Origin of the sequence: Shewanella gelidimarina, from assembly GCF_023283945.1 — a bacterium.
Taxonomy (GTDB): domain Bacteria; phylum Pseudomonadota; class Gammaproteobacteria; order Enterobacterales; family Shewanellaceae; genus Shewanella; species Shewanella gelidimarina.
On the sequence record NZ_JAKIKW010000005.1, the window covers coordinates 1 to 230,686 of the forward strand.

A 230,686-nucleotide genomic window follows, 5' to 3' on the forward strand; every position below is an offset into this window, starting at 1 on the left:
TCAGGAGATGCACTAACTTCGTTTGAAGCCATCATTTGCGTTTCTCCTTGAATAAAGTTCTTCAAATCATCTTGCAACGGGAGACCAGCTAGAAGTCAGCTCGCTTTCGCGCCAGATAAAATCAGTATCCGCATCATTACAATGCGGCATTCGCTTTTTCTAGCCTCCTTTACCTGCATTACTATCGGTAGCTTTCGCAGGCCACTTTCCCCAAGGGGAGCAATACAGGCTTACCCTGTTCCGTATGTCGCGCAACGTCAGGTTAGATGCCCACTATAGTGCGGAGAGTTATTTGATCACGAAAGAGCACTGTCCAATCTCTTTCCAACTCTCATGCCTTTTGGCCACAGCGTATTAACCACTTCCGCTGTTCATCGTATAACGCACCTTATATGGATTCACTTACGTTCATCATACTGACACCCTAGCACTTACCCGATTGTGGTTATCAGGAAGAACGTCCTCTCACGATTCTGTTCCCGTCCAATGGACTTCGTTACATTGTCAGACTCGCTGCTTTATTCAGAGTCTTAGGGTCATCTGGTGATACAGATGGTTCACTCTTATCGCGGTGAACAGCGCTTCATACGACCTCAGGTCGCACGGACATAAACGATTTAGAGCTAAAGCTCTTGGAGTGATGAATTTCATTAAGGGAAATATGGCAAACGTATATTGCGGTAACGCCTTGCTAAGCGAAAAATAATGGTTGGCTATAATCGCGAAGCGATGGCCAACTGTTATTTTCCGTTTAAGCAACTTGTTATACAACATATTTATTGAACAGAAAAACCATTCAAGAGATTATTAATCTCTGTTTTGTATTTATTTACTAAATTTGCGCCAGTGTATACTACAAGCTGAGTAGAGCCAGAAGTGTCAGAAAAATAGTAACCCATATATTTAAATTTGATACCTTTCATAGTGCCAATCATTTCCATGTATATAAGTTTTGTTCCATTTACAACTCTATATTCTTTCTTTACTACTTTGGTGTCAGGGGCTACTCCTCTAGCGTTTTCGAAAGCAATTTCAACTAATTCTTCAAGCTCAATTTCAACACGTTCTGTTATAGCCATTCCATATAAATCTCCAGCTTTAAGATTTATATTATATTCAATAGCCGCATCATCCCTTTTACTTTTAACAAATGCCCACTCTTTAGTATTTAGAGCAAAAGCTGAGTTGTTTTTCTTACTTTTTAGAACGAAATTTGAGCTAACTGGCTTGTTGAAAGCAGTAGGATTTGTTTTTATTTCTATATCATGAGAGGCTTTGCCATCTTCATAAACCCAAGTTCCATTGCCATTTAGAATCACAATATCGCCCTCTTCTGTTACTGCTTTTTGAGCAGCAATAACATTAAAAGCAAAAAAATATAATAATAACGTAATAGATAATTTCATAATGAACCTTTTTTGTATAACGCCCAAATAACAGGCTAAAAATAGTGGGCTAAAATAGTGTAGCGAAGCGAAACGTAGCCAACTGTTACGTGTCCTTGTTGATTTTCTTGTTATATTTCAATATCGCTACACTTCATTTCTACGTTCACTTTCATTTCTTTTTTGCTGCCATCAAGGGTTAAATAAGAAATAGAAATTGATTCATCATACTTATTTAAATCTAATTTGGCTCTGATACAGTGCCTAACGACTAATTCATTAAAGCCTCCACTACAAAACATTTGCACTGCTGTTTTGGGTGTGCCCTTAAATGCAATTGAGGTACAGCTTTCACTTAATTCTTGAATTTTTAATTTAACAGCACCCTCAGAGTCTTTTGCAGAAACACTAAAAGAAAACGAAGCCAGAACGAGACAAATCGCACTTATAGAATACTTACACATAGATCTTCCTTGAAATATAACGCCCATTTAAGGGGCTGAAAATAGTTTGCTAAAATTGTGAAGCGTAGCGAAACCGAGCAAGCTGTTAGCAGTCCCGCTTTAAACGCTTGTTGAATGAAGCCGCTATGCGGCAGAAAAGATAAAACTATCTCTACCTCCTCATCCTAAATACTTACTAGTACAGGTCTTGTTAGGCCATTATTACTAGGAGTATTGTCATGAAGACATTTGAACAGCAACGCTTTGATTCTCTTTATGAACAACATCTTACCAACTTAACCTTACAAGGCAAGCGACCCGCTACCATCGATGCATATAGCCGTGCAGTACGGCGTATTGCCGCCTTCTTTGACCGCTGCCCTGATAACCTCACTACCGATGATTTGAAGCGCGACTTCGCTCAGCTCATTAACCATGGCTGGCACTATATTTCTAGAAAATAATAGCCAGCCATTAATAATCAAGCCGCGTTCTACATGCGAGTGCACCATTACGACTAACTCATTGAAGAGAAAGTCATCCTAAAGCTTCTGCTAATGTTTATGTGCGACCATAACATAGCAAAGGAGCTTCAAAATGACTTACACCCACCTTAGCATGTCTGACAGAAAAGCGATCTATTACCGCTTTAACTCTGGTGAGAGCTTAAGATCTATCGGGCGGCTTATAGGGCGTCACCATACGACGATTAGCCGTAGAAAATAATATCCAGCCATTAATAATCAATAACATAACTAGCTTTCAACCCAATATCAACGATTGACGTCTATCAAAGAAGTACTTGAACCATTTTCAACAGAGTGGCAGCAGATAAAGGCCGCAGAAGAAGTGAATTAGCGGGGATTAGCGAGTTTTAAGGTGTTGAATATTAACTCAATGGATTAACTGAGGAAAGGGGTCTTGAGGCAGTGAGTTAGAGTCTAGTCTACTTGCATATACTGGCAACTATTTGAAAAGTGCCGCCGGCGTTTATCTAAGTGTTCACAGTAGCTGCTTAGCTCTTGCAACGTCCCCACTGGGCCGTGAAAAAGCTGCCCAAACTCGGTGGTGATTTTTACCCAATTAGTCGCTGGGATATTTAATCGGCTCAAAATCCTTTCTGCACTCGAAGATATCGCGCCACGCTTATCGTTACGGATAACCCTGCCTGTTTCATCAACCAGTTCAAGGTAGTCTTTCAGCGAGAAAGCAATACCTTTTGGCTGGTGCTCTCGCTCGTTGCCAATAAAGGCTAATAGCTTGCTCGGTTGTTGACCTTTAAGCGCTGCGGTGACTCTGAGTTTTAAACTGGTGAAATCTGATTGCTCTGGCGTTTGCGCCATCTTCGCACGGATTGGCCTATCTATTAGCAAAAAGTGTTCGACATAGGTCATACAAGCCAGCACAGCGGCCTCATCCAAAAGGGCTTGAGATTTAAACCGCCCTTCCCAAAAATGGCCAGTGCAATTATCTTCAAGATTGGCTTGTCTGGCTATTGGTTCATTCAAGCATCTCATGAACCATGAGATATCACTGAGGCGTGAGCGGTAAATCGCTATTTGATGCTTTAACTGAGCAACTAAGTGTTCATCAATCACTTCACCTTTAGCAAACTTTTGAGTCAGCCCAGTACCATTAAAGCATTTGTGCCATTGCTCAACAACCTCTCTATCTGACCAGTTATTCACGGTTTCTAGGTCAATATAAAGCACAACATGCAAATGATTACTCATCACAGCATAAGCCGCTACATCGATAGCAAACACCTCGGTAAGCTTCAATATTTGCGTTTCAACCCAACCTCGGCGATGGTCGTAGTTTTTACCCGTGTATTTATCATCACCACAGAGAAAGGCACGACGCACTACGCGGCTACAACAGTGATAATACGGGGTGTCTTCGATACTGATCAGGGTTCGTCTTGGCCTTGGCATACAACCTCCTTGTTAAATGCTCTTTCAAAGCTTAGTCGGAGGTTATCAGTTGTGCCATTAACGATGGCTGTCTATGTATTTAGGTGTTGTATTTTTGTTGTGCCATTAACGATGGCTGTCTATGTATTTATTTTTAGTCTATGTATTTATTATTTATTCGTGTGTATAGACGACCTTATTGTTGAAGTCATTTATTAAGTTTTTTGCTAACACGGCACCTAACTCTGCATTTGGGTCTATATTGCATTCGTTTGCGCTGTTGTGAAGAATCCAGGTAAATTTTGAGTCCCCGTTCCAATTAACCAAGGAGTAGTTAAGGATATTATTGTACCCGTCCTGACCCTCTTCTTTAAGAATGATGAGCGTAGCTTGTTTACTCACTTTATAATCCACTATTTTGATTGCCTCTTGGTTATTGGCATCGTGGGCAGCCGTGTATTCTTGGCAAATAGTGTTCGCAGCGACTGAGCCGGGGATCAATATTATGGCCACAGCTGCTAATTGCGAGAGTCTCATGCTTGCCTTCCTTTGGTATTAATTTCGCGTATTGGTTAGTGTAGAAGCTTTATTTAGTTTGGCTAGTTTATCCTCGAGGATAGAAAGCGGATCTATTGCAAATACATCCCTGTGAGTGCAACAAAATCATTGCTCCATCGATGCCTGTTGCACCTAATTCGTTAGGACGGTATGAGTGTTCTAGATAGTTATTAGCAAATCACAACCGCATCTACACTCTGTTTTCCGTTATGATGCCCTACCCGTTATATACACGTAGTTAAGAAATACCATGGATATCAAAGGAACCTGCATCTCATCAATAGTCGATGAGCACGGCCCGATTTATGTTTATCAAACAAGGACCGCTCGGATTCTCAGCTTTGACGGGAAAATATATCAAAGTTGCATGAAACTAAATGATATTAATGGATTAAATCTCGGCTACACCCAGGCTATGATGGCGGGTTTATTGTTTATCCCTAGCGTGAAAACAGCCACCATTATGGGGCTGGGCGCTGGATCTATGGCAAAGAATCTGCTCAGCAGTTTCGCCGAGTTGAACGTACACGCAATTGAATACCGTGCCGCCGTGGCTGAGACCGCAAAAGAATATTTTGACTTACCCGACACAGCTCGTCTCTTCATTCATATAGACGATGCGGTGAACTATATGAAAAACACTGACACGAAAAGCGATATTATCTTTTCGGATCTATACAACTCGGAAGGTATGGAACCGAAACAGGTACAATCAAGCTACTTGCGTGATTGTAAAAATGCACTCAACGAACAAGGTGTGCTGGTGCTCAATATCTGCCATACGGGGCTTGAATTACGACAAGAGTTAGATGAATTACTCGCGCATGAATTTGAAAACCGACGCCTCAGTTTTGAAGTTGCAGGTGGGAACACCATCATACTGGCATTCAAAAATGACATTCCCTCAATGACAAGAGAAGTGCTACTGGCTAAAGGCCAATCCTTGCAAGAGCAAATGAACATTTCGATGGAACGTTATGCCAATTTGCTTTGTGATATACAAGATCTCAATTAGCCTTCGATGACGTATTAGCTCAACTGATCCCAACTTCAAGTACAGCTCCAGCTCAAAGCCAAAGCCAAAATCAGTCCAACATCAACTCATTCAAGTTGATGTTGGAAGCTACCTAAAACTATCAAGCAGATTACAATCAAACTGGTAATGGTACTGGTACTTTTACTTGGCTCTAGATCTTAGCCAAACAACCAATCCAGCAATACCAAAGAAAAATGGCAGCAAGAATAATATCACCACCACTTGGCGTTTTTGTTTACTGGTTAAATCTAACCGTTCTACCTTTACTGCTTTTGAGCTAAGAAAGACTTGATAGTCTAATTCTGCCAGCCAATTAACAACATTAAGCCCCATTTGTGCATTACTGTACTGATTGATATAGATATTTGTTAAAAAGTCAGCGTCAGTAAAAACAATCATCCGCGTGTTTAATGGCTTGCTGAGCTCTTTATCCTGCGCGCTGGGCTTTGCGGGATGCTGTTCGAGAACAACATAAGAGATAGGCACAGGGCCTGGAGTGTCGATACCTGGATTAAATTGAATATCTAAGTGACGATTCGTTTCCGCCCAGCTTTGATCTTTCGATGTAGTCAAAGCGATAGCAGCAAGCTTAATGTTCGGGCGACGCTGTTCTAACACTCGAATAGAACGCGGTCTGACGTAAAAGGTGTAATCTAAACCTTCGGTAATGGCTTTGTGCTTTTGATAATTTTTGGTCGCTGGGCTGCCAACATCATTACCAATATGATTGGTTAAATCGACCACAACATCTGGCTGAACGTTAAGCCCCCATTGATTGATAATGCCGTTTAATGACGGGTTTAACTGTTGTTGCTCTGCTGTCAGTGGCTTATCGGGTGTGGTGACCAGTGTTTGCTCAATCAAAAATAACGCATTTCCGCCAGACGATAGGTAATCAACGATTAACGTTTCTTCCTGCTGTGTAAGTTCAGTACGCGGACCCGCAATAATTAACACATCACAATCCTCAGGGATCGACTGTGTAATACCTAACATCAGCGGTTTACTTTGCATGTTGTTATCGGCTAACAATTGCTTAAAGGTGGATAAGCCAAGATTATCTTCATTTGAAATCGAGTATTCACCATGGCCACTGAGAAAGTAAACTTGCCTTGGTGAGCGGCTAGCGCGGGCAATGGTATTGGTGAGCTTCTCTTCTGTCAGTGGCTCATCAGTAAAATCAACATCTTTACGGACGTCACCCGCTTGCACAATCACCTTGCGTTCGTTGGCACTCAACACATTGCCAAATTTTGCCGCAAACGAAATATTCTCAATCGGATCGATTATTTGCGTACTAATGAGGCCAGCGGATAACCTTTCATACTCGTTAAATAAATCTTGTAAATATTTTGGCGGCATCCCCACATAAAATGCGGTTAACTGGACCTCGGTTGTTAACGAGCTAATGAAGTCGATAGTGTTTTTAGACAAGGTATGTTGTTTAGCTTCAGTCACATCCCAGCGCATAGAAATGCTGTTAGCAGCATAATGACTGATGCCAAGAAATGCAAAACTCCCCATGACCATAGAGAAAATAATAAAGACTTTTTTCCACCGTCCACGATGGGTAACCGATGCCACTTTCGTTGAGTTAGCGTCAGTGTTGCTTAGACGCTTGCTTAAAAGCAGCAAGCCAACAAATAAAATTGCACCACTGAACGTTAAGAAACTGGCGAGACTCAAGCTTAATAGAGCAAATTGACCTTCAATATAAAATAACGATAATCCGATGGTGAAGACAAACAGGGTTATCCCTACCAAGGCTGGGAATAATTTATTAAGCATCATGCTGATTTTCTTTTTAAGCGTCATTTATTGCCACACCCTATGGTCAATGCTTATACGGGTGAGTACTAAACAAAGTAAAATCCCCGCTAAGTAATAGATAATATCACTGGCGGTGATCATGCCGATGGCAAAGTTTTCGAGGTGGGTACGCGTACTAAACTGGGTAACAAACGTTTCAGCAAAGCCGGTGACATATTTAGTAAAGGTGCTTGAAAAGTAGAGTATAAATAGAATTAAGTAAGAGGCCATTGCGGCAATTATTTGGTTGCGAGTCCATGAAGAGGTCAGTAAGCCGATGGCAATGAAGAGTGCTCCCTCTAACCAGATACCAATATAGCCTGACAGAATACTGTAAACGTCGGGATCACCATAATATTCAACGATAAAATAGTAAGCGCTTGTTAGAGCAATTAATAGCGAGTAAAAAACAAGCATACTTAAATACTTACCTAACACTATCATGGTCGGTGTTAAGGGGGATGTCAGTAAAAACTCCATCGTCCCGTTGGACTTCTCTTCTGCAAATAGCTTCATCGTGAGTAATGGGATGATGAAAATAAACATAAACTCCATCACTTGAAAAATATCTCGTAATGACACTTCTCTATTTTGATCAATGATCATAAAGAAAAACATATTAAACAAAGATAACGAAGCAATTATAACGAGGTAAGCAATAGGGCTACTAAAATAGCCATGCAGCTCTTTTTTGGTTAATGCGAGGACTTTATGCATCAGTGATCACCACCATTGTGCATTTGCGGCTGCTGATGATAATCAATGAAAATTTGTTCCAAGGTCGATGATTTAGACGAGCAATCTTGTGATACCGATACATTGTTATTGCCGGTATCCATTCTATCTCTGCCGATCCCGGTTTTAAGCAATGTATCCAAGGATTCATCTATCACCAGCTGACCTGATTTAATCATCAAAATACGTTGCGCTATTTTTTCCATTTCAGTCAAGGTGTGCGTGCTCAACAATACCGTTCTTTGTTCTCGCTGATTGCTTATAAGTGCTAATACTTGCTGAATTTGCATAGGATCTAGCCCACTTGTGGGTTCATCTAGAATAAGCAGTTTAGGCTCATGAATAATCGCTTGTGCAATCCCCACCCTTTGCTTATAACCTTTAGATAATGTTGAAATCGTTTTTTGTTTTACCTGTTCTAAATCGCACTCTTCTAGCACTTTAGCAATCTTGACCGCTTGTTTTTTGGGTGGCACATCTTTTATCTCAGCGGCAAACTTCAAATATTGGAACACTGTCATGCTGGTGTACAAAGGCGGTGTTTCAGGGAGGTAGCCAATTTTCTGTCTGATCGTTAGAGAATGCTTAGTAATATCATCGCCATCAATAAAAACTCGGCCTGAAGATGGTGCAAGAAAAGAAGTAATAATACGCATCAAGGTTGTTTTTCCTGCGCCATTCTTTCCTAAAAAGCCGACGATATCGCCTTGATTAATTTCAAAGCTAACATCATCTAGCGCTTGCAGGGCACCGAAGCTTTTACTGATATGTTCAACCGTTAGAATACTCACTCAATAGCCTTTTCATCGTGATTGTTAGAAACTGGATTTACATTGCCTTTTTTGGCTAATCGTCTTAATACCTGCCCGTAGACCTGCTGCCTAACTTTTGCACATTATCTTCATACCGAATGAGAATGAGCAAAACATAGCGATGCATTGAAAGGGGCGCAGCGGGCTGTAATCACCATCACAGAAAAGCGATGGGCCAGTGTAGCACGAACAATATTTTTAATTTTACAAACAATATCTTGCAGTTATTACTAAGTAAGCCGCCATACTAATCGAGAGGGGCTGGAGGTAAATAGCCACGGCCGTCTTTAACTAAATCACTCTTTCCCAACGTGCTGTCATTAAGCGCATTGCCATAATTATCTCGGCAATGAACGCAGGGACTCATCTTGTTCACGAAGCGGCCTTTTCGAGTGTACTTCCTTATATAAGCATGTGAAATTCTGACATTACCGCGATGTAATTCGATGGCATCGTCCAGCTTAAGCCTCAAATCACTCAACGCTGCATCTTCAGCGCACATGTTGTCACTGGCACAGCCCCAACCGATAACATCCTCGCTAGCATCACTGTTTACATATCTAGCCGCGACCCAGGGACCACTGTGATCTCCCGTAGGCGTACCATCGGGGAAATTGGAGGGCTTATTAGCTAACTGATATGAGACAAGTTCAAGCGGATCTACAGGGGCTCTATCGCAGAGGGTGTCACGACTTAACGGGCGCCCCGTTGTCACAAAATAATGATGATTGTGGCTGATTTTAAGATCGCAATAATGGTGTGACCCTTCGATTTTATTGATGTGCGTTATCTCTGCTATCGCGCCACTGCAGGCTAAGATTTGGTCGGCCACCTTAAGATCTTCAGCCTTAACCCACTCCTGTGCAACAAGGTAAAAACGGTGTTCTTCTACCACGAACATCGACGTTTTTAATTCAGCAATAGTATATTCAATCTCGATCATATCTTGTGCAACACTTCCAAATATTCATTCAATAGGGTTAAGTAAAACGGTTCGGTAAAATAAAAGCGCTATTATACCCAAGTCACTTTAAATTGTAGGGTTCTGTCGGAGTTTAGTGTGCATTAGGCAAGGCCGGTGATGGTTGTGCCTAAAGCCAAATAAACAATGCAGATTAAAGTGTACTTTTTGACTCCAAGAATACCCCATCAAGAAAAGCTCTCCCCAAGGCCCCTGAAACCCGCATGTTCTGGCCATTGGGTGTTAAGTATCATTAGTCTGCTGGCTACCCATTTTGTCTTTTAAACCTTGCTTTTGTCACTACTAGTAGCTTAACTAATATTCATCAACAACTTATAAGGAAATGATTGTGCTTAAAAATATCATCCTCCTGATACCCATCATCTCTCTATTTTCTTGTACTAGTCTTCCCGACAATACCAGCAGTAAAAATTACGCGATGAGTAAATCTCAAGACAGCCAGTTAACGATGGAGCTTGATGAGGAACGTAAGCTGCTCGGCTTAAAAAATGATGATGCGTTAATGATGCTGCTCGAAGATGGTGTTGATGCTTTTGTAGCTCGAGTATCCCTCATTAATGCGGCACAAAAGAGCGTAGATCTACAATATTATCAATATCACTCTGATTTAAGTGGAAGACTATTAACGGCAGCATTGTGGCAAGCTGCCGACAGAGGGGTGCGCATTCGTTTACTTGTAGATGATATGGATTTAGCGGGTAAAGATATTGATATTGCAAAACTAAATTCACACAAAAATTTTGAAGTACGCATTTTCAATCCCTTTTTGCGCGATAAGAAGCGCACTCGGCAGCTAATCACTGGCTTTGGTTCAGTAACACGTCGAATGCACAATAAAACGTTCACGGTCGACAGCAGCATATCCATTTTGGGTGGCCGTAATGTAGGAGACCTGTATTACGGTGCGCACTCAGATGTCGCTTTTGGGGATTTAGATATTGCTTTTACAGGCGAGATTGTACAAGAAGTACAAATTGCTTTTGACTTATATTGGAATAGTGAAATAACTTACGAAATCAACTTACTAAATGATTACCAGCCATCGAAAAATGATGTACATGAAGTCAGTGAGATTTTTAAATCCTTCTTGGAGAAAAACAAAAACTCTCAATATGCACAGGCACTACGTGAAAACGACTTATTAAGTTTAGTAAAAGAAGATAAAGTAAACGAATACATTGGCAAGGCTGTAGTCTTATATGATGATCCATTAAAAATTGTCTCTTCACGTGACAAAACAGAATACCACCTAGCACCAAAATTACGTCCTTATGTGGATAATGCGCAAGACGAATTCATCATTGTGTCTCCTTACTTTGTACCTGGCGACGAAGGCGTGGCATTGTTAGGCAGTCTCGTAAAAAAAGGTGTCACGGTTAGAGTGTTAACCAACTCTATGAAATCCAATGATGTCACCATAGTGCACTCTGGATATTCAAAGTATCGAAAAGAATTATTAGCGCTTGGTGTGGAGTTATATGAAGTCGACAATGCCCGTATAGATGTATTGAAGAAATATACTGACAAAGGTGCTTCTTCAACCGCATCAAAGCTCACTTTACATGCTAAGTACTTTGTCATTGACCGTAAAATCACATTCATTGGTTCAATGAATCTTGATCCTCGTTCTCGCAATGAAAATACAGAAATTGGTGTAATTGCAGAATCCGAAAAGCTAGGTGCTTTTATTGTTAAGGATTTTGACAGTATAGTTAAAGATGGGGCATTTAAATTATCACTTAAAGAAGGTGATATTATTTGGACGCAAAAAAATGGAGATAAAAGAATAACCTATGACAATGACCCTTACAGCAGCTGGTGGGACCGTTTTAAAAATGGTTTCTTGCAATTGCTACCAGTAGAGTCCCAACTTTAAATTATTTTTAATTTAAGGAACGTTTTAGCACGGGTTATTGTCGCTGCTTTGTAGTGCTGTATGATTAAACCTTGTAATAAATATAACTTAGTCACTTCTACTCAGCATATTATAACTTTACTCGCTGCTATTTAGCTGCAGACAGTACCAGCCTCTTATAAAAGCTTTGAAAATGGTCCCTCATTGCAGTGTTTAAGCGGTAACTAAGGTAATGCAGGCAGCATTTACCCTTGCATGGTTATTTACATTTAATTTGAATCAAAGCAAATCATGACAGAGTTATATAATTATTGTTTATATTGACATGCAAACAAATATTGTTATAAACACGTATTACGACTAGTTAAATAAAACACTTTGATAGCACTAGTCCTGAGAGTTTCTATAAGCCTTTAATTCTATCAAAAGCCAATCTCGGCTTTTAATTGGCGATTCATTACCACAATGAATCTTATAATACCTGCCAGACATCTTACTTTTCGTCGCTGAATATTTAACAAAGTCTTCAGTTGACTTAATGTCATCTAAAAAATACTCATACTTCTTCTTTATATGTCCAGCGGCTTCAGTACCATTGTGCATAGTACCCTCAATTGAGAGCATCGGTCTTGATCGTTAGTGTCTTGGTGCCTTTGCTGCTACAAGCATAACTTGGTGAAGCCAAAGGAATATCCGCAAGCTAAAAAGTACTAGTGACCCCTTCAGATTATCGTAGTAATTATGATGAATAACATGCTCCCATCACAACGTTGGCCTAAGCTGATTCAAAGCCGTTGTATCTCATCATTTGGAGCGGTTTAGTTATGTCTTGTGAGTTATTTCAACATGGTCAGCTAAGGGGAAGTGATGAGCGTCGGTAAATATTTATGATATTCAAGCGTTAAGCTCGTGCTGACAGCATGGCATACACCATCAATAGATAATTTCATTTTAGTGCTAAATCACGTAAACTACGCGCTGTTTTTTAAGTCTCTTTTTAGGTAAATCATGATCCGTCTAAACCAAGTAAAATTGCCTCTCGACCATAATGAAGATGCGCTGCAAGATATCGTATTGCAAAAGCTCTCTATCTCTGCGGAGCAGCTGGTTGACATACATGTGTTTAAGCGTGGCTACGATGCCCGAAAAAAGAATTTAATTTCCTTAATTTATACATTGGATGTGACATTAACCGATGTAGACGAAGCGGCGTTATTGGCCTCGCTTGTGGATGATCATAACATCCGTGTTTCGCCAGATACCGATTATAAATATGTTGCTAGTGCACCGGAAGGATTAACGGAACGCCCCTTAGTGATTGGCATGGGCCCATGTGGCTTGTTTGTCGGACTTATGTTGGCGCAAATGGGCTTTAAGCCTATTATTTTAGAGCGCGGTAAGTCGGTACACGAACGTGCTAAAGATACTTTCCGTTTTTGGCGTACCAGTGAGCTAAACACCGAATCAAATGTGCAATTTGGAGAAGGTGGCGCAGGCACATTCTCTGACGGTAAGTTATACAGCCAAGTCAAAGATCCTGGTTTTAAAGGCTTAAAAGTAAAACAAGAATTTGTTGCGGCTGGCGCACCCGCTGAAATTATTTATGTCAGCAAACCCCACATAGGTACCTTTAAATTGGTCACTATGGTGGAAAAAATGCGCAGAGAAATCATTCGATTAGGCGGTGAAGTTCGTTTTGAGACTCGTGTCGATGAAATCAATGTTAGCGATCGTCAAGTAACAGGTGTCACGCTTAGAAATGGCGAAGTATTGCATTCTAAGCATATCATTGCAGCAATTGGTCACAGTGCTCGCGATACGTTCCAAATGTTGCATGACAAAGGCGTGTATATGCAGGCGCAGTCATTTTCGATTGGTTTCCGTATTGAACACAAACAAGAGATGATCGATAAAGACCGCTTTGGCACTAACGCAGGGCACCCAATGTTAGGCGCTGCAGATTACAAGTTAGTGCATCATTGTAAAAGTGGTCGCAGTGTATACAGCTTTTGTATGTGTCCTGGTGGTGTGGTTGTGGCGGCAACGTCAGAAGAGCACGCTGTCGTTACCAATGGTATGAGCCAATACTCGCGCAGCGAACGTAATGCCAACAGCGCCATTGTGGTGGGGATTAATCCAAGTGATTTTGATAACGATCCATTGCAAGGTATTGCACTGCAGCGACAACTAGAGCGCAATGCCTATGTTATGGGTGGCAGCAATTACGATGCCCCAGCGCAAATGGTCGGTGACTTTTTAGCGGCAGGTAGTGGTAAGCCGTTTGAAAACGTAGTGCCATCTTATAAGCCTAATGTAAAAATGACCGATTTAAGCGATGCGTTACCACAATTCGCCATTGATGCGATCCGTGAAGCACTGCCGGCGTTCGGTAAGAAAATTCGTGGATTTGACAATAAAGATGCCATGTTAACCGGCGTTGAAACGCGTACCTCTTCACCAGTGCAAATTAAACGTGGTGCTGATTACCAGAGTATTAATACCAAAGGTTTGTACCCTGCGGGTGAAGGCGCTGGTTATGCTGGCGGGATTTTATCGGCGGGTATCGACGGTATCAGTATTGCCGAAGCTGTTGCATTAGACATGCTAAAAGAGCTGACAAACAGTTAATCTGGCCTTGAATAAAGAGAGCAGCAAAGTCACATAGGGCTGTTCTTTTTATTGCCACCGCAACAAGTTCTGAAATATCCGAGTAGGCTTAACACCTTGCCAAGGGACGTAAAATAGTTGGCTAGAACCAGCGAGGCATACGCAGTCGCCCGCTTTTGTTAGTCTTTGCTCATTTTATTATTAACTTACTTTTTGCTCGAATGCCTTTGCGTATCATTGTATTGCCACAATACGTTAAGTATTTTCCATTCTTTATTTTCATTTTTATATAAATGCATGTAATCAATCCAATCGTCTGCCGTCAACTTTACCGATGCGACTCGCTTATCAATATCAAGTATATCGATATCAATTTTGGGAGATGATGGGAATTTATCACCATCCTTGTTGTAGTTTTCAGCTACCCAGACCATAGTTTCAAAGTCCGTTTCCATTATAAACTCTGAGCCATCTTTAGATTTCCAGTAGGTTCTTTTAGCTAATTCTTTATCCAAGCCTCTTTTCATTAAATCTGGTTCGACGTTATGTTGTGATTCGATGTAATCGAGCACAGCTCTTTTTACATCGTCACTATCATTAGACGTATCCGCTATTGCGGCACTAGAAAAAAGAACGGCTAAGGTTAAAAGTAAAACGCGATACATGGATAGTTCCTTGGGTAAGCTAATGCCGTACTAAAGAGATGATAAAAGTATTGGCTAATATGTTGATGAACAAAACAGAAAGCTGTTTCTAGTCCCGTTTGATGGTTTGTTATGTTTTCTTATGCAAAAAACGCTTTAAATCATCTGGTATTGGCATCGGCTTCAATGGGTTCACATTGGTTCCTCCGGTATTGCCTAAAGGAACCCAAACCTTAGTAAATAATATGGAGGCAATCATTCTAGTCACTTGGCCAAGAACCTCTTTGGTATTTCGCTTCCTTAAACCAACTTTCAACATCCACCAGTGTGATTTAGCATGAGGAAGAACATATGACTGACCAAGAATATGAGCACGTTCAAGGTGGTAGAATGCAGAGTCTAGCTCATTCTTTTTGTATAAGTTGATGGCTTCATCCATTTCAACACAAAACGCTTCTTTTAATTGCTGTTGCATTGCTCACCCTCTATCAATCAAACGTCAGCTTTGAAAAAGTGCTAATACCGCTTATCCTGAGCCTGCGAGCAGGCATCTGTATTTTTCCGGTTGAAGATATTTTTAGTGCTATTACATGTGGGAAAATTTACACTGTTCTTCAGCTTCAATTTTATTCTTAGCCCCATCGGCCATGAAGTCCAATTGTATGGTTGTTAAAACAGGTTTTCTATCAGCGTTTTTATCTGTCGCGGCCCATTTCCAATGATTTAATGCAGCGACTGCATATTTATCAAATACACCTTCAGGATATGATTTTTTGACTTTGTATCCACCAGACTTTCCATCAGAATTAATCGCTATAATTAAGTCCACACAACCTGATAAACCTTTTCTCGCAGCACTAATTGGGTATTGAGGCTCATGTCTTTTTTCTACTACCCAATATTCCTTAATTAATTCTTTTTTATCATCTAAGGTCAAATTTACATATTGTATTGGTTCTTCAACTGCTATTTTCGCTTCGTCATTCGAAGCACATGCCACCAAAAAAACACTAAAAATGGATAATATAACGATTTTTCTCATTGCTAATTCCTTATAGCTCTAACATCTATATACACGTTTGCGCATTTTACCGATGAGAACAACTCAACAGTACAAATCTAAGGCATTGATTTACATGGTTATTGGTAAGGTTAAAACTATTACCACCTTGCGTAACGAGCTTGTGAACACTTTATCCTTTCGAAGTTACATCATTTAATTAACAATAGTAACCCCATATTCCCATGAGATAATATGCCTTGATTTTCTACCAATAACACAGTGTATGCATATAGCCGAGCGCGTGGTTTAGATTATGTCCTCAAGTCCATTTCAATAAAGCCATTCAATAAAGCCATTCAATAAAGCCATTCAATAAGATAATGCAGGAACAGCTCGCCCCATGGATAACCTTTAATACCCAACCGTTGGCTAATACTATCTCAGCCTCATTACTCAGTTCTATTGTTGACTCTGCAGTTGATGAGTTGCACTGCTTATTATCCGAACTCAGATTTAATAGCGCCGCCCTATGGCGCTATTAATATCAAAATCCCTTAAGCAGTACTGTTTCTTAGTTGTTGCAGCTGTTTTTTAATGGTTCCAGGGGACTGAGTTGAACGGCAAAGCAGTTTATACATCGTCGGTATCACCACTAAGGTTACAAGCGTTGAGAACCCCATGCCGAAAAAGACCACCACTCCGACAGAGACTCGACTTTCAGCGCCTGCACCACTGGATAACAATAACGGCAAAGCCCCCGCTAACGTGGTAAAGGCGGTCATCATTATCGGTCGTAATCGTCGGCTAGCGCCGTCGATAATGGCATCATCGAATGATGCTCCTTTGTCCCTTAATTGACTAATAAACTCGACGATAAGAATACCGTTTTTGGTTACCATACCAATCAACATGATGATGCCAATCTGGCTGTAAATATTAATGCTTTCTCCCATTAACCAAATACCTAACACAGCACCAAATAATCCCGTCGGCACCGTCAACATCACCACGAAAGGATTAATAAAACTCTCAAACTGTGCCGCCATCACTAAATATGCGACTAACAGTGCTAATACAAAGATAATCAAGGTACTGCTTTGATTTTCGATAAAGACTTTCGAGTCGCCTGCGTAACTAAAGCTAATATTTTGCGGCAATACCGTTATGGCGACTTGTTCAAGACTGCTTAACGCTTCGCCTAGCGTTGCCCCTTCGGCTAAGTTAGCTCTCACCACAATAGATTTGCGCTTGCTGATGTGGGTCAGTTTTTGCGCCGAGGCGACTCGATTAACCTTGCAGAATGTGTCTACCGACACAAGATCACCCGAGGCGGTACGCATAAAAATAGTGGTTAAGTCACTGCTCGAGTTAAACTGCGCTTCATCACCTCGTACGAAAACATCGTACTCTTCACCGTTTTCTACATAGGTGGTTTCAGTCTTGCCACCTAACATGACATTGAGCGTATCAGACACTTCAGACACGCTGATTCCAAGTTCAGCAGCACGTCTACGGTCAACTTTTACCACCATTTCGGGGGTTTTCTCTGAATAGTCGACTAAAGACCCCGTCATCAGTGGACTTTCATCCATCTTAGATTGCATCACTTTAGCCCACTTATTTAGCTCGCTGTAATCGCTACCGCTAAGGGCTATTTGCACAGGCTCTTTTGAACCGCCTTTAAAGCCTGGAAGTTTAGGTCTAATTCTGACGTCTGGGATGCCAGCCAGTTGCTGCTTCACTTTTTTCAAAATGGTTTGTGCATTTTCATCACGCAAATCCCAATCTTTCAATTGAAGAATGGCTAAACCATATTGGTCACCATTTTTACCGCCAGAGATCGGGGTTTGTATGCTTAAAGACTTCAGGCTGCCATCTTTCAACATCGCCATAAGCCGCGTTTCAACTTTTTGCATATTCTCTGACATACGCGCAAAACTGGTCCCTTCCGCGCCATTAACCTTAACCATTATAACGCCTCGATCTTCTTGCGGCATAAGCTGAGAAGAAAGCTGAGTCACGACAAAGTAACTGCCCGCTAAACAAGCGATGATAATCGCCGGCGCAACAAAGCGGTGCTTAAGGCTCAGTAATAGCAGTTGTCGATAGCGAGTTTCGAGTGCCCCTAGTAAGCGTTCGACGTAGGTGTTAATGGCGTTGTGCTTCTGCTTTTTAGTGAGTAATTTGGCACCGAGTACTGGGGTCAATGTCAATGCGATGAGCGTCGAAAACATCACCGAGACTGCTATCATCACCGAAAATTCGGTAAACAAACGCCCTATCATTCCATCCATCATCGCGATGGGCAGAAACACCATCACCAGTACAAACGTGGTCGCCAGTACTGCAAAGCCCACTTCCCGGGTACCTTCAAAGGCCGCTAGCAGCGGTGGTTTTCCTTGTTGAATATGATGATAAATATTCTCAACCACCACAATCGCATCATCAACCACCAGCCCAATCGCCAAGATGAGCGCCAGCAAGGTTAACAGATTGATGGTAAAGCCCAAGTAACTTGCGAAGATAAACGTTGCGATAAGAGAAACCGGTACTGTTACCGCGGGGATTAATGTTGCTCTTGCTTGACCAATAAAGAGATACAGCACCAAAATAACCAGGGCGCAGGTCATGAACAGGGTTTTATAGACCTCACTTATTGAGCGGTCGATAAAGACGGTGGCGTCATAATCCACCATCACTTGCGTGCCTTTGGGCAGAAACTGTTGGATTTTATCCACTTCAGCATGAATGCGGCTAGAGAGCTCGAGTGGATTTGCATCGGCCTGTGGAACAATCGCTAAACTGACACTGGAGACGCCATTACTCCTGTAACTTGAGTTTTCACTTTCAGCTTGTAGCTTAACCTCTGCCACTTGATTCAGATAAATGGCCACTCCCGTTGCCGATTTCCCAATCACTAAATACCTAAAATCCCTTTCGGCATCGTAGCGCCGCTCTGTGCGCACTGGCATAACAATCGAATTGTTTCTTATCTCGCCAGCGGGACTCTCTAAGTTTTCAGCCCGTAACGCGCTAAGAATATCGGTAGTCGTGACTTTATGACCAGCCATTTTCTCAGAGTTAAGTTTTATAAACATCACTTTATATAAGCCACCAGCAACATCAACGGCACTTACGCCACTAATAATGTTGAATCTATCTTCAATGTTTTGGCTGACATAATCGGTAAGTTGAGTGCGATTCATCGCTGATGAACTCACATTAATATATAACGCTGGCTCCCCGGTGCCATCGTCTTTCGATACCGTTGGCTCATCGGCGTCATCGGGTAATGACCCTTTCGCTCTCGAAATAGCATCTCGAATGTCACTGACGCTGTCATTAATATTAGCACCCGCTTCAAATTCGACAGTGATGCTGGATGCACCATTTTTACTGACCGAAGTGATGTCTTTAACACCGCTAATCCCGGTTAACTGAGCCTCTATTTTAGCGGTCACTTGGCTTTCAACAATGACCGCTGATGCCCCTTTGTATTTAGTGCTTATCGTTGCTATGGGACTCACCATATTGGGCATTTCAGTGACTGGCAGCTTTAAAAAAGCCACTATGCCAAAGAGTGTTAATAAAATACTTAACACTATTGCGATAACAGGACGCTCTACACTGGTATCTGAAATCAACATTATTGGGCAGCCTCACGACTAAAAGCAGGCGCTTCTTTGACGACATCTTTATCACTAATATTCACCAGCCCCTCAATAACAATGCGTTGCCCAGATGCTAACCCTTCACTCACCACCACTTGCTCCGCTATCTGTTCCCCGAGTACCACTTCAGTTTGATGGGCTCGCCAGTTTTCATCGATAACATAGACAAATGTTTTCTCACCGGCATATTCAATTGCTTGCAATGGCACAACGGTATCACTCGATGCTGGGAATTTAAGCTTCGCATGTGCCAACATGCCGGGTTTGAGTTTACGGTCCACATTGGTAATGCCGACGCGTATTTTTATATCAAGGCTTTGTGGTTGCACTCGAGAGTCAATGGCTGCTACTTTCCCTTCAAAAACATCCTCCCCCCAAGCACTGACTTTGGTGGTGATAGTTTGCCCTTTGGCCAGTTTTGAAATGTACTTTTCAGGAATATTCAAATCAAGCTGCATTAACGCGGTATTGTCCAACGTCATAACCGGGGTATCTTTGATGAGCCTTTGCCCTTGAGTAATATTAACCAAACCCAAAACCCCTGATATTGGCGCCAATATACGATGATAATCGTAATTCACTTTTGCGGCATTCATCCTTGCTTGAGCAATATCAACGCTTACCTGCTGACTTTCTCTAATCGTGGCACTAACACCGCCTTTTGCACCAAGTTGTTTAAACTCTTTTAGCTTACGGCTTTCATCTTTAAGATAAGCCTGCGCTTCTTCTAATTCGGCTTTAGCTTGACGATCAATCAATGTAAATAGCAGGTCTCCTTTTTGTACTTGCTGGCTATCGGTCACCTTTATCTCGGCAACACGGCCATCAACCTCTGAAGCGATAATTACTGACTCTTTTGCCACCAGCGTACCCACAAGCTTTATAGGTGTACTCATGCTTTGAACTTCGACCAACGCGCTCGATACAAATATTGATTTATCTTTAGCCTTATCGACTTTGGCGCTATCACAACCTACAGCGAGCATTAACAATATTAAGGTTAACGATGCTTTTTTCATAAAATTAAAATCCATGATAATGATGTTTTAAATGACCCGTCAGCAAAGGTCGACGCGAAAGTCTAAATAAGGTTTGTATTCATGTCTTGGCGTTTTACACTTCATTACACTCCTTTGTAAAACTTTTAGAATAGCTGACATTTATTTTTTAGTCTTTTCCACTAGGTAAACACAATTATCTCAATGCTCGATTAGTGGTTAAAAAGCAAGATTAAAACGTTCAATCTGACAATTTCAACCCACTGATTCATCACTGGATCTCACCGCAAAATGCGCTTCAGCCGCGTTAACAGTCCGGCCATATCACCGTGGATAGAGAGCCTTGAACTCGCTCAACCCGCTCATCTAGCAACATTTACGACGACTAAGTGTTAAGTAGTTAACAATAATGAACATTTGTTATATGCAAGCCTTCTTATTTACAGCCGTTGACCGGCCTTATTAAACAATATTATCAATAAGTTACATTAGTAAAGATAATTATAATCATCAGAATCTATATTCTGGTGAACTTTAGTTATCTATAAATTAGTCGACCCATGCTGGAAAATATTAGCCGTAACTTTATCTCGATTCTATTTGAGTAGATGCCAGCACGAATAAGCAGGCAATACACAAATAGATGCAACATCTCTATTGGTAATATAGTGGGATTGATTAAATGTCTAAAAAAATAAGAAAATATAATGTACTTGCGGCTCTTGTCGCCGCAGTCATTTTAGTGGGTTGTAATGATGGTAATGATGGTGCGCCAGGAGAAGATGGGCCACCTAGTAGTGGGAATACCGTATCTACTGCAGCAAGTTTAACCGTGACGATGTCACAACCAACCTTTGAAGCAGATAAACTGACTTTCACTTTTACAGCTGAAGACCAAAATGGCAGAGCACTGGTGGGTATAACAGATGCGCGTACCACACTCGCTAAGCTTGTCCCTGATGAAGACAGCTATACAACAGATTGGAGCAGTTATCTACGCAAGGCCACCGATATTGATAGCGCACAGTATCCTGATGTGAGTAATGTCAGTTTACCCTCTGCTGACAAAGGTGAATTGATTGACAATATGGATGGCAGTTATCAATACACCTTCGCAGCCAATGTACTGAGCACCACAGATCCAGTATCTGGTGAAGTCATTGCTTGGCAAGAAGCGCTAACGCATAGAATTGGTTTGGAAATCAGAAAGTCAGAGCATTATCCAGTGGCTAACACCACGTTTGACTGGGTACCTTTAGGCGGTGACGTTAGTCAGTCTCGGCAGATTGTTGCGATTGAAAGCTGTAATAATTGCCATACTGACCTCGCATTCCACGGTGGCAATAGAATTGATACCGACAACTGCGTAACGTGCCACAACCCCGATGCAAACGACCCTATCAGCGGTGAAAGCTTAGACTTTAAAGTTATGGCGCATAAAATACACCAAGGTATTGATCTGCCGACGCTAGCTGAAGCGGGCAACAAGTACAGCGTGTTTACACGCAACGGTGACAAAGAAACCATTTTTGCTGAAAACGATGGTATCTGGGTACTGAATAACAAAGGCACCATTGACGGTGTTAACTACCCACAAGACATTCGTAACTGTACAGGCTGTCATGCAGATGATGCCGATGTCGTCATCAATCCAGATCTTCAAGGTATTATTACCTCTGAAGGCGGCAACTGGAAGAGCATTCCAACTGTTGAAACCTGTTCATCTTGCCACGATAACATTGCGTTTAACGAAGCGATGTTAACGGCGAAGCCAAACAGCGAGAAGCACATCATGTTCCCTGCTGAAAATGATAGCTGTTTATCTTGTCATGGCGAAGGCGCTGGGATGTCTGTGGAGAATGTTCATACTTTAGCGGCGCTAGGTAAGAAAGCCGCGGGGATTGATTATGGGGTGAAGTTTGAAGTCACACACCTAACCGCAAGTAGCGAAACCGCCTACGATGTGCATGTTCGCGTAACCAAAGACGGCAATGGTATATCACTCGACGATGCATTTTTACAGTATAAAAATAGCGTTCGTCTACTCATGAACTGGGACAACGGAGCGGGCTTTGAAACTCACGTAGCTAAGCATACGCCAAACTCCTTTGAGTTAGACAAAAACCCGCTTTGCCAAGCAGGCGCAGCCACTGGCGATATTATTTGCCAGTGGGATACTGCACTAGACTCGAATATTAACCAGGGTGAAGCACTCACTAGCGGCGATATTCTCACGACATTCATCTCTTCTGGAGTGTGTGTCGATAGTCGTAATGAATTGGTCAACTGTGAAGACAATAGAGCACTAGAGAAAATCTCGACGCCTTCTACCGTGATCAATAATTTCTTTGATGCGGCAACACTGGCCTACAATCCTGACTTTGAACTTAAGTTCGGCGCTAACTTTAACAAGTGTGACTCTTGTCATGAGCAAGTGATCCAACATGATAGCCGTCGCTCAGACGACCCATCGCAATGTAAAGCTTGCCATAACGCTAACCGATTTACCCGTTCACCTGCAGATTCACCACGGACTGGCGGCTCTAGTGATCTGAAGTTTGAAGTACACAAGATCCACTCAAACTTCCGTTTTGTTGATGCCGAGAATGACTTTGATATGGTAGGTCGTAATGAATTTTACTCTGCGCCTATCAGCGATTGTGCTCAGTGCCATGATGACGATCAAATTGATTTACCTCTCGCACAAAACAGCAGAGCATCAATTACTCGAGCGCCAACAACCTCTCTTAGTGATGGTAACAATCTAGTGCGTGATGGTGCGGTTTACACAAGCCCAATCGCCCTTGTATGTACATCTTGTCACCTAAGTGTTGGCCCTGGACTTATCGGTTCAGACGGTAAAGTGGTACTCGACGCTGACGGTAACACCCTGTTGACTCGCGATTTAAGTAGCAATGGTGCTGGTTATGATAACGGGGAATTCCCACAAGTACCGGTCACCATTACCCCGGCTGAACAGAGTATGTTAAACCACATGATCTTATCTGGCGGCGCTGTATTTGGGGCAACGTCAGCAGCGCAAGCAAGTGACACTGAGTCTTGCTCAACCTGTCACTCTATCGGTAGCGCATCAGGTGTTGATAAAGTGCACGCTCAAATGCACTAATCATCATCCAGTCCGATCTAGAGGATTAGGTCGCTAAGGCCGTAAAGCACAAAATCAGTACAACATGTTGCGGCAGAAAGTACTGATGGATACAAAAAAGGCGAGCACTATCATTAGTGCTCGCCTTTTCTTATCTGCTTTGTTCTCACTCTAGCGCTCAAGAACAAGCCCGCTATTATTGCTTCTAAATGCCAAGTGTCCCGCCTTTAAGTCGTCGCTAGAACCCTAGTTAGCCAGAATATACTCAGTCGCGTCGACCAGTTTACGATCATTAGGATCGGAGATATTGGTCTTCCACACCACTTCGCCGAAGCGATTGATAAAGAAGGTGGTTGGCGTACCACTGACCCCATAATCTGCGGCGACCTTGTCGCCATTAACCAAGGTAGGAAATTGAATACCACGGGCCAATAGCGTCTCGGCCGGATTGGCACCGTCATCTTCGTTAAAGCTAATGGCTAACACTTGTAGATCGCTCTGCTGATTGTCATGCCTAATCTTCTCGAGTCCCGGTTGCAACTTTTTGCAGTAAGGGCACCATGTCGCCCAAAAATGCAGGATAAGCGGTTTGCCTTTATAATCGGCTAACGAATGTAGCTGGCCGCTGGCATCTTTAAGCGAAAAATCGGTTGCCATTGGCTTAACTTCTTCAGCTTGAACCGCTGCTGATAATACAAAGCCTGCCAACACCATACTGACCAACAGCAGGCTAATATTAGCAAGCTGGCTGAATCGCTGTGCTACGTTTTTAGTGATTAAATGCATATAACCTCTTTAGCCCCTGCGTTAAAAATTACGTTAAATCCTACTTTGCCAATATGCCCATGTTAGACGCGACGCTGCTGATGGCTTTCAGTCAACTTATACATAGACCGAGCCACTGCCGTTAATCATTCAAGCTAACGCCCTTTTTGTACAATTTGTGATAAAAATCACTACAGTGTAGTAACAAAGTTGAAATTTATGGTGGCTTGTCAGTGTCTTTGTCTAAAGTTAACGTAAGACCATTGGCTGGAATGAATAAATGAAAGTATCTATCTCGGGCACCGAGACCATTAGCATTTTTCAACTCACTGCAGTGTTTAGTATGTTGTTTGCGCTGGTTGGTTTTAGCTATAACGTGTGGCGCATGGAGATCACCGAATACAATAACAACGTGCGCTCTGCCAGCTTCGAATTATTACTGCAGCTCTCTGAGCTTGAATCCATTATCTACGCGGCTCATTACGACCAAGATATCATTCAAGGCAGCCCCCGAAAAGGTTGGGTAAAAGTCAATTTAATCGCTGACTTGAGTGTGGTGACTGAACCTGAAATCCAATCGGCAGCAGAGAGATTAAAAGCCAATTGGCAACTCAATTGGGAGAGTGTCGCCAGCGATGAAAACAGCGCTATGCAGGTCGTCGAAAAAATTGATGATACCCGCCTCGAAGTGCGGCAATTACTGAGCACGTTAGAATGACATTGAGTACACCGCTAATAAGCCTATTCTTAGACTCTCCATTGAATACAGCCCAGTCATTAGCTTGTCATCAGTGACGAAAAGGTCTGACGTAAGCCACACACGCGAGAGGTGCTGTCTCAGTGAACGTATAAACCCACTTATATCGATTAGGTATTTGCGACACGCCCTTATGGCTTAGTGGCTCTGAACACCCATTCGAATTCATTCGCTAATTGATATTTTGCAGACTCAGTAAAGCGGGAACGTCGGCTAGAAAAGTATTAACGGACTCTCTTTCACTTCGGCTGTCATAAATCGCGTAAATATCAGCTAAAATGATCTCTTTTAACGGAATAAAACACACATTGTGCCATTGATGTTGACGATAACTTTGAGGAACAATCGACACCATAGTGCTCGTCGCCACAACAGCCATTAACGTCGTAGGCTCAATGACCTCCTGAGCCACCTTAGGGTAAAAACCACTGTCTAAAAGACGCTCAATAATCATATCGGTGGAGGCTGAGTTAGTACGCTTCATAAACACAAACTCTTCATTAATGAGATCATCCATACTGAGACTTTGTTTCATTTTCAATGGATGCTCATCCGACACCAAAACACACATTGGTTCTGCGTATAACAGCCTTTCACTCAACGGATAAATGTTACGGGTATCTGCAAATCGGGCCAATCCGATATCGATACGATGCTCTATTAGCGCTTGCTTTTGCTTCTCCGGTGATAACTCAATAAAATTAAAGGTATATTGCGGATAACTCTTTTTGAACTCTCTTAGAACGGTGCCGAAACCAGCCCAAAATATCGAACTCATTAAGCCTATATTAATCGTGTTATCTAACTCCCGCCCCGCCTTTGCCACCTTATTTATCGAATCACTAAACATATCGAATAATAGCGCACACTCCTGTTTCAATAACAAACCAACGTCAGTGAGCTGAACATGGCGGGTCGTACGCTCAAACAAGGTCACATCAAGCACTGACTCTAACTCTTTAATTTGAGCACTCAAGGGCGATTTTGAAATATTAAGCTGTTCTGCAGCTTGCCCAAAATGCATACATTGAGACACAGCATAAAAATAACGAAGCATTTTCAATGTTATACGCCCATTTAGTACATTTTCATTAATATCCATTATCCGCTCCTCAATGTTTGACCGTCTAGATTGTACGCCAAATCAGGATAATGGCATTGAATTTAGTGATTAATTCAGAATAAAGCTTGGGGTAAATTAACCCTAAGATCATTAATCAGCAAGGAACAAACCATGAAGATCGATCCAGTAGACAATGCACTCGCCACCATTTCAGCCCTTAAACCAAATTTCAGTCCCAAGGCTGCATTCATATTAGGCTCCGGCTTGGGAAGCCTTGCCGACGAACTGGAAGACAGAGTCTGTATTGCCTATGAAGATCTTGATGGCTTCCCCGTCAGCACTGTCGAAGGTCACTCTGGCGAGTTAGTTTTAGGGCGAATGAATGGTATCGACGTTGTTTGCATGAAAGGCCGCGGCCATTACTACGAACACCAAAGTATGAAAGTCATGACAAATCCGGTGCGTACTTTTAAACGTTTAGGCTGTGAATTGTTAATCGTGACCAATGCCGCTGGGTCTTTACGCCCCGACACTATCGACGTCGGCTCCCTCGTTATTTTCAATGACCACATCAATACCATGCCAGGCACCCCCATGACGGGACGTAATGATGACGCCTATGGCCCACGCTTTTTTAGCTTAGCAAATGCTTATGACAAATCCTTACGACTGGAAGCATTGGAGGTCGCAAAAAAAGAGGGTATTAATGCCAATGAAGGGGTATTTGTCTCTTACAGTGGACCCAATTTCGAAACCGCTGCCGAAATACGCATGATGCAGATCATTGGCGGAGACGTCGTCGGAATGTCTGTGGTACCTGAGGTCATTTCTGCAGCTCACTGTAGCCTTCCCGTACTGGCTATCTGTGCAATCACCAATATGGCTGAAGGCCTTGGAGATGTCGCCCTGTCTCATGAACAAACACTGAAGTGCGCAAAGTTAGCGCAGGATGACTTTATCAATCTCATCAAAACATTTATGGCAAATCATTTTTGATATTATACCAATAGCGATAAGTAAGTGATCTACTCCGCGCTTTTTTGGCCATTTAATTCAAGGTAAGTGAATAAGGGAATCAAGCTCCCTTATTCAGTCATTAACGCTGGAGTAAGTCGCTAACACTGCGCCTTAAGACCCGTTTGAGTACATAAAATGCAGTGTTCAGCAGCTAAAATGTAGCATCACTATGTTTTCCACTCGTTGCGAGCAACATGGATAATGGAATGTCGTCCCCATCCTCTTTCATCCGCTCACAATGCACTTCAATATAGTCAGGTACCCTGCCATCTGAGCCGTTTTTGTTGCTGCATGAATTATGTTAATAACACTTTTATTTTAAATCCTTTGGCTTGAACTTCATCGGTATAACCGAAGCTGATCCTCCCCCCTTGTTTCTCGACAATACTATTAACGATAGATAAACCAAGCCCTGAGCCTATATTGGTATTTTGGCTATCCAGGACTCGATAAAATGGCGAAAGAAGCTTGTCATGATGCTCAGGGGCGACACCAATACCACTATCACTGACCGTTATTTGTGTTTTACCCGACTGTTGGCTTATTTGAATTTCAATTACGCCATCTTGAGGAGAATAGCGAATGGCATTATCGAGTAGGTTTTTGAATAAAGTGTATAGATCTAATTTATCGAGTGAGCAGTCGATGTTTAGATCCCCTTCGATACCCAAGTCTAGATTTTTTTCATCGACTATAGGGTAAAGATCTTCGATAACACTCTTCAGCACAGCTTCAATATTAGCGGTCTGATGTTCGGCTATATGGCTGCCTTGAACTCTAGCAAGTGTTAGCAGCTGCTCTAGCAGCTTGCGGCTACGCCCAATACCTAACCTGAGTGCATTGACACGTTGTAGCTCTTTTTCTGGAAGGTTCTCATCTCCGATACATTCAGCTTGGAGGGATAATGCGGTGAGCGGTGAACGTAACTCATGCGCCGCATTAGCAATGAATATTTCTTGTTCTTCTATCGAAGATTTCAACCGGCCAATGAGGTGATTAATTTCAGAGACGAAAGGCATGATCTCCGAGGGCAGATCCTCAAGTGAAATAGACTGAATATTGTGTCGGTGGCTAGACTCCACCGCTTTCGCGGCTAACTGAATGGGTTTTAATCGGCTATGAAGTATTAGGTTCATGATTAAAATTAACAAAGGAATGACAGCAATAAAGGGTAACAAGGTGGCTCTTGCCATCTCCCATGCGAGCTCATCTCGCTCCGATGTTTTTTGAAGAACCAGTAGTTGTTGCCTTTCAAGCGATGAGCGAATTAGCACTCGATAATCATTTTCAGCGAGTGTGAGATTATACAAACCGTCATTGAGCTGCTTAGAAACATCTTTAAAAGGCAGTGTAAGCGCTTGGGCTTGATGCATATCTCGCATCGCAACAAGGATCTCAGGCATTCCCCTTTCACTCTTTGTTTTGATTACGGTGTTGGGTTTAGGTTTATGTTCGGCATCAAATAGCTTGGATACTTGTTTTAATGTTGCATCTTGCCACTCAATAGCTTCTTGATAAGTATTAAAGAAAGTATAACTGGCTATCCCAGCCGCAGCCGTAATTAGGCTCACTGAAAGCCATAAAGAAAGTTGATATTTTAAAGAACCTAGTGCCATTATTTTAATACCATCCATCCGACACCACGAATATTTTTGATCGTAGTTGCGCCTAATTTTTTACGCAGTGAATAAATTAAATATTCAATTGCGTTACTTTCCACTTCATTACCCCACCCATAAATTTTCTCTTCTAAATCAGCTTTAGACAAGATAGCGCCGGGTCTGATCAATAATGCTCTGAGTAAGGAAAATTCTCGATTGGATAAAAGCATACTCGTCGATAATTGCAGGTTCATTTTGTCTGCATACGGCACGGTAAAACTCACCTCATTAGTGGCAGGATTAAGTATTAGCTGACTACTTTCTAAGGTCGGTACTGAACTGCCACTTCGGCGTCGAATAACCGCTCTCATTCTCGCTAACAGTTCACTCATGTCGAAAGGCTTAATCACATAGTCATCAGCCCCAGAATCGAGTCCCTCAATACGACTTTTTAAGGTATCTCTAGCGGTGATGACGATCACCGCCAGATTATATTTTTCGCGGATCTTAGCCAGAACAACTAAACCATCGAGACCGGGCAAACCAAGGTCTAGCAATACACAATCATAATTATGGGTTGCTAGACTGTCTAATGCACTTTGCCCATTGTTTACCCAATCTATAGCATAACTGGCATCGATTAGTGATTGCTGCATCGCTTCAGCAATCATAATATCGTCTTCAACAAGTAAGATCCGCACTGCTTTACCTTCTTATATTGGCTTCGGTGATTTCAATAACTTAGACGACAATGCCCGATAGATAATCGGCATAATAATTGTCGCTAACGGGATCTGCACTAATAGGCCTGAAATAATAGCAATCGCTAAAGGTTGCTGCATTGCAGAGCCTTGCCCAATCGCTAAGGCTAATGGCATAAGTGCCAAAATAGTCGCCAGAGTCGTCATTGAAATAGGTCTAAGTCTATTACTACCCGCTTGAATGATAGCCTGATCAGAAGCGACACCATTCGTGACGAGTTCTTTATATTCAGAGAAGTAGAATATAGATATCTCCGTGACAATACCCGCAATCATCGTCATACCCATCATTGCAGTAATGTTTAGCTCAGTATTTGTGACCCATAGGCCAATGAATACTGCGGATATAGACAACAGCGGGGTGATAATAATCGCAACCGCGGCAGCAAATGTTTCATACATATAAAGAAGCAGTATAAATATTAAGGCAATAGCGGCAACGAAAACCGCGATTAAGCCTTGAAATGCTATTTGCTGTTGCTGGTATAAGCCCCCTAACTCAAAATAAACACCTTTTGGCAGTAATGAGGAATTGTTGAGTAACTGCTTAATTTCTGCAACTGTTGACCCCATATCTCTGCCATCAATACGACCCGTTACCGCAACCATATTTTTTAGGTTATCTCGAACTATCTGAGGCTGTCCAGACTCCGTCACGACATTAGCGATTTGTTTGAGTTGCAATCGATGACCGTCGGTGGCGGTTAACCAAAACTGCTCCAAGCTGAGAATATTGGTTCTATCTCCTTCTGGCACCCAAACTCTCACATCGACAAGTTTAATACCTTGCTGGATGCTTGTTACTACTTGTCCATTAAACCAAGCATCCAGCTGGCTGGTAACCTGTGCAGGCGTTAGCCCCTGTAGTGCGGCCTTATCTCGATTAACAATCACATTGACGGCATTACCCGCAAGCACAATACCATCTTTAACATCGACCACTCCCGAGATCTTGCTGATGGCATCTGCAACTTTAGGGGCTAAGGCCATTAATTCTTCAGGTTTATTACCGTACAATTTAATTTCAATCGGTTGAGGAACTGCGGTTAAATCCCCAATGACATCTTCCATTAACAGCGCCATCTCGATCTCTAGCCCAGGCACTTGATCATCAATCTGATTACGGATCTCACTCATAATCTGATCGATAGGGGGTCTTGGAAAAGGCGTTAACCTGACAAAGAAATCACCTTCGTTTGCTTCAACTAAACCGCCACTGAGTGCTAAGCCTGTTCGTCTTGAGTAGGTTTCTACCGCTGGATTTTTTTGCAAGATATCTTCAACTTGCAGTAACAGACGATTAGATTCCGTTAATGAGGTTCCCGGTGCAGAGACATAGTCGAGTACAAAGCCACCTTCATCCATTGCAGGCATAAATCCAGTGCCTACATTTTGATAACTCAGGAAACCACAAAAAAGCAGAGGGGCTAAACCTAGGCCGATTAGCCAAGGTCGCTTTATGAGACGGGTCATTAGCTGACGATATGCTTGTTGGATACCCGCAAAAATAGGCCCTATATCCTCTTTATCGGTATCTTTATCAGTAATAAAATATTCTGCTAACAGTGGCACTATTAACCAAGTGAATAAAAAGGAGATCAGTAGACTGCTGGCCATTGTCAGTGACAGTGCTTTAAAGAAAGATCCGGTAACGCCGCTAAGAAAAGCTAAAGGAATAAAAATAACAATGGTTGCCGAGGATGAACCCACCAACGGTTTGGTAAACTCAACGGCTGCTTTTTGAATGTTATCTCGTTTACTGGTGCCTAGTTTAGCCTCTCTGAGTCGTCGAATAATATGCTCAATCATAACGATAGCATCATCGACGATTAATCCCACCGCAGCCGCCATGCCTCCTAATGTCATGATGTTAAAGCTCATACCAAACAACCATAGCAATAACACTGTACTGGCCAGAACGGCAGGCACGATAATCATCGCAATAAAGGTTATTTTGATACTTCGCAGAAATACCAGCAGTACCAGCCCAGCCAGCAACACGCCAATGATAATAGCGTCGCGTACACTGGTGGCTGATTCCGTTACCAATTGGCTTTGATCATACCAATTAGCAATTTTTAAACTGCTTGCATTAGTCGCGGAAAAGTCTGCCAACTTTTGATTAATATCCTTGGTTATCTGAACAGAATTACCCTTAGGTTGTTGGTAAACCTGTACTAATACGGCTTCATGACCATCGGCATTCACTTTAATCCACTGTGGTGCGGTCGCTAAACTAACTGCTGCTACATCTTTTAGATAAATATTCCCCGTAGCTTGACTCTTAACAACGATATTGTTGATCGCTTGCTCGCCCTTTAAACGGGAGTCAGACATAAGCAGATACAGCTTATAGTGGTCTTCTAAACGCCCTATCGCTTGTAAAGTATTGTTAGTGGATACAGCTTGAGCAATATCATTAAAGTTAAGTTGGTAAGCGGCTAATTTATCGGGATTAACATCGATATGGTATTCCGATTTCTGACCACCTAAGATGCCAATTTCGGCAATACCGGTAACGGAACTCAGCAGAGGGACTAACTGTAAGTCAGCGATATCTTTAAGCTGTACTAAAGACAGTGAGTCAGACGTTAGACTGTAGGCGGCGATAGGAAAAACCGTCGGGTCCATACGCCTAACACTAAATTTAACCCCTGCAGGCAGCGTGGCAAGACTTTGATTAAGTGCTGCATCTATCTGTAACAGGGCAGATACCATATCCTGCCCCCATTCGAAATTAACCGAAACCTCAGCACTGCCTCGACTCGAGGTGGAGCGTAGATTCACCACGCCTGGCACGGCTCTAATCGCTTGTTCTATAGGACGGGTGACCGCAATAGACATTTTGTCAGCGGGCTGATCGCCAGCATCAATCGCCACCACAATCCGCGGGAATACCACATGAGGAAATAATGACACTGGTGATATAAACGAAGTCGCAAGGCCGGCTAATGTAAGAAATGTCACAAAAATTAAAATCGAACGTTTATGTGAAGCTGCCCATGATGCTGCCGTCATTACAGAGCCCCTCTTAATGCCATACCATCGGTTAATACGTAATTTCCGCTACTAACAACGTTATCTCCGACGGTCAAATCCCCAATAACTTCGGTTAGTTTTTCCTGCTCAACTCCAATCTCCACCCCGATTTTAACCGCAATATTATTAACGTTTTTGAACACATAAGCTTTACCATTTGTCGTTAATACCGCACTTCTAGGCACAACTAAGCCAACATGGGTCGCCGCTCTAATGCTTGCTTTAACATTGTCTCCCAATACAAATAAATGAGATTGCTCTTCTGGTATGTGACTAAATATATCTACTAGGTGAGTGTTTACGTTTAGCATCGAGTTAATATTACTTATCTCACTATTGGATTCACTCTTACTATCAAAAACGGATGTGATGGTCACGGGCAACTTAACCGTCAGTTGATTAACCTGTTTAGGTTCAATACCCAGTTGGGCAATTAATCGATTATTCGCGGCGATGAGTACAGCATTGGTATTTGCAGCCACCCTTTGTCCTTGCGAGACACTGAATTGTGTGATCACGCCATCGACCGGTGCTCTCAGTATTTCTGATGATTTATCAACGTTTTTTTGTTTCAAAGCGTTCAGTGACGCCTTAGCATCGTTAAGGTTACTGTAGGCCGAATCAAGGTTTCCCTGAGTGACCAGTTGAGACTTTAATAATTTTTGGCTACGGGCTAATTGCTTTTTAGCTAATTCAACTGCACTTTGAGCCTGAATATATTGCATTCTCGCTTCCGGTGCCGTAATGAGCTCAATCAGTTTCTGTCCTTTTTGGACTCGCTGCCCGCTGCGAACCCAAACCTGATTGACTTGTCCAGCATGAGATAAAGACATATTGATTAGATAAGCGGGATCAGGAATAAGCAAACCGTACGCAGTGATCTGCTCACTGATACTCTGCTCCACGACCGGAGTGGTTGTCACGGCTGCTGTAGTTTGTGCATAACTTGACGTAGCACTGAGCAGAAGTGCGGCTGCCATCGCTAATCGACAGGTAAAAGATGACCAAGGGGAAAGTAACGTCATTATAATGATTCCATTGATTTTTGAGGTGTTGAATAAGCCACTTCTGCCGGTATCGCCAGTAATGCATTAAGTGAAATGCTGGTATTCCAGATGCTTTGTTTTAATCTCAGCTGTTCAAGCTGTTTATTGAGTAGACTGGTTTCCATTGTGAGCATGGTCAAAGAGCTGATTTCGCCATTTTTCAACGCTTTCTGTGCTTGAGAGACCATGTCTTGTAATGGGGGAAGGTGCTGATCTAGATACTGCTGCTGTTCTTCTGCAAGCAAGCTTTGCAATGCTAATAATTGTTCGACTTGATTACGCGATTGAGTCATGCGCTCATTGAACTCCATTCTTAACTGCTCTCGAGTCGCTTCTTCTATCGCGATATTGCCTTTGTTAGCATTAAATAACGGTAAGCTCAGCCCGATACCGATCCCATTAGTGACTAAACCACCGTTATCTTTCGCGTGAGTGATCCCCGCAGTCAGTGCTGGAAATTGCTTTAAAATAGCTTGGTGATAACGACTTTCTTGTGCTTGATATCCTGCAGATAAGGCGAGAAGATCGGGGCGATTACTGGCTAAGTTTGTGAGCAGTGAATCTGCAACGTTTTTAGGCACGACTTTCAAGCTAGGTAAATCACTAATGTTAAGCGTGGTACTCGAGTCGATACCCATTTCTAGACACAAATCATGGTGAGTTTGACTGTGTTTCTGCGCAAGTTGGCTCAACTGTACATTGATGTCGAGTAATGCCGTCAGATCCGGCCCATAGGTTTCTAAAGTAAGATTACCCGCTGCTAATTCATGCTGAGACTGATTTAATCGTACTTGATATAAGTCGTGAATTTTATTTAATAGGGCAAGTTGTTGCAGCTCCAATTTATATTGGATGGTTAAGGTTTGAACGCGCTGTACAACTTGCCACTCAGCCCACAGTAGATTGAGTTTATTTTGTGTCATGAAGTACTTTTCTGCATCTAATGCACTTGTGCGAGTAAATAACCAGGTAGTATCAAAATTGAGACCTGCAGACCACGCATTAACTGCGGTACTGCTATTGGGCTTATCTAAACTCATTGATAATTGTGGATCAGGTAATAGCCCAGCGGAAAAAACCTGTGCTTGCGATACCTTTAACTGCGCTCGCTTTATTTCAAGAATAGGATTTGCGTATATCGCAAGGGTGGCTATTTCGGTAAGGTTCAAACCATCGTCGATTGAAACTGCACCGGCTGGAGCCAATGAAACAAGTTCATTAATATTTAGGGGTTGCTTAGGAGTTAAATTAAGCGGCTTTGCTTGATAAGTTGCACAGCCAGATATTGTAAAAATTAGAGTACAGAAGAACAGTGTTCTAAAAGGGGACAATGGTTGCTTCATTACGAATGCTCGCGTGTCGGATGCCGTTAAAGTGCAGGATAGAGCGGCAATCTTAGGAGAGACTTAGCAAGCTAAATAATTTATTGAAAATTGATGATGCCACCCTCGAAGTGCGGCTGTTATTGAGTGCGTGAGAATGAGTACTCTAGCGTAAAAAGAATTGTCATGTGATACCCATCAGCTTAAGGAACACGATGTTATCGCGCCGCTTTCACGCTGGTTTTGCAGTGCCGAGCACATTGAGTGGCTCTCTTTATTGATACAATAGCCCGCTAACATTAAACACGACGCTGATTAAACTGCACTCCCATTAAATAGCACTTAATGATGAGCGGTGTTACCCCTACATCAACCTGTAATCCTTTTGAGTACAGGCGGATACAAGCTCAGAGATGTGTAAAAGTAGCAAAGGAAAGAAATGACTCTAATACGTTCTATTGGCCAGCAATGGAGTAAATCAATTCTAGCGCATCGCTTAGGGTTAACATTGCAAGATAATGAGGTTGTACAACCACTTTTTGGTGGTGCTACGTCACTCATCACCGTGACAAACACGATTGCGGCATTGACCTTTGCTGAGGGAGCGCCGCTATGGTTACCACCGCTTGAAAGTGGCGATGACACGCCACTGACAAATTCGGTCACACTCAACTGTTTATTCGCTGCTTATCGTTTGTTGTTTATTAAAGAGCTTGAGCAAGGCGAACTAAATCAGTCAGAACACTTGGCACTCACTATCGGTTTCCAATGGAGCCAATCGTTAATCAACAACGATATTGATGCGACATTAACCGCTGACAGTAAACAGCTGTGCAATTTACTGCAAACCATTCATCGCCAGTTAGAGCAAGTGCGCACCGATAAACGAGCCTCTAACCGCAACATGGGCAGTTAAGCCGTTTTTCGCCCCAAGTTATCATCCATAAAAAAGCCCGCAACTTATTCAGCTACGGGCTTTATTTTTGTCTCGTTAAATACCCATTAGTATTATCTAGCGATAAAGGCGTGTCTCTTTTGGCAGCAGTTGAAAATCTTGCTGCATCTGCAGTAAGAAGTCACTCCCGAGCAGTGCAATACCACGATAAAAATCAGTATTAGCATCTGCCAAAGCCAACTCAAAACAACGATTAGCCCAAGGCAGAAAATGCTGTTGTAGCAAGACCTGAGTAAAGCGTATTAAGGCTTGGTTATCGGCTTCAAGCTCAAGACGACCAAAGGTTTGATCCAGTACGGCAAAGAACAACCCAATATGATCAACTGGTTGTGGGTAATCCACCGCAACCTCAACGCCATGTGCGTGATAGAAATCCATAAGCGCCGTAGTCGAACGATCATTGAGTAACTGCGCTTCACTGAGATATACCGAACCTTGCGGCACAGCCTTAGGCTCACCAGGACCAAAAAATAGCTGTCCATAATCAAGTTTAAGCTCAATAAGTTGTTCGCTATGATCATCATCTGGCCACTGTTGTAAAAACGTAGTCAGTGCCTCGCGACCTTGGCTATTTTGCTTACTATTAGCAAATACTGGCCAGCTACCTGCTACATCGCAATCCTTTAGCCCCTGCACTAGCTCGGCTTCTGGATAACGAATAAGGCAGTGGTGCAAAATGCGCGCTAGGCCTTGGTACTCGATAAAATCAACCGTGTTGATAGACGCTGTATTTGAAGACATGGTTCACCTTTAAAACTAAACGCCCATATTGGCCGTCGCTTTGATTTCACTCGACTTTAATCATAACGATTAGCGCCACACTTTGGCACCAATCGCTGGTCATTTTACACTTCTGACGTGTTTAAAATACTGCCGTCACCGCTACCTGCCGGACTACCGTTTACGTTAGCCTTGATGATAAGGTTAGGAGACGTGATAGATGGTGATGGCAGTGGTGCAATATGCCCATCGCCTTCGCCATATTTGGCACGTAAGTTATCCATAGTATCGAAGTCGAGTGCACGCAGTGGGCAAGACTCAACACACACTGGCTTACGACCATCAGCGATACGCTCATAACAGCCATCACACTTAGTCATGACTTTGCGTTCGCGGTCAATTTGCGGTGCATCATACGGACAGGCACGAGCACAGCTTTCACAACCGATACAGATGTCTTGTGCCACGTGGACGAGACCGTCTTCACGACGCTTGTGCATTGCACCTGTTGGACAGGCTTTAACACACACAGGCTCAGAACAATGGTTACAACCAATAGACATATAGTAAGCAAATACATTTTGCTCAAAACAACCGTTGTTACCTTCAGTCCATTCTCCGCCGCCGTATTCATACACACGACGCCAAGTTACGCCGTCTAGCGCAGGCAAGGTATTGCCTTCTGGATTACTATTGTTACGAATTTCATTGCTTTGACGATCTTTACAAGACACGTGACACGCTTTACAACCACTGCACTTAGTGCTGTCTACATAAAAACCGTATTGAGTTGGTTCAGTCATAATTAACTACTCTCTTAAATCTTTTTGATGGCAACACGGATGGTGTGCTGTGGATTACCTTTAGCAACGGGGCTTGGCTGATAGCGAGTTAGCGAGTTAATCGCGCCGCCTTCATCAATAATGTGCCCTGTGCTACCAACGGTTGTACCTGGGTTGAACCAAGCACCTTGACCCAGTGCAAATACACCCGGCGCTACACGTGGAGTAATACGCACCTTGACTTCGATTGAGCCACGTTCGTTGTACATCTCAATCTTGTCGCCAGAGCTTAAGCCATGCTTAGCACCGTCCATTGGGTTAACCCAAACGGCATCTTCTACCGCTTCGCGCAACCAAGGTACGTTATGGTAGCTTGAGTGAGTACGACCTTTAGTGTGGTAACCCGCTAACTGAATTGGGTAGTCTACTTTGGTCTCTTCATCTTCATAGCCGTCCCACGTCACTGTGTACTTTGGGATCGCCGTGATGGTGTCACCCTTAATACCCGTCGGGTTTTGCGCACTGTTTTCTTGATCCCAGTTCGCTGCACGCCATGCCAGTTCAGCAGAGTAGATCTCAATCTTGCCACTTGGCGTTGATAGTGCTTTGCCACCTTTAATGTAGCTTTCAAGTGCAACGTGCTTGTCATTCATGTGCTTACGGAAGAAACCAATCTCTTGTGCTTCTTTGTAAGTCGCAGGAAACGCAGGGACGACACCGACGTTGGTGCTGCTGTCTCTGGTTTTTTGGTAAAGTTCTTCAAGCCACTGCTCTTCAGTCTTACCTTCAGTGAACGCAGCTTCACAACCCATGTATTTCGCAATCAAAGCTGATGCTTCATACATAGACTTACAATCCCACATAGGTTCAATCGCCGACTTCATTGCCGTGATGTAACCCAGTGCGCCAGATGCGTAAGAGTCGTTAACCAAATCGTTTGATTCTAACCAGCTGGTGTCTGGGAGGATGATGTCGGCAAACTTAGCGCCAGGGGTCATCCAGCAATCACAACTAACGATGAGCTCTACACCCGATTCATCTTCTAAGATTTTGGCGGTGTTGTTAATTTCAGCATGCTGGTTTAGCAATGTGCTATCAGAGGCTGAAATGATCACTTTGATGTTAGTACCAAGTGGCGTATCTAAACCCTCGGTACCACGAATACCATGGCTACGAGCCGTCATGGTTTCGCCGTTGTGAATAGCTTCAGACCAAGTGAAGAAAGAGATACTTTCTTTTACTGGGTTGCTACCCGTTGGAATGCCTGCACGGTACATACCGCTCATGGATGGCAACTCACCGCTTGATGCACCTAGCGTACCTAGCTTACCGGTTAGCACTGACAGCATGTAAAGCGCACGCATGGTTTGCTCACCGTTAGCTTGACGGTTAACACCGGCGCCTACGACGATATAAGGTCTTTCAGATGCCATTAGATCATCAGCAATCTGTATAATTTGTGCAGTCGGAATACCGGTGATTTTTTCAGCCCATTCAGGGGTTTTCTTAGGTTCATTGGCATGCATGCCTTCACTTAAGATGTAATCACGGTAGTTCTCTTCTGGGTTCATGACGTTGGCATATTCTTGCTTAGTCGCATCACCGCTGGCTGCAAAGATATCTATTTGCATTTGAATAGACGCAGCGTCAAAACCCACGGCAAACTTATTGATGAAATCCAATGAGTTTGCATCAACCCAGCCAGAGCTGATCATTTGATAAGCAATCGCTTCAGCAAATGCAGCATCGGTACCTGGACGAATAGGTAACCACTTAGACTCTTTACCTAACATAGAGTCAGTGTAACGAGGGTCAATCATCACCACTTTTAAGCCGTTAGACTTTTGCAGTGCTTTTAAGTAATCGTAACCTTCACCGCTGCCAGACTGGCGAACTTCACTTGGGTTGTATGCCACGCCCAATAGAAAGTCACTTTCAGCCAATGTTACCGTTGAAGAACCTTCAGTACTGCCAGTACCAAAAGTGTGCTTCGCCGCTTCCATTTGCTGCGCCCATGAGTAGTTACCGTAGGCATTCAGGCAACCGCCGTTTAGGTTGAATAAACGGTTAAAACACGCGTTTGATGCAAAACCATAGTAAGCACCAGAACCGTAGCTGCGGAAAATAGCCTTGTTACCATGCTCATTAATCACTGAAGATAGCTTAGTACCAATGGTCTTTGCGGCTTCGTCCCAAGTGATTGGCACAAACTTGCCTTCGCCACGCTTACCAACACGTTTCATTGGCGACTTTAGACGGTCAACGGCATAGGTACGTTGGCGTAACGAACGACCACGGGCACAGGCACGCACTTGGTAAATATCATCACCATCGACAATGTCATGATCCGTTTCAACACGGGTAATAACACCGTCACGACTGAAGACTTTAACGGGGCAGTTTGAACCACAGTTTACCAGGCACGCAGACCAAGTAATGGTTTCTTCACCCACTGGCGGCTTAGGCGGAATAACATTGGCATCATCAGAGCTGGAATTACAGCCTGTAACCGTTGCTGCACAGCCCAGCGCAGCACTCATTTTTAAGAAACTTCTACGTTCCATAATCTCGTTTTCCTCAAACTTAAAATGTGACTGACTCGACTTAAAGCAGCTTGTAGCTGAAGGTCAACATCAGTTGATGGGCGTTATAATTGTGATTTAGTTCACCAAGGGTGATTAAACCTGAATTGCTATTGGCGCTGACCATTGCACTGTCTGTATCGAAATAGCGCTCAAACTGATAAGCCAGTTTTAGTGCCATTTGAGGTGAAAGCAGATATTGGCCATAAAGGTTCACGCTGTGGTTATACGAATAGTAAGCACCGTAAGCACCGTCACTTGATGGATTCACGCCGGTGTTACTTTCTGAGTTGGCAAACAGGTAATCCATGCCTAACGTCAGTCTGTCTTCCAGAAGGCCTGAATAAGTCGCGCCTAGACCTAAGTTAATAAACTCGTCGCGAATTTCAGTGTGCCAAATAGCGGTTTGATCGCCACTTTGGTCTGAATCAATCCACTGCTGGCCTGCAAAAGCGTAAAGTGATAATGGCTCAGTTAACTGCACTTGAACGTTGGCGTCATAGCCGTAGTCTTTGGCCTGAGTTAAGCCAATGGTTGTTGCATCATAGTCATCGTTGGCGTAGTGAGTGCTAACATCAATGCTTAACCACTCAAGCGGTGTGTAGCTTGCTCTAGCATTTAGCTCAGTGCGATTACGATCCGCTAAGTGATACTTGCGCATCAGCGACTCGGTTTCCTCTGATGTGAGTTCGTCAGCTTGGTAATCACTGCCACCACGCTCGCCATAACTCAAACCCAAATTAAGGGTTAACTTGTCGATAGCACGAATGCTGAGTTTGCTCCAAAGCTCGCTGTCTTGAGTTTCTTCACGCTCACCATAGCTGCGATCAACTTGCTTATAGTTGTAACCGGCTTGCAGACGGTAACCACTGGCAATTCGGTAACTAGCGTTGGCCTTAAAGGTCTCGCGCTCAATGTCCATTGGGGTGTTTTGCTTATATGCACCTGACATGGCGTTATATTCATACTGGGCAAAATCAAATACCGAAGAGCGATTATCACGCTTGCTGTAGTCATAACTAGCCCCAAGACGTAAGCGATTACTCACTCGCGTACTCGCCGCCAGATTGCTGGTAAAGGTGTCTACTTGGCCATCCCAGTTTTGAACCGGGTTACCACTCATCTGCACCAAGTCTTGATCTTGGATCATACGACCCGACACCACGCGGCCACTAAAGACACTTGACGCAAGACGGTACTGACCCGATAACGACACTTGATGTGCTTGGTTATCTGGCGTTGCACTGTATACGTCGTAATTATTTGGCAGACTTAAGTTGTCAATGTTGTTTTCGTAATGAGAACCGTAGTAGCTCAGTTCTGATAACCAATTTTCGCCATCAAGCACCACACCGGCACTGAAATTATCGGTTGTTTCATCTACGGGTTCAGCAAAGTTAACTGGGCTTGGGTCCATCAAACTTGCAGAACGGTTACCGGTTTTGTCTTCACGGTCATAACGGGCATAACTGTTAAGGCTAAGGTCTGTTAGTTTAGAAAAGTCATACTCAAAACCAATACCGCTACGCTGGCGTTGCAAATTAAGATCAAGCACACGAGTTTGATCACTCGGGGTGAGCATACCGTTGTTTTGCCAAAGGTTAGTTTGCGCATTGCTGTGCTGATTAGTGGTAATCGTTTGGAAGTCGACATCAAGCTTATACTGTTCGCTTTTGCCTGCTTCGATGTTGATAAAACCATTGTCCATGCCCAGTTGGTGAGCCTGAACCTTAGCGCGGTAACCACTTTGCTGGTATGCCACATCGGCATTAACGCCCGCTATTGCGCCATCAGAGCCGGTACCGAGCTGATTAATCGCATGATCATCGTCAGCATCAATAACGCCAACACTTGCACCGACGGTGCCAGAATAGCCATCATTAGCAACACAACGCTTACACTGGTAGTTTGCTGTTTTTAAGTGCTCAGTATTGGCTTGCTGAACACCAAAATCTGCAGCCATCGCACCTGTTGCTGTTCCCAACAAGGCAAGAGTAATCAAATTTAAAGAAAATAATTTAGTTGAACGCATAATACTCACTCCAAGTCTTAACGGGCAAAGTTACTGCCAGCAGGATGGTTAGAACCATGGATCTTGCTATGACAGTTAAGGCAGCTTTTACCTGCGCTAAAGGCATCAACACCCACTTGTGAAGTCATACGACTTGCATGTCCGTCATCGGCATGACATTGCTGGCATAACTGAGGAACTCGCGCTTTGAGCAAGGCGTCATTAACACTGCCGTGCGCTGTATGACAGCTAGAGCAATCTTCCATTACTGGTGCATGTTCCCACAAGAATGGACCGCGTTTATCGGCGTGACAGCTAGCACAGGTTTCATTAAGGCTTGGCTTGTTTAACGCACTTTCGGACATAGAACCATGTGGGCTATGACAATCGATACAGGTCATCTGGTCCCATTTCATTGGGTGCGATGAGCGTTTGTTCATATCCGCTTTAGCGCGGGTATGACATGAGGTACACGTATCGTTAACCATGAGTCGGTCAAGCACTGGGTCTTTAGCAGCGTGAACGCTATGACAATCTGCACAAGCGACTTCTTCAAGGTTGTGAGTACTGTTATGCCACGCCATCTGCTTAGGGTCGTTATGACATCCTTGACACACACTGTTCTGCGTTTCTGCTGATAGCTTGCTGTCAGCACCAAAACCAATCATCGGCTCTTTACCGCCACGATTATGTTTACCTAAAGGACCATGACAGGCTTCGCACTGCATGCCTGCCATTGGAGACTTACTGCTATTCATGTCGCCATGAACACCGTCAAAAATCGCCATAACCTTAGCGTTCTTCTTATGGCACATTAGGCAAGAGTCTGCGCCTTTAGAAGAGTACTTACCCTCAGCAAACTTTTCGGTTAATTTTTGTTCTAATTGATCAGAATCAAGAGAACTCCAAGGAGTTGCTTGGGCTGGTAAAATAATAATGATTAATGTGAGTAAACTCGTAGCCACTGACTTGGCCATAAAATTCACTGACTTTATGGTATTGATGAAGGACATTAATTTCAGACCTGTTGTATATCGATAGGGGTATTTTAGAGCTTGAACATCTGTTGGTTCAACCGCATACAAACTGTTATACGAGTTGAGGCTTACGCCATACTTTTGGGTAAATCGCTTGTGAGGTCACAATATAAAGATGCGCTTTAAATACTAGTTTAAAAGTGGTAAAAACAAAATAATTATAAATTTCAGTAAGATATGATCTAGCTGAGAATGGTTGTTATCTTTAGCAGTTATTAATATAACAATGGAATGTAAATAAGTTGAATTAGCGGGGCGTATTTATTAGCGCTAGATCACTAATATAATTCGAACTATTCAGCGCAAAGACAGTAATACCCCTTAAGTTATAGCTTAAAGTGCTAATATTTGAACGGGTCACAACAGATACTCACCGACTATAAGCATGGACTCATCAACATTCATCAGCGTTAACCATAGAAGCCACTTCAGAGTTCAATAGAGCATCCACCTGTTTGCCATACTTTTTCTCATTCCATGGAAAGATAACCTTATCGATTGTGCGATAACGTTTAGTTAACCCTTAGTGATATTTTGATACAGTATGCTTAGATTTCGCCAATATCCTCTCAGTGACATGGCTAAGTGCACCGCTGGTTATTGAGTGAATAATAAAAAAAACACAAATTCTGGTGACTAAAAGCATATATTCTCAATTTTCAGCTAATATGAGGCAAGTAAAGCCTGTATACTCGCCTTTCTAGAAGGTGTGTGAGATAATCCTTAAATAATTGATTATTAGTACACGCTTTGAGCGGTCGAGCTTAATAGCCGCGCAAGGCGCGTATAAAAGTGTTATAAGCTAAACTAGTTTAACGTTCTGATTTTGTAATGGTGATAGCACATCAGAATTATATTTTTCACCGAAGATAAAGAGAATATTATGAGTAAAGGTATAGTCAAGTGGTTTAACGCCGATAAAGGTTTCGGTTTTATTACTCCAGAAGACGGAAGCAAAGATTTGTTTGTTCATCATTCAGAAATTCAAGCTGGCGGTCAATACGCTACATTGAATGATGGCCAAGCGGTTGAGTTCGAAGTTGGCGAAGGACAGAAAGGTCCATGTGCTAATAAAGTTGTTGCCGTTTAATCGATGACACTTGATCGGGTAGCTGGGAGTATTTAACCTCCAGCCGCCACAACACCCTGCAGCCTTGCTGCTGGAGTATGTTGTAGAGGGCAGTTCATTTACTCTTAGTAATGAATTGCCCTAACTTTAACTGGCGGCTTAGCTTCTTTAAATCGACTCGACAGTGAACTGCAATCTAATCATCCTCAGTAAATACCCTCCCACTGTGATATATAATCCCACTTGCTTAACGGTTTCAACCAGCTTGGTATTACTTTGCACTTGTTGTATCTCTAGCGCCCAAAGTCGCAAGCACCAGGATCCCTGCCAGACTTAATCCCTGCAGCATAGCCAATCCAAATCCAGTAATGCGCCAACCTCGGGCATAGCAACACTAAACTGGCGAGTAAAGATGCCTCCAGACCCAACGCTTACCCAATGTGAGGCTGTTGTATACTCACGATAAGAATAAGAAATCTAAACAGTCAACATCAATGGCTAGGGGCTGCCCTTAAAATGAACAAAATTTAATGTCGCTATCGCTGCAATAAGAATGATGAGTCACAGCAAAAGTGCACTATTTGTATATCAGATAATTTATGGCGACATGTTGCTAAAGTGATAATTCAATGAGAATCGCTAATATGATGTGTATCAACACCTTGTATCCAATGCGATATTAAGCGCAGCGAAGTGACGCAAAACGTTAACAATTAAAACTCTGTTAAACCAACGGCCCCAAACTGCTTAGTATGAAAAAATAATACTGTTATTCCCATTATTACAGCACGATATTAATTGAAACTTAAAATTTGAGTTTGATGTTAGTTAGATCCACTTGGTATGGTGGTATTCGCTACTCATAACAATTAGTCAATAAAATGCAGTGCGTTATCACAAAGGGAATCTCCATGCGTAAGTCTATCCTCACTACGGCTATTTTGGCCAGTTTAACGATCACCGGTTGTTCAGAAGTCTCTGGAAACAAAGATATTACTCCACCAGCCATGAACGCAACAGAAGTCAGTAACACACAGGTAAAAGTGAGCAATGTATTAATGCAGCAGAGTCGTTTGCAGTATCAAGCACCAGAGTTCGATCAAATTACCTTCGCTGATTATGCTCCCGCCTTTACACAAGGGATCGCTGAGCATGATGCCGACATTGCTAAAATAATGAACAATAAGCAAGCGCCGGAATTTGACAACACCATAGTGGCGATGGAAAAAGCAGGCAGCTTACTGACTCGAGTTTCTAAAACGTTCTTTAGCCTTGCCAGTGTTAACTCTTCCGATAAAGTACAAGCTTTAGAAGCAGAGTTAGCCCCGAAGTTATCGGCACATTGGGACAATATCTATCTCAACCCCGAACTGTTTGCTCGTGTTGAAGCTGTGTATCAGTCACGTGATACATTATCTGCTACGGATAAGCGTTTAGTGGAATTCTACTACCAGAATTTTGATCGCGCTGGTGCCAAGTTATCAGATGCAGATAAAACCACAATGCGCGACCTCAATGGCCAGCTGGCCAGCCTGACTACCGCGTTTTCAAAAAACGTGATGAACGCGTTTAAAAATGAAGTGGTTATCGTCACCGATAAAGCCGAGCTCGATGGCTTGTCTAACGCCGAAATTGCGACCTTAGCACAAGCAGCTAAAGACGCAGGCAAAGAAGGGTATTTAATCACCCTAGTCAACACCACTCGCCAGCCTATTCTTTCTAGCCTCAACAACCGTGCTCTGCGCCAACGTGTATGGGAAACCTCAGCAAATCGTGCAATGGATGCCAACGGTCCCAATATTATTAAGCAATCGCACCTGCATTCCAAGAAAGCCGCGTTACTCGGCTATGACTCATGGGCTGCCTATACCGTTGCCGACCAAATGGCCAAAACACCCACCGCCGTGTACGAGATCTTGGACGATTTGGCCCCTAAAGCGGTAGTCAAAGCGAAACAGGAAGCGGCCGATATTCAAGCTGAAATAGCCAAAACAGGTGCGACATTTGAGCTAGCTCCCTGGGATTGGGCTTATTTTGCCGAGAAAGTACGTAAAGAGAAGTATGATCTAGACCAGAGTCTAGTCACTCCCTATTTCGAGTTTAACCGTGTACTAAACGATGGCATGTTCTTCGCTATGGAAAAGCTGTACGGCATTACGGTTAAGCCGCGTACAGATTTACCTGTGTGGAATGAGGATGTGTCAGCTTACGAAATTTTCAATAAAGATAATTCATCCATCGGCATCTTTTATCTCGACCCATATGCTCGAGAAGGAAAGAGTGGCGGCGCATGGATGGATGAGTTTGTGACGCAAAGCGGTTTGTTAGGCACTAAACCCGTTGTCTATAACGCGCTCAACATTCCAAAGCCCGCATCGGGCCCAACCCTGATGACCTTCGATGAAGTGACCACCATGTTCCATGAGTTTGGTCATGCCGTTCACGGTTTATTCTCTGATGTGAAATACCCAAGTTTAGCGGGCACGGCCACTCCACGTGACTTTGTCGAGTTTCCATCTCAAGCCAATGAAGACTGGGCAATAGATCCACAGGTGATTGCCAACTACGCTAAGCATTACCAAACGGGTGAACCGATTCCGGCCGCACTCTTGTCTAAAGTGTTGGCTGCTAACAAGTTTGGAACAGGCTTCAATACCACTGAATATCTCGCTGCTGCTATTTTGGATATGGAATGGCACTCAATTTCAGTAGATACTAAAATTGATGATGTGGAAAAGTTTGAACATCAAGCGCTAGCTAAACACGGTATCGATTTTTCACCGGTGCCTTCACGTTATAAATCAGCGTACTTTAGCCATGCTTTTGCCGGTGGATATTCTGCTGGTTACTACGCCTATCTATGGACCGAAGTCTTTGCCGCTGATGCATTCGATTACATGAGCCATAACGGCGGTTTGTCATTGGAGAACGGTAACAAGTTCCGCGATAATGTACTTTCTAAAGGTAACAGTGAAGATTTGATGCAAGATTACATCAAATTTACCGGCAGAAAACCCAGCGTAGATGCTCTACTCAAGCATCGTGGATTAGTAGACTAACCTTACTGGTTATTCTGACGTCGGCCAACATCGAATAGCGATCCTAATCCTTGTTAGTCTAACAATAAGCGGCAACCTTAAAGCTTGCCGCTTTTTTATGGCTAGCAAATGGTTAAACAGACACAACAAAAAAGCCAGTGGCGGTTAGCGACTGGCTTCTAAAGGGTCTCAATTGATGTTAGAACAACAAGAGATTAATCCCAGATAAACTCTCTGAAGTGTTTGCGGCAAACCGACTCGTAGCTTTCATTACCACCAATAGCGACCTGTTCACCCTCTCGCATTGGCTTGCCATTATCATCTAGACGCACCACCATATTGGCTTTACGACCGCAGTGACAAATCGTTTTCAGCTCGACTAACTTATCTGCCCATGCAAGTAAGTATTGGCTACCCGTAAATAACTCACCTTGAAAATCGGTTTTAAGGCCATAACACAGCACTGGAATATCGAGAATATCAACCACGTAAGTAAGCTGCTTGACCTGCTCTTTACTTAAAAACTGAGATTCATCGATTAAAATACAGTGCAGCGTTTGCTCATGGTGAGCCGTGTTGATCATGCTGGTTAAATCATCACCACTGCCAAATACCTGCGCTTCGGTCTCAATGCCAATACGCGAGGACACTTTACCTACACCATATCGATTATCGATTGACGCTGTCATGACTAAAGTATTCATGCCGCGTTCGCGGTAGTTATATGAAGACTGTAATAGTGAAGTTGACTTACCGGCATTCATTGCCGAATAATAAAAATAGAGTTGCGCCAAACCAAGAGTCCTTAAGGATGAATTCGTTGTTAGTCTAGCATTGTTCGCTAACAAAAATCATCCACAACCCACGATATAGTGAGGCTGATCATCCGTTATGTTTATCACTGCTTTTATCACTCTACGCAGCGTAACCGCCTAGACAATAGCGGCCAGCTAGCGAGTTAACACCGATTTTAAAATCCACTTAACTCAACATTATTTAGGGCAAGATTAACCACGTCCCCCCCAGTCTGCACTTGCCATACAAAATGACCCTTTTAAATCCATATCAATCGTCAAGAAAGGCATCAAACACAAAATCAATTCCCCTCCATTCTTAAGCATCAGTTAACAAACAATTGCTAGTGTCACTTGCAGACTCATCAGAACAAATAACTATAATGAAGGAATTATCACTCGATGCATAAAACACTCATCGCAGCCGCTATTACTGCAACGCTCGCATTAAGCGCCTGCTCAACGACTAAAAATAATCCAACGGCAGCGACTATGGTCCAAACTCAGAATCCTTTCTTACAAGCCAGTGTCTTACAATATCAAGCGCCTGATTTTAGCTTGATTAAAGACGAGCACTTTGCCCCCGCACTTGAACTTGGGATCCGCGAGCATTATCAAGAGATCCTCGACATTGCCAATAATCCAGATGCGGCAACATTCGAAAACACCCTTGTTGCGATGGAAAAAAGTGGCGAGCTGTTAAACCGCACCTCAAAGGTTTTCTATAACTTGACTGGCTCGAACAGCAACCCAACGTTACGCCAAGTACAAGGTGAGATGGCGCCAAAAATGGCAGTGCATTCAGATAATATTAATCTCAATCCAGCGTTATTTACTCGCGTAGAGAGTATCTATAACAGCCGAGCTGATCTTAACTTGTCAGCAGAGGCTAACCGCTTAGTTGAGGTTTACTATCAGCGTTTTGTGCGCGCAGGCGCCAAGCTCAGCGATAGTCAAAAACAGCAGATCCGTGCACTAAACGAAGAACAATCAACCCTCACAAATGAATTTGCTCAACGCTTAATGAGACTGACCAAAGAGATCGCGATTGTTGTAGACAATAAAGCGCAACTTACCGGTTTGTCTGATAGCGCTATTCGTGCAGCTGCAGCAGATGCTAACGCCAATGGCCACGACGGTAAGTACCAACTCAACATCACTAACACTACGCGCCAACCGGTGCTGACTCAGTTAGATAATCGCCAGTTACGTCAGCAAGTGTGGCAAGCCTCGGCCAATCGAGGTCTTGAGGGCGAAAACGAAACTGCTTCTTTTGTTGCGCGTTTAGCGCAGTTACGAGCGCAGCGCGCTGAACTGCTTGGATTTGATAGCTGGGCTGATTATCGCCTTGCACCACAAATGGCCAAAACACCAGAAGCGGTGTATAAAATGTTTGGCTCTATGGTGCCAGCCGTTGTGGCTAACACTAATAAAGAAGCAGCCGATATCCAAGCGATGATAGCAACAACAGGCGGTGACTTTGAACTGGCTCCGTGGGACTGGGCGTATTATGCCGAGCTTGTCCGTAAAGATAAGTATGATCTAGACGCTAGCGCTATTCGCCCCTATTTTGAGTTTGACCGCGTGTTAGAAGACGGCGTGTTCTTCACCCTTAACGCCCTTTATGGCGTGAGTTTAACCCCGCGTCCAGACTTACCCGTTTACCATCAAGATGTTAAAGCCTACGAGATGTTTGATGAAGATGGTACTAGCATCGCTATTTTCTACGCCGACTATTTTGCGCGTGAAGGAAAACGTGGCGGCGCTTGGATGAGCTCGTTTGTAACCCAATCTGAACTGCTAAACAGCAAGCCTGTTGTGGTCAATGTGATGAACATCAAAAAGGCACCTGCGGGAGAACCGACCTTTGTCAGCTACGATGAAGTGACCACCATGTTCCACGAAATGGGGCATGGCACTCACGGTATGTTCTCTAAGGTCACTTACCCGACGCTTTCTGGCACTGCAGTTTCACGCGATTTCGTTGAGTTTCCATCAACCTTCGAAGAAGATTGGGCGGCGCACCCTAAGGTGTTAGCCAATTATGCCAAACACTATCAAACCGGTGAGCCCATTCCAGAAGCGTTACTGCATAAGCTGCTTAAATCACGTAGCTTTAACCAAGGCTTCGATACGCTTGAATATATGTCAGCCGCCCTGCTTGATTTAGAATGGCACTCACTTAACGCTGCTGCGCCACTGCAAGATGTCGCCAGCTTTGAAGCCGCGGCGCTGAAAAAGCACGGTGTTGACCTACCCGCTGTGCCGCCAAGATATAAGTCTACCTACTTTGCTCATGCGTTCCCGGGCGGCTATTCAGCCAGTTATTACGCTTACATGTGGAGTGAGATCCTGGCTGCAGATGCTTTTGCATATGTGCAAACTCAAGGTGGCTTGAATCGTGAAATAGGGATGAAGTTTAGAAAAACCATTCGTGAAGTCGGTAATACTGTGCCGCCGATGGATGCTTATAAAGCCTTTAGAGGTCAAGAGCCAACCACTGAAGCATTGCTTAAGCGTCGTGGCCTAAACGACTAAGACTTAAATAGCCCCCACAAAAAAGCCGCTCTCAACTGAGAGCGGCTTTTTAATGCCTTACGATAAGCGCAATCAACACACTAACGGCTTATCGCTACACTTTGCTATCTAAGCTATTTAAACTTTTATCGCTAACTAAGCCGTGGTTCGCTGGCAAGATTTAATCCGCAGTATTATCACGCTAATCACAAACAGCACACTACAGGTCAATAAGCCGGCATACACTGATTCAGTGAAGCCGAGTACGATATAACCGCCTAAGCTAATACCTGCGACAATGAGTGCATAAGGTAACTGCGTCATCACATGGTCGATGTGATGACAGTTTGCACCGGTTGACGACAAAATTGTGGTATCAGAAATAGGTGAACAATGGTCACCAAACACAGCACCCGCTAGCACAGCTGCAAGCATTGGCAACATCATGCTCGTATGGCTGCCCATCGCCATATCAGCGGCAATAGGTAACATAATACCGAATGTGCCCCAGCTCGTTCCCGTCGAGAACGCTGTTAAGCCTGCCAAGATAAAGAGGACTGCTGGCAACATCGCAAACGGAATATTACCGGTCGCTAAGCTCGCCATATACTTGCCGGTCTCAAGCTCACCAATAACGCCTGAAATCGTCCATGCAAATACCAATATATAGATTGCTGGCAACATAGACTTAATGCCTTCGACCAAGCCTTTAACGATCATCTTCTTATCTACACCTTGGTAAATAATAAGCGCTAGCGTCACGGCTAAACCAATTAAAGCACCAAAGAATAGTGATGAACCAACGTCAGTATTTTCAAACGCGCCAATCAGGCTAAAGGTTTCGTTTTTAGCGGCAAGCGCATCACCACCACTACTGACCATAAAGTAGAATGTGGCAAACACCAGTACCGTAATAGGCAAAAACAAGCCGATGATTTTACCCGTATCAGCTTCTGGTAATCCAGAGCTAGCACCCGGTGGTAATCCTTTAGATTCATCATAAAGGCTACCTTTTTGTGCATTAAGCTCATGTTGACGCATAGGGCCAATATCGAGTCCCATGAGTGCGACACACAGTAGCAGTAATAACGCGAAAATAGCGTAGAAGTTCATCGGGATCATCTGCACAAATGTGCTCAAATGTCCTGTATCAGTAAATCCATGTGCTGTTAATATGCCACCAATCAAGGCAATAATGTACGCGCCCCAGCTCGATACCGGAGATATCACACAGATAGGTGCAGCCGTTGAATCCAGCAGATAAGCAAGCTTACTACGCGAGATATAGTAACGGTCTGTTAGCGGTCTTGCGACGCTACCCACCACTAAGCTATTAAAGTAGTCATCAATAAACACCACGCAACCAAGGAACATGGTCAGCAGCTTGGCATCACGCTTATTGCGGATATGTTTGCGTGCCCACTCAGCAAACGCGCGAGCCGAACCGCTCACGGTAATGAGCGCGGTGATCATTCCCAGCACAATCAGGAAGCCAATAATATATAGGTTCCAGCTGTTGAGTGCGCCATCATCCCACACCAGTGACATGACTTTTGTACCCACGTATTGGGCAGTGTTTGCGGCAGAGAAATCTGTCAGCAGTAACGCACCCAGTAGGATCCCCACCCCAAGAGAAAGTAAAACACGACGGGTTAACATCGCCAGTACGATTGCCACTACCGGAGGCAGCAACGAAAGTGCCGAATCGGCATAACTTAAAATTGTCATTTAATTATTATCTTCGCTAAGTACGAATGGAGGCCGACTGAACTGGTGGGATATAGCATTGAGAGCTGATTACACCTGTCCTATCAGTAGCGCTCCACAGTAATATTAATGTTCGACATCAATATAAAATCTTCTTATCTTCCCGATAAGAAATACTATGGCAGTGCTGTTCCTATTTGGTAACAGCCCCAGCAACAAGCCTCGATATGCTATGTCACTTCGGCATCAAATCCTTTCTCAACAAGTCATAGGCATCACCCTACTTATTGGTACTAATATTGAATGCACCTCTACTTCTAAGGACGTTAAATAGACTGAGCTAATTAACGTGAGTGACATAAAAACATAAGCGGCTTTAGGGATGCTACCCTAAAGCCGCTTATCGTGACACAGATCTCAAATATTACCAACTCAAACACATGGCCGATAACAGCCTAGTAACCTAACGCAAACAACTTGGCGGTTATTAGCTTGTCACGGTTATAATGGCTAATGAGTTACAACAGCTCTAATAGCTGTGGAACCGCTTCAAATAGATCCGCTTCTAATCCATAATCAGCAACCTGAAAAATAGGCGCTTCTGGATCTTTGTTGATAGCCACAATCACTTTTGAATCTTTCATGCCAGCTAGATGCTGGATGGCACCCGAAATACCGACAGCAATGTACAAGTCTGGCGCAACAATTTTACCTGTTTGACCCACTTGCAGATCGTTAGGTACAAAGCCTGCATCGACTGCAGCGCGAGATGCACCCAATGCACCCCCTAATTTATCAGCAAGTTGCTCTAAGATACCGAAGTTCTCACTGTTGCCCATTGCTCGACCGCCGGACACAATAACAGAAGCATTACCCAATTCAGGGCGCTCTGATACCGTTAGGCTTTGAGATATGAACTCAACTTGAGGTGCAACCTCTTGTGTCAGTGTCACTAATTCAGCACTACCATCGCTTGCAACCGCATCAAATGCACTTGAGCGTACCGTCATCACTTTTTTGTCATCCAAACTCTGGACTGTGGCTAACGCGCTACCCGCATAGATAGGGCGGACAAACGTATCGCTACTCACCACTGCGATCACTTCTGATAGCTGGTTAACATCGAGTAAAGCTGCAACGCGAGGCAATACATCTTTACCATGGCTTGATGCCGCAGCAAGAACATGCTCATAGTCCGCTGCAACGTCGGTGACTACATCGGCAGTATTTTCTGCTAGGCCATTGGCATAAACAGCGGCATCGGCAACTAAGACTTTGCGTACGCCATTGAGCTGTTGTGCGCTGCTCACCGCATCATTACAGTTGTGACCGATGACTAATACATCAATGTCGCCACCAATCGCTTGACCACAAGCAACCACTTTAGCGGTATCCAGTTTTAAACTGGCGTTATCGTGTTCTGCTAATACTAAAATTGCCATTAGATCACCTTCGCTTCATTCTTTAACTTTTCAACCAACTCTTCTACAGAAGACACCATTACGCCCGCGCTACGTTCAGCGGGTGGAGTCACTTTAAGGACTGTCTGGTGAGACTTTAAGGTCACATCGAAATCTGCAGGAGTCAGTGTTTCAAGTGGCTTACGTTTAGCTTTCATGATGTTAGGCAATTTTGCGTAACGAGGCTCATTTAAACGTAGGTCGGCGGTAACCACTGCAGGTAAAGGTAGCATCAGTGTTTGCAGGCCACCGTCAACTTCGCGAGTGACCGTGAGCTGATCAGCATTCATCTTGATTTCAGAGGCAAACGTTGCTTGTGGCATTTTGCCAATAGCCGCTAACATTTGACCTGTTTGATTGTTATCGCTATCGATTGATTGCTTACCCAAAATGACCAAGTCGACTTGCTCTTTTTTCTGTACCGCATGTATAAGCTTAGCCACAGACAAAGGCACAAGGTCTTCATCAGTCAGAATATGAATAGCGCGGTCAGCACCTAATGCTAGCGCGGTTCTCAATTGCTCCTGCGAAGCTTTTGGTCCAATACTCATGACGATCACTTCAGAAGCACTTCCCGCTTCTTTTAAACGAACGGCTTCTTCTACTGCAATCTCACAAAACGGGTTAATCGCCATTTTTAGGTTTGCGGTATCGATACTCGTATTGTCAGCATTAACCCTGACTTTTACATTGGCATCGACGACACGTTTTACTGGCACCAATACTTTCATAGGGCTTCCTTCTTACGTCGCTTAATGAACGGGATTATGCGAATAGCTACTTATATATCACAGCAACTATTACAGAAATTAGAGTCACTTTACGTGCTGTTGACGTTAACGTCAACATGCAGCCGAACGACTGTCACATTAATCTAAATAGATAAGCAGTAATTGACCGATACCGATAACATTTGAGAAATATAATCACTGTTTTTACAAATTAATCTTAATTAATATATTTTATTCTCAATTAAATTGAAATTTTATTTGATCCTTATCGAAATAGTTCCTATTATTTGGGGCAGAATATAAAAATACTTTTCTATCTTAATTGGACATCTATCACTATGAACGAATTTTTAGATATATTGACCCACGGTCGCCGTTTTAAAGCTGCGGTTAAAGAGTTATCTCTTGAAGAGTTAAAAGATCTTGCTGTGAAGCTCGAAAAAATTATCGAAGAAAAAGCATCTCAAGCTGAAGCAGAAAGTGAAGCTATGGCCGAACGTAATGCTAAAATTGAAGAAATTCGTCAACAAATGGAAGCGATTGGCTTATCAGTTGACGATATTGGTGGTGTAGGCATTAAAGCAGCACCTAAGAAACGTGCTCCACGTCCAGCGAAATACCAAATTGAAGTCAATGGTGAAATGGTTCAGTGGACTGGCCAAGGCCGTATGCCAACCGTATTCAAAAATGAATTAGAAAAAGGTCGTACAATGGAAGACTTTCTTATATAAGTTTCCATTTACTTCCTATAAAAACCCAGCGCTTGCTGGGTTTTTTTGTTAATACTCATCACGTAATTACATTCGGCGTTACAATTACTGCTTAGTAATTGCTATTAAGTTAAGGTACTCTCACACTTCCCCCCTACTCTTCTAACAAACATAAGTACGATAATGCATAATCATAAAATAAAAGCCCTTGTCGCTCTACTTAGTGCGTTAACCAGTCATGGCGCGCTAGCCAATGACCAATTGACCGATAACACACCAAAAATCACCGCATTAAGTCATGCAACCCTTATGCTTAGACCCGGTGAAATGCTGAAAGATGCCACACTGTTAATTGAAAATAATCGAATCAAGTCGATTATTAAAGATAATGACATTCCCGAAGGTGTGCTCGAAATTAACTTAGTGGGTCATATTATCTATCCAGGCTTCATTGACCCATTTACTGAATATGCCATCGAGTATGAAGCAGAAAATGAAGATAGCGATGATCCGGTTTATGAAATAAAGCGAATTGGCGGTAACGCTGAGAATGGCGCAATTCATTCAGAAAAAGAATGGTTCAATTATGTGTATCCAGATAAAGAGCAAGCCGGGAAATGGATTAACAATGGCTTTACAAGTGTCCAATCTAGCTATTTAGATGGCATTTTTAGAGGCCGTGGAGTCAGCTTATCTTTAGCAGACAAAAAAGCAAACAATATTATATACAAGGCTAAAACAAACCAATTTATGGCATTTGATAAGGGAAGCTCTATTCAAGACTACCCTCAGTCATTAATGGGAAGTATGGCCCTTATTAGACAAACGTTTTCAGATGCACGTTGGTATAACGACAATATAGGTAAGAGTTCCAATACCACTAACAGCATTGAGTTTAACATTGCATTAGAGCGCCTAGCGGGTCTTGAAGAGCAAAGCTTTATATTTCAGACCAAAAATCTAAATAATCAAATAAGAGCAGCCAGATTATTAAATGAACAAAATGTAAAAGGCAGCCTGCTTGGTAATGGTCATGAATATGCCAGAATTGATGAATTAAAATCTTATCCATATAGTTTGGTGCTACCGTTAAATTACCCAGCGGCTCCGACAATCGGTGACAGTGACAGCTCGCGGGATGTCAGTTTAGCGGCATTGAGACATTGGGAAAGCGCACCGAGTAACCTTGCGATGGTAGCAAAAGCGGATGTGCCATTTGCATTAACGCAATATGGCATTGAAGCAGACACGTTTTGGCCACGACTAAAACAAGCAATAGAGCGCGGCTTAGATGAAGAAACGGCCCTCGCCGCATTAACAACAGAAGCGGCCGAAATTGCGGGTATTAGCAATATGGTGGGGCAACTAAAACCTGGGTTTATGGCAGACTTGGTGATTAGTAATGGTAACGTATTTGAAGATGGTAAAATAACCAGTATCTGGTTACAAGGTGAAGAGCGTCAACTTATCAATCGTGAGTTTGCCATGCTGGCTCAGCCTTACCAATTGCAAATCAACGAACTCACCTTTGATCTTAACATTGCACAAGCTCCCAGTTTAAGCGGCACCTTATCCAGCGGAGAAGAAGAGATAACCCTCGGCAATGTTACCTTTAATCAAGGTCGAATGACTTTCAGTGCAGATTTAACTGACGCTGGAATGACTGGCATTAGTCGCTTTACATTGTGGTTTGATGAAGCTGGTCTGCGTGGTCGCCTACTGGACAGTCATGGCCAAACTATCCCTTTTGGCGGAAGCAAACTTGAGCCCGTTGTCGATGACGCAGAGCCGCAAAAAGAGCAACAAACTGCCCAGAGTCAAATAGCCAAGCAAACATCACCTAATGTAGCTTACGGTCTACAACAACAGCCAATTCAAGACAAACTTCATATAAAGAATGCCACGATTTGGACATCCGATAAAAGCGGTGTACTACAAAATACCGACTTAATAATCTCGAACGGTAACATTGAAGAGATAGGCAGCCAACTGCGTACACCGTCGGGTTACCAAGTTATTGATGCCACCGGTATGCACTTAACGGCAGGGATCATTGATGAGCACTCGCACATTGCGCTTAATGGCGGCACCAATGAAGGCACCGATGCCATCACCTCTGAAGTTAGGATTGGCGATGTCATCAACCCCGACGATATAGCCATCTACCGTGGTCTTGCTGGCGGCGTGACCACAGCACAAATTTTACACGGCAGCGCCAACCCTATTGGTGGCCAAGCACAAGTTATTCAACTTAAGTGGGGCGATAACGCTGAGCAGCTAAAATTTGCCGGTGCCCCCGCCAGCATTAAGTTCGCTTTGGGTGAAAACGTAAAGCAGAGTAACTGGGGAGATAAGTTTAATCGTCGCTTCCCACAAAGCCGCATTGGGGTTAAATCACTCTTTAGTGAAGCCTTTAACGAAGCTTTAGCCTACCGAAAAGCACAGAAAGATTATAAAAACATGCGCTCTAGCGAACGCAGACGTACTGTAGCGCCGCAATACAACTACCGCTTAGAAGCTATCGCTGAAGTGCTAGAGCAGAAGCGTAGCGTACATATTCACTCTTATGTGCAATCTGAGATCTTGATGTTTATCAGGCTCGCTGAAGCTTACAATTTTAAAGTTGGTACCTTCACTCATATTCTTGAAGGCTACAAAGTCGCTGACGAAATGGCTAAGCATGGCGCTTATGCATCGACCTTTTCTGATTGGTGGGCTTATAAATTTGAGGTTTATGACGCCATTCCACAAAATACCTGTTTAATGCAAAACCAAGGCGTGCTCACTAGCATCAACTCTGATGATTATGAGATGCAGCGTCGACTTAACCAAGAAGCCGCTAAATCGATAATGTATTGCGGTATGGCAGCAGAAGATGCGTGGAAAATGATCACCATTAATCCTGCAATACAGCTTGGCATTGATGAAAAAGTCGGTTCACTCGTCGAAGGTAAGCAAGCTGATCTCGTACTTTGGAGCGATTCACCGTTGTCAGTTTATGCCAAAGTGACATCAACTTGGATTGAAGGCCGTCGTTACTTTAACCGTGAGCAAGATAAGCGGGCTCAGATTGAGGTTGAAAAAGAGCGCGCCGCCTTAATTCAAAAAGTATTGCTTAGCGATGACGCCCACAAACAGGGTGAAAGCAGTACTGAGCAAACAGAACCAGAATGGCACTGCGATACCCATTTCAATGCTTGGCAACAAACTGCGCAAGGAACACTGTAATGATGTTTACTCAATCCACTAAACACGCTTATTCACTGCTTAGTGTTGTCAGCGCGTGTATCGTTAGCAGCGCGGTTTATGCCCACGATATGCTGCCCGCCCCAAAGGAAAGTGGCGCGGTGCTCTTTACTAATGCCACCGTTCACTCCGTGATTCATGGCCCACTCGTGCACACTGACGTACTTGTCGCCGACGGAAAAATTGTGGCGGTAGGCCAAAAACTGGCCACGCCGGCACCAATAGAGACCACAAATACAACGAAGGCTGCAACCGAAGCAGGCAAACCGTCGTCGGCAACGGCTGTTTTAGCCGCCAATGCGGTTGTTATTGATGCGACGAATAAGCACATCTATCCCGGCCTTATTGCGCTTGATACCACCATGGGGCTAATTGAAATTGAGATGATGCGCCCAAGTAATGATGCTTATGAAGTTGGCTTTATCAACCCGCAACTTGAAGCGATAACCGCGTTTAATCCCGACTCGGAGATCATCCCCACCGTGCGGGTTAACGGTATTACACATGCTCAAATTGTACCGCAAGGTGATGGGCTTGCTGGTCAGTCAGCACTTGTTTCCATGGATAGCTGGACGATTGAAGATGCGCTGGTAAAAACCAACAAACAGTTCCATCTCTATTGGCCACATATTCGTTGGATGTCATCTGATGCCGATAAGCGTCAAGAGCATCTTGATGATCTCAGTAAGCGTGTCGACAAAGTGCACCATGCATTTGCCGATGCTCATCGTTATCAAATGGCGCTGAAAGCAGAGAAAGTGGCTAAAACCGACCTACGTTGGCAAGCACTCACCCCTCTTTTTGATGGTGATGCTCAGCTGTTTGTCCATGCTCAATCACAGAAACAGATAGAGGAAGCGATTGCATTAAGCAAAATCTATGGCTTTAAGATAGTGATTGTTGGCGGATATGATGCGTGGCGTTTAGCGGATGCTTTACGTGAGGTTAATGCCTCGGTTATTTACACCCAGACGTTAAGTTTGCCAAAGCGCAAGGATGAGCCGATTGATCTTGCCTTTAAGATCCCCGCGCTGCTTAAGCAAGCCAATATTCCCTTTGCATTGGGTTTCTCATCTGACTGGAACAGCCGTAACTTACCTTTTGCAGCAGGGCAGACTGTTGCTTATGGATTAACCAAGTCACAAGCGCTGCAAAGCATCACGCTTGATGCGGCAAAAATACTCGATATAGATGACATGGGCGCCATTGCAGTAGGATTTAGAGCCAATATGATTATCGCCACTGGCGATATATTAGATCCTATGCAAGCCGCAATAGAATCGATCTACATTGACGGCCGTAAAATTGATTTAAATAATCGTCATCAACAGCTTTATCAAAAGTACCTAAAGCGCTAGAATTTCAAACTTATAGCGCTAGTAAAATAGTTAGATAGAAAAGTGCTCTTTATGGGCACTTTTTTTGAACGCCCTTTTTAATGTTAGGCTTTTATATCAATGCCTTTCACTGGCCCCAGCAACTCATATAACAGGCAATCATTATGAAATACCTACTTCCCGCATCTCTCATCCTTTTACTCAGCGCTTGTGCGGGTGAATATGCCTTCAACAGTAATCTCGATAGCGATGCGATTAATGACTATTTTAAAGCCTCTGATGTCACCGTCTATGAAGGGAGTGTTCAACCTAAAGGCCCATATGAAATTAAAGGACTCGTTGAAGGTGAAACGTGCCAGATGGGTAAAAACGATGCCCCCGCGTCTATCGCTGAAGCGCGCACATTAGCTCGCCGCGCAGCTGCCGATAAACACGCTAATGGTTTGATCATTAAAAATTGCCTATTAATCGAAGCATCAACACCAAATTGTGTCACGAGTGCTCTTTGTGTTGGTCAAGCTATTACCACCACCAGCGTACAAGAATAACAGCGGCTCAGGCCAAGAGTAACCAATGTCCTTTACTAACCAGATCCAAGCTGTCGCGTATTGCCGAACGCCTTATAAACAAAAATTTGGCATCCCACGCCAACCAGGCTTAGTGTCCGCAGCACGTGGTTTTGTTGAACTTGCCGCCCCTTTTAATCAAGTTGATGCCGTTAGAGGGCTAGAGCAGTACTCTCATGTGTGGTTGCTGTTCTGTTTTCATGAGAACTTAGCTCAGGGCTGGAAAACCACTGTTCGTCCGCCAAGATTGGGCGGTAATGAAAAGCTGGGAGTATTTGCCACGCGATCAACCTTTAGGCCAAATGGCATAGGTCAATCGGTGGTGAAACTGCATGCGGTACATACTGACAATGGTAAAGTCAGACTTGAGATCTCAGGCATGGACTTGCTCGATGGCACCCCTATTGTCGATATAAAACCCTATATCCCCTTTTCTGATGCGATTGATGATGCACACGGCGGCATAGCCCAAGAGGCACCAGAGTTGGCAAGTGTGACATTTTGCGAAACAGCCCAACAACAACTTGAGCAATATCAGCAAAACCCCGCATATTCGCGCTTAGCAGAGCTTATTGAGGGCGTATTAGCACAAGACCCTCGCCCTGCTTATAAAAAAGCAAAGGAGGACCCTAAGCTCTATCAAGTCGCCCTCTATGACTTAGATATACTGTGGAAAATGCTGCCACAAGGCATTGAAGTACTCGAAATAATCCCCTCACAAGTGGGTATGGCCAATACCTCGGACACGCCATAATGACCACAGCAGCCAAACCTGATTACCAAACTCAGCATAAAAAACGCCTGTCTTACATGCCATGGCTGTATTTTTCATTAAAAGAGAAACATCTGTTATGGGCTAAACCTTGGCAAGATGAGGTGCAAGCACACTTTTCCGCCGTAGAAACAATATTAATTGGTGACAACTGCTTTGTGGCCCCTGAGGCAAACCTGTTTGCCGAGCCTGGGCGCAATATTGCAATGGGTACGCAATGCATGATTGCCGCCGACAGCTTTTTACATGGCCCGATAACCTTGGGTGATGAAGTTGCTATCAATCACGGTTGCTCATTCGATGGCGGCCGCCATGGTATCACCATCGGCAACCAAACTCGTATCGCTAACAATGTCACTATCTATGCCTTTAATCACGGTATGGCGCCCGACATGCCCATCTACCAGCAAGCCTCAAACTCTAAAGGTGTGGTGATTGGTGACGATGTATGGATTGGCGCGCAAGCTGGCATTGTTGATGGTGTCACTATAGGTAACCACGCCGTCATTGGTATGGGCGCAGTCGTGACTAAAAATGTTGCTGAGTACGCCATTGTGGCAGGTAATCCAGCACAAGTGATTGGAGATAGACGAGACAAAAACTAAGCCGTTGGCACTCGCTTTTAAGAGAATGTCAGCTCGGCCATTATTGCTTAATGGCCGAATTTCCAGCTGCAACTCTCGTCAGGCTCCTTCCCTTGCAGGATGAAAATAGATCAAGTGAGGCCTGATATACACTAGAGCTGACCTGCAATAGACCTAACATGCTATGAAAGATATTATCGTGGCTAAACTCATTTTGTTCTGCGTTTTTTCTTAGGCACTTAGTATCAACTTTCATTGGCTCGGCAAACCAAGTTAACAAGGGTACATGTTTTTGCGATTCCGGTGCCAATGCATAAGGAAAACCATGCAAATATGCCCCGTTCTCACCAAGTGACTCACCATGATCAGAGACATATAACATTGCCGATTCAGTGTTAATGGGTAATCTATTTAGCTTATCTATCACCTTTGAGATCACCCAATCGGTATAAGCGATAGTATTATCGTAAGTATTAATTAACGTCGCTGTACTGCAGTTTTGGATATCACTGCGTGGGCAATCATCTTTAAATATTCGTTGATTATCAGGATAACGCTTATAATAAGTAGGACCATGAGACCCCATCATATGTAATACAATCAAAGTGGTACTTGCCGTTAGGTTTTGCAGTTTATTCTCTAGTGGAGCCAGTAATGTTTCATCGAAACAGTAATCACCATCACACAGTGGCGAGTCTGATTTAACGTCGATGGTCACTGTTGGTACTCGCTCACATACCCCTTTACAGCCATTATTATCCACCCACAACACATCAACTCCAGCCAGTAAGACTAAGTCGAGTAAATTTTGCTGTGAGTTCGCTTTATTGTGATCGTATTCCTCTCGGCTTAATGCAGAAAACATACAGGGAATCGACACCGCAGTTGCAGTACCACAGGAATACATGTTTTTGAATGAGGTCACAGGTTGCACTTGAGTGTACGGGTTAGTTTGTTTTGAATAACCATTATGTGAAAAGTGATCTGCCCTCGCCGTTTCGACCACTAGCATCACGAGAACCCGCTTAGCTCCAGCATGTTGATTACGCAGTTTTGGTTCACTATCTAGTAACTTAAATTCAAGTGGGGTCGAAAAATAATGGTCGCGTGCATATTTACCTGTTGCGACTAGATATTGAAAGGGGATAGAGGACTTCTGTAGAAACTTATTATTGCGCCCAACAGAGGCGTAATTGGGATAATACAAGTAAGCAATCATCACTATAGTAACGAGACTGATGAGGCTCAGCTTTACACTATGGGCCACATTTCTACCCATCGACAAATAATGGACGTCACTACGAGCAATCAAAATGGCTGGTAATAACCCACTCACTAAAAAGAAAAACACTGAATACTGATTGAGGTACATCATGGCTTCAGAGCTATGGCTCTGTAATGAGTTTTGTACCATACCGTAATCAAACACCACACCATAAGTTAGCTTGCTATAAAACGCTAATGAAGATAGCAGCAGCAACGTAATAAGCACTGGCTTTAACAAGTATCGATGACCGCCCAAACTCAGCAGATTGATAACCTGTATGCATAGACAAAAAACCAGTAGAGGTATGCTATATAAGAAACCGAGATTATATTCAGGCAGCGCTGTTACAACAGCCCAAACTTCTTTTAAAAATGGAAAGTTAAATACTAAGGTAAAATATAATGCAGTAATACAAACCAGCTGATTAACGCTAATATTACTCTGTAAATAATACAAAGGATTAATATGTTCTTCTCGACTCTTCATACAGAAATAAAGCACCGTAATGGCTAAAGAGGCTAGGCTATCACTGAGCTCAATTCTGTAGTGTAACCAAGTGTAACCCGCAAGTAAGCAGATGTAAGCGCTGAATGGTAATCGCTCAGGTAAAATACGATGGTCCAAAGAGTATGATGAGTGGAGCGGATTTCAGTCCAGTATCCAGCTAGACTAAAGACATTAACCAGCAGCTGTTTTTATCTATCTCAATAAATATCTGGCCAATTTAGATCTTGTGATTTAAGCGACATGGTTGAATAAATGCAGCAGCACTTATAAGTCAATATCACCAAATTTGCCTACTCACTCCCCCTTTATAATTTAGCCAACAAATAATCTACATTGCTCATTAACTTTTAACCCATACTCAATCATGCTGCCACCCCTATATTAAAAACCCCCAACCAGAAAGTGATATCGATTTAAATCATGAAAGCCGAAAAATAAAGGTATTGTTTAACTTGTCCAGACTAAACACTAAAAGCAGAAATAGCAGTAAGTTTGATAGCAAACTTTATAGAACCAGTACAAATTCGGTTTAAAATACTCTGACGATGACTTTGTTTTATTATTAAATGAACATTCCATTATTCTTGTGAAAAAAAAGCCAAGTCATTGCTGATCTCGGCCTTTAAAAATAGATAAACAGTAATGCTATCGCTTAGCTTGCAGCAACACCTTTAGGGTTATCACCGTAGCTGTTTTCATCGTGACTGTCTTGTACATAGAAGACTATCAATACAATAAGACCAATCAGAGGAATAATCCCAATCAACTGCCACCAGCCACTTCTGCCAGTATCATGAAGTCGTCTCGCACTAATACTTAGCGAAGGGATGATCATTCCAAGCGAGAAAATAAATGTTAGCACGCCAAGACCCAATATACCGTCAATAATACCCAGTACGAAACAAAAAATCATATAGAATAACATGAACATCCAGAATTCAGTTCGTCTTGCCCGCCCTGAAAAATCTGCGTACTTCTTTAAAGCTCCAATAAAATAATCCATTATTGTGGACTTTCCTTGTTGTTATAAATTCCTACACTCAATATTGAGTCAATACGTATATCACAATATCTCATAAAACGACCAAAGCCATCCAAACGGGTCACGATAAGACGCTTTGCAGCCCAAATAACCGTTTAAAAACACTTGAATTGCCGCGCAATGCCGTCAATGGTGATAAGCAAAAAATAAACTGCCTATCTTTCACTTTGATCAGCAACAACACTGACGCCACAAATGTTCACCTTAGAGACTACAAACACGTTAAATTAAGTCACGTTAGTTAACAAGCTCTTAAACTAAAGAATCAAACCTGGCTTCCACTATTTTCAATATAATCGAATACCACTACCGTTGGAGATGATATTCACGCTAACACTTCAGCAAAATCCGACTCATCACAGCAAATGTGATACCTGTTATAAACCTTTAATATTAGGCCTTATATCGGTTGAAATACTTTCGCTTATCGACTGCATTATCAGTGAAAGCCAACAATTTTAACGAATGTCGAAATGGGTAGGTGACATCACTTCAACAAGTGATAAAATGGCGCCCATTCAACTCAATTTTGGACACTCGGTAATGCGCGTAAGCAAGTACCTGCTATCAACTCAAAAAGAAACACCGGCTAATGCAGAAGTAGTTAGTCACCAGTTAATGTTACGTGCGGGCATGGTCCGTCGTAATGCATCAGGCTTATACAGCTGGTTGCCGACAGGTTTACGTGTACTGCGTAAAATTGAAGCTATCGTTCGCGAAGAGATGAACAAGGCAGGTTCGGTTGAGATCCTTATGCCGATGGTTCAACCTGCGGATCTTTGGGTTGAATCTGGTCGCTTAGAAAAGTTTGGCCCCGAGCTACTGCGCTTCCAAGACCGACATAACCGTGACTTCGTTTTGGGCCCAACTCACGAAGAAGTGATCACTGATATCGTGCGTAAAGAGGTAAACTCTTACAAGCAACTGCCCCTGAACTTGTTCCAAATTCAGACTAAATTCCGTGACGAAGTGCGTCCACGCTTTGGTGTGATGCGGTCACGCGAATTCTTGATGAAAGACGCTTATTCTTTCCATTTAGATCAAGAAACCATGGACGAGACTTATGAGTCTATGTTCCAAGCATATAGCAACATTTTGACCCGCTTAGGCTTAGCTTTCCGCCCTGTAATGGCAGACACTGGCGCCATCGGTGGCAGCACATCACATGAGTTCCATGTTTTGGCTAATAGTGGTGAAGACTTAATCGCATACTCAACTGAGAGCGATTACGCAGCCAACGTTGAAAAATGTGAAACACCAATGCCAACAGACACTCGTCAAGCAGCCACCAATGAGATGGCGCTTGTTGACACTCCGAATGCTAAAACCATTGCCGAGCTCGTTGAACAACACGGCATTGCGATTGAGAAAACAGTTAAAACACTTATCGTTAAAGGCGCAACAGAAGAAGCGCCGTTAGTGGCGGTTGTTGTTCGTGGCGATCATGATCTAAACGAAGTCAAAGCTGAAAAGATTGATGCGGTACTGGCTCCATTTGAATTTGCCGATGAAGCTGATATCCGTAAAGCGATTGGCGCAGGTCCTGGCTCTATTGGTCCTGTCGGTCTTAATATTCCAGTCTTTATTGACCATAGCGTCGCGGTAATGAGTGACTTTGGTGCCGGTGCTAACCAAGATAACAAGCATTACTTTGGTATCAACTGGGAGCGTGATCTACCAGAAGCGCCAGCATTTGATCTGCGTAATATCATCGAAGGTGAACCTAGCCCATGTGGTAAAGGCACTATTGCCCTGCTTCGTGGTATCGAAGTCGGCCATATCTTCCAGTTGGGCAACAATTACTCTGAAGCGATGCACGCTAACGTACTCGACCACAATGGTAAGTCTAAGACCTTACTAATGGGTTGTTACGGTGTTGGCGTGAGCCGCATGGTTGCAGCCGCTATTGAGCAAAACCACGATGATCGCGGTATTATTTGGCCAGAAGCCATTGCACCGTTCTCTGTCGGTATTTTACCAATGAACATGCACAAATCTCACCGTGTTAAAGATAGCGCTGAAAAGCTTTATCAAGACTTAACCGACGCGGGTATGGAAGTCTTGTTTGATGACCGTAAAGAGCGTGCCGGTGTGATGTTTGCTGATATGGAACTTATTGGCTTGCCACACGTGGTGGTTATTGGCGACCGTAACATTGATAACGGTGTATTCGAGTATAAGAATCGTCGTACGGGTGAGAAACAAGAAGTGCCATTCGAGCAAATTGTTGAGTTCTTAAAAGCGCAACAAGCTTAGGCTTTCTCTGCTTAAGTTAGGTTAATTGAGCTTATGTCCATTTAGCTAGCGCAATTTGAGATAGCTAAACCAGCGACAATAAAACGCCGATGATGATTCATCGGCGTTTTTGTTTCTGCAGTGCCTTCAAACCATTAACGCTGATCTTCAATCACAATACCGTCGTCGGGCATACTGCCTATAGCGACTAAGCTCACTTCGCTAGAGAGTTGCGTCACCGCGCGAATCGATTGTTGAATCGCCACAATGTCGATGTTAAGCCCTGCATTATCATCCACTTCGCACAGCAAGCACATCTTGTCATTGTCATTTTCGCTACTGACCACCAGTCTCACTCGCTTGATGGCACTATGATAAAGCCGGGCTCGTTCAACCTGCTCAGGGTGTATAAACAGACCTTTTACTTTAGTGGTTTGATCGGCCCGCCCAAGCCAGCCCTTGATCCGCATATTAGTGCGGCCACAGTCACTTGGGCTGTCTAACTGCGCACTTAGATCGCCAGTCGCAAAACGAATTAATGGATAGTTTGGGTTAAAACTGGTGATCACGACCTCTCCCACTTCACCTCGTTTGACCGGCGCTAAACTGCCCGGCCTAACAATTTCCAAAATAATATCTTCAGCCACGACTAAACCCGCATCAGCAACACTCTCAAAGGCAATTAAGCCAATGTCTGCGGTGGCATACGCCTGTTTAACCTCAATATCAGCCTCGTCAAAAACGGCTTTAAGCGCGGGCGTCAGCGCCTCCCCAGTCACTAACGCTTTACTAAAAGGCAATTGTCCTTGCTGCTGAAGCTTAGCTTTATCTAGCAATATGTTAAGAAATGAAGGCGTACCGCAGTAACTGTTAGGTTGTAAATTATGAATGATATCGAGCTGCATTTCCGTCTGTCCAGGGCCTGCTGGGATCACGCTACAACCGCATGCTTTAGCACCAGAGTCCATAATAAACCCACCGGGTGTAAGATGATAAGACAAACAGTTTTGTACCAAATCGCCCGCCCTAAACCCTGCGGCAAAAAATGCTTGCCCCATGCGCCACCAATCGTGGCCATCGGCTTCCGGCTCATAGATTGGCCCTGGCGACTGAAAGATCCTCCCCACGCCACTCATATTCGGGACCATACCCGCAAACGGCATATTTGCCGCTTGAAGCTTAATCAGATCTGACTTGCGAGTGATCGGCAGCGCAGCCAGTGCTGAGCGAGAGTTGATTTGGCTTAGGTCGATATTCGCTAACACACGGTGGTAATAATCAGATGACTGCTGAGCAAAACATAAAAAATCGCTCAAACGAGACATTAATGACGCTTCTCTTAGCGTCGCAGCTTGTTGTTCTTGTGCACTAAAAAATGACATGGGTATCGCTCCTTATTACAACCAGCGTTTACGGCGCTTATAAGATTTCAAGTTTTTAAAGCTCTTACGCTTTTCTTTGCCACCACCAAGATAAAACTCTTTCACATCTTCATTATTTAATAGCTGCTCATTAGATCCATCTAGCACAATTTTTCCTGACTCCATGATGTAGCCATAATTTGCCGCCTTTAGCGCATAATTAGCATTTTGCTCCACCAGCAACATGGTGATCCCTTGGTCACGGTTAATCTTCTCAATAATGCCAAATACCTCTTTAACCAGTAGCGGTGACAACCCCATAGACGGTTCGTCTAAACAGATCATCTTAGGCCGTGCCATTAATGCGCGCCCAATCGCTAACATTTGCTGTTCACCGCCAGACAAATATCCCGCTAACCCAGTGCGCTCTTTAAGACGAGGGAAATAGTTATACACCATGTCTATATCTTGATTCACCTGACCATCGTTTCGGGTATATGCGCCAAGTTTTAGATTCTCAATAACGCTCATGTCCTCGATGATCCGGCGCCCTTCCATCACCTGAAAAAGCCCAGAACGTACAACATCCTCAGCATTTTTGACATCAATACGCTCACCCATAAAATGGATATCACCGCGTGATACTTCACCATTTTCGCTCTTAAGTAGGCCAGAAATCGCTTTCAAGGTTGTCGATTTTCCCGCACCATTAGGCCCTAATAAGGTCACAATTTCGCCTTGAGGAACATCGATGCTAACGCCACGTAGTACTTGAATAACATCGTCATAAACCACTTCAATGTTATTAATCGATAAAAGAGGACTTTCAGGCTTTAACTGCACAGCTTGTGTCATAACAACTCCAACTTTCAATGTTATTGCCTAGCAAGAAAATACTGACTTACTAGGCAGATAAACGGACTTCAACGAGCAAGTAAGGCTTAGTAACCTAACCAGTCAACGCGACGCTCTAGCGTTATCTGATCCACTTTATCAACTCGTACATCACCACCATTAAAGTTACCTTTGTAGATGTTAACTTGGTTAACACCGCGGTGATCCTCCGGCGTCCATGTTGCCGCTAAGCACACACCTTCGAGCCCTTTCGGTACCCAATTATTACGCACATACATGCCCTTTTTAACATTCTCACCAGTGACACCACCGTTGGCTTTAGCCCACTCCATAGACTCTTTCATAAAATAAACTGAACACACTCCGCGGATATAGTGATGCAGTCGCTCTTTATTCCCTTCACTGTCGGACATCTTTGAGATCTCACGTACCAGTTTCATCCCCGGGACATCATCAGTCCAAAATGGTGTCATGGTGGGGAATATATAGTTTTTAACGCCCTCACCAGCCGCCTTAAAGACCAATTTGTCGCCACCCCAGATATTCGACATAAACTGAATATCGGTGCCAACGGTGTTACACGACTTAATCAGTGATTGCACTGAACCGCCTAAGTTACCGATATAACCGTAGTTTGTTTTCGAGCTTTTAAGGCTTAAACACTGAGCCTTAAAGTCACCCGGTTTCATTGAAATAACCACCGAAGGCAGAACATCAAAACCTAGCTCTGCTGCATATTCAGCGCAGGCCGCTTTGGGGGCGTTAGGAAATGGATGGTTAGCCCCAATATGGGTGAACTTAGGTTTACCTTCGCCACCTTTTGTTTTCCAGTCATCCGCAGCCCACTGTACTAGTCCACGACAAGAATCTGAGTAAGATGCACCATAGAAAAAGTTATAAGGTGCCGGCTTTTTAGTGTTGGGGTTCTTGCCTTGAGGATCAGTTAAGTGACCAGAATAGGATGCTGAAAAAATAGGGGTTTTATCTTTCGCTGCAAAAGAGATCAGCGCCTCGGTATCTGCGGTGCCCCAGCCTTGCATAGCCACCATATTTTTACGTGATTGCCACTTTTTATAAGAGGCTATCGCTTGAGGCACTTTGTAGCCGTAATCAATGGTTTCATACTCAAGCTTGGTGCCATCAATACCGCCATGGGCATTAATATAAGCAAGTGAATCTCGCACACCATCGGCATAGGGCTTACCCACAAACGCGGTAGGACCTGACATATCAGCTAAGTGGCCAACAAAAATAGTCTCTTCTGCGTGAGCTAAACCACTGGCTGTTGTGGCTAAACACGCGATGCTTGAACCCAGCGCCCACTTTAAGTATTTCACTTTATTCAAACCGTTATTATTAGTATTATTATGCATAGTTATGATCCTTCAAATGTTCAGTCAAAGTTGAAAGCTGTATACCGCTGCTGTTACAGCTCGAAAAAAATCAGTAAGCAAACGGGTAAAATTTCCAATAGTTCTTAATCTGCGCCCATCGATGAGCGAGTCCCTCTGGTTCGAAAATCAAAAACAGAATGATGACCAATCCAATCGCCATCTCTTTGATATACGCTAAGCCGTCGGTCACCATGGGAATATTTCCCCAATCGGTGTACTTCATCAGACTGACCATGGTTTCAAGCACTTCAGGCAGTAACACCATAAACACCACGCCCATTAAGGTGCCCTTTATCGAGCCCAGCCCACCAATAATCACCATGGCTAGAAACTGAATCGACATTAAGATAGTAAAGCCCTCTGCGGAAACATAGCCCAAGTAGTGCCCGTATAATGCGCCGCCAATACCGGCATAAAACGAGGAGATCCCAAAAGATAACAAGCGATACTTGTTGAGCTTAACCCCCATTATTTCGGCTGAAAGGTAGTGATCACGTACCGCAACAAAAGCACGTCCGTCGCGGCTACGCATCAGATTGCAGCCCCAGGTGTACATAAACACCAAGGCAAATAGTGCGATGTAGAAAAAGCTCTGATCGGTATCAAACTCAAACCCAAACAGATTGACCGGTGCCGCCATCGAGCCTGAAGAACCGCCAGAGAACCAATCTGCTCGAGCAAAAAAGTCCTCAATGATAAACTGAGCCGCTAAGGTGGCTATCGCCAAATACAGCCCCTTAATCCGCGCTGCTGGCATACCAAACATCATGCCAACGGCCATGGTCAGAAAGCCCGCTAAAGGGATACAAAGCACTACTGGGATTTGAAAACTGGTATTTAACCAGGCAGAGGCAAATGCACCGAAACCAAAAAATGCGCCATGGCCCAGTGAGATCTGCCCGGTAAAACCGACCAGTATATTGAGTCCTAATGCCGCAATACCAAGATAAGATATTTGGATAAACAGGGTCAAAAAGTAACCATCCAGCACCAAGGGTGCACCACAGGCAATGGCGATGACCGCAATCATCATCAACCGAACGGTCTTAGTTTCAAATATTGTATTGTCGGCCTTATAGCTTGTGCGGAAATCACCACACGGTCGCATCGCTAAGCTAGACATAAAAACTCCTTAAAAAAATCTGATAAACATAACTTAGTGAATAATCTAAATGCGCTCGATATTACGGGTACCAAACAGGCCGTAGGGTTTAAACCAGAGAATAATCAACAGCACATAAAATGGAGCGATGTCATACATATTGCCGATATGCAGATACTGACTATCGAAAAACTCGGCCACGTTCTCAAGCACACCAATCATGATGCCCCCCACAATGGCCCCGACAATCGAATCAAGACCACCCAAAATGACGGCAGGAAAAACTTTGATACCAATAGAGGAGAGTGAATCTGAGACACCATTAACCATGCCGATCACAACCCCTGCGGTAGCAGACACCGTGGCTGCAATTCCCCAACTCATGGCAAAGACTTGTTTAACGGATATTCCGAGGCTCTGGGCCACTTGCTGGTCAAACGCCGTAGCCCGCATGGCTAAACCGTGCTTAGAATATTTAAAAAACAAGAAAAAACTGACCATGATAATGAGTGCAATCACGGTACTCATTAGGTAAGCCAGCTCGACATTAAGCCCAAATATAGCGATAGATTGGGTATCGAAAACTTTTGGATAACTCTGTGGTGACACACCAAAGATCCACTTAGTCAGCGATTGGAAAAAAATGGATAAACCTATGGTCACCATGATCACCGAGATAATAGGTTCACCAATCATCGGGCGCAGGACAATCATCTGCAAAAACACACCAAACACCCCCATAAAGCAGAGCGTGAGGAAAAAACCTAAAAAGAAAGGCAGTTCCAAATAGACTAATAAGGCCCAACATACCCACGCCCCGATCAGCAAGAACTCACCTTGAGCGAAGTTAACTATCTGCGTCGATTTATACACCAGGACAAAACACATCCCCACCACACCGTATAACAGACCGACAATCAGTCCATTGATGATGAGCTGCAGTAACAATTCAAAATTCATGAGGCTCTCCTTTGAGAAAGGTCAGTGTCCAATGCCGCGTTAGCTTCAATAACAGTGGCCACCTTTAACTGCGTTTGAATACGAGATTTGCTGCCATCTTGGAAGGTAATCACGGTATCAATATCGACATGGGACTTATCGCTATAGATGGACTCGATAATGTCAGCGTATTTTTCAGCAATAACGCCACGACGAACTTTACGGGTACGGGTAAGTTCACCATCATCGGCATCAAGTTCTTTATACAGTAGTATGAATTTATTGATTTTTTGTGCATCAGGCAGCGACTGGTTAACAATTTCAATCTCTTTAGTGAGCTGCTCATACACCTCAGGTAAACTCGATAAATTGGTATAGTTGGTAAACGCCAGCCCTTGCTGTTCAGCCCATTTTGAGACGATGCTAAATCGGATACACAAGATGGCTGAAAGGAAGGGTTTGTTTTTACCAAGAATGACCGCTTCACCGATAAATGAAGAGAATTTTAATTTGTTTTCAATATATTGCGGTGAGTACTGGATCCCTTGACTGGTTTTGGCTAAATCTTTGATCCGGTCAATCACCACCAAATGCCCAGAAGGTTTGAAATAACCAGCGTCTCCGGTGTGCATCCAACCCTCTTTAACATCTTCGTCATAGGCGGCTTGGTCGCCCAAATAGCCATTGAACATACCCACCGTCTTGGCGATAACTTCACCCACACCTTCGCTATCGGTGTTGATCACCTGCAATTGCGCGGTATCGAACGCTACACCTACACTGTCATAATCGACATCATCCTGATGATGAATGGTGTATGCACCGCACATCTCCGTTTGGCCATATAGCTGGCGCAGTGGCACGCCAATACTCTGGAAGAATTTAAAGGTATCGGGCCCCATTGCTGCGCCACCTGTTGCCGCAGACTTTAGAAATGAAAAGCCTAATCTATCGCGCAATGCTTTCATTAAAATAAGATCAGCGAAGGTCGAACGCTTCCCCTTAGCAAGTGCCGCTTCGGCGCGTTTTAGCGCAAATTCAAATAGCTTCTTTTTCAGCGGAGTGGAATCCATCATTCGCGCTTGAACATCGGCTAAGATCCCTTCCCAAACTCGCGGTGCTAGCAGTACAAAGCTTGGACCTATCTCGCGTAAGTCTGCCATCATGGTTTCCTGCTCTTCGACAAAATTAACGATTTGTCGTGCGATTAACGCCTGCCCAACCGCATAAACCTGCTCCATGATCCAAGGCAGTGGCAGTACCGATACATAGTTATCACCTGGTTTTCTAGGATCGGCGCGTAAATATGAGCAGCAATGCTCAATAAACTTACTGCCCTGCAGCAATACTATTTTTGGCTTGGAAGTGGTACCTGAAGTGGTGCAATAGATAGCGATGTTCTCAGGCTTCCCTGCATCGACTAGCTTGTCGTAACCTAGTGGGTTTTGCTTATCTAGCTTGCGCCCTGTCTTGTATATGTCTTCGATGCTGATTAATCGAGGGTCGTTATATTTGCGCATGCCTCTTGGGTCGCAATAAATGATATATTTTACCGTCGGAATTTGATCGCCAAGCTCGAGTAATTTGTCGCATTGCTCTTCGTCTTCAGCGATCACCACCTGTGCATTGCTGCGATTAAGTAGGTATGCCACCTCTTCATGCATTGAGTCTTGATAGATCCCCAGCGAATAACAACTCAGTGCATGGGCCGCAACTTCTCCCCATACCCATTCAGGTCTATTATCACCCAGTAACGCAATCGTCGCTTCAGCTTCTATGCCTAAATGACGAATGGTCAGTGACAGCCACTTCACGCGGTTGTGATAATCGAGCCAACTAAATTCGCTCCAAATACCAAACTCTTTCTCGCGCATGGCAATATCATCCCCCCACAAAGTGGCGTTGTGGCGTAATATCTTTGGAAAGGTATCCATGTCACCCATATCAAAGCGATTTGCCGATGATTTAATGTCCGTTTTCATTAGCCCACCTCTTGTAATTGCTCGTTGTCATCTAAGCCTAAATAAGCCTGTCTAACATGCTCATTGGCCATCACTTCATCGGGTAAACCACTCACGAGTTTCTTACCAAAGTCGAGTACCATTACTTGATGTGAAATATCCATAACCACCCCCATGTCATGCTCAATCATGACAACGGTAATGCCGAACTCCTCGTTGAGATCCAAGATATAGCGTGCCATATCCTCTTTCTCTTCTAGGTTCATGCCTGCCATGGGCTCGTCTAATAAAATAAGCTTGGGATTAAGCGCTATTGCACGGGCTAATTCGACGCGCTTGCGCAGGCCATAAGACAGGGTTCCGGCAACTGATTTACGGACGTGGGAGATATCAAGAAAATCAATGATTTCTTCCACTTGACGGCGATGTTTGAGCTCCTCTTTTTGAGCCGGTGAAGCCCAATAAAGTGGCCCGGTTAACCAGTTGTTTTTCATCTGGTGATGTCGACCAACCATAATGTTATCGAGTACCGACATATGGCCAAATAGCGCAAGATTTTGAAAGGTACGGCCTATTCCCAAATCGGCACGATCATTTGGGCGTAAATGGGTCACTTCTTGGTTATCAAATTGAATGCTGCCCTGATAGGGACGGTATCGACCTGAGATGCAGTTGAGCATTGAGGTCTTGCCAGCGCCATTAGGACCAATAATCGAGAACACAGCCCCTTTCTCAACTTCGAAGCTAACGTCGGTTAATGCTTTAACACCACCAAACGCCAGAGAGATTTGATCAACTTTTAATATTTTATCTGTCACACCCATACTCCTTTAAACTGCACATATCGTTTTGTTCGTGATGCTCAAACCAGGTTGAGCATTAGCGTTAAACGACTGTCATGGGTAACCAATCACGGGATTTACCAGCGATGCTATGCAAAAAAAACGACGGCAGAAGCGTTATCTCAACTGCCATCAAAAGGTTAAAGTGCGTAGCGGAATGAAAGCTGAGCGTAGTCAGAGTCGACATCTTGGTCGCCAATTTCAAAATTACCGACTTCAAAACCAATGGCTAAATGAGGTGTCAGGTTTTGGAATAAATTGACGCTCCACTGACTGCGCTCCGCATTGCCAATATCAGTTTCAACACGACCATATAGCGCAGTACTTCTTAAGGTATCGGTCCAGTAATGGCGATATGCCGCCAAATAAGAGGTGGTATTTTCAACCTCTTCTCCGACTAAATCTCTGGCAACACCGATACCGACATAGCGACCAACTTCGCCTTGATGGAATTGAAAACGCAGATCGTCTTTACCAAATGTTTTTATCCGCCCAGCGATAGAACCACCGAGGGCTGTTTCACTATTTCCTAAGTCGGTATTGAGACTACGGCCGAGTGCCGATATCGAGATGTTCCCCCAATCACCTTTAACGTTATAACGCGCAACGACATCGGGTAGATCATCATTAGTGGTATCGCCACCAACGCTTTCTGGGTTTTCTATAGAAACTTGGAAATCACCAATGTCGTAACGGATCTGCCCTTGACGAATAAAGGCTAGACCCACAGTTGCACCAGCAAAATCGGCAGACTCAGGAATGGCACTGGTGTTCATAAAGGTGGTCCAAGTCTGGCCCGCTGTTATCCCTTCATATTTAATAAATGCGTGACGTATTCTTGGGTTTGCGGAGTTAGATACCACCTGATTACCACCGCCACCTAGAAAGTCCATTTCAATAAAGCCCATCACGTCGCCATGAACATATTTGGTGTTAAAACGTGTTTCGTTGGCAAAAATGCGAAATTGAGATGCACTCTCTTGTAGTGGCGCACCGGTACCAATCCAAAAGTCACGATAAGCAACATCGCCGCTGACATAACGAGCATCAACTTTGATGTAGCCACCGAAGGTTAATTTGCCATCGTCACCGACGTCAAATTCATAACTTGCAGCGGCAGAACCCGCCAATAAACACAGTGAAGCAGCTAACGTGATTTTTTTTATTTTTGAAATAAGCATCTTTTATCCCCTTTAATGTCTGCACTTAAGATGAAGAAATAAAAGGGTTTGCTCAATTGTGAAATGGTATTAGTGCAGGAGTCTTAATACGTTAGCTGTAATACGAGCGGATTAGCCCATGGGAATTAATACCGATAGATTAAGACTTAAGTCGATAGTCTTTGCCGACCTAATAGAGTCAAAATATGATATGTTAATTCCCATAACAATTAAGGGATTAAATAGCTATAAAGCTAACATTTCCCAATAAGAAGGTGTGGCTACAGCATGTTTCCTAATTGGCTATTGGTTACGATTAGTATTAGCTATATTGGTTTGCTTTTTTTGATGGCATTTCTAGGTGATAGGTACCGAGAAAAGCTTTTTAAGCAGCAACATACCATCATTTATTCACTCTCTCTTGGTGTCTATTGTACCTCCTGGGGCTTTCTTGGCACCGCGGGTCAAGCCGCGAGTAATTCGTTCTCATACCTGCCAGTTTATATCGCTCCCATTTTACTGTTTATGTTCGCTTGGCCTTTCATTCAGCGCATTATCAGAGTGTGTCTCAAATTAAATATTACCTCTATCGCGGATCTATTAGCGGCACGATTTGGTAAGTCGCAACTGTTAGCGATAGTTGTCACCTTTGTCGCCCTATTTGGCACCTTGCCCTATATCGCCTTACAGCTAAAAGCGATTGTGAACTCCTATGAAATTTTAAGACAAGATCACCTATTATCATCTTGGCAACTCGGCCTTGTTGTTAGCTTAATTTTGGCGGGATTTACCATTATATTTGGCGTTAGGGCCATTGATGTCACCGAGCGTCACCCAGGAATGATGCTGGCTATCGCCTTTGAATCTTTCGTCAAGTTAATCGCCTATCTCACCATTGGTATTTTCGTGTCTTTCTTTCTGTTTGATTCACCGATGGACATTTGGCGTCAAGCCAATGAGGCTTCGCCGGTATCGGCTGAGTTTACCTACCCCAACATGGTGTCGATGTTTGGGTTACTCTTTATCGTTATGTCAGCTTTTCTGTGTCTTCCGCGACAATTCCAAGTATTGATTGTTGAACTCAAAGAGCAAAAACATGCCATTTGGAGCCGCTGGACATTTCCACTCTATATCTTAGTGTTTGCTTTCTTTGCCACTCCGTTAGGCCAAGCGGGCAATATCCTCTATGGAGACTCGCTGCAAAGTGATGCTTATGTATTGTTTCTCCCCGCCTTTAGTGGCCAAGCATGGCTCGGATTGTTTAGTTTTCTAGGGGCAATATCAGCAGCAAGTTCTATGGTTATCATCTCAACCATTGCGTTGAGCACCATGCTCAGTAATGAGGTGGTTTTTCCGACACTTTTTAAAGTAAGTAATATACAGAGTACCGATTTCAATAAATTTAGGTCCCACTTGCTTAATATTCGCAAAGGATTAATTTTATTAGTAATATTTTTAAGTTATGGCATGTTTCTGCTAGCGCCACCCGATACGCTAGCATCATTGGGGGAGGTTGCATTTGGTGCTATCGCACAGATTGGCCCCGCCCTCTTCGCTGCCTTTTTATGGCGCAGAGTGACCCTTATTGGTGTACTTGCAGGGATCATCAGTGGTTTTTCACTCTGGTTAACACTCAATCTATTGCCACAACTGGGCCTCTACAACCATCCTTTTGCGGCGAGTGAATACTCCATGACCACAATGGCCACGTTGGTAGGGCTATTTGTCAATATCATTATGATATGGATAGTCTCTTCGTTTACTCGACAAAGTGTGCATGAGCAGATGCAAATAGCCCACTTTATTGAACGACCAGATCTGGGTAAGCAGCAATCCGCAGTCCCTAAGTATATCAACCCAACGGAGTTAGAGTTATTAGTCGCCCGCTTTGTCGGTAAAGATAAGGCCGCACATGGTTTTCAAGCTTTTTACTCAAGCCTAGAGCAGCCTGTAATTGATAAAGCGGCTCACAACCAAACACTGATCTTCTATACCGAGAATATGCTCGCCAGTGTCATGGGATCGGCCTCTGCGCGCTTGGTGATCTCTTGTGCTCTCAATGGTCGCGGGATCGCGATTGAAGATGTGGCACAATTAGTTGAAGAAGCCTCTAGTCACCGCACAGAATTTAGTCGCTCAGTGCTGCACAGCGCAATAGAGAATGCCAGTGAGGGGATCTCTGTGATAGACAGAGAGCTCAACTTAGTCGCTTGGAATCAGCACTATTTAAAGCTCTTTAATTATCCAGACAATCTCGTTTATATCGGCTGTCCAGTCAAACAGCTTATTGAATATAACCTGAGTCATGGCCAGCATTTTAAGCATGATTTAGCGCAGCAAGTTGAACGTCGTTTGGCTTATCTACGTCAAGGTAGCCGCCACAGTACAGAGCGACTACAACCCGATGGTAAAACCATCAGGATTGAGGGTAATCCGATACCTGACGGCGGCTTTGTGATGATATTTTCTGATATCACCATGTATCGAGAAGCGGAGAAATTACTAAAAGAAAAGAACCTGGATCTTGAAGCCAGGGTCTATGAGCGCACTAAAAAACTGGAGCAAGCAAATCTTAGTCTTGAGCATTCTAATCAAGAGTTAGCAGTCGCATTGCAAAAGGTTGAACAAGCACACCAAAAGAAGAGCCAATACCTCAAAGCCTGTAGTCACGATCTACTGCAACCATTGTCAGCCGCAAGATTATTTTCCTCTGCGTTTGTTCAGAATGGTCAACTGTCGAATAAACAAAAACAACAAATGGGTTATATCGACAACTCATTACAGGTTGCCAATGAGCTGCTACTAGACTTAAACGAAATTTCCCGTATAGAAAGTGGCATCATAATCCCCGAAATTACCGAGTTTGCCTTGCAAGAGGTGATCGATTCACTCGTCGATGAGTTTGGTGCTATTGCCGCAACGGAAGATGTAAAATTCAAACATATTAACACCCAGGTTTGGGTTCGCAGTGACAAGGTGCTGCTTAGGCGTATTTTGCAGAACCTCATCAGCAATGCATTTCGGTATGCGGGTAAAGGTAAAATTTTGCTTGGATATCGACGCATCGGAGACTGTATATCGATTCAAGTCGTTGATGATGGGCCGGGGATCCCAGCAGAAAAACAAGCGATGATTTTTGAACAATTTACTCGATTGCAGCACTCAGGACATGAAGGTGTGAATGGTCTCGGCTTAGGTCTAAATATTGCGCAGGGTTTAGCCTCTTTGCTATCGCATCAATTAGCACTGTCTTCGAAAGTTAATCGCGGTAGCATATTCAGTCTTCAGTTAAAAACCGTTTTAGCAAAAGCAGAGTCCATCGTTAAAGCCCCTGCCGATATCCTTACTCTTAATGGCGTCCATGTACTGTGTGTCGATAATGACCCTAATGTATTAGCGGGGATGGTGGAGTTACTCCAAGGTTGGAAATGCCACGTTTATCAAGCGGCATCTGCGCTACAAGCAAAAGCACAGTTTTCAAAACACGCTCATAAAATTGACATTGTATTGATGGACTATCAGCTTGAAGATAATCAAAATGGGTTAGATTTAATGGTCGAGTTGCAACGTCAATCAGACTTACCTATTGCCGCTATTTTGATCACCGCGACGATTGATGAAGCTGTCGTCAATAGAGCCAAGGAGCAAGGCTATGGTTATCTACGCAAGATAATTAAACCTATCGCTCTGCGTGCAGTGATGAGTGCCACGTTAGCAACAAGCTTACGGACAAACTATGCAGCATCCGCAACCACTCATTACTGCAGCGAAGAAGACAATTAAGCCGACATAGGTATGTCCGCTTAATGTGTAATAGAAGATCTTTCCAGTTTAATCTATTAAGCAGTTAGTGAGGTTTTATCGAGCTGCAGTTGACTCATGGCAATCACAGCTTGAGTGCGTGTATGCACCCCTAATTTTAAAAATATTGCACTGGCGTGGGCTTTGATGGTGGCTTCAGAAAGCCCCAATTCATAAGCTATTTGTTTATTGAGTAGACCATCAGCAAACATCATTAATATACGATGCTGTCTCGGTGATAAGCTGATGATTTTACTTGTCATACTATCAGCTTCTATTGCTTCAACATTACTGCAGCCCGCAGGCATCCATTGCTGTCCTGCGAGTACTGCTTTAATGGCTTTGACCATCCTCTCAACTGAAGTGGATTTAGGAATAAACCCTGCCGCTCCAAATGACATGCTCTTACCTACCGTGACTTTATCTTCTTGCCCGGAAATCACAACGACCCCCATTTGGGAGTGACAATTACGGATATTGACTAAGGTATTAAAGCCATGAGCTTTTGGAATATTAAGATCGAGTAACAGTAGATCTGCATCTTGTTGCTTTAATAATTCATCGAGCTCTACAATCGTCTCAGCTTCAAATAATCTTACATTATCAAAGTGTGTGGTTAATATGTTGACCAGTGCTTGTCTAAATAATGGATGGTCATCAGCTATTATTATTTTTAGTGGCTGTAACATGTTTGATCCCTCATATGTTCATTTTTTCAGTCTACTCCATTACCTTTTATTATCAACTTGTCACTATTCCTTTACCCTGCCAACAATTATTGATTTAACACTTTAATTACAATTAGATAGTCTGATAAACATATTTAAATCTCATCATTACTCCGCAACAACATAGACTTATTAACTAGGTTAACGGTTAAATATTTATGCTAGATAGCCTTTAAAAGCTGACCAATACCCTCGTTGAAGAAGCTAAATGCATTCTTAATCACATGACAACAATGCTGTAGTTCACCGTTGATAAGTCAACTGCGGTGCTTTCACCTCTAGATAATGCTAAACAACACCCATCAAACTTACGGTCAAAAAAGAAGGTAAAAAGTCACCGTAACACCTAGCTAAGAGGGAGCGACACATCACGACTAAAAGAAATTGGCAGACTAATTTACGGGTAAAGCTTGTACATAAAGCGACTCTCACATATTCTAAATTGAGGGACCATTGTTGAATAAGTTTTGTTTTTCAATTGATAAGGATCGCCAATTTGTCAGATAAAATTGCATTAGTATTAGGTGGTGGTGGCGCGAGAGCTGCGTATCAAATTGGTGTCCTCAAAGCTATCGTACAATTTTACCCTCGTAATCACGGGGTCCCCTTTAAAATTATCTGCGGTACATCGGCGGGCGCTATAAACGCCACCTCCATGGCCACTCATGCATCCTGTTTTCATTTAGGCGTTCGCAAACTCGAATGGGTTTGGCGTCATGTTCATGCAGAAAAAGTCTATCAAGCTTCTATTGGCAGTGTATTAAGTCATTTGGGTAAAATGGCACTTAAAGGCGTACAAAGTGATGGCGCCTCTCGTAGCGCTGGCAGCCTGTTTAACAGTGAACCGCTACGTGGTTTGCTTAGCGACTTGATTAGTTTTGAGCGTATTGGTCGCAACATTAGTAGCGGAGCACTCGATGCCGTTAGCTTAGATACCTCCTGCTACAACACCTCTCGTTCGGTCACGTTTTTTCAAGGCAATCCTCTTATTGAGGATTGGCAGCGGGCACGCCGCTGTGGTCAACGCACCCGTCTAAATACGGATCATCTATTGGCAAGTTCCGCTATTCCCTTGGTATTTCCATCCGTAAGACTCAACCAAGAATATTATGGCGATGGCTCAGTCCACCAGCTAGCCCCCTTGAGCAGTCCGATTCATTTAGGGGCTGACAAAATTATGGTGATCAACTTAGAAAGCCCGCACAAAGTGCAACCAAGAGAGCTTGAACACCACCCTAAAACAGCCACCATTGCCGGCCACCTGCTTGATACTATATTTTCAGATACATTGAACAGCGATTTGGAGCGGCTAGAACGGATCAATAGTACTTTGTCACTCATTCCAGAGGAAAGCCGTAAAGGTTTGCCCTTAAAACAGATCGAAACGCTAGTGATTAAACCGAGTGAGGACTTAAGCGCGATTGCCTCTCGTTATTTTCACGATATGCCCTTTGCTATCAAGATGATGATGAAGGCGTTAGGGATCAATGAACACTCAGATTCAAGTATTGGATCTTATCTGTTATTTGAGCAGAGTTATTGTAGCGCGCTAATTGAACTGGGCTATGAAGATGCAATGTGCCAAATTGACGATATCAAAACGTTTTTTGATATTAAATAGCCCTAGCACTGTCATCCGACTTAGCGACCGACCTTACCCTATACTTCACAAAACAGTCCTAGGGGCTATATTAACTTTGAGACTAAACTGACATTTGATGCTTAAGCAAGATAGTGTCTACGACACTTTTGCCCCAATGTTGGTAAATTTGAACCCCGGGATGAAACCCGTCGACGGCCATCAACTCGGGTTGAAGTTCAGCGCCAAAATCGAGCAATATTAACGGCGCTGTCGTTGCCAACTGAGTTAATTGTTGATTGAACTCATCACAACGTTTACCTAAAAACCAACGTAAAGGTTGCGGCAATGCAGGAAAACCGCCCATAGGCGGAACCTGCGTGAGTATTAATTGACGACACTTCACTACCACGGTCAGGAACTCAACCAGTTCTACTTGTTTCTGCCGCCACTGCCGAGCAGAAATAGGACTAAGTACATCATTCACCCCGAGTGAGACCACCACAATGTCAAAATCCAAAGCGTGTTCATTATGCTTCTTTTTAAGCATTTTTAGCGTCTGTTCAGTGTTAGCCCCCGACTTTGCCAAGAGCTGCCAAGACACCTTAAAGTGAGCTGCTAATCCAGAGGTCACAGTGCCACTGAGCGCTTGCTGCTGCTTGCTAACACCAACGCCTGCTGCGGCAGAATCACCCAAGAGCAATAACGAAACCTCAGGTCCTGAGCCGAGTTCGCCAACGCGCGCCCCTGCAGCCTCCGGCAGCTTAGGGGTGTTTTTTTTAACTAGCCGACCTTGAATAAACATAAGCGGCAATAATAGAATAAATATAATCTTGTGCAAAAGTCATCTCCCAGACCGGTGCCTTAGAATCAGCCCTGCAGTAAATAGGCTTCGGCTTTCTCTATTCGTCTGGGTTTACCCAGTAAAATAAGAATATCACCGGACTTTATCTGCCAATCTAATTCAGGGTTTTCGACTTCTGCACCCGCTCGCCTAACGGCGCGTACCTCGACTCGTAGCTTCTCCCAGGGGATATTAGCCAATGTCTGCCCGACGGCATTCGCGCCTTTGGGTAATGCCACAGCGTGCAACAACTCCAGTGTAAAGTCTGTTTCTGCTCCCGAGAAAAAGCCATGCAGATATTGATAATGGTTACGACGTTCAGATTCCAAGCGTTTTAAAATTCTGGCTAACGGCACGCCACATTGATACAGCACCTGTGAGACTAGCATTAAGCTCCCCTCCAAGGTTTCAGGAATAACTTGGCTAGCACCTGCTTTTTCAAGCTCTTCCATGCCAGAATCATCACGAGTACGTACTAGTATTTTGGCCTCTGGCGCCAACTGGCGACACAGCGGTAATACCTCTTCTAAAATACGCCCACTACTAAAGGTAATAACAATGAGTTTTGCGTGCCGTACATGTGCTTGTTTAAGGATACTGCGCTTACAGACATCACCAAAATAGACGGGTTCGCCTGCGGTTCTGGCCTCCGAGACTCGTTTGGGATCTAAATCCAGTACGATATAAGGGATAGCTTCGGTTTTCATAAATCTGGCAATCGTTTGTCCAACGCGTCCATAACCTAGGATCAAAACAAGATCGTCAGCTGTATCAACATTAACCACAATAGGTTCACTTTTTTCAGGCTTAGGTTTAAGCCCTTGCAGTACTCTGGCGATATCGACGCTGTGACGAACCAACCAAGGCGCAAGCGCCATTGATAACACGGCTACCATCACTAAAGTGGTACTCGTTTTAACGTCAAGCAACTGATAATTAACCGCTAATGCCAATACAACAAAACTAAACTCACCCACTTGCGCTAGACTCAGCGCGGTCGATACTGAGACTCGAAATGACTCTTTAGCGAGCTTTAACAAGGCAAAGACGACTAAGGCTTTGCCTAAAATCACAGTAATAAGCAATAAAATGATCTGCCACCAAAACTGCGCCACAAGCTGGAAGTCGAGCAACATACCGATTGAGATAAAAAATAGCCCCATCAGCAGATCTCTAAAAGGGCGAATATCGGCTTCTAGCTGGCGACGGTACTGGCTTTCACCCAACAACATACCGGCCATAAAGGCGCCTAGTGCCATCGATAAACCTAACCACTGGGTAATAGCGCCAGTAACTAATGCCACTACAAGAGTAGATAACACAAACAACTCGTTTGAACGAGAGCGCGCCACTTCATCAAATAGTCTTGGCAAAGCCCATTTGCCAAAGGCCATTAAAGCAATAAAGGCTAAAATACCTTTTAACAACGCATAGGCGACATCACTCAACAGTAATGGCGCACCATCGCTGGCTAAGAGCGGCAATAAAATCAACAAAGGTACTACGGCAATGTCTTGAAACAACAGCACACTGACAGAAAGCTCACCATGACGGCGCCGTAGCCACCCTTGCTCATTGAGCAGTTTCAATACTATCGCGGTTGAAGATAACGCAATAGCAGAGCCTACCACTATAGATTCGGTCACACTCAAATTACACAGTAAAGCAATGACCATACTCAATGCTGCTGTCACTATCACTTGAGCGCTACCCAAGCCAAATACGGTTCTACGCATCGCCCACAGTCGAGGGACTGAAAACTCCAGACCTAAGCTAAACATCAATAACACCACACCGAGTTCTGCCACTGATTGCATTTGATGTTGTGAAAACCAATGAAACCCGCTTGGACCACTAATAATCCCCGTCACCAAATAGGCCAAAATGGCAGGCAACCCAGCACGCCTAAGGATGGCGATAGAGACAATTGCTACAACCAGCATAAGCAATATTTGGATCAAAAAGCTGTGTTCCATACGTGTAATTCGCTCCTAGGGGGCTGTGATACTTTCGAGCTTTGTTTTTGTTCGGTTATTTATCATAAAGAATAATAGTTGTAGTACAAGGTAAAGCGTTAATAACAGTTCACTGGTGTCAAAGAAGAGAAGCATTAAAGCAACCCGAGGGCCGAGCTTGTTGGCTATTTTATGATGTCATGGCGAACAGTATTGAATAGTTAAACCCCCTTACTCAAATAGCCTATAAACGGCACAAAAAAACAACCATGAAGGATGAGTAACCTCTTGTCAAAATACTGTCACGGCAAAAAAGCTCTGCTAACAAAGAGAGTAACTTAATGACAACTAAAGATAAATAAAGACAAATATTATTAACGAATGTTTCGGCACAATTATTGCTTTATCTAAAATAGCTGATGCTGTTAATTAATTTGGAGTCGAGAACATGGAATTTGGCCTAGCGACCGAGTTTTTTCCTAACGAATATCGTGTACAAGCTGATGTTGAATCAGCCTACGCGTTAGATCTTGATCTCGTCAATATTATCCAGCAACTACACCAACACTTAGATCCGCGGACAGTCTTTGCCTGCTTCGGCAAAATCATGGGGCAATACTTGCCGCTTCACGGCGTGCAGCTCACTTATAAGCAATACCATTTTCAATGGGGTTGTCAGGATGGCTATGCCATTGAGCAGCATCTCACCCTCTCTGGCACGCGTGTTAACGTTAACTATAACCTAAAAGCGCCTTTGGTGCCGTCGCAAACTCAGCGTTTAAACCAGCTACAAGGCTTGGTGTTACAACCGTTATTTAATGCCATTCAGTTCGAAGAAATATCTAAACAAGCCATGTTTGATGCACTCACCAATTTAGGTAATCGTCACTACTATCTTGAGCAAATAAAGAAAGAGATTGCTCGTGCTCAGCGAACCCAGAGCACTTTTTCTTTAGTGACCTTAGATCTTGATAACTTCAAACAGCTCAATGACCGCTACGGCCATCAACTTGGCGATGAAGCGCTCGTTGCATTTGCCAACATGCTAACGGGTGTCATTAGAAATACCGATCAAGCTTTTCGGATTGGTGGTGATGAATTTACGATCTTGGTTCAAGGGGATGCACAAGCAGCGGCAATTCTTTGTCAGCGAATTTTAATTGCACTAGAAGAGCATTCCGACTTAGCCGGCTATCAAGTCAAAACGAGCTTAGGCATTGCACCTTGGCTACAAAATGATACAGCGCTAAGCTTGTATCAAAAATCGGATAGCGCTTTGTACCAAGCAAAAGCGGCGGGAAGGCAGTGCTATAGTATTTTTCAGCCCAACGATGCATAAATAGCATACAACAACTGAAAGTTAACTTATCCCTGGGAGCATTTTCCAACTAACACTTAAAGTTGAGGCCTGTTTCATTTTCAACACAAAGAAAAGCTTTCTCATTCCAATAGCCTATCGCACAGACCAGTTTTCCGTTATAACACAATAATGGGACATTAGTTCTTGTCCACGGTGGCACTTCAAATTCTTGCCAAAGTTTCTTTAGCTCTCTGCCTTTACTGCGATATTGTGGTTGGCAACGTGTGCTGCCCGGCAAGGAAAACTCAATAGTCACCTCTTCGTCAGGACGGGGAAAACGCACTCCGGCATTAATGGCTAAGGTTGCTTGAATAAGCTTATTATGACCATAGTTCACCCCCGCTTCTAACAGCTCATCGATTGAAGATACTGCGATATTCGCCGAATGTGCTGACGCTGCCATCGGCAAAAAGTATCCAGCGCCTTTAAAGCGTTTTATCAGTACATCGGTTAATTTTATCTCAATATTGGCATCGACTTTGGCATCAAGTAACTGTGCAATAATTTGCTCGGCTTGTACTTTTGACGGCGGAGCAAACCCCAAAAAATCCATGTGACCACGCAGCAGTAATGCTTGCCACGCTTTGGAGTATTGCGCTAAATCGGCAAGGTTTATAACACATTCACCGCCCAGCTCTATTTGAATTCGCGGTAATCGCGCAGCCAGCTCTTCATCAATAACACTTTGTTGCATTGCGCACAGTTCGGCACTGCGGCTCGCCGTGGCAGCAATGGCGCTCCAGCGCTGCTTTAACGCTGGGATGATTGATTGGCGTAAAAAGTTTCGGTCATATTTTTCATCAAAATTACTCTCATCTTGAATATGACGAATGTCCCGTGTTTTAGCATACGCTTCAACATCACTTTTACTTAAATCGAGTAACGGCCGAATAAGCCACTTATCGTTGTCGAGGGATTGTACTTTCCCCATCGCCGACAAACCTTTAGGGCCGAGTCCTCGCTTTAATGCTAATAAAATAGTTTCGAGTTGGTCATCTTGGTGGTGCGCTGTCATCAAGATATCTGCTGTACACATCTGAGCCAATAAGGCCTCATAACGCACTGAGCGAGCTTCGGCCTCGACACTGGTTCTTGGCGCAAGCTTGACCTTTACGCGCGCTATAGTACAAGGAAGTTGATATATCTCAGCTTGTGCTTGGCAGTGTAAAACCCATTCATCAGCGTTAACACTCAATCCATGATGCACATGCACCAACTGACAATCGAACTGAGCATACAGCTTGGCAAACTCAGCTAATCCGTGCGCTAAAATTTCTGAATCCACGCCACCACTATAAGCAAGTACCAGTTTGCGCGGCGCCGCTGTCGGCGCGATAACAGGCAAGTCATTTACGCACTGGCCGATGAGCTGAGCAATATTCATGACTAAAAAACAATCCTGACTTTGTCTGAGCCTGTTAATGATTCTAGCGCTAGCATCAAATCATCCGTTGGATTCACCCGCCACTCATCACCCAGCGTAAACTGCGCTTTAGTTTCTGGCTGAGCATAATTAATCAGCACGGGCACCGCGCCGTTTTTCCAAGGCGTGACGGCTAATTGGAAACGGTTCAACCATTCAGCATTAATATCCTCTGACTGCAGGTCAACTTCTACCGCATTGGCAAAATGACTACGCGCTTCACCTATATCAATAATGTTGCGCGCCGTCATACGGTTACCACCGGCAAAGTCATCAAAGCTAACTTCACCTTCAATGATCAGAATCCGGTCTTTCTCAAGCAGATGATTATACTTTTCAAACGCCTCAGTAAACAACATGACCTCTAGACGGGCACTCTTATCATCGAGGGTCACTAAGCCCATTTTCGAGCCACGCTTGGTCATCATCACTCGCGTTGCAACGACCAGACCTGCGGCCTTCATTGTTTTACCACGCTCCGTTGGATGTACGTCTTTCAAACGCCCAGAAGTGTAATGCTTAAGTTCTTTAAGGTATTGATTAATCGGGTGCCCGGTTAAATATAAGCCCAAGGTGTCGCGCTCACCCTCTAACCACACTTTTTCAGGCCACGGGGTGCATGCAACAAATTGCTGCTTGTCATCTTCAGGCTCACTATTGAGCAATCCAAACATATCATGCTGGCCTAAAGCTTCAGCTTTTGCATGTTGGTCAGCTGCCCGTATAGCCTCTGGCAGCGTTGCGACTAACGAGGCTCTGTGCGCCCCTAGATTATCGAGCGCACCTGCACAAATCAGCTTTTCGATGACGCGGCGATTGAGTTTTTTGAGATCTATTCGCGCACAAAAATCAAATAGATCGGTAAATGGGCCGTCTTTTCGCGCGGCTAAAATAGAATCGACAGGACCTTCACCAACCCCCTTAACCGCGCCAATACCGTAAACGATATTCAGTTCGTCATCGACGGTAAATTTAAATAAGCCTTTATTCACATCAGGTGGAATAAGCGGTATGCCCATACGTTCACATTCATCAACCAGAATCACGATTTTATCGGTGTTATCCATATCCGCTGACATGACCGCTGCCAGAAACTGCGCTGGGTAATGGGTCTTTAGCCACAGCGTTTGATAGGATACCAATGCATAAGCAGCAGAGTGTGATTTGTTGAAGCCGTAACCAGCGAACTTTTCTACCAAGTCAAAAATTTTCATCGATAGCGGACCATCGACACCATTATTAATAGAGCCCTCTTCGAAGGTTCCGCGCTGCTTGGCCATCTCTTCAGGCTTTTTCTTACCCATCGCACGACGCAACATATCCGCGCCGCCCAAGGTGTAGCCGGCTAGCACCTGTGCAATCTGCATCACCTGCTCTTGATACAAAATAATGCCGTAAGTTGGCGCTAACAGCTCTTTTAACGACTCATGTTGATACTCAGCATCCGGATAGGAAACCTCTTCTCGGCCATGCTTACGCTCAATAAAGTTATCTACCATGCCTGATTGCAAAGGTCCGGGTCTAAACAGCGCTACCAGTGCAATCATGTCTTCAAAACAATCCGGTTGAAGACGTTTGATCAAATCTTTCATACCACGAGATTCCAACTGGAAAACCGCAGTGGTTTCATACTTTTGCAGTAACTTAAAACATTTAGGGTCGGTGAGCGGTATTGACTCGATGCGAATGTGTTCTTCACCGGTTTTATCTTTAACGCTGTTCACCATCTTTAACGCCCAATCAATAATGGTGAGCGTTCGTAGACCCAAGAAATCGAATTTAACCAGACCGGCGGTTTCAACGTCGTTTTTATCAAATTGGGTAACCGGGTTAAGGCCTTCTGAATCACAATAGATAGGAGAGAAGTCGGTGATTTTGGTGGGTGCGATAACCACACCACCGGCATGCTTACCGGCGTTACGTGTCACGCCCTCTAGAATACGGCACATATCGATGAGATCTTTGACCTCTTCACTGCCGTCATACGACTCTTGCAACGCAGGTTCAACTTCAAACGCTTTAGCCAGTGTCATACCCGGTTCAGCAGGCACCATTTTAGAAATACGATCGACAAATCCGTAGGGATGACCCAATACACGACCCACATCTCGAATAACCGCTTTTGCCGCCATAGTACCGAACGTAATAATCTGCGACACAGCATCACGACCATAAAGTTCGGCCACATGGTCTATCACTTCATCACGTCTATCCATACAGAAATCGACGTCAAAATCTGGCATTGAGACACGTTCAGGGTTAAGGAATCGCTCGAACAGCAAATCGTACTCCAGCGGATCCAAATCGGTGATATTAAGTGCATAAGCCACCAATGAACCCGCACCCGAACCACGACCTGGGCCAATAGGTATATCCTGATCTTTCCCCCACTGGATAAACTCCATTACGATAAGGAAGTAACCAGGGAAGCCCATTTCGTTAATAACTTTAAGTTCGATCTCTAAGCGTTCATCATATTCGGGGCGTTTCTCAGCCCTAACTTCAGCATCGGGAAATAAAAACGCTAAACGGGCTTCCAAACCCTCTTCCGATACATTAACCAAAAAGTCTTCAATCGACAGTTCACCGGTGGGGAAGTTAGGCAAAAAATACTCATTCAAACGTACCGTTACACTACAACGCTTGGCTATCTCAACCGTATTTTGTATCGCCTCGGGGATATCTTCAAACAGCTCACACATCTCCTCACTACTTTTAAAATACTGTTGGTCACTGTATTTTTTGGGTCTGCGAGGATCGGCTAATGTAAAGCCATCTGAAATGGCCACGCGGATCTCATGAGCTTCAAATTGTTCAGGTTTATTAAAGACGACTTGATTGGTGGCAACCACCGGCAGGTCTTTTGCTTGCGCGAGCTCAACAGCCATATGCAAGTAACGCTCTTCATCTGGGCGTCCAGTACGCAATAACTCAAGGTAATAGCGGTCAGGAAAATGTGTTTGATAAAACTCAACTGATGACGCTACCAGGCCAGGATTCTCTTTTAAAAGAGCACGACCCACATCCCCCTGACGTCCACCAGACAGTAAAATAAGACCATCATTATATTTAGCTAACCATTCTTGGTCGATAACGGCTTTATCTTTAATATGGCCACGAAGGTAAGCATCGCTGATCAGCAATGTTAAGCTGGAGTAGCCTTCATTATTCATCGCTATCGCGGTAATAGAACAGAGTTCATCAAAACCGGGGACTTGTACCCAAAAATCAGTACCGATAATCGGTTTGATACCCGCACCATGACAACCGCCATAGAACTTAACCAACCCACACATGTTGGTCTGATCGGTTAACGCGACCGCGGGCATTCCCAACTCGCTTGCTTTAGCAAGAATAGGCTTAACCTTAGACAGCCCATCAGACATTGAATAGTCACTGTGGACGCGCAAATGCACAAAACGAGGATCAGACATAGTGGGAGTATCTTTCTTTTAGGTAGATGACGACAAATAATGAATCTAACAGAGTAAAACAAGGGCTAGCAGCAAACAAGTTAAACTACCAACCCAGCAAGCAGATGGACGACTTTTTAGCTATTTATGACATTGCTTCACGAACAGGTCGGAAACTCTTACGGTGTTCAGCTAACACGCCATGTTTGGCTAAAGCCTCAAAATGCACCTTCGTTGGATAACCTTTGTGCTTTTCAAAGCCATATTCTGGATGTTGAGCAGCGAGCACTTCCATCTCTCGATCGCGCACAACTTTTGCAATAATCGATGCTGCACTGATTGCATCAATGAGGCCATCACCTTTGATGATGGCGTGGCTCTGCACGCCAAAATCTGGCGTACGATTCCCATCGACTAATACTGAAGAGGGTTTAATCGTTAGCCCAGCTACTGCACGCTGCATTGCCAACATGGTTGCGTGTAAGATATTAAGCTCATCTATCTCAACAGGTGATGCAGAACCGATAGAGATACTTAACGCTTTTTGCTGGATCTCAACGAACAATAACTCACGCTTTTTCTCTGATAGCTTTTTAGAATCGTTAAGCCCTGTGATTGGGTTATTAGGATCGAGTATGACTGCGGCAGTCACAACATTACCCACTAATGGACCACGACCCACTTCATCGACTCCGGCGTACTGTCCAATACAGAGTTGGGTGATTTGCTCAGGGGTAATCTCTTTTATAACAGCCATTATGTTGGCTCCTCAACTAATTCAACAGTCTCAACTAATTTAATCACCGCATCTGCTGCGCGAGCGCTAGCATCGCGTCTTATCGACTTATGCATCGCCATAAATCGGTCATGTAATGGAGTGAAATCGCTATCAAGTTGCACAGAGACGGCATCTGCAATTTTTTCGGGAGTACAATCAGCTTGAATAAGCTCTTCAACTACATCATCATCAGCGAGTAAATTAGGCAGCGAATAACGCTTTGTTAGCATCATTCCTTTGGCGATTTTATAGGTAATAGGGCTAACACGATAAGCGACCACCATAGGTCTTTTAACTAACATCGCTTCGAGTGTTGCTGTGCCTGAAGCCAGTAGAATACAATCTGCTGCTGCCATGACCTCTCGAGAATGACCTTCAATTAAATCGATCTCTAGATCCGGCGCATGAATGCTCAGCGCTAATTCAAACTGCTCTCGTCGCTTCTGGTTGACAAGAGGCGTGACAAATTTAAGATCAGGATAACGCTGCTTAATTAAATTTGCAGCTTTAACAAATGGTTCGGCTAACTGTTTTAGCTCCCCGCCGCGGCTACCGGGTAAGACGGCCAAATACTCAGCATCTTGATCGAGTCCAAGTAACGTTCTCGCATCCGCTTTGTTACTTTCTAGCGCAATATCATCAGCAAGCGTATGACCCACAAACGTACAAGGAACGTCATGTTTATCATAGAAGGCTTTTTCAAAAGGCAGCAAAGACAACACCATATCGGTGGCCTTGGCGATTTTAAAAATCCGCTTTGGTCGCCAAGCCCATACTGACGGACTGACATAATGAACGGTTTTAAGACCACGTTGTTTAAGCTTTAACTCAAGGCCGATATTAAAATCTGGGGCATCGATACCAATAAAACAGTCAGGTTGGATCTGCATCAACTCATCAATTAGCGTCGCCCGTACTTTAAGAAGCCGGGGTAGACGTGACAGCACTTCAACGATCCCCATGACCGCTAACTCTTCATAAGAAAAAAGAGACTCAAAGCCTAATGCACCCATACGCGGACCACCGATCCCGACAAATCGAGCATCTGGATAGCTTTTTTGAAGCGCCTTAATCAAGCCAGCACCAAGGATATCACCCGAGATTTCTCCGGCGACCATGGCAAATATACGAGGAGTGTTTATGCTCATAGAGAAGAGTCTATTTTGATGATTAATGACAAAGAAAAAACCCGTTGAATGATAACGGGTTCTTATTTAGTGCTATCGAACAATGCCTCGGGTCGAGGACGCAATAAAGTCAACCAACAGTTTAACTTGTTCATCGTCAACCGCGGCCTCCTTTAGTTGTTCTACCGCTTCTTCAACGGTTAAACCATTGCGATACAGCGTTTTATATGCACGGCGAACAGCAAGCTGAGATTCTTTAGCGAACCCACGGCGTTTAAGCCCTTCACTATTCAACCCTCTTGGTACAGCGGGTTGACCTGAAGCCATCACAAAAGGCGGCACATCATTAAGAACCAATGAGTAACCCGCCGTAAATGCATGATCACCAATATGCACAAACTGATGCACACCCGTCATGCCACCAAGAATAACCCAGTCACCGACATGTACATGGCCAGCAATTGAAGCATTATTAGCCATAATCACATTATTACCTACCACACAGTCATGCGCGATATGCACATAAGCCATGAACAGGTTATCTGAACCAATACGTGTTTCCCAATTATCTTGAGTCGTACCACGATGTATCGTTACTGATTCACGGATCACATTGTTGTCACCAATGATAAGACGGGTTGCTTCACCCGCAAACTTCTTATCTTGGCAATCTTCACCCACTGAGGCAAATTGATAAAACTTGTTACCTTTGCCGATAACAGTTGGGCCTTTCACCACAACGTGGGAACTAAACCAACAGTCGTCACCGACTTCAACGTCTGCGCCAATATAAGTCCAAGGACCGATGGTGACATTGTTGCCAATCTTGGCATCTGGATGGATATAAGCTAATTTATCGATCACTTCGAAATCTCTCTACGAGCACACATAATTTCGGCGGTACAAACAACTACGCCATCCACTTTGGCTTCACCGGTAAAAACGCCGATCCCACGACGCTCTTTAATCATTTTCACTTCAAAATGCAGCTGATCGCCTGGTTCAACAACACGCTTGAAACGTGCTTTGTCGATACCGGCGAAATAGTATAGTGCATCAGTAGAAGGTTCATCGCTGAACGTCTTGAATGCTAAAAGACCTGTAGCTTGCGCCATTGCTTCTAAAATCAATACGCCTGGCATCACTGGCTGAACCGGGAAATGTCCCTGAAAAAATGGCTCATTAATAGTGACGTTTTTGATAGCATGTAAGGTTTCACCCGGAGTAAAATCCAACACTCTATCAATCAATAAAAACGGATACCTGTGCGGTAAAAACTTTAGGATCTCTTTGATATCCATTGTATTCAATTGATTTGACACGAAACTTATTCCTTAACCTGCCCAAGGCAGCTAATCATTTTACTTTACGTTTTTCTCTAGCGTCTTAACGCGCTGAAAAAGCCCATCAAGCTGTCTAAAGCGAACTGTGTTTTTACGCCACACCTTGTTATCCATGGCAACGGTCGCTGAAGAATAGACTCCACGCTCACGGATAATACTGGTAATATTCGTGCTGCCAGTAATATGGACACCATCACAAATACTCAAATGACCTGAAATTGCACAATTACCACCAATAATACAATGTTTACCAATGGTGACACTACCTGCAACAACGGTACATCCCGCAATCGCGGTATTTGCACCAATAATATCATTGTGTGCAATTTGGACTTGGTTATCTAAAATAACCCCATCATGAATTTCTGTATGCTCTATTGCACCACGGTCAACGGTCGTATTAGCACCGATCTCAACTCGATCACCAATGCGTACACCGCCCGTTTGTGGAATTTTAATCCACTGGCCGCGCTCATTAGCATAACCAAATCCATCAGAGCCTAATATAGCCCCCGAATGAATGATGCAGTCTTGGCCTAAGTGCACATTATGGTAAACAGTTACGTTAGCCCATAATAAGGTGTTAGAGCCAATAATACTGTCTTGACCAATCACGCTTCCGGCGCCGACTTGCACATTATTCCCAAGAACAACATTGTCACCAATAACCGCATTAGCACCAATCGCAACGTCATCCCCTAGCATAGCAGAAGCTGCAATTTGTGCTGAAGGGTGGATATTTTCAGCCGCCTTGGGAGTGGTATCGAGAAGTTGTGCAATGCGCGCAAAACCAACATAAGGGTCTTTAAGTAAGATGGCATTGCCGTTAAAACCTTCGGCATCTGTAGGCGTCATCAAGATCGCCGACGCAGCCGTTGTTTCCAGCTGCGAGCGATATTTTGCATTCGCCAAAAAAGAGATTTGACCTAAACCTGCACCGTCCAAAGTGCCGACAGTTGAAATTTCAACTGAATCGTCACCTTGAACATCTGCATTTAAATGGTCAGCCAGTACTCTTAAAGTATAGCTTTTCATCTATTTACTTGCCTTTACCGAGTGCTTCAACAACCTTGTTGCTGATATCAGCAGATGGCTTAACGTAGATAACTGCGCCACGTTGTAACACCATGTCATACTGTTCTTTTTCAGCAATGGTGTTGATTGTCTTTTGAACTTCAAGTAACAGCTTATTTTGCTCTTCACCGTTACGACGACGCATATCTTCGTCCAACGCTTTACCTTTAAGTTGTAACTCAGCCTTCATTGATTCCATCTTACGAACCATATCAGTCTTCTGAGAGTCACTCATTAATGCTGCATCACGTTGTTGTTTTTCAAGCAAACCACGTAACTCTTCTTGCATTTTTTGTACTGCGGCAACACGGTCACCAAATTCAGCTTTCAAGGTTTCGTTAACCTGTTCGCGCTGAGGTAGTTGCTCAAATACAGCCTGCATATCAACTACTGCGATTTTTTCAGCGTGCGCTGCTAGTGGTGCACCTAAAAGAACCAATACCATCATTGCGCGATTTAACATCTTATTCAAAACATACTCCTTTATCTCAGCAAAACTTGCCGATTACATTTAAATTATTTTTAGAAAGTTTTACCAATATTGAATGAGAAGATCTCTGTTTCATCATCCTCATACTCCTTGATTGGCCATGCAAGACTAAACACCATAGGTCCCATCGGTGATAACCATTGCACGCTCATACCCCAAGAGGCACGAATACGATTCGGATCGCTATAATCTTCAAGTTTATCAAACTCTTCAACAGGAAGATAACGATACGACTCATAGTCAAACTCAGTATCCCATACGTTACCCGCATCCACAAAGAAGCTTGTGCGTACCGAGTTGGTATACGCTTCATCTAAGAATGGCGTAGGGACAATTAATTCTAAACTGGCTGTCGCAATCGCATTACCACCGATTGAGCGACCCGAGCTAACTTGAATTTGATTTGGATCACCGGGTAATGAACAACCACTACCTGATGGATCTGGCGAACAAGGCTCACTGCCACGGTAAAGGTAGAAAGAACGAGGACCTACCGAATTCGATTTAAAGCCACGTAATGAACTACTTCCGCCTGAGTAATAGTTTTCCCAGAACGGCAGGATTTGGTCGTTATTATTAAACTCACCATAACCGTTACCATAACCTAAACGACCACGTGCCAACACGACGAAACTCTGGCTTCGATTAATTGGAAAGTAGAAGTTAGTATCAAAATCGGCTTTAAAATATTGTAGATCAGAACCAGGAACCGTCATTTTACCATTTAGGCGTTGCGATGAACCGTCTGATGGAAAAGTACCACGGTTCAAGTTACTACGTGACCAACCTAGGTTCATCTCAAAGTTATCGAAACTCAATCCAGCATTTGGATCTTCCGAGTCACGGTAAATATCATAGAAACGAATGGCTTGCTCGTATGCAGAAATCTCTGAAATTTCGTTATGACGATAACCAATACCACCGTTTATGCGGTTATATTCATTAATAGGGAAGCCTGAGTTTAATGAAATACCATAGGAGCTGTTTTTATAGGCTTCAAGGTTAGCTTCATCGGCATCAAACTCACTCCAATAAATACTTCCACCGAGGCTGACGCCATCTTTAGTAAAGTAAGGGTCGGTAAATGACAGGTTAACGTTCTTAGAATACTTGTTGGTATTCAAGTTAATACCCGCTTGATTACCTGTTCCTAAGAAGTTGCTTTGCTGCACACCAAACTGCAAGCTAAGACCCGATTCAGTACCGTAACCAACACCAGCGTTAAACGAGCCTGATGGCTGCTCTTTAACGTTAAATGCGACATCGACTAAATCGTCAGTACCTGGAACTTGTACCGTTTCTGTATCTACGGTCTCAAAGTAACCCAAACGGTTAAGGTTAGACTTTGATAACTCAACCTGAGCTGAGTTTAACCAAGCACCTTCCATTTGACGCAATTGACGACGCATCACTTCATCTTTAGTAACTGTGTTACCAGTGAAGTTAATATTACGCACGTAAACACGTTTACCCGGTTTAACATTGATGTTTAACGTCACTTCTTTTGTTTCGTCATCAATCTCAGGGTAAGTCTTCACTTCTGGGTAAGCGTAACCATAACGGCCAAGATATTTACCGTACATCTCTTCGGTAAATGTCACATCGCCACCGTTATACATATCGCCTTCTTTGATAGGTAAAATGGTTTGAAGTAACTCTTCGCGCCCCATCAAATCGCCAGTTAAGTTAACTTCTTTAACTTTATACTGTTCGCCTTCATCAACATTAATAGTGATATAAAGACCTTTACGGTCTGGCGTCATGGCTACCTGAGTTGAAGTCACATCAAATCGAATATAACCACGGTTCTGATAATAGGTTTTAATGGTTTCTAAATCGGCTTGTAGCTTCTGCTTCTGATAACGACGTTCGCCAAACAGATCCCACCACGCAACGTAATCTTTAAGCTCAAGCATACCAATAAGCTCTTCATCGCTAAATTCGCTATTACCAACGACGTTGATTTGACGAATTTCGGCGGCAAGCCCTTCGGTAAACGTAAACTTAAGTTCGACGCGATTACGCGGTAGATTTACAATTTCCGCTTTGACTTTAGCGCCGTACTTACCAACGCCATAATAAAAGTCTTGTAGACCTTTTTCGATGCCAGATAGCATGGTGCGGTCGAGCGACTCACCAATCTTAACACCGGAACCGTCAAGGCTTTCTTGCAACTGTTCATCTTTAATATCTTTGTTACCTTCAAAGGTAACAGAGCTAATTGTCGGTCTTTCGGTGACTTTCACCACCAAAACATTACCGTCGCGTAACACTTCAATTTTTTCGAAGTTAGTTGACGCGTACAAGCTCTTAATCGCTTGCTGCAATTTTAATTGATCAACAGTGTCACCTACCTTAACAGGTAGATTTAGCAAAGCTGCACCAAGTGCGACTCGCTGTAAACCTTCAACTTGGATATCAGTTACTTCAAAAGGTTGGAATGTATCTGCCCAACCGTTCCCTGAAAAAGACGCTCCGACTAATAACATCGAGGCAAAAATTTTATTCAATCTCATAGAGCACTTCTAATTATTTGTCTGTCCTTGATCAGAGTCGGGAAAAGTCATTGAAGAGCGCTACACTCATCAACATCAACAGCAAAGCTGCCCCAATTCTGAATCCAATTTCCTGAACCTTTTCAGGTACAGGCCTGCCTGTAATCACTTCAACGAAGTAATACAAAAGGTGTCCTCCATCTAGCACTGGCAAAGGCAAAAGATTAATAATGCCTAAGTTCACGCTAATCAAAGCAAGAAAACCTAAAAAGTAAACCAATCCGACATTAGCACTATTTCCCGCACCTTGTGCAATAGAAATAGGCCCACTCAGATTTTTAACCGAAATATCACCAGTTAATAACTTGCCGATCATCTTAATGCTGACGGAGACAAGTTGCCATGTTTTATCCACTGCAATTGGAAAAGAGTCTATAAACCCATATTCCAGTTGTAACTTCATGTTTTCTGGCCAAGGTTCAGATGTGGGAGCAACCCCAATCACACCTTCAATTTGACCAGCAGCGTTTTCACGTGACTTAGGTGTCACCTTTAGTGTTAGCTGCTCGCCATCTCTTCTCACCGTGAGATCGATACTTTTATTTGCTGATTGCTGAATTAGGTTAACAAATTGTGGCCACTCGGTATACCGCTCACCATCAACAGCAACTAATATATCGCCCACTTCAATGCCGGCAAGCCCTGCGGCTCCATCTTCACTAACTAACGCCAGTGTTGGTAAAATTTGTGGACGGTACATCCCCAAACCAATAGCCGTTATCGGTAATTCTTTTTCTGGATCGAATGTCCACTCACTCGTGTCTAAAGTGTATTCTTGCTCCCCTGAACGACTGCCTTCTAGGCGACTTAGCGGTGCAACAGAAATGTTGACTTGCTTATCGCCTATGTGACCAGCAAGTGCGAGATTAACTTCTTCCCAGTCCTTAACTTTTTGTCCGCCGACAGACAGCACTTGTAACGGCTCTTTTACAATGATTTGTGCGGCTGGAGAGCCTACTATCGTAGAGTCAATGATCGGTTTAATTGCCGGTACGCCAATAAGATACATGGCATAGAGTGCGATAATGGCGAATATGAAGTTTGCTATTGGGCCTGCACTGACAATAGCAATGCGTTGCCAAACATTTTTGCGGTTAAAGGCTTGATCTTTTAACGCTTCAGGCACGTCATCGACACGCTCATCAAGCATTTTTACGTAGCCACCAAGAGGGATCATTGCTAACACATATTCAGTGCCATCTTTACCCGTTCGGCGAAAAATCGCTTTACCAAAGCCAATTGAAAAGCGCTCTACTTTAACGCCACATTTTCTAGCCACCCAAAAATGACCATACTCATGTGCGGCGATTAAAATACCAAGTGCAACAATAAAAGAACCTAGGTTCCAAAAAAAATCTATCATTCCCTTCCTTTGAACTAAATGAGCTTGCTAACCGCTTCGAATGCATATCGACGAGACTGACTATCGAGCGCCATAATATCGTCAATATTGGTTAATGAATCAGCTGTTACTTGCTTTAAGCTCTGTTCATTGATGATTGCTATATCAGTAAAACGTATCTTGCCATCTAAAAATGCTTGCACTGCAATTTCATTGGCAGCATTTATCACTGTTGTCGCTTCTTGTCCTTGATGACAAGCCTCTATCGCTAACGCCAAACAAGGGAAACGATTAAAATCAGGTTCTAAGAAGCTTAACTGTCCGACTTTGAAAAAGTCTAAAGGTTCAACTCCTGAGTTAATTCTCTGTGGAAAAGACATACAATGAGCAATCGGTGTCCGCATATCTGGGTTACCCAATTGCGCGATAACTGAGCCATCACGGTACTGCACCATAGAGTGAATAAGACTTTGTGGATGAATAACCACTTTTATCTGATCGGCACGAGCATTAAACAGCCAACGTGCTTCTATATATTCCAAGCCTTTATTCATCATGCTCGCTGAGTCGACAGAAATCTTCCGCCCCATCGACCAATTAGGATGTTTACAAGCTTGCGCCGGCGTCATCGATGAGAGTGTTGAAAGTTCAGATGTCAAAAAAGGTCCACCGGACCCTGTTAGCAAAATGTGTGACACACCTGCATCATTTAAATCACATCGACCAATCTCAAGCTGAGTGCGTTCAGATAAACATTGGAAAATGGCATTGTGTTCACTATCGACGGGTAAGACTTGTGCGCCAGATGTTTGCATCGCGTTAATAAAGAGTTCACCAGACATCACCAGTGACTCTTTATTCGCCAGTAAAACTCGCTTACCGGCTTTAACCGCAGCGAGGGTTGACGGCAATCCTGCCGCGCCGACAATTGCCGCCATGACAGTATCAACTTCAGCGCTGCTCACAAGTGAAAAAAGCTCATTTTCGCCTGTTGTCACTTCAACGGCTAAATGGCTGGGTAGCTGCTGTTTAAGCTGACTAGCGGCTTTGGCATCGACCATATGGGCAACCTTAGGGCGATGCTTAATACAAATCTCAAGCATTTTTTCTACATTGGTATTCGCTACTAATGCAAATACACAATATTGCTCTGGATTCGCCTCTACAACGCTTAACGTGCTAGCACCAATAGATCCTGTCGCGCCTAAAATCACCATATTTTGCATATAGTTACATCCAAAAAGCTATATAAATTAAGGTAAATACTGGTAACGCGGCAGTTAAGCTATCGATGCGATCTAATATGCCACCATGACCCGGTAAAATCGTACCAGAGTCCTTGATGTTAGCGACTCGCTTAAACATGCTTTCAGATAGGTCACCAACGGCCGAGGCAATCGCTGTAAATAAAGTCACTGCGATCAATAGGCCTAGCTCTTGTTCAGGCGAGAAATACATTACGCCTGCCACAATCACCATGGTTGTTGCGAGTCCACCTAATAAACCTTCAATGGTTTTAGCGGGACTAACATTGGGCATTAGCTTTCGCTTACCGAAGGCCTTACCTGCAAAATAAGCACCAGAATCAGTAGCCCAAACAACTAACATCACCAGAAACACTAGCGTGCCGCCGTAGTATGGCGATGCTTCAGTGCTTAACGCCTTAAGAGACAGTAAAGAAACAAAACATGGAATTAAGGTAAGCTGACCGAACATTGATTTAAGCATGTGGCTCTTTTTCCAGAACCCAGCACCTCGTGGATAGGTAATCACCATCATAAATGAGATAAACCACCACAGACCGCCCATCGCTATCACCCCTAAAAATATCGGGTGCATCATGCCTCTAACCCATATTTCGTCAGCGGGCACCATAATATTAAGCGCGATAAGCAACACACCAATGGTGATGGTAAAGCTCCATTGAGTCATTTCACACTGACTATCAATGATGCGGCCCCATTCCTTACCGGCAATGAGAAAAACGCCCAATAGTGCCCACGAAAAGTACTCAGTTGGCAAACCAAATATGGCGCCAAAAACCAAGGGGATTAACCATATTGCTGTTATTATTCGTTGTTTTAGCAAAAAACTTCCCTCATTTTATTATTACAAAGCGCGAATAGTATCAATTTGATTTCCAGTCAAACCAAAACGGCGCTGTCGGCTAGCAAACTTAACGACGGCATCTTTGAAAGCATCCTCGTCAAAATCTGGCCATAGCGTGTCAGTAAAGACTAACTCTGCATATGCTGCCTGCCAAAGGACAAAATTACTGATTCGATAATCGCCACCAGTGCGGATCATTAAATCAACTTCGGATTGGTTATGCATGCATAGCTGCTCATTTAACGCTTCTTCGGTGAACTGCTCACTGCTCATTTCACCCGTTTCAACTTTCATCGCTAGCTTTTGTGCTGCTTGCATAATATCCCAGCGACCACCATAATTGGCCGCCACATTTAACACTAAATCACTATTTCCAGAGGTTCTTTCTTGGGCTGTTGCGATTTGCTTTTGTAGCCGCGCTGAAAAGCGACTTATGTCACCGATAATATTGAGTCGCACGCCATTGTTATCAAGTAACTTCAGCTCTCGTTGCAATACCGTAAAAAACAGCTCCATTAACAAGCTGACCTCTTTATCCGGTCGACGCCAGTTCTCACTGGAGAAGGCAAACAAAGTGAGTGACTCAACCCCTAAGGCTCGCGCTGTACTCACCGCACGTCTAACCGCCTTAACACCCGCCTTATGACCAAAGACTCTTGGTTTCCCTTTCGCCTGTGCCCAACGCCCATTGCCATCCATTATGATAGCAACATGCTTAGGTATAGACTGTTTTACCAAAGCAGAAAGCGCTTCTGGTAATGCCTCTGACATATCAGTGTCAGATTGGGAATCGAATGACATCTATTACAACCCTTAAAATAGACAAACGCCGTGTAGTATAACTCTACACGGCGTCTGAACTCTATAGCCTGTTTCTCTTTCACGCTCAATATTCACTCAACCATTAAGCTTTTAGCCTAAGGCGTGAGCGATAACGTACTACACGTTTTAAGAAAGCGCTATAAACTCTGATAGCGCTCAAAATTAGAACTCCATCAATTCCTTTTCTTTTCCCGCTAGAATTTCATCTATTTTCTTGATGTGTGCATCAGTAAACTTCTGCACTTCATCTTCTGAACGACGAACTTCATCTTCTGTACATTCTTTATCTTTCTCTAGTGCTTTAACATCAGAGTTTGCATCACGGCGTACATTTCGAACCGCGATACGGCTATTCTCAGCTTCAGCGCGAACAACTTTAATGAGGTCTTTACGACGCTCTTCAGTCAATGCAGGCAGAGGAATACGGATAGTGGCACCGGCAGACATTGGATTCAAACCAAGACCTGAGCTCATGATCGCTTTTTCTACAGCAGCAATCATAGTACGGTCAAATACCGATACGTTGAGTGTGCGAGCATCACCAATAGAAACGCTTGCAACCTGCTTTAGCGGCGTAAGAGAGCCATAATAAGGTACTTTAATAGTATCGAGTAAGCTTGGGTGGGCACGGCCTGTGCGCACTTTAGCCATTTGAGTTATTGTAGACTCGATACATTTGTCCATGCGTGTTTTTGCATCAGTTTTAATTTCATTTATCACGTTATATGTCCTTTTTAGTCACTAGGAGCTAATTGCCTTTTGAGGCCTATTAGACTCGTTTCTTTGCGCCAGACGAGTAAAAATCTGTAAAGCATATAATCAAAACACATCAAGTGTATGATTAAAGTACTACACATGCCTTGTCGCGTGTGACAATGTTACCTAGGCTAGCATCTGCTAATGCAGAGTAGCACTCAACCTAGAGTCACATTGTCGAAACCTGTTTACTTACAGCTTGAATACCCACGATGGGCTATAATCACTGCGTTAATTAACCAGCGTTAATGAGTGTGCCTTCTTGCTCGCCCATGATCACGCGACGCAATGCGCCAGGTTTATTCATGTTGAAAACAAGTATTGGCATATTGTGATCTCTGGCCAATGTAAATGCGGCCAAATCCATCACTTTTAATTCTTTGTCGAGTACTTCGTTGTAGACCATTTGATCATATTTAACGGCTTCAGGATTCTTCACTGGGTCATCGGAATAAACGCCATCAACCTTGGTTCCTTTAATCACAATCTCTGCTTCAATTTCAATGCCGCGTAAACACGCTGCAGAATCTGTAGTACAGAATGGATTACCGGTACCCGCAGCAAAAATAACGACTCGACCTGACTTTAGCAAGCTAATAGCCTCTGCCCAGTTGTAATCATCACAAACACCTTTCAATGGAATTGCTGACATCAAACGTGCATTTACATAAGCACGATGCAATGAATCACGCATCGCCAAACCATTCATAACCGTAGCCAGCATACCCATATGGTCGCCGACAACACGATTCATACCCGCTTTTGCTAAACCTTCGCCACGAAACAGGTTACCACCCCCTATGACAACACCGACTTGAATACCTAATTCGACAAGTTCTTTAATCTCCTGTCCCATGCGATCAAGCACTTTAGGGTCGATGCCGAAGCCTTCTTCACCCATTAGCGCTTCACCACTTAGTTTTAAAAGAACACGGCGATAAGCAGGTTTAGGATTGGTACTCATATTTATTAGTCCTGATAATGGCTTTAGGGAATTGTATACTCAAATAGCCTCACAATGCAGTATTCATCTCTTACATCATAAAGTTATTTCAGTAAATACAATAAGACCGCAGCAGTTGCTACGGTCTTATGTTGACTACAAAAGGAGATTAACCTTTTGTAGAAGCAAGAGTTGCAGCTACTTCAGCAGCAAAATCTTCTACTTTCTTCGCGATACCTTCGCCAACTTCTAAACGAACGAAGTTTGAAACAGAAGCGCCTTTCTCTTTAAGAATAGTGCCAACTGTTTTCTTAGGTTCCATGATGTAAGCTTGGCCAGTAAGAGATATCTCACCAGTAAACTTCTTCATACGACCTAGAACCATTTTCTTAGCAATCTCTTCAGGCTTGCCTTCGTTCATAGCGATTTCGATCTGAAGTGCTTCTTCTTTTGCAACAAGAGCAGCAGGAACATCTTCAGGGTTAACGAATTCAGGCTTTGAAGCAGCAACGTGCATTGCAATGTGCTTTAGAGTCTCTTCGTCAGCTTCACCAGCAACAACAACACCGATGCGCTCACCGTGACGGTAAGTAGCAAGGTTTGCACCATCAATGTACTCGATACGACGTACATTGATGTTTTCACCGATCTTAGTCACAAGTGCAACACGCGTTTCTTCAAACTGTGCTTTCAATTCTTCGATAGTCACTTTAGATGCAGCAGCAACTTCTAGAACAGAGTTAGCAAATGCTAGGAAGCTTGCGTCTTTTGCAACGAAGTCAGTTTGACAGTTAACTTCTAAAAGTGCAGCGAAACCTTCGCCATTCTTAATAAGAATTGTACCTTCAGCAGCGATGTTACCCGCTTTTTTAGCAGCCTTTGCAGCACCGCTCTTACGCATTGCATCAATCGCAAGCTCGATGTCACCATCAGTTTCAGTCAATGCTTTCTTACAGTCCATCATGCCAGCGCCAGTGCGGTCACGAAGTTCTTTAACTTGGGCAGCAGTAATTGCCATTGTTAAATCCTCTACAGATAATTCGTCAAATTCAATAGATATAAAACAGGGGCCAGAGGCCCCTGTTTACCAATCAAGTATCTTGGTTAATAAGGGGAGATGAAAATCATCAACCTTATTATTCAGCTTCTACGAAACCGTCTTGCTCAGCTTGAACAGCTAGGTCTTGGTTACGGCCAGCTTTAGCAGCGGTAGCAACAGACTCAGTGTATAAACGGATCGAACGCATAGCATCATCATTACCAGGAATGATGTAGTTGATACCGTCTGGAGAAGAGTTTGTATCAACAACAGCAACAACTGGAATACCTAAGTTGTTAGCTTCTTTAATCGCAATATGCTCATGGTCAGCACCGATTACGAAGATCACGTCTGGAAGACCAGCCATGTTCTTAATACCACCAAGAGATTTTTCTAGTTTCTCAAGTTCACGAGTACGCATAAGCGCTTCTTTCTTAGTAAGCTTGTCGAAAGTACCATCAATAGCTTGGCTTTCAAGATCTTTAAGACGCTTAATTGATTGACGAACTGTTTTCCAGTTAGTCAACATACCACCTAACCAACGGTGATCGACGTAGAACTGGTCACAAGAAACAGCAGATTCTTTGATAGCTTCGCTCGCAGCACGCTTAGTACCAACGAAAAGAACCTTACCTTTTTTAGAAGCGATGTTGCTAATGAACGCTAGTGCTTCATTGAACATAGGCACTGTGTGCTCTAAGTTAATGATATGAACGCCGTTACGTGCGCCAAAGATGAAAGGCTTCATCTTTGGGTTCCAGTAACGAGTTTGGTGACCGAAGTGAACACCGGCTTGAAGCATGTCGCGCATTGAAACTGTAGTCATTTTATTTACCTTTAAATAATTTGGGGGTTAGACCTCCACATATCCCATATCTTCGACCCGGTTAAGGGCACCCCGAAGAACGTGTCGATATGTGTGTGATTTAGTATTTAGCATTAGCCATGTATAATGGCGGCCAGATTAACGCTTTGCTTCCCACATGAAGTGGAACGTCAAGAGTCAACCATAACGGCGCGCTTTATACCATATTTAGAAAAAAAGCACAAATATTTGCGGAGTTTTTGCGGTATAATCCCCCCAAAGCAAGACGACCAATCAAAAGACATAAGAGACATAAGAATGAGCATAGTAATCAAGACAGCTGAAGAAATTGACAAAATGCGCGTCGCAGGGAAACTTGCAGCCCAAGTACTCGAAATGATTGCGCCGCATATTAAAGCCGGTGTGACAACCAACGAACTAAATGAAATTTGCGCAACATTTACTGAAGATAACGGCGCTATTTCGGCACCACTTGATTACCATGGTTTTCCGAAATCTATATGTACATCAGTGAATAGTGTTATTTGCCACGGTATTCCCAATGACACCGCCCTCGCTGACGGTGACATCCTCAATATCGACATCACTGTGATAGTTGATGGTTACCATGGTGATACTTCAAAGATGTTTTTAATCGGTGATGTTAGCCCTAAAAATGCTCGTCTTTGCCGTATCGCTCAAGAAAGCCTTTATGCCAGTATTAAAAAAGTCCGCCCAGGCATGAAGTTAGGTGAAATTGGCACTTTAATAGAAAAGTTCATTAAATCTAAAAAAACGGGGCTAGAAAAATACAGCATAGTGACCGATTATTGTGGTCACGGTATCGGTGCTGTCTTCCATGAAGAACCACAAGTCATGCATTATAAGAATAATGACAAAACGGTGCTTCGCCCAGGTATGTGCTTTACCATCGAACCAATGATCAATGCCGGACGTCACACCAGTATCCTCGATAAGAGTGACAACTGGACAGTAACCACATCAGATGGCAAAAACTCTGCACAGTGGGAGCACACATTGCTTGTCACTAAAACCGGTGTAGAAGTGCTGACTTTACGCGAAGAAGAAAAAGATTTACCTCGCATAATTAATCACTAAATAATTAAATACAATAAATTTAATAGGCGTGATTTATCACGCCTATTTTTGTATTAATAAACACCGTCGCCAACCTTTCTACTAAGCTCTCTGCTAGGGGCTGTTGATCTTTCGAGCTTAGTTTTTGTTCCACTCTTTCCCGTAAAGAATAATGATTTAAGTACAAGGCTTGAGCGACGATGCTTAGCTGGCTAAGCGAAAAGCTCGTAACGCATTCTATTCATAAAAGACTAAAAGTATTGAAACGAACCCTAAGTAAGTTGTCCTTAAGATCTCATTCTTCACTATCCCGATATGATTTATAGTCATAAAGCTCTTCAAATTTAGTTTTATTGCATAGATAATCACACTAATACAGTCACGCATTAAAGAAAATAATAATGAATAGTGCCCAAACAGCAAAAAGCGTTCTTATCGATTTAAACTGCACATTATTAGATTCGTTTAATGATAAATCAGATATTCGTGCGATAGTGAGTGAGCGCAGCCAGCATGTTGATGCCCTATTACAGAAAGAGTGGCTTACACATGGTTTACAAGCATTTCCTATTTCACTCATTGCAGTTGGTGGCTATGGGCGCGGCGAATTACACCCTCAATCCGATGTCGATTTGCTGTTTCTTACCGACGGTGAATTAACCGTCAATGCTGAACAAGCCTTGAGTGCCTTTATCGCCTTCCTTTGGGATGCGGGTCTAGAAGTCGGTCACAGTGTACGTTCCATAGACGAAACCCTTTCGCAAGGTCGCTCTGACATTACTATCGCAACCAATCTACTTGAATCTCGTCTGCTATGCGGTCCGCAAACACTATTTAACACTCTTTATTATAATATTCGCCAAGATGATTTTTGGCCCAGTAGCGACTTTTATGTCGCTAAACGTGACGAACAGATAGCCCGTCACACCAAAGCCAACGCATTTGATTTGGAGCCCAATTTAAAGAGTTGCCCTGGGGGCTTACGCGATATTCAAACCGTAGCCTGGGTAGCGATGCGGCATTTTAATGCTGACAAGCTAGAAGATCTTGTCGTATATGACTTTTTAGAGCCTCATGAGTTAGCTGAGTTACTCGAATGCCAAGATTTCTTGTGGCAACTGCGCTGCTGCTTACACTTAATATCAGGCAGAGATGAAAACCGACTGTTGTTTGACTTGCAGCGACAAGTTGCAGATTTAATGGGATATGAGGACCAAACCCAACTCGCGGTAGAGCAGATGATGAAGCGCTATTACCGCACTGTCAGGCGGGTAATGGAACTTAATCAAATGCTTTTGCAGCTGTTTAAACGCGCAACGCTAGGCCATATTAAAGCGTTAGAAGTCATACCAATTGATAAACAATTCCAGCGACGAGGAGCATTCATAGAAAGTCTTCGTCCGGACTTGTTCGATACGCCAGAAAACATTCTTCGATTGTTCCTATGCGTTGCCAAAAATTCAAACGTGAAATCTATTTACGCGGTGACTTTACGCAGCCTAAGACTGGCCAGAAGAACGCTAACACAACCGCTAATGTGCGATGAGCGATGCCGTAAACTCTTTATGGAAATATTGCGCCATCCACGCGGTATTGTATCGCTATCGCTCATGCATAATCATGGTATTTTGTCTGCTTACCTACCCGCTTGGAAACGTATCGAAGGACAGATGCAGTTCGATCTTTTTCATGCGTATACCGTAGATGAACACACCCATCGACTGCTACTTAATATCGACCGATTTTCTCAACAAGAGCAGAGAGAAGAGTTTCCGCTTGGTTCGGTACTCATCAACCAACTGCCTAAAAAAGGTTTACTGGTATTAGCGGCTATTTTTCATGATATTGGTAAAGGTCGTGGTGGCGACCATAGTAAGTTAGGCGCCGTTGATGCTCTGGAGTTTTGCAAACAGCATGGGCTCAACGACCATGATGGACGACTGGTCAGCTGGCTAGTAGAGAACCATCTTGTTATGTCATTCATTGCACAAAGACGAGATATATCAGACCCTGATGTCATCGGTGATTTTGCCGAAAAAGTCCGTGACACCGTTCACCTCAGTTACCTTTACTGCCTGACGGTGGCGGATATATGTGCCACTAACGAAAAAACTTGGAATAGCTGGAAAGGTTCACTATTACGTGACCTCTATTTTTCAACACAACGGGTATTAGCAAGAGGCAAAGAAAAACCCGTTGATATCAGAGCGCGTGTACGTGAACACCAAGCTAAAGCTAAAAAGGACCTTATACGCCGTGGTATTAAAGAGAAAGATTTAGATACGTTATGGCAACGCTTTAAAGCTGATTACTTCTTGCGTCACCAACCGAACCAAATAGCATGGCACGCCGAATCGATAATTAAGCACAAAAATGACGAAACCTTGGTATTGATCTCTAAACATACTACCCGAGGCGGCACTGAACTGTTTGTTTATGGTAAGGATAAACCCAAACTATTCGCCACTGTCATGGCAATTTTGGACAATAAAAATATTAATGTGCATGACGCTACAGTCATGATCTCGAAAGATAAGTATGCACTAGACTCTTTTGTTATTTTAGAACAAGATGGCAAGCCAGTGTCGCAGCTATCGCGGATCCAAGGTATTAAGAAAACGTTAATTAAAGCCTTAAGCAGTGATACACCAAAGTTGCCAAAATTCAGAAATCTGTCAAGAAAGATGAAACCTTTTAAAGTTGCGACTCAGGTCAGTTTCCCTCCTACCCGTCGTCATGGTACAAGTATGATGGAACTCATTGCATTAGATTCACCAGGCTTACTGGCAAGAGTTGGCGAAGTCTTGTATCGCTGTGAAACTCGATTATTAGCCGCAAAAATATCTACCATAGGTGAGAGAGCAGAAGATTTTTTTCTATTGCAAACTGTCGAAGGCGAGCAGTTAAATGAAGCGCAGCAGATAAAATTACGAGAAGCACTCACCAGTGCACTTTAGACATATTAATAAACAATAATACCGGGAGAAGTAAATGGAGGCTTTACGCCAACGTATAGAGGCGGCTTTTGAAGCTCGCGCTGAAATAACCCCAACATCAGTAGAACCAAGTGTTCGCGCAGATGTTGAGAAAGTCATTGCAATGCTAGATAAAGGCGAAGCAAGAGTCGCAGAAAAAATTGATGGCGAATGGCATGTTCACCAATGGCTAAAGAAAGCCGTGTTACTTTCATTCCGTATCTTTGATAACGCTGTTATCGATGGCGGCGAAACCAAGTACTACGATAAAGTTCCAATGAAATTTGCCGACTATGATGAAGCTCGCTTCAGAGCAGAAGCTATTCGAGTAGTGCCACCTGCAGCAGTTCGTAAAGGCTCGTTTATTGGTCGTAACACTGTATTGATGCCTTCTTATGTAAACCTAGGCGCCTATGTTGATGAAGGTTCTATGGTAGATACATGGGCGACTGTAGGTTCTTGTGCCCAAATTGGTAAGAATGTACATCTATCAGGTGGTGTCGGAATTGGCGGCGTTTTGGAGCCACTACAAGCCGGTCCTACCATTATTGAAGACAACTGTTTCATTGGCGCACGTTCAGAAATTGTAGAAGGCGTGGTTGTTGAAGAAGGCAGCGTTATCTCAATGGGTGTTTACATCGGCCAGAGCACGCGTATTTTTGATCGTGAAACGGGTGAAGTTCATTATGGTCGAGTGCCTGCTGGCTCTGTCGTCGTTTCTGGTAACCTCCCCTCTAAATGTGGCACATACAGCTTGTATGCCGCTATCATTGTAAAAAAAGTTGATGCTAAGACGCGCAGTAAAGTTGGTATTAACGAGCTACTACGCATCGTTGATTAACGTGTTCGATTACACCATGAAAAAACCCACTTTTTAGTGGGTTTTTTTATGCATTGCTAAAATCCCTGCTCAAATGAAACATTTTGTTACCCAGAGTCATACAATGATCCAGACTCCACACCTTGATACAGTTAGCTACACAATGGTAACAATTTTCTGCACACGATGAGCTTTACTCAATGGTGAACCCCAATGGAAGAGTAGGAGCAGGACATGATCAAGATTTTAGCGATAGCAGGCGCCGCGCTAGCAATGACTTTTAGCGCAAATGCCGCGATGACATCTCAAATGGAAACCGCACTCGTATCTGTCTGTAAAGCAGGAGCCAGTAACCGCATTTATCAATTCAACTACACTATGAAGAGTTACCACATAAATAAAAGCCGAATATTCCCAAAATTGGTTTGTAATGGTGAATCATTTTACAACTTTGCGCTTAATGCTGGTGCTGATAAAACAGCAGCAAAAATTGCGCCCTATGCTAGAGGTACCGTAACAATTAAGGATATTGCACAAACGGAGCAAGATAACGATCTTTACGTTGTTAATTTTTAAACTGTTTATCTGGCATAAAAAAGAGACAAAGGTCTCTTTTTTATTGTCCACGAACGCTAAAAAACCACCGTTTTATTCCCGTATACCACCACATCCTCATTAATGACCAGTTGCAATGCCTTACTCAGTACACTTTTTTCGACATCGCGGCCACATTTCGACAGTGCCTCCACGCTATAACTGTGATCAACTGGGATAACGTCTTGCTTAATAATGGGACCTTCATCCAATGAGTTCGTCACAAAGTGAGCAGTAGCACCGATAATTTTAACGCCTCGCTCCCACGCCTGTCTATACGGTGACGCACCAATAAAAGCGGGTAGAAATGAGTGGTGAATATTAATAATCTTATCGGGATATTGGCCCACAAATTCCGGCGTCAATACCCGCATGAATTTGGCGAGTACGACGTAATCGGGTTGATAGCCATTGATAACGTCCAACATCGCTTGCTCATGCTCGTTACGATTCATATCTTGATGGCTAATATAATGAAATGGCACATCAAATTTCTCCGTCAAAGGGGCCAGCAGATCGTAGTTACCTACAACAGCAACAATCTCAGCATCTAGCGCACCGGAATACGATTTAATCAGCAAGTCACCAATGCAATGTGCCTCTTTAGTCACCATCACCACAATACGTTTTTTACCGACATCAACCAACTTAGTATGATTTTTTGTTGGTAACACGCTCTGTAATTGAGCTAACAAACTAACGGGTTCAAACAGCCCTTCTAGTTCGGTTCGCATAAAAAAACGCCCCTGAGCGTTATCTACAAATTCACTGTTCTTAACAATATTGAGGCCATGAGCAAAGCACACCCCCGTGATCTTAGTGATAAGTCCTGGCGCATCGGCACAGTCAATAATCAGTACCTTACGTTCCATAGGTTTTCTCGCCGTCAGATTGCGCATATCTTAAGTGACATGAGCCAAGTTCAACTTAAATGGCTTGATTGATGAAAACAACCTTGCCTAAATAATAAACCGACAAATAGCGAATCGATTATTAAAGCACTCGTTATTTGGCTGCTTTAATGAATAACCATCAATGTATAGCGCGAATGGAATAACAACGTCAGTGATTACTAAGCCACTTAATCACTCAATCTCTGCACGTAAAACGTAAAAACCTCGACAGAAATAAGGTCAGAAAGCTGTTATAGAAAGTGTTGAACAATAGAAAAGGAGGTGCAATTAGCTGAATAATCGATTGAGTGAAAGTGAATTTTTTTACATCTAGAATGTCATGCAACTGACCGTTGATGACCTCAGCATTTGATGTTCTGTGATCACCGAAGCGTGATCAAGCATTAATTTAGTGACCCGTCGCCAAAGGGTAGCCCTATTTGGCGACGGGTAACAAAGTTAAGCCGCTAGGTCTTTATCAATGAGCTCATTCCAGCTAGGCAACCATGCTAACGCCTCGACTTCTGGCTCCATGGTTTCTCCGGCGTCAATCTTTAAGAAATCACCTAATCGTGTTGCGCCAAGCTCTTCGAATAGCGCTGCTAGTTGTTCAGCTGCACCGCAAAAGGTTTCATAACTTGAATCCCCTAACCCTATTACGCCAAACTTTAGCTCGGGCAGATATGGGGCTTTAGACTGCATATCGTAAAACCATGACTGGATCTCATCAGGAAGATCGCCTTGGCCTGTTGTCGAGCATATCAGCAATAGCAATTCATCTTGAGGCGGAACAAAACCTACAAGTTCGTCGCTTTGATACAAAACAGCTTCACGCCCCAAGTCTGTTAATGCCTGTTGTAGAGTTTCTGCGACATATTGCGCACCACCGTAAACTGTTCCAAAAACTAGATTCACTTTTTTCATGTTTTACTTCGCCTAAAAGCCATTTAGTTATATCCTTAACATACTGTATCGATGAACATTGCTGCAAGCCTCGCAGCAATTAAAAGTGAATGTGTACGAGGACCAGCCGTAATGAGACACTCTTGCAGACAAAAACACCGTAAACACCTCAATCGTTCAGCACATATTAGAAGAATGTGCTATTTCCATACCGTAAAACAACTAGAATATTTGAAAGCCTCGTATAGTAATGAACAAACTTCAACTATTGAGTTAAAAGACAGCATTAAGCCTACTGCTTAATTATCTGCAATTTGTATGGCATTGTTAGCATTAGACAATGCCTCTTCTTGCCATCCGAGCCCTTCAAACAAGTCTAGCCATTCCTGCTCAAGTTCGGTTTCAATATGAACTCGCTCGCCCGTTCTTGGATGGTTAAAGCTGAGTTTTTTAGCAATGAGCCACAATCGATTCACTCCAAAGTGATCTCTAAAAAATTTATTCTGCTTACCATCACCATGCGTTGTATCCCCAAGTATAGGGTGGCGTAGATGTGCCATATGACGGCGCAATTGATGTTTACGTCCAGTGTGTGGAGAAAGATGGACCAGTGCGTATCGACTCGTTGCGTAACGACCTGAGGCAAAAGGGATCTCGCTATTGAGTATAGGGCGATATGAAGTCACCGCATTTTGCGCGGCTTTATTGGGGTCTACATCTTTATCACCTAACTCGTCCAACTCCACTTTTAGGGCATAGTCTAAGGTTGCAGCGTCATACATATTACCGCGAACAATGGCTAAATATTCTTTATCAATAGTGTGAGAGGCAAACTGTTCACACAATGCCTTAGCCATTTCACTGCTTTTAGCAAATAACAAGATACCCGATGTGGGCCTGTCTAAGCGATGCACAGGGAAAACATGACACCCCACTTTATCCCGCGTTAACTGCATAGCAAAAAACCGTTCTCGCCTCGCTAAATAACTGCGGTGAACCAATAAGGCAGCAGGCTTATGAATAGCGACAACATCATCATCTTCAAATAAGATCTCGATATAAGGAGCAGGCTCATCTTCTAGGCCTAACTCTTCAAGCTCAGTAAGCTCTTGCGCCTCATCTATCTCATCAGTTTGGGTTAATTCAGCTTTAGTTTGTTTCACTTAGTAGCTCATCTAATTCTGTAATGGTTTTAATTATGCGACAAAATTCAGGTTTGCCTGCCCATACATGTTCCGCCATGGGGGCAACCGCTATCGCTTTTGGTAGCGGCATCGCACTATCGAGTAGATAATGCATTTTAGGGATTAAAATAAATTGTAGCCACTGTTCAAATGCCATGGTATCACAGGCAAACGGCGCGCTACTTTGCATCGCACTTTCTGACGGTAGAGTAGCACTCCATAATGCAGCACTGACAAGCTCATCTTGCAATTTAATAAGCTGGTGTCGGGTCAAATGGGTTAACAAGGCTAACACTCCTGTTGCATGAATAGGTCTGCAAAATGACCGATATCATTTAGCTTTTTCATTTAGAACATTTTCTGCGGGTTAACTTAGGCTTATCATAAGTACAGATTCACTGGGGGAATTGAGAATAAATAGTGCTATGAGAAAGAGTATTTATTAGACCGTACTAGCGTAATCTCGTCTCTAGCACCTTCACTTCCAGTGCAATAAACTACCGCCAACTAGAATTTAAACGACTAAATGAAATTTAGCATCAGATCATACCATCTAGCCGCAGTTATCCCTATAATGTGGATTAATTAATACTGACTCGATAGCGATATGACTGAAATAACGACCCTTAGCCAATTTCTTAAAACGGCAAAAACCCAATTCCAAGTTTATGATATGGGCCGTAGAGTTCAACATATCGATATGGTGGCGTTTCAGCAAATTGAAGCGTTACTCACGCCTTATCCCTCTCCAATTCAGGGACATGCTCAGTTTGCGATTGTCTTTTGGGATGCAAGCCAACAACACTACATTTGGTTTATAAAATTAGCGCTCGATGAACGTGGCTTGCTTTCACCAGCGCCGCGAACTCAATTCATCAAGATGATAATTGAAGCCTTAGGCAGAGACCCCACCCAACCTTTAACCGACCACCAGCAAGAGCAACTCGCTAACCACCCTTTTAACTTTAAGCCTTCTCAAGAAAAGTTAGCCGTATTTAACGCGTTAGTGCGACAGCAACTCGGTGAAAAAGCCTCTAGCCAATATGAATTTGCCCATCAATATTTATCTGGACAACATCCAGCTGAAAACTGGCAAAGCATTGGAATGCAGGGCATTGCAGATGTTTGTGTTAGAGCGGCTGAACTTGATCATCAACAGCATATTAATGCCAGTTTCGATCGCGCAGCTGTAGAAGTACAAATTGCTATGTGCCAGTGCCTAGAGCACTTAACTATCGATGATGCACTCGCAACACAACTTTTCGAAAAGTTTGCTGCAGCTTCCACAGAAAGCCAAGCTTACCTTTTAAGGGCATTAGCATCTCACCCTGAGCAGAGCCAGCAGGCAATCGCGTATTTGGCCAGCTGCAATGGTTTATCTGCAGATATGTTGATTACCATTGCTGCTCGTAATTGGTCAGCGTTAAAAGATGAGCCAACTCTCAGTATCTACTTAGAAGCACTTGCCAAACAAGAACAACACTTCTTTAACCAGATTTTTGCTGATATTGTGGCTATTCCATTAATTCGCACACAACTGTTAACTCAATTGCGAAACCCTAACCGAAGTGCAGCACTTTCTGCAGCTATTGGCGGCTTATTTAAGGTAATTAAAGCATGATGACAGATTTCTTATTAATCGTAGCGGTAGTTGTTATCGCGGCCTTTTTTTGGCAGTTAAGGCAAATGGCAGAAATGAGCCGTACTTTTGCGACCAAAGAGTGCCAAAAACAAAAGGTACAACTGCTTGCCATCGCTCAGGAAACAGCAAAACCAAGCTTCGGGGGCAGTACTGGTTTCACTTGGAAAGTAAAATATCTATTTGAATTTAGTACCGATGGCATTAATCAATATAGCGGAAGCTTGTGGATGCACGGTAAAAAAATCCACAAAGTACAGTGGCCTATTTTTCCAGAACCTGAATGGCATGATGCACCAGAATCTCGTGGGTCTGTCGGCGGAAGCTGTGGTGGTGGTCGCTCTAAAAGCAATTGTAGTTCTGGTGGGTGTAAGTAACCAGACGGAGAGCATTCCCGGTCTAGGTTAAACAGTACCCATTGCCTTCATCTTTGCGCTAAAGCACAAATTGCGGACAAAGAAAAAGCGCGGCTCCATAGGAGACGCGCTTTCGCTATTTCTTTTGTAAGCTCATCCTGCTATTTTAATGCTCCTTGCACCATCCATGCGTAACTGTGCTCCCTGCGTCGTCCATGTGTCCTTTTCTTTCCTTGTATCTTTCGATACTCATCCCTGCTACTCAGTAATCCTTTTACTAAGCTTGCTCATCCTAAGCGTGTCCAATATCATCCTTGAGAATCCATTCATTCACTATCCGTAGCATCCTACCTTCCTAGGTAGTAAAACTTTCCATCCTGGAATGTTTAACCACTCCTTGGTCGCTCTGGCAATCATTCCTTGAAAGCCTCGTCCTTGATAGTTATCCATATTAAGTGCGGATCCTTCCGTCACTCTCAGATCATCCTAATCTGTAAATCCTTTCTGTCATGCTTCCTTGCACAATCAAATAATAAACTAAAACCCGATAAAAATTGGCTCAAGAAGCAACATTTAACATGCAGTCACATTTTAGTCATACAACAATAATTACGTAAACTGCTGTTTAAAAAGTGATTTAACTAAATACTCATTCGTTACCGGCAAGTAATCAGCCTTATTTCGCACGAAGCTGTAAGAGATCTCTCACATCAATCCGAGCAATTTATCAAAGATAAAAGAAAGGGCGTACCTTTCGGTACGCCCTGATCTAGCTTCTTTTTAGCTTTCCCGCTATATATGTGCTCCCTGCATCATCCTTGCTTAACGTGCATCCTGCATCTTCCTTGTAAGTCCTTTTATATCCTTGTACTCAACGTACTAAATCCATTTATTAGCTTATCCTAAGCCAAAATCCTCATCCTGAGGTTGTCCTAGTTGCATCCTGCAAATACCTAACTGTTTAATAAGGTTAGCCTTAACTATCAAGCATGATTTTAGATATGGCTAAAATATCTATATACAATCGCTGCTAACTTATCCTTAAACTAGCAGCTGGCCTATCCACTCACTAAATATTTAAACTTGAGAATCGAAACGGTAATGATGATGTATAGCGAAATCTATCACTCACAAGGCTTACCAATTGATTACTTGAATTAACTTTATACGCTTATCAGTCCAGTGCGACTGTCTTTTAGCAAACACCCAAGCTTGTAACATTTATGCAACTTAAGGGGTTTTTTATAACGTACTGATTATAATGAACTAAGACTGTCAATAGTGACTATATTAATAATATTGCCATTTGATGTCCCACATAAAAGTAAGAGATCTCTTACGCCAAGGACATCCGAATCCGATATTTTTATCTCTTCTTGCCTGAAAAGGCTTCAAATAACATCACCCAATCAGCCATTAAACTATAAATGGGATATTTAAATGTCGCCGGTTTGTTCTTTTCAAATACAAAGTGTCCAATCCAAGCAAAACTATAACCAATGACGGGTAACAAACATAACAGTAACCATTGCCCTGAATAGAGCGCGAAAATAGTCACTAAGATAACCAGAGAGCTACCGATATAGTGCAGCGCTCTGCACGTTATATTTTGATGTTGCGACAGGTAAAAGGGATAGAATTCAGCGAAATTACTAAAACGTTTAGTCATTCGTCTGGCCTCTATAAAACATCAATTCCCCCGTCACCTTGCCTATTTCTAGATCTTCTAATTTGTCGAAACCATGATTTGAAAATAATGCGATATGTGCTGGGTCGCTAACAAACACACCAACGCCATCAAGCTGCAACTGTTCATCACACCAACTCAATACAGTTTTAACTAATTGACTACCGTAACCTTTGCCTTGCTCATTTGTTGCTATAGCAATGAACTGTAAAATACCGCAACGACTATTGGGCAGGTTTTCAATTATTTGGTGTTCTTTTTTGATCCAAGCTTGGGTCGATTGCCAGCCTGCACTTATCAACATTTTCAAACGCCAATGCCAGTAACGGGCTTCACCAAGCGGGACTTGTTGAGTGGCAATGCAGGCAACCCCAATGAGTCGTTCTCCAGAAAACATGCCGATTAATCCTTGTTCCTGTTGCCACAACTCATTTAACTCTTCACGAATAGCGCCACGCAGTTTTTGCTCATATTGCACCTTGTCATCATGATAGAGTGCATCCATAAAAAATGGATCATCGTGATAAGCATTGTAAAGAATTGAGGCGGCAATACGTAAATCTTCAGCCGTTAGATAGACCGCTCGGCACTCTTCCATGATTTGATTTTCCATTGTTATTTTCCTTGACCTAGATCACATAAACACCAATGTAACAAGCCCGTAGAAAAGTGCAAATAATAATCAATATTCACTTTGCCAGAAATTTAATCTTGTTATAAGACGAGGGTCGGATGAGTCATTGGGTGTCGAAAAGTATCGATACTAAACTTGGAGGATTAAGTCGTTTTCTACCATACTGGAAGCAACACGATAGCAACGGAGCGTTAATCATGGACACCACCCCTCTAGATCTAGAACATCTATTTCAACAGCTCGGTTTACCAAGTGATGCTAAAGCAGTTGAACTGTTTATACGAAAACATACGATTACTGAAGGGCTGCTTATTCATCAAGCGGGATTTTGGACAATATCACAGCAACACTTTCTAGCAGAGGCATTAGCGGAAGATGCCCAATGGTCTGATTTAATTGACCATTTAGACACCCTGTTAAGAAAGTAACTTCACGATATTAAAGAAATATAGAGAGCTAATTATATTTTGGTGTAGGCCTTTTCGCCCCATCCAACAACGGCATTATTGCTAATAACCACGGGAGTACACTCATCTTTGGTTGTCTTGCCGTCCCCCTTAACGCGTTGTGTGCGATAAAACAGCACATGCACTTCTTTATCTTGTTGGATATAGGCTTCATTAAAATCAGCAGTCCCCATTAGCGTTGTCACCTGCTCTTTTGACATTCCCAGTGAGATCCTCGACAGGCCGTCACGGTTACTTTCTTGGATTTTCTCCCAAGCTCCATTGTTATCCCAATCAGATTCACCATCACCTACATTGATCACGCAACCAGTTAACCCTATGCTTGCTATCCCAAAAAACGCTAAACTTAGTATATTATTCTTCACATTAACTTCCTGTATTTATATTGATTTTATAAACATCATCAAAGCAAACTACATGCCATAATTTAATGCGTTGTTTTATAACGGTTTAATTGACGTTTATTACAGTCAATTAACTAAATATACTAATGAGTAAGGAATTTAACCAACGATGAGCCCTCTAGACCAAGTACTCTGCGCCGCAAAACAGCTCAGCGATGAAGGTAGAACTCCTACTCTTGCATTAATTAAAACCAAGTTAGCAGTCAGTGTTGCCATGTTGACTCTGATCCAAGGCTTACAACAGTACAAATCGATGAATGCGGCAGACAAAGCCGCAATCCCGACTAGAGCGCAGTTAACTGCATTAGCGCAAAAACCTCAGCAACTTCCAACCAACACTGAACAACAACAAAGAATTGCGCAACTTGAACAGGAACTGTTAACCCTTAAAACCAACTATCAAGCCGTGATCAACAGATTAACAGCGCTTGAGTCAGCATCGCTTAATGCCAGTGGAGCCGAGAAATAATGCATGTTATTGAATTAAGGTTTGAATGCTTCGATAACACGACTATCACTGCCGCCGAAAAAGCCATTAATGGCTTGTTAGAAGCTTATCGCGCCAATGGCCAAATACTCGGTCGAGAATTTGCGGTCGCTTTCAATGATGGTGAGTTTAGAGCTCGTTTGTTAATGCCTGAAAAAAGTAGCCTTGCCAAGCGATTCAATAGCCCTTGGGTCGAGAAAACCTTAATTGAGTTAACAGACGCTAAGCTACTTGCTCCCCGCGAGAAGTATATTGGCCAAGATATCAATTCAGAAGTGTCTAGCCAAGAGACACCAAGTTGGCAGCTGCTTTATACCAGTTATGTGCATATCTGCTCGCCACTAAGAAATGGTGATACGCTGCAGCCAATTCCACTTTACCAAGTACCAGCGACAGCCAATGGCGATCATAAACGGTTGATCCGCTGGCAAACCGAATGGCAAGCTTGTGATGAAATACAAATGGCCGCGGGGACTAAAGCCGAGTTTGCAGCACTTGAGCAGCTAACCAGCCACAAAAGTGACCTGTTTAGACGCGGCTGGGACTTGCGTGGCCGAGTTGAATTCCTGACAAAGATCCCAACCTATTACTATCTCTATCGCGTTGGCGGAGAAAGCCTAGCCAATGAGAAAAAACGTTGCTGTCCACAATGTGGTAGTGATAGTTGGCTACTAGATGAGCCGTTATTAGATATGTTTCATTTTCGCTGCAAACCTTGCCGTATCGTCTCTAATATCTCTTGGGATCATCTCTAACGTAACGAAACTAAAAAGGTCGAAGTAGCATGACTATTCCGACCTTTTTAACCAATTTGTTATATTTAAGCTCTTATATCCAAGCTTTAGCCGCTATTTCCCACGTAAGTTCTGCCACATTATTTTCATACGTTGCCAAATACCAGGGTGATCGAGTACTGGCATATCTTCTTCCACCAGCTTAACCGGTGGCGTCACTCGCGCCGTCAGCTCAGCGATAAAACCATTTAACGAATCTGCTAACTTTTCACTCTGATTTTCCCCAGGGATTTCAATCCAAACGCTGCCATCGGCATTGTTAATAGTGATCATTTTATCTTCATCATCAAACACACCAATAAACCAGGTAGGATCTTGTTTGAGCTTCTTTTTCATCATGAGATGACCAATAATATTTTGCTGCAGATACTCGAAATCAGTCTGACTCCACGCCTGCAATAACTCCCCCGTTCCCCAAGGTGAGTCAAACATCAATGGCGCTGCAAAATGTGCCCCATAAAATGCACTGAGATCGGCATGTAAAGATAGCTCTAGTGCATGTTCGACATTATCAAAAACACCAGGCACTTCACGCGAGACTGATTTCCATTGCAATGCTTCTTCAGAACCAACGTCAACATCGCCCAAAATACACTCTGATGCTTGTTGCTGCGCATAATATCGAGGGTACTCTCCCAACGCGTCTAAGTAGGCTTGTTGGTAGTCGTTAAAAAAAATATCCAGAGCAGGTAAAGAAGACACTTAAGCCGATCCCAAAATCAGTTATAATAAGAGTCTATTTTGCCATGGAAACCGTATTGATGACACAACATCATGATCCCTATAGTGACGCACCCGAACTTTCAGAGCTTACATTAGGAAAGTCCACAGGCTACCAAGAACATTATGATGCGTCTTTACTACAGGGCGTGCCACGCAAGTTGAACCGTGACGCTATCGGCCTGACTACCGAACTGCCGTTTCACGGCTGTGATATTTGGACCGGATATGAGCTTTCATGGCTAAATGCCAAAGGTAAGCCAATGGTCGCCATCGCGGAGTTTAGCCTAGATTTTCAAAGTACCAACCTAATTGAGTCTAAGTCGTTTAAGTTATATTTAAACAGCTTTAACCAAACTCAATTTGATGATGTACAAGCAGTACAATCTACCTTGACCAAAGATCTATGCCAATGCGCGCAAGGTGATGTGAGTGTAAAAGTGATTGAACCAAAAAACTTTAGCCATCAGCGTATTGTAGAGCTACCAGGCACCTGTATCGATGACTTGGATATTGAAGTCAATGACTATAGCTTTAACCCCGACTACCTTGTCGACAGTGTTGATGACAAAGCTATGGTTGCCGAGACCTTAACCTCTAATCTATTAAAATCAAACTGCTTAATTACCTCTCAACCTGATTGGGGTACGGTAATGGTTCGCTATCAAGGGCCCAAAATCGATCGTGAAAAGCTGCTTAGATACTTAATCTCATTTAGACAGCACAATGAGTTTCATGAGCAGTGTGTCGAACGTATCTTTGTTGATCTAAAGCGTTTTTGCCAATGTACTAAGTTAACGGTTTATGCGCGTTACACCCGACGTGGCGGATTAGATATCAACCCTTACCGTAGCGATTTTGAAAACCCAGCTGAGAACCAACGCTTAGCAAGACAATAAGAAATAACGAAACCGAGCCTTAGTGCTCGGTTTTATTTTTTAAGTCTCTAGCGCCCGCATTTGTAAAGCTATCATCTCTCTTAGCCAAGCATTGGCTCTATTGCTCTGCAACTTTTTACTCCAAATCATATGGTACTCAATTGGCCTTGTATCAAAAGGCAATGGGTATTGCGTCAGATTAAACAGCTCTGCATACTCTTTAAGATAATGAGTGGAAGCGATGGCAATAGCATCGCTTTTTGATGCTGTGGCTAACATGGTCAGTACCGACGATTGCTCACTATAGGTTTTACGTTGCGGCATGACGGCTTCGCTATAAAGCTCCGCGATTGCTAGATTTGAACGCCGCATTTTGAAGATGACATGCTTTTCAGCAAAATAGGCATTAATGTTAAGTGTATCTTGGATCCTTGGATGATCTTTTCTCGCCACACAGACCAACTTATCGCGCATCAACAGGACTGCATTTAACGCCACTGGAATTTGGCTCATTATGTCAACGGCCAGATCTATACGCTCAAACTGCAAGTCAGACTGTAACTGCTCTTCATTGGATGGCGGCTCCTTAAAGATAATATCAACCGCTAAGTCAGCAGTCAGCTTATCTATTGGCGCTTGTAATAGTTGCATTATCACTTCGTTGGCATACACGTAGAATTCACGCTGATGTATTTTAGGGTCAAACTTCTCCAAACCCGCAACAACACCATCAATAGCATTGAAATGCTGATCCAGCTGTTGATATAAATCATGTCCGGCAGCTGTAGGTTCCACCCCTCGTCCAACACGATTAAACAACTCTTCATCAACCTGTTTTTTAAGACGGTTAATGGCATTACTCACCGAAGACTGGGTTAAATTTAGCTGTTCTGCGGCTCGGCTAAATGAGCGGCAACGATATACGGCAAGAAATACCGGAAATAGATTAAGGTCAAACTGTTTTGTTTGCGGCATATTTCTCAATACTATTTACAGTGTGAATATTAATTAGCAATCTAGCGATAATTACTAAATAACACAAGCACTCTACACTAGCCTCAATTCAATTTGTATTGACGAGGTTCTGGCCAAAATTGAGCGATGAACCAGCTACGAGTCACCTTTGAGGAATCACAATGAAAATATCTCCGCTTACAATCGCGATCATCAGCAGCGTAACACTGGGTCTGTCTTCAACTGCAAATGCTGCACAGCATGAACACGACCATATAACCGTGCATTATGAGGGCAAGGCCGCGACTGCAGATACGATTAAGCATAACCAAGCCGTTGCCCAGACGCTCAACTTCGCAGATACCACCGCATTTGAGCAATCATCTAAGAATCTCATCGCAAAATTTGATAAAGCGACTGCAGACATTCTGCGAGCTGAATTTGCTTTTATTGGTAAGCAAACACCCGATTCGGTCAACCCATCACTTTATCGTCAAGCTCAACTGAATATGGTGCCTAATGGTTTATATAAAGTGAGCGACGGGATCTATCAAGTACGCGGGACAGACTTATCAAACCTAACTCTCATTAAGGGCGATTCTGGTTGGATTGCTTACGATGTATTACTGACTAAAGAAGCGGCTAAAGCATCACTGACCTTCGCACTAAAACATTTGCCAGAAGGCAGTGATCTTCCTGTGGTAGCCATGATCTATTCTCATAGTCATGCTGACCACTTTGGTGGCGCTCGCGGCGTTCAAGAGATGTTTCCTGACGTAAAAGTCTATGGGTCACACAACATCACCAAAGAGATTGTTGATGAAAACGTACTGGCTGGAAACGCGATGAGTCGCCGCGCTGCTTATCAATATGGGGCCACTTTAGGTAAGCATAACCACGGTATTGTCGATGCCGCGTTGGGCAAAGGTTTATCAAAAGGTGAAATCACCTATGTCGCACCAGACTACACCTTAAATGGTAAAGGCAAATGGGAAACGCTTAAGATAGATGGACTTGAAATGGTGTTTATGGATGCATCAGGTACTGAAGCAGAATCTGAGATGATAACTTTTATTCCCTCAAAGAATGCACTTTGGAGCGGCGAACTGACCTACCAAGGTATGCATAACATCTACACCTTACGCGGGGCAAAAGTGCGGGACGCACTAAAATGGTCAAAAGATATCAACGAAATGATCACTGCCTTTGGTAGCAAAGTTGAGGTGCTATTTTCTGCACATTCGGCGCCAGTTTGGGGCAATGAAGAGGTCAATCAATTCTTGCGCCTACAACGTGATAATTATGGTCTGGTACATAACCAAACTTTAAGGCTAGCCAATAATGGCGTAGGCATTCAAGATATTGGCGATGCAATACAAGCAACTATTCCTGAGACTGTCTATAAAACCTGGCACACCAACGGTTATCACGGCACCTATAGCCATAATGCCAAAGCGGTTTACAATAAGTACTTAGGTTACTTTGATATGAACCCTGCCAACTTAAATCCATTAACAACAAAGTTAGAATCTGCCAAGTTTGTTGAGTACATGGGGGGCGCAGAAGCAACGGTTAAACGAGCCCAAAGTGACTACATCCAAGGGGAGTATCGCTTTGTTGCTACAGCATTAAACAAAGTCATTATGGCCGATCCTAGTAATGATACCGCAAGACAACTTTTAGCCGATACCTATGAGCAATTGGGTTATCAATCAGAAGGTGCAGGCTGGAGAAACATCTACTTAACCGGCGCCCAAGAGCTGCGGGTAGGCATTCAAAAAGGGGCTCCTAAAACAGCATCAGCAGATGTGATTAGTGAGATGGATATGCCAACCTTATTCGATTTTTTAGCCGTGAAAATCGATAGCCAAAAAGCAGCGAAACACGGTCTAGTGAAGATGAACATCATCACGCCAGATACCAAGAATATTCTCTACATTGAGCTTAGCAACGGTAACTTGAGTAACAATGTGGTGGATGATGAACAAACAGCAGATGCTAACTTAATCGTCAATAAATCAGACGTGACCCAAATCCTACTTGGCAAGACAACCCTCAAAGCACTACTTGCATCGGGTGATGCCAAAATTACAGGCGACAAAACAGCCTTTAGTAAAATAGCTGGCAGCCTAGTCGAATTCAATCCAGAATTTGAAATTGTGCCAACACCTAAGAAATAACGAGCCAAGAAAGCTAAAACATCACAAGGGACGCATATCGCGTCCCTTCTCTATCAGCCATATTGACACCGCTTCCCAGCGCTAAGCCATCGCTTTAACAACATCATTAATCGTGGCCACTTCGGCGTCATACTCGATGGGTTCGTGTTGGCAACTTCGCCCTTTAACACTGATAGCAAAGCGATAATCGTCATCCAAATGTCCCAAAGCACAATGCCAATTGGCCGCTTCCTCCACCAGCGCGTCATTTGTAGCAGTCATAGCCTCTGTTTTGTTGCTAAAGAGCTGTAAAGCAACCCTTTGCTTGAACACCATCTGCTGATTAGATTCCGAATTTAGCCGTCCAAATTTAGTGTGTTCGCTCGATTTAAGGGTCAATACACCCTGCTGCATTGTGCTTAAGTCAAAACCGAATGATTTAAGCGACAGCGCCAACCCCAGCCCTTTGGCCTTAATATAAGACTCTTTCAATGCCCATAAATCAAAGAAGCGATCACGCTGTAACTCATTGGGTAAAGCAAGTAACGCGGCGGTTTCTGGCTCAGAGAAGTAGTGATTTAATATTGAATGGATATTGGTACTGCTGCGACAGCGCTCAATATCGACTCCCAGCTCCAGTGTCAATGGAACCTTGTCCTCTACAGGCTGTTGATGGATAGCTAACAGCAACCAATCGCCACTATGGCTAAGATTAAAATCTATTCCTGTTCGCTCAAACTGAGCTTGCGTTAAACGCGGTTTACCTTTTTCACCATATTCAAACTGCCAATCAGCTGGGTTTAATTTTCCGTGGCACGACAACAATGCCCGCAGATATCCGCGAACCATCAAACCTTGTACTTTAGCCGTTTGCTGAATATAACGATCGACCTTGTCTATTTCATCTTGTGGTAACCATGAGCGAATTGTCGTCGCGATTTCATTCTCTATCAATGAAGATGATAACGGGCAGAAATACAAGTTTACGCAGGAAGGATTAGAGATATAAAACGACAATGGGAGCTCAAAACAGTAAGTTATTGGGTTAGTGTGGCCTCTTTTACCGTAAAACAACAGAGGGGCATACCACAAAATAGCTGGCAGCCCCGTAACATGTTACATAACGTGTTGATTATTTACTTAACGCCAAAGCCTTAAATGCTTTATCAGGAATAATGCCATAGCGACTAAAACTCATCGAAAAAACGCCATCCCCCCCCGTCATCGATTTAAGCCGTGTGGAGTAATCACCAACATTGGCCAATGGCGCTTCTACACTAACTTCAACCGTGCCGCCAGCCTTAGCTTGAGTACCACAAATAATGCCTCTAGAAGCACTCATATCACCAGTAATGTCCCCTACCTGGCTTTGATCTACCAAGATCTGCATATCGACAATAGGCTCCAAAATTACTGGTTGTGCTAATGCGACTGCATCAATAAAAGCTTTTTTACCCGCCATCACAAATGCTATCTCTTTGGAATCGACACTGTGATGCTTACCATCGAGTATTGTCACTTTTATATCTTGCAACGGGAACCCGCCAAGCGCGCCAGTAAACATGGCTTCGCGAACTCCCTTTTCAACTGCGGGTATATATTGACTCGGTATAGTCCCCCCTACCACTTTGCTGATAAATTCAAATCCCTCTCCGCGCCGCAGTGGTTCAACTTTAAGTTCGACTTCAGCAAACTGGCCTGAACCACCAGATTGCTTTTTATGGCGAAAACGGGCTGTAGCCTCTGCTAATATCGTTTCTCGATAAGCAACGGCTGGCATATCAGTTTCCATATCAACATTAAACAAGGTTTGCGCTTTTTCCAATGCAATTTTCAGGTGGAGTTCGCCCAGCCCTTGTAAAACGGTTTGCCCCTGCGCCTCACTTCGGTTTATCTGTAAACTCGGATCTTCAGCCACTAACTTGTGCAGTACTTCGGAGATCTTCTGCTCATCCCCGCGCCGCCTTGGCGACACAGCTAAGCCAAAAATGGGTTGAGGCAAGTTGATTTCTGGTAGATGAAACTCATCTTCATCGTGGCTATCATGTAACACTGCGCCCACTTCGAGTTGATCAATCTTGGCTATCACGCAGATATCACCCGGAATAGCCTGGCTAATATCGACCAGTTCATTCCCTTGTAATTTAGCTAGATGACTCACTTTAAAGGGCTTACGCCCGCGACCAATAAACAATTTCATTCCAAGATTGATCGTGCCTTGGTAAAGCCTAAATACGCCCATTCGGCCGAAGAATGGATCAATTGATACCCTAAAAACATGTGCCAATACGTGATCATTTTTACTTTGACTCACATCAATCGGTACAGCTTCTTTGCCCAAGCCTTTAACAAATTGTGGTGGATTGGCTTCAAGTGGATTAGGCATCAATTTGACTAACAGCTCTAACAACGAGCCGATACCGATATCGAGTTCTGCACTGGTAAAACAAACAGGCACTAGATGTCCCATACGCAATGCAGTCTCAAGCGGAGCATGCAACTGCTCCGGCGTTAACGACTCACCTTGCTCCAAGTACAACTCCATAAGTTGCTCATCTTCTTCAAGCACTGTATCGACTAATTCATCCCGTGCGGCCTGCGCTCCGATAAAGGCAGTTTCAGCTTGAGTTTCACAATGGAGATAACAGTCAACGACTTGGTCAACTGCGACATTGGGTAAGTTAACCGGCAGACAACGATGGCCAAATTGCTGTTGAATACAGCCCAGTAATTCAGCCAATCCAGCTTCATGTCCATCAATATGGTTAATCGCAATCAACACTACCTTGCCTTGACTACGCGCTGCTTCAAATGCGCGTTTGGTAACAGTCTCAATACCAACACCCGCATGGATCACCAATAGCACCGACTCAACACCTGGCAGAGGCAACAGTGCACGGCCAAAGAAGTCGGGCAGGCCTGGAGTATCGACGAGATTGATGTGGTGGTTGGCATAATCAAGGTTTAGACATGAGGGTTCTAGGCTGTGGTGGTGAGATTTTTCTTGGGCAGTGAAATCAGCATGATTTGTGCCCTTATCCACCCTGCCTTTTAAGGTTATCGCATTAGCACGAAACAGCAATGCTTCTAATAACGAGGACTTTCCTGATCCTGTGTGTCCGAGCACAGCCAAATTGCGGATCTGCTCAGTGTTGAACTCAGCCATAACGGCCTCCTTTATCACATTATTAAACTTAGGTGTTTTCAATAAGACAATATTCCGGAGTTGTTAACACCAAGTATAAACTTGTAATAAAGTGCAATATTTGACCTAGGTCACTCTTTAACCTATCTATGCTACTTGGCACACAAAACAACACTTTAACTTACAAGTGTTCGCTGAATCTGGTCGTATCTGTAATTATTAAGTCCCAGGTGATTGTATTGCCCTGAAACCTGATGTAGTCTGCTCATCCAGTAGTCAAATTATACCGATTAAATTACGATGTACGGTGAATTCCCGCGAAGTTCATTCGTCACAAAAACGTAATCAAGTCCCAGTAGATTATTAACGGATACCGCTAAATTGATGGCTGAGCAAGTTAATGAAAGTGTAAGTTCGGAAAGCACCAATTCGAATAAGCGTACGCAAAGTACCACTGAAACTCGGCACAGCAATGCCACCACGACACCAGAGATGCGTCGATTCATCCAAGAGTCAGACTTCAGTGTCAGCCAACTTTCAAAAGTGCTGAATATCAGTGAAGCTACAGTGCGTAAGTGGCGTAAGCGTGATTCGATAGAAAATACCCCCAATACGCCGCACCATCTCAACACGACACTAACACCGCTACAGGAATATGTTGTTGTTGGATTGAGATATCAGCTAAAAATGCCACTCGATAGATTACTGACAGCCACGCAGAAATTTATTAACCCTAATGTTTCTCGTTCGGGCTTAGCGCGCTGCTTAAAGCGCTACGGGGTCTCCCGTGTTGGCGATATAAAAAGCCCGCATGTACCGATGCGCTATTTTAATCAGCTGCCAATTACACAAGGCAGTGATGTAAAAACCTATACCTTGCATTATGAAACGCTAGCGCAGACTTTAGCGCTGCCAAGCCCAGATGCAGATAATGTGGTGCAAGTCGTCTCCTTGACTATCCCACCACAATTAACCGAACAACAACCCAGCTCAATCTTGCTTGGCGTCGATGCTCATAGTGACTGGATCTACCTCGACATCTACCAGGATGGTAATACCCAAGCAACCAACAGATACATGGCCTATGTGCTTAAACATGGGCCGTTCCATTTACGAAAGTTACTTGTCAGTAACTATCAAAGTTTTATACAGCGCTTTCCTGGTGCGACGCCAAACCGCCGCACCTCCAAAGATAAGCCCAAAACAAACAATAAGATGCCTGAAAAACAAGCATCCACTGGAGACTCATAATGAGCCAGACCTCTAAACCTGAACAATCATCAGCTACACCAGAGCAAGCACAAGACTCGCAAGCTGATATTCGCTTAAATAAACGTTTAAAAGATATGCCTGTCGCTATTGTGGGCATGGCGAGCATTTTTGCCAACTCGCGTTACCTAAACAAGTTTTGGGATCTCATCAGCGAAAAAATTGATGCTATCACTGAGTTGCCAGACACGCATTGGAAGAAAGAAGATTACTTTGATAGTAACAAAAGCACGCCAGATAAAAGCTACTGTAAGCGCGGCGGCTTTTTACCGGATGTAGATTTCAACCCAATGGAGTTTGGCCTGCCGCCAAATATCCTAGAACTGACTGACTCATCACAGCTACTGTCTTTGATTGTCGCAAAAGAGGTCCTTGCCGATGCTAACCTGCCTGAAGGTTACGACAGAGACAAAATCGGTATTACGCTAGGCGTGGGTGGCGGACAAAAAATCAGCCACAGCTTAACAGCGCGTCTGCAATATCCTGTGCTTAAGAAAGTATTTGCCAACAGTGGCATTAGCGACGAAGACAGCGAAATGCTGATCAAAAAGTTCCAAGACCAATATGTACATTGGGAAGAGAACTCGTTCCCAGGTTCACTCGGTAACGTGATTGCCGGCCGAATTGCTAACCGTTTCGATTTCGGTGGTATGAACTGCGTGGTTGACGCTGCATGTGCAGGCTCTTTAGCCGCTATGCGTATGGCGCTTAGTGAACTTGTTGAAGGTCGCTCAGAGATGATGATCACTGGCGGCGTCTGTACCGACAACTCGCCTTCTATGTACATGAGTTTTTCAAAGACACCCGCATTCACCACTAACGAGACGATTCAGCCATTTGATATCGATTCAAAAGGGATGATGATTGGTGAAGGTATCGGCATGATCGCATTGAAGCGTCTTGAAGATGCTGAACGCGATGGCGACAGAATTTACTCGGTCATTAAAGGCATGGGGTCTTCATCAGATGGTAAGTTTAAATCTATCTATGCACCACGCCCTGAAGGTCAAGCAAAAGCGCTTAACCGCGCCTATGACGACGCTGGTTTTGCGCCGCATACCTTAGGCCTTATCGAAGCGCACGGAACAGGTACTGCCGCAGGTGACGCCGCAGAATTTGCCGGTCTGTGTTCAGTTTTCAGTGAAGGCGATGACACCAAGCAGCACATTGCTCTTGGCTCAGTGAAATCGCAGATTGGCCACACTAAATCAACCGCGGGTACTGCCGGACTGATTAAAGCGGCTTTAGCACTACACCATAAAGTATTGCCAGCGACGATTAACGTTAGCCAGCCGAGTCCAAAGCTTGATATCGAAAACTCGCCTTTCTATCTCAATACTGAAACACGCCCTTGGTTACCACGTGTCGATGGTACGCCGCGCCGTGCGGGTATTAGCTCATTTGGTTTTGGTGGTACTAACTTCCACTTTGTATTAGAAGAGTACAAACCAGAACATAGCCGTATCGACAGCGAAAAAGCAAAATATCGCCAACGCCAAGTGGCGCAAAGCTTCCTAGTCAGTGCTCAAAGCAAAGATGCACTCATCAAAGAACTGAATGCATTAGCAGCCTCAAGCGCTGAATCTGCCTTTAACCTTAAAGATGCTGCTGAAAACTTCGCAGTACGTGAGCTCGCCGCCAACGCACCGCGTATCGGCCTTGTCGCCAATAACGCTGCAGAATTAACCACCTTTATTAAGCAAACCGTCGCTAAGCTATCAAATAGTGATGACACTCAATGGCAACTACCGGGTGGCATCAGCTACCGTGCTAGCGCCATTGTCGATGCTGCAAACAAAGCCTCAGGCAAAGTCGCGGCATTGTTCGCTGGTCAAGGTTCGCAGTACCTCAACATGGGACGCGATCTCGCTTGCTACTACCCAGAGATGCGTCAGCAATTAGTCACTGCAGATAAAGTGTTTGCCGCCAACGACAAAACACCTCTATCGCAAATATTGTATCCAAAACCTGTCTTTAATAAAGATGATGTGAAGACACAAGAAGCCGTATTGACTAATACCGCTAATGCGCAAAGCGCTATCGGCGCTGTTTCAATGGGTCAATACGCACTATTTACTGCAGCTGGTTTTAATGCCGATATGGTTGCGGGTCACAGCTTTGGTGAGCTAAGCGCATTATGTGCTGCTGGCGTTATTTCAGCTGACGACTACTACAAACTGGCCTTTGCCCGTGGTGATGCCATGGCAACTAAAGCCGCGGCTAAAGACGGTGTTGAAGCTGACACTGGCGCCATGTTTGCCATCATCCATAAAGCGGATGATTTAGCCACGCTTGAAAGTACTATCGCTAAGTTCGATGGTGTTAAAGTGGCTAACTATAACGCGCCGACACAATCAGTCATTGCCGGCCCAACAGCCGCAACGGGCGACGCGGCAAAAGCACTCAGTGAATTAGGTTATAAAGCAATTAACTTGCCTGTGTCAGGTGCTTTCCACACCGAACTTGTCGGTCACGCTCAAGCGCCTTTCGCTAAAGCAATTGATGGCGCCAAGTTTACCAAGCCAAGCCGCGCGTTATATTCAAACGCAACGGGCGCACTCTACGACAATACTGCTGCCAAGGTTAAGGCGTCGTTCAAGAAACATATGCTTCAATCAGTGCGTTTCACTGCGCAACTAGAAGCTATGTATGATGCTGGCGCGCGAGTATTTGTTGAGTTTGGTCCGAAGAACATTTTGCAAAAGCTAGTACAGGGTACGTTGAGCGACAAGTTAAACGAACTTTGCATCATCTCGGTCAACCCTAGCCCTAAGGGCGACAGTGACTTACAGCTTAAACAAGCTGCAGTGCAACTTGCCGTTGCGGGTGTGCAACTTGATAATATCGATCCATACCAAGCTGATATTGCCGCGCCAGCTAAACGCTCACCGATGAATATCTCGCTCAATGCCGCTAACCATATTAGCCCAGCGACTCGCGCTAAAATGGCTAAGTCGCTTGAGACTGGAACAGTTACAAGCACAACCATCATCGAAGAGAAAATCGTCGAAAAGATTGTTGAAGTTGAAAAAATCGTCGAAGTGCAAACTGTTATTGAAAAAGAAGTAGAGAAGATCGTGGAGATTGCAGTACCAATGTCTAATGAGCATGTAGCGCCTAATGGCCAAATCGTTCCAAGTGCAGCCGCACAACCTGCCATAGTTCAGGCAGCAAGAGTTCAGCCAGCAACCGTCAGTGTTAGCACTGATGCATTGTCGCTGTTCTTTGCCGCGCAGCAACAAGCTGCGGAGCTGCATCAGCAATTCCTTAGTATTCCACAGCAATATGGTGAGACGTTTACCACCTTAATGACTGAGCAAACTAAACTGGCTGGCGCAGGTGTTGCTTTACCTGAAAGCTTGCAACGTTCGATGGAGCAGTTCCATCAGCTACAAGCACAAACAGTACAAAGCCATACTCAATTCTTAGAGATGCAAGCAGGCAACAATAATGCCGCGCTTAACATGCTTAACGGCACTGCGATTGTCAGCCCAGTTTATGCGCCTGTTACTCAAAATCTTGCACCTGCTCTAGCAGCACCTGTTGTTGCAACAATCGTTGCGCCAAGAGTAGCGGCTCCTGTAGTTGCTCCAGTAGTGAATGCGCCACACGTTACAGCGACGCCAGTTCAGCGCCAAGCTGCACCCGCAGCGCGTATCGAACCTGTTGCCGCGCCAGTTGTCGCTGCACCAGTATCTCCTACAGTCAGCGCGACTCTGTCTGCAGAGAAGGTACAAGCGACCATGCTTGAAGTTGTGGCAGAAAAGACTGGTTACCCAACCGAGATGCTTGAACTTGAAATGGATATGGAAGCCGATTTAGGTATCGACTCTATCAAACGTGTTGAGATTTTAGGTACTGTGCAGGATAAGCTACCAGGCTTACCAGAGCTAAGCCCAGAAGATTTAGCCGAGTGTCGTACACTGGGTGAAATCGTTAGCTACATGAACAGTAAACTCTCAACAAGTGCCGCTGAAGGCTCTCAACTTTCTTCAAGTGTTGCTCCTCAAGTGAACGTAGCTCCAGTAACTAATGGCCTCTCAGCAGAAAAAGTACAGGCGACCATGATGTCTGTTGTGGCTGAAAAGACCGGTTACCCTACCGAGATGCTCGAGCTTGAAATGGATATGGAAGCCGATTTAGGTATCGATTCTATCAAGCGCGTAGAGATCTTGGGTACTGTGCAAGATGAGCTACCAGGTTTACCTGAGCTAAGCCCAGAAGATTTAGCTGAGTGTCGTACACTAGGCGAAATCGTTAGCTACATGAACTCTAAACTGGCTGATGGCTCTAAGCTTTCTGGTACTTCTCAAGTCGCAGTAACAGCAACAATAGCCACAGACTCTTTACCTTTACAAACCGCTGAAGGCTCACTCTCTGCTGAGAAAGTACAAGCGACTATGATGTCTGTTGTCGCTGAAAAGACCGGTTACCCTACCGAGATGCTCGAGCTTGAAATGGATATGGAAGCCGATTTAGGTATCGACTCTATCAAGCGCGTTGAGATCTTGGGTACAGTGCAAGATGAGCTACCAAGTCTGCCTGAGCTTAACCCTGAAGATTTAGCAGAGTGTCGTACACTTGGCGAAATCGTTAGCTATATGAACTCTAAGCTGGCTGATGGCTCTAAGCTTTCTACCTCAGCTGCACCAGTTGTGAATACAGCACCTGCAGCTTCTACAGTATCTGACGGTTTGAGTGCTGAAAAAGTCCAAGCCACCATGATGTCTGTCGTTGCTGACAAGACTGGTTACCCAACTGAAATGCTTGAACTGAGCATGGATATGGAAGCTGACCTTGGTATCGACTCTATCAAACGCGTTGAAATTCTCGGAACTGTTCAAGATGAGCTACCTAGCTTGCCTGAGCTTAACCCAGAAGATCTAGCTGAGTGTCGTACTCTTGGCGAAATCGTTAGCTACATGAACAGCAAGTTAACAAGTGCCGCTGAAGGCTCTACTGTTACTGGGGCTGTGGCGACTCTTCATACTAATGCTGAGACAGCCTTGAGCGCGCAAGAAGTGCAAGCCACCATGATGTCTGTGGTTGCTGACAAGACTGGCTACCCAACCGAAATGCTTGAGCTAAGCATGGATATGGAAGCTGACCTTGGTATCGACTCTATCAAACGTGTTGAAATTCTCGGAACGGTACAAGATGAGCTTCCGGGCTTGCCTGAACTCAACCCTGAAGATCTAGCTGAGTGTCGTACTCTTGGCGAAATCGTTAGCTACATGAACAGCAAGCTATCTACAAGTGCCGCTGAAGGCTCGACTAATACAAGTTCAGCTGAAGGCTCACTTTCTGTCGGTCTTAGTGCAGAGAAAGTACAAGCCACCATGATGTCAGTGGTTGCCGACAAGACTGGCTACCCAACTGAAATGCTTGAATTGAGCATGGATATGGAAGCTGACCTTGGTATCGACTCTATCAAGCGCGTTGAGATTTTAGGGACTGTACAAGATGAGCTTCCGGGCTTGCCTGAACTCAATCCTGAAGATCTAGCCGAGTGTCGCACCTTAGGCGAAATCGTTAGCTATATGAACTCTAAGCTGGCTGATGGTTCTAAACTCTCTACAAGTGCCGCTGAAGGCTCTGCACTTTCTAGAAGTGCTGCTGCAACTCAAACAACTGCAGTCTCTGCTGAACCAAGTGTTGAACTTCCACCCCATAGCGAGGTGGCGCTAAAAAAGCTTAGCGCGGCGGACAAGATTGAAAACTGTTTCGCCGCAGACACAAACGTTGTGATCACAGATGATGGCCACAACGCAGGTGTACTAGCAGAGAAACTGGTTAAACAAGGGCTAAAAGTCGCTGTTGTTCGACTACCTGAAGGCAATGCTCATTCACCGCTTTCAAGCGATGTAGCAAGCTTTCAAGCAACATCAGCAGACGAAGTCGGTATTAACGCTGTCATTGCACAAATCGAGCAACAACTCGGTGCAATCGGTGGATTCATTCACCTGCAGCCAGAAGCCAGTGATAGTAATCAAGGCGATGCTGTTAACCTTAATGAGCAAAGCTTTAACCACCTGAGCCAAGCGTTCTTATGGGCAAAACTGCTACAGCCAAAGCTGACTGTCGGTAACAATGCCCGTCGTTGTTTCGTGACAGTCAGTCGTATTGATGGCGGCTTTGGCTACCTCAATACTCAAGCATTACAAGCTGCAGAGCTTAACCAAGCCGCGTTAGCAGGGTTAACTAAAACACTTGGTCACGAATGGCCAACTGTTTTTTGCCGCGCATTAGATATCGCCACCGATGTTGATGCAACGCACTTCGCAGATGCTATTACCAACGAGCTTTTTGATGCCAATACCCAGTTACCTGAGGTTGGTATTGCAACAGACAAGCACGGCGATATTAGCCGCGTAACCCTAGTTGCAGGCGAAGCGAGCAATAAATCAGCGAAAGCAGAACTAAACAGTTCAGATAAAATACTGGTGACCGGGGGAGCTAAAGGCGTCACGTTCGAATGTGCACTTGCCCTAGCCCGTCGCACTCAGTCTCACTTTATCTTAGCGGGTCGTAGCGAATTACAAGCATTGCCAAGTTGGGCTGCGGGTAAGCAAACCAGCGAGCTTAAATCTGCCGCTATTGCGCATATTATCGCAACGGGTCAAAAGCCAACGCCAAAGCAAGTCGATGCCCTAGTGTGGCCAGTGCAGAGCAGCATTGAAATCAACACTGCATTAAACGCTTTTGCTAGCGTCGGCGCATCAGCTGAATACGTCAGCATGGATGTCACCGACACCAGCGCTATTAGCGCCGCACTACAAGGCCGTTCAAGCGAAATAACCGGTCTAATACATGGTGCTGGCGTACTTGCTGATAAGCATATTCAAGACAAAACACTGGCAGAGCTAGCGCGAGTTTATGGCACTAAAGTGAATGGCCTTAAAGCACTGCTTGCTGCACTTGAGCCAAGTAACATCAAACTGCTAGCGATGTTCTCATCGGCTGCAGGTTTTTACGGTAACACTGGCCAAAGTGATTACGCCATGTCTAACGACATCCTTAACAAGGCAGCACTGCAGTTCACTGCACGCAACCCACAAGCTAAAGTCATGAGCTTTAACTGGGGCCCTTGGGATGGCGGCATGGTTACCGCGGCATTGAAGAAGATGTTTACCGACCGCGGTGTATATGTCATTCCTTTGCAAGCCGGCGCTGAACTATTTGCGACTCAGCTACTCAGTGAGACGGGGGCACAGTTGTTAGTTGGTACCTCTATGCAAGGCGCTGACGCTTCGACTGGAGCTGCATCTGTAAAAAAGCTTAATGCGGGTGAGGTGCAAACTGCATCGCGCTCGCAGCATGATGCAAAAAAGTTCGGCCACGGTCAGCTAACCGCAGTCACACTCACTCGTCGCCTTAACCCCAATGCATTGGTCTTTATCCAAGACCACCGCATTGGCGGTAACCCTGTGCTACCCACAGTGTGTGCTATCCAATGGATGCGCGAAGCGGCAAGTGAAATGTTAGGTACTTGCGTAAAAGTAGTTGATTACAAATTACTGAAAGGCATTGTATTTGACGACTTAGCGCCGCAAGAGATGACGCTAGCGTTAACGCCAACTGATGATGGCAAGACGTTTAGCGCCCTCATTAGCTGCCAAGGTCGCCCGCAATATAAAGCGACACTCATCGCCAGCAGTGACAGCGACCTTGACGATGCATCGGTCCGCGCAGAGCCGCTAACACCAGCTATGTATGCGTTAGATGCAAGCCAAGCGGTAACAACTGCGGCAACCCTGTATGCCAACGGTACCTTGTTCCATGGACCGCGTTTGCAGGGCATTGACACAGTGACGCAATTTGATGACAACAGTTTAATCACCACAGTGAAACTCGCTGAGGTTGATGCTAATGACTGTGGTCAGTTTGTTGCACAATCACATATCGGTGGCTGCCAGCCCTTTGCTGAAGACTTGTTACTGCAAGCGATGTTAGTGTGGGCCAGACTTAAACATGGCGCGGCTAGCCTGCCCTCATCAATTGGTGAGTTTGTGGTCAACAGTCCAATGGCATTTGGTGAGCGCGGCTTTATTAAGTTAGACGTGGTTAAAACTAGCGCTCGTTCGCTAGCGGCTAACGTGGCTCTGTACCATGAAAATGGTGAACTCAGTGCCAAGATGACGAGTGCTAAAGTGACCATTAGCAAAAGTTTGAATGATGCATTTGTTGCCCACTCGACTCACACGGGTGACAGCAATCTTAATGCCTCGGCCTTACTTGCTAATACAAACAGCAGCAGTGCACTAGGCGAGGCGAAATAGTGACCCATCAACCACTAAACGCTGCCGTTGAACAAGCCATCGACAAAAGTGCCATGCCGCTGCGCATCGCACTTTTGGTGTTGCCGTCAATTGAGTTAAGCACCGCCGAACTGGCCACTCTGCTGCCAGAACTGGTCCCTTCAGCGCAGCCATCGTTACTCGACAGTATTGTCAAAATAACCGTCGACGATTTTGCAAACGCCAGCTTTGAAAAGCAGTTAGACCGCACCATTAGCGCTATTAATGACGGTAAGCTGGTTCAGCTCACTACTGCTGAGCATGCTTTATTGATGATGCCCGCGTTAAAAGCGGCGCAACTTAGAATACATCCCCATGCACAGCTGACGGCAATGCAGCGCTGCAATGATAAATCGGATTGCAGTATCACTCGTGCGTTAACGCAAGCAAAACGCGAAACCGCCCATTTAAGTCAGCATGAGCAACATGATGAGCTTGATAGCAAAGCACAATTCGCTGCGGTGCATCAGCTTATTAGCCAGTTAGCAAGCCGCACTCACTATCGTAATAAGCTTAATAACGGTGTTGCGTTAACGCCTAAGCAAGCCAACAGTCACTATTGGTTTACCGAGTACCATCAAGCGCGCGTTGCAGCGATTAGCTTTAACAATGGCCCGCAATCGGTGAGCTTTGTGATTGCTCAAGGCACTGGTTTTATCGCCGCTAAGTCTTTGCTTAATTATCAGCGTCTACAATTTATTGTTTTCGGTGACAATCAAGCTGAACTGAGCAAGGCGATTACGGTACTCAGTGCAAATCTTGAATCACTGCGCATCGATAAGCATGCCGATATCAACGTACTCAAAGCGATGGTGAACAATTTAAGCCTACATGCGCAAACCGGCAGCAAAGCTCAGTTTTGTGCGGTGCTAAATGCAAACTCTGTTGAGGCCATGCAGCTTGAACTGAATGCATTAAAGGCTGCGTTAGCTAACACCATTGCAGCGCAAACACAGTATAAAACCCCAAGCGGCAGTTACTTCACCGCGCATGCGTTGGGTAACCAGACTGAATCAGGGCTCGCTTTTGTGTACCCGGGCGTTGGGACTGTTTATGCCGATATGTTGAGTGAACTGCATGAGTATTTCCCCGCGCTATACGCCAAACTTGAGCGTGAAGGCGATCTAAAATCGATGCTGCAAGCAGAGCATATTTACCATGTTGATCCTAAACATGCCGCCGCGATGGATTTAGGCGATTTGGCCATTGCAGGGGTGGGCAGCAGTTATATTCTCACGCAACTATTAACCGATGAATTTAAGGTTAGTCCAGACTTTGCACTGGGCTACTCTATGGGTGAAGCGTCGATGTGGGCCAGTCTTGGTGTGTGGAAGAACCCGCATGACTTGATAAGTAAAACCCAAACGGACCCGTTATTCACCTCTGCTATTTCAGGTAAATTGACCGCCGTGAGACAAGCATGGCAACTAAGCGTTGATGAGCCAGACATTGTCTGGAACAGTTTTGTTGTCCGCAGCCCTGCAGCCCCCATCCAAGCCTTGCTAGCCTTTCACCCTCGCGCTTATATCGCCATCATTCAAGGTGACACTTGCGTGATTGCAGGTTGCGAAAGTCAATGCAAAGCGCTACTGGCACAACTTGGAAAACGGGGTATTGCCGCCAATCGTGTTACCGCAATGCATACGCCTCCGGCAATGGAAGAGCATAGCAATGTGGTTAACTTTTACCAGCAACCCCTTAGGGACGAGCTACCAGATGATATCAAGTTTATCAGTGCTGCTAGCCTCGCCGGAATGGCGCCACGCCATCAAGCCGTAAAGCCGCTTGATAGCCAAGTCGTTGCTCAATCAATTGCCGATACCTTCTGCCATACCTTAGACTTTACCGCGCTGATCCATAGCGCCCAACGTCAAGGCGCAAAGCTATTTATTGAACTTGGTGCAGACAGACAAAACTGCACGTTAATCGACAAGATTGCTAAGCAAGACAGTCAGGATGAAAACGCAGCAGTACTGCTTAAAAACGCACCTTGTTGCACCGTGCCGATGAATGCAAAAGGCAGTAGCGATGCTGTCAACCTCATCAAAGCCTTAGGGCAACTGATTAGCCACGGCGTGCCACTGTCGGTAACACCACTAATTGATGGACTCGCGCGCGAAATCGCGCGTACCAAGCTGCTAAATAGCAAGTCTGGCCAAGGCCAACAAGATAGCCGCAACGCTATCGCTTCGTCCTATGACACTACATCACTCAAAGGGGAAGTCTAATGTCTTTAACAGACAACACTTCTAACCACGTTTCCAGCAAGCAGAGCAAGATCGCCATCGTCGGTTTAGCCACTCTGTACCCAGACGCTAACAGCCCGCAGGAATTTTGGCAGAATTTACTCGAAAGACGAGATTCACGTAGCACCTTGACCGATAAAAAACTGGGTGCCAATAGCGCCGACTATCAAGGTGTACAAGGTCAATCGGACCGCTTTTATTGCAATAAAGGTGGCTACATTGAAAATTTCAGCTTTAACTCAGCGGGTTACAAACTACCAGCAGATAGCCTAGCGGGCTTAGACCATAGCTTTTTATGGGCACTAGACACCAGTCGTAAAGCGCTAGAAGATGCCGGTATTTCACTTGATAACAATGAATTACTGGGCCGCACTGGCGTTATCATGGGCGCACTGTCTTTTCCGACAGAGCGTTCAAATGACCTATTTTTGCCGATTTACCACAGCGCAGTAGAAAAAGCGTTGCAAGATAAATTGGGCAGCCACCATTTTAAACTCAGCCCAACCAATGCGGCCACTCAACGTGCTAACAAGGAGTCAACGCTAGAAAGTGCCAACGGCGCAATTGCCCACAACACCTCTAAAGTGGTTGCTGATGCGTTAGGCCTTGGTCGCGCTCAGCTCAGTCTGGATGCTGCATGCGCCAGCTCGGTTTACTCGCTCAAACTCGCCTGTGATTACTTAAGCACCGGAAAAGCAGATGTGATGCTTGCTGGCGCAGTATCAGGCGCAGACCCGTTCTTTATTAACATGGGTTTCTCTATCTTTCATGCCTACCCGGATCATGGCGTATCAGTGCCATTTGATGGTGATAGTAAAGGCTTATTCGCTGGCGAAGGTGCTGGCGTATTGGTGCTTAAACGCCTTGAAGATGCAGAGCGTGACAACGACAAGATCTACGCCGTTGTCAGTGGCGTTGGTTTGTCTAATGACGGTAAAGGTCAGTTTGTATTGAGCCCGAACCCTAAAGGTCAGGTCAAAGCCTTTGAGCGCGCTTATGCCGCCAGTGATATTGAGCCAAAAGACATCGAAGTGATTGAATGCCATGCCACCGGAACGCCTCTGGGTGACAAAATTGAGCTCACATCAATGGAGACCTTTTTTGAAGATAAGTTACAGGGCGCAGATGCGCCGCTTATCGGCTCGGCAAAATCAAACCTAGGGCATTTGCTCACTGCCGCAGGCATGCCAGGGATCATGAAGATGATCTTTGCCATGAAAGAGGGCTTACTGCCGCCCAGTATTAATATTAGCGATGCGATTTCATCGCCTAATAAGCTATTTGGTAAAGCAACACTGCCGAGCTTAGTGCAAGGTTGGCCCGATAAAGCCAGTAATACTCAAGCAGGGGTTAAAACTCGCCATGCGGGTGTCTCTGTATTTGGTTTTGGTGGCTGCAACGCGCATCTATTACTTGAATCTTATACACAAAAATCGCCAACACCCCAGCAGAAAAATCCCGCTGTAGCCGCGCCCCCTGCGCCACTGAAAATTGTCGGCCTAAGTTCACACTTTGGTCCGCTGTGCAATATTAATCAGCTTGATAGCGCCATTGCCACCAATAGCGACGCCTTTATAACCCTGCCAACCAAGCGTTGGAAAGGCTTAGAGAAACACCCTGAATTGTTAGCTCAGTTTGGACTCAGCGCAGCGCCGAAAGGGGCTTATATCGATAACTTCGAGTTGGATTTTCTACGCTTTAAGCTGCCGCCTAATGAAGATGATCGCTTGATCTCCCAACAACTGATGTTGATGCGAGTCACCGACGAAGCCATTCGTGATGCCAAGCTACAACCGGGCCAAAAAGTGGCCGTGTTAGTCGCAATGGAAACCGAGCTTGAACTGCACCAGTTCCGCGGCCGCGTTAACTTACACACCCAACTTCAACAAAGCCTTGCCGCGATTGGCGTGAGCTTAAGTGCAGATGAGTACCAAGCACTCGAAGCTATCGCGATGGACAGTGTACTGGATGCGGCGAAGCTGAATCAGTACACCAGTTTTATTGGCAACATAATGGCATCTCGCGTGTCATCGCTATGGGATTTTAATGGCCCTGCCTTTACCATCTCTGCGGCTGAGCAATCAGTAAGCCGTTGTATCGATGTTGCGCAAAACCTGATTGCTGAAGATAACCTTGATGCCGTCGTGATTGCCGCGGTCGACTTATCTGGCAGCTTCGAGCAGGTGATCTTAAAGAACAGTATCGCGCCTGTGGCCTTAACGCCAAATAGCGCGCTTGCTAGCCAAGATAGTTGGAATGTCGGTGAAGGCGCAGGCGCACTCGTCTTGGTAAAAGATGAAAGCACATCAGGTCGTGCTTACGGGAAAATTGATGCATTGGCTTTTGGTCAGGCGCAGCAATTATCTCAAGTTACCGATACGCTTTTAAGCCAAGCGGCAACGAATAGCGCCAGCGTTAATGTGGTTGAAACCAATATTGCCCCTGGCAGCTTAGCGACAACAGCCGCGAAAGCGACATTAGCAGCTGGTTTCCCGAATGCGATTTCGACTAGCGCCGATAGCCGCGTTGGCCACTGTTTTGCCGCTGCGGGTATGGCCAGTTTACTCCATGGCTTATTAAGCGCATCACGCAGCGCGCCCTCTCATGCCATTACGCGTAAGGCCTTAGTGACTAACATCAGTGAGAACCAAGTATCTCAGTTACTCATAAGCCAAAGTGATAGCGAGCAACAAGCGCTGCGTTCACGTTTAAGCAGTGAGCTTAAATCGGACGCTAAGCATCAGCTAGTAAGACAAGTCACCCTTGGGGGGCGCGACATTTACCAGCATATTTATGATGCACCGTTAGCTGACTTAACCTCGATTCAGAACAAACTTGCTAACGGCAGCGCCTCTAGCGTTGCTGCCATGCAAATCAAACCTATTATTGCCAGAGCGCAACAGACAGCTCAGCAATCTACCTTACCTATGAATCCTGCAATCGTCCCCGTTCAAGTAACGGCGGCGGTTTCGGCTCAAGCATTAGGCACTTCATCTATGACGACTCAAGTTAAACCGACGACAACCAATACTGTCACCGCAATTGATGTATCTGCAGGTGACTTAGCCGCGTTCCAACAGAATCAGCAATTAGCGCAGCAAGCGCATCATGCCTTTCTGAAAAGCCGTTCTGCGGGAATGCAGGTTGCCGATGCACTATTAAAGCAGCAATTGGCACAAGTGACCGGGCAAACTAGCACACAAGTATCTGAGCCAGCGCCAGTGTTAAGCGCACCGGCCACTATACAAGCTGTGCCAGCAAGCGCTGCTAACGTCGCCGTCATTGCGCCGGATCATGCCAACGTCGCGTCTTATATTGCACCGAATCCTGCGCTTAAACCTTGTATCTGGAACTACGCCGATCTTGTGGAATATGCAGAAGGCGATATTGGCAATGTATTTGGTAGTGATTACGCCATCATCGACAGTTATTCGCGTCGCGTTCGCCTACCCACTACCGATTACCTATTGGTATCACGTGTCACCAAACTTGATGCCACCATGAACGAGTACAAGCCTTGTTCAATGACCACCGAGTATGACATTCCTGTGGATGCGCCCTACTTAGTCGATGGTCAGATCCCGTGGGCCGTTGCGGTAGAGTCTGGTCAATGTGACTTAATGTTGATCAGCTATTTGGGTATCGACTTTGAGAACAAAGGTGAGCGTGTTTATCGCCTACTCGATTGTACCCTGACCTTCCTTGGCGATTTGCCACGTGGCGGCGATACCTTGCGTTACGATATTAAGATCAACAACTATGCCCGTAACGGCGAAACACTGTTGTTCTTCTTCTCTTACGAGTGTTTTGTTGACGACACCATGATCCTTAAAATGGACGGTGGTTGTGCTGGTTTCTTCACTGATGAAGAACTGGCTGATGGCAAAGGTGTTATTCGCACCGAAGATGAGATAAAAGCCCGTAGCTTAGTAGTGAAGAAAACCTTTAACCCACTGCTAGATTGCCCGAAAACTAGCTTTAGCTACCCTGAGATCCATAAACTTCTTAGCGCAGATATCGAAGGCTGTTTTGGTCCAAGCCACAAAGGTGCTGCTCAACCGTCACTTTGTTTCGCAGCAGAGAAGTTCTTGATGATCGAGCAAGTGAGTAAGCTTGAGCGCAACGGCGGCACATGGGGCTTAGGGCTTATCGAAGGCCAAAAGCAACTTGAAGCTAACCATTGGTACTTCCCTTGTCACTTCCAAGGTGACCAAGTGATGGCAGGCTCGCTGATGGCCGAAGGTTGTGGCCAGTTACTGCAGTTTTACATGCTGCATTTGGGTATGCACACTCAAACGCAAAACGGTCGTTTCCAACCCCTTGAAAATGCATCGCAGCAAGTGCGTTGTCGCGGACAAGTGCTGCCACAATCTGGCGTACTGACTTACCGCATGGAAGTGACTGAAATTGGCTTTAGCCCGCGTCCCTATGCCAAAGCCAATATTGACATATTGCTTAACGGCAAAGCCGTGGTTGATTTCCAAAACCTAGGCGTGATGATCAAAGAGGAAGATGAATGTGTTCGCTACCCTCTTTTAGAGCGCACGGCAGAGAAACAAGTGCCGAGTGCATCAATTAAACAAGGCTACCAACCAGCATCGGTTAATGCCCCGCTGATGGCGCAAATCCCTGATTTGAGCAAAGCACCAAACAAAGGCGTTATCCCAATTTCACACGTCGAAGCGCCTATCACGCCAGACTATCCAAATCGAGTGCCTGATACAGTGCCGTTTACGCCGTATCACATGTTTGAGTTTGCTACGGGTAACATTGAAAACTGCTTCGGCCCAGAGTTTTCAATCTACCGCGGCATGATCCCACCACGCACTCCGTGTGGCGATCTACAAGTGACGACTCGCGTCATTGAAGTTAACGGTAAACGCGGCGAGTTTAAAAAGCCTTCATCGTGTATCGCTGAGTATGAAGTGCCAAGCGACGCGTGGTATTTCGACAAGAATAATCACGCATCCACCATGCCATACTCGATATTGATGGAAATTTCACTGCAACCTAACGGCTTTATTTCAGGTTACATGGGCACCACATTAGGTTTCCCAGGACTTGAGCTGTTTTTCCGTAACTTAGACGGCGCAGGTGAATTGCTGCGAGAAGTGGATTTACGCGGTAAAACTATTCGCAATGACTCACGCTTACTCTCGACGGTAATGGCCGGCACCAACATCATCCAAAGCTTCAGCTTCGAACTCAGTACCGACGGTGAACCTTTCTATCGCGGCACCGCGGTATTTGGTTACTTTAAAGGTGAAGCACTGAAAGATCAGCTCGGTCTGGATAACGGTAAAGTGACTCAACCTTGGCATGTTGCTAAAGGGATTGCTGCAGACATCACCGTCAACCTATTGGACAAAGGTGCTCGTCACTTTAATGCGCCAGCAAGCCAACCGCATTACCGTTTGGCCGGTGGCCAGCTTAACTTTATCGACAGTGTCGAGATTGTTGATAACGGCGGCACTGCAGGTTTAGGTTATCTGTATGCTGAGCGCACGATTGACCCAAGTGATTGGTTCTTCCAGTTCCACTTCCATCAAGATCCAGTGATGCCAGGCTCACTAGGTGTTGAAGCGATTATTGAAACCATGCAAACTTATGCGATTAGCAAAGACTTGGGTGCAGGCTTTAAAAATCCAAAGTTTGGCCAAATTCTGTCGAACATCAAATGGAAGTATCGTGGTCAGATAAACCCATTGAACAAGCAGATGTCTATGGATGTCAGCATCACTTCAGTCAAGGATGACAGTGATGGCAAGAAGGTCATCACTGGTAATGCCAGCCTAAGTAAAGATGGTCTGCGTATTTATGAAGTATTTGATATTGCCATCTGTATCGAAGAAGCCCTTTAATGGCTGATTAGCTTGCTATTGTCACCATGCTTCCTTGTCGAAGGTGCTCACCTATAAATATAGGCTGCGCGCCTTCTCCTAGAAGCAAGACGAACTAGCATCGCCCTCAGCCATTAAAATATCGCGCGATAAGAAAAAATTTAGAAAGAGCTTAAATAGAACAAGTAGCTCAAAACAAATAATTAAGGGTCTTAAATATAATGAATCCTACGACAACAAACGAAATGCTATCTCCGTGGCCTTGGGCTGTAAATGAGTCCAACATCAGCTTTGACGTGCAAGTCATGGAACAACAGCTTAAAGACTTTAGCCGTGGCTGCTATGTGGTCAATCATAGTGATAAAGGCTTTGGTATAGCTCAGACTGCCGACCTAGTCTCCGAACACGCCGCTAACAGCAACGCACTGCCTGTCGCAGCATTCACTCCCGCCCTTGGCACTGAAAGCTTAGGTGATAGCAATTTCCGCCGCGTTCACGGCGTAAAGTATGCTTATTACGCCGGTGCAATGGCTAATGGTATTTCGTCAGAAGAGCTCGTTATCGCACTCGGTCAAGCCGGTATCCTTTGCTCGTTTGGCGCAGCAGGTCTGATCCCTAGCCGCGTAGAAGCTGCCATCAACCGCATTCAAAAAGCGCTGCCAAACGGCCCTTACATGTTTAACCTTATTCATAGCCCAAGTGAGCCAGCGTTAGAGCGTGGCAGCGTTGAGCTATTTTTAAAGCATAAAGTGCGCACCGTTGAAGCATCGGCCTTTTTAGGCCTGACACCACAAATCGTCTATTACCGCGCTGCGGGTCTTAGCCGTGATAGCCATGGAAATGTGGTTATCGCTAACAAGGTAATTGCCAAAGTGAGCCGTACTGAAGTGGCTGAAAAATTCATGATGCCAGCACCCGCTAAGATGCTACAGAAGTTGGTTGATGATGGTTCAATCACTGCCGAACAGATGGCACTTGCACTCACAGTGCCAATGGCAGACGACATTACAGCAGAAGCAGACTCAGGCGGTCATACCGATAACCGTCCATTAGTGACACTGTTACCGACTATTTTGGCGCTTAAAGAAGAAATTCAAGATAAATACCAGTACCCAATACCCATTCGCGTCGGCTGTGGCGGCGGCGTTGGAACCCCCGATGCAGCGCTCGCAACCTTTAACATGGGCGCGGCTTATATCGTTACCGGCTCAGTCAACCAAGCCTGCGTAGAAGCAGGTGCCAGTGAACATACACGTAAGTTACTTTCAACCACTGAGATGGCCGATGTGACGATGGCGCCGGCCGCTGACATGTTCGAGATGGGTGTAAAACTGCAAGTGGTTAAGCGCGGTACCTTGTTCCCAATGCGTGCGAACAAGCTGTATGAGCTCTACACACGTTATGACTCTATCGAAGCGATTCCAGCAGCTGAACGTGAGAAGCTTGAAAAGCAAGTTTTCCGCTCAAGCCTAGATGATATTTGGGCAGGTACAGTGGCACACTTTAACGAGCGTGATCCTAAGCAGATTGAGCGCGCTGAAGGTAACCCAAAGCGTAAAATGGCATTGATCTTCCGCTGGTACTTGGGGCTTTCTAGCCGCTGGTCAAACTCTGGTGAAGTCGGCCGTGAAATGGACTACCAAATTTGGGCGGGTCCGGCATTAGGCGCTTTCAACCAATGGGCTAAAGGCAGCTATTTAGATAACTACCAACACCGAAATGCCGTTGATGTGGCTAAACACCTGATGTATGGCGCAGCGTACCTTAACCGCGTTAATAGCTTAACTTCACAAGGCGTTAAGTTACCGACTCAGTTGCTACGCTGGAAACCAACACAGCGCATGGCTTAGGAGCTTAAGGGCATTACTAGAAAGCGCTAGAGAACTTCGGCCCCTTAAAACTTAAGCTTTAAGGGGTCTCATCAATAGATGAAAACCAGAATCCTAATCCTAACGCAGACGAGTAAAAATCGCATACTATAGTCGTTGTAGCATCGGCTATAAGCGATGTAGACCATTGTGGGATTTGACTTGTTCAACAACAGTTTCAGCTCAGAACCATCTGAGAAAAAACGGCTGTTAATCTGCATGTTACTTTAATGAAAACCCAGTGTTTTTAGTCTTTACCTTACTACTGAATAGTCAGTTTAGACTGGCTATCTTTACCACCGTAACTGCAAGTAATCGTCGTAATTCCTGTAATGTTTAAGGCGATAATTGTCTGATACGTGCCGTCATTGCTACCAATAACCGCTAATCTCGTATCGCTTGAACTATAACTTGCGAGGCCCGTAACGAACTTTTCAGCTTGCTCAATGCCATTAATTGCAGTTCTTGCAGAGCAGAGATAGTTAAGCGACCCGCCTTTAGCCAATATTGCCGATGGCGCAGGCTGGATACTGACCGACAACACTTCCTCATTAGTCACAGTGACATTAACGGACGTCGCCGTTAAGCTTTGGTAATTAGCATTTATTTTAGTCGTTCCCACTTTTTTAGCTAAAGCGATACCATTCTTTTTCCCGATAGCAACAAGCTTGTTATCACTACTTGACCAATTACCCGCATTGTCTTTTGTAAGCTCTGCAGTGCAGCCATTCGGCCAGAGCCCGAAAAGGGTGTACTGCATTTCGGTATTTAAGCTGATTATTGCATTCTCTGGTCGAATATAGATAGTATCAGGCTTCTTATTACCACAACTTGCCCCCACGGTAAGGCTAGTTGAGGTACTGACACCTTTAAATGTTGCCTGGATTCTTGTGCCCCCAGCCGATACTCCTGTTGCGATACCGGCGTTGCTATAATTTTGTATTGAGGCGATGCTAGTATCCATGCTTTTCCAGCTGGTATCTTTGGTGACATTAACTTCACTACCATCACTATATAAAGCCTTGGCTTGATACTGTAGCGTCGAGCCCAGCGAAATGGTTTCGTCTAACGGTGTGATACTAATCGAGTCCAAAGTCGCTGGGATGATCACCAAGTTGGCATTAGCGCTGAGGTTATCATAATCCGCTTTGACGATGGCATTACCTGTTGTGCTCCCCTCAACAGTAACAAACAGCTCTTCTTGGTCGATAATTTCAATGTCGGCAGTCCCTGAACTGCTCTTAATTACATCATTAGTGACGTTCTCGGTAGTGCCGTCTGACAGACGGGCGATGACAGTCAAGTCTAAGGTCGTATGTACAGCCATTTCATAGTAACTAGGCGTGATTGCTAACGCGGTGGCGACTGCATTAGTGACTGTGAGTCCTTGGCTATTCTCTTTGCCTCCGAAATAGATATTTACATTAGTAACGCCAATATTCACACCATATACTAAGCCTTTGATCACGACGGCTACCGCAGTATCATCGACTTTCCATGTGGCATCTCGAGTAATATCGACCACACTTTCATCATTATAGGTCGCAAAGGCCGTAAAATTTTTGGTCGTTCCTTTCGGAAATATCGCATCATCTTCGACCACTATTTCGATTGAAACCAACTCCTTCTCTTTAACGCTAATGGTCGCAGTATTACTTGTTAGTCCCTCAAAATTAGCACTAATCGTCGTCATACCGATACCAACAGCCCTAGCAAAACCAGCATTTTCGCCAGTGGGCAGGATATTAACAATACTTGTATCTACAGAAGACCAAGCCACTAGATGAGTGATGTTTTTAATCGTATTATCCCCATAATACAAGGTGGCAGTGTAGCGACCTAAGGTTCCTTGCGGCACATCAATATTTACGGGCGTGATCTCAATAATTGGCAAGATTAGCGGGGCAGCTGAAACATGTAAGAACTCTCTTTCACTGGTCACCCCTTGATAAACGGTTGTAAGCTCAGCGGTCCCACTCCCTACCGCCGTCATCATGTTATTTGCATCGAAAGTGGCAACATTTGGGCTTAAGCTCTGTATTTGAGAATAAGCAGTGACGTCTTTAAGGGACAAATCATCATAGATAGCACTGACTTTATACTGCTCAGTTTGACCCATTATATAACTTTTATTATTAGGCGTAATTTGGACATTATCGAGAATTTTACTGGCCACTGTAATTTGAGCACTATTGCTAATAACAGTATTCAATACAGCAGTAATATTCGCTATGCCGGGGCTTATAGCATGAGCAAAGCCACCATTATCACCAATGGGAGTAATATTCACGATATCAGTGTTATCAGAAAGCCAAGTAGCCCGCGTGGTAACATCTCCACTTGATCCGTTTGAATAATAGGCCGTTGCAATAAACTGTTGTTGAGCGTCAATCGCAACATTTGCTATTGCGGGTGTGACTTGAATAGCGGTTAGTGTTAGCGGTGTAACATTTAGTACAGCTTCATTGCTCACAATATCGCCAACACGGGCAGTTATAATTGTTGTACCTTCACCAATCGCAGTCGCTAAGGCATTGGTAACCCCTGTAACCTGAATGGTGGCAACATCTATATTTGAACTTTGCCACAATCCATTACTTGGCAAATTATGAAATGAACCATCGCTAAATTTACAGATGGCTTGGTAGTTAATCCTATCACCTATATCTGTTGAGCTAATAACAGGGTTTATATAAATATCGCTCAATACGGCTGCTGTTACCCTAGCATTCGTTTTGGCTGATAACCCCTCAATTGTTGCGGTTATTTCACTCACCCCAACCTTATCAGCACTCGCAGAACCTCCGCTCACTCCACTAGCGGTTATCTGTACGATATCAGTATTGCTTGAGGTCCAAGTTGCACTCTGAGTCACATTTGCAGCATAACCATCGGTGTAATAAACCGTAGCAACAAATTGACTCACTGTGCCTAGCGGCTTACTTGGATTAAGCGGGGTGATCTGTAAACTACTTGGCGTAGCATCTGTGATAGTTAGTGACGCACTAGCACTTAACCCTTGATAAGTTCCCGTGATAACGGTTTGCCACTCTTGATAGGTCGTCGCAAGCCCTTGTGAATCTATCGTAGCTGCTAAGGGGTCTAATGACAGCCAATCACTTATATTAGTCACTTCACGACTAGTACGGTCAGAAAATAGGGCGAATAACCGATACTGTTGAGTCAAACCTGCTGCGACGGTTTTGGATACTGGTGTGATGCTTACACTTTCTAATACAGCTGCCGTAACAGTGGTGATATTCGTCGCGATTTCACCTTTAAAACTGGCTGTGACGGTATCAACACCTTCACTAATTCCCAGTACGGCCCCAGCGTTTTCATTAGTATTGTCTACCGAGGCAATGTCGCCATTTTCGACACTCCAAGCTGCCTGTTGGCTTACATCATGACTTAGGCCGTCGGTATAAAATGCGAATGCTTGTAACTGCCCCTTATGACCAACTGATATGTTTTGCTCAGCTGGTATCACCTTAATAAATTCAAGTACACCATCAGACACAGACAGCGATGCCGTTGCTTGCATGTCGGAATATGAGGCTGTAATTGTCACCTCATTTTCAGACTTAATATGGGCACTTGCCAGTGCTGAGCTATCAATAGATGCCACACGGGGTTCACTACTCTGATAACTCGCAAACGTGGTTAAATCGTGGTTTGTGCCATCAGTGAACACACCAAACACTTGATACTGTTGCGTAGTGCCAGCAGGTACAGATACTTGAGGTGGGGTTAACGATAATGACTCAAGTACCGCCGCTGTGACAGTAATCCTGGTATTAGCACTCTGGCCATCAAAGCTAACCGTAAGTTGAGTTGAACCTTGAGCTAGCGCTTCAGCGTAACCGCCTAAATCGCCAGTAGGCACTACAGTCACCACGGAGTAGTCGTCAACGACCCAATATGCCGTATCCGTAACATCTGAAGTGGTATTATCGGAATAATAGGCTATTGCACTAAATTGCCCTTCTATGCCCACTGGCACCTCTGGTGATAGCGGTGCTATTTGTAGCTTAGTGACCACGGCATCACTAACAGTAAGTGAGGTCGATTTGGTTATGTCCTGATAAGTGACAGAGATGTCAGTGACGCCAACATTAAACGCATTCGCTTGACCTGACTTACCTCCACGAAACCCGACAGCGGCAATACTCGGATCGCTACTCGACCACGCGCTAAGCTCGGTAATGTTTCGCTTACTACCATCAGAATAAAAGGCATGTGCTTGGTAGTTAATAACGGTACCCGCTGGCGTTTTCTCATCATGTGGGCTAAGGCTAATCGCTCTGAGTTCCGCCGCGGTGACTTCAACATTAGTACTCGCAGTCATCGATAATAATGTCGCACTCACTGTGGTCTCACCAGGAATGAGCGCAATGCTATCGCCACCAAAAATGCCTGAACCGACGATACTCCCAATTTTACTGTCAGCAATACTCCATGAGACTTCACGAGTCACATTGATAACACTACCGTCGGAAAAGTAAGCGTCGGCATGGTAAACACCCATTTTACCCACCGGAAATTTACCATTATTGGGACTGATGACTAAATTGCTAAGAGTCGCTTGATTAACGGTTAATGCAGCACTATCACTGAGCGTTACGCCATCATGCACGATTGTTGCTTTAACTTGCGTATCCCCCATAGCCGCAGCGGTTAGCCAAGCACTCGCATCTATACTGGCTATATCCGTATCAGATACAAGCCAAGTTGCCCAGGAGGTAACATCAACCACTTCATTGTTTACCGTGGTCAAATGGGCACTATATTGCGTTGCCGCTCCAACCGACATCACCAAACTGGCTGGAGTAATGACTAATTTTTCGGGGGCTGAGTTGATCACGGTGAGCTGGGCGACAATACTGCGGCCATTATATTCTGCAGAAATAACAGCAAGGCCATGAGCAAGCCCAGTGGCAACAACATTAGCACCATCGACACTCATGGTCGCAATACTCGGATGGTCTGATGTCCAGTTAACACGCTCAGTGATATTTAACTGAACGCCATTGGGTAATATGGCAAACGCTTGATAGGGCTGCACCATGCCGGTAAGAATACTGGCTTGACTAGGGATAATGCCAAAAGTGACAGCACCAACAGAGAGCACAGCGGTATCATTAAGCCCTCGATAAGTTGCGGCAATAATCGTTACACCGTTAGCTAATCCAGTGGCGACAACTGAGCTATCATCTTGATCAATAACCGCAATAGCAGTGTCTTCAACACTCCATGAGACGAGCTCTGTGATATCCGCTTCACTGCCATCAGTTAACGTCGCTACCGCCTGATATGCTTGTGTATCCCCAAGGAGTATGGCGGATTTGTTTGGAGTAATGGTAAAGGCACTGATACACGGGTCATCGCTGCCGCCGCAATCAGCGGTAGGAAAGCCTGAGTTACTGCCATCACCACAAGCCGACAGCAAGATAAGTAACAGTGATGCAATATATAATTTAATCACAGATAATAGTTTCATTATTATTGCTCCTGCTGTTGCATGACTTCGGGAATCGTGAGTTGTGGCAGCAATATTTGAACGTGGCGATTCAAATGTCTATGCTCTTCTGTCAAGTTATCTGTGACTGGGTTTTGATCACCAAAATGCTCACTAACAATCTGTTTATCATTGACGCCTTGAGCAATCAAATATTGATAGACACTCGTGGTTCGTCGCTCAGAGAGGGCTAAGTTATATGCACTACTTCCTTTGGAATCAGAGTATCCACGTAAAATAACCTGTGCTTGCGAATATCTTGTTAAACGTTCAACGATGACTTGCAATGGCTCGCTCGAGTGTAATTCACTGCTATCAAAGTCAAACAGATAAGGGAACGTTATCTGTTCCAATACGATCGGAGGCGTGGCCACCACGGCGGCTGTGACTTTTGTGTCATTGACGCCAGTTTCAGTCATTGGGGACTCTGTCATTGGCGCCGCTCTAGTTCGGCCAAACTGATAACTTATTCCGATAGCCGTAACATGGGCATTGGTGCCACCTAAGATGTCATTACCTAACTGATGAAAATATTGATATTCAAACCGGGCTTGCCATGAATCCGTTAGCTGATAACTTATTCCTGCACCTAAGCTAGGCGCCCAGTCATTTTCAGATACGGTTGAGAATGGCCCTGAGTTTTCACCATGCCAGTTGAACGCACCCACCTTCGCAAAAATAGATAAGTCCTCGAGCAGTTCAATAGATCCCAGTGCTGACAAATTCAAACCTTGCATGGTTCCTTGATACTTTTGTGCTACAGCCCCCTCTAAATAAGTGGCATTCGCTTCCCCTAAATCAAGATAAGCAGCTTCAAAAGCAAAATTGTTATTTATCTGATAACCAGCAAAAAAACCTGCGGCGTTACTGTTTCGATCACAATCTAGGCTCCAAGATTCACATCCATGCTGATAATAGTTAAACCCTAACTCTGCACCTAGATAAAAATATGCAGGGGATAACTCAGTTTTAAGTGAGGAGTTGTTTTCAACTGATGAATTTGCGCTGCGGTCTTCAGAAGCTGCAGTGAAACCGCTAGCAAAAAGTGCGACAGGCAGAAAAATCATCAACAAGCAGTGAGAGCACCCCTTAAGAATTGTAATCATTGCGTTGCACCCTGGTAACATGTAAGCGGTTAGTTAACATAGAGTATACACAAGAGTTGTATAAAAAAAAGTCAGGCTAGGTAACTCGTCTCATTGATAATAATTAACTTAAAAAGGAGGTAAAACAGTAATAAACACTGCTTAGTATGAAAGTACTAGCTGATATTTTCCCCTTCATTTTTCGAAAATAGCCCATCTGCACTCCTTGAAAACGAACCTCACTTTGATTCAGCAACCAACCATAATAAGAGTCGTCACTCGTTATACGAACGGCATAGCCACCGAGAACGACTTAAAGCTATACACTGACCCGATGAGTGCAAACAAACAGTCCCCCTTTATGACCCTATCAAAGCGATTCCAGCTAATGAGAGTGAAAACTTAAAAACAACAGGTATTCGTTCGAACCTAGATGATATTTGAGTAGGTACGGTCCCACATTTTAACCAACGTGATCTTAAGCAAATTGAGCACGCTGAAGGCAAGCGTAAGATAGTACTTATCTTCCGTTGGTACTTGGGGCATTCGAGCGGGGGCAAAACTCAGATGAAGCGGCTCGCAAAATGGATTACCAGATCAGGGCGGGTCCAGTATTAGCCGCATTCAACCAATGAACTAAAGGCAGCAATTTAGATAACTCCTTTTGAAAACAAGCAAGACCGTAATGCCGTCGACGTGGATAAGCACCTAATGTATGGCCATGCGGATCTCAACCGAGCAAACAACTTAACCTCGTAAAGCGTTAAGCTGCCAACACAGTTGCTACGCTGGAAACCAACACCGCAAATGCCACAACAGCCTCTACGCTGGTATTAAGTGAAACGCTTAGCTAATACTAAAATAGTGCTTACAACAGCTTAGCTCACCAAATAAAAGCAAATTATCTAGCCACTGCTACAATTAATCTAAGTTATCGCCCCTATTTAGCGCTAACAAGGCTATTTATAATAGGGACCTAAATATATTGAAAACACTGAGTTTCAATCAACTTCAAGTTAGGGTGTTTACGCTCATCGTCGTATTATTCACTGCGGTGATCCTCAGCTATCGCATTTTCATTCAGATCCCACAACTTGAAACCACCATGCTCAAGCTGTCTGAACGAGAGTTAAATAGCTTGGTTTTTGCTATTAATCGAATTAATAAACCCATGGTCACCCTAAATTACGATTATGCCGTTTGGGATGAGACCTATGAATTTGTGCAGCAACCTAATTCGCCACACAGTCAGCGTTACTTAATTGAGAACTATCTCAATGATACATTCATCAGATTAGAAATTGACGGTGTATTTATTTTCAACAACCAATCCAAGCTTTTATACTCAAAAGGTTACCACCATAAAAACAAACAAGAACTCCGTTTTAACTTGCATAACTTTGAGGATGCCCCTGAAAATAGGGTGTTAATCGACACCCCCTATAATGGCAAAAAAGTTATCCCTAAAACGGGCGTTATTTCCACCCAATCAGGGGCGGCATTCTACAGTTCTACCCCTATTTTACTTTCTGACAAAAGTTTAGCTTCTAATGGTTTTCTGGTATTTATCCGTCTCATTAACCAAGAGCTAATAGATGAAGTATCACTGTTTACAGCAACGCCAGTGCTTATGACGCCAGTCAGCAGTAATATAGAAATTGACGGGATCAAAGATTGGAACGCAGCAGTGAAGCTGACCCAAATAGCCCCTTTCACCCACAGGTTAATCCGCAATACTAACGGGGAACCGATCCTCAAAATCACCTTGTATCATACCAATAGCCAAACTCCCTCCATTTGGGGCGTTGGTATGCTCAGCTTAGTGCTTGCGATGATAGTACTGGTAATCACAGTCTATCTGCTGCTTGCAGGGTTCATTATTGGCCCAATTCAACGCCTTGCAAAACACGTAAAAGCCATGGACAAGAAGCAACGTTACAAAGAACTGCCTAAAAACTACATTATTACGGAGTTAAGAAAGATATCATTTCACTTCAATGCACTTATGAGCACAGTGCAGAGGCAAAATACATTATTGAGTCAGCAAGTCTATGTTGATGAGTTAACGCAAATTTCTAATCGACGCGCATTTGAATTGCACTTAGAAGCTCAGATTCAATTATTAAGACGGCAGAACATTGGCTTCACACTGATATTGGCTGATATCGATTATTTTAAAAGATATAACGACACATTAGGGCACGTCGCGGGTGATGAAGCACTTAAAACCGTGGCCGCTTTATTGGACCAACATTTTCAACGTGCTGAGGATATGTGCGCACGCTTTGGCGGAGAAGAATTTATAATGCTCTACAGTGATATTCCATTCGCTCCGCTTGAACGTAAGCTAGCAAGCATTTTAGAGTCACTGCAAACCTTAGCCTTACCTCATCCAAGCTCAGATGTGGCAGATTATATCACTGTGAGCTTTGGGGTATGCCAAGTCTTACCAGCGCCAGTAGAATCATATTGTGCAGAGACCTTTATTAGCGGAAAACGGATCACTGAAATGGCAGACAAAGCGCTTTACCAAGCCAAGAAAAGTGGAAGGAACCAGTATTATAAAGTGACCATTACAGCTAATAATGATAACTAATACTGGCCGCACCATAGTTAGTATCGGGTATCTGCCCTTCATATTGCTGACTCCCTCGAAGCGTAGAGAATAAAATCCCCCAACTTCCCCAGCGCATGGCAAATCCCATGCTAAGCTGACCTTGTTCATGGATGAGTTCCACTGAGTGGCTATCTTTAAAAGTATTACCATCGATGGTGATGTCATTCAGCACGTAACGACCGTAAGCTGACATAAACAACATCCAGTTAAAACCTCGATCAGACATATAGGCATAAGGGTTGGCGCTATGAGATGCAGTAGGGTTAATACTGGCGTAGGTTTCATCAAGCCCACTGCCGACTCTAAACGTTAATCCAAAGCCCGCATCGCTGCGTAAATTACCGATTCCGGCCTGAGTGTAAAAGCTCACGTCAGTTGCCACACTGTTTGATAGTGCTAATTGAGCAAAACGATATAAATACTCAGATTGGACACGAAAAACAGGCTCATTATCAATTTGATTGTCCCACCCTTGTGGATCTTTAGCACCAATCATACCGTGGATGATGCTTTGCGTTTGTTCCGCTAATGAAGCAGGGCCAACCACACCGACATCAAGCAGTAAACTGGTCGCAACATTATCCTCAAACTGGCGTAATTTGACCTGCCAAAGTAGTACTCCAGCGTACGGTCTATCATCAGGGATGAGTTGGCTGTCTTCTAAGTCTGATGGGGTAAACATCCCCTGTAAAATGGCATAGCTTAAAGTGTATTGACCTCTATCAGCTTGGTTAATATAGGTCCAATCGCTAGTCCACCGCACCCAATCTGGCATATCGATATCGTCAAAATTAGCGATAGGCGCCTTTCCCCAGGCATAACCCACACCGTTGCTGTAGCCGTCATCAGTGGGTTCTAGCACACCGAAAGCATCATTTTCAAAGATGAATTGTCCCCAGCTGTTTTGACGAAGGTCATCTTCGGCAGCCATAGCTGAGCAGGTCAAAAAGGAAAGCATAAAAACAATAAAGGATGGAATAAGTCTTAGCACATGATTTACAGATTGAATGAGGACGTAAAAGTATTATAGATGACGATGGTTAAAGCTGGAAATGAATAAACAGCATTGCATGTTATTAATCTCAAAAATGGAAAAATTGATACATTTAGAAATGGATATATCGAGAGGAAAATTAGATATGAGTCAATACCTCATCTTTCTTAAATCAAATTCCTTCATTTGTAAGCTCAACATCAATCTCGCAATCAAGCGGTGATGGATCCAGTTTTCACATCGATTGAGTATTAATTTTTACTGCTTATTTCTCAGAGCCAAACGACTTCATCGCAACCAAATGACTTTTGATTAATTTATTTAGAACATAAATCTGTCTACTGGTTTTATCGCCGCTTTTACCTATTAAGCAGAAAATAAAGGCACCGAAGTGCCTTTATTGAATGACTTGAATGCATCAATTAATACTTAACTCACTTTGCACTGATCTCTATTCGATGCAGTCGCTTGCTTGGCAGTAAGGGCGTCTGTTGCTGGGCAGCATACTCGGTAAAACCAGCCCGATAAAAGTCTGATAAAGGATGGCCTGACTGCCCCCCGGGAATCGCTAACACTCCATTGGCTTCATCACCCGGCTGCACGATAAAGCGTTGAGAAGCGCCAAAAGATGCGCCTTGAACAGCGGGCATATAGCTATCACCAAATCCGGTGACGGTGGGCATATCTAACAGCGTGCTTAATATCGGGATCTGTTTCGAAAATGGGTGCTGTATCTTTAGCTCGTTAACACTCCCCCATGCTAAGTCATCCATATTGTCATCTTGACTATGTTTGGCCAACAGTTGTTGTTTACTCTCTTGATATATATTGAGCATATACTCTGACCAACTTGAGTATTTTGTTGGCAACCAAAATTTTGGTTGTGCGTTGATTAATTGCCACATGGCAGGCTCTAGGTCGCGTTTAACTGGCGATAAACTTAGTGAAGAAAGAGCCAACTGAGTTTCGAGAGGGGCAAAGGTAGTATCTATAAGCTGTTGTCTGTATTGCCTGACTAAGGTGTAACCCACAGAGTCACTACAAGCACAGGCTTTCCAATTGTTTAGATAAGCAATATCTTTAGCGAAACGCTGGGGCTGAGTACTTAACACCGTGATTAGCTGTTGCTGCCAAGGCTGTAAGAATCGTGCTTCATTATCCAACTGTAATTGGTAAAAATCATCGACAGTAAAGTCTTTTCCCGCAAAGAGTCGATCTCGAATTTGCGTACTACGAGCACCAAGAGCGTAACCTCCATTGCCTAATGCTTTGTGTTGCTTGGTCGACACCACACGCGAGTTTCCAGACCACAACCGATGAGTATCAGGATTAATAACCTCAGGTAAAGCCACTTGATCTATAAGCCAGTTATCAGCTTGATAGTCAGACTCGGCTATTGCTACCTCACTTGGATTAGTTCTTGATGGAAAAGCGCCAGCGGGCTTCCATGCTGCGTTACCGGCGGTATCAACTAGCATCATATTTTGCACCGGAATGCCAATATTACTAGCAATGGCGATACCTTGTTGCACATCTTTGATGCTATCGAGTTCAACGAGTGACATATCGACAGCGTAATCCTGATGTCCTACCCAAGAGAGTGCATAACGCTTTTCAGACACCCGCTTTACCGGGCCAAATCGAGACATCGGGATCTTATAATCCACTGATGAATCAGGCAGTCTTATCTCTTCATCTTCAAAGGTCAGTTCGGTATCATCATCAATTTCAATCCAGTCCGCAGTATCAATATAGGCATTGGTAAACCCCCATGCCACATGGCCATTACTACCAACCACAATCGCTGGAGCGCCTGGAAGTGAAACCCCAGTAATACTAATATCTTCACCGTTATGCTGATAATTAAGCTGAGCGCGATACCAAATGATAGGCACAGCAAAAGACAGGTGCATATCATCGGATAACATAGCATTGCCATTTTGGGTCAACTCGCCTGTAACGGCCCAGTTGTTACTGCCGATATCTAGCGGTACAGCAATCTCTTTTGGCAGTGCCTGACTGATATATAATGGCGAAAGCAGAGGGATAGAGGGTGGCGCTAAGCTGATTAGGCTGCCATCGAGTGGCGCCTGATATTGGCTGGGTTGAATAATAAACGCCACCATTTCAGCGCCAAATATCGACTGTATATAGGTAAGCGTCAAATCCCGTTTAATCGTATTTCCTTGCAGATCAAGGTACATACTGTAGATCACCAGTAAACTATCCGCTGGCTCCCATGGACGAGGCTTTGCGCCTGTCACCAGATACTCGAAAGCATTCATAGATTTAGCAGCAACGGCGTCATTCACGCCTTGAGCATAGGTATTTAAGATCTTTAAGTGCGCCTCTGGCAACGTTTTTAAAATATTATTCGCGCGCTTTCTTAATTGGTGAAAACGGTGACGCTTGTCTAACTCAAGTGCCTTTGCTCCAAAGATTTCTGATAGTTCTCCAGCAGAATTACGTCTTAAGAGGTCCATTTGAAAAAAACGATCTTGCCCATGAGCATAGCCTAAGCCGTAAGCAGCATCTTGGCGATGACTGGCCGTGACCACTGCAGTACCTAAACGGTCTCTTTCAATACTGACATTATCACTTACGGCATCACTTTCTATGGATGCATCCAGCTTTGGTAAGCTCATAAAGAGTAATAGATAAACGACTACGGCGGCGATAAACACGATAGAAAGCAAACCAACGGCTGCTATTTTTATTATTTTTTTCATTACGTTCCTGTAGTGACGTTTAATTAACACTCCTATGCATACCCAAACGGCTTAAAGCTGCTCTTTTCAGACGTTATGGTATATACCATCATAAACTGGGTTACGAAATTGTTAAACAAGCATTTGAAATTAAGAGCTGTAGATCTTTCACGGTTGTTTTTGCCGCCGTCTATTGGCTATTTTGACAAGGCGGAGGCGATGTCGTTTAGTCATTCTCCACAAATAGCCTACAACACCGTAAAAATAGCCAAGAAGCGCGGCCCGTCGGGTTCGTTTCAATGCTTACCATTTGTTATTACAAGAGTGCGTTAGCAGTCTTGTTTAATTTATTCAGCATCATAGCTAAAGCCTTGAACTAGAATCATTATTCCCTACGGTAAAGAATTGAACAAAAACCAAGCTCGAAAGATCAACAGCCTCTAGCCTAACGACCTATTTAAAAACGAATAAATAGCGGTATTTATCGCTCGATATGGCAGAATTGTCTACAAGGGCAAACAGTAAAGATGACGAATGGCAAAACCAAATAAGAAAGGACCGACACAAACCGTTGAGATATTCTGCGCTAAGTGTCGAGTGCTATTATATAAGTACCGAAAAGGGGGCAAAGGTGCATTAGTAAAATGCTTCAAAGAGCGTATTGTGACCGATTATACCAACGCACCCTGTACATGCCCTCAATGCGGACAAGTGTTTGCCAGAGACACCCTCGTCCGCGGCGCCCCAGCCTATAAATTTGTTGGCGGTAAGGTCACCATGAAATAGCCGATGTTGAGATAACAATATCACCCGATAGTCGCGACATACTGTTATAATAAAAGACGGTGGCTGTGCCATCACGCCGCCTTTAACTGCAATAAGCAACATCACAACAGATAACTGAGACTCACCATGCCGTTTTCAAAGCTTGGATTAAGCAATCCAATCGTTACCGCTGTAACCGAACAAGGTTACACCACCCCAACCCCAATCCAAGCTAAGAGTATTCCGGTGATCTTAAGCGGCCGAAATCTGATTGCAGCTGCGCAAACAGGTACCGGTAAAACCGCAAGCTTCGTATTACCGATATTGCAAATACTCAGCCAATCGCAAACTCAGCGCAAAAAACGTATTAGAGCGTTAATCCTCACTCCGACCCGCGAGCTGGCTGTGCAGGTTGAAGCGAATATTGCTCAGTACGGTAAACACCTAGACCTTACTTCAATGGCGATGTATGGCGGCGTAGATGCCGAACCACAACGACAGGGCTTGTTAGAAGGCGTAGACATACTGGTCGCGACACCGGGTCGCTTACTTGATATGTATACCCAACGGGCAATTCATTTTGATGAACTAGAAATTTTAGTACTCGATGAAGCCGATAGAATGCTCGATATGGGCTTTATCGAAGACATCGACAAGATCATGGATAAGTTGCCAACAGACAGACAAAGTCTGCTGTTCTCAGCCACGCTGTCCCATCAAGTTAAGGCACTGGCGAAAACCACTGTCGACAGACCCGTTGAAATATCTGTCATCGCCAATACAGATTCCAAGCCCAAAATTGAACAATGGCTCATCACTGTTGATAAAGATAAAAAATCAGCATTATTAAGCCACTTAATTAAAGAAAATGATTGGCAGCAAGCGCTGATCTTTATCGAAACCAAGCAAGGCGCTGCAAAACTCGTTAGCCAACTCGAAAAGCGAGGCATTACTGCCGAGTGTATCCATGGCGGCCGAAGCCAAGAGGTTCGAGAAAAAATATTGGCCGACTTTAAAGCCGGCAACATTGGATTACTCGTCGCCACTGGCGTTGCAGCCCGTGGTCTAGACATTGATGAATTACCTTTGGTGATTAACTATGATCTGCCCTATCCAGCCGATGACTACATTCACCGTATTGGCCGTACAGGTCGAGCTGGGGCCAATGGCCAAGCGGTATCTTTGGTTTCGAGAGATGATTTCAAAAACTTATGCATGATTGAAAGTCGACTGGGTCAGCTAATAGAGCGCAGAGAAATTGAGGGATTTACTCCTCAAAAAGATGTGCCAATATCGGTATTGAATTTCAAACCGAAGTTCAAAACAATGACTGAAAAAAGTAAAGATACGGCAAAACGCGAACCTAAACGTAGCGTAAATACTGCAGCAGATAAAAAGCGTACCGGCCAACAGGATTCAAAAAGCAAAGCGAATAAAGACGCTAATAAGTTACCGCTGAACCCTTGGAACGTTTAAAAATTGCTCTCGGGATAGTTGATCTTTAACAGGTTGACTATTCTGCTGTATTTTAAACGCAGCAAAACGGGTTGCTTACAACACTTAAAAATATAACCATTATTAAACAATAAGATAGACACACTGTCTTTTGAATGGGTTTAACTCAGATTGGCTTAGTACTTTAACTGCTGCGTTACAGACCTCATTGCGCTAATAGTATTCACTCAAATAAAATAGAAAGACGCATCCCGCTAATATTGTTACGCTAGTTTTCAATAAGTTAATATTAAAATCAATTAACGAGTTCAACTTAGAGAGAAGGCTCTTGATAGGATCACGTTAGCTCTCTTTATTAAAGTCATTGTTTAACCACTGACACGTTACACTTAAGTGATAAAATCAATAAAAGGCATTTATGATTGTAAGTCCAGAACCACTAAAAAAACGCAAGTTAGCTATCCCATTATTAATGGCGACTTTGGCGATTATTGCACTTTTAAGCTTCATTTATTATCCACACAATGAGCAAGTGGCTTTAGACAATGGCGCCATTATTATACTCCCAGTAAAAATAACTCAGAGTGCCACCAACCCTCTTTGGCAACAATATGCCCATCAAGAAAGTCTCATTGCTCAACTCCATAATTCTAATGCCTTTCCTGTTCTACAAGTTGAAGATGTCATCAACTTTGTACTTCAAAGCTCAAGCTTTATTGAAGACAGCCGCCCTTTGCAGGTAACCAAGTTACTCACCTTATCGGGTGCCTCTTTAGTGGTGGAATCCATCATTACTGAACACAATAACCGTTACCAACTAGAGTTCAACTTATATAGTCCTAGCCAGCACCAAAATGGCAGCATACAAGCCGACAATATTGAATCACTGTATCTTGATTTAGCTAAGCTTATTAATAATAAAACCCAAGCTAAAGCTAATACAAACAGCATTGAAAGCCGAACATACTTTAATAATCCGCTACTTATTTTAGCCCTTAAACAACTGCAATACAGTGAAACCACTGCTGCGAGTGAAACTCTTGATACTTTATTAAGTTCAGATCCTGGCAATCTCATCGCCCAAAGACAAACAGCAGAAATACTGCTCAAGCAGCAAGAATTTGTAGCGGCAAACAACATCGTATCGGCAGCGTTAACACAAGCAGAATCAACCGGTAACCGCCGTGAGTCAGCTCGGTTAGGGTTAACGTTGGCAAAAGGCTATATTGAGCAGGGGGAACTAGCCCGCGCACTATCGACCCTATCTCAGAGCCGAAGGAATGCGGCAAATTCACAAGACTGGCTCTATCTTGCTTATGTCGCTGCCTGGGCAGGACATGTAAATCAACGCCTGGGCCGCTATGCCGCCGCTAAACAGCAATATCAGCTGTCAGTTGACTATCATCAAATGGTCGGTTATCAACCAGGCCAAGTTATTGGTTTGAATAACTTGGCCCAACTGGCGCTGCTGCAGCATAACTACTCACAAGCCTATAAAAGTATTCAACGTTCAGTAGCGATTGTTACTCAAAAAGACCTTATTGATTTAAAGCCTGAAACCATGGCATTACTGACTAAAGTAGAGAACAAACGCCAAGGTATTAGGTAACGTTTTAGCTCAATCTCAATGATGATTAAAAAGGTTCATCGCACTGCGGCTCATGGCCCGAACGCCGGTATTGATCGTCAGTGGATAATCGGGTGCAAATTGACTCGAATGTAATGAAGGTAATGTGGATCCCTTATCCAAACTTATTTGGTACGAGTCTGGATCCACAGCGCCTAGCCAGAAGAGGGTGATGGGACGCTTTTCAGCGGTAAGACCATATAAGCCAAAATCTTCTCCGGCCATTACAGGCTCGGACTTGAGCACATTTTCAACGCCAAGTTCTTGCTCAATACTCGCTTGTACATTGGCAGCCAGTGTGGGGTCATTATAGGTAGAGGGAATTCTTTCCTCTTCATGGACATACACTTCTGGCATTAGCTCATCTGGTAAGCCCGCACTGATAGCAATCCCTCTGGTAAGGCGTTTGAGCGCTTCTATTTGCTGCAAGCGTACATCTGGATTATATGACCGCAGTGTTAACTGCAGCCTCACTTCGTCTGAAATAATATTGTGTTTCGAGCCGCCATGAATAGAACCCACGGTGATCACATTTGGCTCAAGCGGTGAGATCTCTCGACTCGAAATGGTTTGCAGTGCCAGCACCATTCTAGAGGCTAACACTACAGGATCTTTGGTTGCATGGGGATAAGCGCCGTGTCCGCCCTTGCCCTTTACTTTTATATCAACTGAATCAACATTAGCCAAAGCATACCCAGGAGCAATTCCCACCTTTCCGGCTGGGATCCCCGCGCTAACATGCAAGCCGATGATATAATCAGGCGTGGGAAATTGAGTAAAAAGGCCCTGTTTAAGCATCGCTTTTGCGCCACCACCCACCTCTTCTGCGGGTTGTGCCACCATCATTAAGGTGCCTTTCCAGTCAGCTTTATTAGCCACCAGCTGCTCCGCGGTGCCAATCAGACTGGTCATATGAATATCGTGCCCACAGCCGTGCATAATGCCTACCGTGTTATTACTCGCATCTTTAGTCGTCACTATCGAAGCGTATGGCTTACCCGTCTCTTCTATGATGGGCAGTCCGTCGGTATCGGCCCTTATCATGACCGTCGGCCCATCTCCATTTTTATATATCCCAACAACGCCATATCCACCGAATTGCTCAGTCACTTCAAACCCCAGCGTGGCGAGTTCTTTTGCCATGCGGGCACTGGTGGCTTTTTCTTCGAAGGACAGCTCTGGATGTTGATGTAGATGCAGATACAACGCCTCAAGTTTCGGCATCGCTTTATCAACAGAGTCACTCAAGCTGGCAGCTACGGCGTTACCACTTAATGCCACTGTGAACAACAAGCATAAGCTAAGTGCAATGGGGGTTTTCGAAGAGATTGTCATAACGATGCTATCCATTTCAAACGGTTATTTAAAGGTTAAGCTAACATAGGGATTATTAAAGTGCGAAATCAAAACAGAGCGAAAACCAATCCCAATATAAAACACACCGCACAACTCATTTAGGCAGATGAAAACAAAATGGTAAGGAATTTGGCTAAAATGATAACGCTCGTAGCGTTTTAATTAATAAAAATGCAGCCATAAGGCTGCATTTTTATCGGGTTAATTTACGGCTACAAACGGTAAGTTAACGACAACTTGGCGTTACGTTCTTCCCCTGGCATTCCGCCTAAGAACATCGCTTTACTGTAATACTCTTCGTTAAAGAGGTTATTAACATTGAGCTGTATTTTCCATTGTTCTACATCATAGCTAATAGCAGAGTCCAGCACGGTGTAACTCGGCACATAACCATCAGGGATCCCAAATGAATCAGAGTTAGTGCTGCGGTCATCAACGTATTTAGCACCTAAACTGATGTTGACTGGGCTTTCTAGTGTGAACCAATCTGCTCCATAGGTTACCCACGCACTCGCTGTTACATAAGGAACACCTTTCTGACGTGTATCGAAACTGCTTCTGTTAGGGTCTTTTTTATCTCGGGCATCCTGGTAAACACCATTGATGTTTACCATCCATTGCTCACTAATGTGTGCATTTAAATCAAGTTCAACACCCGTTGTTTCCTCTTTACCATCATAAAAACTTTGAGATACACCAGGTGCTGATACACCCTCTTCATAGTCAGGGTTACTGTACTGTAAGTTAGTCCGCGCGCTCTTAAAGAACACTAACGACATCAGCATTTGATCTTCAAACGCTTTGTATCTAATTCCCAAGTCATCACTAACCGATTCAGAATCCGCTCGATCGTCTCCCGTCCCGTCTATCCCACCGAGTATGCTATATGCAGTACGCCCCTTTGAGTGGTTTACAAAGAAAGACAAGTCATCCGTAGGCATGTAAGTCACCCCTAAATTGTAAGTGACGCCGTTATCGGTTGTGTCAGCTTCAGCTCTAGGTTCGGCTTTACTTGCTGAATAACGTGGGTCTACCCCCAAATGTTGGTAAGACTGTGTTATCTCATTGAATGCCACACCAATACGAGTGGTAAAACCATAACCTAAATAGCCAACATGCTGCAGACCTACGCCCCAAGCATTAACCTTCTTAGTATAATTACTGGTCATCAAAGGATCATGATCTTCAAAGCTCCCTTTCGCCCAGTTTGGATTACGAATATCATAAATATAAGGCAGAGCACCCTGATAAATAGTGTCACCTGCTTTGTTCTTAATCGCTTTATCAGCATCATATATTGAATATTGTTTAACAGTGATATCTCTATCTTCAAAGTTAGCATTAACTAATAATTCATTTTCCATATTGCCAATTTCGAAATCATAACGAAGATCGGCAAAATATTGCCAAGACGTTTCATCGGCTTCTACTTTACGATATTCCTGGCGACGCCCTGCAAATGGATATAACACGCCATTTTCGACGAGTGGCGCCCGTGGATCTTCATTTATCTTGCCGCGTCGATCCCAATAAACATAGTTATATGCACCTGTTTGACGAGCAAAACCCGAGGTATAGTCACGGTATTGTAATTGTTGATTTAGAAAGAGATTATCGTTTAAATAGATATTGTGGGTTAACTTAAAGCGTAGCTCTTCGCCTTCATTATCTTTTGCCATTGGAGAGATAATTCCCGCATGACCAAAAGCATAAGGGGTTTGGCCGTCACTACTGGAAAGCGAATCCGCTAGCTGTTGGCGCTGCGCATCCGTTAATTGAAGCCCTGCATTATTTGGATCGTTAATCAAGTCCTCCCAACTAACCTCACCAGCGCCCTTACCGCCTACAGAATCTGCATTAAAGATACGTATGGGGTGACCAATAGAATCAACAGCAATAGCATCTTTAATATAAGTAGCTGATAACATAAGATCTTGGCTATCACTCATGATATATTTTAAAGAAGTGTAAACCTCATCTCTATCAGTACCAATCTCACGGAAACCATCACTACGAGCACTTTTAGCCACAACTCGATAGGCTAAGTTGTCGGTGATCCCACCGGTACTGTCTACAGAAAATGCATAGGTGTCCCATTGACCCACTTCAGCAGTAAACTCATTTGAAGACTCAAATTGTGGTTTTTTCTCTATAAGGTTAATCACCCCCCCCGCGCTGCCCATGCCATAAAGCCCAGTCGCAGGCCCTTTTAAGACCTCTACCGATTCAACATTGGTCAATGAGCGAGTAGGATTAAATGAATTACCCAGTCCAGCACCACCATACATACCATCATAGGTGTAATTAGCGCCTAGACCACGGATCACTAAATTATCACCGATACCATAGTTATTACCTGCTTGAGTAACACCACTAATATTACGTATCAAATCCTGTAGATTATCCACACCTTGTGCTTGAATCAGCTCTTCATCAACAATAACGACTGCCGCAGGCGTTTCCATGAGTGACATATTAGACTTTGTTGCGAGGCCCGAGTTCATCACAACTTGGTTTTGTCTGCCATAGACCGTTATCCGCTCAATGTTACTGTTCGCTTCAACGGTTTCTGCTGCATAAATTGTTGTCGGTAAAAATGTGGATGCACATGCAATTGCTAATATGGAATAACGAAAACCTTTCATCTCAAACCCTACTTAAGTATTATGCGGCGAGATGATAACCATTCTCATTAACATTAACATTAACATTGCAACCAGCATTTAAACAACTAATACAAAGGAGATTTGTTTGTGATTGTTTTTGCTCGATTTTATATGAAAAACTTACAAAGTAAATTGCGATAAAATCTATATGCAGCAATAAGATAGGTGACTTGAATCACATATTCAAAATGTAACCAGCCAAAGCCAGTTTCACTCCTTACAAGTAGCATGAACAATAATCAAGCAGAATAGATAGAGAGTATTAACAAACTTAAAGAGTCAAAAATCACTGCTTTATATTGCTAGAAAGCCTCGCTGAATGTTCGGTTAACAGCTCACATTTCGGTTATAACATTGATAGTCAGTCCACAAATCAACTATCAATGTTTATGGTTATAGGGGCCTATCTCCAAACACACTATTTATCGTTATTGTCATATCGCGTCCTGCGCATAAGAACAACTAACGATATAACAAGCAGTGCCCACCAAGATGTGCTTCCCGCATAATCGCTATCAGCCTCAATATAGTCATTATCCCAATCGGTACTTTCCAGCGGTAAGGCGTAGAGACTATCAAAATCATTTGAGCTTACTGTCGCCACAATATCACCGTAGCCTACTTCATAGAGATCGATAAGCACGTCGTAATGATCTGGAGTAAATCCCACATCCAACGTGGTTAAGACCTCAAAGTCATCATTGGTGGCATCACCAACAATACTGAATATGTCGGTGGTGTAATAATGCTCCCAAGGACCACCATTGCGGCTAAGATAAAGCTCCGCAAACACATCCGCTCTTTCATTGAGGTATACCCCATTAACGTCCGCATCAAAGGTCACGCTAAAGGTCTGGTAAAAACCATCAACGTCATTATCAACAAACAAGCGGCTGTAAGCATCGTAAATATAGAAATCTCGATAGATGCCATTGGCAAATAAGGCGGGTGATGCTGTCGCTTGGCGCTTGATGATGGCCTTCTGCGCTTTATCGATATGCGTTTGGATCACTTGCTCCCTGCTCATTGGGCTTAGTAAACTTCGGCTCACCTGCAAGCGTTGCGCTGATAATAACTCTCGCTGAGCTGCTGATAATTGATGGCTCTGATCTGAGTAGGTTGTGAATGCCTTATCCTGCATATATCCCGTAGATATACTGCTAGCTTGGTTACGTTCTTGTGCTACTGCGCCCATCGGCAATAAACACGCACTCAGAAACAGCGGCAATAGCTTGGTTAGGGTTTTTAATTGTTTCATCATCACCTCTAGCGATTCATTTGGTTGAGGTCATTAGAGGCCAACTCAAATGAACACAAGCTGAACGTCAAAAATCAGCGAGTTAACGGCTCCCCCCCATTGGGCTATTCAGGTTGGGTTCATCTTAAAAACGATATATCTAACAACCTAAACGCGCTCTCGATGCAGGAATGATGACTAATCTAGCGGGATCTTTTAAACTGGTAACATCTCAACCCTTTGGTGCTCTTAATGAAAGCTGTTCTACTGTTGATATTAATACCGCTACTGACGCTAGGCTCCTTACCCGCCTATGCTGGCGGGCATTACGCCACTATTTCGTTAGCCTCCATGGCGATGGCGACTAATAATGGGGCCAAATCACTTAAAGTGAAAAGTTCACAACAAGCAGCACAATTAGTTAAAAGCCAGTATCCAGGAAAGATCCTCAAAGTTCAGTCTGCTCGTGTTAATGGTAATCCAGGTTATCGAGTCAAGTTGCTTTCAAAAGATGGGGTGGTTTTTTACGTCACCGTTGATGCCAAAACAGGCCGTGTGCGTCGTAACTAACTGCAACAAAAAAGGAATAAATATGAGACTGTTACTCGTTGAAGATGATCTCGCACTGCAGAGCAATCTTAAGCAGCACTTGATAGCCGCTAACTATACTGTCGATACTGCTGATGATGGCGAAATAGGTCTTTTTCAAGGGCAGGAGTACAACTACGATGCCGCGATTATTGACGTAGGACTTCCCAAACTTGACGGTATAGCGCTTATCACTCAACTCAGAGCGCTTACGATTGAATTTCCAATTTTAATCTTAACGGCTCGTGATAGCTGGCAAGATAAAGTCGAAGGTTTAGATGCCGGAGCAGACGATTACCTCACTAAACCTTTTCACCCACAGGAGTTGATTGCAAGACTAAAAGCCTTGATACGTCGCAGCGCAGGAAAAGCCAGTCCAGTGATCAACAACGGTCCTTTATCACTCAATACCAGTAGCTTAGAGCTCACTAAAAATGGTGAACTGATTAATCTTAGTGGCTCAGAATACAAGCTATTTGAATACTTCATGCTGCATATTGGTGAAGTTAAATCTAAAACGGTACTCACCGAACATATTTATGACCAAGACTTTGATCTCGACTCCAATGTTATTGAGGTCTTCATTCGGCGTCTACGGAAAAAGCTCGATCCTGACAACCAACTTGGAATGATCGAAACTTTACGGGGGCAAGGATACCGATTAACAAAACTAGAACCGCTCCCTGAACCTAAGAAGTCATCATAACCATGCTCTCAGTAAAGCGGTTACCCAAAGTAATGCACTCGCTCAAAGCTAGGCTAATTGTGAGTGCGCTGCTGCTTATTTTAATATTGATGCCCTTGATTGGTTTCACCCTCAACGATGCCTTTAAACAACAAGTAAAAAGTGCATCAATGAATGAGCTGAAAGCCTACGTTTACGCTATTTTAGCCGTGACAGAAGTGAGCCGTGACGGCGTATTGATGCCTGAAGTACTACTCGAAAACCAATTCAATGTGATTCAATCAGGCCTATATGCCGCCATTAGCACTCCAAATACATCAGTGCTTAAGAGCAAGAATCGTGCAGCCTTTAATGCAAAGATTATTGAAACATCGCCACCAGCAACACCATTAAACAGCACCAATATTACTTCAAAAGACAATCAAACAATCGCTTGGCGCTCAGACTCATTACTGGGTATAGAACTGCCAAATCAGCTGCCTACACCCAATAAAGGGCAAGGCCAATTCAGTGAAATAGAGCTCAATGGCCAGCCACACCTGATATACAGCTTTAGTGTCAGTTTCGAACTGCCAACAGCAATAAATAGTGAAAGCCAGCACTTAAATAGTCGATTCCCGATCACCATTCATATCATTAAAGATCAAACAGAGTTTCAACAACAGGTCGATCAATTTACTCAGCAACTTTGGCGCTGGTTAATGATCCTTATGGGCTTATTGCTTGCCATACAGATGACTTGGCTATGGTGGACGTTAAAGCCGCTTTCGAGTTTAGAAACCGAGCTCAGTGCAATCGAAAATGGCAAAGCAAATCAGCTTTCTGATCGTTACCCAACGGAACTACAAGCTGTTGCGCAGCAATTAAACACCTTGCTAAGCACCGAACAAAATCAACGTAAACGTTACCGAAATGCATTAGCAGATCTTGCTCATAGCCTTAAAACACCGCTAGCCGTTATTCAAAGTCAGACCGATTTAAGCCCAGAGTCATTTGAGCAAGTCACTCATATAAACCGTATTATTGGCCACCAACTGAAACGTGCCCAATCAGCTGCAGGCAGTGCTTGGCATCTTGGTATTCCAGTAGTGAACATTTCAGATAAACTGGTCCGAAACCTACCCAAAATATACTGCCAACCACTCATCACCATTAAGCAGAACGTTGACCGTGAGGCCATTTTTAAGGGTGATGAAGCTGATCTTTCTGAGATTTTGGGTAATGTACTCGACAATGCCTGTAAAGCAGCGGCTAGCACGGTACAGCTCAACATCACTCAGAATGGGGCGGCGCTAGTGCTGCAAGTGGAAGATGACGGAAGTGGCGTAAATGAAACCCTACAAGCGCAAATATTTGAGCGCGGGATTAGGGCCGACTCTTACAAAATGGGCCACGGGATCGGATTAGCCATAGTGCGCGATTTGGTCGATAGCTACCATGGTCAGCTATCCATTGGTCAATCTCAACTTTTAGGAGGCGCCTCTTTTACCATTACGTTCAAATACTAAAAATAACAACACCAGCCTATAACCACTGTTTTTCTGCTTTCAGCTTATGTTCATCTTGGCCTTCCTATAATAACCACATCGTCAATTATCGATAGGAAAGCATATGAACATTTTCAAACAATGCTGTGGCTTGTCTCTGGTAATCCTTTTGCAATGGATAACGCCGACGAGCGTCTGCGCACAAGATTATGATAGTACGATACAGACTCAACTGAGCGAGGGCGAGTTAGCACAGATGCTAGCCCCAATTGCACTCTATCCAGACAGTTTGCTCACCCATATTTTGATTGCGGCAACCTACCCTTTAGAAGTGGTAGAAGCGCAGCGCTGGCAGCAGAAAAACCAACAACTCAGTACTGAACGTCAAGTAAACAAAGCAGAAGCAATGCAATGGGATCCGAGTGTGACAGCCTTAGTCGCTTTCCCTACCGTGTTACAAAAGTTGAGTGAGGATCTGCAGTGGACTCAATCACTAGGCGATGCATTTTTACAGAATGAAGCCCAAGTGCTTGCCAGTATTCAAAGCTTACGCCTGCAAGCGGATAATGCGAATAACCTTGAGGATATGCAAAATATGCAGGTGACTCGTGCCAATAACCAAATCGTTATTGAACCCGTTAGAAAGGAAGTTGTTTACGTCCCCTATTATGATCCAAGAGTCGTCTATGGCGCTTGGTCTTGGTATAACTATCCACCCGTTTATTGGACGATGTATCCAGGCTACATTAGGCCTAGCTATGGCCATTTCTACTGGCATAGTGGCGTACATATTAGTTTCAATTACTATTTCAGTGCGTTTCAATGGAGCAGACACCAGGTCGTGGTGGTGCATCATAAGAACTCACGCCACTACCGCCATCATGGCCGTATTGTCACCAGCCACGGTGCCAAGCGATGGGCACACAAGCCACAACATCGACGCGGCGTCGCCTATAGTAATAATGCATTGAGACACAAGTACAACAGCCATAGTCCAAGCCGTGCACACAATAAGGTAATTAGAGGTCAAAAAACGCATCATGTGAACAAAAGCCGTGAGATGCAGTTTGCTAATAAATTAAAACAGCAACCCACTCAGCGTAATACTCACTATGCAAACGGCAGACCTGTCAAAAGTCATCAGCAGGTTAAAAGTCATCAACAAGTAAAGAGCCGTCAGAAGGTTAACAGTCATCAGCAGGTTAACAGTCATCAACAAGTAAAGAGCCGTCAGCAGGTTAAGAGTCATCAACAAGTAAAGGGCCGTCAGCAGGTTAAGAGTCATCAACAAGTGAAGAGCCATCAGCAGGTTAAGAGTCATCAACAAGTGAAGAGCCATCAGCAGGTTAAAAGCCGTCAGCCAGCAACAAACCAGCGCAGCCACAAACAGGGCAACAACAACTCAAAGACGAATCATCACCAGCAGAAAAGAGATAGGAATTAGGGCCGAAACAACTCCATAGACCATCAGCCGTCTATGGAGTTGAGATTTTTACTTTAGCTAACCACTGCTGCATTGAGCTTATTTTGGAGGGCGTTAAGCGATGCTAACATCTCACTAAAACGTGGGCGTAATGCCAAATCAATCTGTAGACAGTCTTCACTGAGTTGCTTCAGTCCAGCCACTAAATCAAGCTGATCCGCTCTTAGTTGTAATCTGTTTTCAACAAGATCATCGATTAAACATCCCAACGCGTTAATCTCGATACTCTCCATCGCCTCTTTTTGTAATTCAGGCAATAAACTCAAATTTGACGATGCACCGAAATCACCAAATAGCATTGAGCCTTCAAGATTAATCATCGTATTATGCGCATACACATCACCATGACTTACGCCATTTTGATGTAGATGGGTCATGGTATCTGCCATTTGCGTCAGCACAAATAACACCTGCTGCAATCCAAGCTCTTCGCCTTTAACAAAAGTGTCTCTGGTGCACGTGTCCAGCGATGGCGGTAAACCTAAGTTAGCAAATGAATTCGGAATGAGCTCCATCACCAGTCCAAGTTGATCAGCTTGATTAATTTGAGCGACAACCTTAATAAGATTGTGATGGTCCCCAGATTGTAAACAACACGCAAGCTCATCACTTGGGTAACCATCGCTGGTGACCTCACCTTTAAAGAGCTTCACTGCAATATTGAGATCGCAACCATAGAGTGACTCTGGTTGCTTTAACCATTTGGCACTATAAATGACACCAGAGGCTCCTTGACCAATCACTTGACCCAATTGGATATCGGTTAATGCGACGGTTTGCATCGGCTTCGATTGCAGCTTAGCGCTTACACGTGCGCCCTCACCCTCTTTGCTCAGCGGATTACCTGACAACGCTAACCAAGCTAGCTTTGGTAATTGAAACAACCAATCAGGAAATTGAGTGAAATGATTCGCGGATAGGCGCGCTAACGCTAAATGACTGCAATTAGCCATACTGGCAGGTAAAGCACTCAGTTTATTGCCCGCAAGTGCTAATTTTTGTAATTGATGTAACGACCCCATATCGTCAGGTAACGATGTTATTTGATTGTCAGTCAATATCAACCAGCGAGTTTGCAAAGGCAATGTACCTTGCGCTACGGCTGTTAGATTATTAGATTTAAAGCTTATCATCTCTAAACGAGGACAAGCCGCTATCACTGTGGGGATCTGTTCAAAATGATTATTGGTGAGGAACAACCGTTTCAGTTGCTGTAATCGAGCAAAGTCATTGGGAAGTTCAGTTAACTGATTACCAGAGAGATCTAACACCTCTAAGGTATCTGCGAGCGAAAAAATAGCCTCAGGAAATACGGTCAAATTCTCTGAAAGGGTTAATCGTTTAGTGCCTTTTAACTCGCCTGATGTTAACTGTGCCAATGTCTGCAAAATTTACTGCCCTACCGAATGTTCAAAATGGCGGCAATGGTAATACATTCGAGAAAAATGAGAAAGCGACGATTAACAGGATTATAAATTGCCCCTCCTAGCTGATCCATATTTACTTTCTAACGTATTGCTTTAGCATCAAATAACATTAATGACCTCACTTACGCTATCACGACTATCTGCTTACTGGCAGAGACTAAGGTTAAGTACAATGAAGCATAAACAAACGGCTAAAGTCCCTACCAGTCGCTTATCCCGATTCTCCTCCTTAGGAGGACTAGCATCTCGCCTTGCTGGCAACGTATTGGTAGAGGGGGCTAAAAGGCTTAGCAAAGGTCAGAAGCCGTCGCTAAATGAATTAGTGATGACCCCCAATAACATTACTCATATGGCGGACAAACTTGCCGAACTTCGTGGCGCTGCGATGAAGGTGGGTCAAATGCTGTCGATGGACTCTGGTGAGCTATTACCAAAAGAATTGAGTGATATTCTGTCACGACTGCGCTCTGACGCTAAGGCGATGCCGCACAAACAATTGGTCACTTTATTAAAAACAAACTGGGGGAATGATTGGCTAGACCCTTTCGCCCATTTCGAGCTTAACCCTTTTGCTGCGGCATCAATTGGTCAAGTGCATTTAGCGACGTTAGCATCAGGCGAAAAACTGGCAGTGAAACTGCAATATCCAGGGATCCGTAATAGTATTGACAGTGATATCGACAATGTTGCTGCGATACTTAAATTGTCTAAGCTTATCCCGAGTAACGTTCAGTTTGACCAACTGCTAGCTGAAGCAAGAAAACAACTACATGTTGAAGCCGACTATCAAAATGAACTCTCCATGTTGCAGCGTTTTCAATCTCTTATTGCCAGCGATGAGATAAATGCGGATGAATTTATTGTTCCTACAACCTATCCAGTACTTTGTAATCAAAATATTTTAGTGATGGAGTTTATCGATGGACAAAGTATTGATTCCATCAATACGCTGGAGCAAGTGACCAGAAACAATATCGCCACAAGACTACTCAAACTATTCTTTAAAGAGCTATTTGCTTTCAAGCTCATGCAAACCGATCCCAATTTTGCCAACTACCAATACCAAGCTGAGTCTGACAAATTAGTACTGCTTGATTTTGGTGCTACCCGTGCAATTCCAACCGCGTTATCAGATCAATATAAGCAGCTTATGGCTGCCAGTATGATTAACGACAGAAAAACAATGGAAAATGCGGCTCAAAATATCGGTTTTTTCCAAGATGCGATAACTAAAGAGCAAAAGTCTCTGGTGTTAGATGTCTTCTATCTCGCTTGTGAGCCATTACGCTTTGAGGGGGATTATGATTTTAGTGACGATACACTAGCGAAAAGGATAAAGCAGGCTGGCATGGCAATGAGCATGGATCGTAACGAATGGCATAGCCCACCAGCAGATGCGATATTTATTCACAGAAAGCTAGCAGGCTTGTATTTATTAGCATCAAAAATAGGCGCTAAGGTCAACGTAAAGCAGTTGTTCGAAACACAGTTACAGGCATCCCCTTTTACGATGGATACTTAATCTTACGCTCCGCTTTGAGCAACTCTTGGCCTTCGGTAATCGCCAATACGGCTTTTGATTTGAATTCACGTCGGTACAAAGTCACCACCACAAATATGCTAGCGGCAATAAACAGTAACGGATGAAAGAACCAGCAAAGCGCTGCCATTGAAAAATAGTAACAGCGTAAGCCGTAGTTATATGAGTGAGCGGCTTGGTCTTGCACCACTGCCATCTGTTTTGCATAGCGACGTAGGTTTTCATTACGCCCCTCTTTATCATAAGGCGCTGCACCAATCATCACATTGAGAAATCCATATTGGCGCATCGACCAAGTAAATTGGAAAAAAGCCATGATAAAGATAAAGGTTAACACCCCCAATTTAACTTGCACCAGTGCATGATTAGGATCCGCTGCATAAGGGATCGTTGCAATAATCACTTCCAACCGCTCAACCTGAGCAAAGAGGGTTAATACACCCGCAAGCACTAACATCGTCGTAGAAGCGAAAAAAGAGATATTACGCTCTAGGTTGGCTAGCAGTGCGGCCTCACCGACTCGGATCTCTCGAGTGATCAACTCATACATCCAGTGAATACGATGTTGATGCAAACAACGGGCAATACAATTAGTGGTTTTAGCCTTACTTTTTGCAAAGCGGGCATAGCCGACCCAACTAAAAATAAAGGTCATAATTGCAATAACATCTAATACTGAAATAGTCATAACACTCTCATGAGCACCGAATGAAAAATAGAGGTCTACCCTCGCTAAACAGAGAAATACACAGCAGCAAGATTAAGCCGTGAGCTTACTTTCTAGATCTGCACTCACTATCTTTAGCGCTGCAAGCGCAACGTCAGGTGCTATATTATTTGATTCTAAAAGGAAAATAAGGTCTACCGCCAATTTAACTTCAGCTGGCGCAGCTGCCAAGCCTGATTCATTTTCGCCATCACTCACACGTTAACCTCTGTCATTCGATGCCTAGCTTAAGGTGTTCTATTCTATCGTGATTAAGATCAAAAAACAGAACAGATAAAAATGAAACACCTAATCTAGATTAGTTTTTGTTCGACTCTTTCCCGTAAAGAAGAATGATTTGACTAAAAGGCTTGAGCGATGATTTAGCCACCTAAGCGAAAAGCGCGTAACGCATTCTAGTCATAAAAGACTAAAAGCATTGAAACGAACCCTAAGGGCCGCGCTTCTTGGCTATTTTTACAGTGTTGTAGGCTATTTGTGGAGAATGACTAAACGACATAGCCTCCGCCTTGTCAAAACAGCCAATAAACGGCGGTAAAAAAAACCGTGAAAGATCTACAGCCCCTAGGTTAACAGTCACATCGTGCAGGCATTCATCATCTCAAAAATAAATAAACGAGGCTAAAAGGATTAGAGGGACTTTTTATTCCAGACAAGACGAGCAATATCTCTAAGATAGCAGCAAAGCTGCCTGCACGCTTAGGGGATATTATCATGCTTGAAAGCTATTCCTTCATCGCAGCATGGCATCCTGCGCCCTAGAACATTCAAATAAGGCTTTAGTATGTTGGCTGCAATAAAAAGCATAATAAACGGCCAAATATCAAGGTTGATGGCTAGCAGCCTTTTTGTACAAAGACTTAACACCACGACCTAAAACGTAAAATTAACAGCCAAAATTCTGTTTAATCGTGTAAAAGAATAATAGTTCATAAATATAGGCACTGAGCGTGCACAGAGATAGTATCTTTCGCTTCCACATTACTTGTCGCCTAGATATACTCATTACCAATAAGCACTATCAATAAGCAACATCAACAAAATACTTAAGGTGACGCCCGATGGCAAAGATGGATTTCTCAGTAATAAATGACACCACAGCTAAATCTTTTAACGAGCAAAAGAATCTTATTAAGCGAGTGTTCAAGGGAAATACCGTACTTTGTCAGACTTGCAAGCAAGTACTAGAGATGAAGTTACCGGTTAAAGGCCAAGACAAAACCGTTTCAGGGATCCGTTGTAAGAAGGGTTGTACTGATATTGAACTTGATATGGAAATCATTCTATAAAGGGTCAAATATCGGCTGAATAAATAGTTAGGCTGCTCTAATCCACGGTTACGTTTGGATTGTTAAGCAGCCTAGTTAAACCGATATTTGGGTTCGATGTTTATTTCTTAAAGCTTTAAAACTGGTAAGTGATCCCCAAGCCAAAACCACTTGATGCCATATCAAATATAAAATCGTTATCATCGTAATCAACGTCTATATACCTGAAGCTATATTTAAGCGCCCAATTTTCTGACAAATCTTGATTCATGGTTAAGTTTAATGACCAAGAGAAATCAGAACCAACGCCAAAACCAGCCACATCAGCACGACTTACAAGATAGAATCCGTCACTAAAGCTCCACTTATTTTTAATACCGATAAGCGGGTCATACCAATCATCACCAAAATTTGGCTCACGACGCTGATCAACAAAACTGACCTCCAACTTATTACTGATATCGATAACCCGAGCGCCAGCAAAAGCATACCACTCAATATTAGCTTGCTTTGAAAAACGGTAAGCAGCCACTATATCGAGCATCTTTTGCTTCGCAGTCAATTCAGCGGAAGCAACATCGGTCTTGGTATCATATTTAAGTTTCATGTAAACCAAGTCAATCCCAAACTGCCAATTACCTTTGTTCGCTTGAAAATTCAATAACACTGCACCGTCTAGATTTTCAAATATCTCACTAAACGACATATCCATATCAACGATAATAGGGATCCCATTTTCATCGACATAACCGGTTTGACCTTGCTGATTAACAAGCCATAAATAGGGGGTAACTTCAAATGCCCAAGTTTCAGCTTTTGCATTATGACTCGCTAACAAAAGTGACATTAATAAGCATGACATGAGTGATTTAAATATAAGCGACTTAAACATAGGCATTCCATTTCCATTCAGTCTGTAATCAAAGATAAGCCAATAACGGTTTATGAATAGCCTAATCCACTATTCTTAAGATTATGAATTAACGCTGTATTAGCTAGTAACAAGCCTAGTAGAATTTTTAGATAATACTCATATCACCAGCAATGATTTACGAAAAAATATCGCTGCCCGTGTTTCCCTATAGCCAATCGTTGTTAAAGGTCCTAAGGGCTGCTGAACTTTTGAGCTTAGTTTTTGTTCGATTACTTACCGAAAGGAATAATGACTTTAGTACGAATATTGAGCGACAATACTTAGCTGACCAAGCGAAAGCGCGTAACGCCTTCTTGCTATAAAAGACTAAAAGCATTGAAACGAACTCTAAGGACCGCGCTTCTTGGCTATTTTTACGGTGTTGTAGGCTATTTGTGGAGAATGACTAAACGACATAGCCTCCGCCTTGTCAAAATAGCCAATAAACGGCGGTAAAAACAACCGTGAAAGATCTACAGACCCTAAGTATTAGCAAAATGTTGCATCTATTAAGACTGCCTTACTCGCCCATTAATGGTGATGGCGGTTTTAATACTCAATAATAGTGAGCTCGATACCGATACCGTCAAGGTGACAAAGATAGCCACTAAAATAACGATTTGGTACTTAATGGCAATAAGAGGATCGACGCCACCTAAAATCTGCCCAGTCATCATCCCAGGCAGTGTCACCAAGCCCGTTGTTGCCATTGACGCAAGTATCGGCGCAAAAGATTGTTGCATTGCAGATTGGACAAAAGGTAGCGCGGCTTGGTAGGCAGTAGCCCCTAATGCCAATGATCCCTCATATTCAGTTTTTCTATCTTCAAAAGCACCAAACAAACGCTGTAAAGCAACGATATTGCCGCTCAAGCAGTTACCTAACAGCATTCCCGCTGCGGGGATCAGGTATTGCGCGCTATAAAGAGGTTCAGGTGCTAGCAAATAAACAATCATCAACCAAAGCACTGGAAATAAGCCTAATGATAAACCCGCTAGTACAGGGAGATAGAGTAACTTACGCGACAACTTTGCCTTGCTCACGATAGCACTGGCACCAATGAGTAGCATCAGTAATAACCATAATAGATTGACCGACAAACTATTAAGTTCAAACAGGTATTGCAGATAAACTCCCACGAGGACGAGTTGCACCAGCATACGCACCACGGCACTTAGCATGTCTTTGCTGAGCCCCAGCTTGAAATAACGTTCGATACCAACAGGAACGACCAAAATAATCATAAAACTTGCCAATTGCCACCAGCTAATATCCATACAGCTCTTCTATTAAGTTTTGAAACAGCAATAGGGCAATATAATCGCAATGGACAGTTAAAGGTAACTAATTCAATAAAATCATCTAAAAAAAATGACTAGGTTTAATACGGGATAATGGCGATGTTTCAACGCTATACTCAGTAATGAAAACAACAAACTAGCGGCAAATTAAACATACATTTACACCTGTACAGTCACGTTTTTAACATCATCAATTTGTATAATTAGTTTGGAATTCAAAAAAACTTGATCAATATCTAATGAATTCGTTTTGCGCCTTGGTAGACTCTGGCCACTTTTCGATATTAAAAAACTTGAATATGAAACAACATCTACGTGAGCGTTTCCTCAAATATGTCAGTTTTAACACTCAATCTGACGGCCAACACTATAGTGTTCCAAGTACTCATAACCAATTTGTATTTGCCCAATTTCTACGCCAAGAGTTAGTCAGTTTAGGCTTTGATGAAGTGCAACTTTCAGATAAGGGATACTTAACGGCCACGGTACCGGCAACGATTGATAACGTCCCCTGTATTGGGTTTATCGCTCATTTAGATACCGCTCCAGATTACTCTGGTGATGCAGTTTCTCCACAAATCATCGAAAACTATAATGGTAAAGACATTGATCTAGGTTTAGAGGAAGTTCTTTCTCCAAACCAGTTTGATAGTCTTAATCAGTATGTTGGCCAGACGCTTATTACGACCGATGGCACAACATTGCTCGGCGCTGATGATAAAGCCGGAATTGCCGAAATTATCACTGCGCTACATCACCTCATCACTCACCCAGATATCCCTCACGGCAGAATAAGACTTTGTTTTACCCCAGATGAAGAGATTGGTCGTGGTGCAGACCATTTTGATGTGGAAGGTTTTGGCGCTGAATGGGCCTATACCGTAGATGGCGGTCAAGTTGGCGAACTAGAATATGAAAACTTTAATGCCGCAACCGCAGTCATTACCGCTACTGGTAACAATTGTCACCCTGGCACCGCATTTGGTGTAATGATCAATGCCCAAACGATGGCCGCACGCTTCCATGCTAAAATGCCATTAAAAGACACGCCTGAATATAGTTGCGATTATGATGGTTTTTTCCACCTTATCGGCATGGAAGGTGTCACCGAAAAAGCAACGCTTACGTATATCATCCGAGACTTTGATTTAACCCTTTTTGAGCAGAGAAAACGCTGGTTGGTCGACTTAGTTGAGAAATATAACCAAAACCTCTCTATTGGCCAGCTATCTATTGAGGTACAAGACTCTTATCTCAACATGAAGCAGCAGATCTTACCTCACCCACATATTATCGATATTGCTAAGCAAGCAATGAGCAACCTTGATATTGAGCCCATCATTAAGCCCATTCGCGGCGGTACCGATGGTGCTCGTCTTTCATATATGGGATTACCCTGCCCCAATATTTTTACCGGCGGGCACAACTTCCACGGCAAGCATGAATATGTCTGTCTCGAATCAATGGAAAAAGCCAGTCGAACGCTCATTGAAATAGCGAGATTAACGGCACTAGAGCAAACGTAAAATTAAAACCCCTACAGGGTCCATTTAACCATCTCATTATCAAAAGCAGATGTGGATTAACTTAATCTTAATCCACATTTAAGTGTTGCATTATCGAACAACTCTCTCTGTCATTCTACTATACGACTTCGCTGTCATAACAGATTTGCGAGTAGGAAGAGAGAGTCTATCCGATTGAAACTATCTGCCGTCATAGTGCACGCGATAGCCCTTCAATCAAGCGAGTCTATAGTCACTACGGTCACCGATTACGGAAGACTCTCTCAAAGAACTGGAAAAGGAATTCCACCCCAATTAAACTTACTTTGAGAGAGTAAATATGAACTTAGCTTTAGATTATGCATCCCTAGGAATACTCCTATTTGTCATACTTATTTTTATTTATGGCCTAATCGCAATTCACGACATTCCCTACGAAATAGCCGTAAAACGCAATCACCCACAACAAGAAGCTATCCATGTCACTGGCTGGATAAGTTTGTTTTTTATGCATGCGCTTTGGCCATTGCTGTGGGTCTGGGCCATGTACTACGATCCAAAAACGCAAGGCCAAGCAGTAAAAGGCTTAAGCCTTGGTGAACAGCAAAACCTGCAACTACAACTCACGCAACTACAAACCGATGTTCATGCGTTAGCAAGTAAAGTGGGAGAACAGTAATGGAAACGTTAATTTTACTGAGTTACATCAGTTTATGTGTCGTCGCGTTTAAGGTATTCAAATTACCTAAGAATAAATGGACCTTGACCACTGCGGGTGTCATCGGTCTGATTCTTATGGGATGGATTTTCCTATATATGGCCATGTACCAGCCGGTATCACGTATGGCACGAGTGTATAGCGTAACAACGCCAATAACGTCACAGGTGAGTGGCTTGGTGACTGAAGTGTATGTCGAAGGGAATAAGCCACTGATAAAAGACCAAGCACTTTATCAAATTGATAAAACACCTTTTTTAGCTACGGTTAACAAGCTAGACGCGCAACTTAAGCAGATATCAGCAAAAATAAGTTTCATCCATACAGAACTAAAGCGCTACAGTGATTTAGAGAAATATCAATATTCATCTCAGGAACAAGTCGATCGTTTACGTACTCAACTTATTGAAGCAAAAGAGCAAAAAATTGGCTTTCAAGCTGACTTAAAACAAGCGCAGTTTAACCTTGATAGCACAACGGTTCGAGCACCGACTGACGGGTATGTCACTCAAGTAGCACTCAGACCCGGAATGAAAAGTCGCACGATACCATTTAAAGGTAATCTTTCTTTTGTTCACGCTGAAGATAAACAAATATTTGCCGCTTTTAAGCAAACACCAGCACGTTATATTAAGCCTGGCTATAAAGCAGAGATCACCTTTGCCACGATTCCTGGACACGCATTTAGCGCTACCGTAGTGCAAGTCAATGATATCTTTGCCCAAGGTGCTGTTATGCCATCAGGCAATCTAATAAAGCCGGAACAAAATGCACAAGCAGGGCGATTGTTAGTTAAAGTCGAGCTAAATCAGCCAGAGTTAATTGCAGATATGCCTTTACCTGCAGGTACCGATGCACATGTGGCGGTCTATTCTCCTAACTGGAAAGCATTTTCAATTGTCCGTAAAGTCATTTTGCGCATGCAAAGCTGGCAAGGTTGGTTGTTTGAAGGCTAGGCTAGCCTAAATTCAACAATACTCAAAGTGCAGTGATCTCATCAGGTCTCTTCCAATACAAAACTCGTTATTAATTTAATGAGTTTTGTATTGTTGCAGTGACTGATGCATAGGCGCAATCATGCAGACAAGATTAAGGGATTCAAATCTAGGTCGTTTACCCTTAGACTGCAAGCTAACCATTTACGATAGAGACGTTATTTAATGAATGCTGCAATCATTGGCGCAACAGGTTTAATTGGTCATGAACTTCTGCAAAAGCTGATCGATTCAGAGGCCTATGACAAAATTTTAGTTTTTGGTCGCCTTGAACCTACGTTTTCAGCATCATTAGCGACTGAAGTCATATTTATCTTCTGCCAATTATCACAATTACCCACTATAACTGTCGGCGAAAAAATAGACCATGCTTTTTGCTGTTTAGGCACCACGATCAAACAAGCAGGAAGCCAGCAAGCATTTACCGCCGTGGATAAAACGGCTGTTATCGACTTTGTGCAATTATGCCATGCCAGCACTAACCTCGTCGTGACGGCACTGGGTGCTGATCCCCAATCAAGTACCTTTTATAACAGAATTAAAGGTGAAACCGAATTAGCCTTAGCGTCTACGTTAGCCACTAACGAGCAAGCTAAAGGGGCTATCGCCAAGCTTATTTTATTTCAACCTAGCCTACTTTTAGGCGAGCGCTCTCAACATCGACCGCTTGAATCATTTGGGCAATCTGTTTTCAACCTCGTTTCTCCGCTGTTTATCGGGCCTTTAAAACGTTATCAACCTATCTCTGGCGACAGTGTGGCAAGTGCCATGTTAACGATGGCGCACAATCCCGAAAAGTTATGCCCACCAAATTCAAACGCAACTGACTTACAGGTGATAAGAATTCACAACCAAACCATGTTGTAATTTTCATATTTATAGGCCGATAGGGTTTATATCATCGTGAGATAGATTAGAATGCTCTGCCATTCTCAAACCTAACATCACACACGCAAATGAAAATAAGCCAGCGACTTAAAAAGATAGTAACCATGGTGCACAGCCACTATGACCACATCTGGGATTGTTGCTGCGACCATGGCTTATTAGGTGCAAAATTATTGGATAACAATTGCGCTAACACCATCCATTTTGTCGATGTTGTTCCTGACTTAATGCAAGAGGTTTCAACGAAGCTAGAGCGCTTTTACCCAGCCGTTGATGGCGATGTAAAATGCTGGAAAGTCCACTGTATTGATGTCGCTTTATTGCCATTAGCCGACAAAAAGAATATCCAATTGGTGATTATTGCAGGCATAGGTGGCGAACTTTTAGTAGAGCTAGTACAGGCTATTTTAGCTAAGCATCCACAGCATTCACTTGAATTTATTCTTTGCCCTGTGCATCACATCTTTGAAGTTCGCAAAGCATTAGCCAAACTTAAACTTGGGTTAATCGACGAACACCTCATTGAAGACAACCAACGCTTTTATGAAATTCTGCATGTATCGACGCAATCTCAACAAGCTGTGTCGCTGGTTGGCGATAAGATGTGGGATTTAACTCGCCTAATTGATCAACGTTATTTACAAAAAACCTTAGCCCATTATCAACGTATTCAAGTCGGGTTATTAAAAAAACCAAATCAAGATGAAGCCCAAAATAGTGAGATAACGCAGATCATCGAGACTTATCAAGCATTACGATCTCAAAACTGAAACGACTTGATATAACGCCAAAGATTAGAGTCATCATCAATCGCTCGTTAGGTTATCATCTGCACTCTTTTGCAATGCCTATCCGTCAGCATTCGGTTTAAGTAACCTAACCCTTAGATAAAGTGAACTATGCGCCTATTAAAATCCACCATACACCCTGAACTTACCTCTCTTAAGGGCAAGCGATTCCATCGCCAGGCCGCACGTGGCATTATCCTTGATGGCGAAAATATCCTCATGCTATACACCGAGCGTTATCATGACTACAGCATCCCTGGAGGCGGCGTCGATGAGGGTGAAGATCTACGCCAAGGTCTAGTGAGAGAGCTGGAAGAGGAGACCGGTGCACATCATATCGATATTTTGAGTGAATTTGGCTGCTATGAAGAGTTTCGACCTTGGTACAAAGATGACTTTGATTTAGTGCATATGGAGTCATATTGCTATATATGCACCATTCATCCGGAACTGGGCGAAACACGACTTGAGCAGCATGAGATCCAAAATGGCATGCGCCCTCTATGGATTAATATTCACCAAGCCATTGCTCACAATGAACATACCATTACCAACAGCCCTAAAAAAGGCATGTCGATAGAACGTGAGACATACCTGTTAAAACTCATTGTAGAAGAATTGCTTTAGGCTTTGAATAACGGTTCTAAATAGCAATGAAGAACCGTCACCTTAACGGTAAGCGCTTAACTTAAGTAAAGTAAATTTAGCCTTGATCCCGTTTTTCAATCGCCACTTCAAGGCGCTTTATTTCCCGCTGAATGGCGTTACGGTTCATTTCATTGAAGGTCCACATCTTTATCGCTATCTGCATCATACTGCTCAATAACAGTGTCACGCCCCACTTAATTAACGCAGCTTCGCTCTCTACAACGAAAAAGAATTGATAGCCCGACCACAACATTAACCCACTGAGTAGCACAGCGATAAAACTCATTAATATCATCCAGCCGCCGAGCCGCCCCTTGTAAGCATCTCCTAGCATGCCAAACAGTGTTGGGTCTTGGCTGCGTGTTGCATTAACTTGCTGTTGTTCTCTTGCCAATTCTTGACGAATTTTTTTGTCGATATTCATATTAGTTCTCCTGCTCTATCTGTTGTTTGAGCATTTTTCTAGCCCGAAATAAACGAGACTTAACGGTGCCTATTGGGACCTCTAGTATTCTTGCAATATCAGTGACGCTAAATTCCTGTAAATAAAACAGGTATAGCACCTGACCTTCTACCAGTGGGATCTGTGCTAATAATGCTTTAAAGCCATCGGTACTATTATTAGCGTTAACATCCGCAATCGGCGCTACAACCTCAATATCTTCAATGTTTTGATAATGCTTTTGCCGTTTAATTAAATCCAGAACTTGCCAACGTACTAACTTGAACACCCAGGCATTAATCGTGGCTGGGTCCTGAAGTTTATGGATAGTTCTCGACAGCTTTAACAGAGCCTCCTGCACCGCATCTTCAGCCAAATTAATATCCCCTGCCACTTTGACTGCGAAGCCTATCGCGCTCGGATAGAAGTGACGACATAAGGCAGAGAATGACTGCTGACTACCCGCTTGAGTTTCAAGTACCCACAACTCAATTTGCGCTTGCTGCATCGTGTGATTATCTCTCCATTAGCCCATTTGTATTAAAGACGATAGATATTGATAAAAGGTTCATTTAAAAGTTGAGAATACTCTTTCTAGCTGAACAAGATGAAAAGGTATGACAGGGTGAGACATTAGCCCTGTATCGAAAATATTCGATACAGGGCTGGTTCTTTGATAACCAGCCAGTGAATGAGAAGCTCTAGGTCTAAAAATAAAAAAGGGAGCAAAAGCTCCCTAATCACATAGCATCTGATTAGAAATAGACAAATAGGTTAATAATCATTGCGTTAATTATATCGATAAAGAAACCGCACACTAACGGCACAATAATAAATGCCCTGTGCGCCGCGCCGTACTGTTGCGTTACCGCCGTCATGTTCACAATTGCGGTCGCGGTTGAGCCTAATGTCACCCCGCCGAAGCCGGAACAGATCACCGCCGCCTCGTAGTCTTTGCCCATAAAACGAAACACTACAAAGATAGTAAACACCACAGAAAGGAACACTTGCAGCGTCATAATCACCGAAATGTATAATAAACTCCCCTCAAGTTCCCAGATCTTCAGACTCATCAGCGCCATGGTTAAAAACATACCAAGACAGATATCTTGAATTAACGATAACCCTCGCGAAGCATCTTCAATATAAGTTCTGTCTTTGTTCTTACGTCGATTCAATATCACTCGACCTAAATTACCGATGATAATACCCGCGAGAAGACAAGCAACGAACATCGGCAGTTTCAGACCGGCTTCTTGCATCGCAAGATCAATAAAGTAACCGATAATAAGCGTCACGTTTAGCCACAACCAAGCACGTAACACACCAAAATAATCGACCTTCATATGTGCAGTGTTATTTTGATGGCTAGCACCAATATCGAGTTCATCGTTATTATTTGCTTTAACTTGATGGCGCTTCATTAAATAAGCAGCAATTGGACCACCAATCACACACGCTGAAATAAGCCCTAACGTATTTGATGCAATACCGAGTTCACTGGCGTTAACAATCCCTAATTCTTCAACAAATGTCGGCGTCCAAGCCATAGCGGTACCGACACCCCCTATCAATGCGATAGATCCTGACATCAAGCCCGCTTTAGGATCTAAACCAAACAAGGTCGCAACACCAACACCGGTAAAGTTCTGCAGAAATATAAACACGCTAGCTAAGACAATTAAGATGAGTAAGGGTTTTCCGCCCTTTAACAGCGTCGCAAAATCGGCTTTCAAACCAATTCCGGCAAAGAAGTAGAGTAATAAGGTATCTCTAACGGCGAGGTTAAATTCAATCTGAATATCAAATGCGTAATACAGTATCCCCACCGTTGCAGCACAAGCAAAGCCGCCAACGACAGGCTCAGGAATACTGTACTTACGTAATAATTCATAACGAGAGATAATGGCCTTACCAATAAATAAAGCAATAATCGCTAATGTGAAAGACACAAAGTCCTTTATTTCAACTAGTTGTGGTTCCATAAAACAGGTTTCCTCCCAACAAACATTCAAATTCTAGACTATAGATACATCGACACTCAGGCGAGATAAAGTGCTTCAACAAATCGCTCCTCTAAAAAGGCGCTTAATACCAAACCTAACACGTTTCAACTTGATAACAATAGCAAGCCGCAACAAACCAGTAACACTGACCACTAAATGCAACTTTGGCGATTAACCTATCCATTGCTATCCAAAAAAAAGACAAAAAAAACGGCCTTGCGACCGTTTGTTATTGAATCTTTTATTTCTCAGGTTGAGGTGGATAGTTTTGCAATAACGCACCAATGGCGATATTAACGACTTCCACTCTCTCTTCTGGCGTATCTTTATCGCGCATAGTGTCAGCCACTGAACCACGCCACACCAACTTGCCTGATTTTGTATCAACGAAGTCTAGAATCAGAGTTCCGACTTCATATTCACGGACCGTAGTTTGAGTATGTCCAACTCCGCCCATTCCACCCCGACCCCAACCAGCGCCATAATAAGGGTTGTAGCCATAATTAGTATTAAAGGTGTCGACATTAATCTTCTTATCGACTTTAGTGAGGTAGTTCACCAACACATCCGCTTTATCAGCACTAACCATGCTCAGCCCTTTTAGCAGCAGCTGATCATTAACCGCGGCGCGCACACGCTGATCCATTAACCCATCGAGGTGATATGTCGCATCAGCGGTCTTTTTCTCAACCCAAGCATAAGTTTTAACATCAGTAAAATTTACGGCTGGATCATAGTCAGAGCTCGTTTTAAGGGAGCTACAAGCACTAAGTGCTAATGCAACGATAATTACCAATAACTTGTTCATGTTTTCTCCATCCACGCTTAAAGGCGTTCAACATTGTTTAAAGAAGCTTACATAGCAATCTATTAATCTACAACTCAATTTTAGAAAATACTCCGCTTGTTCAGCTTGACTTAAGCCTTTAACTTAATGATAATGATTATCAATTACCTTCTTGGGTTTTATTATGCTTTGGTTTATTGTTGCACTCACGGTTGCGAGTATTATGTTTCTGTTAACCCCAGAAAAAGTGGTTGAGCGGACTGAAAGCACCACCTCATTCCTAGATAAGTTAAGTCAGCACTCACTGCTCGTTTTGCCCGTCACCATATTAACCTGGATGGTAGTGGCCATAATGAGTGCTCCAGTGACACCTTTTGCAGGAACAGCCATTGGCTTTGTACTGACCTCATGTGCCGTAGCCCTACCACAACTGCATAAATATCTGGCCGTCATGGCGAGTTTAACCTTTGGCGCATTACTGATAGAACTGGCGTTATATTTGTAGCTGTCAGTAAGTAAACTCTCTTAGTCGATAACGCGGTTTTTGTACTCGTTATCCGCTGAGATAGATATCCTCTTTTTATCACTCCCGCTTCAACGTCATCTTTGTTAAACTAGCTCAATCAGTAAATCACTAATCATACTTATGAAATCCGATCCTAATGTCTCATTAGTTTATAGCACCGATTGCGGTAGAATCACTGCAGATAAAGCCACTCAAAGCGCACCTCTGGGTGACGGTATTGTCAGGATCCATAAAGACAGTAAGGGCCGAAAAGGCAAAGGCGTTTCAGTGATTAAAGGGCTAGGCCTGTCAGAGAAAGATCTTAAAGCACTCGCACAAAAATTAAAGAAGCAATGCGGTTGTGGCGGCACAGTTAAAGACTTTTGTGTTGAAGTTCAGACTGATAATAGAGAACAACTTAAAACACTTATCGAAAAGCTAGGTTACACAGTCAAGCTAGCCGGCGGCTAGTCGCTTCTGTACAAAGGATGTTTTATGGATAGCTTACAAAACAATTTACTTATCGCGATGCCTTCTTTAACTGACACTTTTTTCGAGCGCTCACTCATCTATATCTGCGAGCATGATGAAAAAGGTGCCATGGGCATTATGATTAATCGACCTAGCGGTATTATCGTCGATGAACTTCTACTGCAGATGGAATTAACCGAAGAGCCACAGCCTGTGACATCGCTAGGGAAAGAGGTTCTCGTCGGCGGGCCCGTTAACCCAGAACGCGGCTTTGTATTGCATACCCATCAAGATTGTTGGAGCAACAGTGAGCAAATTACGGATTCGCTGATGTTAACTACCTCACAAGATGTTCTCAGCTGTTTAGGTTCCGATAAAGCACCTGAAAAGTTTGTTATCGCACTGGGTTATGCCGGCTGGACACGCGGTCAATTAGAGCAAGAACTCGCCGACAACGTGTGGTTATCTGTCCCTGCAACACCTGCTCTTTTATTTGATGTTGAACACGAACTCCGCTGGCAACAAGCGGCAGAATCTTTAGGTTTTGATATCTGGCAACTGTCCAATTTAGCAGGACATGCTTAAGCTGTAACGACAGTAATGGAATGTAATATGAGTTATCAGAGTGTATTAGGGTTTGATTACGGTACAAAAAGTATCGGCATTGCTATTGGCCAAGAGCTCACAGCAAGCGCACGTCCGTTAATGTCAATAAAAGCCGTTGACGGTATTCCTAAGTGGGAAGAAATTGGCAAGATAATCACCGAATGGCAACCAGATCTTATTGTCGTCGGCTTGCCACTCAATATGGATGGTACAGAGCAAGAGATAACACTTAGAGCCAAGAAATTTGGCAATCGGCTCAATGGTCGTTTCGGCATAAAAGTAGTGACTCAAGATGAGCGATTAACAACAGCCGATGCTAAAGCAAGGCTGTTCGAGATGGGTGGCTATAAAGCATTAACTAAAGGACAAGTCGATGCGATGTCTGCCGTGCTCATTATCGAAAGTTACTTTGAAAACCAGCATGGCTAGAGCCATTGATAGTGAGCCACCGAATTGACGGTCAAATAAATCAAACTAAAAAGCAGCTAATTAGCTGCTTTTTTTCATGGAAGAACCGGTATTAAACACAAATTACCCTTTACTCTTTTGAGTTAGGTTCTTTCTCTTTTTCGCTCTCTTCTTCCACTTGCTGCTTCAGCAACAATTCAAGCTTTTCTTTTTCCTGCTGCGCCTTTATCTGTTCCTGAGTTACTTTATTTTCCCACTCAGGCTCCCCTTCCAATGGTGCTTTAGCATTAACAGACATAGATAGTGCTAATAATCCCGACACACAGATAAAATGACTGAACAATTTGATATTTTTCATTATTACTTCCCTGTAGTTTAGAGCTACGTCCTGAAGCTCTTTATTCTGACTTGCCTTATAAACATATCAGGCTTAGCAAAAACAGCAATTTAAACGTTCATTTATCAACCAAATATAGACAAGTGCCATTGAGGTATCTTTATTTCTACCCAAGAAAATCAACAACTTCAACGACACCATTTATTATCATGCATTCTATTTATCGCTCATGGTTGATGTAGACTCGATAAGGCATAAAAAATGCCGAGATAGTTAACTATCTCGGCATTTTTATTTCTGGGTTAATTACTAGCCAGCTTTTTTATACTCAGTATAAGCTTCACCTTGGGTTAACCATTTTGGTGCGGGCTTACCCTTTAGGTAGTGATCAAAATATTCCATCATGCGAATACTATAATCGAGTTTATTTGGATATTTTTTAAGATGATGTGGTTCATCTTGGTATTGAAGCAACACCACATCTTTTCCGGCACGGCGCATTGCCAGATACATTTCAACCCCTTGCTCCCAAGGTACGGCATCATCTTTATCACCAAACATAATCATCATCGGCGTTTTAATGCGCTCAACGTAAAACACTGGTGAATTTTCAATATACTTCTGTGGCGACTTAAATAAACTATCACCAATTCGGCTTTGGCCAGTTTCATACTGGAACTGTCTCGCTAAACCACTACCATGACGAATACCACTATAAGCACTTGTCATATTAGTCACTGGCGCACCGGCTACCGCCGCTTTAAAGATATTGGTTTTAGTCACTGCAAATGCGGTTTGATAACCACCCCATGAGTGACCTTGGATCCCGACAGCTTGCGGATCCGCAACGCCCATATCGATAAGATGCTGTACGCCTGAGGTTAATGCTTGCACTGAAGAATCACCTGGATAACCCACTTCAAAACGGATATCAGGTAGGAAAATGGCATAACCATTATCAGCAAACCAGGCGAAGTTAGGGCGATGGTTAATTTTCATTTGTGGGAACGCATGCAATCTATCACTCATAAAGCGGTAGAAATAAACCAGCACAGGATAACGTTGTCCTTCAACATAATTGGTTGGCTTAATCAGCACACCATCTAATGGCTTGCCATCGCCATTGGTCCAATGAACCAACTCCGATTTACCCCAGTTAAATGCACGCTTCTGTTTATCAAGATCAGTTTGACGAGTCGCCTTTTGTGGCGATTCGTACTGTGCAGTATAAAGATCTGGGAACAGATCATATCTCTCTTTAGAGAAAACAATCGTCTTTGCATCTTCACTGCGTGCAAGCACCTTCAACTTATAATCGCCAGCGATCAGCTTAGTCACACCCGCAGTGCCAACCTGAGCTTGATAAAAGCCATCACCTTTACTGATATCACTGTAACCTTGCAGCAGCACTTGTTCATTATTGGCTAGGACGCTTGGGTAACCTTTATCATCAACTAAACCCTCTAGACGGTATTGAATCCCCGCTTTACGCCCTTTGCCTGCCGTTAAATTAAAGGCCTCATAAGAGAGCGTGTTCAACTGCCAAATATCATATTTATCATAAATTAACAGACCTGAATCATCTGCAATCCAAGGACCAAAACCATAACCTGGTGCATTAGATGGATAATCGTGATCTTCATCAGCAAAAGAAACGTCTAAGTTTTTGGTGATATTGATGCGTCTGTCATTGGCGACTTCATATAGGAAAACATTTCCATGCTGGTAGTAAGCAACAAACTTTTCGTTTGGCGATAATTCAGGTTCCGCACCGCTGCTTTGCTGGGTTAACACCGGGATTTTATGCCCCGTATTTAAATCTACCAAATAAAAGTCACGATAAAATCCCGCCCAGGTGATCATCTTTCGATATGGAAGGTCTGAGCTTGCGAGTACAAAACGAGTCTGTTGTTCAACTTCCATGTCAGGGACTTTAAGATCGGCAAGCTGAACCAAATTGTTCCCGGCCACGTGTAACACGGCAAGATACGTGCGTTTCAGCTCTTTCTTATACTGCTTTACTTCATGAGGTTTTATACGCGGATCATCACCGTGCCAAACACGTAACTCTCTCTCACCGGTAATGATATTTTGATTATACAGGTCAGCTTCTTTTTCAACCTTTGCTAATTCAATTTGTTGACTCACTTGTGGCACGCGGCCGAAAAACAAACGTTGACTATCATCCGAGAAACGCAGTGCTGTGTATCGATTTAAAGTCCATTCTTTCGACGTTGGTGTCGGTGTGACTTTTCCAGACACGATATTAAAAAGAGATAATCGATATTCACGTCCAAAAGGCGCTTGGCGAGCATCACCCGCAGTGAAACCTAAATACTGTCCATCATCACTCAATGCCACTGAGCCCAGCTGTTGCTGTTTCAAACGGTGTACTATTTTGGCGGTATTATCAGCCAATGACACCAGTCTCAGTTCGTGCTTATCAACGGCGAAATTATTGATGGCTAATGCAAAGTGCTTACCTGACTTATCAAAATTGAACGCGGTGACATCTTTAAACGTTATGGATTTCAAATTACTAAGCGACACAAGCTCAACAGTGGTGCCTTTATCATAATCATCGACTTTGCTGTCTTTTTTACTCGTTTTAGGCTTATCTTTTACTTTAGCGTCTTTTTTCTTATCTTCCGCTTCATACCAAATGGCAATATGTGAGCCCGTTTCGTTAAATTCAAACGATTTAACACGTTCATAACGAAGCTCAACGCCAGTGCTAGTGTCAACTAACACCATTCCTGGCTTTAACTTCTTCTTCTCTTTCGCTGACGCCATTTCAGATGCAAGTAAAGGCACTTTATCAACAAAGGCAACGTAACGACCGTCATGACTCACCTTTGGCTTAGTGCCGCCTTTTACACTAAACTCTTTTTTAGTGCTGAGGTTTTTAACGAGGCCACGGCTATCGCCTCTATCCGGAGAGACTTCTACCGCCAGTGTTTTCCCCGTATCAGAGATAACTGGTTTGCTGAGCGATTCAAATCGCATGATATCATCGGGAGTAATAGGAGAGGCAGCAGCAAGCAAACTTGCAGGCAATAAACTCGCTGTAAATAACAGCAATGATTTACTCGGTAATAACGTCAAGGTCTTCCTCATTATTATATTGATATTGGGAGCGATTACTCTTTCGAGTTTAGTTTTTGTTCGTCTCTTTATGATAAAAAATAATGCTTTTAGTACATCATCCATTACCCATTTTGTCATAGAAGAATAGCGGCGTTGAAACGAACCCGTAGGGCCGCAATTCTTGTCTATTTTTGTGGTGTTGTAGGCCATTGTGGAAAACGACGAAACGACCTAGCCTTCGCCTTGCCAAAATAGCCAATAAACAGCGATAAAGACAACCATGAAAGGTAAACAGCCCTTAGACTAAAGTAGACTTTTTTAACCTTTAACGATCAATCATCCTCATAAGCGCTGATTTATGCAAGTTACCCTACAGAAAAAAACGTGAGATTGCTCACTAAATCCTGTGAAAAGTGTTTAAAAGTGTTTAAAATACGTCGCACAAAAAGAAAATAATACTAAGGCATGTTGTTCTTCCTTTTTAGGAAGCTGTTGCCCTTGAATAAATGCTGGAGCTATATAGAGGTTATTGAGTCTAAATGGGCCTCAATCGCTGATAAAGCCAGTATTTCTTCAAGTGCAGCATTTACAAACAACAAGCCTTAATTCACTTACTGTGTCTTACGACATGGTCAGACAATTGCAGTAACGCCGCAGCGCGGTAGGACTATCCATGACAAAAAGAACTATAACCGTAATCCCTGGTGATGGGATTGGCCCAAGCATTATCGATGCAGCGATTAAAATTCTCGATAAAGCGGGTTGTGATTTTGAGTATGAATTTGCTGATGCAGGTTTAGTTGCTCTCGAAAAGCACGGTGAGCTATTACCTCAACGCACATTAGATTTGATTGAGAAAAACCGTATTACGTTAAAAGGCCCTCTAACAACGCCAGTTGGTGAAGGCTTTACCTCTATTAACGTCAGCCTGCGTAAGCAATTTAGCTTATATGCCAACGTTCGCCCGGTACTGTCTTTTAAAGGTACTCAAGCACGTTATGACAATATCGATATCATTACTGTTCGTGAAAATACCGAAGGTATGTATTCAGGTTTAGGCCAAACTGTTTCTGATGATGGTGCAACAGCTGAAGCCACGAGTATTATTACCCGTAAAGGCGCTGAGCAAATTAGCACTTTCGCTTATGAACTCGCACGTAAAGAGAACCGTAAAAAGGTCACTATCGTTCACAAAGCTAACATTATGAAATCGACTTCAGGTCTATTTTTGAAAGTGGCACGTGAAGTCAGCTTGCGTTACCCAGACATCACCACTGAAGAGATGATTGTCGATGCAACTTGCATGAAGCTCGTGATGAACCCAGAGATCTTTGACGTTATTGTTACCACTAACTTGTTTGGTGATATCTTGTCAGATCTTTGTGCAGGTCTTGTGGGTGGTCTAGGTATGGCTCCTGGCGCAAACATTGGTAAAGATGCCGCTATCTTTGAAGCTGTACACGGCAGTGCGCCGGATATTGCCGGTAAGAACCTAGCAAACCCAACATCGGTGGTCCTAGCGTCTATCCAAATGCTTGAGTACTTAGGCATGTCAGATAAAGCAGAGCTTATCCGTAGCGCAATCACAGCTGTGATTGCAGAAGGCGACCGTACGACTCGCGATCTTGGTGGTACTCACGGTACAACTGACTTCACACAAGCGGTTATCGAACGTCTTTCATAAATAGACTTTTCATGCGCACCGCGCACTAAAAAGGCCCCAAGTGTTTAACACTTGGGGCCTTTTTTTATTCAGCTGACTTAAAGACGATGCCTTAATGCCTGAACTTATTAATGACTAGAATTAATGAGTAGACTGGGCTGGTCGTAAGCACAAATGCACTGTGACTTCGTCACGGTCATGATAAAGATGCTTAGCCGCAATACTAAAATCTTTAATACCATTCTCTTTCAAAATATCTGCCATCGTCGCCAATATCGTCGACACTTCTTTATAACGTGTCTTCATTGGCAACTTTAAGTTAAATATTGCTTCCTTAAACCAACCGTTAATCGCCCAAGCTTCAACGAGCTCAGCCACACGTGCTGGCTTCTCAATCATATCGCAAACCAACCAAGAGATGTTCTTTCTCGGGGGTTCAAAACGGAAACCATCGGCTTGATAATGCTTTACCTGGCCTGTTTCCATTAATTTTTCATCCATTGCGCCGTTATCAACAGCTGCAACGAACATACCACGCCTGACAAGTTGATAAGTCCAGCCACCAGGGCAAGCACCTAAATCAACCGCCCTCATACCACTACTAAGACGAGTCTCATGCTCTTCTTTAGGAATAAAGTGAATAAAGGCCTCATCTAGCTTTAAGGTAGAACGGCTTGGCGCATCGGCTGCTACTTTAAGACGCGGGATCCCCATAAAATAAGGAGAACTATTATTACTTAACGACAAACCTACATAGGCTTGTCCTGGTCCGACAAAACAGACATGGATTATGGGCCGTTTAGGGTTTTCTTTATCCAGTAAGGTACCCGACTTTCTTAACGCCTGTCTTAATGGCACCGTAAACTTACGGCAGAAATTAGACAGCTCTTTTGCTTCGTTAGTATCAGGCGTTTCAACGCGTAGTTCACCCGCGTACTGGATGCCAGCTAAGGCCTCAACAATCGGCGAGATACGGTCTTGCTCTGGTAATCCCTTCAACAGTGCTTTGGCGGCAAACATCTGTCTTGCAAAAATCAATGAATCCAAACTGATCTTCTTCGCCAGTATTTCAGCATCGCCCGCTTGGAAGCACTGAAAAATAACATAGGCATCATTGGTGTTAGTTTTAACAAATCCACCAATATCGTGCTCTGCAGCACGCACTTGGATCTCTGCCGCGCAATCTTTCTCATAACCAGCACGGCAAAATAAAAATAGGTTTATCATTGAATTTCCTGAAGATAACAAATAAAAATAGCGGCCAACAAACTTGCTGCCCGCTATTTTACACTTTTACGGCCCACTAGTGTACTGCCAGTGTGTTAATGCTTTACAGCCGTCGATTTTTTAGCGTTGTTTGTGCCACTGTTTGCTGGCTATTTTGGCAAGGAGGATGCTATACCGCTTAGTTATTCTGCCCCATAACCTAGAGCACAGCAAAAATAGTCAAGTAGCGCAGTTTATAGGCTTGGTTTAAATGCTGCTCATATTTTGCAACCACAATGCGTTATGAATGCTTCGATTAAGCCGCTAAGCGAAGCATTCATGCTCTGTACTAAATCATTATTGTTTCTATGCAAACAATCGAATCGAACTCGGTTCGAAAGACCAGTACTCCCTCGCTTAGTCGAGCTCTTTTACTCTGTTACGCCACACTGCCACAGCAATAAGTAACCAGCCCAGTAGCAAGCACACTCCGCCTAATGGGGTAATGGGACCGGTCCATTTAGCCCCTAACAACGCATAGAGGTATAGTGAGCCCGAAAACAACATGGTACCTACAATAAATAGGTAACCTGCCCAATCAAGCAAACGAGATTTAAGCCAATGACCCGCAAAAGCCACTGCGATTAACGCAAACGTATGGTAGAACTGATACTCCACACCAAGGTTAAAAATCGCAATCATCTCTGCCGTCGTCACATTCTTAAGGCCGTGAGCAGCAAAAGCTCCCAGCGCTACCGACATAAAACCACTCAACGCTGCCAACAATAAAAAACCATTACGCATTTAGCCTCCTAAATATCATCGGCATACAAGCCGAGAGAAAGATTAAGTTTACTGCCATCTCAAAGCATTACGGTTTAATGAATGCCTGAATAAGTGAGATAGCTTGATCTAGGTTAGCGGTTAGCGTAGTGCCTGACGACTTCCTTGGTTTAAAACTATGATCGCCATCCGTTAACCAATGCAATTGTGCTTTATCCATCACCGGCCAAGTCTCAACTAGACCCTTATGACCAAATTTATCTCGCTCACCTTGGATAACTAATATGGGCGCATTGCATTTCTCGATGGGCTCTAAACGGGGCTCACCGCCTTTTAACGGGATAAATGGGTAACCTAAGCAAACAACGCCATCAACAGCGAGACTCTCAGCCAGAATGGCCGACATGCGGCCTCCCATCGACTTACCGACTAAATAGATTTTTCGAGGCTTAAATTGGTGCTTAAAAATGCTCAGTTGCAACGCATAGTCAGCAATCAGTTTCGGGGCTCTATCTGGCGGACGCCGTTTTCCATCAATAGCATTGGCACGCATGTATGGGAAATTAAAGCGGACAATACGTAAATTACCGCCATGGCCAAGCGCTAGACCGTTCGCCATGGTGGTCATAAACTCATGATGCATATTTGCGCCAGCACCGTGGATCAATACCACTAGCGTATCGCAATCACTTAGTTTTTCGCTGCTACAACTAGGCTCAAGTAGATATTGGTTCGCATCAAATGCCAAATCCTCAATACCTATCTCAGCCACCGCGCTTGTCAGCCTGCCATCTAAGTAAGCTTGCTTTAAATTATCATGTAAGGAGCTCACTGCGGGTCTCCTCTTCAAACATGTCTAACATCCACTCTCTAAAAGCAGCAACCTTACCTATCTCGGCATGATTCTGTTGGCTGACTAGGTAATATGCATTTTTACTGACTAGAACCTCAGGGAACGGACATACCAGACGACCTGCTTTGATATCTGGCCTTGCCAGTACACTGAAGCCTAGCGCCACACCTTGACCATGGGCAGCGGCTTGCAACACCAGAGAAGAGTGACTAAATATGGGACCTTGGTTCACATTAATATCAGTAATTCCACATTGTCTAAACCATGCCTGCCAAGATTCACGGCTAGAGTCGTGTAACAAGGTATGATTTTTCAGATCACTGGGCTTTTCTAACGGCTTAGGACCATTCAATAACATCGGTGAACAAACCGGAATAAGCACCTCATTACGTAGCTTATCAGCACGCATGCCGGGCCAGTCCCCTAAGCCATAATAGATGGCCACATCGACGTCATCAGTTAAAGAACCGTCTTCATTATCAACCGCTTTAATTCGCACATCGATATCAGGGTTTTTCTCGGTGAACTTTGCTAAACGAGGTACTAGCCATTGAATGGCAAAACTCGGCGAAGTCGCTACAGTTAAGGAACCGATGGCACTTCTGGCAAGTAAACGGTCAGTCGCATCGGCAAGTTGTGTAAAGATATCTTTGATATCAAGAAAGTATCCTTGTCCCTCTTCTGTTAACAGCAGCGAGCGGTTTTTACGTCTAAATAACTTGAGCCCTAAATATTCTTCTAATGCCTTAATTTGATGACTTACTGCAGCCTGAGTTACAAACAGTTCCTCCGCCGCACGTGTAAAGCTCAAATGCCTTGCTGCTGCCTCAAATGCTTTGACTGCATTAAGGGGGGGTAGTCGTCTAGCCATAGTGATCAAAGTCTCATTTTTGGATTAGTTTTACTAATGCTCATTGTTACATTTTATCGTTTGTAAAGACCAGTGATTTTGGTTAAATTCTGCGCCAACGAAATGACACTCGTTGGACAGCCTCTACGACGTAATTGGGGAATGTCTAACAACCCAAATTTAAAGCCTGGAGGCTACCGAACATGTTAAACCTAAAATCTGTACTTGTTATCGCTCTTCTGTCAGCTTCTGCCACTGTTAGCGCAGATGAGATCACCATTGATACTACTGGTCTTGAAGCTACATTAACGGCTAACCTCGCAGAAAGCATGGAATTAATGCAGACACAGTTAACGACTGAGTTAAACACTATGCTGGTTGCTGATGAGCAAAAGCAAGAAGATAAAGCAACTGCTGCTATTCAACTCGCTGACTAATACCCTGATAACCAGTTAACAAGCTATTGCTCACAATGGCCCATTAAACTCGTAATTTACGCAGCATGCCGCTCTCAGCGCGCTTTAATAGGACATTAAAGCACTCGCCATAGATGGAGCCTAGTCTCAGTCTTGCTGTAAATACCAATTGCGCTTAGTATCAAATCAATTCAGAAGCGCTCAAGCTTTTCAATTCAATGCGCATTGACGAGAGAATGGTTATTCCCTTATGAGCTAATGCAAAGCAGAAGTGGAATGCGTGAGTGCTTCCCACTGAATGAATAGATACTTAATGCAATTGGTATCACATATAAAAACCACCGCTTAAGGTGGTTTTTTTGTGTCTATCGAAACACTTTTAAATTTTATTCCATAAAAAAAGCGACTTTAAAAGTCGCTTTTTGATGGGAAAGACTCGTTGCTATGGCTAAGGGCGATAAACCTTAACATTGCTATAACCTTGGTCTTGTAGATACAGAGCTTGTAGCTTACTCATCACTCCACGGTCGCAATACAATAAATAAGTCTTATCTTTATCAAGATCGGCAAATTGTGTCGCCAGCTTATAAAAAGGAATCGCTTTAATTTCTATCCCCTCGATTACAAGCGGATCTTTCTCTTCCTCTTCCGGTGCACGCACATCAATGATGATTTCATCAGCATTGATTGCAGCAACCGTTTCAGCTTCGGTTATTTTAGTGTCCATTTGAGCGGCGATATCTCTAATGTCCATAACAACCGCGTCTTCAATCACTCTATCCAGCAGATCGTCTGAAAACTTAGCTTCTTCAGCTTCAATTTTCGCCAATACCGCTTTCACCGTGGGTTTTTTCGAAATCACGCCACAATATTCAGGGATGGTTTTAGCAAAGTCTTCGGTACCGATTCTGCGACAGGTATCAATAATATCTTGCTTATCCATCGCGATAAGCGGACGCAATATTAAGAGTTCTGTGCAACGGTCAATAACATTAAGATTGGTCAACGTTTGGCTAGAAACCTGCCCCATCGCTTCCCCTGTCACTAATGCCTGAATCCCCATTTTATCAGCAACACGGGCTGCTGCGCGCATCATCATACGCTTAAGCACAACGCCCATTTGTCCATTGTCGACGCGTTCCAAAATCTCTTGTACAACGGGATCGAACGGCACAGAGATAAACTTAACTCGATGTGATTCACCGTATTTCTGCCACAAATGGTAAGCCACCTGCTTAACACCAATTTCGTGTTGATCGCCACCTAAATTAAAGAAGCAATAATGGGTACGAGAACCACGCTTTATGAATTGATAACTCGACACACCAGAGTCAAAACCGCCAGAAATTAATGACAATACATCTTCTTGAGTGGCCATTGGGTAACCCCCAAGACCTGGAATACGCTTATTAACAAGGTAAAGTTGTTCGTTATCAATTTCGAGATTGACCGTTATATCTGGATTTTTCAAGCGCACGCCAGCAGCTTCAGTAAACTGGTTTAGCCCACCACCAACATAACGTTCAACTTCAATTGAGTTAAAGTCATGCTTACCAACACGCTTAACACGAACGCAGAACGTCTTGCCTGCGAGCTCTTCTTTATAGACTGCCAATGTTTGCTGATAGATATCATCCATAGACTCAAAAGTGCTCACGTCGACTTGAAGCACATGCGCAATACCAGGAATACATGCCAGACGTTCAGCAAAGGCTTCAACCAAATCGGGTCTATCATCTGGCACCATAACCATGATTTTGTCCCATTGGCGCTGTACTTTCGCAGACTCATCTACTTTTTTAAGTACATTACGAATATTGGTTTCAAGCATTTTGGTAAAGCGCATTCTTACCGGCTTGCTTTTCATCATGATTTCAGGAAACAGTTTTACGATAAATTTCATTGGTCTTCCGCGGGAACAAGTTTAAACAGCAATGGCGAGATTATAACAATATCCAAGCACAATTGCGTATATCTGATCAGACATTATCCACGATTATTGCAAACTGAGACCATCAATATCGCACTTATGGTCAATAAGGATATAAAGTTGACGATTAATGGGGTAGGAAAGTAGCCAAAAGTAACCACTCTGTGTGCAGTGCAAACAATAACAACCATAAAGTGAGCGCTCACTCTCGATGATAAGAACCAGAACGTTCGCAGCCTGCTAAAATCACCAAAATGGGTAAAATGACATAGCCTGCCCGCGGACTAAATAGCGGCAACTTAGCCCAAATGAAAATTAAGCATTATAGGGAAACTTGAATTTCGTCTGACTCTTTAGGCTTACCTTGTTCGATAGCAATTTCAACACGGCGATTACGAGCTCTATTGGCTTGAGAGTTGTTTTCAACTAACGGCGCAGACGAGGCCATCCCCACCACTTTTAGCCGCTGCTGATCAAAACCTGCTACTTTAATGATTTCATGGGTGACTGCGACGGCACGTTTACTGGATAGATCCCAATTTGAGCTATACAACTCATTTGAGATATTCAAATCATCCGTGTGTCCTGACACAGTGACAATACCGGGAACATCTTTTAGTAACTCGCCAACACGCCTAACAATCGGCTTAAAGCGCGGCTGCAAAAAGCCTGAACCTGACGCAAATGCGCCTTTCTCACGGATCCGAATAATAATCTGTTGGCCTAACGACTCAATTTCAATAGCACCATCAACAATCTCTTTGTTGAGCTCTTGAGCCATCTTCTTAACTTGTTGATTGATTTTATCCTGCGCAGCAGCTTCTGCTTTTTTCGCTTCGCTTTCAGAATCGGCGGTTGATTTAGCTTGCGCTTTTGCATCTTCTTGTTCTTGCGCAGTGGACGATGATTCACCGCCTCGCTGTTGACCGCGTTGCTGCTGTACGCCGCCAGCACTATCATCTTCACCCGCTTGAAACTCTAGCATGGGTTCTGTCATTTCATTGGTTTGCTGATTAATAATTTCGATTGGAGTCGATTCTGGGCGGCCCGGTCTAAACTCTAATGCAATCACCGATGTCCCTTTGGGAATATCTTTCACTTCGACTTTATTCTGCACCCCAAATGCATACTTCATTGAACCCGCAATCTGCTTGAACTTCATCACGTCCATTTCAGAAAAAGCCAATAGCAACACGAAGAAACACATTAGCAGAGACATTAAATCAGCAAACGTGGCTAACCAAAGCGGCGCACCAGCAGGTGGACATTCACATTTGGCTTTTTTAGCCATCGCGCTATGCCCCGTCCATAGTATTGATTGTGCGAGACTTTTCAGAGAGGTAATTTTTGAGGAAACCTTCAATGACGCGAGGGTTCTGACCATCTTGAATCGCCAATACGGCATCCATAATCAAATTACGGTTTAGCATCTCTTCGTTCATTCGAAGCGATAATTTATCGGCAATTGGAATGGCCACCATGTTAGCGACCACGGCGCCATAAAGCGTCGTCAGCAGTGCAACCGCCATTGCTGGACCAATCGATTTAGGATCATCCATGTTTGACAACATGCCCACGAGCCCAATTAGCGTACCAATCATGCCCATTGCAGGCGCAACATCGCCTATCGATTTAAAAATTCCAATCCCAGTTTTATGGCGTTCTTCGGTGAGCGATATATCTTTTTCAAGCGCGTCTCGGACCACATCACCATCATGACCGTCCACTAACATATCAATCGCTTTTTGCATAAAGCTGTTGCTAATCTCTGCCTCTTCCAACGCCAAAAAGCCGCCTTTTCGTGCGGCATCAGCCATCGTAATAGACTGTTCAATCAGTTCTTCAGGTTTATCGATTTTAAAAATAAATGCTTTGGCTGCAATTTTTGCAGAGCCTAAAAATTGCTTGAGGTTATATTTCATCATTACAACAAATAACGAACCAATCATCACAATTAAGATAGAAGGTACATTGATGAAAATACCGATCCCGCCGCCACTTGCCATCGCCATGATAACAAACCCAAACGCGCCAATCAGTCCTATTAGGGTTGCTAAATCCAAAACCGCTCCTCAAATACCAATCTATTCGCTATACAACTTCAATCGAACGCTAACAGCATTAAAAACTCACACGCTAGCGTCTACTCAAAAACAATAGCGACAATATTACGCCTTCACTTTGACAGCAAGCACCAACTAAACAAATGCCTAAATAGCGTACAAATTTTCTATATTGCACTTAATATAGCGACCGAAGTTAAGATCTCTTGAGTGATATTTACCGCAATTGTTGCGCTATTTCCGTTAAAATAGATCCCAATTGCAGAAATAACGTATTGCAGTAACAAGCCGATAGCGGAATTTATGCTCGAAAGCGTGCTTTCACGCAAATACTCAACGGCTTAGTTTGACCCTTGTGCCCTGCTGATATACTTTGTGTATCGCTTAATTCTAGGAATCATCATCGTGGCAAAAAAACCTGAAAATCTCTCTTTTGAAGAATCACTTTCCGAACTAGAAAAAATCGTTGCGGACTTAGAACACGGCGATGTATCTCTCGATGATGCGTTAAAACAGTTCGAACGTGGAATTAAGCTGGTGAGAAATAGTCAGAGTAAACTTGAAAATGCACAGCAAAAAGTGTCGGTGTTAATGACAAATGAGGGTGTCGACACCTTAAAGCCTTATGAAATAGAGGGTGAGTAATTGTTAGCAGAGTCACTTGGTAAATACCAACAACGCATTAATCTTCAGCTGTCATCTCATATAGATGCACTTGCCGATACCGATCCTCGTCTAAAAGCGGCCATGAAACATGGCGCATTAATTGGCGGAAAACGTATTAGGCCATTTCTCGTCTATGCTATTGGCGATATGCTAAACGTTAAGCTTGAGACCTTGGATGAATGCGCTGCGGCAATCGAATGTGTTCACGCCTACTCTCTCATCCATGACGACCTACCCGCGATGGATAATGATGCACTTCGTCGTGGCCAGCCAACAGTGCATATTGCCTATGATGAAGCGACGGCTATTTTAGCAGGTGATGCTTTACAGGCACTTGCATTTGAAATCATCAGTGAGCCCATCAAAAACATCACCCCATCACAGAATTTAGCGATGGTTAAAGCCTTAGCGAATGCCTCTGGGTATAGTGGCATGTGTGGTGGCCAAGCGATGGATTTAAGGTCGACAAACAAACAGATAGAGCTGGCAACACTGATTCAGCTACATCAGCTTAAAACAGGCGCATTGATCCGCTGCGCGGTCGAATTTGCCATTATTGCCGCTCAAGTTAATGATGAAGAGCGACAAGCTTTACTTGATTTCGCCGATGCCATTGGTCTCGCATTTCAAGTACAAGACGATGTATTAGATATTATTGCCAGTACCGAAGAGCTTGGAAAACCTCAAGGTTCTGACACAGATTCAAATAAGAGCACTTATCCAAAGTTGCTTGGTTTAGAGGGCGCCCAAAAAACTGCTACTAGTTTGATTGAGGACGCACTATCAGCGCTGGCTAAATTACCATACAATAGCCAGTTAATTGCCGAATTCGCCCGTTATATCATTGAGCGAAGAGTTTAATAAAGAGACAAAGAATCTCGTTATGAGTTTTGATATTTCTCAATTCCCTGTGCTTGCACAGGCAAACACCCCTGATGAGCTAAGACAGCTCCCTCAAGCCGTTCTGCCACAACTGGCTGACGAACTTCGAGGTTTCCTTTTGAAGTCAGTGGCTAAATCAAGTGGCCATTTTGCCTCAGGACTTGGCACAGTTGAACTGACTGTGGCGATTCATTACGTCTATAACACGCCATTTGACCGATTAATTTGGGATGTAGGCCACCAAGCTTACCCGCATAAAATCTTAACGGGTCGTCGTGAAAGAATGCACACCATCCGTCAAAAAGGTGGGATCCACCCTTTTCCTTGGCGTGAAGAAAGTGAGTATGACACCTTCAGCGTAGGCCATTCTGGTACCTCTGTAAGTGCTGCGCTCGCGATGGCAATTACTGCGGAAAAAGAGCAAGCCGGACGCAAAGTGGTCTCCGTTATCGGTGACGGTGCGATGACTGGCGGCATGGTATTTGAAGCCATGAACCATGCAGGTGATCTTCACAACGATATGCTGGTGATCCTCAACGACAATGAGATGTCTATCTCTGAAAATGTGGGTGCACTCAATAATCACCTTGCACAGCTAATGTCGGGGCGTTTCTACACCACTATTCGTGAAAGCAGCAAGAAAGTCCTTAAGGGCATGCCTGTTATCAAAGAGATGGCAAAACGCACTGAAGAACACCTTAAAGGCATGGTCGTTCCTGGCACCATGTTTGAAGAGCTAGGCTTTAACTATATTGGTCCCATTGACGGCCATGATGTTGATGCTTTAGTTGAGACGTTACGTAATATGCGTAACCTCAAAGGGCCACAGATTTTACATATCATGACTAAAAAAGGTCGTGGTTATGAGCCCGCTGAAAAAGATCCTATTGGTTGGCATGCAGTGCCTAAATTTGATCCCTCTACATTTGAAAAACCGGTAAGCAAACCGAGTAACCCAACCTTCTCGCAAGTGTTCGGTAAGTGGCTTTGTGATGTTGCCGAGAAAGATGAAAAGCTACTCGCTATCACCCCAGCCATGCGTGAAGGCTCTGGTATGGTTGAGTTTTCACAGCGCTTTCCAGGACAGTATTTCGATGCTGCCATCGCCGAGCAACATGCAGTGACCTTAGCAGCAGGCTTTGCCTGTGAGGGGTACTCACCGGTTATTGCTATCTATTCAACGTTTTTACAACGTGGATACGATCAACTCATTCATGATGTCGCACTGCAAAAACTACCTGTGTTATTCGCGATTGATCGCGGCGGGATTGTAGGTGCCGATGGCCCTACTCACCAAGGCGCGTTCGACTTAAGCTTTATGCGAACAGTGCCTAATATGGTGATCATGACGCCGTCTGACGAGAATGAATGTCGACAAATGCTCTATACTGGCTATTGCTATAAAGCAGGCCCGACAGCAGTGCGTTACCCTCGTGGCAGCGCGACAGGTGCTAAACAGGTCGAAACCATGACTGCGGTACCAATCGGTAAAGGCTTGATCAAGCGCCAAGGTAAGAAAGTGGCCATCCTCAACTTTGGTACCACTTTAGCGAATAGTCTTATCGCCGCAGAAGCATTTGATGCAACTGTTGCTGATATGCGTTTTGTTAAACCACTTGATGTCGATCTGGTCAAAGCGTTAGCTGAAAGCCATGATGTATTGGTGACAGTTGAAGAAAATGCCATTATGGGCGGCGCAGGTTCAGCGGTGCTCGAGTTACTGCAAACGCTAAAATTGCCAAAGGCGGTATTACAGCTTGGTCTACCCGATGAGTTTATTAAGCATGGCGCGCCAGATGAGATCATCAGTGAGATTGGACTGGACGCTGCAGGGATTCAAAAACAAATTGAAGACTATCTAGCTTAAGATTAATGTCGCTAAGACGATTAACTTAAACCCATAAAAAAGGACTGCATTTGCAGTCCTTTTCAGTTTCAAAATATGACTCTTGGGATGTTAATTTCGAAATGTTATTGTCGAAATACTAGCGTCGAATTAATCGCTCTGACTCATTGAGACAGAGCGATTACCTCTGAGCTATTTACCCAGAGTGAATTAACCTTGAGAAACCATTACCATTGCCGGGCGCAATAGACGCTCGTTAAGGGTATAACCTTTCTGCATTACCATCATTACCGTATTGGCAGGAAAGTCTGCGCTAGGTTGCATACCGATAGCCTGATGAAGTTCAGGATTAAAGGTATCACCTTGTGGATCCACTTGAGTCAGTCCAAATTTCTCAACGGCATTCACAAAGCTCTTTGCAGTGAGTTCAACACCTTCGTAAATCGCTTTAGTTGCTTCAGCTTCAGCGTCTGTACCTTGAAGCGCGCGCTCCATATTATCTAATACAGGAAGTAACTCGTTAGCAAATTTCTCAAGTGCAAACTTACGTGCCTTCTCTACATCAATAGCGGCGCGGCGACGAATATTATCGATTTCGGCAGCTGCACGGATCACAGAATCTTTTTGTGAGTCCACTGTAGATTGTGCTTCTTGCAAAGACTTCTCTAACTCTTCAACGCGAAAGTTCGCTTGAGTCAGTTCGTCCATTAAAGAGGTTTCATCGCTACCTTCGCTCAGTAACTCACCTTCAATAATTGATTCAACTTGCTCGTCGATTTGGTTCTCTTGTGCTTTATTTGTTTCGTTGCTCATTTTTGCTCCAGCTAAAAATGCTTTGTTTCTGCATGCTCTGAGCATATTATGGGGATCAATTTTAAGGTTTCAAGGCCTAAAGCCGGATCAAGCACAAATATGAGCAATCCCTTTCACACTATCGGACTTATTGGTAAGCCTAACCATGAAGGAACCAATCTCACCCTAAAGAGATTGCATCACTGGTTAACAATGCAAGGCTATAGCGTCTTGGTTGAAGAACGAGTTGCCGCCGATGTTGGCTCACATACTCATTCAGTCGATTTACTAGAAATTGGCGCACAATGTGATTTAGCAATTGTGGTCGGTGGTGACGGTAATATGCTGGGGGCTGCACGAGTACTGGCGAGGTTCGATATCGCAGTCATCGGCGTCAACCGCGGAAACTTGGGTTTCCTTACCGATTTACCCCCAGACTCTTTTGAAGAAGCGTTATCCAAAGTACTTGAAGGGGAGTTTGATACTGAGCAGCGTTTTTTACTTGAAGCGGAAGTTCACCGTCACGGCGAGCTAAAATCAAGCAACACCGCGGTAAATGAAGCGGTTCTCCACCCAGGTAAAATCGCTCATATGATTGAATTTGAAGTCTATATTGACGAAAAGTTCATGTACAGCCAACGTGCCGATGGAATGATTGTATCAACGCCAACAGGATCTACAGCGTATTCGTTATCAGCAGGTGGGGCTATTCTCACCCCCAACTTAGAAGCGATGATTTTAGTACCTATGTTTCCGCACACACTGTCTTGCAGACCTATTGTTGTCGATGCGGGTTGCATAATCAAGTTAGTCGTCTCTCCTCATAATGGAGATAATTTGGAGGTCAGTTGTGATGGCCACGTCAATCTACCCGTTCTACCGGGTGATGAGATTATCATCCAACGCAGCCAAGATACCTTGAGGTTGATACACCCTAAGGGGCATAACTACTTCCATGTGTTACGTTCTAAATTAGGCTGGGGCAGCAAGCTCTTTTAAAACCAAAAAGCAAGGCCGGCAGGCATCACTGACCTTGCTTCATTCCTATCCATCCAAGCAAATCAAAGTGACATAGAACTGTATTCATGGATGTTAAATATCGTTAAAGCAAATTTAGGCCGTCATTTAAGTGCTTAAATTGTCTTATAGCAACAGACTAAATGCGAATGATTACCCACATCAACTCTACCTCCAAACCCAGTGTTAAAACTAAAAACCTTAAATAACATAGCATTACAAGCAAACCAACTATAATGAGACACCGCGCATGAAAAAATACGTGATCATGCTCACAACACCCACTTATGACGCCAATCCAAGCTAACAATCGAAACCGAAACATCTAGATCAAAACAAGGCCTTTTATTCATAAAATCAGCTCTGCTATCAGTTACGTCACCTATAATCAGCAGTATTCAGCTTTTTATATAACTTTAATTACATTTAACAAACAATAATCAACGATCCAGATCACGCTAAAAAATCCAGCAAGCAGCAATACATCCCACTACGAGTATTATCAGCCACAATTAAGCTACAAACTGATCTAGATCATATTAGGGTTAGCCTAATTAACGTCTAGTACGCATCTCAGCCCGCCATAATCAATAATTAGTCATTAGTCGGGTAACAACAATTGAAGTTAGCAACCCATATAACACGAGGCAAGCATGACCTTTATTCAACTACTCGCAAGCTTAACGCCGATTATCAGCGTAATGCTATTTTTAGTACTTTTACGGATGCCAGCATCAAGAGCCATGCCTATTTCGATGGTTTTCACCGGATTGGCAGCCGTCTTTGTCTGGCAAATGGATACTACTTTCCTTGCCGCATCAGTCGTTGAAGGCCTTCTTTCTGCACTAACACCGTTAACGATTATCTTTGGCGCTGTGTTCCTACTCAACACACTGAAATATTCAGGTGCCATGGACACCATTCGTGCTGGCTTCACTAATATTAGTGCTGATGCCCGAGTGCAAGTCATTATCATTTGTTGGTTATTTGGCTCATTTATCGAAGGCTCAGCAGGCTTTGGTACACCTGCAGCCATTGGTGCACCATTACTGGTTCTTTTAGGTATTCCACCGATTGCATCGGCTGTTGTCGCGCTAATTGCTGACTCAACGTCCGTATCGTTTGGTGCTATTGGTTTACCGGTTTTATTCGGTATGGAACAGGGTTTGACTACCGGTGGCGTGAACATGGCTGCCGAGCAAATAGCGCAGCATGGTGGTAGTTTTGCTGATTTCGCACAATTTATTGCGATGCACATGATCACTATCGATCTGGTGACTGGTACCTTAATTCCATTGACGATGGTGGCGATTCTTACTGGCTTCTTCGGTCGTAATAAATCATTTAAAGAAGGGTTAGCCATTTGGAAGTTTGCCCTTTTTGCTGGTCTGTCTTTCACTATACCAGCGTGGTTAATTAACTACTTTGCCGGTCCTGAGTTCCCATCCGTTATCGGTGCACTCGTCGGTATGGCACTTGTCATCCCTGTCGCAAAGAAAGGCTACCTGTTGCCGAAAGAACCTTGGAATGATTTTGCCGAAAATGATGGGCAAGAGCGTAAAGAGATCACAACGAAAGCACAATTTTCGCAAATTGCCGCATGGTCTCCCTACATAATAATGGCAGCACTGCTTGTTTTATCTCGCATTGTGACTCCGTTAAAAGTCTGGCTCACTAGCTTTAATATCAGTTGGACTGGTTTGTTGGGGACTGAACTAAAAGCAGGCTTTGCCACGTTTTATGCTCCAGGTGCATTCTTTATATTGGTGTGCATTTTAGGTTTCTTCCTCTTTAAAATGAAATCACCTGCGATTAAAGAGTCTATTACCGTTTCTTGTAAGTCTATGGTACCCACGATTATCTCACTCGGCGCATCAGTACCAATGGTGAAAATTTTTCTCAACTCTGGTGAGAACACATCAGGCTTAGCCTCAATGCCAGTCGCGCTTGCTGATACTTTGGCTAATAGCATGGGCTCAGTATGGGCTTGGGTTTCCCCAATCGTCGGTATTTTTGGCGCCTTCCTATCAGGCTCTGCAACCTTCTCAAATATGATGTTTTCCGGTCTTCAGTACAGCGTTGCTGACAATATTGGTGCCAACCATGCCCTAATATTAGCCATGCAAGGTATTGGTGCTAACGCCGGTAACATGATGTGTGTAATGAACGTTGTCGCAGCTGCAACCGTTGTGGGAATGGCTGGGCGAGAGTCTGAAATTATCCGTAAGACGATGCCTGTGGCACTGGGCTATGCTTTAGTAGCAGGCACCATCGCCGCGGTTTGGGGTGGTTTTTAATCCCAGCGCTATAAAAATAGAATAATAATATCGAAAGCCGCATTGTCTGCGGCTTTATTCACTTTAAGTACGAGTGTAGAGATAAATCAATGTCGATTAATTATGAAGCTGTATTAACAGATTTACGTAGCCAAATTGGTGAAGATGCAGCCACTAACGATCCAGTGCGCCGCTTCGCTTGGTCTACTGACGCAAGTTATTTTCGTATAGTGCCCGAAATCGTGGTTCATGCAGATACACTTGAGCAAGCTAAACGCACGCTTGCCATCGCACGTAACTATGGTGCTCCTGTCACATTCAGAGCCGCTGGCACCAGTCTTTCTGGGCAAGCGATTGGTGAAGGCATTCTGCTTATCTTAGGCCATGATGGTTTTAGAACGCTAGTCGTAAGCGACGATGCTAGCCAAATCACTTTAGGTACAGCCGTCATCGGTTCTGATGCAAACGCTGCATTGAAACCGCTAAATAAGAAAATAGGTCCTGATCCAGCCACCTTAGCATCAGCAATGATTGGCGGCATAGTGTCGAACAACGCCTCGGGTATGTGCTGTGGTACTGCGCAAAATAGTTATCAGACTATCGCCTCAGCCAAACTTCTGTTTGCCGATGGAACTGAACTTGATACTGGGTGTGAAACATCAAAAGCCGCCTTTGCAAAATCTCATCCAGAACTTATCAAGTCGTTACTCGATTTGGTCGACATGACACTGAGTAATCAAACGCTCGCCGATAGAATTCGCAAGAAATTTTCAATCAAAAACACCACTGGCTATAGCCTTAATGCATTGGTCGACTTTAGCGATCCATTTGAGCTTATCAACCACCTTATTGTGGGTGCAGAAGGCACATTAGCCTTTGTTGAAGAAGTCACCTACAACACCGTTGATGAAGCGCTCTTTAAAGCCTCGGCCATGGCTGTATTTTTCAATATGGAAGATGCAGCAAAGTCGATCCCACCTTTGGTCGGTGACAGTGTTGCCGCGGCAGAATTACTCGATTGGGCATCAATCAAAGCCGTAACGGGTAAAACGGGGATGCCATTGTGGTTATCAGAGCTTCCTGAAGGCGCATCAATACTGCTGATTGAATCTCGCGCTAATGATAAAAACACACTTGAACGCTATACCCAAGATGTCATTGCTAAGCTGGCTCACATCGAAACTGAGCGCCCTATTACCTTCAGTGACGACCCGGCCGTGTTTGGTCAATACTGGGCAATGCGTTCGGGACTCTTCCCCATTATTGGTGGTGAGCGTCCTAAAGGCACCTCGGTTATTATTGAAGACGTGGCATTTGAGCTTGAACATCTTGCCGCTGCCGCTAACGATCTGACGGAGTTATTCCATAAGCATAACTACCCAGAAGGCGTTATCTATGGCCATGCTTTAGCGGGTAACTTCCACTTCATTATCACACCAACATTCAACTCTCAGGCTGATATTGAGCGCTTCCAGGCATTTATGCAGGATGTCGCCGAGATGGTTATCAACAAGTACGACGGCTCAATGAAAGCCGAGCACGGCACGGGACGTGCTGTAGCACCGTTTGTTGAGATGGAATGGGGCAGCGATGCTTACACCTTAATGAAGCGTATTAAGCAGATATTTGACCCTGAAGGCCTGCTAAACCCTGGGGTCATTCTGAACGACGACAATCTAGTTCACGTTAAGAACATTAAGCCATGCCCGGTAGTTGATGACTTGATCGACAAATGCATTGAATGTGGCTTCTGCGAAAAGACCTGCCCAACATCTGCGTTAACGATGTCACCACGCCAACGTATTGCGACACTGCGTGAAATTGAACGTCTAGAGCAATCAGGTGATAAGCAAGCCGCAAGCGAAATGCGTGCTGCGGCAAAATACGATGTAGTCGATACCTGCGCTGCTTGTCAGCTTTGTACCATTGCTTGCCCAGTAGACAATAGTATGGGGAATCTTGTGCGTAAGCTTAGAACCCCCTACATCAGTACTACTGAACAAAAAGTACTCGACTTCCAAGCCAAGCACTTTGGCGCTGTGAACCAAGTTATCAGTACAGGATTCAGTGTCCTTGGCACCATTCATAAAATCACTGGTAGCAGCATCACTGGCGCCATTATGAAAGCGGGTCGAGTGGTGAGTAAAGAGGTCCCTTATTGGAATCCAGACTTCCCTAAAGGCGGCAAGTTACCTAAGCTTTCTGCGCCAATACCAGGGCAAGAAACCGTTGTCTACTTCCCCGCTTGTGGTGGACGTACCTTTGGTCCAACACCGAAAGATCCTGACAATAGAACCCTGCCAGAGGTGGTGGTTACTTTACTTGAACGTGCTGGCTATAACGTCATTACGCCAGAGAAAACGCGCGACTTATGTTGCGGTCAAATGTGGGAGTCTAAAGGTGACTTTAAGAATGCAGACGCGAAACGGAAAGAGTTAATTGATGCCGTTTCTGCCATGACTCAAGGCGGTAAGCTGCCTGTCATTATTGACGCACTGTCTTGCACCTACCGTACCCTTGCCGGTGACACATCGTTAGCTGACAAGGTCGAGATAGTCGATATGGTTGATTTCATCCATGATAAATTGCTCGATAAGTTAACCATTAACCGCAAAAAACCCGCGGTAGCACTTCACTTAGGCTGTAGCGCTCGTAAGATGAAGATTGAACCTAAAATGGAAGCGATTGTAGATGCGTGTAGCAACAAAGTCATTCGCCCAGCGGGAATTACTTGCTGTGGTTATGCCGGTGAGAAAGGGCTTTATAAGCCTGAGATTAACGCCAGTGCACTGCGCAACATCAAAAAGCTTATTCCAGTTGATGTCAATGAAGGGTATTACGCTAACCGCATGTGTGAAGTGGGCTTAACCCAACATAGTGGTATGTCATATCGTCACCTTGCTTACCTGCTCGAAGAGTGTACGCGTTAGAACTCTAGAATGGGATGAACATTAACCGACTAAATTGACGTTTTAATTGAGTCCTTTTAATCGGCAGCTTGTAATCAAGCTATAGAAAGTTTGGGGCGATGTTTGCCCCTAATTCTTTTCACTTTCATCAAGTTGGAAGTCACCGACTCCCCGATATTCATTTTTAACAACTTTCCACTTTTAACAACTGCCCATTTAAAATTAGAGTTATAACTCAATATCTCTTTAATATACAAACACCTAGCTTATTTTCATTTTTGCAAAAATACTCACTCTTATTTGCTAAATTAGCACTACTTTTTACAAGGTTATGCGCCTATATTGAACAGGTGAGAAAAACCTAAAGCGAATACCGGGTCTATATTAAAGTCCGCTTCTTGCAGACTTTTTACGGCTCTAAATTGCTAACAATGTCTGCAAATAGAAGAGAAAGCAAAATGAAGATAGCACTTTTCATTCCGTGTCTAGTGAATCAGATGGTCCCAGAAGTCGGGATCGCAACACTTGAACTACTAGAGAAACTCGGTCATCAAGTCATCTTGCCTTCAGGTCAAACCTGCTGTGGTCAACCAATGACTAACTCAGGTTGTTTTAACGAAGCCAAGAAAACCACATTAAAACTACTCAATGCCTTTAAAGGTGTTGAATGCGATGCCATCGTCTGCCCTGCCGCCTCATGCTTAGTGGCTGCTAAAGAAAATTTCCACGAGTTCGACGATAGCCCAGAAGCACAAGCCGTGATTGCTAAGCTATATGAATTGACGGAGTTTTTACACGACGTCGCGCCGATCCCTGCTTTTAGTAAACCATTTCCACACAAAATTAGTCTTCAGATGAGTTGCCATGGTATTCGTATGCTTGATTTGGCCACCCCAAGCGAGCAAATGGGACCCCGCAAGAACAAGTTTGAAGCCGTACTTGCCGCGATTCCTGAAATCGAAATTGTCTATCCAGATAAGCTAGATGAATGCTGTGGATTCGGGGGAACTTTTGCCGTTGATGAAGGCGCAGTATCAGCCAAAATGGGCAAAGATAAAGCGCAAGCGCACGCGGCAACTGGGGCAAAATATGCTGTTGGATTCGACCCATCTTGCCTCCTTCATATCGATGGTATGGTTAGACGCCAAAAATTACCTATCGAAACACGCCACATCGCTCAAATTCTTAACGCAGTGCTATAGGAGCAGACATGTCGACTTCAAAATCTAACGTTCATGCCCATAAAGCGGAGATATTCTGCAAAGACGAATCTCGCGTTGATTGGCACTCTAAAGCATTGTGGACACTTCGCGAAAAGCGCGATCGTGCTGCCGGAAGCATTCCTGAATGGGAACAGTTACGTCAAATCGGCTCAGAGATGAAACTGCATACACTGACCCATTTGACAGAGTATTTAGAAGAGTTTGAACAAAACTGTATTAAGAATAATATAAAGGTGCACTGGGCTAAAGATGGCGCAGAACACAACCGTATTGTGCATGAGATCTTGGCCAAGCATCACGTAAAGAAGGTAGTCAAATCTAAATCGATGCTCACCGAAGAGTGCCACATGAATCCATATTTGGAAGAGCGTGGCATTGAAGTTATCGATACTGATTTAGGTGAACGTATTATTCAGCTAGCTGAAATGCCACCGTCACATATTGTGGTACCGGCTATCCATATGAAAAAAGAGGAAGTGGGTGATCTATTCCATGAGAAGCTCGGCACTAATGCTGGCGCCTCAGACCCACTTTACTTAACGCGTGCAGCTCGCCAACACCTACGTGAGAAATTTCTGTCTGCCGATGCTGCAATGACAGGCGTTAATATGGCGATTGCAGACAAAGGCGCCGTGGTGGTATGTACCAACGAAGGTAACGCTGATATGGGGGCTAACTTACCCAAATTGCAGTTACACTCTATGGGAATTGACAAGATTGTACCCAACCTAGAGAGTGCCGCGGTAATACTACGCACCTTGGCGAGAAACGCCACAGGTCAACCAGTCACCACTTACAGCTCTTTCTATCGTGGTCCACAGGACGGCGGTGAAATGCATGTCATTATTGTCGATAATGGCCGTACTGATATGCTCAAAGATAAGATCCTCGCGGAAGCGCTAAAATGTATTCGCTGTGGTGGTTGTCTAAATACGTGTCCTGTTTATCGTCGTTCTGGTGGACACAGTTACAACTACACCATCCCAGGTCCTATCGGTATCGCTGTGGGTGCTCAGCATGATGATACTAACTCTATCGCGTGGGCATGTACCTTATGTGGCAGCTGCTCCTATGTTTGCCCAACAAAAGTACCGTTAGACAAGATTATTCACCACCATAGAAGACTTAAAGCTGAAGCCGGTAAATTGCCTTACGGTAAATCCAATTACATGCCATTAGTCGGTAAGTTTATGGCCAGTGAAACCGCGCTCAACTGTTCAATGGGTATTGCCCGTATGGCGTTAAAAATACTCCCAGGCAGTTTACTAAAACCTTTCTCAGGCGCATGGGGCAAATATCGCGAGCTCCCAGTGGCACCGAACTCAAGCTTCGAAGCTTGGTTTAAGAAAAATAGAGGCTAATAACATGTCTAGCAAACAACATATTTTAAATGCATTAAAAAGTGCCGCTATGGCACCACACGCTATGCCGACTATTGATGTTGCACCACGTATTGACGATTTAGTTGGCCAGTTCGAAGCTAACTTAATAACGGTTGCAGGTACTCTTCATCGCGAAGGTGGCTTAGTTAATTTGCAAGCCACTGTCGATGAGCATATTGCTCAAGGTATGCAAGTTATCTCTATGGTTGAGGGCATTAGTGGTAACCGTGAGGTCAGTGCTACGGCTCATGAACTAAGTGATATCGACTATGCGGTGATCCCTGGCGACTGTGGTGTCGCAGAAAATGGTGCTATCTGGGTAAATACCAAGAATCTGGGCCACCGGGTGACCCCGTTCATTTGTGAAAATCTATTGCTAGTGATAGAAGCTAAAAGCATTGTTGCCAATATGCATCAAGCCACTAGTTTAATGACATTAGCCCCAGGGGAGTTTGGCACGTTTATCGCTGGACCTTCTAAAACGGCAGATATTGAGCAAGCACTTGTTGTGGGCGCACATGGCGCCTGTAGTTTGAATGTTTATTTAACCTAGTCATACATAATGACACTGAGGTGCTCACTTTTGAGTCACCTCAGCTTTTTATACCGTTTAATAATGCAGTTTGTAATTACTGTATTGTATAATCTAACTGCACCGTCGAGTTTGCAGCAACCGCTTTACCGTCGATAAATTTAGGCGCATAACGCCATTTCTTTAATGCCTTAAGTGTGCTTTTATTAAAAGCTGACCCCCCTTTAGAATCCATAATAACCGGATCAACCACAAAACCCATTTCATTAACAGTAAAGCTGACTTGGCTCCAGCCCTCCTGTCTTCTTTTCAAGGATGACATAGGGTACTTAGGCGGCACTCTAAACAGCGGTGTTTGCTCCTGCTCGGCATTCCAAGGGGTCATACTACCAATAGCAATACAATGCTGAGTGGACTTATCACTTTCGCCTTGGATTTCATAAATCTCAACTAACTTAGCATGTGCAGCCAATTCATATGGATGATCAAAGTCCAAAGCTTCAAACTGCTTAATCACATAGAGTAATGCCGTTTCCGCTTTATCATAATGTTTCTCCGAATATTCAATCGAGCCAACGGTAAAAGCGGCTAAAACTCGTTTCATTGCATTTTCTGGCAGTAACTTTTCATAAGTTGTGTAGGCATCAATCGCATAATTACGCACTTTACGGGTGTAATAACGACTATTAGCCAGCATCTCAAAGTAAGCCATCTGAGTATCAGCAATGATCATTGAATCATCTGACTCTTCGGCAATATCCAATGCATCATCTAAATACTCACGAGCGTCTTTTTTACTACTGGAGTCAGCTAATCCCATCAAAGGGTCTATAAGTTCAACCGCTTCATCACCGTAGCTTTTGGTGTAGTTAACCAGTGCAACCTTATAAAGCTCAAATGCCTGCTGCTTGAGCTTCTTGGCCTTTGCAGCATTTTCTTCGACATAAGTATTTTTCGGAACATTTAGGATTAATGCATCAGCAGCATTGAGGGCAAGCATGGCAATATCAAGGCTATCTGATGCAAACTTTTGTTTACCAAGTTGATAAGCTTTAAGCGCATAGGTCTCAATATCAGCACTGTTCTCTGCTGCCACTGCCTCATTGTAGGCCTTATAGGTATCGCCAAACTCTGAGGCTGATAGTGGGCTAGCGGCAAACATAGTCACGGACAATGCTGTGGCCAATATCGTTTTAGAGAATAATTTCATTTCTAACATCCTGTTTTATAAAACTTCATATCATAAACTTGCCATTACTTAAAAAAGTCAGCAGTCTATCGATAACAACGATTCCTTTATCACACTCTACTTTTTTACCGCTTACTTTCACAGCTAATTATTAATAAGTTAATAAGTTAATACCTGTTTAGCCCTCGCTAATAATAACGTTCACGTGGACGACTTTACCTTAAACTGTTGTACTCAGTGAAAGTGCATATCAACTGTCCTCAATTGATTTTTATGATCCGAATCGCGAACAAACCGATAATAGCGCATCTTCAATAAGCTCACGGTCTATTTTTGACATAGACAGCAACTCAACTCTCGAGTCCATCGCATCGTCAAGTTCAACGATAGATAACTCGGAGTCCACACTATTAAATCCAGCAATTCCCTCTTCGGTGATCATCACGGCTTTAAGACGAATAACCTTTAGGCTTTTAATCAAGTGCAACAACTTATCAAAATCAAATTGATAACTTAAATCGAATACCCAGCCACAACTGTAAAACCCTTCAGCATGTTTGGTTTTACGCATGATGCCTTCTCCGTCAAACTCAACATCTTGTGGTTTAGCTTCTTTAGAGAACAACGGACTATAATTAGCATCTAAAAGCCGTGCAGCTTGCTGTATCACTAAAGGTGATCCGTTTAATTTTTGCATTCCCCGAGGATTAACAATCTGCTCATGTGGCTGATTGAGTCGTGCGATTATTGATGGCATTAACAACTCGACCTGCTTAGTACTCCAGGGTTCAATAGCAAGCTGTTTCCGCTGATTGGTATGACTTGAGTCGCTATCAGCACCATGAGTAACAGCGCTATTATTTAAGGCCGCGATATAGTCAGATAATGGTTCCATAAGGGCCATTTCATAACAATCAGCCTTACTCGCTAATATCAGGTCCGCCACTTGTAACTGCTGATTAAAAATATCATGCTGGGTATATCGACTGTCGTTGAGCTTTCTTGCATCCACTAAAGTGATACATGTTTTCATCGCTAGCACTTGCTGATAATGAGCTTGAGTTAATACCTTAAGCACCTCTTGAGGGTGCCCCAAACCGGTGGGTTCGATAAGTAATCTATCCGGTTTAGCTTTAGCGATTAACTGGTTAATAGCCACTTGCATCGGTAAACCTGCAGCACAGCACATACAGCCACCCGCCACCTCTTTAATCTGTATCTGCTGCGTTTCTCCGCCTAGAAGGCTGGCATCAATACCGACCTCGCCAAATTCATTGACCAACACAGCCCACACTTCATCTGCAGGCTTTTGGCTTAACAGGCTCCTAATAAATGACGTTTTACCAACGCCAAGGAAGCCGGTAATGACGTTAGTAGGAATTATTTTTTGGATCATAAAAGTGGCTCATAAGCACAAGTTGCTCGAGATTCTAATCGGGATCTTGGGTCTATGTCACTGCTTAACCCATAATCGTAATGCTAAATCCACACTGCTGATTATCAAAGCCGACATTATACGAGACTAAAATTTCGGCAAAATCTGTCACTTATGCTATTTTCATTAATGAGAAATTAGAATACTGCAGCTGGAGTACGACTCTTATATGTTGCGAAAACAGATGCTAAATAAACTGCTTTTCTGCGCCCTAGTACTCTCACCATTTGACCTTCTGGCTAATTGGTCTACTTTTGACACTCCAGAATTGACAGAGAAGAGCAAAGCCATCTCGACCCAAGTCAATGCCCTACCCGAGCAACACCTCGCTGATAATCGCGATCAAAGTCGCGCTGCGAATATATTAATCAATACATTTGAACAGCAACAATCTCATGCCAAGCAACTGAATCAACAGTTACGTCAGTTTCGAACCTCCAAAGACCCTAATGACTGGCCTGCTATTGAGCAAACCAAGTTATCGCTCGATAGCCTCAGCCAGAATAAAGCAAAACTATTAACCTATGTATCGGTCAGTATTAATGAGCAGTTTACAGGTTTTGGCCCAGACGGTGTTAGACAGCTTTTGCTCGAGGCACAAGTCACCGAAGCGATCATCAATTATCAGCTGATCTCCCAGTTTAGACACCTAGTCAGATTCACCACAGATCTAAAGGTCTCACCCTTTCCATTATTAGTGCTTATTTTCAAACTCAGTTTAATCGGCATACTGTTATCTTGGTGGCTTAAAACCGCACCAAAACTAATAGTGTCTCAATTAAAAAACACTAAGAGCAAGCCACTATCTGGCGAGCCTATTAGCCACATAATTTGGCGTTACCTCAATAAAGTACAAGCACCTTTAGCTTGGTTTGCAGCCTTAAGCATTGTGATTAACACCTTAATTAGCTTGCCCGGCCTCGATAGTATTAACTATTTGAGTGTGGTCATTAATTGGAGTTTTGCGGCAGCCATTATCATTCGATTGATCACTGAGTTCACCTCACACCACAGCCATTACAACAATCAATCTGAGATAGTCGAACTGCGCGTTAGTACCGTAAAACGTTGGGTTTGGACACTAATGGCAGCCGGTATTATTCTTAAAGCAACAGAGATGAGTGTCTATCAAGGAACGATATACACTTGGGTCCAAACCTTAATTCTACTGGTATTACTCATACTATTAATTAAAACATTAACCAATTGGCGTAGTGTGGTCTTTAAACAATTAAGCCATTCTGAAGAGCACCCCGCTTATATTGACTGGGCAATAAAAAGACAAGCAGTTACTCTTTTAGCCCCTATCGCTACGCTCATTGGCGTATATAGACTCTTTTCCCAGCGCCTATTTCAAGAACTCTTTAATAAGCTATCTAAGTACCAAACCTTTAAGCATGCCATCGCCTATTTTTTTCGAGTTGAAGTGGCTAAGCAAAGCCAAGCTGATAAACAAAATGCCAACATGGTGCGAATAAAAGGTGAAGATACTTTTTCCTACGTAAAGCCAGGGCACGAAGATAGCGAACTTATCGAAAATTACGCCAGCGCAGAGCTCAATGAAATAGCTCGCTATGTACTTGCCCCCACTCCTGCCATGGCGCTAATTTATAGTGAGCGAGGCTTAGGTCTAACAACACTACTAAAAAGAGTGATCTACCGAGCAAACTCCGAAAATGCTATTTACATAAGCTGCCCCTATGGTGGTTATCAACCACTCGTGCAACAAATCAATACTGCACTGGGTTTAGCTAAAAACGCCGATGAGACTGAACTGCTGCAACTGCTAAGAGGTACAGAGAAACGGTTTGTGTTCTGCATTGATGATTGCCAACGAATTATTAGCCCTAAGGTCGGTGGCTTAATTGACTTAATGAAACTATCTAAGTTATTACGTCGAGGCCGTAATCAACACGGTGTACTCCTTGGAGTAGAGCAATCAGCTTGGCGCTTTGTTGACCGAGCAAGAGGGGAAAGGCTGTTGTTCGATAAGGTGGTAGCAATGCCCCGCTGGAATGAAACTCAAATTGCAGCGCTATTAAGCAGCCGTATTGGTATGGAGGGTGAGCATGCGCTCAGCTTTGCTGGATTAAAACTGCCTAAACAGTGGGATGAACACGAGCTAACGGAAAAGCAACGAGCAGAACAGGGGTTTTATCGTATTCTATGGGACTACTCAGACGGTAATCCAAGTGTTGCATTACGCTTTTTCCGGCAGTCACTGCACCAAGATAAAAGCAGTGGTGAGGTCTTCGTGAGGATTTTTAAAGCACCCGATGCCAAGGAGCTTGAGAATATGCCAAAGCCTATGCTGGCAGTGCTACGAGCGATAGTCCAGTTAGAAGTAGCGTCGGCGGAAGAGCTATCCGCTTGTACTCAGCTAGGTTTTGCAGAAGTGCTAAATACCCTGCGCTACTTTCAGAATAGGGGCTTCATCGAGCTAATTGATGATAAAGCCAAAATCTCCTCACATTGGTTTAGGTACATCACAAATACACTGCATAACCAACACTTACTGGTGAAGTAGATGATACTAAAACGATACTCAAAACTGCTTCTGCTGACACTATTTATTAGCTTTCAACCATTAGCAGAAGATCTATCGCCCAATCTGGATAGCCTAACTGACATCGCCAGTCTTATTCGATGGAGCGGTGTTTTTATTTCAGGATTAGTACTTTTTGTTGCTTGGTTGATGTTGAAATTCACCCAGAACATTGTCGACTCGATCAGTAGTCAATTTGCACAAAGGCGTATGTTAGCGCAAAAACTACAGTCATTTTTCCAGTTTTTTGTTTATATGACCGCTGGGATCTCGGTATTCATGCTCAGCTTTAGAGTCGATGACAGAGTACTCACGCTTATTGGCGGCACACTGGCAGTGTCAGTCGGCTTTGCGATGAAAGACCTCGCTGCCTCCTTTATTGCAGGGTTAACCGTAATGATAGACAGGCCATTTCAGGTCGGGGATAGAGTCACGTTTGAGGGACATTATGGCGATATCATCACCATTGGGCTTCGCTCGGTCAGAATGTGCACCTTAACTGATGACATTATTACCATTCCCAACAGTAAGTTTCTAAGCGATGTGGTGGTCAGTGGCAACTATGGCGCATTAGACATGCAAGTGGTTATCCCCTTCTATGTCGCGCTGGATCAAGACTTGTCACTCGCGACCGACATCATCAGAGAAGCCGCTGCATCGAGTCGCTATATCCACTTGCCAAAACCGATTGTCGTTTTGGTCAAACAAGATATTAGCGACAGTTACTTTGCCATCAAACTGACACTAAAAGCCTACGTTCTCGACACTAAATACGAAAAGCTGTTTGAAACTGATATTACACTGAAAGTGATGCAGGAATTTAAAAAACAACAGATTTGCCCACCCACTATTATGCAGAGCACTAAGCTCTCACGCTAACCTTGCACAGCGCTATACCTACTGCCAGATGAATGAGTGTGTCGAGTTGAGTTGAGTACAAGACTGATAGCAGCGCTAAAAACTGATGTCTCTATTTAATACCGGTCTTTTTGATAAAATGCTCATCGATATAGTCACACCACAAATCAGAGCTGACTTCCGGCAACGACTCATCGTCTCTTACGCCTAACTTAAACTCCACCACAGAACGCCACTCAAGTGAGCCTAAATCGGGTCCATGGCCATTGTCATCGCCTGTTAATATCTGCATTTCAACTTTTTCAAACCAAGTTTGGTCACAGTCTTGTGTTTGCTGCAGTTGCGAAGCTGGGCTCAATTGCAGTTCACTCGTTGAGCTGCACCCACAAAACAACAATATAGCGCTCCCTATAGCCATTCCTAAACGCACACTCATTATCATCTCCATCCACACATTTATAAAACAGCATTATGATCTGAGCAATGAGTAAAAGAAACTGTGATCCGCACGTTCCAATCCCACTGGCTCATGCCACTGCCCTCTCATGACCACCAATACTGAGATTAACATCACACACACCAGCGCAACATTAACAGCCAAAATCAATCACCAAGTAACAACAAAAGCTTATTAAAACAACACTTAAACACCAAGTTCACCGAGATTCATTTTCATCAAATCTACAGCTGTATAGAATACCTGCGAAGCTCAAAAAATTGAGCGTTTTATAATAATTATTATTGATGGGTCAAAACATGAAATTACTTAAAACAGCAGCTGCCGCTGCAATTACTGTCGCACTGCTAGCTGGATGTAGCGACGAAACCAACAACTACTATCCAACAGATCCAACTACAGATACGACGAATGTTCGTATCGGTACTTATAACTTATCTTTCGACAGAAATACCTACGCCGATCTCGTTACCGAAATGAAGCTCACTCAAACTGAGCAACAAGACTTAATGGACAAATGGTTTGATGGTTCATTAACCGATACTGAAAAAGCGGTCGCTGAGAAAGTGATTCAAATTCGTAATATCGCGGCCATTATCCAAACTGAACGTCCAGCTGTGCTGTTAATGGCTGAATTCAACAACGATGGCACCGGTGAAGACCAACAAGCCATTCAAGGTTTTCGTTTAAACTACCTTGCAGTACCACAGAATGCTTTAGGGTCTACTTCTGACGAAGTCACATTACTTGAGCCAATCCAATTTGGTTACGCTGAAAGCTTTGCCACTAATACAGGCTTACTCAGTGAGTTCGATTTAGACCGTAACGGCAGCGTTGCCCTACCAGGGGATGCTTGGGGCTTTGGTTTCTACCACGGTCAATATGCATTCGGTCTATTATCACAATACCCGATTGATACTGACAACGTACGTACTTTCCAAAACTTTAAGTGGAAAGATATGCCAGGTGAAGCTAATCCAACAATCACCAATTGTGAAGATGCTAACAACCCTATTCCAGCTGGCATGGCATGTGGTGACGAGTGGTACAGTAAAGAAGCATGGGCAGCAAAGCCATTGTCTTCTAAAAACCACGTTGATGCCCCTATCATCATCCCAACTGAAAATGGCGACAAAGTGATCCACTTATTGCTATCACACCCAACACCGCCTATTTTCGATACCCTAACCGAAAATAATAAGCTGCTTAACCGCGCTGAAATTAAATTCTGGGATGACTATATTTCTGGTGAAGGCAGCTACATTTATGATGATGCTGGCAACAAAGGTGGCATTACGACTGATGCATCATTTGTTATTTTAGGCGACTTAAATGCCGACCCAGAAAGTGGTGACGGTTATTTAGATAGCATCAAAGGTTTAATATACAGTGACCAAGTTAACCAGTTAGCGACTCATGGTGTTTATGCGCCGACCAGTTTAGGCGCTCCTGAATGTCTAGCGACTGGCGAATGTCGCTCTGAAAACTGGGGGACTAAATACCCAGATATGGTGACCAGCACTTCAGGGTTACGTTTAGACCACGTCATTCCATCAAGTGACTTAAATGTGACTGACTCAGGTGTATTCTGGCCAGCGACTTTTGAAGATGGTCGCTTAATGATGAACGACGATCGTGTTGGGAAATGGGGCGGCGGCGGAAAGTCGGTCTCTTCAGATCACCGTTTAGTATGGGTCAACGTTGAACTGTAATTAACGATTAATAAAAATGATAAGCGTAGTCAATTATTACTGCGCTTTATCGTTAAAATTCAGACATAAAAAAGTGAACTTAGCGTTCACTTTTTTTTATTCTAAAAGCGATATTATTCGCGCTTTAATAAACGTTTATTTGCTCACTTTGGTATTGGTGCGGCCATAACGATTTTTTTCACCATCACCTTGTCGTGGCTTTGAATCACTGCGTCTTTTTTCTTGGTATTTACGCTTATTATGGCTCTTCTCTTTCACAGCCTTTGTGGTGACATCGCGATAGCGCGCAGGTAAAGGTGCGCCCTCTTCATAACCCGGAAGTGTAATACACGGCAGTGTCAGCTCAATGATTTGCTCAATCTCTTGTAACATCTCTTTGTCTTGTGGAGATACAAATGATATTGCACGGCCAGATAAACCCGCTCGACCGGTACGACCCACTCGATGCACATAATCTTCAGCGGCAAAAGGCAGTTCAAAGTTAATCACCAATGGCAGTGCTTCAATGTCCAAACCACGGGCTGCAACATCGGTTGCCACCATGACTCTTAGTTTGCCCGTTTTAAACTCTTCTAATGCTCTGTTTCTAGAGCCTTGAGTTTTATCACCATGAAATACCGCACTTTTTACGCCATCGAGTTTAAGCTCTGTTTGTAAATGTTCGGCGCCTTCTTTGGTGCTGACAAACACTAAAACCTGCTGCCAGTTATTACGACCCACAAGCTCAGACAATAACTCAGATTTACGGCGTTTATCGACTAAGTAAACCTCTTGAGTGATGCTACTCGCTGTTGGTGCAGTGGCAACATTAATCCACTCTGGGGCTATAAGCATCTTCTGCGCTAACGTTTTAATGTCTTCGCTGTACGTTGCCGAGAAAAAGAGTGTCTGATGCTCACGGGCCACCAGCTTTTTGACTTTTTCAATATCTCTAACAAACCCCATGTCTAACATACGATCAGCTTCATCAACCACTAAATGACTGACATTGGACAGGTCCAAGCCAAACTGGCCGATAAGATCAAACAAGCGACCAGGAGTGGCCACTAGAATATCAACGCCACCTTGCACGGCTTTACGTTGCGGATTCATATTGGCACCGCCGTAAACCGCCGCGGTTTTAAAAGGCAAAAACTTTGAATAGGCTTGAATATTTTCAGCAACCTGGATAGCGAGTTCGCGAGTCGGCGTTAACACTAAGACTCTCAGCTCAGCCTTATGCTCACTTGAGGTAGCCGTTTCTGCTTCATTGCTTTGCTGAAGCTCCATTTGCTTCGATAAGGTATTCAGTAACGGTAGCGCAAATGCTGCCGTTTTACCGGTGCCCGTTTGGGCACACGCCATGATATCTTTACCCTGCATTGCCACAGGCAATACTTGTACCTGTACTTCCGTTAACGCTTGGTAACCGCGCGCAGAGACAGCATCTAAAATGTGGGGATGTAAATCGAATGCATCAAAGTTCATGGTTGGCTCAGTACAGGGAATAAAAGTGAGCGCGGAGTCTACCAAAAACCCAGCGCAGTTAATATAGCCAAACGTAGTGAAGCCACGACAAGCCGCATTTTCTCTATGCTGCGATTCACTACTCAAGGAAAAACGATAACAGTAAGCTAACATCACTTATTTTTAGTATAAGCCTCAACTGCACTTTGCTTATGCTCTTGTGGTTCCTCAACGGTCACCTTTTGGGTCGCGGGAATAATACAGTTCGTTTCAAATTGCTCCGCAGGTACAGGCCTTGAGAACAGGTATCCTTGGCCATAGTCACAACCCGCGTCGAATAACACTTGTCGCTGGTAATCCGTTTCAACACCTTCTGCGATCACTTTCATTCCTAGCTTATGTGCCATCACAATAATCGCTTCACACAAGGTAGAGTCATCACTGTTGCTGTCCAAATTTTGGGTGAAAGACTGATCGATTTTTAAAAAATCAATGTCGAATTTTTTAAGGTAGGCTAAAGAGGAGTAGCCAGTGCCAAAATCATCAAGTGAGATCTGCATCCCAGCAGCACGGTACTGGGCGAGTTTATGGTATATCGTCTCATTACTATCAAGTAACAAGCCTTCGGTAATCTCTATGCAAATTGAGTGTCGGCTAAGATTAAGCGTTTTAAGCAGCGCTATCCAAGATTCAAAGCTCTCGCCTTCATCCCTAAATTGTACCGGTGATTTGTTAATACTGATCTGTACCTCAATTCCAAATCGATCGCGCCACAGAGCACATTGACGCGCGGCTTGTTGAAAGACCCAATCACCAATCTCAATAATCAGTCCTGTCTCTTCGGCGACAGAGATAAACTCTATCGGCGAAACAAGGCCACGCTTCGGGTGATTCCAACGAATGAGCGCTTCCGCTTTGATCGCATGATTATCCCCTAAACAGACAATGGGTTGATAATACAATTCAAACTCTTGGTTTGAAATCGCCAACCTGAGATCTTGAATTAAGCGCATCCGGTATTTAGCATTACGTTGCATTGACGGGGTGAAGTAATGGAATCGATTTCGACCTTGATCTTTAGCGGCGTACATCGCTTGATCGGCGTGTTTCAATAACCCTTCAATACTTGCGGCATCATCAGGATAAAGGGTAATACCAATACTGGCACTAATATACGCACTCTCTTCGCCAAGGTTAAAGGGCTCTGCAATGCGGTTAAGAATGTTTTGAGCGACTTTATCCACCCCTTTTATATCGGTGACACCAGAAAGTACCACAGTGAATTCATCACCGCCTAGTCGTGCAACAA

173 protein-coding genes, 2 pseudogenes and 1 riboswitch (1 of these 176 cut by a window edge) are annotated in these 230,686 nt (G+C 43.8%); of the genes and pseudogenes, 73 read left to right on the plus strand and 102 right to left on the minus strand.

Annotation, left to right across the window (positions count from 1 at the left end; all coding sequences use genetic code 11):
• Positions 1-776: 776 nt before the first annotated feature.
• On the minus strand, positions 777-1,406 hold the full coding sequence (locus L2729_RS06105) for a hypothetical protein (RefSeq protein ID WP_248987467.1): 630 nt from the start codon (positions 1,404-1,406) through the stop codon (positions 777-779).
• 110 nt (positions 1,407-1,516) lie between these two features.
• Positions 1,517-1,849, minus strand: coding sequence for a hypothetical protein (locus L2729_RS06110; RefSeq protein ID WP_248987468.1), 333 nt, complete (start codon positions 1,847-1,849; stop codon positions 1,517-1,519).
• 218 nt (positions 1,850-2,067) lie between these two features.
• On the opposite strand from L2729_RS06110, the gene L2729_RS06115 reads away from it, so the two are divergent.
• Entirely contained in the window at positions 2,068-2,292 is a 225-nt protein-coding gene (locus L2729_RS06115; protein WP_248987469.1) for a phage integrase N-terminal SAM-like domain-containing protein, read from the plus strand.
• Between the two features lie 133 nt (positions 2,293-2,425).
• Positions 2,426-2,545: pseudogene (locus L2729_RS06120) on the plus strand (helix-turn-helix domain-containing protein); the annotation flags it as partial.
• A gap of 224 nt (positions 2,546-2,769) precedes the next feature.
• Here the strand turns inward: L2729_RS06120 and L2729_RS06125 are convergent.
• Together L2729_RS06125 and L2729_RS06130 are read right to left on the minus strand one after the other, a co-directional pair.
• Positions 2,770-3,762 (minus strand): transposase, encoded by a 993-nt coding sequence (locus L2729_RS06125; RefSeq protein ID WP_248987470.1) that lies wholly within the window; start codon positions 3,760-3,762, stop codon positions 2,770-2,772.
• A 153-nt stretch (positions 3,763-3,915) separates the two neighbouring features.
• Entirely contained in the window at positions 3,916-4,278 is a 363-nt protein-coding gene (locus L2729_RS06130; protein WP_248987471.1) for a hypothetical protein, read from the minus strand.
• A 271-nt stretch (positions 4,279-4,549) separates the two neighbouring features.
• On the opposite strand from L2729_RS06130, the gene L2729_RS06135 reads away from it, so the two are divergent.
• Positions 4,550-5,314, plus strand: a complete 765-nt coding sequence (locus tag L2729_RS06135; RefSeq protein ID WP_248987472.1) for a spermidine synthase — start codon at positions 4,550-4,552, stop codon at positions 5,312-5,314.
• 162 nt (positions 5,315-5,476) lie between these two features.
• Here L2729_RS06135 and L2729_RS06140 read toward each other — a convergent pair whose 3' ends face one another.
• The 4 genes from L2729_RS06140 to L2729_RS06155 form a co-directional block, all read right to left on the minus strand.
• Entirely contained in the window at positions 5,477-7,126 is a 1,650-nt protein-coding gene (locus tag L2729_RS06140) for a GldG family protein (protein ID WP_248987473.1), read from the minus strand.
• A gap of 24 nt (positions 7,127-7,150) precedes the next feature.
• Positions 7,151-7,861: an ABC transporter permease gene (locus L2729_RS06145; RefSeq protein WP_248987474.1), complete on the minus strand. Its 711-nt coding sequence runs from the start codon at positions 7,859-7,861 to the stop codon at positions 7,151-7,153.
• Positions 7,861-8,670 carry an ABC transporter ATP-binding protein gene (locus L2729_RS06150; RefSeq protein WP_248987475.1) on the minus strand — a complete coding sequence of 270 codons (810 nt, stop codon included), beginning with the start codon at positions 8,668-8,670 and terminating at the stop codon, positions 7,861-7,863. Before L2729_RS06150 ends, L2729_RS06145 begins: the two co-directional genes overlap by 1 nt.
• A gap of 268 nt (positions 8,671-8,938) precedes the next feature.
• Entirely contained in the window at positions 8,939-9,634 is a 696-nt protein-coding gene (locus tag L2729_RS06155; protein WP_248987476.1) for a polymorphic toxin-type HINT domain-containing protein, read from the minus strand.
• A gap of 367 nt (positions 9,635-10,001) precedes the next feature.
• Here L2729_RS06155 and L2729_RS06160 point away from each other — a divergent pair, with 367 nt between their 5' ends.
• Complete coding sequence (locus L2729_RS06160) at positions 10,002-11,549, plus strand: phospholipase D-like domain-containing protein (RefSeq protein WP_248987477.1); 1,548 nt, start codon at positions 10,002-10,004, stop codon at positions 11,547-11,549.
• A gap of 366 nt (positions 11,550-11,915) precedes the next feature.
• Here the strand turns inward: L2729_RS06160 and L2729_RS06165 are convergent, their stop codons facing one another.
• Entirely contained in the window at positions 11,916-12,152 is a 237-nt protein-coding gene (locus L2729_RS06165; RefSeq protein WP_346347754.1) for a DUF5329 family protein, read from the minus strand.
• Between the two features lie 384 nt (positions 12,153-12,536).
• On the opposite strand from L2729_RS06165, the gene L2729_RS06170 reads away from it, so the two are divergent.
• The gene (locus L2729_RS06170) at positions 12,537-14,156 is read left to right on the plus strand and encodes an NAD(P)/FAD-dependent oxidoreductase (RefSeq protein WP_248987479.1); all 1,620 of its coding nucleotides are present in this window, start codon (positions 12,537-12,539) and stop codon (positions 14,154-14,156) included.
• 185 nt (positions 14,157-14,341) lie between these two features.
• Here the strand turns inward: L2729_RS06170 and L2729_RS06175 are convergent, their stop codons facing one another.
• The 5 genes from L2729_RS06175 to L2729_RS06195 all read right to left on the minus strand — a co-directional run bounded on the left by L2729_RS06175 (position 14,342) and on the right by L2729_RS06195 (position 20,472).
• Positions 14,342-14,800, minus strand: a complete 459-nt coding sequence (locus tag L2729_RS06175) for a nuclear transport factor 2 family protein (RefSeq protein WP_248987480.1) — start codon at positions 14,798-14,800, stop codon at positions 14,342-14,344.
• Between the two features lie 109 nt (positions 14,801-14,909).
• Positions 14,910-15,254: a DUF3703 domain-containing protein gene (locus tag L2729_RS06180; RefSeq protein WP_248987481.1), complete on the minus strand. Its 345-nt coding sequence runs from the start codon at positions 15,252-15,254 to the stop codon at positions 14,910-14,912.
• Positions 15,255-15,365: 111 nt separating this feature from the next.
• Entirely contained in the window at positions 15,366-15,821 is a 456-nt protein-coding gene (locus tag L2729_RS06185) for an energy transducer TonB (protein ID WP_248987482.1), read from the minus strand.
• A 515-nt stretch (positions 15,822-16,336) separates the two neighbouring features.
• Complete coding sequence (locus tag L2729_RS06190) at positions 16,337-19,429, minus strand: efflux RND transporter permease subunit (RefSeq protein WP_248987483.1); 3,093 nt, start codon at positions 19,427-19,429, stop codon at positions 16,337-16,339.
• On the minus strand, positions 19,429-20,472 hold the full coding sequence (locus L2729_RS06195; RefSeq protein ID WP_248987484.1) for an efflux RND transporter periplasmic adaptor subunit: 1,044 nt from the start codon (positions 20,470-20,472) through the stop codon (positions 19,429-19,431). Before L2729_RS06195 ends, L2729_RS06190 begins: the two co-directional genes overlap by 1 nt.
• A gap of 661 nt (positions 20,473-21,133) precedes the next feature.
• On the opposite strand from L2729_RS06195, the gene L2729_RS06200 reads away from it, so the two are divergent.
• Positions 21,134-23,578: an OmcA/MtrC family decaheme c-type cytochrome gene (locus L2729_RS06200; protein WP_248987485.1), complete on the plus strand. Its 2,445-nt coding sequence runs from the start codon at positions 21,134-21,136 to the stop codon at positions 23,576-23,578.
• 225 nt (positions 23,579-23,803) lie between these two features.
• Here L2729_RS06200 and L2729_RS06205 read toward each other — a convergent pair whose 3' ends face one another.
• Entirely contained in the window at positions 23,804-24,343 is a 540-nt protein-coding gene (locus tag L2729_RS06205) for a TlpA disulfide reductase family protein (protein WP_248987486.1), read from the minus strand.
• Positions 24,344-24,602: 259 nt separating this feature from the next.
• On the opposite strand from L2729_RS06205, the gene L2729_RS06210 reads away from it, so the two are divergent.
• Complete coding sequence (locus tag L2729_RS06210; protein WP_248987487.1) at positions 24,603-25,040, plus strand: hypothetical protein; 438 nt, start codon at positions 24,603-24,605, stop codon at positions 25,038-25,040.
• 211 nt (positions 25,041-25,251) lie between these two features.
• Here the strand turns inward: L2729_RS06210 and L2729_RS06215 are convergent, their stop codons facing one another.
• A complete protein-coding gene (locus L2729_RS06215; protein WP_248987488.1) occupies positions 25,252-26,181 on the minus strand; it encodes a LysR family transcriptional regulator in 930 nt (309 codons plus the stop codon).
• A gap of 132 nt (positions 26,182-26,313) precedes the next feature.
• Between L2729_RS06215 and xapA the strand changes: the two genes are divergently transcribed.
• Positions 26,314-27,138 carry a xanthosine phosphorylase gene (xapA, locus tag L2729_RS06220; protein WP_248987489.1) on the plus strand — a complete coding sequence of 275 codons (825 nt, stop codon included), beginning with the start codon at positions 26,314-26,316 and terminating at the stop codon, positions 27,136-27,138.
• 317 nt (positions 27,139-27,455) lie between these two features.
• On the opposite strand, the gene L2729_RS06225 is transcribed toward xapA, so the two are convergent.
• Genes L2729_RS06225 through L2729_RS06245 form a run of 5 tightly spaced genes read right to left on the minus strand, consistent with a single transcriptional unit; the run spans position 27,456 to position 34,949 of the window.
• On the minus strand, positions 27,456-28,775 hold the full coding sequence (locus tag L2729_RS06225) for a sensor histidine kinase (RefSeq protein ID WP_248987490.1): 1,320 nt from the start codon (positions 28,773-28,775) through the stop codon (positions 27,456-27,458).
• Positions 28,775-29,461, minus strand: a complete 687-nt coding sequence (locus tag L2729_RS21770) for a response regulator (RefSeq protein ID WP_248987491.1) — start codon at positions 29,459-29,461, stop codon at positions 28,775-28,777. Before L2729_RS21770 ends, L2729_RS06225 begins: the two co-directional genes overlap by 1 nt.
• Positions 29,462-29,473: 12 nt before the next feature.
• A complete protein-coding gene (locus tag L2729_RS06235; RefSeq protein ID WP_248987492.1) occupies positions 29,474-32,539 on the minus strand; it encodes an efflux RND transporter permease subunit in 3,066 nt (1,021 codons plus the stop codon).
• The gene (locus L2729_RS06240) at positions 32,539-33,585 is read right to left on the minus strand and encodes an efflux RND transporter periplasmic adaptor subunit (protein WP_248987493.1); all 1,047 of its coding nucleotides are present in this window, start codon (positions 33,583-33,585) and stop codon (positions 32,539-32,541) included. Before L2729_RS06240 ends, L2729_RS06235 begins: the two co-directional genes overlap by 1 nt.
• A complete protein-coding gene (locus L2729_RS06245) occupies positions 33,585-34,949 on the minus strand; it encodes a TolC family protein (RefSeq protein ID WP_248987494.1) in 1,365 nt (454 codons plus the stop codon). Before L2729_RS06245 ends, L2729_RS06240 begins: the two co-directional genes overlap by 1 nt.
• Before the next feature lie 418 nt (positions 34,950-35,367).
• Between L2729_RS06245 and L2729_RS06250 the strand changes: the two genes are divergently transcribed.
• Positions 35,368-35,844: a hypothetical protein gene (locus L2729_RS06250; protein ID WP_248987495.1), complete on the plus strand. Its 477-nt coding sequence runs from the start codon at positions 35,368-35,370 to the stop codon at positions 35,842-35,844.
• A gap of 96 nt (positions 35,845-35,940) precedes the next feature.
• Here the strand turns inward: L2729_RS06250 and L2729_RS06255 are convergent, their stop codons facing one another.
• The 5 genes from L2729_RS06255 to L2729_RS06275 all read right to left on the minus strand — a co-directional run bounded on the left by L2729_RS06255 (position 35,941) and on the right by L2729_RS06275 (position 42,955).
• Positions 35,941-36,624, minus strand: coding sequence for a TorD/DmsD family molecular chaperone (locus tag L2729_RS06255; RefSeq protein ID WP_248987496.1), 684 nt, complete (start codon positions 36,622-36,624; stop codon positions 35,941-35,943).
• Positions 36,625-36,728: 104 nt separating this feature from the next.
• Positions 36,729-37,406, minus strand: coding sequence for a DMSO/selenate family reductase complex B subunit (locus L2729_RS06260; protein ID WP_248987497.1), 678 nt, complete (start codon positions 37,404-37,406; stop codon positions 36,729-36,731).
• A 14-nt stretch (positions 37,407-37,420) separates the two neighbouring features.
• Positions 37,421-39,949 carry a DMSO/selenate family reductase complex A subunit gene (locus tag L2729_RS06265; RefSeq protein ID WP_248987498.1) on the minus strand — a complete coding sequence of 843 codons (2,529 nt, stop codon included), beginning with the start codon at positions 39,947-39,949 and terminating at the stop codon, positions 37,421-37,423.
• Positions 39,950-39,989: 40 nt separating this feature from the next.
• Complete coding sequence (locus L2729_RS06270; RefSeq protein ID WP_248987499.1) at positions 39,990-41,999, minus strand: MtrB/PioB family decaheme-associated outer membrane protein; 2,010 nt, start codon at positions 41,997-41,999, stop codon at positions 39,990-39,992.
• 17 nt (positions 42,000-42,016) lie between these two features.
• The gene (locus L2729_RS06275; protein WP_248987636.1) at positions 42,017-42,955 is read right to left on the minus strand and encodes a DmsE family decaheme c-type cytochrome; all 939 of its coding nucleotides are present in this window, start codon (positions 42,953-42,955) and stop codon (positions 42,017-42,019) included.
• Between the two features lie 943 nt (positions 42,956-43,898).
• On the opposite strand from L2729_RS06275, the gene L2729_RS06280 reads away from it, so the two are divergent.
• Complete coding sequence (locus tag L2729_RS06280; RefSeq protein WP_101092803.1) at positions 43,899-44,105, plus strand: cold-shock protein; 207 nt, start codon at positions 43,899-43,901, stop codon at positions 44,103-44,105.
• An 890-nt stretch (positions 44,106-44,995) separates the two neighbouring features.
• Entirely contained in the window at positions 44,996-47,143 is a 2,148-nt protein-coding gene (locus L2729_RS06285) for a M3 family metallopeptidase (protein ID WP_248987500.1), read from the plus strand.
• A 194-nt stretch (positions 47,144-47,337) separates the two neighbouring features.
• Here the strand turns inward: L2729_RS06285 and L2729_RS06290 are convergent, their stop codons facing one another.
• A complete protein-coding gene (locus tag L2729_RS06290) occupies positions 47,338-47,916 on the minus strand; it encodes a thymidine kinase (RefSeq protein WP_248987501.1) in 579 nt (192 codons plus the stop codon).
• A gap of 402 nt (positions 47,917-48,318) precedes the next feature.
• Here L2729_RS06290 and L2729_RS06295 point away from each other — a divergent pair, with 402 nt between their 5' ends.
• Complete coding sequence (locus tag L2729_RS06295) at positions 48,319-50,454, plus strand: M3 family metallopeptidase (protein WP_248987502.1); 2,136 nt, start codon at positions 48,319-48,321, stop codon at positions 50,452-50,454.
• Positions 50,455-50,589: 135 nt separating this feature from the next.
• On the opposite strand, the gene L2729_RS06300 is transcribed toward L2729_RS06295, so the two are convergent.
• The 3 genes from L2729_RS06300 to L2729_RS06310 form a co-directional block, all read right to left on the minus strand.
• Entirely contained in the window at positions 50,590-52,161 is a 1,572-nt protein-coding gene (locus L2729_RS06300) for a Na+/H+ antiporter NhaC family protein (RefSeq protein WP_248987503.1), read from the minus strand.
• A gap of 79 nt (positions 52,162-52,240) precedes the next feature.
• Positions 52,241-52,462, minus strand: a riboswitch (Lysine riboswitch).
• Positions 52,463-52,658: 196 nt separating this feature from the next.
• Positions 52,659-53,582 (minus strand): electron transfer flavoprotein subunit alpha/FixB family protein, encoded by a 924-nt coding sequence (locus tag L2729_RS06305; protein ID WP_248987504.1) that lies wholly within the window; start codon positions 53,580-53,582, stop codon positions 52,659-52,661.
• Positions 53,582-54,331 carry an electron transfer flavoprotein subunit beta/FixA family protein gene (locus tag L2729_RS06310; RefSeq protein WP_101092791.1) on the minus strand — a complete coding sequence of 250 codons (750 nt, stop codon included), beginning with the start codon at positions 54,329-54,331 and terminating at the stop codon, positions 53,582-53,584. Before L2729_RS06310 ends, L2729_RS06305 begins: the two co-directional genes overlap by 1 nt.
• Positions 54,332-54,669: 338 nt before the next feature.
• Between L2729_RS06310 and L2729_RS06315 the strand changes: the two genes are divergently transcribed.
• The 6 genes from L2729_RS06315 (at position 54,670) to L2729_RS06340 (ending at position 61,567) form a co-directional block, all read left to right on the plus strand.
• Positions 54,670-55,062 carry an H-NS histone family protein gene (locus L2729_RS06315; RefSeq protein ID WP_248987505.1) on the plus strand — a complete coding sequence of 131 codons (393 nt, stop codon included), beginning with the start codon at positions 54,670-54,672 and terminating at the stop codon, positions 55,060-55,062.
• A gap of 162 nt (positions 55,063-55,224) precedes the next feature.
• Entirely contained in the window at positions 55,225-58,269 is a 3,045-nt protein-coding gene (locus L2729_RS06320) for an amidohydrolase family protein (RefSeq protein WP_248987506.1), read from the plus strand.
• 2 nt (positions 58,270-58,271) lie between these two features.
• Positions 58,272-59,645, plus strand: coding sequence for an amidohydrolase family protein (locus tag L2729_RS06325; protein ID WP_428848229.1), 1,374 nt, complete (start codon positions 58,272-58,274; stop codon positions 59,643-59,645).
• 143 nt (positions 59,646-59,788) lie between these two features.
• Positions 59,789-60,172 carry an Rcs stress response system protein RcsF gene (gene rcsF, locus L2729_RS06330; protein WP_248987508.1) on the plus strand — a complete coding sequence of 128 codons (384 nt, stop codon included), beginning with the start codon at positions 59,789-59,791 and terminating at the stop codon, positions 60,170-60,172.
• A 25-nt stretch (positions 60,173-60,197) separates the two neighbouring features.
• A complete protein-coding gene (tsaA, locus tag L2729_RS06335; protein ID WP_248987509.1) occupies positions 60,198-60,944 on the plus strand; it encodes a tRNA (N6-threonylcarbamoyladenosine(37)-N6)-methyltransferase TrmO in 747 nt (248 codons plus the stop codon).
• Complete coding sequence (locus L2729_RS06340) at positions 60,944-61,567, plus strand: acyltransferase (protein ID WP_248987510.1); 624 nt, start codon at positions 60,944-60,946, stop codon at positions 61,565-61,567. The genes tsaA and L2729_RS06340 overlap by 1 nt, the downstream gene beginning before the upstream one ends.
• Positions 61,568-61,607: 40 nt before the next feature.
• Here the strand turns inward: L2729_RS06340 and L2729_RS06345 are convergent, their stop codons facing one another.
• Positions 61,608-63,437 (minus strand): phosphoethanolamine transferase, encoded by a 1,830-nt coding sequence (locus L2729_RS06345; protein WP_248987511.1) that lies wholly within the window; start codon positions 63,435-63,437, stop codon positions 61,608-61,610.
• Positions 63,438-63,972: 535 nt separating this feature from the next.
• Positions 63,973-64,323 (minus strand): DUF805 domain-containing protein, encoded by a 351-nt coding sequence (locus L2729_RS06350; protein ID WP_248987512.1) that lies wholly within the window; start codon positions 64,321-64,323, stop codon positions 63,973-63,975.
• Positions 64,324-64,905: 582 nt separating this feature from the next.
• Here L2729_RS06350 and L2729_RS06355 point away from each other — a divergent pair.
• Positions 64,906-66,618, plus strand: a complete 1,713-nt coding sequence (locus L2729_RS06355; protein WP_248987637.1) for a proline--tRNA ligase — start codon at positions 64,906-64,908, stop codon at positions 66,616-66,618.
• A gap of 134 nt (positions 66,619-66,752) precedes the next feature.
• Here L2729_RS06355 and L2729_RS06360 read toward each other — a convergent pair whose 3' ends face one another.
• From L2729_RS06360 to L2729_RS06395, 8 genes are all read right to left on the minus strand, one after another.
• Positions 66,753-67,979: a phenylacetate--CoA ligase family protein gene (locus L2729_RS06360; RefSeq protein WP_248987513.1), complete on the minus strand. Its 1,227-nt coding sequence runs from the start codon at positions 67,977-67,979 to the stop codon at positions 66,753-66,755.
• Between the two features lie 15 nt (positions 67,980-67,994).
• Entirely contained in the window at positions 67,995-68,813 is an 819-nt protein-coding gene (locus L2729_RS06365) for an ABC transporter ATP-binding protein (protein ID WP_248987514.1), read from the minus strand.
• An 86-nt stretch (positions 68,814-68,899) separates the two neighbouring features.
• Positions 68,900-70,186 carry an ABC transporter substrate-binding protein gene (locus L2729_RS06370; RefSeq protein WP_248987515.1) on the minus strand — a complete coding sequence of 429 codons (1,287 nt, stop codon included), beginning with the start codon at positions 70,184-70,186 and terminating at the stop codon, positions 68,900-68,902.
• Between the two features lie 70 nt (positions 70,187-70,256).
• Positions 70,257-71,330: a branched-chain amino acid ABC transporter permease gene (locus tag L2729_RS06375; protein WP_248987516.1), complete on the minus strand. Its 1,074-nt coding sequence runs from the start codon at positions 71,328-71,330 to the stop codon at positions 70,257-70,259.
• 45 nt (positions 71,331-71,375) lie between these two features.
• Positions 71,376-72,269, minus strand: a complete 894-nt coding sequence (locus L2729_RS06380) for a branched-chain amino acid ABC transporter permease (protein WP_101092767.1) — start codon at positions 72,267-72,269, stop codon at positions 71,376-71,378.
• Positions 72,266-74,230, minus strand: a complete 1,965-nt coding sequence (locus L2729_RS06385; protein ID WP_248987517.1) for a long-chain fatty acid--CoA ligase — start codon at positions 74,228-74,230, stop codon at positions 72,266-72,268. The genes L2729_RS06380 and L2729_RS06385 overlap by 4 nt, the downstream gene beginning before the upstream one ends.
• The gene (locus tag L2729_RS06390; protein WP_248987518.1) at positions 74,230-75,027 is read right to left on the minus strand and encodes an ABC transporter ATP-binding protein; all 798 of its coding nucleotides are present in this window, start codon (positions 75,025-75,027) and stop codon (positions 74,230-74,232) included. The genes L2729_RS06385 and L2729_RS06390 overlap by 1 nt, the downstream gene beginning before the upstream one ends.
• A 164-nt stretch (positions 75,028-75,191) precedes the next feature.
• Positions 75,192-76,232, minus strand: coding sequence for a DcaP family trimeric outer membrane transporter (locus L2729_RS06395; RefSeq protein WP_248987519.1), 1,041 nt, complete (start codon positions 76,230-76,232; stop codon positions 75,192-75,194).
• A 267-nt stretch (positions 76,233-76,499) separates the two neighbouring features.
• Here L2729_RS06395 and L2729_RS06400 point away from each other — a divergent pair, with 267 nt between their 5' ends.
• Positions 76,500-79,994 (plus strand): hybrid sensor histidine kinase/response regulator, encoded by a 3,495-nt coding sequence (locus L2729_RS06400; RefSeq protein WP_248987520.1) that lies wholly within the window; start codon positions 76,500-76,502, stop codon positions 79,992-79,994.
• A gap of 56 nt (positions 79,995-80,050) precedes the next feature.
• Here the strand turns inward: L2729_RS06400 and L2729_RS06405 are convergent, their stop codons facing one another.
• Complete coding sequence (locus L2729_RS06405; protein ID WP_248987521.1) at positions 80,051-80,701, minus strand: response regulator; 651 nt, start codon at positions 80,699-80,701, stop codon at positions 80,051-80,053.
• Positions 80,702-81,236: 535 nt separating this feature from the next.
• On the opposite strand from L2729_RS06405, the gene L2729_RS06410 reads away from it, so the two are divergent.
• A complete protein-coding gene (locus tag L2729_RS06410) occupies positions 81,237-82,361 on the plus strand; it encodes a patatin-like phospholipase family protein (protein WP_248987522.1) in 1,125 nt (374 codons plus the stop codon).
• Between the two features lie 82 nt (positions 82,362-82,443).
• Here L2729_RS06410 and L2729_RS06415 read toward each other — a convergent pair whose 3' ends face one another.
• Positions 82,444-83,160 carry an SGNH/GDSL hydrolase family protein gene (locus tag L2729_RS06415; RefSeq protein ID WP_248987523.1) on the minus strand — a complete coding sequence of 239 codons (717 nt, stop codon included), beginning with the start codon at positions 83,158-83,160 and terminating at the stop codon, positions 82,444-82,446.
• A gap of 29 nt (positions 83,161-83,189) precedes the next feature.
• Positions 83,190-85,139 (minus strand): monovalent cation:proton antiporter family protein, encoded by a 1,950-nt coding sequence (locus tag L2729_RS06420; RefSeq protein ID WP_248987524.1) that lies wholly within the window; start codon positions 85,137-85,139, stop codon positions 83,190-83,192.
• 427 nt (positions 85,140-85,566) lie between these two features.
• Between L2729_RS06420 and dgcS the strand changes: the two genes are divergently transcribed.
• Positions 85,567-86,457: a diguanylate cyclase DgcS gene (gene dgcS / locus L2729_RS06425; RefSeq protein ID WP_248987525.1), complete on the plus strand. Its 891-nt coding sequence runs from the start codon at positions 85,567-85,569 to the stop codon at positions 86,455-86,457.
• 49 nt (positions 86,458-86,506) lie between these two features.
• Here the strand turns inward: dgcS and tilS are convergent, their stop codons facing one another.
• From tilS to rpsB, 17 genes are all read right to left on the minus strand, one after another.
• Positions 86,507-87,862 (minus strand): tRNA lysidine(34) synthetase TilS, encoded by a 1,356-nt coding sequence (tilS, locus tag L2729_RS06430; protein WP_248987526.1) that lies wholly within the window; start codon positions 87,860-87,862, stop codon positions 86,507-86,509.
• Between the two features lie 2 nt (positions 87,863-87,864).
• The gene (dnaE, locus tag L2729_RS06435; RefSeq protein ID WP_248987527.1) at positions 87,865-91,335 is read right to left on the minus strand and encodes a DNA polymerase III subunit alpha; all 3,471 of its coding nucleotides are present in this window, start codon (positions 91,333-91,335) and stop codon (positions 87,865-87,867) included.
• Positions 91,336-91,459: 124 nt separating this feature from the next.
• Complete coding sequence (gene rnhB / locus L2729_RS06440) at positions 91,460-92,071, minus strand: ribonuclease HII (RefSeq protein WP_248987528.1); 612 nt, start codon at positions 92,069-92,071, stop codon at positions 91,460-91,462.
• Complete coding sequence (gene lpxB, locus L2729_RS06445) at positions 92,071-93,240, minus strand: lipid-A-disaccharide synthase (protein WP_248987529.1); 1,170 nt, start codon at positions 93,238-93,240, stop codon at positions 92,071-92,073. The genes rnhB and lpxB overlap by 1 nt, the downstream gene beginning before the upstream one ends.
• A 72-nt stretch (positions 93,241-93,312) precedes the next feature.
• Positions 93,313-94,083, minus strand: coding sequence for an acyl-ACP--UDP-N-acetylglucosamine O-acyltransferase (gene lpxA, locus L2729_RS06450; protein WP_248987530.1), 771 nt, complete (start codon positions 94,081-94,083; stop codon positions 93,313-93,315).
• A complete protein-coding gene (gene fabZ, locus L2729_RS06455) occupies positions 94,080-94,541 on the minus strand; it encodes a 3-hydroxyacyl-ACP dehydratase FabZ (RefSeq protein WP_248987531.1) in 462 nt (153 codons plus the stop codon). The genes lpxA and fabZ overlap by 4 nt, the downstream gene beginning before the upstream one ends.
• A 39-nt stretch (positions 94,542-94,580) precedes the next feature.
• Positions 94,581-95,597 (minus strand): UDP-3-O-(3-hydroxymyristoyl)glucosamine N-acyltransferase, encoded by a 1,017-nt coding sequence (gene lpxD / locus L2729_RS06460; RefSeq protein WP_248987532.1) that lies wholly within the window; start codon positions 95,595-95,597, stop codon positions 94,581-94,583.
• Between the two features lie 4 nt (positions 95,598-95,601).
• Positions 95,602-96,099: an OmpH/Skp family outer membrane protein gene (locus L2729_RS06465; RefSeq protein ID WP_248987638.1), complete on the minus strand. Its 498-nt coding sequence runs from the start codon at positions 96,097-96,099 to the stop codon at positions 95,602-95,604.
• Between the two features lie 59 nt (positions 96,100-96,158).
• Positions 96,159-98,642 carry an outer membrane protein assembly factor BamA gene (gene bamA, locus L2729_RS06470; RefSeq protein WP_248987533.1) on the minus strand — a complete coding sequence of 828 codons (2,484 nt, stop codon included), beginning with the start codon at positions 98,640-98,642 and terminating at the stop codon, positions 96,159-96,161.
• 31 nt (positions 98,643-98,673) lie between these two features.
• Positions 98,674-100,044, minus strand: a complete 1,371-nt coding sequence (gene rseP / locus L2729_RS06475; RefSeq protein ID WP_248987534.1) for a sigma E protease regulator RseP — start codon at positions 100,042-100,044, stop codon at positions 98,674-98,676.
• A gap of 14 nt (positions 100,045-100,058) precedes the next feature.
• Positions 100,059-101,249, minus strand: a complete 1,191-nt coding sequence (ispC, locus tag L2729_RS06480; protein WP_248987535.1) for a 1-deoxy-D-xylulose-5-phosphate reductoisomerase — start codon at positions 101,247-101,249, stop codon at positions 100,059-100,061.
• Between the two features lie 4 nt (positions 101,250-101,253).
• Positions 101,254-102,111 (minus strand): phosphatidate cytidylyltransferase, encoded by an 858-nt coding sequence (locus tag L2729_RS06485; RefSeq protein ID WP_248987536.1) that lies wholly within the window; start codon positions 102,109-102,111, stop codon positions 101,254-101,256.
• Between the two features lie 21 nt (positions 102,112-102,132).
• On the minus strand, positions 102,133-102,933 hold the full coding sequence (gene uppS, locus L2729_RS06490) for a polyprenyl diphosphate synthase (protein ID WP_428848228.1): 801 nt from the start codon (positions 102,931-102,933) through the stop codon (positions 102,133-102,135).
• Positions 102,934-103,116: 183 nt separating this feature from the next.
• Complete coding sequence (gene frr, locus L2729_RS06495; RefSeq protein WP_248987537.1) at positions 103,117-103,674, minus strand: ribosome recycling factor; 558 nt, start codon at positions 103,672-103,674, stop codon at positions 103,117-103,119.
• Between the two features lie 271 nt (positions 103,675-103,945).
• Positions 103,946-104,674, minus strand: a complete 729-nt coding sequence (gene pyrH, locus L2729_RS06500) for a UMP kinase (RefSeq protein ID WP_248987538.1) — start codon at positions 104,672-104,674, stop codon at positions 103,946-103,948.
• Positions 104,675-104,822: 148 nt separating this feature from the next.
• Complete coding sequence (gene tsf, locus L2729_RS06505; RefSeq protein WP_248987539.1) at positions 104,823-105,671, minus strand: translation elongation factor Ts; 849 nt, start codon at positions 105,669-105,671, stop codon at positions 104,823-104,825.
• A 118-nt stretch (positions 105,672-105,789) separates the two neighbouring features.
• Positions 105,790-106,518, minus strand: a complete 729-nt coding sequence (gene rpsB / locus L2729_RS06510; protein ID WP_101092723.1) for a 30S ribosomal protein S2 — start codon at positions 106,516-106,518, stop codon at positions 105,790-105,792.
• Between the two features lie 126 nt (positions 106,519-106,644).
• Here rpsB and map point away from each other — a divergent pair, with 126 nt between their 5' ends.
• The 4 genes from map (at position 106,645) to L2729_RS06530 (ending at position 111,966) form a co-directional block, all read left to right on the plus strand.
• Complete coding sequence (gene map / locus L2729_RS06515) at positions 106,645-107,616, plus strand: type I methionyl aminopeptidase (protein WP_283104155.1); 972 nt, start codon at positions 106,645-106,647, stop codon at positions 107,614-107,616.
• Between the two features lie 380 nt (positions 107,617-107,996).
• Positions 107,997-110,552: a bifunctional uridylyltransferase/uridylyl-removing protein GlnD gene (glnD, locus tag L2729_RS06520; RefSeq protein ID WP_248987541.1), complete on the plus strand. Its 2,556-nt coding sequence runs from the start codon at positions 107,997-107,999 to the stop codon at positions 110,550-110,552.
• Between the two features lie 34 nt (positions 110,553-110,586).
• The gene (dapD, locus tag L2729_RS06525; RefSeq protein WP_248987542.1) at positions 110,587-111,411 is read left to right on the plus strand and encodes a 2,3,4,5-tetrahydropyridine-2,6-dicarboxylate N-succinyltransferase; all 825 of its coding nucleotides are present in this window, start codon (positions 110,587-110,589) and stop codon (positions 111,409-111,411) included.
• Positions 111,412-111,624: 213 nt separating this feature from the next.
• Entirely contained in the window at positions 111,625-111,966 is a 342-nt protein-coding gene (locus tag L2729_RS06530) for a DUF3718 domain-containing protein (RefSeq protein WP_248987543.1), read from the plus strand.
• A gap of 56 nt (positions 111,967-112,022) precedes the next feature.
• On the opposite strand, the gene purU is transcribed toward L2729_RS06530, so the two are convergent.
• The 4 genes from purU to L2729_RS06550 all read right to left on the minus strand — a co-directional run bounded on the left by purU (position 112,023) and on the right by L2729_RS06550 (position 115,250).
• Complete coding sequence (gene purU, locus L2729_RS06535) at positions 112,023-112,856, minus strand: formyltetrahydrofolate deformylase (RefSeq protein WP_248987544.1); 834 nt, start codon at positions 112,854-112,856, stop codon at positions 112,023-112,025.
• Between the two features lie 480 nt (positions 112,857-113,336).
• Positions 113,337-113,801, minus strand: coding sequence for a flavodoxin (locus L2729_RS06540; protein WP_101092717.1), 465 nt, complete (start codon positions 113,799-113,801; stop codon positions 113,337-113,339).
• A 278-nt stretch (positions 113,802-114,079) separates the two neighbouring features.
• Positions 114,080-114,904: a tRNA pseudouridine(65) synthase TruC gene (gene truC / locus L2729_RS06545; RefSeq protein ID WP_248987640.1), complete on the minus strand. Its 825-nt coding sequence runs from the start codon at positions 114,902-114,904 to the stop codon at positions 114,080-114,082.
• Between the two features lie 25 nt (positions 114,905-114,929).
• Positions 114,930-115,250 (minus strand): YqcC family protein, encoded by a 321-nt coding sequence (locus L2729_RS06550; protein WP_248987545.1) that lies wholly within the window; start codon positions 115,248-115,250, stop codon positions 114,930-114,932.
• A gap of 321 nt (positions 115,251-115,571) precedes the next feature.
• Between L2729_RS06550 and L2729_RS06555 the strand changes: the two genes are divergently transcribed.
• Positions 115,572-116,585 (plus strand): DUF3549 family protein, encoded by a 1,014-nt coding sequence (locus L2729_RS06555; protein ID WP_248987546.1) that lies wholly within the window; start codon positions 115,572-115,574, stop codon positions 116,583-116,585.
• Positions 116,582-116,980 (plus strand): DUF3301 domain-containing protein, encoded by a 399-nt coding sequence (locus L2729_RS06560; protein WP_248987547.1) that lies wholly within the window; start codon positions 116,582-116,584, stop codon positions 116,978-116,980. Before L2729_RS06555 ends, L2729_RS06560 begins: the two co-directional genes overlap by 4 nt.
• Before the next feature lie 1,345 nt (positions 116,981-118,325).
• On the opposite strand, the gene L2729_RS06565 is transcribed toward L2729_RS06560, so the two are convergent.
• Positions 118,326-118,628 (minus strand): Mpo1-like protein, encoded by a 303-nt coding sequence (locus tag L2729_RS06565; protein ID WP_248987548.1) that lies wholly within the window; start codon positions 118,626-118,628, stop codon positions 118,326-118,328.
• On the minus strand, positions 118,621-119,259 hold the full coding sequence (locus L2729_RS06570; protein WP_248987549.1) for a GNAT family N-acetyltransferase: 639 nt from the start codon (positions 119,257-119,259) through the stop codon (positions 118,621-118,623). Before L2729_RS06570 ends, L2729_RS06565 begins: the two co-directional genes overlap by 8 nt.
• 218 nt (positions 119,260-119,477) lie before the next feature.
• Between L2729_RS06570 and L2729_RS06575 the strand changes: the two genes are divergently transcribed.
• Positions 119,478-119,708, plus strand: a complete 231-nt coding sequence (locus tag L2729_RS06575) for a DUF2789 family protein (RefSeq protein ID WP_248987550.1) — start codon at positions 119,478-119,480, stop codon at positions 119,706-119,708.
• Positions 119,709-119,740: 32 nt separating this feature from the next.
• On the opposite strand, the gene L2729_RS06580 is transcribed toward L2729_RS06575, so the two are convergent.
• The gene (locus tag L2729_RS06580; protein WP_248987551.1) at positions 119,741-120,112 is read right to left on the minus strand and encodes a DUF3192 domain-containing protein; all 372 of its coding nucleotides are present in this window, start codon (positions 120,110-120,112) and stop codon (positions 119,741-119,743) included.
• Positions 120,113-120,260: 148 nt separating this feature from the next.
• On the opposite strand from L2729_RS06580, the gene L2729_RS06585 reads away from it, so the two are divergent.
• Together L2729_RS06585 and L2729_RS06590 are read left to right on the plus strand one after the other, a co-directional pair.
• Entirely contained in the window at positions 120,261-120,620 is a 360-nt protein-coding gene (locus L2729_RS06585; RefSeq protein WP_248987552.1) for a hypothetical protein, read from the plus strand.
• Positions 120,620-121,393, plus strand: a complete 774-nt coding sequence (locus L2729_RS06590) for a Zn-ribbon-containing protein (protein ID WP_248987553.1) — start codon at positions 120,620-120,622, stop codon at positions 121,391-121,393. The genes L2729_RS06585 and L2729_RS06590 overlap by 1 nt, the downstream gene beginning before the upstream one ends.
• A gap of 93 nt (positions 121,394-121,486) precedes the next feature.
• Here the strand turns inward: L2729_RS06590 and syd are convergent, their stop codons facing one another.
• Positions 121,487-122,134: a SecY-interacting protein gene (syd, locus tag L2729_RS06595; protein ID WP_248987554.1), complete on the minus strand. Its 648-nt coding sequence runs from the start codon at positions 122,132-122,134 to the stop codon at positions 121,487-121,489.
• A 59-nt stretch (positions 122,135-122,193) separates the two neighbouring features.
• Here syd and queF point away from each other — a divergent pair, with 59 nt between their 5' ends.
• Positions 122,194-123,051 carry an NADPH-dependent 7-cyano-7-deazaguanine reductase QueF gene (gene queF / locus L2729_RS06600; protein WP_248987555.1) on the plus strand — a complete coding sequence of 286 codons (858 nt, stop codon included), beginning with the start codon at positions 122,194-122,196 and terminating at the stop codon, positions 123,049-123,051.
• 39 nt (positions 123,052-123,090) lie between these two features.
• Here queF and L2729_RS06605 read toward each other — a convergent pair whose 3' ends face one another.
• Positions 123,091-124,005 (minus strand): LysR family transcriptional regulator, encoded by a 915-nt coding sequence (locus L2729_RS06605; protein ID WP_248987556.1) that lies wholly within the window; start codon positions 124,003-124,005, stop codon positions 123,091-123,093.
• Positions 124,006-124,166: 161 nt separating this feature from the next.
• On the opposite strand from L2729_RS06605, the gene L2729_RS06610 reads away from it, so the two are divergent.
• Positions 124,167-126,164: an alkyl/aryl-sulfatase gene (locus L2729_RS06610; RefSeq protein ID WP_248987557.1), complete on the plus strand. Its 1,998-nt coding sequence runs from the start codon at positions 124,167-124,169 to the stop codon at positions 126,162-126,164.
• An 81-nt stretch (positions 126,165-126,245) separates the two neighbouring features.
• Here L2729_RS06610 and L2729_RS06615 read toward each other — a convergent pair whose 3' ends face one another.
• Together L2729_RS06615 and fusA are read right to left on the minus strand one after the other, a co-directional pair.
• Complete coding sequence (locus L2729_RS06615) at positions 126,246-127,160, minus strand: 4'-phosphopantetheinyl transferase family protein (protein ID WP_283104156.1); 915 nt, start codon at positions 127,158-127,160, stop codon at positions 126,246-126,248.
• Positions 127,161-127,275: 115 nt separating this feature from the next.
• Positions 127,276-129,309, minus strand: a complete 2,034-nt coding sequence (gene fusA / locus L2729_RS06620) for an elongation factor G (protein WP_248987558.1) — start codon at positions 129,307-129,309, stop codon at positions 127,276-127,278.
• A gap of 363 nt (positions 129,310-129,672) precedes the next feature.
• On the opposite strand from fusA, the gene L2729_RS06625 reads away from it, so the two are divergent.
• From L2729_RS06625 to pfaD, 5 genes are all read left to right on the plus strand, one after another.
• Positions 129,673-130,539, plus strand: a complete 867-nt coding sequence (locus tag L2729_RS06625; RefSeq protein WP_248987559.1) for a transcriptional regulator — start codon at positions 129,673-129,675, stop codon at positions 130,537-130,539.
• On the plus strand, positions 130,539-138,836 hold the full coding sequence (locus L2729_RS06630) for a type I polyketide synthase (protein WP_248987560.1): 8,298 nt from the start codon (positions 130,539-130,541) through the stop codon (positions 138,834-138,836). Before L2729_RS06625 ends, L2729_RS06630 begins: the two co-directional genes overlap by 1 nt.
• Positions 138,836-141,082, plus strand: coding sequence for a PfaB family protein (locus tag L2729_RS06635; protein WP_346347756.1), 2,247 nt, complete (start codon positions 138,836-138,838; stop codon positions 141,080-141,082). Before L2729_RS06630 ends, L2729_RS06635 begins: the two co-directional genes overlap by 1 nt.
• Positions 141,082-146,961: an eicosapentaenoate synthase subunit PfaC gene (gene pfaC / locus L2729_RS06640; protein ID WP_248987561.1), complete on the plus strand. Its 5,880-nt coding sequence runs from the start codon at positions 141,082-141,084 to the stop codon at positions 146,959-146,961. The genes L2729_RS06635 and pfaC overlap by 1 nt, the downstream gene beginning before the upstream one ends.
• Before the next feature lie 200 nt (positions 146,962-147,161).
• On the plus strand, positions 147,162-148,790 hold the full coding sequence (gene pfaD / locus L2729_RS06645) for an eicosapentaenoate synthase subunit PfaD (protein ID WP_248987562.1): 1,629 nt from the start codon (positions 147,162-147,164) through the stop codon (positions 148,788-148,790).
• 280 nt (positions 148,791-149,070) lie between these two features.
• On the opposite strand, the gene L2729_RS06650 is transcribed toward pfaD, so the two are convergent.
• The gene (locus L2729_RS06650) at positions 149,071-154,308 is read right to left on the minus strand and encodes an Ig-like domain-containing protein (RefSeq protein WP_248987563.1); all 5,238 of its coding nucleotides are present in this window, start codon (positions 154,306-154,308) and stop codon (positions 149,071-149,073) included.
• A gap of 2 nt (positions 154,309-154,310) precedes the next feature.
• Positions 154,311-155,432, minus strand: coding sequence for an OmpA family protein (locus L2729_RS06655; RefSeq protein ID WP_248987564.1), 1,122 nt, complete (start codon positions 155,430-155,432; stop codon positions 154,311-154,313).
• Between the two features lie 441 nt (positions 155,433-155,873).
• Between L2729_RS06655 and L2729_RS21775 the strand changes: the two are divergent.
• A pseudogene (locus tag L2729_RS21775) lies at positions 155,874-156,029 on the plus strand (hypothetical protein); the annotation flags it as partial.
• A gap of 367 nt (positions 156,030-156,396) precedes the next feature.
• Positions 156,397-158,007, plus strand: a complete 1,611-nt coding sequence (locus tag L2729_RS06665) for a sensor domain-containing diguanylate cyclase (protein WP_248987565.1) — start codon at positions 156,397-156,399, stop codon at positions 158,005-158,007.
• Here the strand turns inward: L2729_RS06665 and L2729_RS06670 are convergent.
• Both L2729_RS06670 and L2729_RS06675 read right to left on the minus strand, forming a co-directional pair.
• Complete coding sequence (locus L2729_RS06670; RefSeq protein ID WP_248987566.1) at positions 157,991-158,959, minus strand: lipid A deacylase LpxR family protein; 969 nt, start codon at positions 158,957-158,959, stop codon at positions 157,991-157,993. The two genes, L2729_RS06665 and L2729_RS06670, sit on opposite strands and share 17 nt — an antisense overlap.
• Positions 158,960-159,456: 497 nt before the next feature.
• Positions 159,457-161,751: a penicillin acylase family protein gene (locus L2729_RS06675; RefSeq protein WP_248987567.1), complete on the minus strand. Its 2,295-nt coding sequence runs from the start codon at positions 161,749-161,751 to the stop codon at positions 159,457-159,459.
• Positions 161,752-162,264: 513 nt separating this feature from the next.
• On the opposite strand from L2729_RS06675, the gene L2729_RS06680 reads away from it, so the two are divergent.
• The 3 genes from L2729_RS06680 (at position 162,265) to L2729_RS06690 (ending at position 165,559) form a co-directional block, all read left to right on the plus strand.
• Entirely contained in the window at positions 162,265-162,516 is a 252-nt protein-coding gene (locus L2729_RS06680; protein WP_101092692.1) for a hypothetical protein, read from the plus strand.
• Between the two features lie 126 nt (positions 162,517-162,642).
• On the plus strand, positions 162,643-163,971 hold the full coding sequence (locus tag L2729_RS06685) for a DEAD/DEAH box helicase (protein ID WP_248987568.1): 1,329 nt from the start codon (positions 162,643-162,645) through the stop codon (positions 163,969-163,971).
• Between the two features lie 397 nt (positions 163,972-164,368).
• Entirely contained in the window at positions 164,369-165,559 is a 1,191-nt protein-coding gene (locus L2729_RS06690) for a tetratricopeptide repeat protein (protein WP_248987569.1), read from the plus strand.
• A gap of 15 nt (positions 165,560-165,574) precedes the next feature.
• Here L2729_RS06690 and L2729_RS06695 read toward each other — a convergent pair whose 3' ends face one another.
• The 3 genes from L2729_RS06695 to L2729_RS06705 form a co-directional block, all read right to left on the minus strand.
• Positions 165,575-166,912, minus strand: a complete 1,338-nt coding sequence (locus tag L2729_RS06695; RefSeq protein ID WP_248987570.1) for a M20 metallopeptidase family protein — start codon at positions 166,910-166,912, stop codon at positions 165,575-165,577.
• Positions 166,913-167,145: 233 nt separating this feature from the next.
• On the minus strand, positions 167,146-169,578 hold the full coding sequence (locus L2729_RS06700) for a TonB-dependent receptor (RefSeq protein ID WP_248987571.1): 2,433 nt from the start codon (positions 169,576-169,578) through the stop codon (positions 167,146-167,148).
• Between the two features lie 439 nt (positions 169,579-170,017).
• Complete coding sequence (locus L2729_RS06705; RefSeq protein WP_248987572.1) at positions 170,018-170,857, minus strand: choice-of-anchor H family protein; 840 nt, start codon at positions 170,855-170,857, stop codon at positions 170,018-170,020.
• A gap of 231 nt (positions 170,858-171,088) precedes the next feature.
• Between L2729_RS06705 and L2729_RS06710 the strand changes: the two genes are divergently transcribed.
• The 4 genes from L2729_RS06710 (at position 171,089) to L2729_RS06725 (ending at position 175,040) form a co-directional block, all read left to right on the plus strand.
• On the plus strand, positions 171,089-171,406 hold the full coding sequence (locus L2729_RS06710; RefSeq protein WP_346347757.1) for a PepSY domain-containing protein: 318 nt from the start codon (positions 171,089-171,091) through the stop codon (positions 171,404-171,406).
• Positions 171,407-171,428: 22 nt separating this feature from the next.
• The gene (locus L2729_RS06715) at positions 171,429-172,130 is read left to right on the plus strand and encodes a response regulator transcription factor (RefSeq protein ID WP_248987573.1); all 702 of its coding nucleotides are present in this window, start codon (positions 171,429-171,431) and stop codon (positions 172,128-172,130) included.
• Positions 172,131-172,132: 2 nt separating this feature from the next.
• Positions 172,133-173,617, plus strand: coding sequence for an ATP-binding protein (locus tag L2729_RS06720; RefSeq protein WP_248987574.1), 1,485 nt, complete (start codon positions 172,133-172,135; stop codon positions 173,615-173,617).
• 103 nt (positions 173,618-173,720) lie between these two features.
• A complete protein-coding gene (locus L2729_RS06725) occupies positions 173,721-175,040 on the plus strand; it encodes a DUF3300 domain-containing protein (RefSeq protein WP_248987575.1) in 1,320 nt (439 codons plus the stop codon).
• 53 nt (positions 175,041-175,093) lie between these two features.
• Here L2729_RS06725 and L2729_RS06730 read toward each other — a convergent pair whose 3' ends face one another.
• Positions 175,094-176,467 carry a leucine-rich repeat-containing protein kinase family protein gene (locus tag L2729_RS06730; protein WP_248987576.1) on the minus strand — a complete coding sequence of 458 codons (1,374 nt, stop codon included), beginning with the start codon at positions 176,465-176,467 and terminating at the stop codon, positions 175,094-175,096.
• Between the two features lie 211 nt (positions 176,468-176,678).
• Between L2729_RS06730 and L2729_RS06735 the strand changes: the two genes are divergently transcribed.
• Positions 176,679-178,028 (plus strand): ABC1 kinase family protein, encoded by a 1,350-nt coding sequence (locus L2729_RS06735; RefSeq protein ID WP_248987577.1) that lies wholly within the window; start codon positions 176,679-176,681, stop codon positions 178,026-178,028.
• Here the strand turns inward: L2729_RS06735 and L2729_RS06740 are convergent.
• Positions 178,012-178,734, minus strand: coding sequence for a DUF599 domain-containing protein (locus L2729_RS06740; protein ID WP_248987578.1), 723 nt, complete (start codon positions 178,732-178,734; stop codon positions 178,012-178,014). The two genes, L2729_RS06735 and L2729_RS06740, sit on opposite strands and share 17 nt — an antisense overlap.
• A 72-nt stretch (positions 178,735-178,806) precedes the next feature.
• Positions 178,807-178,971 (minus strand): pleiotropic regulatory protein RsmS, encoded by a 165-nt coding sequence (rsmS, locus tag L2729_RS06745; RefSeq protein WP_248987579.1) that lies wholly within the window; start codon positions 178,969-178,971, stop codon positions 178,807-178,809.
• Positions 178,972-179,834: 863 nt separating this feature from the next.
• Between rsmS and L2729_RS06750 the strand changes: the two genes are divergently transcribed.
• A complete protein-coding gene (locus tag L2729_RS06750; RefSeq protein WP_101092678.1) occupies positions 179,835-180,062 on the plus strand; it encodes a hypothetical protein in 228 nt (75 codons plus the stop codon).
• A 115-nt stretch (positions 180,063-180,177) separates the two neighbouring features.
• Here L2729_RS06750 and L2729_RS06755 read toward each other — a convergent pair whose 3' ends face one another.
• Positions 180,178-180,933 (minus strand): hypothetical protein, encoded by a 756-nt coding sequence (locus tag L2729_RS06755; RefSeq protein WP_248987580.1) that lies wholly within the window; start codon positions 180,931-180,933, stop codon positions 180,178-180,180.
• A 530-nt stretch (positions 180,934-181,463) separates the two neighbouring features.
• Positions 181,464-182,231: an ABC transporter permease gene (locus L2729_RS06760; protein WP_248987581.1), complete on the minus strand. Its 768-nt coding sequence runs from the start codon at positions 182,229-182,231 to the stop codon at positions 181,464-181,466.
• 323 nt (positions 182,232-182,554) lie between these two features.
• Here L2729_RS06760 and pepT point away from each other — a divergent pair, with 323 nt between their 5' ends.
• The 6 genes from pepT (at position 182,555) to L2729_RS06790 (ending at position 187,776) form a co-directional block, all read left to right on the plus strand.
• A complete protein-coding gene (gene pepT, locus L2729_RS06765) occupies positions 182,555-183,781 on the plus strand; it encodes a peptidase T (RefSeq protein ID WP_248987582.1) in 1,227 nt (408 codons plus the stop codon).
• A gap of 319 nt (positions 183,782-184,100) precedes the next feature.
• Positions 184,101-184,439 carry a DUF3302 domain-containing protein gene (locus L2729_RS06770; RefSeq protein WP_248987583.1) on the plus strand — a complete coding sequence of 113 codons (339 nt, stop codon included), beginning with the start codon at positions 184,101-184,103 and terminating at the stop codon, positions 184,437-184,439.
• A complete protein-coding gene (locus L2729_RS06775; protein WP_248987584.1) occupies positions 184,439-185,434 on the plus strand; it encodes an HlyD family secretion protein in 996 nt (331 codons plus the stop codon). Before L2729_RS06770 ends, L2729_RS06775 begins: the two co-directional genes overlap by 1 nt.
• A 204-nt stretch (positions 185,435-185,638) precedes the next feature.
• Entirely contained in the window at positions 185,639-186,340 is a 702-nt protein-coding gene (locus L2729_RS06780; RefSeq protein ID WP_248987585.1) for a Rossmann-fold NAD(P)-binding domain-containing protein, read from the plus strand.
• Positions 186,341-186,429: 89 nt separating this feature from the next.
• Positions 186,430-187,131, plus strand: a complete 702-nt coding sequence (locus L2729_RS06785; protein ID WP_248987586.1) for a tRNA (adenine(22)-N(1))-methyltransferase — start codon at positions 186,430-186,432, stop codon at positions 187,129-187,131.
• Between the two features lie 129 nt (positions 187,132-187,260).
• Complete coding sequence (locus tag L2729_RS06790; RefSeq protein ID WP_248987587.1) at positions 187,261-187,776, plus strand: NUDIX hydrolase; 516 nt, start codon at positions 187,261-187,263, stop codon at positions 187,774-187,776.
• 76 nt (positions 187,777-187,852) lie between these two features.
• On the opposite strand, the gene L2729_RS06795 is transcribed toward L2729_RS06790, so the two are convergent.
• The 4 genes from L2729_RS06795 to L2729_RS06810 form a co-directional block, all read right to left on the minus strand.
• Entirely contained in the window at positions 187,853-188,221 is a 369-nt protein-coding gene (locus tag L2729_RS06795) for a DUF6768 family protein (protein ID WP_102038786.1), read from the minus strand.
• A 1-nt stretch (position 188,222) separates the two neighbouring features.
• Complete coding sequence (locus L2729_RS06800; protein ID WP_248987588.1) at positions 188,223-188,747, minus strand: RNA polymerase sigma factor; 525 nt, start codon at positions 188,745-188,747, stop codon at positions 188,223-188,225.
• Between the two features lie 247 nt (positions 188,748-188,994).
• Positions 188,995-190,224 (minus strand): sodium/glutamate symporter, encoded by a 1,230-nt coding sequence (gene gltS, locus L2729_RS06805; protein WP_248987589.1) that lies wholly within the window; start codon positions 190,222-190,224, stop codon positions 188,995-188,997.
• Positions 190,225-190,486: 262 nt separating this feature from the next.
• Positions 190,487-191,053: a DUF4136 domain-containing protein gene (locus L2729_RS06810; protein ID WP_248987590.1), complete on the minus strand. Its 567-nt coding sequence runs from the start codon at positions 191,051-191,053 to the stop codon at positions 190,487-190,489.
• Between the two features lie 163 nt (positions 191,054-191,216).
• Here L2729_RS06810 and L2729_RS06815 point away from each other — a divergent pair, with 163 nt between their 5' ends.
• The 4 genes from L2729_RS06815 (at position 191,217) to ruvX (ending at position 193,043) form a co-directional block, all read left to right on the plus strand.
• Positions 191,217-191,537: a hypothetical protein gene (locus L2729_RS06815; protein ID WP_248987591.1), complete on the plus strand. Its 321-nt coding sequence runs from the start codon at positions 191,217-191,219 to the stop codon at positions 191,535-191,537.
• A gap of 141 nt (positions 191,538-191,678) precedes the next feature.
• Complete coding sequence (yciH, locus tag L2729_RS06820) at positions 191,679-192,008, plus strand: stress response translation initiation inhibitor YciH (RefSeq protein ID WP_248987592.1); 330 nt, start codon at positions 191,679-191,681, stop codon at positions 192,006-192,008.
• 24 nt (positions 192,009-192,032) lie between these two features.
• Positions 192,033-192,593: a YqgE/AlgH family protein gene (locus L2729_RS06825; protein ID WP_248987593.1), complete on the plus strand. Its 561-nt coding sequence runs from the start codon at positions 192,033-192,035 to the stop codon at positions 192,591-192,593.
• A 27-nt stretch (positions 192,594-192,620) separates the two neighbouring features.
• Positions 192,621-193,043, plus strand: coding sequence for a Holliday junction resolvase RuvX (ruvX, locus tag L2729_RS06830; RefSeq protein ID WP_248987594.1), 423 nt, complete (start codon positions 192,621-192,623; stop codon positions 193,041-193,043).
• Between the two features lie 109 nt (positions 193,044-193,152).
• On the opposite strand, the gene L2729_RS06835 is transcribed toward ruvX, so the two are convergent.
• Positions 193,153-193,380 carry a hypothetical protein gene (locus L2729_RS06835; RefSeq protein ID WP_248987595.1) on the minus strand — a complete coding sequence of 76 codons (228 nt, stop codon included), beginning with the start codon at positions 193,378-193,380 and terminating at the stop codon, positions 193,153-193,155.
• 288 nt (positions 193,381-193,668) lie between these two features.
• Positions 193,669-196,464 carry an alpha/beta hydrolase family protein gene (locus L2729_RS06840; RefSeq protein WP_248987596.1) on the minus strand — a complete coding sequence of 932 codons (2,796 nt, stop codon included), beginning with the start codon at positions 196,462-196,464 and terminating at the stop codon, positions 193,669-193,671.
• Between the two features lie 655 nt (positions 196,465-197,119).
• Here L2729_RS06840 and L2729_RS06845 point away from each other — a divergent pair.
• Positions 197,120-198,130: an isocitrate dehydrogenase gene (locus tag L2729_RS06845; RefSeq protein ID WP_248987597.1), complete on the plus strand. Its 1,011-nt coding sequence runs from the start codon at positions 197,120-197,122 to the stop codon at positions 198,128-198,130.
• Positions 198,131-198,250: 120 nt separating this feature from the next.
• On the opposite strand, the gene rlmM is transcribed toward L2729_RS06845, so the two are convergent.
• From rlmM to L2729_RS06865, 4 genes are all read right to left on the minus strand, one after another.
• Entirely contained in the window at positions 198,251-199,336 is a 1,086-nt protein-coding gene (rlmM, locus tag L2729_RS06850; protein WP_248987598.1) for a 23S rRNA (cytidine(2498)-2'-O)-methyltransferase RlmM, read from the minus strand.
• Between the two features lie 396 nt (positions 199,337-199,732).
• Entirely contained in the window at positions 199,733-200,119 is a 387-nt protein-coding gene (locus tag L2729_RS06855; protein ID WP_101092661.1) for a DUF423 domain-containing protein, read from the minus strand.
• 67 nt (positions 200,120-200,186) lie between these two features.
• A complete protein-coding gene (locus L2729_RS06860) occupies positions 200,187-200,870 on the minus strand; it encodes an alpha/beta family hydrolase (protein WP_428848230.1) in 684 nt (227 codons plus the stop codon).
• Positions 200,871-200,913: 43 nt separating this feature from the next.
• Positions 200,914-201,822, minus strand: a complete 909-nt coding sequence (locus L2729_RS06865; protein WP_248987599.1) for a transcriptional regulator GcvA — start codon at positions 201,820-201,822, stop codon at positions 200,914-200,916.
• 182 nt (positions 201,823-202,004) lie between these two features.
• Here L2729_RS06865 and L2729_RS06870 point away from each other — a divergent pair, with 182 nt between their 5' ends.
• On the plus strand, positions 202,005-202,238 hold the full coding sequence (locus L2729_RS06870; RefSeq protein WP_248987600.1) for a hypothetical protein: 234 nt from the start codon (positions 202,005-202,007) through the stop codon (positions 202,236-202,238).
• 427 nt (positions 202,239-202,665) lie between these two features.
• Here the strand turns inward: L2729_RS06870 and thiI are convergent, their stop codons facing one another.
• From thiI to pomA, 3 genes are all read right to left on the minus strand, one after another.
• Positions 202,666-204,120 (minus strand): tRNA uracil 4-sulfurtransferase ThiI, encoded by a 1,455-nt coding sequence (thiI, locus tag L2729_RS06875; protein WP_248987601.1) that lies wholly within the window; start codon positions 204,118-204,120, stop codon positions 202,666-202,668.
• A 349-nt stretch (positions 204,121-204,469) separates the two neighbouring features.
• On the minus strand, positions 204,470-205,438 hold the full coding sequence (locus tag L2729_RS06880) for a flagellar motor protein MotB (protein WP_248987602.1): 969 nt from the start codon (positions 205,436-205,438) through the stop codon (positions 204,470-204,472).
• Positions 205,439-205,442: 4 nt separating this feature from the next.
• Entirely contained in the window at positions 205,443-206,210 is a 768-nt protein-coding gene (gene pomA / locus L2729_RS06885; protein ID WP_248987603.1) for a flagellar motor protein PomA, read from the minus strand.
• Positions 206,211-206,615: 405 nt separating this feature from the next.
• On the opposite strand from pomA, the gene L2729_RS06890 reads away from it, so the two are divergent.
• The 3 genes from L2729_RS06890 to dxs are packed head-to-tail and all read left to right on the plus strand — an operon-like array spanning position 206,616 to position 209,625.
• Entirely contained in the window at positions 206,616-206,855 is a 240-nt protein-coding gene (locus L2729_RS06890) for an exodeoxyribonuclease VII small subunit (protein ID WP_248987604.1), read from the plus strand.
• Entirely contained in the window at positions 206,856-207,737 is an 882-nt protein-coding gene (ispA, locus tag L2729_RS06895) for a (2E,6E)-farnesyl diphosphate synthase (RefSeq protein ID WP_248987605.1), read from the plus strand.
• A 22-nt stretch (positions 207,738-207,759) separates the two neighbouring features.
• Positions 207,760-209,625 carry a 1-deoxy-D-xylulose-5-phosphate synthase gene (dxs, locus tag L2729_RS06900; RefSeq protein ID WP_248987606.1) on the plus strand — a complete coding sequence of 622 codons (1,866 nt, stop codon included), beginning with the start codon at positions 207,760-207,762 and terminating at the stop codon, positions 209,623-209,625.
• Between the two features lie 189 nt (positions 209,626-209,814).
• Here the strand turns inward: dxs and grpE are convergent, their stop codons facing one another.
• Positions 209,815-210,417, minus strand: coding sequence for a nucleotide exchange factor GrpE (grpE, locus tag L2729_RS06905; RefSeq protein ID WP_248987607.1), 603 nt, complete (start codon positions 210,415-210,417; stop codon positions 209,815-209,817).
• A gap of 99 nt (positions 210,418-210,516) precedes the next feature.
• On the opposite strand from grpE, the gene nadK reads away from it, so the two are divergent.
• The 6 genes from nadK to L2729_RS06935 all read left to right on the plus strand — a co-directional run bounded on the left by nadK (position 210,517) and on the right by L2729_RS06935 (position 219,756).
• Positions 210,517-211,395, plus strand: a complete 879-nt coding sequence (nadK, locus tag L2729_RS06910) for an NAD(+) kinase (protein WP_101092859.1) — start codon at positions 210,517-210,519, stop codon at positions 211,393-211,395.
• A gap of 671 nt (positions 211,396-212,066) precedes the next feature.
• On the plus strand, positions 212,067-213,710 hold the full coding sequence (locus tag L2729_RS06915) for an L-lactate permease (RefSeq protein WP_248987608.1): 1,644 nt from the start codon (positions 212,067-212,069) through the stop codon (positions 213,708-213,710).
• 89 nt (positions 213,711-213,799) lie between these two features.
• On the plus strand, positions 213,800-216,619 hold the full coding sequence (locus tag L2729_RS06920) for an FAD-binding and (Fe-S)-binding domain-containing protein (RefSeq protein ID WP_248987609.1): 2,820 nt from the start codon (positions 213,800-213,802) through the stop codon (positions 216,617-216,619).
• 437 nt (positions 216,620-217,056) lie between these two features.
• Positions 217,057-217,800, plus strand: coding sequence for a (Fe-S)-binding protein (locus L2729_RS06925; RefSeq protein WP_248987610.1), 744 nt, complete (start codon positions 217,057-217,059; stop codon positions 217,798-217,800).
• Between the two features lie 8 nt (positions 217,801-217,808).
• Entirely contained in the window at positions 217,809-219,182 is a 1,374-nt protein-coding gene (locus tag L2729_RS06930; RefSeq protein ID WP_248987611.1) for a lactate utilization protein B, read from the plus strand.
• 4 nt (positions 219,183-219,186) lie between these two features.
• Positions 219,187-219,756 (plus strand): LutC/YkgG family protein, encoded by a 570-nt coding sequence (locus L2729_RS06935; RefSeq protein ID WP_248987612.1) that lies wholly within the window; start codon positions 219,187-219,189, stop codon positions 219,754-219,756.
• Between the two features lie 76 nt (positions 219,757-219,832).
• On the opposite strand, the gene L2729_RS06940 is transcribed toward L2729_RS06935, so the two are convergent.
• Positions 219,833-220,945, minus strand: a complete 1,113-nt coding sequence (locus tag L2729_RS06940) for an energy transducer TonB (protein WP_248987613.1) — start codon at positions 220,943-220,945, stop codon at positions 219,833-219,835.
• A gap of 250 nt (positions 220,946-221,195) precedes the next feature.
• Positions 221,196-222,320 (minus strand): CobW family GTP-binding protein, encoded by a 1,125-nt coding sequence (locus L2729_RS06945; RefSeq protein WP_248987614.1) that lies wholly within the window; start codon positions 222,318-222,320, stop codon positions 221,196-221,198.
• A gap of 223 nt (positions 222,321-222,543) precedes the next feature.
• On the opposite strand from L2729_RS06945, the gene L2729_RS06950 reads away from it, so the two are divergent.
• Together L2729_RS06950 and L2729_RS06955 are read left to right on the plus strand one after the other, a co-directional pair.
• Entirely contained in the window at positions 222,544-224,886 is a 2,343-nt protein-coding gene (locus tag L2729_RS06950; protein WP_248987615.1) for an ATP-binding protein, read from the plus strand.
• On the plus strand, positions 224,887-225,783 hold the full coding sequence (locus tag L2729_RS06955) for a mechanosensitive ion channel family protein (protein ID WP_248987616.1): 897 nt from the start codon (positions 224,887-224,889) through the stop codon (positions 225,781-225,783).
• 91 nt (positions 225,784-225,874) lie between these two features.
• Here the strand turns inward: L2729_RS06955 and L2729_RS06960 are convergent, their stop codons facing one another.
• Positions 225,875-226,198, minus strand: coding sequence for a hypothetical protein (locus L2729_RS06960; RefSeq protein WP_248987617.1), 324 nt, complete (start codon positions 226,196-226,198; stop codon positions 225,875-225,877).
• 320 nt (positions 226,199-226,518) lie between these two features.
• Here L2729_RS06960 and L2729_RS06965 point away from each other — a divergent pair, with 320 nt between their 5' ends.
• A complete protein-coding gene (locus L2729_RS06965) occupies positions 226,519-227,931 on the plus strand; it encodes an endonuclease/exonuclease/phosphatase family protein (RefSeq protein WP_248987618.1) in 1,413 nt (470 codons plus the stop codon).
• A 135-nt stretch (positions 227,932-228,066) separates the two neighbouring features.
• Here L2729_RS06965 and L2729_RS06970 read toward each other — a convergent pair whose 3' ends face one another.
• On the minus strand, positions 228,067-229,398 hold the full coding sequence (locus tag L2729_RS06970) for a DEAD/DEAH box helicase (RefSeq protein ID WP_248987644.1): 1,332 nt from the start codon (positions 229,396-229,398) through the stop codon (positions 228,067-228,069).
• 152 nt (positions 229,399-229,550) lie between these two features.
• A protein-coding gene (locus L2729_RS06975) for an EAL domain-containing protein (protein ID WP_248987619.1) crosses the window boundary here: on the minus strand, positions 229,551-230,686 show its end. 1,963 nt of this gene lie beyond the right edge of the window; the window shows 1,136 of its 3,099 coding nt (coding positions 1,964-3,099); the start codon falls outside the window, past its right edge; it ends in the stop codon at positions 229,551-229,553.

What these genes read in the sequence shown, in the direction of transcription:
- L2729_RS06105 (WP_248987467.1), bottom strand. Translation starts at nt 1,406, where the DNA reads ATGAAATTATCTATTACGTTATTATTATATTTTTTTGCTTTTAATGTT.
- L2729_RS06110 (WP_248987468.1), bottom strand. Translation starts at nt 1,849, where the DNA reads ATGTGTAAGTATTCTATAAGTGCGATTTGTCTCGTTCTGGCTTCGTTT.
- L2729_RS06115 (WP_248987469.1), top strand. Translation starts at nt 2,068, where the DNA reads ATGAAGACATTTGAACAGCAACGCTTTGATTCTCTTTATGAACAACAT.
- L2729_RS06125 (WP_248987470.1), bottom strand. Translation starts at nt 3,762, where the DNA reads ATGCCAAGGCCAAGACGAACCCTGATCAGTATCGAAGACACCCCGTAT.
- L2729_RS06130 (WP_248987471.1), bottom strand. Translation starts at nt 4,278, where the DNA reads ATGAGACTCTCGCAATTAGCAGCTGTGGCCATAATATTGATCCCCGGC.
- L2729_RS06135 (WP_248987472.1), top strand. Translation starts at nt 4,550, where the DNA reads ATGGATATCAAAGGAACCTGCATCTCATCAATAGTCGATGAGCACGGC.
- L2729_RS06140 (WP_248987473.1), bottom strand. Translation starts at nt 7,126, where the DNA reads ATGATGCTTAATAAATTATTCCCAGCCTTGGTAGGGATAACCCTGTTT.
- L2729_RS06145 (WP_248987474.1), bottom strand. Translation starts at nt 7,861, where the DNA reads ATGCATAAAGTCCTCGCATTAACCAAAAAAGAGCTGCATGGCTATTTT.
- L2729_RS06155 (WP_248987476.1), bottom strand. Translation starts at nt 9,634, where the DNA reads ATGATCGAGATTGAATATACTATTGCTGAATTAAAAACGTCGATGTTC.
- L2729_RS06165 (WP_346347754.1), bottom strand. Translation starts at nt 12,152, where the DNA reads ATGCTCTCAATTGAGGGTACTATGCACAATGGTACTGAAGCCGCTGGA.
- L2729_RS06170 (WP_248987479.1), top strand. Translation starts at nt 12,537, where the DNA reads ATGATCCGTCTAAACCAAGTAAAATTGCCTCTCGACCATAATGAAGAT.
- L2729_RS06175 (WP_248987480.1), bottom strand. Translation starts at nt 14,800, where the DNA reads ATGTATCGCGTTTTACTTTTAACCTTAGCCGTTCTTTTTTCTAGTGCC.
- L2729_RS06180 (WP_248987481.1), bottom strand. Translation starts at nt 15,254, where the DNA reads ATGCAACAGCAATTAAAAGAAGCGTTTTGTGTTGAAATGGATGAAGCC.
- L2729_RS06185 (WP_248987482.1), bottom strand. Translation starts at nt 15,821, where the DNA reads ATGAGAAAAATCGTTATATTATCCATTTTTAGTGTTTTTTTGGTGGCA.
- L2729_RS06190 (WP_248987483.1), bottom strand. Translation starts at nt 19,429, where the DNA reads ATGTTGATTTCAGATACCAGTGTAGAGCGTCCTGTTATCGCAATAGTG.
- L2729_RS06195 (WP_248987484.1), bottom strand. Translation starts at nt 20,472, where the DNA reads ATGAAAAAAGCATCGTTAACCTTAATATTGTTAATGCTCGCTGTAGGT.
- L2729_RS06200 (WP_248987485.1), top strand. Translation starts at nt 21,134, where the DNA reads ATGTCTAAAAAAATAAGAAAATATAATGTACTTGCGGCTCTTGTCGCC.
- L2729_RS06205 (WP_248987486.1), bottom strand. Translation starts at nt 24,343, where the DNA reads ATGCATTTAATCACTAAAAACGTAGCACAGCGATTCAGCCAGCTTGCT.
- L2729_RS06210 (WP_248987487.1), top strand. Translation starts at nt 24,603, where the DNA reads ATGAAAGTATCTATCTCGGGCACCGAGACCATTAGCATTTTTCAACTC.
- L2729_RS06215 (WP_248987488.1), bottom strand. Translation starts at nt 26,181, where the DNA reads ATGGATATTAATGAAAATGTACTAAATGGGCGTATAACATTGAAAATG.
- xapA (WP_248987489.1), top strand. Translation starts at nt 26,314, where the DNA reads ATGAAGATCGATCCAGTAGACAATGCACTCGCCACCATTTCAGCCCTT.
- L2729_RS06225 (WP_248987490.1), bottom strand. Translation starts at nt 28,775, where the DNA reads ATGGCACTAGGTTCTTTAAAATATCAACTTTCTTTATGGCTTTCAGTG.
- L2729_RS06235 (WP_248987492.1), bottom strand. Translation starts at nt 32,539, where the DNA reads ATGACGGCAGCATCATGGGCAGCTTCACATAAACGTTCGATTTTAATT.
- L2729_RS06240 (WP_248987493.1), bottom strand. Translation starts at nt 33,585, where the DNA reads ATGACGTTACTTTCCCCTTGGTCATCTTTTACCTGTCGATTAGCGATG.
- L2729_RS06245 (WP_248987494.1), bottom strand. Translation starts at nt 34,949, where the DNA reads ATGAAGCAACCATTGTCCCCTTTTAGAACACTGTTCTTCTGTACTCTA.
- L2729_RS06250 (WP_248987495.1), top strand. Translation starts at nt 35,368, where the DNA reads ATGACTCTAATACGTTCTATTGGCCAGCAATGGAGTAAATCAATTCTA.
- L2729_RS06255 (WP_248987496.1), bottom strand. Translation starts at nt 36,624, where the DNA reads ATGTCTTCAAATACAGCGTCTATCAACACGGTTGATTTTATCGAGTAC.
- L2729_RS06260 (WP_248987497.1), bottom strand. Translation starts at nt 37,406, where the DNA reads ATGACTGAACCAACTCAATACGGTTTTTATGTAGACAGCACTAAGTGC.
- L2729_RS06265 (WP_248987498.1), bottom strand. Translation starts at nt 39,949, where the DNA reads ATGGAACGTAGAAGTTTCTTAAAAATGAGTGCTGCGCTGGGCTGTGCA.
- L2729_RS06270 (WP_248987499.1), bottom strand. Translation starts at nt 41,999, where the DNA reads ATGCGTTCAACTAAATTATTTTCTTTAAATTTGATTACTCTTGCCTTG.
- L2729_RS06275 (WP_248987636.1), bottom strand. Translation starts at nt 42,955, where the DNA reads ATGGCCAAGTCAGTGGCTACGAGTTTACTCACATTAATCATTATTATT.
- L2729_RS06280 (WP_101092803.1), top strand. Translation starts at nt 43,899, where the DNA reads ATGAGTAAAGGTATAGTCAAGTGGTTTAACGCCGATAAAGGTTTCGGT.
- L2729_RS06285 (WP_248987500.1), top strand. Translation starts at nt 44,996, where the DNA reads ATGCGTAAGTCTATCCTCACTACGGCTATTTTGGCCAGTTTAACGATC.
- L2729_RS06295 (WP_248987502.1), top strand. Translation starts at nt 48,319, where the DNA reads ATGCATAAAACACTCATCGCAGCCGCTATTACTGCAACGCTCGCATTA.
- L2729_RS06300 (WP_248987503.1), bottom strand. Translation starts at nt 52,161, where the DNA reads ATGACAATTTTAAGTTATGCCGATTCGGCACTTTCGTTGCTGCCTCCG.
- L2729_RS06305 (WP_248987504.1), bottom strand. Translation starts at nt 53,582, where the DNA reads ATGGCAATTTTAGTATTAGCAGAACACGATAACGCCAGTTTAAAACTG.
- L2729_RS06310 (WP_101092791.1), bottom strand. Translation starts at nt 54,331, where the DNA reads ATGAAAGTATTGGTGCCAGTAAAACGTGTCGTCGATGCCAATGTAAAA.
- L2729_RS06315 (WP_248987505.1), top strand. Translation starts at nt 54,670, where the DNA reads ATGAACGAATTTTTAGATATATTGACCCACGGTCGCCGTTTTAAAGCT.
- L2729_RS06320 (WP_248987506.1), top strand. Translation starts at nt 55,225, where the DNA reads ATGCATAATCATAAAATAAAAGCCCTTGTCGCTCTACTTAGTGCGTTA.
- L2729_RS06325 (WP_428848229.1), top strand. Translation starts at nt 58,272, where the DNA reads ATGTTTACTCAATCCACTAAACACGCTTATTCACTGCTTAGTGTTGTC.
- rcsF (WP_248987508.1), top strand. Translation starts at nt 59,789, where the DNA reads ATGAAATACCTACTTCCCGCATCTCTCATCCTTTTACTCAGCGCTTGT.
- tsaA (WP_248987509.1), top strand. Translation starts at nt 60,198, where the DNA reads ATGTCCTTTACTAACCAGATCCAAGCTGTCGCGTATTGCCGAACGCCT.
- L2729_RS06340 (WP_248987510.1), top strand. Translation starts at nt 60,944, where the DNA reads ATGACCACAGCAGCCAAACCTGATTACCAAACTCAGCATAAAAAACGC.
- L2729_RS06350 (WP_248987512.1), bottom strand. Translation starts at nt 64,323, where the DNA reads ATGGATTATTTTATTGGAGCTTTAAAGAAGTACGCAGATTTTTCAGGG.
- L2729_RS06355 (WP_248987637.1), top strand. Translation starts at nt 64,906, where the DNA reads ATGCGCGTAAGCAAGTACCTGCTATCAACTCAAAAAGAAACACCGGCT.
- L2729_RS06360 (WP_248987513.1), bottom strand. Translation starts at nt 67,979, where the DNA reads ATGTCATTTTTTAGTGCACAAGAACAACAAGCTGCGACGCTAAGAGAA.
- L2729_RS06365 (WP_248987514.1), bottom strand. Translation starts at nt 68,813, where the DNA reads ATGACACAAGCTGTGCAGTTAAAGCCTGAAAGTCCTCTTTTATCGATT.
- L2729_RS06370 (WP_248987515.1), bottom strand. Translation starts at nt 70,186, where the DNA reads ATGCATAATAATACTAATAATAACGGTTTGAATAAAGTGAAATACTTA.
- L2729_RS06375 (WP_248987516.1), bottom strand. Translation starts at nt 71,330, where the DNA reads ATGTCTAGCTTAGCGATGCGACCGTGTGGTGATTTCCGCACAAGCTAT.
- L2729_RS06380 (WP_101092767.1), bottom strand. Translation starts at nt 72,269, where the DNA reads ATGAATTTTGAATTGTTACTGCAGCTCATCATCAATGGACTGATTGTC.
- L2729_RS06385 (WP_248987517.1), bottom strand. Translation starts at nt 74,230, where the DNA reads ATGAAAACGGACATTAAATCATCGGCAAATCGCTTTGATATGGGTGAC.
- L2729_RS06395 (WP_248987519.1), bottom strand. Translation starts at nt 76,232, where the DNA reads ATGCTTATTTCAAAAATAAAAAAAATCACGTTAGCTGCTTCACTGTGT.
- L2729_RS06400 (WP_248987520.1), top strand. Translation starts at nt 76,500, where the DNA reads ATGTTTCCTAATTGGCTATTGGTTACGATTAGTATTAGCTATATTGGT.
- L2729_RS06405 (WP_248987521.1), bottom strand. Translation starts at nt 80,701, where the DNA reads ATGTTACAGCCACTAAAAATAATAATAGCTGATGACCATCCATTATTT.
- L2729_RS06420 (WP_248987524.1), bottom strand. Translation starts at nt 85,139, where the DNA reads ATGGAACACAGCTTTTTGATCCAAATATTGCTTATGCTGGTTGTAGCA.
- dgcS (WP_248987525.1), top strand. Translation starts at nt 85,567, where the DNA reads ATGGAATTTGGCCTAGCGACCGAGTTTTTTCCTAACGAATATCGTGTA.
- tilS (WP_248987526.1), bottom strand. Translation starts at nt 87,862, where the DNA reads ATGAATATTGCTCAGCTCATCGGCCAGTGCGTAAATGACTTGCCTGTT.
- dnaE (WP_248987527.1), bottom strand. Translation starts at nt 91,335, where the DNA reads ATGTCTGATCCTCGTTTTGTGCATTTGCGCGTCCACAGTGACTATTCA.
- rnhB (WP_248987528.1), bottom strand. Translation starts at nt 92,071, where the DNA reads ATGGCTGTTATAAAAGAGATTACCCCTGAGCAAATCACCCAACTCTGT.
- lpxB (WP_248987529.1), bottom strand. Translation starts at nt 93,240, where the DNA reads ATGAGCATAAACACTCCTCGTATATTTGCCATGGTCGCCGGAGAAATC.
- lpxD (WP_248987532.1), bottom strand. Translation starts at nt 95,597, where the DNA reads ATGAAAAGCTATACTTTAAGAGTACTGGCTGACCATTTAAATGCAGAT.
- L2729_RS06465 (WP_248987638.1), bottom strand. Translation starts at nt 96,099, where the DNA reads ATGTTAAATCGCGCAATGATGGTATTGGTTCTTTTAGGTGCACCACTA.
- bamA (WP_248987533.1), bottom strand. Translation starts at nt 98,642, where the DNA reads ATGAGATTGAATAAAATTTTTGCCTCGATGTTATTAGTCGGAGCGTCT.
- rseP (WP_248987534.1), bottom strand. Translation starts at nt 100,044, where the DNA reads ATGATAGATTTTTTTTGGAACCTAGGTTCTTTTATTGTTGCACTTGGT.
- ispC (WP_248987535.1), bottom strand. Translation starts at nt 101,249, where the DNA reads ATGCAAAATATGGTGATTTTAGGCGCGACAGGATCTATTGGTGCTAGC.
- uppS (WP_428848228.1), bottom strand. Translation starts at nt 102,933, where the DNA reads ATGTCATTCGATTCCCAATCTGACACTGATATGTCAGAGGCATTACCA.
- pyrH (WP_248987538.1), bottom strand. Translation starts at nt 104,674, where the DNA reads ATGAGTACCAATCCTAAACCTGCTTATCGCCGTGTTCTTTTAAAACTA.
- tsf (WP_248987539.1), bottom strand. Translation starts at nt 105,671, where the DNA reads ATGGCAATTACTGCTGCCCAAGTTAAAGAACTTCGTGACCGCACTGGC.
- rpsB (WP_101092723.1), bottom strand. Translation starts at nt 106,518, where the DNA reads ATGACTACAGTTTCAATGCGCGACATGCTTCAAGCCGGTGTTCACTTC.
- map (WP_283104155.1), top strand. Translation starts at nt 106,645, where the DNA reads ATGGCGGCCAGATTAACGCTTTGCTTCCCACATGAAGTGGAACGTCAA.
- glnD (WP_248987541.1), top strand. Translation starts at nt 107,997, where the DNA reads ATGAATAGTGCCCAAACAGCAAAAAGCGTTCTTATCGATTTAAACTGC.
- dapD (WP_248987542.1), top strand. Translation starts at nt 110,587, where the DNA reads ATGGAGGCTTTACGCCAACGTATAGAGGCGGCTTTTGAAGCTCGCGCT.
- L2729_RS06530 (WP_248987543.1), top strand. Translation starts at nt 111,625, where the DNA reads ATGATCAAGATTTTAGCGATAGCAGGCGCCGCGCTAGCAATGACTTTT.
- purU (WP_248987544.1), bottom strand. Translation starts at nt 112,856, where the DNA reads ATGGAACGTAAGGTACTGATTATTGACTGTGCCGATGCGCCAGGACTT.
- L2729_RS06540 (WP_101092717.1), bottom strand. Translation starts at nt 113,801, where the DNA reads ATGAAAAAAGTGAATCTAGTTTTTGGAACAGTTTACGGTGGTGCGCAA.
- L2729_RS06555 (WP_248987546.1), top strand. Translation starts at nt 115,572, where the DNA reads ATGACTGAAATAACGACCCTTAGCCAATTTCTTAAAACGGCAAAAACC.
- L2729_RS06560 (WP_248987547.1), top strand. Translation starts at nt 116,582, where the DNA reads ATGATGACAGATTTCTTATTAATCGTAGCGGTAGTTGTTATCGCGGCC.
- L2729_RS06565 (WP_248987548.1), bottom strand. Translation starts at nt 118,628, where the DNA reads ATGACTAAACGTTTTAGTAATTTCGCTGAATTCTATCCCTTTTACCTG.
- L2729_RS06570 (WP_248987549.1), bottom strand. Translation starts at nt 119,259, where the DNA reads ATGGAAAATCAAATCATGGAAGAGTGCCGAGCGGTCTATCTAACGGCT.
- L2729_RS06575 (WP_248987550.1), top strand. Translation starts at nt 119,478, where the DNA reads ATGGACACCACCCCTCTAGATCTAGAACATCTATTTCAACAGCTCGGT.
- L2729_RS06585 (WP_248987552.1), top strand. Translation starts at nt 120,261, where the DNA reads ATGAGCCCTCTAGACCAAGTACTCTGCGCCGCAAAACAGCTCAGCGAT.
- L2729_RS06590 (WP_248987553.1), top strand. Translation starts at nt 120,620, where the DNA reads ATGCATGTTATTGAATTAAGGTTTGAATGCTTCGATAACACGACTATC.
- queF (WP_248987555.1), top strand. Translation starts at nt 122,194, where the DNA reads ATGACACAACATCATGATCCCTATAGTGACGCACCCGAACTTTCAGAG.
- L2729_RS06605 (WP_248987556.1), bottom strand. Translation starts at nt 124,005, where the DNA reads ATGCCGCAAACAAAACAGTTTGACCTTAATCTATTTCCGGTATTTCTT.
- L2729_RS06610 (WP_248987557.1), top strand. Translation starts at nt 124,167, where the DNA reads ATGAAAATATCTCCGCTTACAATCGCGATCATCAGCAGCGTAACACTG.
- fusA (WP_248987558.1), bottom strand. Translation starts at nt 129,309, where the DNA reads ATGGCTGAGTTCAACACTGAGCAGATCCGCAATTTGGCTGTGCTCGGA.
- L2729_RS06625 (WP_248987559.1), top strand. Translation starts at nt 129,673, where the DNA reads ATGGCTGAGCAAGTTAATGAAAGTGTAAGTTCGGAAAGCACCAATTCG.
- L2729_RS06630 (WP_248987560.1), top strand. Translation starts at nt 130,539, where the DNA reads ATGAGCCAGACCTCTAAACCTGAACAATCATCAGCTACACCAGAGCAA.
- pfaC (WP_248987561.1), top strand. Translation starts at nt 141,082, where the DNA reads ATGTCTTTAACAGACAACACTTCTAACCACGTTTCCAGCAAGCAGAGC.
- pfaD (WP_248987562.1), top strand. Translation starts at nt 147,162, where the DNA reads ATGAATCCTACGACAACAAACGAAATGCTATCTCCGTGGCCTTGGGCT.
- L2729_RS06650 (WP_248987563.1), bottom strand. Translation starts at nt 154,308, where the DNA reads ATGAAACTATTATCTGTGATTAAATTATATATTGCATCACTGTTACTT.
- L2729_RS06655 (WP_248987564.1), bottom strand. Translation starts at nt 155,432, where the DNA reads ATGATTACAATTCTTAAGGGGTGCTCTCACTGCTTGTTGATGATTTTT.
- L2729_RS06670 (WP_248987566.1), bottom strand. Translation starts at nt 158,959, where the DNA reads ATGGCTGCCGAAGATGACCTTCGTCAAAACAGCTGGGGACAATTCATC.
- L2729_RS06675 (WP_248987567.1), bottom strand. Translation starts at nt 161,751, where the DNA reads ATGAAAAAAATAATAAAAATAGCAGCCGTTGGTTTGCTTTCTATCGTG.
- L2729_RS06680 (WP_101092692.1), top strand. Translation starts at nt 162,265, where the DNA reads ATGGCAAAACCAAATAAGAAAGGACCGACACAAACCGTTGAGATATTC.
- L2729_RS06685 (WP_248987568.1), top strand. Translation starts at nt 162,643, where the DNA reads ATGCCGTTTTCAAAGCTTGGATTAAGCAATCCAATCGTTACCGCTGTA.
- L2729_RS06690 (WP_248987569.1), top strand. Translation starts at nt 164,369, where the DNA reads ATGATTGTAAGTCCAGAACCACTAAAAAAACGCAAGTTAGCTATCCCA.
- L2729_RS06695 (WP_248987570.1), bottom strand. Translation starts at nt 166,912, where the DNA reads ATGACAATCTCTTCGAAAACCCCCATTGCACTTAGCTTATGCTTGTTG.
- L2729_RS06700 (WP_248987571.1), bottom strand. Translation starts at nt 169,578, where the DNA reads ATGAAAGGTTTTCGTTATTCCATATTAGCAATTGCATGTGCATCCACA.
- L2729_RS06705 (WP_248987572.1), bottom strand. Translation starts at nt 170,857, where the DNA reads ATGAAACAATTAAAAACCCTAACCAAGCTATTGCCGCTGTTTCTGAGT.
- L2729_RS06710 (WP_346347757.1), top strand. Translation starts at nt 171,089, where the DNA reads ATGAAAGCTGTTCTACTGTTGATATTAATACCGCTACTGACGCTAGGC.
- L2729_RS06715 (WP_248987573.1), top strand. Translation starts at nt 171,429, where the DNA reads ATGAGACTGTTACTCGTTGAAGATGATCTCGCACTGCAGAGCAATCTT.
- L2729_RS06720 (WP_248987574.1), top strand. Translation starts at nt 172,133, where the DNA reads ATGCTCTCAGTAAAGCGGTTACCCAAAGTAATGCACTCGCTCAAAGCT.
- L2729_RS06725 (WP_248987575.1), top strand. Translation starts at nt 173,721, where the DNA reads ATGAACATTTTCAAACAATGCTGTGGCTTGTCTCTGGTAATCCTTTTG.
- L2729_RS06735 (WP_248987577.1), top strand. Translation starts at nt 176,679, where the DNA reads ATGAAGCATAAACAAACGGCTAAAGTCCCTACCAGTCGCTTATCCCGA.
- L2729_RS06740 (WP_248987578.1), bottom strand. Translation starts at nt 178,734, where the DNA reads ATGACTATTTCAGTATTAGATGTTATTGCAATTATGACCTTTATTTTT.
- L2729_RS06750 (WP_101092678.1), top strand. Translation starts at nt 179,835, where the DNA reads ATGGCAAAGATGGATTTCTCAGTAATAAATGACACCACAGCTAAATCT.
- L2729_RS06755 (WP_248987580.1), bottom strand. Translation starts at nt 180,933, where the DNA reads ATGTTTAAGTCGCTTATATTTAAATCACTCATGTCATGCTTATTAATG.
- L2729_RS06760 (WP_248987581.1), bottom strand. Translation starts at nt 182,231, where the DNA reads ATGGATATTAGCTGGTGGCAATTGGCAAGTTTTATGATTATTTTGGTC.
- pepT (WP_248987582.1), top strand. Translation starts at nt 182,555, where the DNA reads ATGAAACAACATCTACGTGAGCGTTTCCTCAAATATGTCAGTTTTAAC.
- L2729_RS06770 (WP_248987583.1), top strand. Translation starts at nt 184,101, where the DNA reads ATGAACTTAGCTTTAGATTATGCATCCCTAGGAATACTCCTATTTGTC.
- L2729_RS06775 (WP_248987584.1), top strand. Translation starts at nt 184,439, where the DNA reads ATGGAAACGTTAATTTTACTGAGTTACATCAGTTTATGTGTCGTCGCG.
- L2729_RS06780 (WP_248987585.1), top strand. Translation starts at nt 185,639, where the DNA reads ATGAATGCTGCAATCATTGGCGCAACAGGTTTAATTGGTCATGAACTT.
- L2729_RS06785 (WP_248987586.1), top strand. Translation starts at nt 186,430, where the DNA reads ATGAAAATAAGCCAGCGACTTAAAAAGATAGTAACCATGGTGCACAGC.
- L2729_RS06790 (WP_248987587.1), top strand. Translation starts at nt 187,261, where the DNA reads ATGCGCCTATTAAAATCCACCATACACCCTGAACTTACCTCTCTTAAG.
- L2729_RS06795 (WP_102038786.1), bottom strand. Translation starts at nt 188,221, where the DNA reads ATGAATATCGACAAAAAAATTCGTCAAGAATTGGCAAGAGAACAACAG.
- L2729_RS06800 (WP_248987588.1), bottom strand. Translation starts at nt 188,747, where the DNA reads ATGCAGCAAGCGCAAATTGAGTTGTGGGTACTTGAAACTCAAGCGGGT.
- gltS (WP_248987589.1), bottom strand. Translation starts at nt 190,224, where the DNA reads ATGGAACCACAACTAGTTGAAATAAAGGACTTTGTGTCTTTCACATTA.
- L2729_RS06810 (WP_248987590.1), bottom strand. Translation starts at nt 191,053, where the DNA reads ATGAACAAGTTATTGGTAATTATCGTTGCATTAGCACTTAGTGCTTGT.
- L2729_RS06815 (WP_248987591.1), top strand. Translation starts at nt 191,217, where the DNA reads ATGCTTTGGTTTATTGTTGCACTCACGGTTGCGAGTATTATGTTTCTG.
- yciH (WP_248987592.1), top strand. Translation starts at nt 191,679, where the DNA reads ATGAAATCCGATCCTAATGTCTCATTAGTTTATAGCACCGATTGCGGT.
- L2729_RS06825 (WP_248987593.1), top strand. Translation starts at nt 192,033, where the DNA reads ATGGATAGCTTACAAAACAATTTACTTATCGCGATGCCTTCTTTAACT.
- ruvX (WP_248987594.1), top strand. Translation starts at nt 192,621, where the DNA reads ATGAGTTATCAGAGTGTATTAGGGTTTGATTACGGTACAAAAAGTATC.
- L2729_RS06835 (WP_248987595.1), bottom strand. Translation starts at nt 193,380, where the DNA reads ATGAAAAATATCAAATTGTTCAGTCATTTTATCTGTGTGTCGGGATTA.
- L2729_RS06845 (WP_248987597.1), top strand. Translation starts at nt 197,120, where the DNA reads ATGACAAAAAGAACTATAACCGTAATCCCTGGTGATGGGATTGGCCCA.
- rlmM (WP_248987598.1), bottom strand. Translation starts at nt 199,336, where the DNA reads ATGATAAACCTATTTTTATTTTGCCGTGCTGGTTATGAGAAAGATTGC.
- L2729_RS06855 (WP_101092661.1), bottom strand. Translation starts at nt 200,119, where the DNA reads ATGCGTAATGGTTTTTTATTGTTGGCAGCGTTGAGTGGTTTTATGTCG.
- L2729_RS06865 (WP_248987599.1), bottom strand. Translation starts at nt 201,822, where the DNA reads ATGGCTAGACGACTACCCCCCCTTAATGCAGTCAAAGCATTTGAGGCA.
- L2729_RS06870 (WP_248987600.1), top strand. Translation starts at nt 202,005, where the DNA reads ATGTTAAACCTAAAATCTGTACTTGTTATCGCTCTTCTGTCAGCTTCT.
- thiI (WP_248987601.1), bottom strand. Translation starts at nt 204,120, where the DNA reads ATGAAATTTATCGTAAAACTGTTTCCTGAAATCATGATGAAAAGCAAG.
- L2729_RS06880 (WP_248987602.1), bottom strand. Translation starts at nt 205,438, where the DNA reads ATGGCTAAAAAAGCCAAATGTGAATGTCCACCTGCTGGTGCGCCGCTT.
- dxs (WP_248987606.1), top strand. Translation starts at nt 207,760, where the DNA reads ATGAGTTTTGATATTTCTCAATTCCCTGTGCTTGCACAGGCAAACACC.
- grpE (WP_248987607.1), bottom strand. Translation starts at nt 210,417, where the DNA reads ATGAGCAACGAAACAAATAAAGCACAAGAGAACCAAATCGACGAGCAA.
- nadK (WP_101092859.1), top strand. Translation starts at nt 210,517, where the DNA reads ATGAGCAATCCCTTTCACACTATCGGACTTATTGGTAAGCCTAACCAT.
- L2729_RS06915 (WP_248987608.1), top strand. Translation starts at nt 212,067, where the DNA reads ATGACCTTTATTCAACTACTCGCAAGCTTAACGCCGATTATCAGCGTA.
- L2729_RS06920 (WP_248987609.1), top strand. Translation starts at nt 213,800, where the DNA reads ATGTCGATTAATTATGAAGCTGTATTAACAGATTTACGTAGCCAAATT.
- L2729_RS06925 (WP_248987610.1), top strand. Translation starts at nt 217,057, where the DNA reads ATGAAGATAGCACTTTTCATTCCGTGTCTAGTGAATCAGATGGTCCCA.
- L2729_RS06930 (WP_248987611.1), top strand. Translation starts at nt 217,809, where the DNA reads ATGTCGACTTCAAAATCTAACGTTCATGCCCATAAAGCGGAGATATTC.
- L2729_RS06935 (WP_248987612.1), top strand. Translation starts at nt 219,187, where the DNA reads ATGTCTAGCAAACAACATATTTTAAATGCATTAAAAAGTGCCGCTATG.
- L2729_RS06940 (WP_248987613.1), bottom strand. Translation starts at nt 220,945, where the DNA reads ATGAAATTATTCTCTAAAACGATATTGGCCACAGCATTGTCCGTGACT.
- L2729_RS06945 (WP_248987614.1), bottom strand. Translation starts at nt 222,320, where the DNA reads ATGATCCAAAAAATAATTCCTACTAACGTCATTACCGGCTTCCTTGGC.
- L2729_RS06950 (WP_248987615.1), top strand. Translation starts at nt 222,544, where the DNA reads ATGCTAAATAAACTGCTTTTCTGCGCCCTAGTACTCTCACCATTTGAC.
- L2729_RS06955 (WP_248987616.1), top strand. Translation starts at nt 224,887, where the DNA reads ATGATACTAAAACGATACTCAAAACTGCTTCTGCTGACACTATTTATT.
- L2729_RS06960 (WP_248987617.1), bottom strand. Translation starts at nt 226,198, where the DNA reads ATGAGTGTGCGTTTAGGAATGGCTATAGGGAGCGCTATATTGTTGTTT.
- L2729_RS06965 (WP_248987618.1), top strand. Translation starts at nt 226,519, where the DNA reads ATGAAATTACTTAAAACAGCAGCTGCCGCTGCAATTACTGTCGCACTG.
- L2729_RS06970 (WP_248987644.1), bottom strand. Translation starts at nt 229,398, where the DNA reads ATGAACTTTGATGCATTCGATTTACATCCCCACATTTTAGATGCTGTC.